Raw genomic sequence first — 226,672 nt, forward strand, 5'->3', positions numbered from 1 at the left:
GCGGCGGCCCGGCGGCGCGCCCATTCCGGTAACCCGTTCGCGACCGCCTCGTCACCGATTCGCGTCATCTCGCCCAGCGCGGCGTCTCTGGCCCGCTGCCATTCCCGCTCCGCGAACTCCAGCTCCTTCGCCGTGTCCTCGGTCTGCCTCAGCAGCTCCCCGTAATGCGTTCGGGTCTTGCCGAGGATCTCGGAGAAGTCGTCCAGTTCCTGGATCGACGGCATCAGCTCGCGCGGGACGCGCGAGCGCACCGAGGGATCGGTCACCATCGCGGCGACCATCGCCGGTGACATCCCGTAGGCCGCCGCCACGGCATCGATCAGCTGGTCCTGCCCGATGTTCGTGAGCTCGATTCCGCGCTGGACAAGCCATTTGACGTCCGGAAGCCGGTCATCGAGGCGTGCCGCGGCCCTGGCATACCGCTCCAGCGCGTGTGTCAGGGCCAGCTTCTGGGGCCGCGAGGCGCGGCCCACCTCGATCAGCGCGTCGATCAGCGCCAGACCCTTGCGCAGGTGCAGACCGGTGAAGGTGATCCGCGCGAAGGTGAGCCGGCCTTTGCGCCCGGCGGGCAGGTGCCGCGTTTCGATCGGCGGCAAGGCGGTGGTGGGGAACAGGGTTTCCGGTTCGAACAACGCGCGGGTGAAAGTATCGTCGCGGTGTACGTCCAGAGCGGACGGTTCGGCGCCCGCAGCCAGGTGGTAGCTCTGCACCACCACCGGCGATCCCGGTTCGTCCGAGGGATTCAGCTCGAGGGTGAGGGCCGGGACCGTCGACCCCGCGTAGTGGGAGCGTCCACCACCGTTCTCCCCGCGACCGTCGAGGCCGAACGGAACACCGGAGCGGAGCTGGTACCGGCCGAAGTGGTCACCGAGAATCTCTTGCTGCCGGGCGAGAACGTCGTCCGCGAAGATCTCATGGACGAACCGCTCGCGCCTGCCGGGAGTCATCGTGCCGTCGCGGAACTCCTTCCGGACCTGCCAGGCCCGGTTCCGTGACGAATCCGAATTCATCGTGGGTGCTTCGCCACGGGCCAGCCGCTCGAACTCTTGGATCGCGTTGTCGAACGCTGTCCGCAGCGCGGGGGCGATCCGGGTCCGGACCCGGGCGCCGTCCAGGACGCGTTCCACGTCGCGCGGGCGCAGCGGCCGCGAGTCGGCGGGAAGCAGGCCGTGTTCGAGCAGCAACAATCGGAGGTCGTTCCACGCCAGCCGCGACTTGCCGATCAACGCCCGCAGCGCGCGCTCGCTGTGCCTGCTCGAAGCCAGCTCGGCGTCGGTGAGGTCGCTGTCCGGGCTCGGATGGGTATCCCGAGCCGGGTTCTCCGGATGGTAGAAGCGTTGCGCCGCGGCCGACGGCGGTTCCGGCGCGGGCGGTCCCTCCTGGGGCCCCGGAGGTGTCCGGTCCGGCGGTGGCGCGGGTGGCGTCGGCGTGCCCTCCGTTCCCCTGGCCGCGACCTCGATGAACACCTGGAACCCGTCGTACTGGATGACACTGTCGGCGCCGTTCGCCACGGCTTGCTCCGCGAACCCGGGATCGACCCGGTTGGTGGCGAGCAGGACGATCTTCGGGCCGGGCCCGGCCAGTTCCCGTTGTTTCGCGGTCTGTACGAGGTCGGCCCCGACCAGCGCGGTCCGGTCCTTGACCTCGAAGCGGACCTCGGTGCCGTCCCCGAGCTCGCCGCGGATATCGATGTCGGTTCCGTCGCTGTTCCTGGCCTCCGTACCGGCCCGTCCGTCGTCGTCCACCGGCACCTCGAGACCGGTGATCCGCAGTCCTGGCAACCCGATCTGGTCCAGCAGCTGCCCGTCCAGCTTGGCCAGCGCCAGCGCGACGTCGGCAGCGGCATACTTCGCGCGGACGTTCTCGTAATTGGAATCGAGCGCGGTCTTCGGGATCTGGGTGTTGCCGTCCAGCACCCGTCGCGCCTTGCCCAGCTCTTCCCGCAGGCCCTCCTCGGCGGCCCGGACGTCCACGCCGAGCGCGGCGAGCTCGTCCAGCTTCGCCTGGATTGCCGCGGCCTCGAGCAGGATGCCCTTGCCCCGGTCCACCTTGGCCAGGTCGGCCGGAGTCGCCGCGCCTTTGACCGGTTTCCTGGCAGGGATCCGGTCGGCCAGGGCCGTCACCTGTTCGGCGAACGCGGCGAGCTGGTCGGCACTCATCGCGGAGACACGCTCGCCGAGCGAACGCCCCTTCGGCCCGGCGGACACCCGCCCGGCGAGATCGGTCAGCCGCTTCACCAGCTTGTCCGGATTCATCTTGGCCGCGAGACTCGCGACCGCCTCCCGCGCCGAGGGCGACAACGCGTCCCACGCCTCGGCCAGTTCGGGCGGCCTGGCCAGCAGGGGCGCGAGGCGGGCCAGGGTGGCCGCGGCCTCCGCCGGGTGCAGACGGGCGAGCAGCTCGGACATCGCCTCCCTCGCGGCCGGAACCGCGCCCCACAGCCGGTGCACCGCGGCCTCGGCGACCAGTCGATCACCCAGCTCCTGCCCCGTGAGAGCCGACATCTCGCCGAGGATCTCGCCGAGCGAACGGTCCATCCGGCCCGGCGAAAGGCGCGCCGCGAACTCCTGCGCCTGATCGGCCAGCGCGTCCGGATCGACCGAGCTCATCAGTTCGGTGATCGCTTGCCTCGCGGTCGGCGGCAGCAGGTCCCACACGGCGGCGAGCCGCGGCGGCACGCCGTCCGGGACTTCCGGCGATTCACCGGTGCCGGGCGGCGGGCCGGGCGGCCGCCGGGGCGGGTCGGCGGGCGGGTCGCCCTGCGTGCGCTGGGGCTCGGCGGCACGGCGCATCGTCGTATGGGCGGGCGCCGGGACCGGTTTTGCGGGCTGGGCGGGATTCGGCCGACTGGGCTGCTGCGCCTGCTGGGCCGCCGCGGCGGCCGGTGCGGCGGCGGCCAGGACCTGGCCGGTCCCAGGACCGGGGCCGGTACCGGTACTCCCGCCTGCCTCTCCGACCGGACCGTCCACAGTGGATTCAGGAGCTTCCTCCGGTTCCTGCTGTCGATCCTGTTCCGGGGTTTCGGATTCGGGCGGCCTCGGGCCGTCGTCGGGCTCCGGTGCGGCTTCCGGCTCACCCTTGCCGGGCTTCGCCGCGGTGCCCCGGTTCGGGACCGCGGGCGTCGAGCCCTGGTGCTGAGCCGCACCGGACTGAGGTGCGGTGGGCTGCGCCGAACCCGGTTGTGCCGCACCGGGTTGCGCGCCGGTCTGGGCCGTTACGGAAGGCGTCGACGCGGTCGCGGCCGGAGCGCCCGCCTGTGCCGAGGCGGTCGACGTGGCGGCCGCCGCCGGTGCCGAAGTGGCCTGGGCCGCCGAAGGGGCCGGAGCCGACGTGGCGGTAGCCGACGGCGTCGCACCGGGAGCGCCTGCCGTGGCCGTGGCCGGCGCCGCACCGACGGCGGTCGCCTGCGGCACCGAACCGGCCCCCGCCTGCGATACCGAGGAACCGATCGTGTGCTGCCCCGTCGACGAACCCACTCCGGCGTGCTGTCGCGCACCAGCGACCGACTCATCCATTGTGGACGAAGTGGTCGACTTGCCGTGACCACCACCGTCCGCGCCCGACGTGCCGACCAGTTCCCCGGTGGAGCGGCCGGGTTGGCCGGAGGCTGCCCCGGACTCGCCTTGCCCCAGCCCGACGCCGCTGTCTCCTTGCCCCAATGCGGTGTCGGCGCCCTTCCCCGCGCCGACGTCGGCCGACTCCGGCGCTTTCACCTCGCCCGGCGGGTCGGTCGGTGGCGGACCGCCCGACGAGGTTCCCATATCCGTCATCGGAGCCGGCTTCTGCAGCCCGAGTTTCTCCCTGCCGAATTCCATCACCTGCTCGCCGGCGAGATGCGCGTTCCCCCGGATCGGGCCGATCGCGGCCGAGGTGAGCCAGTTCTCCTTGATGGACTGCCCATAGCCGGCGAGGTCGGTGGGGACCCCGTTCCCGTCCATGATGCTTTGCGCGGCATGGCTGGAGATCGGCGACGACACCGCGTTCGTGCTCGCCGAGCTGACCGCCGTGGTCGCGTGTTTGCCGAGCCCGCTGTCCAGCGCGTTCTTGACGCCCGGATTCTTCCTGGCGAGAGCGCCGATGGCCTTGCCAGGCGCGCCGACGATGCCGCTGACCGGGGCGCCGATGGCACCGCCGAGCGCGTTGGTGGCGCTTTCCTTCCAGCTGAACCCGTCCTGGTTGCCCTGCCAGATGTTCAGGCCTTGCTCGATGCTGTTGGTGAAGACCTCGTCGGCCGCCTCGCGCACGGGAATCGTGGCGAGCTTGCCGAGCTTGCCGATTTTGTTCCCAGCCTGGGCGATCGACTTGGCGATCTCCACGATCCTGGCGACCCGCTTCGCCATCTTGGCGGCGAACAGCCACTGTCCGCCGGGGATCGCCGCCATGAGGGCGAAATCCAGGCTGGCGTGAATGATCTCCGACCAGATCTGGTTGCGCACCCGCCGGATCTGATCCGCGTAGTTGTGGCAGAACGTCGCCATCTTGCGCATGCTCACGACGAGATCCCGGTGGCCGGACCCGCCACCGCCGTACTCGCCGTCGTTGGCCTCCTTGATCCGCGCCTGGACGAAAGCGCCGTTCGCGTCCGGCCAGGTCTCGCGAAGCCGGTCGTGGACGGTCGACGATCGGAGGATGGCACCTTCCAGCAACGTCGCGGCTTTGTCCCACGCGTCACCGAGGTCGTCGGCCGCGTTCGGGTTGTCCGGCGGCCAGATGTCGTCGACGACGCCGCCCATCCATTCCCACGCCGCGACCGTCATGCTCCACAGATCAGCCATCGTCCGCGTACCCGCTCAGGATCCGAGCTGGTCGGTCGCCTCGGTCTGCGCGCTCTCGTAGATCTTGACGCCGCTCTCCGCGTTGGTGGCCAAGTTGCCGAAGTTGTCGTCGACCCCGTTCGCGCTCTCGACGAGACCGGGGGTGTTGTCCGCGCAGTCCTGGAACGCCTCGCCCAGCTTCCCGAAACCCAGCAGCGGGGTGATGTCCTCGATGGCCTTGCGGCATTTCGCCCACTCGGTCTCGAAGTCGGTACCCGCGGCCCTCAGATTCGTCAGCTCCTGCCGGGTCGGCTGGAAGAAGATGTCGACCTTGCCATCGTTGTTCCCGTCCATCCCGCTCATCGGCCGTAGCCCCGCTCCGGCCGATCCAACCGGCGCAGCACCGGATCGAACCGGAGATCGACGGCGTCGGCGTCCATACCGGGCGGCAGGAAACCCGCCGCGATCGCCAGTCCCTGTTCGGTCGACGACTCGACCGCCTCGTGGATGGTGTCGGTGATGTCCTTGGCCAGCGCGGCCGAGTCGGCCGTGCGGTAGATGCGCGGATCGAGCGACAGTTCGAGAAGTTCACCGGCGCCACCGACGGTAGCGCTGATCAACCCGTCGTCGGATTCGGCGGTGGCCCGGATCTCGGCCATGCGCCGTTGCATGGTCCGCACGTCTTCGGCCAGCTGTTCGTAGTCCGCGTACATGTCCGGCTCCACGGTTCCTCCCTTGACACGTAAGGCCAGTCTCACCCGGGTGCGGGGACGCCGGGCACGCCTGGCCGCTTCCGGCCAAGCACGAACCCCGCCGCCCAAAAGGAAACCCCGGCGAGCCGTGGCACGCCGGGGTTCCGTCGTCTCGGCCGCTAGATGCCGATGATGTTGCTGACCTGCGTCTCGCACGTCTGCGCGATGTTCACGACATTGCCGTACGAACCGGCGGTACCGTGCGCGTCGTCCGCGTAAGAACCGGTGTTCTTGGCCGTCTGCGCGTACAGGAGGCTCATTTCCTCGCTGTTGCTACCGTTCCAGGCGAAACCCGCGACGTTGCGCATGGCACTCAGATCGTCCTCGGCCGCCTGGCCGAGGTCGGTGGCCATCCTGTTCATATCGTCTTGGGCCGCGCCGACGATGTGGTACACGGTCTTGTAGTGGTCGTCCATCGACATGGGGAAACCTCCTTGCTAAGACGGGTTGATGGCCTTGGCGATCATCGCCTGTTGGGCTTCGGCCGCGAACCCGCCCGAAACCTTGACGACCGAGTTCCCCGAGTCGACGAGTTGCTGGGCGAACGGCTGAACCTGATTGGTGAAGAGGTCCACGCGGCCCATGTTGCCGGTGACACCTGCCTGCTTCACCGCTCCGCCCAGCCCCTCGTTGAGGGCATCGAGATCTCGCGCGGCGTGCGCGCGATGCGCGGCGACCTGTTGCTGGATGCTGTCATCGGTCTTGTTGACCAGGTTCTGCACGACCGGTAACTGAATATCGACGAGACCGCTCATACGTCCCTCTCTTCTCTTCCGAAATGACCCTTGAGCCCCAAGCTAGCCAGCGAACCGGCGCGACCGGCGGGGTTCGGCACGTTCCTGCCATCACGCCCCGCCCACGCCATGACCGGCGAACGATCGCGGTGTGACGACCATCGTGGTGAAGAGACCGGCCAGGAGGCCCGCCCCGGAGTTGCCGGCAGGCGAGCTGATCCTGCAAGCACCTCCGGAGATCCCGCCGCCGCCAGCGCGGCAATGGCTGCAGGTGCTGACGGTGATACCGATGGTGGCCATGATGGCCGCGATGATGCTGATGTTCTCCGGCAGCATGACCGGATCGATCCGGTTCGTCGTGTACGGCCTGATGGGCGTCGGCATGCTCGGCATGGTGGTGACCGGTTTCCTGCAGGGCGGCGGCCCGAGCAAGCGGGAGATGGGGCATGCCCGGCGCAAGTACCTTCGCCAGCTGGCCCAGCATCGGCTGCGACTGCGGCGCTCGGTGCGCGGGCAACGCGACGCGATGGAGTATCTGCACCCGGCTCCGGAGTCGCTGTGGTCGCTGGCCGCCAGCTACCGGCTGTGGGAGCGGCGCAAGGACGACCCGGACTTCGGCATCGCCCGGATCGGCACCGGTCCGCAGGCCCCGGCGACCACCCTGGTCTCGCCGGACACCAAACCGCTCGAAGAGCTGGAACCGTTGTCCGCGTTGGCTTTACGCCGGTTCATCACCACGTACACGACGGTCGACGGACTGCCGCTGGGAATCGCGATCAACGGCTTCAGCCGGATCTATCTGCGTGGTGACCGGGCGCGGCATCTCGGCATGCTGCGCGCGATGCTGGCCCAGCTGTCCACCTTCCACTCGCCCGACGACCTGCGGATCGCGGTGTGCGTCGGCGAGCGGGAGCGCGCGGAGTGGGAATGGATCAAGTGGCTCCCGCACGCGCTGCACCCGGAACGCACCGACGCGCTCGGTCCGCTTCGCCTTGTCGCACCGACGATTCCGGCTCTGGAGGCGATGCTCGAAGAGGAGCTGGCCAGGCGCCCGAGGTTCGACCCCGAGGTGGACACCAGGGTCTCCGGCCCGCAGCTCGTGGTCGTGCTGGACGGCGGCTCGATGGCAGGGTCGGACCACCTGATGACCGGCGGCGGCGTCGAGGGCGTGACGGTGGTCGACCTGACCACGATGCCGCCGAGGGCCCTGGACCGGACCACCGTGGTGCTGGCCGTGGCCGAGGACGGCGATCTGGTCAGCGAGACGATCGACGGCGAGATCCCGCTCGGCAAGGCGGACGCGCTCGGCGCGGTGGCCGCCGAAGGGCTCGCCCGGCAGCTCGCCCCGCTGCGGCTCACCGCGGGCGTGCGCGGTGACGCGCCGATGACCAGCGAACTCGGCCTCGCCGAGCTGCTCGAACTCGGCGACCCGTACGAGTTCGATCCGGCCGACACCTGGACGCCCCGGCCGAACCGCGACCGGCTGCGGGTCAAGATCGGGATCCACCCGGACGGGGCACCGATCGAGCTCGACCTCAAGGAATCCGCGCAGGACGGCATGGGCCCCCACGGCCTGCTGATCGGCGCGACCGGTGCGGGCAAGTCCGAACTGCTGCGGACGCTGGTGCTGGCGCTGGCCGCGACACATCCACCGAGCTCGCTGAACTTCGCGCTGGTCGACTTCAAGGGCGGCGCCACCTTCACCCGGCTGGACTCGCTGCCGCACACCAGCGCGGTGATCACCAACCTCGCCGAGGAACTGCATCTCGTCGACCGGATGACCGACGCCATCAACGGTGAACTGATCCGCAGGCAGGAACTGCTGCGCGCGGCCGGGAACTTCGACTCGCTGCGTGACTACGAGAAGGCCCGCGCGGCGGGCGCCCCGCTGCCCGAGGTGCCGACCCTGCTGGTGATCTGCGACGAGTTCTCCGAATTGCTGTCCGCCAAACCGGATTTCATCGACATGTTCGTCCAGATCGGCCGGTTGGGCCGGTCGCTCGGGGTGCATCTGCTGCTCGCCTCGCAACGACTGGACGAGGGCAGGCTGCGCGGCCTCGAAGGACATCTCTCCTACCGGATCGGGCTGCGGACCTTCTCGGAGATGGAGAGCCGGACGGTGCTCGGCATGCCGGACGCGTTCCGGCTGCCGAGGGCGCCCGGCCACGGTTTCCTCAAAGTGGGCACCGAACAGCTCGACCGGTTCCGCTCGGCCTACGTTTCCGGCGTTTACCAACGTCAGACCGGACGCGCGGCTTCCCTTACCTCGCAAGAACAACTGGTGTTACGCGAGTACACCACGCACTATCTGGCCGCTGAACTGGACACCGGCGACGAACCGGAGACACCCGAACCGGATCAGGACGCCGCGGTCGGCGAAACCCTGCTGGACATCCTGGTGGATCGGCTGCAGGGCCAGGGCACACCGGCACATCAGGTGTGGCTGCCGCCGCTGGACGAGTCGCCGACGCTCGACGCGCTGCTGCCCGCGCTCACCACCGACCCCGTGCGCGGGCTGACCACCGAGCGGCCCGGCGGGCTGCGGCCGGTGATCGGCATCGTGGACCGGCCGTACGAGCAGCGCCGCGATCCGCTGCGGCTCGACCTGTCCGGCGCGGCCGGGCACGTGCTGGTGATCGGCGCGCCACAGACCGGCAAGAGCACCACGCTGCGCACGCTGATCAGCAGCCTCGCGCTCACCCACACCCCGCGCGAGGTGCAGTTCTTCTGCCTCGACTTCGGCGGCGGCACGCTCGCTTCGATCGCCGGCCTTCCCCATGTCTCCGGGGTGTCCGGGCGGCTGGACACCGGCGCGGTGCGCCGTACCGTCGCCGAGGTGGCCACCGTGCTGGCGCAGCGGGAACGGCTGTTCGCCGAGCACGGGATCGACAGCATCGTCACCTATCGCAAGCTGCGTGCCGAGGGCCGGTTCGCCGACCAGCCCCACGGCGACGTGTTCCTGGTCGTCGACGGCTGGCAGACCCTGCGCAGCGAGTTCGACCAACTGGAAGAGACGGTCGGGGACATCGCCGCACGTGGCCTCTCCTACGGCGTGCACCTGTTGGTGAGCTGTGCTCGTTCGTTCGACCTGCGCATGAACGTGCGGGACCTGTTCGCCAGCAAGCTGGAACTGAAGGTCGGCGACCCGATCGACTCGCTGATCGACCGGCGCGCCGCCATGGGGGTGCCCTCGGGCGCCCCCGGCCGGGGCATTTCGATGAGCAAGCACCAGATGCTGGTGGCGCTCCCCCGGATCGACGGGTCCGCGAGTACCGAGGACCTGGTCGGTGGGATCGGCGCTCTCGTCGACGCGGTCCGGTCGGCCTGGCCTGGCGAGTCCGCGCCGCCGGTCCGGCTGCTTCCGGGAACGTTCCCGTTCGAGGAGCTGCCCGAGGCCGACGAGCTGACCGGCGCCGACGCCGGGCTCGCGGTCGGCATCCACGAGAAGGACCTTTCCCCGATGCGGCTGGACTTCACCGCCGATCCGCACTTCTTCCTGCTGGCCGACACCCAGTCCGGCAAGACGACGTTCCTGCGCACGCTGGCGCGCCGGATCGAGGGCGCGTACATGCCGAGCGAAGCCAGGATCATCCTGATCGATCATCGACGCGCGCTGCTCGGCGAGGTCGGCGAGGACTACCTGCTCGGATACGGCACCAACGACGCGCAGAGCGGCGAACTGCTGGCCGAGGTGGCCGCGTCGATGGCGAAGCGGCTACCCGGCGCGGACGTCACGCCGGAACAGCTACGGGCGCGGAACTGGTGGCACGGACCGGAGATCTTCGTGCTCGTCGACGACTACGACATGGTGGCCACGCACGAGAAGCATCCGCTGATGCCGCTGCTGTCGCTGGCGGCGCAGGGCTCGGACATCGGCCTGCACGTGGTACTCGCCCGCCGCTCCGGCGGCGCGGGCCGAGGGCTGTTCGAACCGTTCCTTTCCCGGCTGCGGGAGGTCGGCACGCCCGGGCTGATGATGTCCGGTGACCGGGACGAGGGTCCGCTGCTCGGTGGTATGCGCGCCCAGGTACTCCCGCCCGGCCGCGGCTGGCTGGTGGATCGCCGTGGCCACAAGGGTTTGGTCCAGCTCGCCTGGCTCCCGCCCAAGGTGTAGCAGACCGTGGCCGGAACCTGCCTGAGCCGCCGTCGCGGCCGCTGTCGCTGGTTGGCTTGGGAAAACACGAATATCCGAGGAACGGCACTGGAGGAAGTACATGGGTGGCAAGGTCGACGTGTGGATTCCCGCGCTGGAAAAGTTCGCGACCGAGGCGCAGAGAATCCTGCCCGCTCCGGCGATCGATCGGGAGCCGATCAAGGAATGCGGTGGCATGCCGGAATGTGCGGCACTGGCCGGCGCCGATCAGTTCGTCACCGACGCGCTGAAGTCCTTTCTGGAGAAGGCCGGCCCCGGCGTGCAGCTCTTCGGCGTCATGGCGGGCAAGAGCGCGAGCGCCTACCGGGCCGCGGGCGAGGCGGCACAGTCGGCGGTGCTGGCGCCCCCCAGCCCCCCGCCGCAGACGGAAACGGGCCCCGCGGTGGTGCCGCCGGACATCCCGTACCTGGGGAACCCGTCGGGACCACTCGTGTGACCGGACATGCCGCCCCAAGACACCCCGACAGGACTTGACCGATGGAATACGAAAAAGTCAATTTCGACGTGCAAGTGAAAATGTTCCAAGCGGAGCTGCAGTACACCTACCCCGCGCTGATCGCGGCCAAGGCCATGTGGGAGCAGGCGCGGACGTGGGTCGACGACGCCCAAGGATTGCTCCAAACGGCCAACAACAATCTCCGGGGCCCCAACTGGGACGATGAGGTGGGGCGGTCGTTCGTCAACTGGGTGGATGAGGTCAGCAAGGCAGGGCTCGGTTCTTGGGGAGGGCTGGAACAGGCACCGGCACCGGCACCGGCGGACGCGCCGAAGAGGCCCACCGGCAGCATCACCGAATCCGCCCTCTTCCTGAAGATGGACGCGCTGCAGGCCGAGATGGATGCGACCCGGTCGATCATGAACGCGTGGATCGGGAGGGTGAACGCCAAGACCGACCCGGACGAGCGAACGAAGGAAGCCGAACTGGCCCGGGCGGAGGTAGGCGGACGGCTGAACCAGGTCGCGAAGCAATACGTGTTCACCGGGCACGCCATGCTCGCCGCCCGGGGCCGTCCCTGGAACGGGCCGACCCAGCTCGGCTCGGGACCGGGCTACAACCAGGATTCCGGGCTCGGCAACGGCTCCGGTACGCCGAACGCCGGCGACCTTCCCGGGGAGGATCCGGGAACACCGGACCCCACGACGCCCGAGCAGCCGAGCGAACAGAATCCCACCAGCAGCCCGGTGGAAGACGCCACGGAAACCCTCAGCGCGCTGAGTGACGCGTTGTCGGCGGCCGAGCAGCTGCTCGGCGGATCGGGCGCCGGAACTCCCGAGCTCCCCGACCTTTCCGGCATCGACCCATCGAAACTGGGCGACTATGCGGATTACGCCGGTTACGCCGACGGCGGCACGTCCGGCCTTCCCTCGCTGGCCGGGATGCCGGACACCGCGGGGCTTTCCGGTACGGGCGGCTCCGGTGCGGGCGGCGGAACCGGTGTGGGCGGTGGTGCCGGAGCGATCCCCGGCCCGGGCAGCTCGATGCCAGGAGCCGGGCTGAACGCGGGTGCCGCACCGATGGTGTCCGGACTGGGCCGCGGTTCGGCCTCCGCCGCGGGTGCGGCGGGCGCGGGCGGGATGCCACCGCCGATGATGCCGAACAACGGGGCCGGGAAAGGTGAGAACGGCGGCATCAAACCCGGCGACGCGGAACGACCCGTCGGACGGCAACGCGGCAAACCCGCGGGAACGCCGGGGGTGCCGCTGCTCGGGCGGGCGGTCAACGGGAAACGGAAGTCGCCCCCCGCCGCGCCGCAACGCCAGTGGGACCCGGAGAGCAACACGGTGCAGCTGCTCGACGAGGAGCTGTGGCAAGTGAACCAACAGGACAACGCGGCGAAATTCCGCTCCGGACACTGAGGAGGGGCACATGCCCGGAACAGAGATCAACGGCGATCCCGTCGCGATGAGTGCGTTCTCCCAGCATCTCACCGCGCCCACGATGCCACCGTCACTGATGCAACGGCTGGGCACGATGCCCAGCCTGGCCGGTTTGTTCGAGGGCGTCGCGATGTCCTTGCTGGACAAGGCGGCGACCGCGAGCATGCTCGCGCTGCTGACCAAGATGACCGAGGAGATGGTGACCTACTCGGGAAAGGTCGGCGCGGCCGCGAGCGCCTACTCCGCCGCCGAGGTGGCCAGCGCGCTGGAACTGGCGAGCGCGACGGTCAAGGTCGCGAACCAGGGGTTGTCGATCCTCAAGCAGACCGCGAGCTCGCTCAACCAGGCGGACTCCGCCACCGGTGCCACCGATGCCACCGGCGCGGCCGCGCAGTCGTCCACCGTCCAGCCCGACTCGGTCTGAGGAGCGAACCGTGATCCCCTACAACATGCTGCCCATCGAGATGCACGTGGAGATGATCAAGGCCGAGAACGGCAACATCTCGGTGCTCACCGACGCGGCACGGATGTGGACAGAAGTGCGCGGCTGGATCGACGCGGCCCAGGTGGAGTTGCACACCAGAGTGGCCGAGCTTTCTCCACAGTGGACGGACGAGAACGGCCGGGCGATGGAGGAGAAGACCCAGCGGACCCTTGCCGAGCTGAAGATGTGGGGCGAGCGGATCGACGCGGCGCAGCCCGCCGCGGCGCTGAACACGCTCGCCACCTCGATCCCGGCGACCGCCGCGGCCGTCGCCGGTTTCTACAGCAGCTACCTCGCGGCGATCGGGATCCCGTTCGGCCTCGGCGCCGCGGCCGCGGCGGGCTTCCAGCAGTTGTCGGCCACCGCGATGAACACGCTCGCCGCCGAATTCGACATGTCGATCGGACAGGTGGTCGCCGCGTCCGGCGTGCGGAACCCGGCCGAAGTGCTGCCCGCGCAGCAGGTTTCCGCGGAGGGCAACTCTCCGACCGATGTGCTCAAGGCGGCCACCGCCGGGATGACGACGCTGCAGGAGCTGCAGGACCTCAGCTCGTCGCTGACCTCAGGCGGTTCCGGCGGGGCGACGGGACTCGATTCGTCGGCGCTGGGCCAGAATATTCCCGGCTGGTCCGCGGACGGCGGCCCGTCCCTGGCAGGACTCACGTCCACCGTGCCACCGGTCAACCCCGGTCTGCCCGCCGGTCTTCCCGGCGCGGGCCTGCCGCCGGTCTCCGGCGCGCCGGTCGCTTCGGGGCTCGGCCTGCTCGGCGCCGCCGGGACGGGCGCCGGCGGCCTGCCGATGTCGAAAGCGGCCGTGTCGAAACGCGCCGCGCAGAGCATCGCCGAAGGTGCCCCCACCGCGGCCGGGACGAACACCGGCGCGACCGCCAAACCGGCCACCGGTGGCGGCACACCACCGATGATGCCGCCCGCCTCCGGTCACGCTTCCCCTCCCGGAACCCTCCAGCCCGGGGCCGCGAACCAGCCGACCGGCCGCGCCGGCTCGTCGAGGAAGACGGCCGAGGGAACCGAGGGCGTGCCTGCCGAACTCCGCGGCCGTTCCGGCAGCGGAGATCAGGCTTTCGGCCGCCGGCAACCGAAACGCCCGCGCACCGGCGAATCGGAGTCCACCTCGGTGCAACTCCTCGACAAGGAGTTGTGGCACACCACGTGATGAGCTGATCGGGATCGGCGACGGCCGAGGGACGACGGGGCACCGGAAACGCCCGTCGCCCTCGGCCGTCGTCGTTCGGGTGGCCGGTTGCGGCCACGAACCTGTCTCCGAGCGGTATCCGCCCGGACGATTGCCTCATGAGACGACTCCGGATGTCCGCCGTCGCCGCCGTGATGGCCGCGGCGGCCGTTCAGGCCCTCAGCGGCGGGGGGATGGCGCACGCGGCGCCGCCGCCCGGCGTCTGCCACGATCCGGACCCGGCGCGGCCCCCCGTACGAGCACAACCGTGGGCCCAGCAATTGCTGAGCCCACAACGGGTGTGGCCGTACAGCAAGGGTTCCGGGGTCCTGGTCGCGGTGGTCGACTCCGGCGTCGACGCCGATCACCCACAGCTCGCCAGGCCGGGCAAGGTCCGCGCCGGCCGCGACTTCCATCAGGCGGGCTCCCTTCCCGGAGCGTTCGACTGTGTGTCGCACGGCACCGGCGTCGCCGGCGTCATCGCCGCCGATCCGGCGGCCGGTATCGGTTTCCACGGGGTGGCCCCGGACGCGGAGATCCTCCCGGTACGGATCAGTGACCGCGACTTCGACGACCGGGGCGGATCGCTCCGGATCGATCCGCAGGTCGTGGCCAACGGCATCCGCTACGCGACGGATCAGGGGGCGAAGGTGATCAATCTTTCCCTTGCCGGTCAAGACGACTTCGCCGTCATCCGGGACGCGGTCGCCTACGCGGTGTCCAGGGACGCGTTGGTGATCGCCGCGGCAGGTAACACACAGCGCGAATCGGCCACCGAACTTCCGTCCTACCCGGCCGCGTACGACGGGGTCCTCGGTGTCGGCGCCATCGACATCGACGGGGCGTTGATGCCCGGTTCCCAGATCGGCCGCTACGTGGACATCGTCGCCCCTGGCGCCAAGGTGCTCGCTCCGACGCGGGCGGGCGGGCACGTGTACACCGATGGCACCAGCTACGCCGCGCCGTTCGTTTCCGGCACCGCGGCACTGGTCCGGTCGGCTTGGCCGCGGCTGACCGCTCCGGAAGTGGCGCGCCGCTTGATGGCGACCGCGAACCCGGCGCGCGGCGGTCTGCACAGTCAGGCGTTCGGGGCCGGTGTGGTCGACCCTTACCGGGCGGTGACCGACAGCATGGACACCGACACCCCTGGAGCGTTGCCTGCCCTCGTTCCCACCCCACCGGACCAGGGACAGCTCGATCGCGCCGCGGCCCGTGAGAACAGCGCGACGGCGGCGAAATGGCTCACCGTCGTCGCGGGCGTCGCGATGGTGCTCGCGCTCCTGGTGGCGGTGCTCCGGCCGCGGGGACGCAGACGCGGCTGGCGTCCGGGCCGCGCGGCGGCGGTGGCCGCCGAACCGGCCGTCATCGAACCTCCAGAACAGATCTTCCTGCTCTCCAGGGAGTGACCGGACCGCCAGGTGTCGATGACGCCTGGCGTTTCTTGGCCGCACCCGCGGTGCGCGAGTTCCGCCTCCAAGCACGCGAGTTCGCGCGTGGGGTCGTGAGTGAGAAAAAGGGTTATCGAGGGGTAGGGCAAAGGTGTCGGGTCGCGGGGATTCGCTCGCGGCCGTGGGCACCCAGGTGTCGCGAAAGCCACTTTCGGGACCTCAGGCGTCGCGAAAGTGGCTTTCGCGACGCGTCTCGGCCACGGGTTCCGCGAAGGCACCGCAGTAGCAAAGGCCCCCTTCATCGCTACCGCACCCCTGCACCCGACGCTGCGAAAGCCACTTTCGCAACGTTGAACGTTGCCAAAGTGGCTTTCGCAACACAACCCACCCACGGGTTCCGCGAAGCCACCGCAGTAGCAAAGGCCCCTTCCTCACTACCGCACCCCTCCACCCGACGCTGCGAAAGCCACTTTCGCAACGTTGAACGTTGCCAAAGTGGCTTTCGCAACCCGCCACCTTCGCCTTACCCCCAGTAGACAGAAGATGTCCCTTGTGGACACTCAGGGCCTCAGCCGCCCAGGGTCTGGCGCCGGGCGGCGGCGGGATCGAGGCTCGGGCCTTCGGGCAGTCGCGCGACCAGGCCGGCGGGAAGCCGCACCGGCCGTGCCGACGGGTAGCCGAGCATCTTCAGCACGTCGGGTGAAGCCAGCGGATAGCGGCGCCCCAAGTCGGTCACGACCGTCAGCGTCCCGGCAGGAGCCTGCGCCGAAGGCATCGCCTCGACGACGATCGCGCTGCCGGGCGGCACGTGGACGCGGTCCGCGAGCGGGGTCCCGGACGCGGTCCGGCGGGCGGTGGTCGACATCGGATCCGCGGGCGGCAGCGTGGGATCGACGGTCAGCGAAGGGGCAGTGGAACCGTCGCCGAAGGTGGCGCACACGGTGGTGTCCTGGTCGCGCAGGCGCGCGATGGCCGGACGGGTGGCGGGTGCCGAGCCCGCTTCGGCCTGGACCGGGTCCAGTTGCCGGGACATGGTCGCCAGCGAAGGCGGCAGCGGCACGGTTTTCGGCTCCGTGCCGGGATAGGCGGCCATCATCTGGGCGCTCGCGCGCTGGACGTCGTACTGCAGTTCGGTGATGGGCCGCAGGGCGTCCCGTTCGGCGAGGTAGTGCTGCTGTCCGCCGCCGGAGGTCTGCACCATCAGCAGCATCCCGTTCCGGATGTCGGTCCGGCCCGGCACCGCGGTGGACACCTCGCCCGCCGCCGCCACCGGGAGCGGGCCGATCGGCGTGCCTTCCGGGAGTACGTCGAGCCACGCCCGGCCGACCCGCGCCCACGGCTCGGCGGTGAGCGCTAGTCCGGTGCCGACGGCGCCGTAGTCGTTGATCCGGTGCCGGTGCCCGCGCCATACGACGAACCGGTCGCCGGTCGACGTCGATTCCACCAGCAGCGCCTGGTCCCCCAGCGCCGCGCCGCCCGAAGGCGAGGCGCCCGCCAGCAGCACCGACTCCTCGATCCGGCTGCCCGCCAGGTCGCTCGCGGGCGCTGAGCACAGCGACCACGATCCGGTGAGCAGCTTTCCGGGGCCGGGCAAGCCGTCCGGTGCGTCGGCGATGCCGATGCGGGGCCCTCGCGGGACTCCGGCGAGCGAGTCGCGCGAAACCCGTTCCGTCGTGCCGTGTTCCCCGAGCAGCAGCAGCGCGGACGCGTAGTTGGCGACGGGATGCAGCCGTTCACCGAGGTAGACGTAGCGGGTCCCGCTCTCCTTCTCCACGATGACGGCGGCGTTCTTGCGCCAGGCGTTGTTGCCGCCGGGCACGATCATCCCGTAGACCCCGACGCAGGCCAGCGCCACGATCGCCAGCGCGACACCGGCGAAGGCGGCACCGGACGGACGGCGGAACGGCGGCTGCTCCGGGTCGGTCTCCCTGGTCACAAGCGCGGAAATGGCTCGCTGCACCAGGAATTGGTACGCCTGCAGTTGATCTCGTTTGGACGCCATGGTTTCAGCCCCCCAGTCCGCGCACGTAGCCGTACAGGCCGAGCACCGAACACGCCACCGGGACGACGGCGATCGTCACCAGGATCTCGAAGTACTCGGCGATCCTGCCGAGGTACGGGTTGGCGGCGCGGGTGCTCAACACGACGCCGGAGGCGATCACGCCCGCGGCCACCGCCAGTGACAGCGGACCGGCGAGGACGAGCAGCAGCGAGCGATCCGCCATGAGCGGCCCCGCCAGCAGGCATCCGGCGCCGAAGATCCCGGTCACCAGTAGCGGCACCCGCTGCCGCAGGATCGGGTACAACCGTGCCCGCACCAGGAAACCCGCCGCGAGCAGGGCGACGAGGACGACCGCGGCCTCACTGTCGCTGCGGATCAGCTGCATTTGGCAGTACATGACGACGATCGCCGCACCGCCCAGCATCCCGGTGAGCAACGCGTCCGCTCTGGCCACGGCGGCGTGCACGAGTTCGAGTGGTGGCTGGGGATCGTCGCGGACGAGGTCCGCGGTCGACCGCGGCAGCACCGGCATCGGCACCCGGCCGAGCCGCAGCGCCAGCGGAGCGAACGTGGTCGAGAGCATGAGCACGCCGCCGCCGATCACCGCCGCCGACCGGTAGCCCGCCAGATCGTCGAAGGTGGCCAGCCAGCCGCCGAGCACCCCGAGCAGCCCGACGGTGGCCGCCCCGGTGAACAGTTCCGGCGCGGCGACCACCCCGAGCCGGCCGACGACGGCCGCGAGCAGCAGCGCCGCGCTTCCCAGCAGCAGATGACCGGCGGACAACGCGCCGATCGGGTCGTCGCCCGCCAGCAGCAGACCGCCGCCGACGAAGGCGAACGGCAGCGCGACGGCGGCGACGACCGCACCTGCCCCGGCGTCACGCAGTGCCCGCGCGAGCAGGACACCCGCGGTCAGGAGCAGCGCGGAAACGGCGAGGGACCACGCCGCCGGCGTCGTCCACGGCGGTCCCGCGCGCACCACCGCGACCAACCCGAACAGGGCGGCCGCGGCACCGGCCGCCAGCCCCGCACGGCGCGTATGCCGCGGCCCCCAGGCCCGGCCGCCCGATCCGGTGGCGATCGCGTCCACGAGGTCGTCGTACTCGAGCTCCGGCCATTCGGCACGGCGCGGCGTCAGATGGAGGATCTCCCCGTCCCGGACCCGGTGCGCGCCCAGCGTCCGGTCCGGATCGAAGGCGGATCCGTCGGCGCGGCGCAACTGCCAGCCGCCGCCGGCGACCCCGTCGTCGGCCATCCCCTCGCCCGCCCGCGCGAGCAGGCCGGGGAGGATTTCGGCGACGGACGCGTGTTCCGGCAGCGCCATGTCGATGCGCCGGTGCGGAGTGGTGATGGTGACCCTGACCAGGCCGGCAGTCTGCATGGGAAAAGAGTCGGCCAGCGGACGGGCCACCGGGCCCCGGCGGCAGGAACCTGCCGCCGGGAAAGTACGCCGAATCGGGCTTCTTGCGCGACAATGGGGTCATGAGCATCGAGACAGGCGTCGGCGGACCGCGGCTACTCGCCCAGGGTCCCATCGCCACCGTCTACGCGGGCCGGGATCCCGTCACGGGCAACGACTTCGCGGTCAAGATGTTCCCCGGCACCTTCGACCGCGAGACCTCCGCGTGGCTCGAGCGCGAGCGGAAGGCGCTGACCGCCGTACGGGCGACGCGTTCGGTCCTGCAGATCGACGAAGTCCTGACCCGGTCGGGCCGGTCCGGTATCCGCCGCGAACTGTGTCCCGGTTCACTCGCCGGTCTGCTGGATTCCGGTGCGCGGCTGGGTGTTCCCGACGTGCTCGCCCTCGGCGCCGCGATCGCGTCGGCACTCGCCGCGGCGCACGGAGCGGACGTCCTGCACGGCGGGGTGAGCCCGCACAACGTACTGTATCGCGCGTCCGGCGAATTCGTGCTCGCCGACTTCGGCGTGGCTCTGCGGCGGCGATTCCCGCGCGATCCGATGTACGCGGTCGAGTACACCGCGCCGGAAACCCTGCGCGACGACACGCTTTCCCCCGCGTCCGACCTTTATGGACTCGGCGCGGTGCTCTACGCCGCGCTGACCGGAACGCCGCCCTTTCCCCGGTACACCGGGCAGCAGCCCGGCGAGCGGATTCTCCAGGTGCTGCGGGAACCGGTGGCGCCGATCAAGGAGACAGGTGTCCCGAGGGAACTCTCCGCGACGATCCTCCGGTTGCTGGCCAAGGAGCCGGCCGACCGCCCGCGCGACGTCGCGTCGCTGGCACGGCTGTTCACGAAGCTGCGCTCGCCCGGCGGCGAGGTCGTCACCGGGGAATCCTTCGACGTGCCAAGCGAAGAAGAACCTGTCGACGTCGAATTCGACGACTTCGCCGAGGCGCACCGGCCCGTCGCCGCGCCGGTACACGCGGCTCCGGCGCCGGTCCAGGTGGTGCAGGCGCCGCCGCCGGGTGGCCGCACCCTGATCCGGGAGTTCAGCGGTCCGCTCAAAACCGAACGCAAGCTCCCTTGGAAGACCGTCGCGCTGGCGGGCGCGGGCGTGCTCGCCGCCGGGCTGGCCGTGGTGCCGCTGGTCCTCGGCCCGGCGGAGATCGGCGGGCAGGCCGTCCCCGTGGCGGCCGCGATCCCTCCGCCCTCACCGGTTTCCGCGCCGGCGCCGGACGTGAAGCTGGCCCTCGCGCCGCCGAAGGACCAGAGCGATCACGTGCAACTGACCTGGACCGCGGAAGGCGAACTGGACTTCGTCGTGATCATGGCGGGCGAGCGGATCGAGACGAAACAGCTCGTCGCCCACCGCCAGCGCAGCCTCGACGTCCCGGTCGACCCCGCGCGCCGGTACTGCTTCCAGCTCAGGGCGACCGACGGCCGCCACATCTACACCACCGCACCGGTCGCGATCCGCGGCGCCCGCTGCAACCCGTGAGCGACCTGGCCGCGGCCAGTACCGAATCGACGGGTTCGCGTGATTGAACGGACGACACACGTGATCCGACGGACGACACACGTGATTGGACGGACGACACGCGCGCGGCCGTGCTCCGCCTCGTGTCGTCCCTCCAATCACGCGTGTCGTCCCTCCCGACACGTGTGCCGTCCGTCCGATCACGCGATACCGCCATCCGCGCTCGCCAGAAAGGCGTAACTCGCGTGATTGGGGGCGTAACTCGCGTGATCGGGGGCGTAACTCGCGTGAGCGTCAGCGATCTTCGCGGGACTTGATCGGCACCAGGGTCCGCGGCTCGAGTGCCGCCAGCACCCGAGCCGCGAACGGTCTGGTGGCCAGGCCCCGGCGTACCTCGCCGACCTCCTGCCACGCCCGCCGGACGGCGCCGTCGCCCACCGGGACACCGGACCACAGCGTCACGTCCAGCACCTTGGCCAGCCGGGCGACCGGCTCGCGGATCCCTTCCCCGGCGAGCGATCCGGCCGATTCGGCGAGGTCGCGCGGGGTCATCCCGATCCGGAACGGCACGCCGTGCGCGCGCAACCGGTCGCGGATCTCGTCCCAGGCGCCGAGCACCCCTTCGGCACCGGAGCGGCGGCGTCGCCGTCGCGCACGGAAGACCTTCGCGGCCGGAACCCCGAAGAGCCACATGAGTCCGAAAAGGACGACCCCCGCAGCGACGGCGATCCACCACCGGCTCGCACCCGCGTCGGCGGTCTGATCCTCGGCGTTCTCCGACGGCGTTCCCGGCGGGAGCTGAGGCGGCCGCAGTTGCTGTTCGGCGGGCAGCTGGGCCCTCGCCTTGGCGACCGCTTTGCCGGGGCCCGCCGAACTCTGGGCGGCCTTGCCCGCCTTGGCGGTCGGGTCGAGCGCCACCCAGCCCGCCCCGGCGACCGCGACTTCCGGCCACGCAAGGACGTCGCGGTTGCGGACGACGTGCATCCCGCCGTCGGTCTCGGACGGACCGCGGAACCCGACGACGAGCCTGGCCGGGATGCCGTTCATCCGCGCCAGCGCCACGTACGCGGCGGCGAACTGCTCACTCGTCCCCCGCTTGCTCTCCAGCAGGAAGTGCCGCAGCTGTGGCCAGCCGTGCCCGGTCGGCAGCTCGTCGGTACCCGCCGCGACCTGATAGTTCGTGCTGAGGAAGCGTTCCAGCTGCAACGCGGTCTGGAACGTCGGGCGCAGACCGCGTACGGCGTCCTTGGCCACCTGCTCGACGTCCGGCGGCACCGCGCCGAGTCCGCCGAGACCGCCAGGGGCCCGCGCGTCGACCTCGCCCGAACCGAGATCGATCTCGGGCGAAGACCAGCTCAGCCGGTAGTTCCGTTCGCGGTCCGCCGACGGCGACTCCAACATCAGGGTGCCCGCGGACTGGTCCACCAGCGGTGTCACACCGTCCACACCGGTCAGTCCCTGATGACTCGGCAGCCAAGGCCCCGAGAGTCCGCGCACCTTCAGTTCGGCGGTGCCACCCATGCCACCGGGAGCTCCGTCGAGGCCCGCGCCGAGCCGCTGGAACCGGGAATCGGGCAGCCAGTTCACACCGTCGAAACCGTTCAGCACGATCAGCCGCCACTGCTCGACCGGGGTGTCACCGCGGTAGCGGAACACCTCCTCGTCCGGCCGGACGAGTCGCTGGGCGATCTCGTTCAGCGGGTTGCCGAGCCTGCCGCGCGGCGGCGGCGCGGCCTGGGTGTCCTTGAGCGTCAACGGATCACGGCCGATCGGATCGAGCGCGGCGAACGCGACCGCTCCGGCGACGAGTGCGACCACAGTGGACAGTGCGGGCCAGATCGCCGATCCCGTCACCCGCCAGGACCGCGACACCCCCGGTGCCCGGCTCGCGGACCGGACGCGGCGACCCGACCACAACAGGAGTCCGGCGGGCAGCGCGTATCCGAGCGCCGCCGCCATCGCGACGACACCCGTCAACGCCTGGTACGCCTGCGCGAGCCCGGCGACGGCCAGGCTCGGCACGAGCGCGACCAGCGGCTTCTTGAGCCGCAGCACCAGTTCCAGCCCGAGCACCACGGCCAGCAGCACCGACAGCGGGACGAACAGCAGCTGTTCGGGGATCGGCCGCGCGGGCCAGGTGGACTGAAGGGTGAGCTGCCAGCCTTCGGTGAAGCCGCGCGCGATCCCTTGCAAAGAGGCGCCCGTGGGAAGGAACGCGAGCGTGGTCGAGGTCAGCACCGTCTCGATCAACCCGAGCAGGCCGAACAGCGCGACGAGCAAAGGCCGGTAGGGCACGAGTTTCGGGAACTTCGCGGTCAGCTCGGCGCAGCCGTAGCCGACGAGGACGACCACGAGCACCGGGACGAGCAGCGGCGCCCAGCCGAACACGGGCGCGAACAGCAGTCCGGCGACGCCCGTCGCGCCGAGCAGCCCGGCGACCGCGATCCGATCGAATCCGGCGCTCATGCCTTCGCCACCAAGGAATTCCATTGGGCGGCCGCACCGGCGGCGTCGACCGCGATGATCACGCCGCCGGACCCCGCAGACGGCCTGAGGTCACCGAGCCGGACCACGGTGTCGGGCCGCCAGCGGGCCGCGTGGCCGAGATCGGCGTCCGGGCCGGTGATCACCACCAGCACTCCGCCAGGGCGTTCGGCGGCCGCCAGCACCGAGGGCAGCAGCGGCGCGTCGTCCGCCGCGTCCTGGGTGACGAGCGCGAGTTCGTCCAGCAACGTCCTCGCCGCGCGCACGCCGCTGTCGGTCAGCGTGTCCGCGCCGGCGGCGGTGATCAGACGACAGTGCTGTCCCGCCGACGCCGACGCGTAGAACAGGGACGCCGCCACCTCGACGGCCTCTTCGAAAACGGCCGGGCTCATCGACGCGGGCCGCGTGTCGAGCACCGCGGTGAACCGGGGCTGGGCGGGGTCGGCGTACTCGCGCACCATGAGCCGGCCGGTCCTGGCTGTCGCCTTCCAATGCAGATGCCGGACCTCGTCTCCGACCACGTACTCCCGCACCGCGCGCAGATCCGCCGAACCTCGCAGCGGCGGGTCGGTGATCGGACCTTCGTGGTGGTGGCGTGGATGACCCGCCTGCGCCGCGCGCACCGAATGCCGTCGCGGATGCACCCACAACCACGCGGTACCGCCGACGGTCTGGTCGCCGCGGGCGAGGTCGAACAGGTCGGGCCGATGCACCACGAGCGGGCCGACCCGCAGTTTCCCGCGGGTCGTCGTCGGCAGTTCGTAGTGGTACGTCGCTTCCGCGCCGGGGGCGAGCGGGCGGACCCGCAGGCGATGCGTTTCGCTCCCGATCCCGTCGCCGGCGGCGAAACCGCCGTGCCGCCGCGCACCGGTGTTGCGCACGACGAGCGAGGCCAGCGCGGGTTTCCCGCGCTCGACCCTGTCCGGCTGGACGGTGCGGCCGATCTCCACCCGAGGCCGGAATCTGGTGGTGGCCAACGCGATCAGCACCGCACCCGCCGCGATCCCCGCGAAGGCACGGAAGAACGTGTACCCGGCCAGTTCGCCGAGGGCGTAGAACCCGGCGGCGAAGGCCAGCACGATGACGCCGCGGCGGGTGAGCCGCACGCCTACCTCCCCATCGCGGCCATGGGAGCGGCCGTCGCGCCCAGGAGTTCGTCGACGATGTCGGCGGTCCGGCGCTGGTTGAGTTCCGCGTCGGGGCTCAGCACGAGCCGGTGGTCGAGCACCGGATGCGCGACGTCCTTGACGTCGTCCGGGGTGACGAAGTCTCGGCCGAAGGTGGCGGCGAGCCCCTGTGCGGCCCGGATCAGCGCGATGCTGCCACGCGGGCTGGCGCCGTAGCGGACGTCCGGATGCGAACGGCTCGCCGCGGCGAGGCGCACCGCGTAGTTGACGATTTCCGGTGCCAGATGGGACTTCCGGACCTCGTCGATGACGGACTGGACGTCGGCGATGGTCAGCACCGGCTTCAGTTCGTCCGGCGTCACCCCGGCGCAGTCCCCCATCACCACGCGCATCTCGGATTCCAGATCCGGGTAGCCGACCGAAATGCGCATGAGGAACCGGTCCAGCTGCGCTTCGGGCAGCCGGTAGGTGCCCTCCAGTTCGATCGGGTTCTGCGTGGCGACCACGAGGAACGGCCGCGGCACCGCCTGGCCGACCGAATCCACGGTGACGCGGCGTTCGGCCATCACTTCGAGCAGCGCGGCCTGCGTCTTCGGCGTACCCCGGTTGATCTCGTCCGCCAGCACCACGTTGGCGAAGATCCCGCCGGGGTGGAACTGGAACCGCTCGTTGTTCTGGTGGTAGACCATCACGCCGGTGATGTCGCCGGGGAGCAGGTCCGGGGTGAACTGGATGCGGTTCCACCGGCCGCCGATGCTCGCGGCGAGGCAGCGCGCGATCGTCGTCTTCCCGACGCCGGGCACGTCCTCCATCAGCAGGTGTCCTTCGGCGAACAGCGCCGCCACGGTGAGCCGGACGACCTCCGGTTTGCCGCGCACCACCGATTGCACGTTCTCGGCGATCTGCTCGAAGGCGACCCTGGGTGTGAGCGTCACAGAACTTCCTTTTCCTTTCGTCGGCGCAAGCCGACCAGTGCCAGCGGGCCGAGCCAGAGCAGTGCGCCACCGGACACCGTCGGCACTCCCCGCCAGGTGTCCGTGGCGGTGCCCGCGGACGTCTTGATGGTCGCGGTGACCGTGATGGTGCCGATCCACGTGACACTGGCGATGGTCAGGGTCGTCGCGCCGGAACACGGTACCGGCTTGGTCTCGGCGAAGAATTCGGCGGTGCAGGTCGCGGAACCGCCCTTCCCGTCGGCTATCACGGAAACCAGCAGCTTGTCGTCCTTGCCCCGCACCTGGGTGATCGTGATCGTCGGCGGTCCCGAGACGACCGGCACCGTGACCTTCCTGCTGCCGGTGGTCCCGGTGAGGTTGGCCCCGGAACCGAACCTCGTGACCGCGCGGACCGTGACGGTCGCCGTGCCGGTGACCCCGGTGAATTCCGCGGACCTTGCCGTGACCGTGCGCTCACCCTTGCCCGTCACACTCACCAGATAGTGCACCAGTGTGCCGCCGCGCAGGTCGGGCTGGGTCCAGCTGACCGAAACCTTCCCGGCCGCGGTGGCGTTCGCGGTGACGACCGGTGCCCCGGCGGGCCGGTTCGCGGGTCCCGGGATGACCACCTTGGCGCTCACGCCAGGCCCGATCCCCGCCGAGTTCTCCGCGACCACCGTGATCACGTACGGGGTTCCGTTGCGCAGCCCGGAAATCGTCGTCCCTCGTGACGATCCGCCGACCCGGGTAGACCCGCCGGTCCAGGTCAGCCGGTAGCCGGTGATCCGCGCGCCGTTGTCCGCGGCCGGGCTCCACGAGACCTTGATCGAGCCGTCCCCGGACGACGCGCTCACCTTCCTCGGCGCACCGGGCGGAGTCGCCTTCGCCACCGGCGGGGGGGCCTGCTGGGTGTTCGGAGGTGCCTGCTGTCGCTGTTCCTGCTGCGGCGGGGGCTGGTCGCCGGACGGTTCCGGTTCGGCCGACGGCGCGCCCGCGGTCTGGCTGTTCGCCGCCTTGTCGACGTCGACGTCGACCACCGAGCCGTCGTCGCCGTTGACGACCAGCACGTGCGAGCCGTCGGAACTGTCGACGTAGATCCGGTTGTCCTCGCCCTTGGCGAGCCTCGGTGCCGTTCCCTGGCCGGGCACCTTCGCGGTGGACTTGAGCTTGCCGGCGACGTCGTAGGTCAGCACCTCCCCTCGCGTCTCGTCGACCATGGCGACGACGTTCGACGAGGAGAGCGGGCCGTTGAACCGGCTGCCCTTGGTCAGCTCGACCGAAATCGGCTTCGCGGCGGGGCGGTCCTGGTCGAGTCCGCTGATGTCGATGAGGTGCAGCTGGTTGCGCTCCGGGTCGGCGATGGCCAGCCGGTCGCCGACGGCGCTGTTGGCGACCTGCGCCGACGGCGAGAGCTTGATGCCGAGGGGAAGGGCTTCGCCGAGGCCGTCCAGGCCGACGCGGTGGAGGCTGTCGCCGGTGGTGTCGAGCACGACCGGCCGGTCGCCGACCAGGGTCAGCCCGCCACCGTGCCCGGGCGGGAGCTGCGCGGGGCAGGTCATGACGGCGGCGCCCTTGGGCAGCTCGCAGATCGCGCCGTTGTCGACGCGGTGCGCCCACACCGTGCCGTCGTTCGTCGCGACCGGCCGGGACAGTGGTCCCCCTGCGGGCACTGTCGCGGCCGGGTCACCGAGGCGCACGATCTGGCCGGCGTTGCGGTAGACCAGGTACGGGCCGCCCGCGATCTCCATCACGAACGGGGTTTCCGGCGCGGGCGGCGGCGTGGACTCCTCGACGCTCAGCGTCGCCTTGTCGAACTGCGTGACGCGGTTCCGCTCGACCACGTAACCGGAATCGTCGCCCTGCACGACCTGGCTGCCGTTCGCGGCGCCGGGCACGTCCGCGCGCGCGTCGACCCGGTTCGTCGAGCCGTCGACGTGGAACGCGGACTGGGCGGCGTCGTTGTAGACCCAGTGGCCGACCTGGACGAACTCCAGCCGTTCCGGCGTCGACGCCTGTCCGGTGACGGCCAGGCCGACCAGCGCCAGGCAGCCCGCGACCACCAGCGCCACGGCCATCCTCGTTCTGGCCACCACGCTGAACCGCTTCGTGCCGCGCTCATCGGTGTTCACGCGATCAAGCTAGAGAGTGACCATGAAATTTCGATGAAACAGCCTGTCTCCGGCTCGCGGCCGCTTGTCATCGAAACCTCATGTTCACCCGGCAGGCTCGGTTGCACACGGCTATGAGTGCCGGTCGGCGGAGCCGAGATGGGATCGAAAGACACCAGACGCGTGGAAGACCAGGCCGCGCCCTGCCGACGTCGATCGCGGACGCGGGTTCACCAACGGACTCTGAGGAGGCACGACGATGACCGATCTCGGCGCGGCCAGGACGGACGGGCGGTACCAGACGCCGCCTCCGCCGCTTCCCCAAGCGGGGCCTGCCGTATCGCGGGCGGCGGCCATTCCCGACTCGCTCGCCTACGCGGCGCCTGCCGCGCGGGCGGCCGCACGTGAGGCGGCGCTGGCCGCGCTCACCGCCGCTCGCCAGGCGGAGCACCAGCCGCGTTGGTCCGCGGCGGTGCCCGTACCCGCTCCGGCGCCCGGTCCGCCGCGGCCGAATCCGCCGGTGCCCGTCACCGGCCGCCGGCCCCGCCGGTTCGGCGGGATCGGGATGACACAGATCGTCTGCTGGCAACTCGTCCTCGTCGCGCTCGTCCTGGTGGCTGGGCGGCCCTGGCCGCTGGTGACCGCTGTGCTCACCGCCGCCGCGGTGGCCCTCGCGCTGACCTCCGTGCGGATTCGCGGACGCTGGCTCTACTCCTGGCTCGGTTCGGCGTCGGGTTACCTGACGCGCGACCGCGACCGGGATCTCCGGCACGCTGGCGAAGCGGGCCGGTCGCTGCTGCACCTGCTGTCGCCGGAAGCGACGGGGATCACCGGCGAGATCGGCGACGAGACGGTGTTCATGGTCAGCCGCGCCGACGGGATCACCGCTGTGCTGCAACCGAAGTCGGCCGTCCGTGAGCGGCCGATGCCGTCACCGCTGACCTTGCTGCCGCCGTCGCGGGAACAGGCCTTGGACGTCGCCGCGCAGGTCATCCACCACGTCGGCGCGGACCGCTCACGGCCGCCGCGCGGCTGGGTCGCGCTGCAGGCGCTGCGCACCGTCGACGTCCACCGGGACGCCGACGTGCGGCAGGCACTCGGGAACACGATCCGGCGCGTACGGCGCCAGCTTCGGCGCGACGGGCTACCGGTGCGGGCGCTCGCCGAAAACGAGGTCCTCGGCGCGCTCGCGTCGCTGGCGCACGTCACGGCGGGCCGGGCGCGGATCCGGGAGGACTGGCGGTTCTGGCACAGCGGCCCGATCTGCCAGGCGACCTTCCACCTCGACGGCTGGGACGCGCTTTCACCGGCGCTCGCGGCGGATCTGACGCACCGTCTGCTCGCCGCCGCGCCCGGCACGGCGGTGACCCTCGCCGTGACCGCCCACCGCGGTGCCGCCGATTCCGAACCCCGGGTCAGCGCGTCGATCCGGATCGCCGCCGCGGGTGCCCATCCGGTGGAACACGCGGTGCGGGACCTGGAACTCGCCGCACGCCGGGGCGGAGTGACCCTGGACCGGCTCGACGGCAGGCACGCCAAAGGGGTGGCCGCCACCCTGCCGATCGGCGTCAGTTGAGCACGACGATCGCGACGGTGAGCGCGGTCGCGTACAGCGTCCAGGCGAGGTACGGCAGCAGCAATGCGGCGGCGACCCGGGAAGACCGGCGGAAGTACAGCGCGGTGACGACGATGGCGACGTCGAGCACGAGGATGTCGGCCAGTGCGAGGCCGTACGCGCCGGCCGCGAAGAACAGCGGCGTCCAGGCGGCGTTGAGGACCAATTGTGCCGCGTACCAGACCAACCCGCGCCGTTCGCCGCCGGATTTCCAGTACAGCCAGCCCGCCACCGCGATCCCGAGGTACAGGACCGTCCACACCGGACCGAACAGCCAGGCGGGCGGCGCGAACAGCGGCAAGTCCAGTCCACTGTAGACAGACCGGGCGCCGGACGCGGCCAGGCCGCCGACGAGCGCGACCGCCGCGACCGCGACCAGGAACGGAAGGAACGCCAGCGGCGCGCGGAGTCGTCCTGGCATCGTGGTCATTCCCGGCTCCTGTCTTCGGCTCGTTCGAGCGTAAGTCAGGGAGCACGTCCTCGCAGCGCCGATCCGCGCCGCACCAGTCGATTACCTACACCGTTCGGGTGGCCTGGGCACGGAGTGCAATACCCGCCGTGATCTACCCGGACGATAGCTCGACACGAGCCCGATCCACGCCGATCAGTAAGTCGAACATCACATTCAGCTTCGCTGTGAAAGCGGTACCGCGGCGGGCCTCGTGTGACCAGACTCGGTGCAGGGGGTGCTGCTCGGAATGGACTCAGGTGACAGACGCGAGAACACGATAACCGGAGACGTCTCCGGAACCGCGGTACAGGTCGGCGCCGTTCACGGCGACATCTTCCTCCAACAGGGGGTCAAGCCGGTCATTCCGCGTCAATTGCTTCCGGTGTCCTCGTCGTTCACCGACCGGGAACGGGAACTGACCGCGCTGACCCGGTTGCTCGACGACGACCAGCGGCAGGGGCCGGCGCTGGCGGTGATCACCGGATCCGGCGGAATGGGGAAGACGGCGCTCGCGTCGCGCTGGATCACGAATCACGTCGACCGTTTTCCCGATGGCCAGCTCTACGTGAATCTGGGGGCCTTCAGCGCCGACGGGCCGACGACTCCCGACGACGTGCTCGGCGGTTTTCTCCGCGCGCTCGGCGTGCCCGCGGAGCAGGTGCCCGCCGAGATGGCGGAACAGGCGGCCATGTACCGGTCGGTCACCGCCGGGAAGAGGTTCGCCGTCCTCGCCGACGACGCCGACTCCGCCGCGCAGGTCCGGCCGCTGCTGCCCGCGTCGCCGGCCAGCGTCGTCGTCGTGACCAGCCGATGGCGGCTCGGCGCACTGGCCATGGACGGCGCGCGGGCGCTCGTCGTCTCCCCGCTCGACGAAGACGCGGGTTTGCGGCTGCTCGAAAGAACCGTCGGCACGCAACGGGTAACGACCGAACCCGAACGCGCCCGGGAATTGGTCTCGCTCTGCGGTGGTATGCCGATCGCCCTGTGCGTGGCGGCAGCACGGCTCTCGACCCGGCCCCAATGGCCGATTTCCCGGTTGGTGGGCGTGCTTTCCGACGAAAAACGCCGTCTGTCGGGTCTCAAGATCGCCGACGAAGCAGTGGTGCAGGCGAGTTTCGACCTTTCCTTCGACGGACTGGACGCGGAGACGGCGCGGGTCTACCGCCTGCTCGGTCTCCACCCTGGCCGCGAGTTCGGGCTCGGTCTCGCCGCGGCCGCGATCGACCGGCCCGCGACCGAGACCGAGGACGCGCTGGACTCCTTGGTCGTTTCGAGCCTGCTGACCGACATCGGGCCCGACCGGTTCCAGTTCCACGATCTGACGCGGGTGCACGCACGGCAGAAGGCGACCAAGACGGAAGACCAGTCGACCCGATCCGACGCGCTGCGGAGAATGCTGAACTGGTATCTCGACCACGTCGCCGAAGCCGATCTCGCCATCATCCCGCACCGCCATCGGCTCAGCCCGCGACACGAACACGCGGAGCCATCACGGTTCTCCGATTCCCGGGGCGCCTTGGACTGGGTGGAGCAGGAACTCGCGAACGTCGTCGCGACCATGCACACGGCCGTCGAAGAGGGCTGGTGGCAGGAAGTCTGGCAGTTCTGCGAAGGTTTGTGGGGTTTCTTCCTCTACCGCAAGCATTATCGCCAGTGGGAGACGACGCACAAATGGGCGGTGGACGCGGCGCGGCACTGCGCGGACCCCGCCGCGGAAGCGCGCATGCACATCCAGCTCGGCTACGCCTATCTCAACACCGAGAAGTTCGAAGACGCGCGGACACAATTCGCGGCCGCCATGGAGGCTTCTCGAACGATCGACGACCCGGCCGGTGAGGCGACCGCGTGGGAGCACCTCGGCGTCGTCGCGCAAAGCACCGGCGACCACCAGCGTGCGCTGGAGTACTTCACCCGTGCCCTGCGGCTCGCGGAGCGGGCGGGACAGCACCGCGGTGTGGTGCTGCATCTGAGACGGATAGGAGAAGCCAGCGCGGCTTTGGGGCGGACGCAGGAGGCGATCGGTCACCTGGAGCGCTCCGCCGCCGAAGCACTGGCGATCGGCGACGTCGTCCTCCACGCACGGGCACAGACACGGCTCGGCAACGCCCACCTCACCCTGGGGCGGGCCGGCGAAGCCTCCCGGCTGCTGGAGGAAGCGGCGGCGACGTTGCACAGTTCCGGCGCCGATCCGTATTACGCCGAAGCGCTCGAAAGTCTCGCGGAATGCGGGCTGCGCGAGGGCGACACTCACGCGGCCCGCACCCATCTCCAGCTGGCGCTGGAGATCTACCGTCGTTCGAGGGATCCCAAGGCACATCGGGTGGAAGCGCGGATAGCGGCGATCGCGGACGACACCGAAAGCCCTTCCTGGCCACTGCCGGAATAGCGGGGCCAGCCATCGATACCGGACCCGGCCGGGCCAGGGACGAACCGGTGATCCCGGAAGCGGATCAAGCCCCCGGCGATGACCGCCAGCGCTCCGGGCAACGCACCCAGCACGTCGTCCGGCGCGGCGGCGCAGATCACCAGGTCCGCGCGGCGCAGCCAGGCTTCGGATGTCTTGCCCGCCCAGGCGACCAGCACGTGGTCCGGCAGCCCGCATTCGTCTGTCCACCGCACTTCGACGACGGCGCCGCGCACCCGCGCCCTCATCTCTCCGGCCATTCTCTGGTGAGCAGCGGAACCGGCGTGACCTCGGCCGGACGGTCCGGCTCGGGCATCGCGAGGATCCGGTAGATCTCCTCGCGCAGCCGCGCCGCCGCCTCCCCCGGCATCGAGGTGATCCGTTTCTCGATGGCTGTACGCCGCGGACCCCCGGTGATGAGTTCGTCCACCTGCCCTCGCAAGGACCGCGCGGGGTCGAGAACGGACGCGGACTTCCAGAGCAGGTCGGCGAGACTCCCCTTCCGGACGTCGAGTACGGAGCCGGGATTGAGCAGGACCGGCTTCCCCAGCCCCGCCGCGTACTGCGTCACCGAGCCGTGGTCGCCGATCACGCAGTCCGACGCCACCAGCGCGGCCCGCCAGCCTTCCTCCGGGGGCAGTAGCCGGATCCCGGCTTCGAGCGCCTCGGCGAGCCACGCGCGCACCTGGCGGGTCCCGTGGGCCGACCACGTCAGCGGGTGCAGGGCCACCATCACCCGGTACTCCGGACCTCGCAGCACCGAGGCCAGCCGGGTGATCAGGTCCAGGTTCCCGCCGAACAGGGAATGCGGGGACCAGGTCGAACTGATCATCACCAGCTTCCGGTGCGCCTCGATTCCGGCCGAGTCCCGATACCTCAGTCGCAGCGGCATGCTCGCCCGGATCCTGTCGTAGCAGACGTCGCCGGCGACGACGACCCGCGAAGCAGCCTCGGGAAAAGCCCGGCACATCCGCCTGGCGTCGTCCTCGTGGGCGAACACCATCGCTTCCGGGACCACCCTGCCGTCGCGGACGAGCAGATCCCTGGGATGTCCCGCGATCCCCGTCCCGTGCGGACTGACCCGCGACCGGATCCCGCCGGTGCCGTGCGGCAGCACCAGCACCGGCGCCTCCAGTTCGTCGATGCCCACATGACTGGACGCGAGGGCCAAGTCGAAGCGCATCCGCGATGCCTGATGCCATGGCAGAACGAGGCCTCCCGAACGACGCAGGTACTCGTCGACCCCTGGCCACGTGTCCGGGCCGTCGGGCGTGGTGAAGGCGATCTGCACCCGGGCGTCCGCCTCCAAAAGCGGCAGTACGTCCGCCAGCCGGGTACCCGCTGTCATATGCGGCACCACCGCGAGCACCCGGCGGCACCCCGTCCTGGTCAGCCATCGCTCCGCCGTCCTGCTTCCCGGCACACGCGCCCACGAGATCCCGGTCATCGTCGCCCCCGTCCCGCCGCCGACGAAATCCGCAGTCGTCCCGCCATTCCCGCCTCCACTCGTTTCAGTGATTCATCGTCACTGCGGAAAAGAGTGGCGGCCCGATCGTTCAGCCTCCTGTTCCGGGAATAACACCGCCCTTTCACGGGATGCCAGAGACATGACAGATTCCTGTCAGGCGTGCTTTGACCTGGTCAGATCCGGATCCACCTGCGAAACTCGACCGTGGGAGCGCGGTCACTCCGGTGACACCTTGGGAGGGGAGGCGCCGTGGAGCAGCACATTTCGCTCGGCTTTCTCGGCAAGACAATCGTTCGGATGCACGGTCGTTTGACCGTGCAATGGGGAAGAGCGCAAGAACACGCGGTCCTCGCCGTCCTGCTCGCACAGGCGGGGCGGCACATTCCCATCCAGACGCTCGTCAGGCAGGCATGGCCGGAGGACCGAAGACCACGAAATCCCGCTGCCACACTGCATACCTACGCCAATCGGGTGCGCTCGATCCTTCAGGACAGCGACACGGACGCGAGACTCGACAATACCGGCGGCGGTTACCAGCTCCTTGTCGACCGTAAGTCGATCGACTACTTCCGGCTCACCGAATCGATCACTTCCGCGCACCAGGCGTTCCGCGAACACGATCACGAACGAATACGCTCGCTGCTCGAAGGCGCCCTTCCGCTCTGGCGCGACATTCCGCTCGCCGAAGTGCACACGGAATGGGCGGAGAACTGGCGGAATTCCGTCATCTTCGACGAATGGATACCCGCCAACGGCCTGCTGATCGACGCGTACATCGGCCTCGAAAAGTTCGATCCGGCGCTTCGCAGGCTCAACGATCTCCAACGCGAGCACGGTTTCATCACCGGTCTCGCCCGCCGCCGGTTGACCCTCCTGCACAAACTCCGGCGGCACAATGACGCCACCGAATACTATTTCGCCGCGCGGCGGCAGCTACTGGCCGACGGCGACGACCGAGGCGCCGAGGATCTCCGTCGTTTCCAGGATTCCCTCGCCGAAGCCGATCCGCTGCCGTCGGCCACCGGGCTCACGGCGCCCCGCCGGGAACCGAACGTCCCTCTGCTGCTGCGCCGATTGCCCCGCGACATCACCGACTTCACAGGCCGCGAAGCGATCCTGGCGTCGCTCGACCGGCTCACCGGAGCGCACGAAGGATCACCCCATCCCGCGGTGATCGCGCTCGTCGGCGCGGCCGGGGTCGGCAAGACGGCCACCGCACTGAGATGGACCCATCGCACGAGCGCCCGGCATGCCTGGGGAACCTTCTTCATCGACCTCCACGGCGACGGCACCGCGCCGCGGGTCGAGACCACCCAGGTCATCGACGACCTCCTCGACGCCTTGGGTTACGAGATCACCTCCATCACCGGCACCGCCGGACGTGAGACGAAACTCCGCTCACTGCTCGCCGAACGCCGGATGCTGATCGTCCTCGACAACGCGGCCGACAGCGCGCACGTCCGCCCGCTGCTCACCGCGCTGGCCGACTGCGTCGTCGTCATCACCTCACGCCGCCGCCTCACCGCGCTGTCGGTCCGCCACGACGTCCCGAACCTCACCCTTGGCACCTTGCCGCCGGACGATTCGGCGGAATTCCTGGCCCGGCGCATCGGCGCCCGGACGACGCGGGAACCGGAGGCCGTGGCACAACTGGCGCGGATCGGCGCAGGACTCCCGCTCGCCCTCACCCTCATCGCCGAACGCGCCGCCAACCGGGCAGGCACCACCTTGACGACCCTCGTCGGCCAGTTGCGGGATTCCGACCTCCTGCTGCACATCGGCGATGACGGCGACAGCGCGGACGCCAGCCTCAGTTCGGCGTTCTCCTGGGTCTATCGCGCACTGCCTCCGGCCTACGCCCGCGTCTTCCGGCTGCTGGGCATCCACCCCGGCGCGGAGATCAGCGTCGAAGCACTGGGTGCGATGGCCGCCGCCGGCCACCTGGAAACCCAGCGAGCCCTGGATTCGCTCGTTTCGGCGCATCTCGTCTCCCAGCCCGCCGACATCGACCGCTACCGCGTCCACGACCTCCTGCACCGGTTCGCGGCGGTCCTCGTCCGGGACGATCACGAATTCGTGCCGGCCAGGAACCGTATGTTCTCCTATTACCTGCACAGTGCGGACGCGGCGCAGCGGACCGCTTCCCCGCATCGTCAGGCGCCGCCGATGCCGCCACTCGAACCGGGCTGCGTTCCCCACCGCTTCGACGACGTGTCCGAGGCGCTGCGCTGGACTCTCCTCGAGCGTTCGAATCTCGTGTCCATGGTCCGCCGCGCCGCGGAGGACGGCCTGCACGGCTACGCCTGGCGGCTACCGCATTGCCTGATCGACACGCTGAAGCGCTATGGGCTGTACGAAGACTGCGTCAGCACGATGACCACCGCGGTCTCGTCCGCCGCCGCGGACGGGAACATCCACGCGGAAGCGTCCTCCAGCAATGACCTTGGCGAGATCCACCTGATCACCGGCGCGTACGACCTCGCGGATCGCTACCTCGGCCGGGCGCTGGAACTGTCCCGGCGCCACGGGATCGCGGTGGGGGAATTGTCGGTGACGCTGAACCTCGCGCGCCGCCACCAGTACGCCGGGCGGCTCCCCGAGGCCGTCACCCTCTACCGGGAAGGCCTGCGGCTCGCGGAATCCCTCGGCGACCGGGAGCGGCACGCCAAGGCCGCCCACCGGCTGGGCGACGCGCTCGTCGAACTCGACCTCCATCATCACGCGCTGCCCCACTATCAGCTCGCCCTCGACCTGCGCCGAAAGGCCAACGACGTGGCCGGCACGGTGGCCACCCACACGGCGCTCGTCGACGCCTACACCAAACTCGGGAACCTGGACGCCGCGGACGCGCACCAACGTCCCGCGCACGAACTCCTCGACCAGGTCGGGCTGACGGTCGCGACACGGCTGTACACCGTGATGGCGGAACTGGCCCACGCGCGCCGCCAGGACCGCGAGGCGCTCCGTCACGCGCAGCACGCCCTCGAACTGGCCGAAAGAGCGAACCATGTCAACGGGAGGGCGCGAGCGTACGTCGCGCTTGGTTCGATACTGGCCGATCACGGGAATCGCGAAGACGCGCGGTGGGTGTGGCGAAAGGCCGCCGGGCTCTACCGGGATACGGGCAGGGACCGGAAAGCCGAGAAAATCGACGGGCTCCTCGCCGAGATCGACGAGCCCGATCCGGTCGTGCCGCCGGCGAGGTCGGGGCAAGAGGACACCGTGGCTCTCCCACCTCCTCGTCGCCCGATAGGTCCACGCACTCCTCGAAAGAGTGATCAATTGCGTCACGGCACGCCACCGACTACTTGATTTCTCCCGAATGCGCATGTCGGACGAGTATCACCCGAATGGCCGAACAACTCTGAGTAGAGCGTGAAACTTGCACACGCGGAACCGGCCTCTTTAAGATCCACTGGCCGGATGGGGCAACCGGAATAAGGCCCCGCCAACCCCGCATTCACAAGGAGCACGTTGCTTACTCCCACGATTCTCGCTGCGCTGACGGCCGTCCCTGCGCTTTTCGCAGTGGCCAAAAGCTGGTGGAACTGCTGACACACCCCGGGTAGCCCGGACTTCGGTCCGGGCACCATCAAGCTCCCGCAAAACCGGTACCGTGAGGTGACCGTGCCCTACCGGACCCGACGGGGAGCGAGCCGATGCCAGAACCGGTCCTCATTTCTCTCGCCGCCGCACTCGCGGCCCGATCCGTGGCCGGTTTGTACAAACTGGTGAAGGAAAAATTCTCCGAAGACCCCGAGGCGACGGCGGCACTCGAAGCCGCCGAAGGCGCTGCGGAGGATTCCGCCGAAGTGCGCGCGCTCGCGACGCGGCTGTCCACGGCCGAAGCCGAAGACCCCGATTTCTCGGAACGGCTTCACCGCGAGTGGGACAAGGCCGGCGGGAACAGGGCCGAGACCGGTGGCGTGGTGAACACGGTCTCGGGCACGGTATCCGGGAAGGTCGTGCAGGCCCGCGACGTCCACGGGAACATCTCGTTCTGATCCGGGGCCACGGAAAACGCGTCGCGTTCACTTTGGCGCATCACTAAGATCATCGCGCGATGAACGACGAGACTTTCCTCGCCCACGTGGCGGACGGCCTGGCCGCGTTGCCCGCCGTGCACGCCGTCACGCTCGGCGGATCACGCGCCCAGGAAACCCACGGCCCCGGCAGCGACTGGGATTTCGCCGTCTACTACCGGGGCGGTTTCGCCCCGGCGGAGCTACGCGCCCTCGGCTGGGAGGGCGAGGTGTCCGAGATCGGCGCCTGGGGCGGCGGCGTGTTCAACGGCGGCGCCTGGCTCACGATCGACGGCAGGCAGGTCGACGTCCACTACCGCGACCTCGACGCCGTCGAGCGGCACCTCGCCGAAGCCAGGGAAGGCCGGTTCCACTGGGAGCCGCTGATGTTCCACCTCGCGGGTGTGCCCAGTTACCTGCCGGTCGCCGAACTCGCCGTCAACCGCGTGCTGCGCGGCGACCTGCCGCGGCCGGACTACCCGGAAGCGTTGCGGGAAACGGCTCCGGCGATGTGGCGGGGCCGCGCGGAACTGACCCTGCGCTACACCCGCGGTGCCTTCGTCCCGCGCGGGCAGGCCACGGAGGTCGCCGGCGCGCTGGCCACCGCCGCCATGGAGACGGCACACGCGGTCCTCGCGGCCCGTGGCGAGTGGGTCACCAACGAGAAGCGGCTGCTATGGCGGGCGGGACTGCGCGAGGTCGACGCGATCATCGCCGGTCTGCGGGCGGACGCGGACGTCCTCACCAAGGCTGTCGACGACGCGGAGACGCTGTTCCGCGCGGCGGATTCCGCCACCGGGTAGCCGCGACCGCCCCTGTGGCGCGCGTCACGGAATGACCGGCGATCTTCAGCGCTACAGAGAGATGAGACCCGTTCCGTACCAAGGGAGTGACATGTCCGCCACCGCCACGCCGGAAGAGACCGCTCTGGCCGTCCCCGCCCTCGACGACTTCGACTTCCCGCTCACCGACGGCGCGGCCTGCCGCATCGACGACCCGGACTGCGAAGCCTGCCAGTAAGCCGCCTGCCGATTCAGCGGCCGAAGGGGTCTTTCCCTTCGTCTCACGCAGTGAAGGCGCCTCCCCCGCCTGTGGCGATACTGTCGGTTCAGGCGGCGAGGGGCGCCCTGCGGCGCGGCCTTGCCGCGACGCAAGCCCCTTTACTTGCGTGAGCGTGTCGCACGCTCCTGCCGGCAGACCGACCACACGCGCACCTGACCGGAAGTCACGTGCGTGAAGCCGGATCACGCGTGTCTCCAGCCGGAAGACACGGCGCGGGTCCGGCCCCAGCGTGTTCCGTCTCCAATCACGCGAGTCCCGTGTCTGAACACGCGAATCGCGCCCTTCGCCGAAGGAGGGCAAGGCAAGCGAGGTCGCCGCTCGCCGAACAGACCAACAGGACGTCCGACGCGGGGAAAGCGTCCTTCGGTCCGGGCTCAGTTCACTCGCCCGTCGACGGCCGCCACGATGAGCGCCGCGCACCGCTTGACCGGCAGACGCCGTTCCCGCGCCATCGTCTCGAGGGCGACACGGGCGGCCTGCCCACGCAATCCTTGCGCGGCAAGCACTTTCAGCGCCAGGCTGATGACGTCGGCGGAAGGTGACGCTTCAGGCATCAGGGACCTCCGGCTCGCTTGGCGGACTGGCGAACGGCCGCGAGTACCCGCTCCGGGCCGAGTTCACACCTCCCGTTTCACCGTGAAGACCGCCGGTCGTCGACGGCGTCCCGCCGGACCTGCTCGGCGTGCACACCGATCTCCCCGAGCCGTTCGGCGAATCCGGTGTGCTCGCGGGGAAGCTGTGTGCGCAGGTCGGCCAGCGGCGCCAGCAGACCGGTGACGTCGTCCTCGCCGAGCACCGCGCTCACCCGGTCCGCGCTTTCCCTCGCCCTGGCATTCAGTCCGTCCAGCGCGCCGGCCTGACCGGCCAGCTGCCGCAGGATCGCCGAGTTGCGCCGGGCCCAGTCCGACACCGCGCGATCACCCGCCCGCCGATCGCGTTCTGCGTCGACCCGTGCCTCCCCGGTGTGCTCGCCGCCGACGGAGGGCCGCAACCGCAGGAATCGGCGCTCCGCCGCCTGACGGCTCGCGACCCCGAGTGCCGGGGCGAGCGCCGTCCAGCTGGTGCCGCCCTCGCGTGCGGCCGCGATCAGCTCCGGCTCCCACGCGGCCAGCTGTTCGCGCACCGTCTTCAGCGCGACCAAGGCCTCCAGGAGCCGCTCCGGTTTCGAGACGCCGGAGCGGGCCTCGGCCACGATGTCGTGCACGGAACGCACTGTTCGAGCGGGGTCTTCGTCCATTCTTTGCCATCCCGTCCGTCATCCGATCTGTCATCCTACCGACGACTTGGCGGTTGTCATCGTTTCGATGACATGCTACAACAGTAGTGCGTGTTGACACCAGAGACAACGAGCCAGGAGGTGGAACCCGATGTTGATGCGCACCGACCCGTTCCGTGAGCTGGACCGGTTCACCCAGCAGATGTTCGGCACCACGACGCCCGGAACGTGGTCCAAGCCGGCCACGATGCCGATGGACGCGTACCGCGACGGTGACGAATTCGTCGTCTGCTTCGACCTTCCCGGTGTCGCGGCCGACGCGATCGAGCTGGACGTCGAGCGCAACGTCCTGACGGTCAAGGCGGAGCGTCGGCCTGCCCCGGGTAAAGACGTCCAGATGCAGGTTTCCGAACGTCCGCTGGGTGTCTTCTCCCGTCAGTTGTTCCTCGGCGACGCCCTCGACACCGACCGCATCGCCGCCGGGTACGAGGCCGGCGTGCTGACCTTGCGCATCCCGATCGCCGAGAAGGCCAAGCCGCGGCGCATCGAAATCAAGGGGGCCGAGTCCGACCGCAAGGAGATCCAGGCCTGAGTGTCCCTTCCGGTGCGGGGCCCGCTCGGGCCCCGCACCGGCTGAGACCCGGGGAGAAAGGAAGTCCTCGTTGCTCACCATGCCTGTCCGGCACCCCCACACCCGCGAAGCCGTGTGGGGCTACCTCGCCGACGTCACGGATGCCCTCGGCGTCGGCCTCGAATCCTGCACCGTCGACCACGACAGCCCGGTCTCGGCCTACGTCGCGCTCGACGGACGCCTCCCCACCCATCCGGACCGCGACGTCGCCCTGCTGTGGGACGAAATCCACGGCTGGGCCGTGGCGATCGAGACCCATTCCGGCGAAGACCTCATCGTGCTCCGTTATCTGGGCGGGAAGACCGCCACCCCGGAGCCCGCCAGGGTCGAGCGCTTCGTCAAGGCCGTACGCGAAGACGACCACCGCTTCGGACAACTCACCCCGCCGGATTTCGGCATGCCGTCCGCTGTGCACGAGTGACCGCGGCGCGCGTCGAGTACCTCTGAAGGGCTTGGGCTGTGTCCGGCGAGTATCGCCGGGCGTGCTGACCTGCGGAAAGGGAGCGGGGGACCTTTGGTGTCGCGGGAGGGGTGTGTGGATATAGGGACGTTGAGTGTCCCTATATCCACACACCCCTCACTCGCTGTCAGGGCCATCGCTGACCGTGTGGATTTTGGTGCGTTGGATGACCCGAAATCCACACCGTCACCGGGAGGGGACCGCGAAACTGGATCCGGACCTCGTCGTGGACTTCGCGTACGTCCCGTGGGGAGAGAAAAGCCGCGTACTCGGCGAGCGGCTCGACCTGCCCGCGCGCAGCACTTCCTTGGCGTACCTCACCGCGCTCGCCCGTCTTGGCGCCGATCGCGTCGCGCTCGCCTCGATCTATCACCGCGACACGACCGCGACTTTCGCGGATTTCCTCGCCGAAGCGGGGGTCACCACCGTTCACTCGGTCTCCGCCGACGCCCCCTCGGACCGCGCCCTCGCCACCTGGGATGGCGGTCACGCTCTGGGATTCCTTGCACGCACTGGGTACCCCGCCGACCCGGCCGGGGCTCGGCAAGCTGTTCGCGGCGGCCTCTACGCCTTGAACCTGCCGCGCAACTCTTGCAGCGTCTTCGTGAGCAGACGGGAGACGTGCATTTGGGAAATCCCGACACGCTCGGCGATCTGAGACTGCGTCAGCCCCTCGAAGAACCGCATCGCGAGGATCGCCCGTTCGCGTTCCGGCAGCTTTTCGAGCAGGGGGACCACGGTGTGCCGGTCTTCGATGTGCTCGAACCGGGAATCCAGCTCCCCCACCACGTCCGACAGGGGAAGCGAGCCCTCGCCGTCGTTGACCGGCCTATCCAGTGACGAGGTCTGGTAGCTGTTCGCGGCGAGCAAGCCTTCTCGGACGGTGTCGACCGCCACGTCGAGGTGACCGGCGAGTTCGGTGGGGGTCGGCGCGCGGCCGAGGGTCTGGGTCAGTTCCGTGGTCGCCCGCGAAAGCCGGGTGCGCAGCTCCTGCATCCCGCGCGGGACGTGCACCGCCCAGCCGGTGTCGCGGAAGAACCGCCGCACCTCGCCCATGACGGTCGGCACCGCGAAGGCGAGGAAATCCCCGCCCATTCCGGGATCGAACCGGTCGACGGCCTTCATCAACCCGATCCGCGCCACCTGGACCAGGTCTTCCCTCGGCTGGCCTCGTCCGCTGAAGCGGGCGGCGATGTGCTCGGCTATCGGCAGCAGTTCGAGGATCAGACGTTCGCGCAGACGGCGCCGATCCGGGTGACCGTCGGGCAAGGAGGCCATCTCGTCGAACAAGGGGCGGCAATGCGAATAGTCGTCTTTCCGTGCCCTGCCGCTTGGGCGGTCACGCGGGGACGGCACCACCTGCTCCCGCTCTTCCCGCAGGACGGAGTGGTCGAGGTCTTCCATGAGCGACGGCGCGTTCATCAAAGTCACATTCGTCCCTGGTGAACTGGCATTGGTCCGCTCCCCTCGTCTTCACCGGATTACCCGGCAGACGGACACGACAAACATCGACCACCCTGGCCTGGACGAGTGATCTCACGATTCGTCCGTGATCCGAGGGGGTATTCGCAGGTCACGAACCCAAGGAGGAGCCGTGCCTGAACAGAGCTGGAGCGACAAACGCGAACGTCAGTACGAGCACATCAAGTCCTCCCAGAAGAAACGCGGCACGAGCACCGACCGCGCCGAGGAGATCGCCGCGCGCACGGTCAACAAGAATCGCGCGCAATCCGGTGAATCCAAGACCTCGAGCAAGAGTTCGACCAGGGACACCTCACCGCAGAAGCGCGGCGGCCAGCGGTCCGGTAACCGGAAGGGCCCCGGCGGGCCGACCAAGGACCAGCTCTACAACGAGGCGAAGAAGCGCAACATCAAGGGCCGCTCGAACATGACGAAGAAGGAACTGCAGGACGCCCTCGGCCGCTGATCGGAGCAGGATGGACCACTCGCGCGCACCGGTGCTGGAAGCCATCGACGCCGACCCGGCCTGTCCGATCACCGGCGGATCGCGGTGCAGATCACCCACGCCGACGACCAAGACACGGTCTCCGCCCTGCTGCACGGCTTACGCGGGCTGGTCGACCACGACTTCGAGCGGCGGCCGCCGGTCGACCTGCCCTCCGGCGCCGAACTGACGCTGGAAATGCGGATGCTGCCTCGCGACGCGTTCTTCGCCGAAGCCGAGCACGTGCCGCTGGACAAGGCCGAGGGGCGCGTGAGCGCGGAGATGATCAGCCCCTGTCCGCCAGGGGGCCCGGCGATCGCTCCCGGCAAGGTGTTCACCGAAGCGATCGTGGGCTACCTCCACACCGGTGTCCGGACGGGCATGTTCGCCTACGACGCCGCGGATCCGGAGCTGGGCACGGTACGGGTCGTCACCTGAGGGCGTGGATTTGCCTCCCGTGCCCGACCTGCCCCGGCGCTGACGATGGAGGAATCGGGACGTTCAGTGTCCCGATTCCTCCATCGTCAGAGAGTTCGCCTCGGTCTCGTTCCCTCCGTTGATCACACCCAGATCAGTCGAGTTCGGTTTTCGACAGGGCCGCTGTGACCAGTCCGCCTCCGCGCCCACCACCCACTTGACCAGCGGTTATGCGACTTCACCCCAAAACACTCACGACCCGGGCGTGACGACCTTCAGGGTCGGCAGCAGCCCGGTGAGCTCAAGGGCGCGGAGCAGGACCTTGGACGGCGCCAAACTCAGGTCGATGCCGGCCTCCGCGCACTGACGGTTCGCCTGCACCAGCACGGAAAGGCCCGACGAGTCACAGAAGCTGACTCTGGTCAGGTCGAGCACCACGGCAGCGGGACGCCGCTCCAGCAACTCCTGGAGCTCGGCCCGGAGCCGGGAACTGGTCGCGATGTCGATATCACCCGCCACCTCGACGGTGATCGCGTCTTCCGAGCGCACCGTCTCGGCCATGACGAGAGGAGCGGCCTGCCCGGCTTCGGTGTCGATCGCCATGCATCGACGGTAAAAGGCCTCGGTCCGGACCGCAACCGTCGTCTCCCGCTCAGGACGATTGGGCGACCTGCCGCGCGATCTCGTCCTTGCCCATCTTCGAAGCGCCCGTCACACCGGCGTTGCGCGCCTGGGTCAGGAGTTCTTCCTTCGTGGCCTCACCGGGGCGGTCGCCGAGGTGTGAAGTGCGGCTCGTCACGAAGGCTTCACCGAGCTCGCGCCGCCGTGCCTCGTTCAGTTCGCGACGCATCTTCGGCAGGACGGTGGATTCCTCCTCCTTCACGTGATGCGTGACGGCCTCGACGAGGTCGGAAAGCACCTTGTCGAACTGCTTCGATCCGGGATCGGTGTCGTTCAGCTTCACCAGCAGCTGCTCGGCCTCGGCGTGCTCCTTCTGGCCGTGCGCGACCTCGTCGGACTCGTCCGCCTCGCCTTTGGCCGCGGGGTACACCTCGGCCTCCTCGGCCCGGCTGTGCGCGGTGAGCAGCGACGAAAGCACCGGGACGAGCAGCGGTCGTTTCTCCGGATGCCGTTCGAGTTCGCCGAACAGCCGCTCCACCTCGCGATGGTCCTGCATGATCAAGTCCACTACGTCGCCCGCCACAGCCGCCTCCTCGGTCCGGGATCACTTCGACGCCACCGGATACCCGGGCGGAGCCGATTCATTCCTCTTGGCGCGGGGATATCCTCAGCGCATGGCTTGCCGTATCACCGAACTCATCCTCGACTGCGCCGATCCGGTCCGGATGGCGGCGTTCTGGTGCGAAGTGCTCGGGTACGTCGAGATCGGCAAGGATGGCGACGACATCGAGATCGGCCCGCCAGGGACCGGCTTCGGCGGTCCGCAGCCCACGTTGATCCTGAGTCGCAGCGACGATCCGAAACCCGGCAAACTCCCCCTGCACATCGACGTGAACCCCACCGACCATGATCAGGACGCGGAACTGGAGCGGCTGCTCGCCGCCGGGGCGGTGCCCGCCGACGTCGGCCAGACGGGGAAGGAATCGTGGAAGGTGCTCGCCGACCCCGAAGGAAACGTGTTCTGCCTCCTTCGCAACCGGGTCGATCCCTGAGCACCGTCCACATCGGACTTTCGATTGGCGGATGACACCACTGGGTACCCGTGAAGGACCCGAACCCGACTGGATGGTCAGTGATGGCGGACGAACGACTGTGGCAGCGCGACAGGGCCGGTTTCGGCTCCGCCGAGGACATCTCGGCAGGTCCGCTGGCCGAGCAGTTCGTCGAGCTCACGCGCCTGTTGCTGACCGCGTCGACTCCCGCGCAGGTCCTCCAGCAGGTCGTCGACGCCGCGTACCGGGTGGTGCCGGGCGCGGATCTGGTGTCGGTCACGCTCCGTGCCCCGGACGGGACCTTCCACACGCCGGTCTCGACCGGTGAGGTGGCGTTGGAACTCGACGAGGTGCAGTATCGCGCCGGGACGGGGCCCTGCGTCGACGCCGCCGACAGCGGAAGCCCCGGTCACGTCCGAAGCGACGACCTGGCGACCGAGAAGCGGTGGCCGGACTTCTCCCGGGCCGCCGCGGGCCACGGGTACACCGCGATCCTGTCCACCGTGCTGGTTCCCCACGCGGCTCCGCCGAAGCTGCCCGGGGCGCTGAACATCTACAGCCGCCGCCCCGACGCCCTCGACGCCGTCTCGGAGGACACCGCGCTGCTGCTGGCCACTCACGGCTCACTCGCCTTGGCCAGCACCAACGCCGTGAGCCGGATCGAGCTGGAAGCACACCACCTTCGCCGGGCCGTCGAATCGCGCGACGTCATCGGGCAGGCGAAAGGGATCCTCATGCAACGACGCGGCCTGACCGCCGACGAGGCCTTCGACCTGCTGCGCCGCACCTCCCAGGACCTCAACGTCAAACTCGCCGAACTCGCCCGCACCCTCGCCACCCGGCACACCGAACTCGACCTCCCCTGAAGCGCGTGAAGGCCCCTTCCCGCGGCTGAGCCGCGGGAAGGGGCCTTCACGCGCAACGGCGGACCGCGACGATCAGGCGAGGTCGAACCGGTCCAGCTCCATGACCTTGGTCCAGGCGGCGGCGAAGTCGGCGGCGAACCGCTCGCGCGCGGCCTGGCCCGCGTAGACCTCGGACAGCGCCCGCAACTGGGAGTTGGAGCCGAAGACGAGGTCGACGGCGGTGGCCGTCCACTTCACCGCGTCCGTGGCGACGTCACGGATCTCGTAGACGTTCTCCTCGGCCTCCGACACCTTCCACCGGGTGCCCGGCGAGAGCAGGTTGGTGAAGAAGTCGTTGGTGAGCACGCCGGGCCGGTCGGTGAGGACACCGTGCCGGGTGCCGCCGGTGTTGATCCCGAGTGAACGCAGGCCGCCGACGAGGACGGTCATCTCGGGCGCGGTCAGGTCGAGCATGTAGGCGCGCTCGACGAGCAGGACCTCCGGCTGCAGCTTCTCCTCGGGACGCAGGTAGTTGCGGAACCCGTCGGCGCGCGGTTCGAGCAGCGCGAACGACTCGACGTCGGTGTCCTCCTGCGTGGCGTCGGTACGGCCGGGGTGGAACGCCACGCTCACCTCGGTGCCGGCGTCGCGCGCGGCCTTCTCGACGGCGGCGGTGCCCGCCAGCACGATCAGGTCGGCCAGCGAGATCTTGGCGCCGCCGGCGTCGTTGAACTCGCGCCGGATGCCTTCCAGGGTCTCCAGGACGGTCCTGAGCTGCTCCGGCTGGTTGACCTCCCAGCCACGCTGCGGTTCCAGGCGGATCCGGGCACCGTTGGCGCCACCGCGTTTGTCGGTGGACCGGAAGCTCGCGGCGGACGCCCAGGCGGTGCCGACCAGCTGACCGACCGTGAGCCCGGACTCGAGCACCTTCCGCTTGAGCGTGGCGATGTCGGCGTCCCCCACGACTTCGTGGTCGACCTCCGGCACCGGGTCCTGCCACAGCTGCGGTTCGGGCACCCACGGTCCCAGGAAGCGGCTGACCGGGCCCATGTCACGGTGCAGCAGCTTGTACCAGGCCTTGGCGAAGGCGAGGGCGAACTCGTCCGGGTTCTCCAGGAAGCGGCGCGAGATCTTCTCGTACGTCGGGTCGACGCGCAGCGCCAGATCCGTGGTGAGCATGGTCGGCTTGTGCTTCTTGGCCGGGTCGTGGGCGTCCGGGATGATCGCCTCGGCGTCCTTGGCGACGTACTGCTTCGCGCCGCCGGGGCTCGTGGTGAGCTCCCATTCATAGCCGAAGAGGATCTCGAAGAACCGGTTGCTCCACTGCGTCGGCTGGTCTGTCCAGGTGACCTCGAGACCGCTGGTGATCGCGTCGGCGCCCTTGCCGCTGCCGTGGTCGCTCAGCCAGCCGAGACCCTGCGTCTCGATCGGGGCGGCTTCGGGCTCCGGGCCCACGTGGTCGTCGGCGATGCCCGCGCCGTGGGTCTTGCCGAAGGTGTGGCCACCGGCGATGAGCGCGACGGTCTCCTCGTCGTTCATCGCCATCCGGGCGAAGGTCTCCCGGATGAAATGGGCCGCCGCGGCCGGGTCCGCGCTGCCGCGGGGTCCCTCGGGGTTGACGTAGATGAGGCCCATCTCGGTCGCGCCGACGTCGGGCACCATCTCGGTGTCGGTGGCGTAGCGCTCGTCACCCAGCCAGGTGTCTTCCGGACCCCAGAAGATCTCCTCGGGCTCCCAGGTGTCCTCGCGGCCGAAGCCGAAACCGAACGTCTTGAAGCCCATCGACTCCAGCGCGACGTTGCCCGCGAGCACGAGCAGGTCGGACCACGAGATCCGCTGGCCGTACTTCTCCTTGACCGGCCACAGCAGCCGCCGCGCCTTGTCGAGGTTGGCGTTGTCGGGCCAGCTGTTGAGCGGGGCGAAGCGCTGCGCGCCGTCACCGGCCCCGCCGCGGCCGTCGTGGATGCGGTAGGTGCCCGCGGCGTGCCAGCTCATCCGGATCATCAGGCCGCCGTAGTGGCCGAAGTCTGCGGGCCACCAGTCCTGCGAGGTGGTGAGCACCTCGACGATGTCCCGTTTGAGGGCATCGACATCGAGTGCGGCGAACTCGTCGGCGTAGCTGAAATTCGCGCCGAGCGGGTTGGATTTGGACGAGTGGGCGTGCAGCACCGAAAGGTCGAGCTGGTTGGGCCACCAGTCCTTGTTGGTGCGCGGGCGGCCGCCGGACTTCGGCGTCGGCGAGTCGATCGCCGGGTTCTCGCTCTCGCTACCGTGCGCGGTCACGGAGTCGTGGGCCACCGGGCAGCCCTTCTCCGGGGTGTCACTCATTTCTTTCCTTCCGTGGCAGGCGAATTCATCGCTGGACGGGTTCGGCCGCGCAGTCGGGGCAGACGCCCCAGTAGACGACCTCCGCCTCGTCGATCACGAAACCGTGGTCGGCGGAGGCGGTGAGGCAAGGGGTATGGCCGACGGCGCAGTCGACATCCGCGATCGCGCCACAGGACCGGCACACGACATGGTGATGGTTGTCCCCCACCCGGGTCTCGTAGCGGGCGAGTGTGCCCGCCGGCTGGATGCGGCGGATCAGGCCGGTTTCGGTCAGTGCTCGCAGCACGTCGTAGACCGCCTGGTGCGAGACCGTCGGCAGGCCGGCCCGCACCAGCGCGATCACCGTTTCGGTGTCCACGTGCGGGTGATCGCGCAGCGCGGCGAGCACGGCCAGCCGGGGCCGAGTCACGCGCAGCGAAACCGCTCGCAGCTGTGCCTCGAAGTCGGACATCACCAAGGACGATAAGAGCGTCTCTGGAACGGGTCAAATCAAGACCCCTGGGGAGTGACGTCCGGTTTCGACCGGATCGACCCCGGGTAGCCGGTGGGCGAGCCATGACTTGCGTGAGGTGAGTTCATGACAACGACCGGAAAAGGCAAGCCGCCGGACCGCATCGAGATCGCCGACGTCGAGTGCCTCGAAAACGCGGTCGACGTCTTGCGTGCGTTGGATTACCGGCAGGGTGGTGCCTTTTCCCACGACGCGGTGCACGTCGTGAAAAGGGTCAGCCTCCTGCTTCATTGGGGCGCGGTCCCCGGCGCGCTCCGGTCACGGCTGCTCACCGTGCTCGCCGATCTGCACAATCTGCTCGGCTGGACGGAATTCGACATCGGCCGCCGGATTCCGGCACGGCTCCGGTTCGACCGCGCGCTCGCTCTCGCCGGCGAGGCCGGGAACGACGGTCTCGTGGCCAACATCTGCTACCGCCTCGGCAGGCTGGAACTGCACCATGACGACGTCGAAGCCGGGCTGGGCCACTTCCGCCGGGGGCAGGCCGCCGCCCACCGGTCCGGTTCCGGGCGGGCGCGGGCGATCCTGACCGTCAACGAGGCGTGGGCCTTGGCGAAGGCCGGGGACGAGCGTGCCGCCCTCGACGGCCTCGCGCGGGCGGAGTCCCGGTTCGAGCGGGCGGACACGTGGCCTGCCGCGCGGCCATGGGAAGCCTTCTTCGGCACCACGGACATGGAAGCGATGCGAGGCACCGTCCTCACCGAACTGGCTCAGACGGTCACCGCACGGCACAGCGAGGAGGCGATCGCGCGGCTTCGCGACGCGACCGGCCACTACGGCGCGGAAATGTCCCGCAGCCTGGCGCTCACCCTGATCATGCTCGCCCAGAACCACGCACTCCAAGGTGATTTCGACGAGGCCGTCCGCATCGGCACCGAGGCGGTGGACCTCGCGCGTGGCCTCGGTTCCGCCCGCACCAAGGACCGGCTCGCGCCGCTGGCGGCACTGCTGCGAACACACGCGGCCGACCCCGCCTCCCGCGCTCTGCTCGCCAGGATCGACGCCTACCGCGCCGAACCGGTCCCGGCTCCGGCGAACCGCCGCGCGAGCAGTGCCGCGGTCGCCGCGAAACCCACGCACAATCCGGCCCAGACACCCCAGCCGCCCCAAGCGAACACGTAGGCGCACAGGACCATGGCCGGTACACCGACCGCCCAGTACCCGACGAGGGTGCAGCGGAGCCCGGAAACGGTGTCGCCGAGCCCGCGCAGCAGGCCGACGAGGATGTTCTGCGTTCCCTTGCTGTACTGCTGCGCGATGGCGAACACCAGCAGGGTCGACGCGGTGCCGAGCACCACCGCGTCGGCCTCGTCGTGCAGGAAAGGCCACAACAACACCTGCGGTATCACCAGGTACGCCAGGCTCACCACCGCCATGAAGGACCATGAAAGGGTGAGTGCCTGCCGGGCGATCACCGGCGCCCGCCGACGTTCGCCGTGGGCGACCGCTCGACTGACCAAAATGGACGATCCCTGCGACAGTCCGATGTTGACCTGGTAGACGATGTAGGCCAGCTGGTTCGCGACGTTCGACGCGGCGAGCATCGCCGGGCCGAAGGCTCCCATCAGGACCGTCGCGATCGAGGTGATCGCGGCCTCCGACCCGTAGGTGAAACAGATCGGGGTCCCGTGCCGGACGATATGCCGGACCACCGCCGGATCCGCGCGCCAGAGCGCGAGCGACACCATGGGGCGCAGCCGCGGGTCCCGCCGGACGGCCGAGGCGAACACGGCGAGGGTGAAGAACTGGACCAGTGTCGTCGCCAAACCGATCCCGGCGATGCCCAGTGCCGGCAGGCCAGCCCAGCCGTAGACGAACGCGGCGTTGAGGGCGGCGTTGACCGCGATCGACACCAGCGTGACGGCGAGCAGGGAACCCGGGCGCCGCAGCCCGACGGCGAACTGGCGCAGCACGTTAAGCCACACCATCGGGAACAGCCCACCGGCCAGCGCGAACATCATTGCCTTGGCGAGTGCGACGATCTCCGGTTTCTGGCCGAGCAAAGGCAAAGCGGCCGCGAGTCCACAAAGGACTGCCGCGCCGATCGCCGCGGTCACGGTCGCGACGAGCAGCGCGGACCGCAGGAGCGCCCGGATCTCGTCCCGCGCGCGTTCGTCGAGTTCGCCGGTGCCGGTGCGGAGTTCGCCCGCACCGGCGGCCGTGGCCACGAGGTTCCCGACGCCGGTGACCATGCCGACGCACATGGTGCGGATCTGGTTGTAGAGCAGGATCGCCAGCCCGCCCGCCGCCACCGCCGTCACCCCGAGCAGGCCCAGCATGGCCAGGTCGACGCTGGTGAGCGCCACCTGTGCCAGCTGGATTCCCGCGATCGGCGCGGCCAGCGCGACGAGTGCCCGGTATCCGCGCGTGGCCACCATCGTGGTCATACGCCCACCGCCACCGGACGAGCCGTCCTGTCGCGGATGGCCACTCGCACGGACGCGGCGTAGGCGGCGAACCAGCGATCCATCCGCCGGTGGGCGAGTTCGTCGAGCACTCCCCTGGCACGCAGCCATTCGTCGTCGTAGACCGAGTCGAGGTACTTCTCGCCCGCGTCGTTGCACAGCACCACCACGGTACTTCCGGCCGGATACGCGTAGAGCCGCCGGAGCGCGACCTGGATCGCGCCGCCGGTGGTCCCGCCGACCAGCACACCGGTGCGCCGCCCGACGACGCGTGCCCCGGCGAAGGCGTCGCCGTCGGACACGCGGTGGGCTTCGTCGATCACCGATCGGTCCACGTTGTCCCCGACCGGGAAACCGGCCGGGCTGCCCGCCCCGGTCTGGTGGTAGATCCCCGGCGCGCCACCGAAGATGATCGAGCCGACTGGTTCGACCGCCACCGCGTGTGTGCCCGATCCAGCCGCGCGCAGGGCACGGGCCGTGCCGCACAGCGAACCGCCGGTGCCGATCGCCGCGACGAGCACGTCGACGGCGCCGAGCTGCTCGAGAAGTTCCCGCGCCAATCCGGTGTAGCCGTTGCCGTTCCCCGGATGGTTGTGCTGATCGGGATGGTAGGCACCGGTTTCCGCGGCGATCCGGGCCGCGACCCGCCTCCGCTGGACCGAACTGACGCCGCCGTCCGCCGGGGCCTCGACGAACACCAGTTCCGCGCCGAGCGCACGCAGCATCCGGAGCTTTTCGCGGGCGGCGTGATGGTCGACCACGGCGGTGAACCGGTAGCCGCGTTCCAGCGCCACCAACGCGAGCCCGTTGCCGGTGTTGCCGGAGGTGGGCTCGATGATGTGCCCGCCCGGCCGCAGCCGTCCTTCGAGTTCCGCCTCGTCGATCATCTGCCTCGCCATGCGCACCTTGCACGAGCCGGTCGGGTTGAGGTGGTCGAGTTTGAGCAGGAGGCGCGTGCCGGTGCCGGTGCGCGCGAGCTCCAGCAGCGGCGTGTTCCCGATCAGATCGGACGCGCGCTGGACGATGGTCATCGGATCTCCTGGGTCGGATAGTCGGTGTCGACGTGCCAGTGATCGCCGTCGACCACCACCTTCGGCGGCAGGGGAAGCTGGTGGAAACCGCTCTCGTTCTTGTCCATCTGGTAGCCGGCCGTGTTGGGGTACACGAGGAGATCGCCGGTCCTCGGCCGGGCGGGCAGCTCCACCGCGCGCCACGTGAGCACGTCGTACTCCATGCAGCTCGAACCCCCGACGACGGTGCGCACCGGTGTGCCGTCCGTGGCTTCCCTGGCTTCCCTGGGCACGAGGAGCGGATCGGGCAGGAACTCGCTGCCCTTCCACTGCTCGGACAGGCTCATCGACAGGCCCGCGACCGTGGTGATCAGGTGACCTTCGGCCGGTTTGCAGCCCAGCACCGGGAACACCGAGAACCCGGCGCCGTCGACGAGCGCTCGGCCCGGTTCGAGCAGCAGCTCGATCCCGGCCGCGCGCAGCAGATCAGCCAGCGGCTTCCCGGCGATCTGGTGCCGCAGGATGGCGGTGACCATGGCCGCACCGGTCGGTGACTGGTGGTACGGATAGGTCCGCGCCGGGTTGCGGCCGGCGTGGAACCAGCCGTCATGCCTGCCGGACTCGAACCGCGCCCAGTCCTCGGCGTCCACATAGGACACGGCGATCCCGCCACCGATACTGATCTTCGACGCGGGATGCCCGAGTGCACGGGCGTCCTGGCAGAGATCGATCAGGTACGCGGCGAGTTCCGCCCGCGGCACCGGGTCGTAGCCGTCCAGGTGGAACGAGAAACCCCGCAGGACGACCGGTTCGGCACACTGCCGCACAGCCGCCTTCAAGGCGTCGGGAGCGAAGCCGAACCGGCTCTCCGGCGCGGACGGCGGCCTCACCCGCAGCAGCACCTGGGCCGTCTCCCCGAGTTCGGCGGCCATGCGCGCGACGCGTTCCAGTTCGTCGGCCGCGTCCACCGCGATGAGACAGCGGTGCCGCAGGGCGAGCCAGAGGAGGCCGTCCGGTTTGGCGGCGCCGGTGACGCCGATCGCCTCCCCGCGCAGGCCGTTGCCGAGGGCGTGCACCAGTTCGGGCACGCTCGCGACGTCGACGCCCGTGCCGGGCCGGACGCACTCCCGCAGCCACGCCGCAGCCTTGTTCGCCTTCTTCCCGTAGTAGACGGTGCCCTCGACGCGCGCGGCCGCGAGCGCCGCGACCATTCCCCCGAGATTCTCGGAAAAAGTGGCCGGACGGATCACGTGGAAGGGGCCGCCGCCGATCCCGCGGGCGATCTCCCACAAGGTCTCCGAGCCACGCAGCCGGTGCGCCCAGGGACGTTCGAGCGCGGGCAAAGGCGGGGACAGGGTGTCGATCAGGTCCACAGGGCCACCTCACGGCCGCGGCCCGCCGCGATGGCGCGGGCGGCCAGCGCGTGCGCGACCGGGATGTCGGTGATGATCATGCCGCTGCTGAAGGCGAACACCCGGTCTTCGTCGCCGCGACGCCCCGGCGCGCGACCGGCGAGGATGTCGGGGAGTTCGGCGTCGATGCGGAACACGCCGTCCGGGCCCGCCATCCGCTGCCCGGTCACCTCGACCTGCGCGCCGTTGGTCGCCACGGTGTAGTCGGCCTCGGCGAGCGTGCCTTCCTGGACTCCCTTGCTGGCGACCGAGATCAGCAGCCCGCCCGGCGGCAGCCAGCCGAGGCGGATCTTCGGATGCGCGGCCCGGCCCGACGCGGCGACCACGATGTCGGACTCGCGCGCCGCGGCCTCCACGTCGTCGACGAGTTCGACCGCGCGGTCCGGGAACCGCTCTTCGAGTGCGGCGACACTGTCGCGCAGACCGTCGGGATGCGTGCCGAACAGCCGCAGCCGTTCGAGGTCCGGCAACGCGGTGAGCAGGTACGGCAGCGTCCGGATCCCCTGCGCGCCGGTGCCGACCATGAGCGCGGATCGCGCCCCCGGCCGGGCGCACGAACGCGCGATCAGCGCGGTGCTGGCAGGCGTGCGAGTGGCGCCGACGCGGTGGCAGTCCATGAGCGCGAACGGCAGGCCGGTGGTGTCGTCGTAAAGGGTGATCGTCGTGTAGTACTTCTCGGCCGAGGTGCTGCCCTGCCGGTAGCTCGTCTTGAACGCGGCCTGCTCGAGGGAGCCGTCGTAGCCGAGCATCGAGTACGCGACGGCGTCCCGCGCGGGATCCGGCATCGGCACCATCAGCTTCGCCGGATTCCGCGAGGCTCCGGACGCGTAGGCCAGATAGCCGTCTTCGACCATGGTGATCGCCTCGTCCGGCGTGAGTTCGAGGTTGTGCAGATCCGTGCGCGTGAGAATGTGCAGCGAGGGACCGGAGCTCATGAACGTTCGGCCTTTCTGGTGGACGGGGTGACAGGCGCGTCCCGGATCTCGGGAGCACGACAGGGGAAAGCCCGGCCGCAGCTTAATGAAAACGATTGTCTTTATCAGTAAGTGTGGCCTTTGTCACGCCTTGGGCGACATGTCGCGAAAGCCAGTTGTCACCGCGAGTTCCGCCTCCAATCACGCGAGTTCCGCCTTCAATCACGCGAGTCTCGTGCGTGGACACGCGAATCACGTCTTGGCTTTCGCCTTCCTCGCTAAGCTGGCCGCCCTCGACCCCAGGAGTTGCCGGTGAGTGGAACTCGAAGTGCCGCCGAATGCCGCGCCCGGGCGGAAGAGGTCCAGGACCTCCACGCGCTCAGCCACCTCGCGCCGGAGCCGATCGGCCCGCCCTCGGGCCTTCCGCTGGTCGTCAAGGACAACATCCACGTCGCGGGCATGCCGAACGCCGCGGGCACCCCGGCACTCGCGCACCACGTTCCGCGTGCGCACGCGACCGTGGTCCGGCGCCTGCTCGACGCGGGCGCCACCGTCATCGGCAAGGCGGCCATGCACGAACTCGCGCTCGGCATCACCTGCGACACGACTCCGCTGGGTCCGGTGCGCAACGCCTGCGACCCGGCCCGCTTCGCCGGCGGCAGCAGCGGCGGGACCGCCGTGGCCGTCGCGGCGGGCATCGTCCCGGCGGGCCTCGGCACCGACACCGGGGGTTCGGTGCGCGTGCCGGCCGCGCTCAACGGGGTCTGTGGTTTCCGGCCGACCACCGGCCGCTACCCGTCCGACGGCATCACGCCGTTGAGCAGCACCCGGGACACGGTGGGGCCGATCGCCCGCACGGTCACCGATCTCGCTTTTCTCGACGCCGTCCTCGCGGCGGAGGAACCGGGCCCCCTGGTCGGACTCCCGCCGATCCGGCTGGGCGTGCCACACGGTTTCCTGACCGGCGACCTGGCGGACGACGTCGAAGAACTGTGGGCGGCCGCGCTGATCCGCCTGCGCGCGGCCGGGGCCACGCTGGTGCCGGTCGACGACACGCCCCTCGCCGAACTCGTCATCGATCAGGGCATGCCGCTGGTGATCCACGAAGCGGGCACCGGGCTACGGGCGTACCTGGCCGAGTACCTGCCCGAGGTCTCGTTCGAGCGACTCGTCGACGAGATCGCCGCGGCCGACGTCCGGGCGATCTTCACCGAGTCGGTCGTGCCGGGCGTCGCACCTGCCGTCTACGAGGCCGCCCTCGCCAACCGCTCGGCCTTACGCCGCGCCTACGCGAAGATCTTCGGCGAGACCGGAATCGACGCACTGGGATTCCCCACGACACCGGCGACGGCACAGGACTTCTCCGCCATCGAGAAGTTCGTCCATCGTGGACGCGCGGTCCCGACCTTCCCCACCTTCATCCGCAACTGCCAGCCCGGCAGCATCGCGGGCGTCCCCGGCCTGACCGTCCCGATGGGACACGGCCACGGCGGCCTGCCCGCCGGGCTGGCGCTCGACGGCGCCGTCGGCGGAGACCGGAAACTGTTGGCGGCCGGGGCTTTCGTCGAACGGGTCCTGACCGCCTAGGTCCTGGTGTATTGAGAGGTAAGTCGAATGTGGCGTGCTCGAGTCGGCGGTGGGAGCGGGTCGTTCTCTTGAGGGGTGGGGCAAAGGTGGCAGGTTGCGAAAGCCACTTTCGCAACCTTCAACGTTGCGAAAGTGGCTTTCGCAACGTCGGGAGCGGGGGTGCGGCAGCGAAGAAGAGGCCTTCGCAACTCCGGTGCCTTCGCTGACACCCATGGTCAAGACGCGTCGCGAAAGCCACTTTCGCGACGCCTGAGGTCCCGAAAGTGGCTTTCGCGACACAGTCGCCCCACGGCCGCGAGCGAATCCCCGCGACCCGGCACCTTTGCGCCACCCCCTGCCCGCCAAGAGCTGGCCGGTTCGCGGACACACTCCGATTCAAGCCGAGACGGCGCCGGTGTAGCGGTCCAGCAGTTTCTCGTCCAGTTCGGCGAAACCGTGTCCGTGGCTGGAGTAACAGCCGACGCCGGCCACCAGAGGCGCGGAGAGGAAGCTGCCGAACCCGGCCTTGTCCGCGCCATGGGCGAAGAGCGGCCGTCGCGTTCCTCGCCCGGCCCGCCGCCGGATACCTCACCGGTGCCTCACTGGTCGTGGACGGCGGCCTGATGTCGATGGGCGCCCAGGCCGGGACGGCCTACCCCGCGCACGACTGGCGCTCGCCCTGAGCCTCCGGCGCCGGCTGTCCATTGTGGAGCGTCGAGCCCGTACTCCGGGAACCGGCGCGGAACGTGTCCGGTTCGCCCCCCTTGGTGGCCGTCGCCGCCCTCCACGTGAAGCCCTGCCACACGGTGAACTGATCCCCGTTCGGAGTCATGTTCACAAAGGAGAAAACCGTGAAGATCACCCCAGGCAGGGTCACGCATCAGTACGACGGGGAGCTGGTGGTGTTCCACATCGGCATGACGTTCAACAAATGGTGGCGGCCCGATCTCTATCTGCCGGTCTTCTTCGCCATGCCGGCGATGATGCGCGAGCTCGCCGACGACCCGGACTCGGGACTGCTCGGCTACGAGTTCCTGTTCAACCGCAGAGGACCGTTCGCCGTGCAGTACTGGTCCTCGGCCGAGAAGCTCTACGCCTACGCGTCCGCCGGATCGCTGAGTCACCGGCCGGCGTGGACCAGGTTCAACGCGATGGCGAGGAAACACCCCACGGCAGTAGGAGTCTGGCACGAGACCTTCGTCGTCGAGCGTGCCGAGAGCATGTTCGTCGGGACGCCGGCCATGGGGCTGCCCAAGGCGACGAAGACCGTATCCGTCGAGAAACGTCATCACCGGGCACGCACACGCCTGGCGGAGGGCGCCACCACGCTGCCCGCGAGCCTTCAGACCGCCGAGAGGCCGGTCTGAGACCCGTCATCCGAGGTGCGGGCGGCAAGTGGGGTCCGGCCGGTCCAACGACGATAAGCACGGCGGAACTCGCGGCCGTCGCTGAAGCCGACTTCGGCGGCCACAGCCGAGATCGCCAGGGTGGAGTGCCGGAGCAACGCGGTCGCGTGTCGCTCGCGGACGCGGTCGCGGATGGCGCCGAACTGGTCGCCCGCCTCGGCGAGCTGCCGGCGCAACGTGCGTTCGCTGATGTGCATCTGCGCGGCGATCTCGGCCATGGTGAGCGGGCGGTGGAGGTGCGCGTTCAGCATGGCCTCCACCGCGGCGACGACTCCGGGCCTGATCCGCGCCGGAGCGATCAGGCTCCGGCACACCGCGAGCGCCGTCCGCAGCGTCGGTTCGTGGTGAGTGGGGATCCGCGATCCCAGCACGTCGGAACTGATCACGAGCCGGTCGGCGTCGGCGGCGAAGTGCACCGGGCAACGGAAGAACCGCTCGTACCGGGCGGCATACACCGGCGACGGGTAGGACAGGAAGAGCCGGGTGGGCGTCCAGGTCTCACCGAGGACGGAGCGCAGGAACGCGATGGTGCTGGCGAAGGCCTCCTCCGCGAGGAACGGAAGCAGGGCTGGATCCGGCCAGCGCTCCCGGAGATACAGTTCGATCTCGTCCCCGTCCAGCCCTTCCGCGATGAAGTCGGCGAGGCTGCCGGAAGCCCGATGCAGTTCGTCGAGCACCCCCAACGCGTCGCCGACGGTCGCGGACGATCTCATCGCGACCCCGACGAAGCCGAAGGACAACAACGCGTCGCGGGCTCCGACCTCGATGCCGAGGGGCCGTTCGGGCAGCGCCGCGACGGCTCTGCGGAGCACCGTTCTCGCTTGGTCCAGCGACACGCGGACATCGACGTCTTCGAGGAGCCCGGGCTCCAGCCCCGTCCCCGAGAACCAGGCCGAGACCGGCAGCCCGGCCTGGCGGCCGATCGCCACGACCGCGCTCAGCAGCGTCGGCGGAATGGCCGCGTCAGCGGGTGTCATCGACGAAACCAGACCATCACCCGATTCTAGGAGAAATCCGCCTCGGAGTACCCGTCCCCGCGGAACCGCGGGGACGGGCCGGAACTCAGGCCGCGGTCTTCTTCCGCTGGAGCAGCAGGAGAAGTGCGGTCACCAGGCCGATCGCGGCGAAGATCGCGCAGGCGAGGAAGGCGGCGCTGAAACCGTCGGTGAGGGCTGCCTTGTCGGTGGAGCCGCCGGTCACCGCGAAGGCCACCGAGGAGGTGATCGCCACGCCCAGTGCCGCGCCGACCTGGAAGGTGGCGTTGTTGAGACCCGAAACCAGGCCGGACTCCTCAGGCCGAGCGCCCGACAGCGAGGCGATGGACGCCGCCACGTTGGTGCTGCCGATACCCGAACCGAAGACCACGAGCCCGATGAACAGGTCGGTCCAGTAGCCGCCCTGCGGCGAGATGGCGGTCAGCAGCAGCAGGCCGGTGCCCAGCAGCGTCATGCCGACGATGGCGATCGCCTTGTAGCCGATCTTCGCCGCCAGGCGGGCGGCGACGTTGGCCCCGATGATGGACATGACCGCGTAGACGGCGGTGCTCAGCCCGAAGCGGACCGCGCTGTAGCCGAGGACCTGCTGCGCGTACAGCGAGGTCACGAAGGCTCCGCCGTAGACGCACATCGCCACGAGAAGCATCAGGATGTTCCCGCCGACCAGCGAGCCGGAACGGAAGATCCGCAGCGGCACCAGCGGCGACTTCCCCCGGCTCTCGACGACGACGAACAGGGCCAGCAGGACCACCGCGCCCGCCAGCATCCACAGCGTGCGGCCGGACAGCCAGCCGGCCTCCGGCGCGACCACGACGGCGTACACCAGCAGCCCGATCGCGGCGGTGATCGTGAGTGCGCCCAGCGGGTCGAAGGACTTGCGGCCATGGCGGACCGGCGTCTCCCGCAGCAGGCGCGGCCCGAGGAACAGCACCGCCAGCACGACGGGGATGTTGATGTAGAAGATCCACTCCCAGCCGAGCCCGTCGGTGATGGGGCCACCGATCAGCAGGGCGGCGGTGGCGCCGAACGCGCCGATGCCGGTCCAGATGCCCAAGGCCTTGTTGCGTTCGGCGCCCTCGCCGAAGGTGTTCATCAGAACGGCCATCGCCGTGGGCGTCATGATCGCCGACGAGAGGCCCTGGAGCAGGCGGGCACCGATGAGCACCTCTCCGGTCCAGGCGAGTCCACAAAGGATGGACGCGACGCCGAAGAGGGCGGCGCCGACCAGGAACATCCGGCGGCCGCCGAGCAGGTCGGCGGTCCGGCCGCCGAACATCAGCAGGCCACCGAAGGCCAGCAGGTAGGCGCTCATCACCCACTGGGCGTTGCCAGGGTCGAAACCGAACTCGGTCTCGATCGCCGGAAGCGCCAGCAGGACGATCTGAGAGTCGACGATGACCATGAAGAAGGCCGCGCACAGCAGCGCGAGGGCCTTCCAGCGTCTGGGGTCGGGGGTGGACGGCGCCGGGGCCGAGGCGTCGGGGAGATGGGTGGTACTCATCGCTTCTCGCTTCGTTCAGGATTCTGTGACGGATCACCGGGGCATGACGGCATGGCCTCCACCACCCGGTGCGGGCGGTGGAGGCCCGTCGGATCACGGATTCGTGCAGGAGCCCCAGTGCTGCCGAGTCTTGGTCACCCGACGTGCGGGAACAACGGCGAAACCTGCAACAATCGGTAACCCGCGCTTACCGATCGGAGGACACCGCCGTGGAGTGGAGGGAGCTCGAATGCTTCCTGACCTTGGCCGAGGAGCTCCACTTCGGCCGCACCGCCGAGCGGCTGTACACCTCTCGCGCCCGGGTCAGCCAGAACATCCAGGCGTTCGAGCGACGCATCGGAGCCCGCCTGTTCGACCGCACCAGCCGCAAGGTCGTGCTGACCGCGATCGGACGCCGTCTGTCCGATGAGCTCGAGGCCCACCACCGGGCGATCGTGGAAGCGATCGAGGACGCCCGCGAGGTGGCACGGGGACGCGGGAAACCGCTGCGTGCCGGATTCTCCGCCCCCTGGTGCGCCGAGCTGCTGAATCTGGCGGGCGATGACCTGCACACCGAGCACCCCGGCACGTTCGTCGACGTCCGGGAAATCCACCTGTCCGACCCGCTGGGGCCGCTGCGCGCCAGGGAGGTCGAGGTGCAACTGACCGAGTTCCCGGTGTCCGAGCCGGATCTGCGCACGTCGGCGCCGCTGATCGCCCAGCAGCGCTTCCTGGCGGTTTCCACCCGGCACCGCTTCGCCGAACGCGCCGCGGTCACCCTGGAGGATCTGGCAGGCGAGGAGATGATCGTGTTCGGGGACCTGATGCCGGTCTATCAGCGCGAGCATTTCTTCCCGCATCGAACGCCCGGGGGCAGACCGATCCGCCACACCCACGGCGTCCGGTACTGGCAGGACGCGATGTCCCTGGTCGCCGCGGGCAGAGGAGTGTGCGTCGCCGGCGGCGACGCCCGCCGGTACTACTTCCGGCCCGACATCACCTACCTGCCCATCAGCGACGCCCCGCCGATCCGGTACGGCCTCGTCTGGCGCCTCGACACGGAGAACGTCCGGCTGATGGACTTCATCGCCACCGTCGAGCGCCTCGCCGCCGGCCGCGGCGGCGAGCCGCAACCCTGACGCCTTTGCTCACAGCAGCGAAGTGACTACGCGGCTCGGGCACGCGCGCCTCTCGGTTTCGCCGTGCGCCTGAGCCTGGAGGTACGCCTGTCGCAGGCCTGCGCGGGCGCGGTGGGCCAGGGCGGCGACCCCGTTCGGCGACACCCCCAGAACCGGTGCCAGCTCGGCCGGTGTGCGGCCTTCGGCGACGGTGCTCCACAGCACCGCACGCCACCGTACGGGCAACGTGTGAAAAGCGGATCTGACCAGCTGATCGGTCGACGCCTGCAGCGCCGGCCCGTCGGCTCCTTCGACGTCCTCGGTCGCCGGGACCACCGCGTGGGGCTGGACGCGTAGCCGGTGACGGCTCCACTGGGCGGCGACGTGCCGCATCGTGACGACCAGGTACGGCCGCAGCTCATCGCGCGGTCCACCGCCGTCGCGGACCGCGGCGAGCACCCGCGTGAACGCTTCGGCCACGAGATCCTCCCGTTCGGCGGGCTGGTCGACCCAGCACGCGGCGATCCGGCGCAGCGGCCCGGCATGCCGCCGGAACAGCAGATCACCCGCCTCGAGGTCCCCGTCCCGGAGCCTCCCGAGCAGTCTCGCGTCCGGTGGGGCGTCGTCCACGGCATCCCACATCGCATTCTCCAGATTCCTGTTGATCAACAAGGGATTCGCGGCACGCACCCTCCGCAACGGAGTGACCGACAAAGTAACAGATACAACGGCGTATCCCCTACCCGTGACGGTAGGCTCGCGGAAGTGACCTCCCCTTCCGCGACCTCACGCTCCGGCGACGGCCGCGCGACCCGCTGGGTGGGGCAGCGGGAGCGCCGTCGTCGTGAGTTCGTCGAGGCGGCCTTGCGTGCGATCGCCGAACACGGACCGCGAGCGTCGACGGCACACATCGCCGACGAGGCCGGTGTCGCACGGCCACAGCTGTACAAGCACTTCGACGGCGCGACCGACCTGAAGCAGGCCATCGCCGACGAAGCCGCGCTACGCATCACCACCGCACTGCGGCCTGTATGGGAGCTGCGGGGAAGCGCGATGCAGCTGATCACCGTGGCGGTCGACGCGCACACCGGCTGGCTCGCCGAGAACGGCAACCTCTACCGGTACCTGAGCCTGCGCTCGCACGGCGACCGGAACGCGGTCGCCGACGTCAGGACCGTCATCGCCCGGCAACTCACCCAGCTGTTCGAGCACTACATGACGATGTTCGGAATGGACACCCGAATCGCGGAATCCGTCGCTTTCGGTGTCGTCGGACTCGTCGATTCCTGCGCCGCGCAATGGCTCGAGAACCCCCGCGACGTACCGAGAACCGAACTCGCCGCCCTGCTCATTCGCTGGATATGGCGGTTGCTCGACGACACCCTCCGCGCGGGCGGTGTCGAACTCGACCCCCACCTCACGCTGCCGCCGCCCCCGCCGCAACCCGCGCTCTGACCCGATGCCGCTCAGCTTAGCTTGATCAACTCGTTGACCTGCGGTTTTCTTGGCGATGGCGACGGACTCCCCAGCCGCGCCACCCTGGTCACGACCACAACGACGCGAAGCAGGCACCCATGATCAACCTAAGCTGAGCGGCATTGCGCTCTGACCGGCCTGGACAGGCAGGAAACGTGGACCTCGCCATTCATCACCTCCGGTGCTTCATCGCCGTGGCGGAGGAACGTCATTTCGGCCGCGCCGCGGCCCGGCTGCATCTGAGCCCTTCCGCGATGAGCGAGCAGATCGCTTCACTCGAACGACGACTTGCCCGCACGCTGTTCCGGCGCACCTCACGCAGCGTCGAACTCCGGCGCATCTGCCGGAGCTCGCCCGGCAGGCCGGTCCCTTGACCTGGGTCGGCGCCGAGGCACCGCCGTTCCAGCTCTCCCACGGCACCGGGGACGTGCTCGTGCCGCACCGGCAGAGCGAACGCCTGCACGCGGCACTCGTGGCCGCCGGTGTGCCGAGCGAGCTGTACCTCCTGGACGGGTACCGGCACGGTTTCCTCAATCCGCCCGGCCGCCTCGACGTCGCGCTCGCCGGGGTGATGGACGACGGCAGGCTGGCGGCGGAAGGCACCGCGTCCGCCCTGCGGCGGACTTCGGCCGCCGACGGCGAACCGGCCGCGTTCGGGTTCTCCGACATCCACGACTTCTTCCGCAGGCACCTCACGACCCGTTCCACGACAGGAGAAGCCCGGTGACAACGCCCGATCCGGAGACCATGCACGGACTCGCTCCGGTCGTCAACGCCCTGCCCGGCGAACCGGTCCCCTACTACCTCGCCACCGGTGAGGGCCTCCGGTACGAAACCGGCGGTCTACTGTGGACGGTCGTCGCCCGGACCGAGGACACCGGAGGCCTTTTCGACGCGGCGTTCGTACTCGGCCCGCGCGGAGCGGAGATCCCTTTCCACAGCTTCGCCGTCCACCAGCGGTCCTATTACGTCTTCGAAGGCTGCGCCCAGTTCTGGCTGCCGGGCGAGAGCCGGATCCTGGTGCCCGGCGACTCGGTACACGTCCCGCCGGGCACACCGGTGGCCTGCCGCATGCTGAGTCACCTGACCAAGGTGTTGCAGTACTCCGCCCCCGGCGGCGTCCTGGACGGACTCCCCGGGGCGACGGCAGACGTCGAGCGGCACCTCTACGCCGCGGGAGCGGTGATCGGGGGCGAAGTCCCGCCGGGGGCGACGCCGCACGACCTGCCGCAGGTGGCCCCCGTTGACGCGTGGGACGACACTTTGCCCTCCGGCACCGAGGGTTACTTCCTGCGAGCCCGCACCGGCGACCGGCGGGGCTGGCCGGACGCGGTGAACTCGTTCCTGGCCAGGGGCCGCAACACCGGAGGCCGGTACTTCGCGGTGAACACCCTCGCCGCGCCGCAGCCGTACATCATCCGGCACTTCCACCGGCGGCACACCGAGAACTTCCTGTGCCTTTCCGGCCGGATCTGGCTGTGGGTCAACGGCGAGGAGCTCCTCCTGACCCCAGGAGACTTCCTGCACGCCCCACCCGGCACCGTGCACAGCTTCGCCGTCACCGCGCACAACACCCAGCTGCTCGGCCTGCTCACCTCGGACGTCTTCGAACCGTTCTTCGACGTGACCGGCGTGCCGACCGAAGACCACGTGCACACCGAGGGGCTCATCGACCCGTCGGTGGTGATGGGTGGCATGCGAGTCAACCAGGACCTCGACGTCGTCGTGGCCGGTGGCCCGCCGGAGCGCGTCCGGGCGGCCGGCAGCTGAAAAGCGGTAGCGTGTGCCGAACGAACCGAAGGGAATCCGGGCACTGTGACTCGTCGATTGTCAGCAGGCGACCGCCCCGGGATCAAAGGCTTGCTCGGTCCCATCTGCCTCGTGCTCAGCCTGCTCGGCTGGCTGCTCCCCTACGGCGAAGTGGCCTCGGCACTGGCCTTGGCCGCCGGAGCGCTGTCGATACTGACCGACCGCCAGTATCGACTGGACGGCCTTGTCATCGCAGGCGTCTGCATCGCCGCACTCCAGCTCTTCTTCGGGCTGCTGCTGTTCACGATGGATCTGGCCGGCCACTGACGACTGACCGCGAGGGCGCCGTGCTGCTGCCGGAATCGGGTGTGACGGCCGACCATTCGAGGTAGGCGCCGCAGCTCGGGCAGAACGCGTCGCTGAGATGGCCTGATGAGCCACAGGCTGAACACACGACGACGCGATCGTTGTTCGTCCCGCCTCCCGGCGGGCCCGACAACCCCATCGGCGCCAATGAGGGGAGGCGTTCGCGGGTGCGTCGCAGCAGGTCCGCGCGTTGGTGCGGAGCACCGAGGCTCCAGGCGAGGGAGAACAGGCCGTTGTCGCGGGACAAGGCGATCACGCCTTCGGGGACGTTCTTTTCCAGCCGGGTCAACACGTCCTCCGCCGACTCGCCGTCGACCGGCGCGGCGAGACCGGTGATCCGGCAGAGCCATTCGACTTGCTCACGATCCATGTCGCTGCCGGCGCGAACGGCCGCGCGGAGGCGGGCGAGTTCGATGAGCTGGCCGAGCATGTCCTGTTCGGGCTCGACGAGGATCAGCCGGAACAGACTGGGAAAGTACATGCGCAGCAACAGGATCTTGATGTGCTCGTCCGAGCGTAGCCGGGAGGAGTGGCCGTCGATCTGGTGTGAGAGCACGAAAGTGTTGAGGAACCGCTTGAGCCGCCGTGGATTGCGTTCACTGCGCTGGACGAGCAGAGACAGGTCTTCGTCGGCGAGCAGATGCGCGATGCCGGAGGCGTGGGCGCAGGCACGCGCCAGGTCAAGCGACCGTTCGGGGTCCGGGACGGGAACGACGTAGTCGACCTGGATGATCTTTTCCAGGTAGGCACGGCTGAGGTCGGCGGAGGAGGCGTGTTCGCTTTGGGCGAGCGCGTCGCCGACGATCGCCGGGTCGTAACCGATGACGAAGGTCAGCCCCGGGGCGTCGAGATAGAGACGGATCGCTTCGAAGACCTGGACGATGTTCTCCGGGGAGCATCGGTCGAGGTCGTCGATGAAGACCACGAGCATCCGCCGCTGGTCGAGGGGGCGGTTCTTGTCCGACCAGGCGGCGACGGCGTCCTGGATCTCCTTGCGGATCCGGTTGCGCTGTGCGGCGTCGACCCGGAAGCGTTGCCACAGGTCGTCGGCCAGTGCCCGCAGGCCGACCCAGGAGGCCAGGACGACGAACGGGGTGGCGAGCCACGAGGAACGCCGGGTGCGGCGGAGGATCCGGCGGAGCACACTGGGATCGAGCTGGTCGAGCACCGACCGGATGAGGCCGGTGAGCGCGTTGGTGCCTTCCGCGGTCCAGGCGTTGAACCAAGCGACGCGGATCCGCCCGCGATGTTCCTCGGCCCGGTCTTCGATGGCGTGGCGCAGCAACTGCATCAGGCTGCTTTTGCCGACGCCCCAACCGCCCTGGATACCGATCGTGAACGGCGTGACGGCACGCGCGTCGAGAAGAAACCCGGCCATGCGTTCGGCGATGACGCGATGCTCGAACATGTCCTCATCGGGGTCGATCGGATGGTCGCTGAGCAACGCGAACCGTGGTGGTGCGGGCTTCGAGGCCTGGACGCGCGCAGCCCTGTCCTCACCGGAGTCGACCTCGGACTCGCTCGGGACGGTCAGCTCGATACGCCGATGTGATTTCGTGTACTCGCCGCGGGCCTCGACCACCAACCGGGCCTGCGTCTGCTCGTTGAGCAGTACCTGGATCGTCCAGACGTGATCGCCGCGGGGATACACGGCCTGGCTCACTCGCTGGAGTGGCTCGGGGATCGAACCGCCGTCGGCGCGGAAGGTCACATCGAACAGTTCCACGATGTCGCTCGTGTTGAGCAGCCGCACTTCGACCGGATACGGCTGGTCGTACTCCCGCGGGCCACCGACCACCCGCGCGGTCAGCCGCGGCGGATTCGGATCTTCGGCACTCATCACGCTCCCGATTCTGAAAGCTCATCCCCCGCAACGATGGAGCATGCGGCCCCTGATGTCCGGCCGGCGAGTGGCCACCGCAAGGGTATCCGGGATGCGGTGGGCCACGGTGGACCTCGCGACGGTGCGGGACACCAAGTCGTATCTGGCGCGGCTGGTGACCCGTCAGGCGCTCAACGCGTCGAGAGCGCACCATGACGACCGTCATGCCACTTTGATGACGACCTTGCCCGAAGCGTGGCCGTTCTCGACGGTGGCGAGGGCGGCTGGGGCGTCGGAGAGCGAGTGGACCGCGGTGATCACGGGTGCGAGGACTCCATCGAGGGCCAGGCGGGCGGATCGCTCCAGGTTCCCGCGATCGAGGCGGCGCTCGACGAAACGCCCACCGAGCTCGGGTACCGACATGTCACCCACGGAGATGACGTTGCGGGGATCCCGGGCCAGCGGAGCGACCGCCCGCAGTGAGATTCCCCCGACCAGGTCGACGATCCCGCCGAAACCGTCCGGAACCAGCTCGCGTGCCACGGCGACGACGTCCTCGGCGGCGTAGTCGATGAACCGCACCCCGATGGCTTCGGCGTGCTCGCGCTTGGCGGCACTCCCGGTGCCGATCACCAGCAGCTCGCGGCCGATGGCCAGCCGGGCGACGGCGAGGCCGACGCCGCCCCCGACCCCGTTGACCAGGACCGTGGCACCGGCCGGGAGGCCGAGCTGGTCGAGCACGTCCACCGCGGTCGTCCCGGCCACCGGCAGCGTTGCCGCGACGGTCGCGGACAGGCCCACCGGGATGCGCGCGGTGTTCGGCGCGGACAGCACCGTCGTCTCGGCGTAAGTACCGCCACCAGTGAGGGCGAAGCCGAAAACCGTGTCACCAACCTCGAGCCCGTCGACGTCCTCGCCCAGGGCAAGCACGGTTCCCGCTGCCTCCATGCCCAGCACACGGGGGAACGGACGCCCGCCGTCGAGCCCGGGGACCAGACCCGAGCGCACCGCGTGGTCGAGAGGGTTCACACCGGCGGCATCGACCCGGATCAGCACCTCGCCGCGACCGGGGACGGGATCGGGACGATCGAAGAACTCCTGCACCTCGGGCCCGCCATGCTTGCCGAAACCCCACGCCTGTCCCATTTTTCGCCGTCTCCTGGGTGACCGGCCCGGTGGTTCCGGGCGCTGTCACCATCCTCACCGCTGACATCGGTGTAAGGGGCAAGCGGCTGAGGTGCGGGTCACAGCGTCAGGTCGGCTGTGCCACCGGTTCCGGGGCCGTGGACAGCGTCGCCCGGTGCCGGCTGTTGGCTTTGATCAGCACGTCCAGTGCGTTCCGGGTTTCGATCAGGTGCGCGATGTCGGCGTCGACCCGGTCGCGCTGGAGCATCATCAGCGTGAACGTCTCCTCGGCGACGCCGAGGTCACCGGGGATGTCCACGCACGGCAGCACGGTCGCGATCACCTGGCTGGACATACCCGCGTCGAACAGTTGCCGGATGAGCGACACGCGCTGGACCTCGGCGTCGGAATAGTGACGCTGCCCCGTGCCGGAGCGTGTGCTGGTCAGCAGGCCCTGCTCTTCGTAGTACCGCAGAGAGCGCGGACTCACGCCCGTGCGCTGGGACACCTCGCCGATCCGCATTCCCGCGAGCCTACGGCCTCCGTCAGCGGTTGTCGTATGCCGCGCGGGCGGCGTCGATATGCGGCAGGTGCGTGATGCTCCAGTCGAGCAGCGGTGCTGTGGCCTCGCGCAGGGTCCGGCCCATCGTGGTCAGCTCGTAGCTGACGTGTGGCGGCATGACGTTGTGGACCGTGCGTGTCAGGATCCCGTCGCGTTCCAGGTCGCGCAGTGTCACGGTGAGCATGCGCTGGCTGATGCCCTCGATGGCACGTTTGAGTTCGGTGAAGCGCCGCGGCCCGTCCTTGAGCATGCGCACGATCAGCAGCGCCCACTTGTCCCCGACGATCCCGAGCACTTCGCGGGCCTGACACGGGTCCTGCATGGTTACCTCCAGAGAACCGAGGCACCCGAAAGTGCCGTATTGCCCGGTGCTCGTCGTGGGGATCATGATGCTTCCGGTTACCAAAGGGTACCGAGGCACGAGGAGGAACCACACGCGCATGGCCACATTCCTGCTGATACACGGCGCCTGGCACAGCGGACAGGTCTGGAACCGGGTGTCCCCGCTGCTCGAGTCGGCCGGCCACCGGGTATTCGCGCCGTCCCTGACCGGCTACGGAGACAAAGCACACCTACTGGGCCCCGAGGTCGGGCTCCACACGCACATCGACGACGTCACCGGCCTGATCGAACACGAACGTCTCGACGACGTCGTGCTCGTCGGACACAGCTACGCCGGGATGGTCATATCGGGAGTCGCCAACCGGCTCCCGGAGCGGATCGCGCATCTTGTGTTCCTCGACGCGATGGTGCCCGAGGACGGCGAAACCGCGGTCGATGTCCTTCCGGTCACCAAACAACTAGTCGACCTCGCCGTGGACGGCTGGCGGGTTCCGCCGATGCCGGAGCAACCACCGCCGCTGGGCTTGTTCGGGGTCACCGATCCCGACGACATCGCCTGGGTGCGCTCGATGCTGTCGGATCAACCGGTCCGTTGTCTTGTGGAGTCCGTCCGGCTGGACAACCCGGCCGCGCGCACGATCCCGCGTACGCACATCCACTGCGTCGGAGGTCGTCCGGCGGGCATCACCCGGAGACCTGTCCCCGCGGGTGAGCGGATCCGGGAACTGCCGACCGGCCACGACTGCATGGTCACGACACCCGTCGAGCTCGCCGAGCTTCTGCGCGACACAGCCTGAGTCGCTGGCCACTGTGGACGAAACAGCCGCTACAACGAGCTGGCAGCAAATCAGGTGACCCTGAACCACGTCGAACACGCGAAACACCGGAGAACGAGAACTCGTCGAAGATCTCTCTGCCAAGCGCACGCGCGAGGCGGATCGCCCCGAGCTGTGCGGCATTCCCCAGCTGATGCCTGGTCTCCTCAGTCAGAGGCGTAGGCGGTGGGCTGCTTGATGCAATCGATGGTCCAATCCAGGGTGTCATCCGTCGGCGCAGGGTCCGGGGAGCGAGTAAGTGCCTGCTCACGTCCGGTGTGGACCTGCTCACCGAGGGCCTCGGTGAGCAGGCCGCCCTTGGGCCGGGGAGCGCCGAATTGCGGCAGGTGACGCGTGTCCGCTCGAAGGCGTCGACGGCGGTGTCCCAGTCCGCTATCCGCTCCGCGCGCGCGTCCGGCTTGCGCGTCGTTGTCGATTCTCAAGGGGACAGAGACCCCGGCAGCGAGAGCAACCAGTGCCACGAACACGCCCGGCGCCGCGATGTACAGGTCGTACCACGGTGAGTGCTCGCGACTTTTCAGCATACGCGCTCGATCTCGATAGCCGACTTCTGCGAATTGCAGCCGTTCTTCGTGTCCACGGCGGCTTCACCGACTACTTGATGGACACCACACCTCAGCCTGTCCGCATCACTGACTCGGACGGAGAAATGAACGTACATACCTGCTTTGGGGGTATATTTCCCGATGTCGATGCCGTCTCCGGAGATAGCATCACTTTCCATTGCTCGCCATTTACTCGGTCGCACACCGGTGATGGGCTACGTCCATCACGAGAACCACGACGGGCTCGGCCTGCTCGTCCATCGCCTCGGATTCGTCGCGACCGGCCAAACGGTCCGTCTCGGCCCAGATGAGGCCCCGGGCTATCTCCGCCGCGACAGCGCGGGATACGCGACCGCCCGCGTTCTCAGCCTTCCTGACACGGCGATGGCGCGTATCGCCGACGAACAGCAGCGCCTCCGTGACGGTTCGGGTGCACCTTCGCAGCGGTTCTCGGTTCGGCTCGTTGATCGAGAGACGCTTCCACCCGCGTCCGCGATCAGGTAGTGGTGAGGAACTGGTGCGGCCGCAGAGCACGAGCGACGATCCGGGTGTCCCCGATCCAACCGTGGAAACCCTGCCCGTAACGTCCGGCGAATTGCGTGGCACCGATGGCGAACGGCTTGCCCAACGTCGTGATCCCGCGGGAGGGCTCGCTCGCGTTCCTCGCGATCCTCGACCCGTCGACGTACATGGTCGTGTGACGGCCGTCGTTGACCACGGCCACGTGTGTCCAGCGCCCCAGCGGCAACGCGTGGCTCCAGGACGTCGGATCCGCGTCACGATCGGTCGGGTAGACCACGAACTGGAGGAAGTACTCGCCTGAGAGGTTGAGGCTGCAGGTCGGCTCGTCCGGCGACCAACCGCTGTGCTTGCCCGCGTCGCCGCTGCGGCCCTCCCAGCTGAGGATGCCCATGAAGGCGTGATCGCCCACGAACGGCTCCGGGAGCTTGATGAACGTCTCGATGGTGTAGTCGTCCTCGAAACGCAGGCTGTTCACCGGCGCGGTCGCTCCCGCGCGCAGCACGGCACCGCGGTCCGGGTTCTTGCCGCCACCGAAGCGCAGGCTGGCGTGTGCGGGCTGGCCGAGATGATGGTCGGCGGAAAAAGTCAAGGCTTCCGGGCCACTCGCACCCAGCCGTTGAACGAAGAGATCGTTGCCATGTCCGGTGAGGTCACGGGCGACCGCTCCGGTGGCGACCGCCTCGCCGTCGCGACCACCAGAGAACCCTTCGGCGTCGAAGCGCCAGTACGCCACGGTATCCCGCGTCAGCACCGCGTTCGCGGGCCGGGACGGCGGCACCGCGGGCGGGGCGAACCCGGCGAACCGCTGTGCGAAGTCGATCTCTACGGTGAAGCGATCGGCGTCGCCGCTGAGCTCCAGTGTCTCCTCAACCAGCTTCGTGCGTTCCCGCGTTGGCAGACCGAGCAACCACGGGGAGAACGTCTCGACGTCGATCACGTTGCGGGCCAGGTCGAACGAGTAGTAACGGATCATCCCGGCGCCGCCGTAGTAACGGTCCTGATAATTGGTCAGGTGCAGGTGTACCGGGTGGCCCGCGTCATTGGTCAGTGTGGTGCGCCCGACGGGCCACCAATGTCCGTTGAGGGTCAAGAAGATCTGGTCGTTGCGCCGGATCAGCTTGTCCCACAGGTGTTTCCCGTGGTCGGACAGTTCCGCCCCACCGGCGCCGACCGGGGCGACCAGATCGTGGGTGGTGAGGATGACCGGTAGGTCCCGGTGCTCGTCGATGACCCGTTGAGCCCAGGCGATCCCGCGATCGGACACCCGCCAATCCAGTGCCAGCACCAGCCAGGAACGTCCGGCCGCCTGGAATACGTGGAAGCTGTTGTACCCGTCGGGCGACGACCCGCCGTAAGTGGCCGAGCGGGAGAACCGCCTCGGCCCGAAGGTGGCCAGGTACGGCGAGGCGCCTCGCTGGTCATCGCCCGACCGCACATCGTGATTGCCGGCGAGAACGCTGTAGGGCAGACGCCCGTCGATCGCGGAGAACACCCGGTCGGCCTGCCGCATCTCGGTGTCGGTGCCGTGCTCGGTCACGTCGCCGAGTTGCGCCATGAAGGCGACGGTGTCTTCGCGGCGATGCCGCAACAGATGGGTGAGCGTCGCGCGCACCGGTGTGTCGTCGGTACCGCCTTCGTCGAACAGGTACTGGGTGTCCGGGAACACCGCGAGCACGAACCGCGGAGCCGAGCCGGCCGCGTCGACCTCGTCGGCCGCGGCCGTCTCCGGAATCGCCGCCGCTCCGGCGACGGCCACCGGGGTGGCCAGAGCGACCTGCAGCAGTCTCCGGCGGTTGACGCCAACCTGGTCCATGACACTCCTTCGTTCGCTTTGCTAAGCACGTTCGTCCGAACAAGAGGACTGACGATGACCGGGAGCTGAACCCCGGGGACCTGATTCCCGAATTGCTTCCACCTCTCGACTCCGCTGTCAGGGGCGCAGGCGGCACCATCACCGCGAAGCGCTCGCCCGGCAAGTCAAGCGCCGGCGCGGCGAACGGCGCGGCCGACATGCAGATAGAGCGCACGACCGGTGCCATCGTCACCGAGGAACGCGTGCGGCATGTGCATCCCACGATCGGCTTCGACCGGGATCAGCATGTCCCTGCGGTAGAAGACGAGTTCGGTACGTTCCGGCTTCTCGCCCATCTCCGCGAGCACACCTTTCGGCACCTGCTCGAGCCAGATCCGCCGATCGTCGTCCTGGCTGACCGTGAGATCGAAGACCTGAGCGGAATAGGTGCCGATGAACCGTTCGGCGTCGATCTTCCGCGGGGCGGAAGGCGGGGCGGGCAGCGCGGGCAGCCGCCTGCCGGTCAGCGCGTCGAGGACTCGGCCGACGACATCCCGGTAAAGCGACACGGTGTCCCCACCGTTGGTCAGCAGAGCGATGGCCACCCCGGCCTCCGGGACCATGCGCAGGAAAGCGCTTTGGCCGATGGTGGTTCCGTCATGGCCGATGATCGCTCCGGCGGGCGTGTCGAACCGTTCGAAGCCGAGCCCCCACGACGTTCCCATCAGGCCGAGATCGGGCAGGCTGACTTCGTGATCGTGCATCCAGGCGGCAGTTTCCGAAGCCAGCACCTGGGTCCCATCGGCAGCGCGGCCGTCCTCGATGTGCATACGCGCGAAGGCGACCAAATCCCGCGGCCGCATCGCGAACATCGAACCGGCGGGCGCGTTCGACCTCGCCATGGCCCACACCGGGGCGGGCAGGTAGCCCGAGCCCGGTTCCCTCTCGATATGCCCTATCGCGGCACGGAACTTGATCGCTTCATAGGGATCGGTGGCCGCATGCGCGAGTCCGAGCGGCGCGATCAGGTGCTCGCGCAGGCACGCGTCGTACGGCTTCCCGCGCAGGACCTCGACGAACCGTCCTAGTACGCAGTATCCGGCGTTATTGTAGGAGAATTGTTCACCAGGAGAAAAGAGCTGCGGCACGTCCCGCAGAAGCGCGACGTATTTCTCGACACAGTCGTCGCCGACTCCGGTGTCGGTGAAGATGTCTCCTTCGAAACCGGCGGTGTGATTCAGGAGTTCCCGCGCGGTGATCTGCTCCGCCGCATCCCGATCGGCGACACCGAACTCAGGCAGGTAAGTCCGGATCGGCCGGTCGAGCTCGATCTTTCCCTCGTCCACCAGCTGCATGACCAGCGTGCTGGTCCACAGCTTCGTGATCGATCCGATCTGGAAAAGGGAGTCCGCCGTCGCCTTGACCCCGGTCGCCTTGTTGAGCAGACCGGCCGCACCGTCGATGATCCGGTCACCCTGGAGCAGGGCCCACGCCGCGCCGGGAACGTCGTACTTCTCGAGTAACGACGGAAGCTGCTCGGCGAGCCATGCGCTCGTCTCGTCAAAGTCGCTCATACCTGACGATGATAGGAATCCGATTCCCCGGCGTGTTCGTCATCACCGACCAGTATGCCCAGGTGTTTTGGTCGGCTTCGACGAGCGTCAGCGCAAATCGGTGGTCATCAACCGAATCCCGCGCTCGAAGAGATCAGCGTAGTTCATCGTCGTGAAATGTTCACCGACTTCGGAAAGGTGCGAATAGGCCTCACCGCCGGTCGCCGCCTGCTCCTCGAGCACATGTCCGGTCGTGAAATGCATGAGCAGCAACGCCTTTTCCAGCGCGGCCACCGCATCGAACCCCGCTTCGCGCAGCGCGCCCACGAGGGAGCCGGCCAGCCCCAGGGTGTTCGGACCGGTCGCATGCGTCCCCGCGTACACCCGCGCACCGTCGCGGTGCGTCAGGAGCGCCTCGCGAAACGCCCGCACCAAGGCCAGAACCCTTTCCCGAGGCGGCGCTTCGGGAACGACGGAGCAAACGCCCAGCCGGCGCGGGCCATCGAATCCGGACGTCGTCGACTATGAACAGGGCTGATCGACCGGTATGCGACGCATGAGGTTTCGGCGCGCGAATTACTACTGGTTCACTGACCCGTTCCGCGCGGCAGTGGTCCGGCCGAGCCAGTCCCGAGCTCGCGCGACGAAGCCTTCGGAGATGGGCGACTTCGACGCCCAGGACTCGAATCCGTGAGGCGCTCCAGGGACGATGTCGAGCTCACAGTCGACGCCCGCGTCGCGAAGGCGTCGCGCGTAGTCGGCGTTCTCGTCGTGGAACAGATCGATGTCGCCGACACCGATCCAGGCCGGCGAGATTCTCACGCCGGGCGGCGACCGAATAGGCCTCCGCGGACTGTCCGGGTTCGTGTCCGAGGTACGCGGACCATCCGAATCGGTTGTCGGGGTTGTCCCAGATCCAGTGCCGCACGTCGTCGAGCCCGGTCCTGGCGGCGGTCCGGTCGTCGAGCATCGGAGAGAACAGGGCTCCCCAAGCCCTGCTCCAGACACTCTTCGAGGTGACACAGCTCACCGTGCAGTTGAACGGCCTCGGCGACGTCGTGACGATCGGGGTTGAACTGCCAGCAGATCAAGTGCCCGCGATAGCGGAAGCAGGAGAAAGGATCACAGACGCCATGTCGGCTACCGAAATAGCAAAAAGCGCCGATCGGAATGATCGACGCTCTTTGCGTGGTAGCTGTACGTACCCCCGATGGGATTCGAACCCACGCTACCGGCGTGAGAGGCCGGCGTCCTAGGCCGCTAGACGACGGGGGCTAGGATCTTTCTCCTCTAGGAGGAGGTTTTCAGTTGTTCACCTGCTGTGTTGCTGCGGAGAAACTTACCAGACCGGGTTTCCCTCCTTCGCAGGGGGGTCACTCTGTGTTTCACTCCGGAGAGCTCTCCAGCTGGGGTACCAGGACTCGAACCTAGACTAACTGGACCAGAACCAGTCGTGCTGCCAATTACACCATACCCCAGTGAGGTACCGTTCCGATCTTGACCGGCTCGGTGCCGCACGAGAAAGAATACTAGAGCACGCTGTTCCGCACCGTGAAAGCGGGGGTCTCCGTAGCCCGCTGGGCCGGGACGCCGAGCTTGGCGAACTCGGAAACGAGCAGCTCAGGCAGCTCGTCGAGGCCGGAGATGGTGTGCACGCCCGCCGGGGCGCGCTCGGCGATGCCGTCCCGATCGAGCCAGACGGCACCCAGTCCGGCGTCGCGTGCGCCGATGGCGTCGGTGTCGAGCTTGTCGCCGACGTGGACGGCCTGCGCCGGGTCGCAGCCGAGGCCGAGGCAGACCGAGTGGAACATCGCCGGGTCCGGTTTGGCTACTCCGAGTTCACCGGCGATGGCCACGTGGTCGAAGAACCGGGCGAGTCCGAGGTCGGCGATCTTCTTGCGCTGATGCGTGCCCGAGGCGTTCGTGACGGCAGCGACGAGGACGCCGGCGGCCCGCAGCCATTCCAGGCACGGGAGGACATCTTCGAACAATTGCCACGAACGGGTGAGAATTTCACGACGGCGTCTTTCGAAGCCGTTGACCTGGTCTTCGTCGGCCAGAATGCCGATCTCGGCGAGGAAACATTCAGTACGCTTGTGATGCATGGTCGCGTAATCGATTTCGCCCGCGACCACCAGGGCGACGTGCTCTTCGGTGATGAGATCCCACAGTGGCCAGAGATCGTTCTGGCCGGTGAGCGCGCGCAGACTGAGGCGGATCGCCGCCGTGCAGTCGATCAGCGTGTCATCGATGTCGAGGCACACCAACCGTAACTCCGGAGGCTCCCACGGGGCTCCCTCCGGAGCGTCCGGCGTGGTTCGTGACGGGGTCCGGGGCACGAGAGCGAAATCCACCAAGTGAGGCTAGGGCACTCAGCGCGATCGCGACTCTGCCGATGAGGTGATTAAGGCTGGTCTGTTCCGGCGCGGGCACTCTACTCCCAGTTGGTGAGATGACGTGTTTTAGTTACCGGACAACGAGTAACGCGAGCGGGCGGGTGAATTGCCGATACCCGTGCTCCCGTCCGATTCACAACGCGCACACCCTGTGACGACAACGAAATCCTTACGCCGCTTGAGACGCGGACCGTCCACAAGGGCATTTGCCCGATCGTCGTCCTTCCTGGACTGTCACGCGACCTTTCGAGTCCTTTTTGGACAGTCATTGCCCACGGCCGGGAAGCTCCCGCGAACCGGTGAGACGCAGGCCATAGGCCGAACAGGGCATCCGCTCGGATGGCGCTTGACGCACCCGTCGGACAGGTGCATGCTGAGCTTATTCAACAAGTGATGAATAAGGGTTTCGAAGGGGTGGGACGGATGAGCGAACGCACGAACTGCGTGGTCGTCGGCGGTGGCCCCGCCGGCATGGTCGCCGGATTGCTGCTGGCCAGGGCCGGGGTCGAGGTCACCGTGCTGGAGAAGCACAAGGACTTCCTGAGGGATTTCCGCGGCGACACCGTGCACCCGTCGACGTTGACGTTGCTCGACGAACTGGGCCTCGGGGAGAAGTTCCTCAGCCTGCCGCACAGCGAGATCTCCTACGCCGGGTTTCCCGCCGAGGACGGCACGATGATGCGCCTGGCCGATCTGACCAGGCTGAAGGTGGCGCATCCGTACATCGCGATGGTCCCGCAGTGGGACTTCCTGGACCTGCTCGCCGACGCCGGCGCGAAAGAGCCCACGTTCACGTTGCGGCAGAGCACGGAGATGACCGGGCTGATCCTGGAACGGGGCCGGGTGAGCGGGGTCCGCTACCGCGACGCCGACGGGAAGACCGGCGAACTGCGCGCCGACCTGGTGATCGCCGCCGACGGCCGCTGGTCGCTGGCCCGGCGCGAGGCCGGGCTGACGACGAAGGATTACGCCATCCCGTTCGACGCGTGGTGGTTCCGGATCTCGCGGCGGGACGGCGAACTCGAAGGCGTGCTGACCCCGAAGATGCGGGACCGCCGCTTCGCCGTGCCGCTGCCTCGCAAGGGCTACTTCCAGATCGCCTACCTCAGCCCCAAGGGTGGCGACCTGCGCGAGGAGGGCATCGAAGCGTTCCGGGAGAACGTGGCCGCGATCCTTCCCGACCTGGCCGACCGCGTGGACGAGCTGAAGACGACCGACGACGTCAAGTTCCTCGACGTCAAGATGAACCTGCTGCGGAAGTGGCACCTCGACGGGCTGCTGTGCATCGGTGACGCGGCGCACGCGATGTCACCGGTCGGCGGCGTCGGCATCAACCTCGCGGTGCAGGACGCGGTCGCGGCCGCCACCCTGCTCGCCGAACCGTTGCGCCGGGGCAGGCCGTCGGTGACGGACCTGGCGAAGGTCCGCAGGCGCCGTCTCGCGCCCACGATGCTGGTGCAGGGGCTGCAACGGATGTTGCACAAGAACGTCATGGGGCCGGTCATGGCGGGCAGGCGCAACGGCCCGCCCGCGGTGATGGTGAAGCTGTTCAGCCGGTTCCCCGTGCTGTCCTACGTCCCCGCACGGCTGCTGGGCCTGGGCCTGCGGCCCGAGCACGCCCCCGCCTTCGCGCGGCGGGCGATGGAGCCTGCGGAAAGCTAGGTCCCGAACGCCATGAAAGGTCCTTTCCTTGCAAATTTTGCAAGGAAAGGACCTTTCATGGCACGGGGGTCAGATCTCCTGCACCGGGTTGGTCAGCGTGCCGATGCCTTCGATGGTGATCGAGACCGACTGGCCGTCCTCGATCGGGCCGACGCCCTCGGGCGTGCCGGTCAGGATGACGTCGCCGGGCAGCAGGGTCATCACGCCGGACACGAACTCGACGAGCTCGGGGATCTTGTGCACCAGGTCCGAAGTCCGGCCGTCCTGCTTGAGCACACCGTCCACCTCTGACCTGAGCGCGAGGTCGGCCGCGTCGAGCGAGGTCTCGATCCACGGGCCCAGCGGGCAGAAGGTGTCGAACCCCTTCGCCCTGCCCCACTGGCCGTCGGACTTCTGCAGGTCACGAGCACTGACGTCGTTCGCCACGGTGTAGCCGAGGATCGCGCTCGCCGCGCGGGCGGCGGGCACGTTCTTGACCGGCTGGCCGATGACGATCGCCAGTTCGCCCTCGAAGTCGACGCGGCCGATGCCGCGCGGACTGCGAATGGGCGCGTTGGGGCCGATCACCGTGGTCGACGGCTTGATGAACAGCATCGGGTCCTGCGGGACCTCGTTGCCGAACTCGGCGGCGTGCTTGGCGTAGTTCCGGCCGACCGCGATCACCTTCGACGGCAGGATCGGCGCGAGCAGCCGGACATCGGCGAGCGGCCAGCGCTTGCCGGTGAAGTTGGGGTTGCCGAAGGGGTGCTCGGCGATTTCCAGTACCTGGGCGTCGTCGCCGTCCCCTTCGATCGAAGCGAACGCGACACCACCGGGATGAGCAATTCGGGCTAGGCGCACTCCCCCACTCTACGACCTGTGCGCGGGTGCCTCACTGAGGGACTTGTGCACGAGCGCGTCGCACAGCGCGAGCCAGCTCGCCTCGACGATGTTGCCGTGCACGCCGACGGTCGTCCATTCCCGTTCACCGTCGCTGGTCTCGACGAGCACGCGGGTCACGGCGTCGGTGCCCGGATGGCCGGGCAGGATCCGCACCTTGTAGTCGGCCAGCTCGACACTGTCCAACCAGGACAGATGCGGGCTGAGCGCCTCGCGCAGGGCGGCGTCGAGCGCGTGCACGGGGCCGTTGCCCTCGGCGGTCGCGATCACGCGCTGCCCGGCGACGTGCACCTTCACCGTCGCCTCGGAGACGACCTCGCCGTCGGACCGGTGGTCCAGCACGACCCGGTACGACTCGAGTTCGAACGGCGGTTCGTCGAGGACGTCGCTCTGCGGGCCGTCGACCTCCCGCCGCAGCAAAAGTTCCAGCGAAGCGTCCGCGGCCTCGAAGGACCAGCCTTCGGATTCGAGGCGCTTCACCTTGCGGATGGCGCTCGTCAGCGCCTCGGGCTGGCCGGCAAGGTCGACCCCGAGCTCACGTCCCTTGAGCTCCAGGCTGGCCCTGCCGGCCATCTCGGTGACCAGTACCCGCATGTCGTTGCCGACAGAAGCTGGATCGATGTGGTTGTACAGCAACGGATCCACCTTGATCGCGCTCGCGTGCAGTCCCGCCTTGTGGGCGAAGGCCGACGCCCCTACGTACGCCTGGTGGGTGTAGGGGGCGATGTTCGCGATTTCGGCAAGGGCATGGGAGACCCGGGTGAGCTCGGTGGCGCCTCCGGTCGGGAGCACCTCCATGCCGAGCTTGGTCACCAGATTTCCCGTCACGGCGAACAGATCGGCGTTACCCGCTCGTTCGCCGTAACCATTGGCGGTGCACTGGACGTGCGTCACGCCGGCCTGCACGGCGGCGACGGAATTCGCCACCGCGCAGGAAGTGTCGTCCTGGCAATGGATTCCGAGCCGGAATCCGGTCCGTTCCTTGACCTCGCGGACGGTTTCCGCGAGGTCGAGCGGCAGCTGACCGCCGTTGGTGTCGCACAGCACGGCGACGTCGGCGCCCGCGTTCACTCCCGCGTCGAGCACCTTCAAAGCGGTGTCCGGGGAGAACGCGTAGCCGTCGAAAAAGTGTTCCGCGTCAAGGAAGACGCGACGTCCTTCGCCGACGAGGAATGCGACGGTGTCTCGCACCATCTCGCACGCCTCGTCGACATCGACCCGCAGCGCCCGCTCGATGTGACGCAAGTCCGATTTGGCCACCAGCGTGACCACCGGCGCCTGGGCCTCGAGCAGGGCCCGCACCTGCGGATCCTGTTCGGCCTTGGCGCCCGCCTTCCGCGTCGCGCCGAACGCGACGAGCGCGGCGTGGCGGAGTTTCAGTTCACCCGAAACCGCGCGGGCGAAGAATTCCGTGTCCTTGGGCAGCGCGCCCGGCCATCCGCCTTCGATGAACCCGACCCCGAGATCGTCGAGCAGCCTCGCCACCGCGAGTTTGTCCGTGACGGAGTAGGAGATCCCCTCGCGCTGCGCACCGTCGCGCAACGTCGTGTCGTAGAGGTGGAAGGCGTCGCCGAGCGGCGTATCGGCGGGCTCCGTGCGAGTCACGGGGAACTCCTCATGGTGGTGGCAAAACGTGTTCAGGCAACAAAAAAACCTCCCGCATGGGTGCGAGAGGTTGCGCGCCGGGGGCTCTTGTGGAGCTGTTATCCGGCGCGCTCGGCGATAATGATGGTGCAGGAGGTCACGGACGCATCATGGCACACGCTCCGAGGGGCGTCCACAAGTCGGTCAGAAATTCCCATGTGCTGGGATCACGCCGAGCGGCCGGCCCGCGTGGGTCGTGAGTGGCGTTTCGGGTTCTAACCCGAAACGCCACTCACGACCCACGCGACCACGCCCCCCCCCGGACGCAATGAAGGGGCCTTTCATAGCAAAATTTGCTATGAAAGGCCCCTTCATTGCAGAGCTCGGAGCCCGAACGACTACTGAGTGACCGGGCGCACGTTCGACGACACCAGCGCCGCCAGCCGGTCACCGATCGCGTGCGTCGCACCCGGCGACGCCTGGTCGCGGGTCGCGAGGTCGAAGGCCACCGAGGCCTCGATCCGCCGCGCCGATTCCTTCTGTCCCAGGTGGTCCAGCAGCAGCGCGACCGAAAGCACCGCGGCGGTCGGGTCGGCGAGACCCTGGCCCGCGATGTCCGGGGCACTACCGTGCACCGGCTCGAACATGCTCGGGTTCCGCCGGGTGATGTCGAGGTTCCCGCTCGCCGCCAGCCCGATGCCGCCGGTCACGGCGGCCGCGAGGTCGGTGATGATGTCGCCGAACAGGTTGTCGGTCACCACGACGTCGAAGCGCGACGGGTCGGTCACCAGGTGGATGGTCGCGGCGTCCACATGGGAGTACGCGACGGTCACCTCCGGGTGCTCCAACGAGACCTCTTCGACGATCCGCGACCACAGCGAGCCCGCGTACTCCAGCACGTTCGTCTTGTGCAGGAGCGTCAGGTGCTTACGAGGCCGCGCCTCGGCACGGTTGAACGCGTCGGTCACCACTCGCCGGACGCCGAACGCCGTGTTGACGCTGACCTCCGTCGCGATCTCATGGTCGGTGTCCTTGCGCAGCAAGCCACCGTTGCCCGCGTACGGGCCTTCGGTGCCTTCACGCACGACGACCATGTCGATCTCGCTCGAATCGGCGAGCGGGCCGCGCACGCCCGGGTACAACCGGGCGGGCCGCAGGTTCACGTGGTGGTCGAGCTCGAACCGGAGGCGCAGCAGAAGACCGCGCTCCAGAATGCCGCTCGGCACCGTCGGGTCGCCCACCGCGCCCAGCAGGATCGCATCGTGCTGACGGAGTTCACCGAGTACCGACTCCGGAAGCAGCTCGCCGGTGGAGTGCCACCGGGCGGCGCCGAGGTCGTAGTTCGTGATCTCCGCCGTCGGTACGACCTCACCGAGCACCTTGAGCGCCTCGGAGACCACTTCGGGCCCGATCCCGTCTCCTGGGATCACCGCGAGCCGCATCCACACACCTCCGTAGACCAGGCCACCGGCAGTCCGGATGGCCCATCCGCAAGAAAACGCCAGCAGCGGAAGGTTACCGGCCGTAGCCCGGTAGCCGTAGCCGCACCACCCTTATGCCGGAATCTCCCACAGAGCGAGACAGCCGAAAGGGTGAATACAAGAAGGGACGCCCTGGCGGAAAGCTTGCTGCCAGGGCGTCCCTCACCTCATCGAACGCGGATCACCGCACTACCGCGTCAGCCCACACCGATCGGCTGACGTCCGGTGTGCCGCCCGCCGTTGCCCGGCCGGTCGACACCGGCGTCGCCGCCACCGGCGTTCGTCTGGATCTTCACCACGTTGGCCCGGTTGCCCGAGGCGTTGTGGTGCTCGATCGCCAGCAGGCCCAGCACGGTGTCCTGCGCGGCCGCGTTGCGGTTGACCACCAGCGCCGTGCCCGGCTTCGCGACGTAGCCCAGCGCGGAGTCGCCGCCGCCCTGGACGGTGTACGCGGGAGCCAAGGCGTCGAACGAAAGCGGCGTGCCGACATAGTCGATCGTCGACGAGTCCGCACCCGGCGCCGCGTAGAACCCGGAGGTCCCGACCGTGTAGCTGATCTTGTGCGACGCGGCGTTCGGGTCGATGCCCAGCGCCGCGATGCTCACCGGCAGCACGACGACGTTGGTGTCGTACACGTTCGTGTCGACGTCGCCGAGCTGGCCGTTGATCGGCTGGATGTCCACCTGCGGGAAGCCCGGCTTCAGCGCCACGGTGACCGCCACGAGGACGTCGGTGGCCGTCACCTTGGTCACATAGGTCTCGAAGTCCGGCTGTCCGTCGCCCGTGGTGTCGATGTCCACGAACGGCGAGGTGTTGCTGCCCAGGTTGGCCAGGTCACTCCAGGTGGTGAGACCGAAGGCCAGCAACGCGTTCTCCGGCTCACCCTGCGCCTTGGCCAGCGGGGCCGTGGACGCCGCGCCGATGTAACGCAGGTCGGCGCCCTTGGCGGTCTGGTTCAGGGTGCAGTCGGTGGTGACGTCGCCGTCGCACTCGGGCAGCTGCGGGGACTCCGCCTGCAGCTCGAGCACGCTGATCAGCGAGCGGTACCGCTGCGGACCGGTGCCCTGGTCCACGCCCTTGCCGGTCAGGTTCAACACGGCCTGGTTCTGGCCCGCGCCGAAGTTGACGTTGCCCGGGGTGTTGATGGACGAGACGGGCTTCGGCGCGGAGTACACCGAAAGCCGCAGCGGAACGGTCGTGCCGCTCTTCGGGGTGAACGCGATCCGGCCGGAGGCGTCCGCCACGAACTGCCGGGCGAGCCCGACCTGCGAGGCCGCCATGGTCGGGTCCATGACCTTGCGGAGCGCCTTGGGGTCGGCGATCTTCAGGGTCACCTTCACCAGCGCGACACCGCGCGGGCTCAGCTTCACCGTCGGCTTGTCCACTGTGTACTCGACACCGGGGAGCGAGTTCACGGCTTCGTAGCCCACCGAGTACTCGACCGGCTTGATGCCCTTGTTGACCACCTTGACCGTCTTGGTCAGCGTGACCGGGCCGCCCGCTTCGACGACACCGAAGTTCACCGAGACGAAGCCGGGGTTGTCGACGACGTAGGCCAGGACCTGGTTGTCCAGCGCGGCCTTCGCGTCGATCCGGCCGCTGCCGACGCGCTGCGGACCGTAGGTGCGGCCGGAGGCGTCGCGGATGTCGTGGCCGGCGGTGTTGATGACCGAGGCCTTGACCTCCTCGACCGACCAGTCGGGGTGCGCCTGACGGATCAGGGCGGTGATACCCGACGTGTGCGGAGCCGCCATCGACGTCCCGGAGATGACCAGGCGACCGGATCCGCTTCCGCTCAGCGCGGACGAGATCGAGTCACCGGGCGCCGCGACGTCCGGCTTGACGGCCGGGCCGCGCCCGCCACGCGAGGTGAACGAGCTCGGGGTGTCCACAATGGACTGGTCGGTGGTCGGCACGGACACGCGGCCCTTGCCGGTCATGCGGACCTGCAGCGTGCCGGCGGCCAGCGCCGGGCGGACCGAGGCGGTCGCGCTGCCGGTCAGCTGGAACGTCGGCAGAGCCGCGTTGCCCGCGATTCCGGCCGAGAAGTGCTCCAGCGTGGACGAGAACAGCGCACCCTTGGCACCGGCGGCCTGCGCGTTGTTCGAACGGGCACCGGAACCGCAGGCGCGGGTCGCGTCGTTGTCGTCCCATTCGAGGAACACGATCTTGCCCGCGGCCTTGGCCTTGTCGGCTTCGGAGTACGGCTTGCAGCCGGCGGCGTTGTCGGCCGACAGCGTGACCACCGGCGCGGTGACGTCGAGCGTGTCGTAGGCCGCGTAGTTCTGGCTGAACTGCCCGGTCTTCGCACCCTTGACACCGTCGGGAGCGACGGCTTCGACGGCGTCGCGAAGGACGGACGCGTCACGGCTGCTGGCGACGGTCAGCGCCTCGGGCGTGTTGCCCGGCGCGCCGCCGACGTCGTTGAGGTCGCCGCCGTTGCCCGCGGAGAACACCGGCACGACGTTGTTCGCGGCGATCTTGCGCACGAACAGCGAGTCCGGGTCGTCCGGGGTGGCGAAGTCGCCGCCCAGCGACAGGTTGACCACGTCGAGGTGGTCGGTGAAGTCGCCGTCACCGTCCGGGTCGAGCGACCAGTCGAGTGCCTGGGAGGTGACGTTGGTCGAGCCGTCGCAGCCGAAGACCTTGATCGCGTACAGCAGGGCCTTGGGCGCGGTGCCCGGGCCGATCTGCATCGCTTCGATCTTCTTCTTGTTGAGCTTCTTGTAGTCGCCCGTGAAGGTCTTGCCCGCTTCGTCCACACCGAATCCGGCGACCGTGCCCGCGACGTGCGTGCCGTGGTGGCCGCAGGAGATCGGGTTGGGGTCGGGCTTCGGGGTCTTGAGGGCCGGGTCGTCGCTGCCCGAGTCGTAGGCGTCGCCGACCAGATCGATACCGCCGACGACCTTGTCGGTCGGGAAGGCGGGGGTGGCCTGGTCGCGGTTGATGGCCTTGTACGCCTCGGCCGTACCCGGACCGCCGAAGGTGGCGTGGGTGTAGTCGATGCCGTCGTCGATCACGCCGACGCGGATGCCGTCGCCGTAGCGGCCGGTCTGCTGCCACGACGCGAGCGTGTTGGTCAGCTGGACCGCGCTGGAGTTCGTGCGGGTCTTCGGCACCACCTTCTTGACCGAGACGACGTCCGGCCGCTTCGCCAGCTCGCGGATCTTCGCCGCGTCGGCGGTGACGACCGCGCCCGCGACCGCGTTCGAGGTCTGGGTGACCAGCTGGGTGCCGGCGTCGGCGGCCTTGAGCTGCCCGACGACGGAGTCCACCGTCGCCGCTGCGGCGGCCTTGGCGTCCTTCGCGGCCTTCTTCGCCTTTTCCTTGCCTGCGCCCTTGTTCTGCTCGGCGTTGAAGGCGTCGACGGCGGGCTGCTTGGCCAGCTCGACGAAGGCGGTGATCTGGCCCTGTGCGGCCTTGAGCTTCGGCTCGACCTTCCCCTGGAATCCGTTACGGTCGATCTTCGCCGGCGTGACGCCGTCCGCGAGCGGGACATCCTGTGCGGCTGCCGTCGCCCCGGTCACGGACGTCGCGAGCAGTGCGGCGAAGACCGCGGCCGATGAGCGGATGGCCCATCGGGGTACGCGGGATCTGTTCATGAGTACGTGCCCTCACTCGAGGCCTTGACTTCGAACCTGCCTGCCTCTCGAACACACCCCCGACGGTGAGCCCCGGCGCCGCGCCGTGCCCTTGACGACGCGATGGTTCGGCCTCGCCGGAAAAACCTATCGGCCCATCCGCCCGACTTCAGTAGGCAATTTTCACCGTTATTGAATCTTGCTCTGCGTTTTCGCGAACCCTGCACCTACAACGAACGCATTTAGTCGACTAATTGCGAAAAGCGCGTGAAGGCCCCTTCCCTCGACTCAGCCGAGGGAAGGGGGCCTTCACGCGCTTTGCCGCAGGTCAGCCGAAGTTGACCGCGCGAATCGTGTGCGCGCCCACGGTGGCGCCGATCGGCTCCAGCAGGTGCGAGTCCACGGAACGGTCCACCCGCAGCAGCATGACGGCGTCCGCGCCGTCAGTGGTCTGGCTGATCTGCGCGGCCTCGATGTTCAGGCCCGCTTCGCCGAGCAGCGTGCCGACGCGGCCCATGATGCCCGGGCGGTCCGGGTACTCGAGGAGCAGCACATTGCCCTCGGCACGCAGGTCGAAGTGGCGGCCGTTGACCTCGACCAGCTTCTCGACCTCGTCCTTGCCGGTGACCGAACCGGACACCGAAAGGGTCGTGCCGTCGGCGTGGACCGCGCGAAGGGTGACCAGGCTGCGGAACTTGGGGCTTTCGGGCTCGATGACCAGATCGACCTGGACACCCAGCTCTTCGGCCACGCGCGGCGCGTTCACGAAGGTGACCTGGTCTTCGACGACACCGGAGAACACGCCGCGTTCGGCCGCGAGCGGCAGCACGCTGACGTCCTCGTTGGACAGTTCGCCCTTGACCACGACGGTGACCGAGGCCGGCGCCTTCGGGTTGAGCGCGGTCAGCACGGTGCCGAGCTTCTGGGTGAGCGAGAGGTACGGCCGCACGTGCTCGCCGACGGTGCCCCCACCGGCGACGTTCACCGCGTCCGGCACGAAGTCGCCGCGCAGCGCGAGCAGCACGGACTTCGCGACGTCGGTGCCCGCGCGGTCCTGCGCCTCGGCCGTCGACGCGCCGAGGTGCGGGGTGACGACGACGTTCGGCAGGCCGAACAGCGGGCTCTCGGTGGTGGGCTCCGTGACGAACACGTCGACACCGGCGCCGCCGACGTGACCGGAGCTGACCGCGTCCGCCAGCGCCTGCTCGTCGATGAGGCCGCCGCGCGCGGCGTTGACGATGATGACGCCCTGCTTGGTCTTCTTGAGCGCCTCGGCGCCGATCAGGCCCTTGGTCTCGGGGGTCTTAGGCAGGTGGATCGAGATCGCGTCGGCGCGCTCCAGCAGCTCGTCCAGCGTGACCAGCTCGATGCCGAGCTGCGCGGCGCGGGCGGCCGAGACGTAGGGGTCGTACGCGATGAGCTTGGTGTCGAACGCGGCGAGCCGCTGCGCGAACAGCTGGCCGATCTTGCCGAGGCCGACCACACCGATGGTCTTGCCCTGGATCTCGACGCCGGAGTAGGCGCTGCGCTTCCACGCGCCACCCTGGAGGCTCTGGTCCGCGGCCGGGACCCGGCGGGCGACCGCGAGCAGCAGCGCGACGGCGTGCTCGGCGGCGGAAACGATGTTCGAGGTCGGCGCGTTGACGACCAGCACACCGCGTTCGGTGGCGGCGGGGACCTCGACGTTGTCCAGTCCGACGCCGGCGCGGGCGACGACCTTGAGCGAGGTGGTCGCACCGAGGACCTCGGCGTCGACCTTGGTGGCGGACCGCACGAGCAGCGCGTCCGCCGTCTTCACGGCTTCGAGCAGCGCGGGGCGGTCCGTGCCGTCCACATGCTGGACCTCGACCTCGTCGGAGAAGACACTCAGCACGGAAGGCGCGAGCTTCTCGGCGATGAGGACGACGGGCTTGTTCGGCTTGGTCACGATACGGCTCCCACTATCTGGTCTGTGCCTGCGACTCACTGTTGACGGTCACGCCGTTGTGCCCGGTTGCGCCGCAGTTTAGACCTGGTGACAGGGGATTGTTAACTCGCCCGTAATCCCGCGAAAACGAGATCGAGGAGGCGTTCGAGGGACTTGTCACCCGAAAGGTGTTCGCTGGCCCAGGAAAGCGCGTGCAGCACCACCAGGATTTCGGGCACTGTGACGTCCGCCCGGAGCTCCCCCGCGGCCTTCGCCCTTTCCACCAGTTGGGACACCTGGTCTCGCATGGCGTGACAGGACGCGTAGAGCGGCGAGGTCTCGTCGTTGAGGACGTCGACCATTAGTTCGGGTAGTCCGCGGTAGCGGGCCGACTGTTCACCCATCCCGGCGAGCCAGGCCTTCAGCGCGTTCAGCGGCTCCGCGGAGTCCAGGAGTTCGCGGGCCGCGGCGGCCTGCGTGTCGAAGCCTTCGCGAAGCACCGTCTCGACGAGGGCCTCCCGGGTCGGGAAGTGCCGATAGAGCGTCCCGATGCCGACACCGGCCCGGCGAGCGATCTCTTCCAGTGACGCCTCGACGCCGTGCGCGGCGAAGGCGCGCCTCGCCTCGTCGAGGAGGCGCTCGTAGTTGCGCCGGGCGTCCGCCCGCAGCGGCTTCTTCTCGGTGTCCATCGCGCTCCCGAGCCTAGTCTCGACAAATCGGAGGCAGCCTCCGTATAGTCGGACGACGTAAGCGGAGGCTGCCTCATGTTAGCGGAGAGACTGTTGCGATGAACCTGATCGAAGAAACCCGGAACCGGCTGGGAGCGGTGGGGGTCTGGCTGCCGGTCGGCATGTTCGTGCCGACACCCGACGAGGAACGGCGGGCGATACAACGGCTGGAAGAGCTGGGTTACCGCACCGTGTGGGGCGGCGAGGGGCCGGGCAACCGTGAGCTGTTCGCGTACAGCGCCATCACGCTCGCCGCCACCGAACGGGTGGTGGTCGGCACCGGGATCGCCAACATGTGGTCCCGGCCCGCGTACACCGCCCAAAGCGGCGGGCGGACCCTCGCGCAGGCCTTCCCCGGCCGGTTCGTGCTCGGCGTCGGGATCGGGCACAGCCATCAGGCGGCGAAGACCGGGTCGGACTACCGGCCGCTCGAACAGACCCGTGACTACCTCGCGGCGATGACCGCGGCGGAAAAGGAATTCCCTTCACCGGTGCCGTTCCCACGTGTCCTCGCCGCCGTCGGCCCGAAGATGCTCGAACTCGCGCGGGAGCTGGCGGACGGCGCGCATCCGTTCGCCCAGCCCTTCGAGCACACGCCGTACTCCCGGGAAATCCTCGGCGAGGACAAACTGCTCGTTCCCACCCATTCGGTCCTGCTCGGCGATCGCGAGCAGGCGCGGGCGAGCGTGACCAGGGATATCGAACTGATGAAACGGTACGACGTCCCGCATTACTTCAAGGGCTGGAAGCGGCTCGGCTACACCGACGCCGACATCGACGGCGTCAGCGACCGGCTCGTGGACGGGCTGACCGCGTGGGGCGACGAAGAGCGGATCGCCGGACGGATCAAGGAACTCGTCGACGCGGGCGCGGACACCGTGCTCGTCAATCCGGTCGGGGACGATCTCCCGTCCATAGTGGACCAGCTGGAACGGCTCGCCCCGGCACTGGCGGAGGTGACCCGATGAGCGTCGGAGTCTGGACGTTCTCGTTCGACGGCAAGGAAATCGGCGAACTCCGCCAGGCGGCCGCGGAAGTCGAGGAACTCGGCTTCGACATGTTATGGTTCGGCGAGTACCTGGGGCGGGAGGCGTTCACGCAGGCGGGGCTGCTGCTGGCGGCGACGTCCCGGCTGACCGTCGCCAGCGGCATCGCGCGGTTCTCCCACCGGGCACCCGTCGCCGCGGCCGCCGCCGAACGAACCCTCGCCGAGGCCTATCCGGGCCGGTTCGTCCTCGGGCTGGGCGGGCACTTGCCCGGCGCGAAACCGCTGGAGGCGATGCGCGGCTATCTCGACGAAATGGACGGGACCGAACTGTCCACACCGGACTCTCCGCGTCGACGTGTGCTGGCCGCACTGGGGCCGAAGATGCTCGCCTTGGCCGCCGAACGCACCGATGGGGCGCATTCGTACTTCGTCCCCGTCGAGCACACCGCGCTGGCGCGGGAGACCATGGGACCTTCGGCCTTCCTCGCCGTCGAGCAGGCCGTCGTCCTCGGGCCGGACCGGGAGATCGCGCGGCGGCACGTGTCGATGTATCTGGACCTGGCCGCCCACCATCGGGCGAATCTGCGGCGGTTCGGGTTCACCGAGGAGGACTACGGCTCCGACCGGCTGGTGGACGCGCTGGTCGCCGTCGGGGAGGACGAGATCGACGCCCGGGTGCGGGCACATCTGGACGCGGGCGCGGACCACGTCTGTCTGCAGGTCCTGACCGGCGACGACCGGATCCCGCTGGCCGAATGGCGGGTTCTGTCGGGGGTCGGGGGTAGCGTGCGGGAGCGTGACGTCACCGGCTGAACTCGCTTTCGAACGGGCACGGGAACTGATCGACGCGCGGGACCTCGCCGGGCTCGCGCGCCTGATCGGCGACCTGCCCACGCTCGTCCACGCGCACGGGAAGAACGGGAACGACCTGCTCGGCATGGCCGCCGCGACCTGCGACGAGCGGCTGTGCCGGATCCTGCTCGACCATGGCGCCGATCCGGCCTCGGCCAACGTCCACGGCTGGACGGCGTTGCACCAGGCCGGGTACGCCGGGCTGCCGCTGCTGGTCACGATGCTGCTCGACGCGGGCGCCCCGGTCGACGTTCCCGCCCGCGGCGACGGCGGGACACCACTGGTGGTCGCGTTGTTCTGGGGCCATCGTGAGGCCGCGGAGCTGCTCGCCGCGCGTGACCTCTCCCCCGGCAACCTCCGGGTGGCGGCGGGACTCGGCCGCGCCGACCTTCTCGATTCGCTGCTCGCGCCGGACGGCACGCTCTCCCCCGCGGCGGGCGCGCATCGCGAGTTCCACCGGCCGCACAGCGGTTTCCCGGAATGGCGGCCGAGCGACGATCCCGCCGAGGTCGTCGACGAGGCACTCGCGTGGGCGGCGCGGAACGACCGGTCCTCGGCTGTACGCACCCTCGTGGAGCGGGGAGCGGCGGTGGACGCCGACGTCTACCGGGGCACGGCACTGACCTGGGCCGCGGCTCAGGGCAAGGCTTCGGCGATCAGGACCTTGGCGGAGCTCGGCGCTTCGGTCGACCATCGGGGGACGTTCGGCGGGTTATCCCACGGGGAGGGCGTCACGGCGCTGCACCTGGCCGTGCAGGGCGGGCACGTGGACGCGGTACGGGCTTTGCTCGAGGTGGGGGCGGATCCCTCGGTGGAGGATTCCTTGTACTCCTCGTCGGCTTTGGGGTGGGCCGAGCACTTCGAGCAGAGGGAGATCCTGGCGGTCTTGCGAGGCGCCTGAGCTCGCGCCACGGCGTGCACGCGGCCGAGCGGGTGTTGCGAAAGCCACTTTCGCAACGTTGAAGGTTGCGAAAGTGGCTTTCGCAACGCCCCCGCCGTCGAGACGGCAACGGAGGCGCACGACCCGGCCGCACCGACCCCACGGCGTGCAATGAAAGGTCCTTTCCTTGCAAAATTTGCTAGGAAAGGACCTTTCATTGCACGACCGGCACCCGCTACGCGCCACAGCTGTCCCGATCCTGACGCCCCCTGGCTCGTCCGCGCCTCGCCGAAAGTACGACGAGCACCGAACAATGGCCCCATGCGAGCGATCAGCCAGAACCGCCTCGGCGGCCCCGAAGTCCTCGAACTCGTCGACGTCGAAAGACCTGTCCCCGGCCCGACCCAGATCCTGGTCCGGGTACATGCCGCCGGCGTCAACCCGGTCGACTGGAAGACCCGCAAGACCGGGGGCATCGGCCCGATGGGCGATCCGCCGTTCATCCTCGGCTGGGACGTGTCCGGCGTCGTCGAGGAGGTCGGCGCGGGCGCGTCCCTGTTCTCCCCCGGTGACGAGGTCTTCGGCATGCCGTCGTTCCCGTTCCAGGCCGGCGCGTACGCCGAGTACGTCGCCGCGCCGAGCCGTCACTTCGCGCGCAAACCGTCCACTTTGGACCATGTGCACGCGGCCGCGGTCCCGCTCGCGGGGCTGACCGTCTGGCAGAGCCTCGTCGACACGGCGGACATTCAGCCGGGGCAACGGGTTCTGATCCACGCGGCGGCGGGCGGCGTCGGGCATCTCGCGGTCCAGATCGCCAAGGCGCGCGGCGCGTACGTGATCGGGACGGCCAGCGCGGCCAAGCACGAATTCCTCCGCGGTCTCGGCGCGGACGAGCTCGTCGACTACCGCACGACGGACTTCGCCGAGGAGGTCCGTGACGTCGACGTCGTCCTCGACACGATCGGCCAGGAGTACGGCCCGCGGTCGCTCAAGACGCTTCGCCGCGGCGGCAGGCTCGTCCAGCTCACCCGCACGAACGACGAACGGATGCCGGAGCTGGCCGAAGCCGCTGGAGTCACCGCCGGGTTCACCCTCGCCGAGCCGGATCGCACCGGCCTGCTCGCGCTGGCCGGACTCGTCGACAGCGGACGCCTCAAGCCGACGATCGACACGGTGTTCCCACTGGAAGAGGCCGCGAAAGCCCAAGAACTCGTGGCCGCAGGGAAGACCACGGGAAAGGTCGTGCTGTCCGTCGCGGAGTGACCAGGTGGACAAGCGGAGTCTGCATTTCAAGTTCGGCGAACAGGGCGAGGTCCGGTTCCGGGTGATCCACGAAACCCTCGATCCGGAGGTCGTGATCGGCGAGTTCGACTACCAGGGCACGGCGAGCGACAGCGCGGAATTCCGCGTCACCACCATCTTCGTGCTGCGCGTGCGCGACGGGCTGATCGTCGAATCGCGTGACTACGCCGACCATCTCGCCATCTCCGCCGCGACCGGACGGCTCGACGACCTGTTCGCGCGGCTTTAGGCGGACTCCATCCGGGTGATCAGCCGGCCGGGTGGCAACGGCCTCGTCGGCGAGCGCGTGAACCCGGTGGCGAGTCCGGATCCGCCGGATCTCGCCACCATGAGGGAGGAACCGATGACGAGCATCCGGTCGAAAGCACGCGGAGGGGTCGCGGCGGCGGTGATGGCGATCGCCGCGGGCACGCTGGTGTCGATGGCACCGGCCGCCTCCGCGTCGACCCAGGCCATCCCACCCGACTGCAGCGTGTGGCGGAGCACGGGCTCCTGGGCGGTTTCGTCGAAGTGCACCCAGCGCGCGCACCGAGCCGCGGCGGAGTGCCGTACCTACACCCAGCCCACGTACCGGTGGTACTTCGGCGCGTGGGCGAACAGGAACGAGGTGTCCACAGTGAACTGTCCTCAGGACACGACGGGTCTTCGACGAATGAGCGTGGATTACCCGGACTGATCATGGGCGAAGGCCGCGGCGGCCATCCGAATGTCCACAGTCGACGGTCGTCAGCTGTGGACATCTCGGGCCGGCTGTCGACCGACTGGCTAATCGCGGGCTTCCAGCAGGCCTGCCGCCCGCGCGGTCCGCTGGTACAGCACGTAGCGCCCGTCTCTGACCTTGGTGACGAGACGGGCGCGGTGCAGCGCGCCGAGGTGATAGGAGACGGTGCCCGGGGTGTATCCGAGCCGGGCGGCGAGTTCCGCCGTGGACCGGGCGGTTTCGAGGTCCGCCAGTATGGCCGCTCGGGCGTTGCCGACCACTTGCGCGAGGTTTCCGGACCTGTGGTCCCGGCCGGTTCCGACCCGCTGGGCGGGGTAGTAGAGGACGAGCTGCCCGGGGGTGTCGACCTGGATGATGACGTCGGGCCAGTTGAGCACTCCGGGTGCGAGGACCAGGTCCCTGCCGGTGCCATCGATTTCGCCGTCCCACGTCTTCTCGATGGTGACCGCGTCGCCGGACCAAGCGATGTCGGGGTGGAGCGTTCCGAGCATCCGGCCGACGCCGTGGGCGGCGATGCCCGTCGCGCGATGGGCGATGTCCTGATCGATGATCGAGCGCAGGTCGGGCCAGCCCTCGGAGAGGGTGTCCCGCCAGAACCGGGCGAGACCGTTGGCGAGACGTCGCTGCATCCGTCCCGATTCGGCGATCCGGCGGGTCTCGGCCTCCAGCGGCCTGCGCCAGTGGGTCCGGGTGTAGTGGAAGACCTGGCTTTCGAGGTCGTCCTGCGCAACCGCCTCGATCTGCGCGATCTGTTCGTCGAGCAGGTCGCGGCGCTGCGTGTCCGTGCCCGGCTGCGGGGTGAGCAGGTCGGGCGTGTAGGTGTCGCCGTCCCGCGGCAACAGGTCCGCGAGCAGGGCGACGTCCGGATGGGCGAGTGACGCGCGGGCGAGTGGTCCGGGGTCGCCGAACACCGGGTGCCGTCCTGACGCGGCGGCGAGTTTCAGCCACGCCAGGGATTCCGCTGCGGGGGAAGGGGAAAACCGCGTTCTGGACACCGTATCGGCGTCGACACGCAACGTGAGTACCGCGTCGACGCTAGCAGTCTTCGCGACGGATTTGAACGGGCTCGAATCCTTTCCGGTGCGAGGCCCACCCGGGGTTGAGTGGTGTCTCCGAACAAAACGAACCGGGGAGTGATCGTCATGGGCACAACGAAGGCGAAGAGCCGCTTGAGAAAGGTCGGTGCCGCCGTCGCCGCGGTCGCATCGGCGGGCGGGATGGTCTTCGCGGCGACACCCGCCACCGCCGCCGACTACCCCACCAGCAAGTTCCGGATCGAGGTCGGCGAGAGCTACTACATCGGCACGGTCACCTGGTACAACCGGTCGGTCGGCGTCAACGGGGCGTTCAAGGCCTCCGGTTGCCGACGGGTCTACGCGGAGGCCAGGGCGGGCACGAGATGGCTGGGCTGGCAGAGCTCCAGCACCTGGTGCGACGAATCCGGGCCGGCGCCCCTCACCGTCAGCGCGGACATCGACGGCGGAGCCACCAAGGTCTACGTCTGGATGACCACCGAGGACCCCAAAAAGGGTCTCGAATACTTCACCTGCTTCCGCACCTTGAGCGCTTGCGCCGGTCCTTCCGTGGGAACGCCGCCGGACAACTGACCGATCGGATCCACACCGAGGAGCACCGACAAGGAGGGTCCACTTGAACGTCCGTTCCCTGGCCACGGCAGCGGTTTTCGCACTGATCGCCTGTCTGCTGGCCGCCACCCCCGCGCAAGCGGCGACATCCGTCACCTTCACCCCGCAAACGATCTCGGTACCCAAGCAGGTCCGGCCTGTCGTGCACAGCGTCACTCCCGTAGGCACCATTTCGCTGGACATGACCGCCACGCAGACCGCATACGTGGTCTCGAAGATGCGGGTCAACGACGCCACCATCCGCAGCCTCTTCGACAACGAAATCGTCTGCCGGGGCCCGGGCGGCTGGAGCAAGAACATGGTGATCGGGCAGAACGTCTACGACACGAACTCGGGCTCCCCGAACCAGGACGTGACGCTCTACACCCGCTTCCTCGTCCACCCCGGCGTCGCGGGCACGGTCACCTGCACCGCGAACGTGCGGGGCAACTCGCTCAGCCGGGACAGCGCCGCCACCTACCGCTTGGTCAGCGGGTACCTCACGTTCGCCGACACCTCCGTCACCAACGCCACCGACGGGCAACCGGTGCAGTCCAGCGTGAGCACGGGAGTCCGTGGTCTCCACGCCGATTCCCCGAAGGTGTGGGAGCCCACGCTCGACTACTTCACCCTCCCCTCGACCGTGCAGGGCCTCAACGTGGTGGGCGACGTCGAGCTGCAGGTCTGCCTACGGGGCATCACCTGTGACGAATACAAGACCACAAAGGTGAAGTTCACGCTTTTCGTCAACCAGTGGAAGGCGGACGGCACACTCTGCAAGACCGACAGCAGCATCCAGGTCACGCATGAGGTGCCGTACTGGGTGCACCACAAATACGTGCCACTCAACAAAGCGGACTTCACCGTGAGCAAGGCACCGGGCTGCGTCCCCCGGTTCAACGCCTACGTCAAGGCCGAGTGGCTGGGCGGCGAGGCGGCAGGCATCCAGGGAACGGCCACCGGACTCACCGACTCGGAAGGCTCGACCACCACGCACGACTCCGACATGAGTCACGCGTACGTCTTGCCTTATTGATCCGGCTGGGCGGGAAGGTCGAATTCGCCGTCCCGCACGCCTTTCACGAAGGCGTCCCATTCCGTCGGCGTGAACACGAGGACATGGCCGTCCGGATCCGACGCCTGGCGCATGGCGGTATAGGTGACGCCGTCGGTGTGCGGGATCAGCGCGTACTCCGCGCGGTCTTCGAGGTTCGCGCCTTCCGGTTCCGCCCGGATCCACACCGCGTCGCTCAGGTCCAGGTCGGGCCTGACCTGAGCCTTGTCGTCCACCGGCTGCTCACTCATGGTGTCCACGCTATCGCTTTCCGATACGCAAAACGAAGGGGCCCTTCGCGATGAAGGGCCCCTTCGTGGTGACGACTAGGCGGTCTCGGTGATCGGCCGGTCCACCCACGACATCAGGTCGCGCAGCTTCTTGCCGGTCTCCTCGATCGGGTGCTGGTTGCCCTGCTCCTCGAGCTTGGTGAAGTTCGGCCGCCCGGCCTCGTCCTCGGCGACCCATTCGCGGGCGAAGGTGCCGTCCTGGATCTCGCCGAGGATCTTCTTCATCTCTTCCTTGACCGCCGGCGAGATGACGCGCGGGCCGCGGGTCAGGTCGCCGTACTCGGCGGTGTCGGAGATCGAGTAGCGCTGACGCGCGATGCCGCCCTCGTACATGAGGTCGACGATCAGCTTCAGCTCGTGCAGCACCTCGAAGTAGGCGATCTCCGGGGCGTAGCCAGCCTCGGTGAGCACCTCGAAACCGGTCTGCACCAGCGCGGAGGCGCCACCGCAGAGCACGGCCTGCTCGCCGAAGAGATCGGTCTCGGTCTCCTCGGTGAAGGTCGTCTTGATGACACCGGCGCGGGCGCCACCGATGGCGGCCGCGTAGGAGAGCGCGAGCGCCTGCGCGTTGCCGGAAGCGTCCTGCTCGACCGCGATGAGCGCCGGGACGCCCTTGCCGTCGACGAACTGGCGGCGGACCAGGTGGCCCGGGCCCTTCGGCGCGACCATGGCGACGTCCACATTCGACGGCGGCTTGATCAGGTCGTAGCGGATGTTGAAGCCGTGGCCGAAGAACAGCGCGTCGCCGTCCTTGAGGTGCGGCTCGATGTCCTTCTCGTAGATGGCGCGCTGCTTGGTGTCCGGCGCGAGGATCATGATCAGGTCGGCCTCGGCGCTGGCCTCGGCCGGGGTGAGCACGCGGAGACCCTGCTCCTCGGCCTTGGCCCGCGACTTCGAGCCCTCGGGCAGACCGATGCGGACATCGACACCGGAGTCGCGCAGGCTCAGCGAGTGCGCGTGACCCTGGCTGCCGTAGCCGATCACGGCGACCTTGCGACCCTGGATGATCGAAAGGTCCGCGTCGTCGTCGTAAAAGATTTCCACTGCCATGAGGGGTACTACTTCCTTTCCTGACTTACAGATTTAAGAAGATCTAGCGGGCGGAGGTGGCGGTGATGGATCGGGCGCCCCTGCCGACCGCGACCATTCCGGACTGGACCAGTTCGCGGATGCCATAGGGCTCCAGCATCCGCAGCAGGGCACCGATCTTGTCCGAGGTCCCGGTGGCTTCGACGGTGAGCGCCTCGGGGGACACATCCACCACTTTCGCGCGGAAAAGCTGGACTGTCTCGAGGACCTGGCTGCGCACGGTGGCGTCGGCCCGGACCTTGACCAGCAGCAGTTCACGCTGCACGGCTGTGGACTTTTCCAATTCCACGATCTTGATGACGTTGACCAGCTTGTTGAGCTGTTTGGTCACCTGTTCGAGCGGTAGCTCTTCGACGGCGACCACGATCGTCATCCGGGACACCTCGGGATTCTCCGTGGGCCCGACGGCGAGGGATTCGATGTTGAAACCACGCCGGGAGAACAGTCCGGAAACCCGCGCGAGGACACCGGGCTTGTTCTCGACCAGAACGCTCAGGGTGTGCACGCTCATCGGGCGTCTCCTTCTGTGGCGGCGTTCAGCTCCGCCTCGGCGGCGACTTCGTCGTCGTCGAAGAGCGGGCGGATCCCGCGCACGGCCATGATTTCGTCGTTACCGGTGCCCGCGGCCACCATGGGCCACACCTGGGCATCCTTCCCCACCACGAAATCGATCACGACGGGGCGGTCGTTGATCTCCATGGCGCGCCGGATGGTGGCGTCGACGTCCTCCTTGGTCTCGCAGCGGAGCCCGGCGCAGCCGAGCGCCTCCGCGAGCAGGGTGAAGTCGGGGATGCGGTGTTTGTGCGTACCGAGATCGGTGTTGGAGTACCGCTCGGAGTAGAAGAGGTTCTGCCACTGGCGGACCATGCCCAGGTTGCCGTTGTTGATGACGGCGACCTTGATCGGCGCGCCTTCGATGGCGCAGGTGGCCAGTTCCTGGTTCGTCATCTGGAAACAGCCGTCGCCGTCGATGGCCCAGACCTGCTTGTCCGGCATGCCGAACTTGGCGCCCATCGCGGCGGGGACGGCGAAGCCCATCGTGCCGAGACCGCCGGAGTTGATCCAGGTGCGCGGGTTCTCGTACTTCACGAACTGCGCGGCCCACATCTGGTGCTGGCCGACGCCCGCGGTGTAGACCGCGTCCGGGCCGACGAGCGAACCGATGCGCTCGATGACGTACTGCGGGGAAAGCGTTCCGTCGTCGGGCCACTCGTAGCCGGCCGGGTAGTCGTCACGCCAAGCGCTCGCCTGCGTCCACCAGTCCGTCAGATCCGGCTTCGCGGACTTGTCGGTCTCGGCGCGGACGGCCTCGATCAGCTCGGTGATGATCTCCGCGCAGTCGCCGACGATCGGCACGTCCGCCTTGCGGTTCTTGGAGATCTCGGCCGGGTCGATGTCGGCGTGGACGATGGCGGCGTCCGGCGCGAACGACGACAGCTGCCCGGTGACGCGGTCGTCGAAGCGGGCGCCGAGGGCGATCAGCAGATCCGCCCGCTGCATCGCGGCGACCGCGGCGACCGAACCGTGCATTCCCGGCATGCCGAGGTGCTGCGGGTGCGAGTCGGGGAAGGCGCCGCGGGCCATCAGCGTGGTGACGACCGGGATCCCGGTCAGCTCCGCCAGTTCCATCAGCTGGCGCGACGCGTCGGCCTTGATCACGCCACCGCCGACGTAGAGGACCGGGCGGCGTGACTTGCTGATCAGGCGGGCGGCCTCGCGGACCTGCTTGCCGTGCGGGCGCAGCGTGGGCCGGTAGCCCGGCAGCCGCATCTCCGTCGGCCAGGAGAAGGAGGTCATCTCCTGCAGGACGTCCTTGGGGATGTCCACCAGGACCGGACCGGGGCGGCCGGTCGACGCGAGGTGGAAGGCCTCCGCGATCGTGCGCGGGATGTCCGCCGGGTCGGTGACCAGGAAGTTGTGCTTGGTGATCGGCATCGTGATGCCGCAGATGTCGGCTTCCTGGAAGGCGTCAGTGCCGATCAGCGCGCGGGACTGCTGACCGGTGATGGCGACCACCGGGACCGAGTCCATGTTCGCGTCGGCCAGCGGGGTGACCAGGTTGGTCGCGCCGGGACCCGAGGTGGCCATGCACACACCGACCTTGCCGGTCGCCTGCGCGTATCCGGTGGCGGCGTGGCCGGCGCCCTGTTCGTGGCGGACCAGGACGTGGCGGACCTTCGTCGAATCGAGCAACGGGTCGTACGCCGGGAGAATGGTGCCGCCGGGAATACCGAACACGACTTCCGCGCCCACCGCCTCGAGCGAACGGACGAGCGACTGCGCGCCCGTGACCCGCACCGGGGTCCCGGCGGGCGGCGCCGGCTTGGGTCGGGCTCCAGAGGTTCCCGCATTCGCTTCAGCTCGCGAGGTGGCACTAGTCATCGCTGTTTGCCTCGTCTTGTCTAGTCACTCGTTCGGGTATTCATCGACTGGTCGGGCTGGTGAAATTGTTCCAGGCAACAAAAAACCCCCGCCGACCGGAGTGGTCGCACGAGGGTCGCGCGTCGACGCAGCGGAGACTTCCCTAAGCGTCGACGCGCTTGGGAAGTACGAGGCCGGTCTGCGTTGTCACGAGAGTGAAGCTAGCCGGTCGCCGTCAAGAGTGTCAACTCTGCGGGATGGCGATTCCGCATGCTGGACACCATCGGCGGATGGCGCGACCCGCGTTCGGGGCTCCGAAGGCGGCGGTGCACCATCTTTGACGTGGCAGAAGAAAAGCAGCAGGAACAGGCGAACGAGGACCGCAAGGCCGTCTTCAAAATCCCGAACACGGCGTTGCTGGCGATCGCTTTCCTTGTCGTCTGTGTGACGCCTGTCGCGTTCGGCGACGTGCCGTACCTCCAGTGGCTCTATCTCTTCCCGATCGCGCTGGGGGTGTTCGTCATCCGGACCCGCACGACGGCGACGGCGAAGGGCTTGGAAGTCCGCACGATGTTCGGGCGGCGTGACCTGCCGTGGGCCTCGCTCAAGGGCCTCGCCATCACCGAGAAGGCGAAGGTACAGGCGGTGCTGAAGGACGACACCAAGATCGCCCTCCCCGCCGTGCGCACTCGTCATCTTCCGGTGATCTCGCTGGTCAGCGCGGGTCGCGTGGCCGACCCTTCCGGGCTGACCGACGACGTGGCCAAGGCCGAGGAGAAGGCTCCGGAGAAGAGCGAGAATTCCGGGGAGTAGGATTGGTAGGACCAGTTTGGCGCCAGTTCGCCCTGGTCCTCATCCCGAACCTTGGAGTCAGCCGTGCCTCAACTCCGTTCCCGGACCACCACCCACGGCCGCAACGCGGCGGGCGCCCGCTCGCTCTGGCGCGCCACCGGAATGACCGACAGCGACTTCGGCAAGCCGATCGTCGCCATCGCGAACTCCTACACCCAGTTCGTGCCGGGGCACGTGCACCTCAAGGACCTCGGCGAGATCGTGGCCGGCGCGGTGAAGGAGGCGGGCGGGGTCGCCCGCGAGTTCCACACGATCGCCGTGGACGACGGGATCGCCATGGGGCACAGCGGAATGCTGTACTCGCTGCCCTCGCGCGAGATCATCGCCGACTCGGTCGAGTACATGGTGAACGCGCACCAGGCCGACGCGCTGGTCTGCATCTCCAACTGCGACAAGATCACCCCTGGCATGCTGAACGCCGCCATGCGGCTGAACATCCCCGTGGTGTTCGTCTCCGGCGGGCCGATGGAGGCCGGGAAGGCCGTGGTCGTCGGCGGGGTCGCGCAGGCGCCGACCGACCTGATCACCGCGATCGCCGCGTCGGCCAGCAGCGAGGTCGACGAGGACGGGCTGTCCATTGTGGAGCGTTCGGCCTGCCCGACCTGCGGTTCGTGCTCGGGCATGTTCACCGCGAACTCGATGAACTGCCTCACCGAGGCCCTTGGGCTCTCCTTGCCGGGCAACGGTTCCACCCTCGCCACGCACGCCGCCCGCAAGGCGCTCTTCGAGGATGCCGGGCGCACCGTCGTCGAACTGTGCAAGCGCTGGTACGAACAAGACGACGAGTCCGCGCTCCCGCGTTCGATCGCGTCGAAGAAGGCGTTCGAGAACGCGATGGCCCTCGACATGGCGATGGGCGGTTCGACCAACACGGTGCTGCACATCCTCGCCGCCGCGCAGGAGGGCGAGGTCGACTTCACCATCGACGACATCGACGCCATCGGCCGCCGCGTGCCATGCCTGTCGAAGGTCGCGCCGAACTCGGACTACCACATGGAGGACGTCCACCGCGCGGGCGGAATCCCGGCCATCCTCGGCGAGCTGTACCGCGGCGGCCTGCTGAACACCGACGTCCACTCCGTGCACTCGCCGGATCTGCGGTCCTGGCTGTCCACTTGGGACATCCGCGCCGAGGCCCCCTCGGACAGGGCGGTGGAGCTGTTCCACGCGGCGCCGGGCGGGGTCCGGACCACGGAGGCGTTCTCCACCGAGAACCGCTGGTCCTCTTTGGACACCGATGCCGCGGACGGCTGCATCCACAACGTCGAACACGCCTACACCAAGGACGGCGGGCTCGCGATCCTGCGCGGCAACCTCGCCGAAAACGGCGCCGTCATCAAGTCGGCGGGCATCGACGAGGAACTCTGGCACTTCGAGGGCCCGGCGCGCGTGCTGGAAAGCCAGGAGGAGGCGGTTTCGGCCATCCTCAAGAAGGAGATCCAGCCTGGTGAGGTGCTGGTGATCCGCTACGAAGGCCCGGCGGGCGGCCCCGGCATGCAGGAGATGCTGCACCCGACCGCGTTCCTCAAGGGTTCCGGCCTCGGCAAGAAATGCGCGCTGATCACCGACGGCCGGTTCTCCGGCGGCTCGTCGGGCATCTCGGTCGGGCACATCTCGCCGGAGGCGGCCGCGGGCGGGACGATCGGCCTGGTCCAGAACGGCGACCGGATCCTGCTCGACGTCCACGAACGCCGTCTCGAACTGCTCGTCGACGCGGACGTCCTCGCCGAGCGGCGCGCGAAGATGGAAGCGAGCGAGCGGCCGTGGCAGCCGGTCTCGCGGGACCGGAAGGTGACCGCCGCGCTGCGGGCCTACGCGCGGATGGCGACTTCGGCCGACACGGGCGCGGTGCGGGACCCGAGCAAGTAGTCACCTACTTGCGCCCCCTCGCGTGCAATGAAGGGGCCTTTCATTGCAAATTTTGCTATGAAAGGCCCCTTCATTGCACGCGAGGGGCGGTCAGCGGCAGAGGACGAGCACCACGACCGAGGCGGCCGCCGTCAGCAGTAGTCCGATCAGCCCGAACGAGAGCGGCCGCTTCCGCCACGGGGTGTTGACGTCCAGCGCGATCCGTCCCGAGCCCGCGAGCAGGACGGTCAGCGAAGCCGCGGCCAGCAGGAGTTCGAACTCGAAGCCCTGCCCTTCCTTCTGGAAGAACCCGCCGCCGAACTTCACGTACACGATGTTCGCGCAGACACCCAGCAGCGCGGCGGCGCCGACGGGGGTGAACAGGCCCACCAGCACGAGTGCGCCGCCGACCACCTCGCTGATCCCGGTGATCCACGAAAGCAGCGTGGTCTGGGTGGTGTAGCCGAAGTTGCCGAGCACCCTGGCGAAGCCGCCGACCCCGGGCCCGCCGAAGGCGCCGAAGAGGTGCTGCAGCCCGTGCGCGCCCATGGTCACGCCGAGCACCACTCGCAGGACGAGCAGACCGAGGTCGATCCCGCCCCTGGTCTCCGCCGGGTTCGGGCCGCTGTCGGGCTCGGCCACGTCCGAGATCATGCTGGTCTGGTAGTCATCGCTCACGCGCGAAGGGTAGGCGAAACCTGCCCGTCAGGCGACCGAACCGCCGGACCTGTTCGAGTACGCCGTGACAGGAGGGACATCACGCGTGTCCAGCCGGACGACACACGTGACTGGACGGACGACACACGTGATCGGACGGACGACACGCCGGAGCGGTTCAGAACAGGGTCGCCGGCTCGATCGGTTCGGGCTCGGGCAGCGGGGCGAGGCCGGGCACCAGGGCGCGCACGTCGTCGTGGAACCGGCGGGCGAGCGCCGGGGCGTCGTCGTTGTCGGGGGTGTGCACGAAGATCGTCGGCGATCGGCCCTCACGCAGCCACTCGGCGACCACCTCGGTCCACGGCCGCCACCCCTCGACGGTCTCCTCGGCCGAGTCCCGGCCCAGGTAGCGGACGATCGGCCGGTCGGTCAGCGCCCGCGTCCGCCGCGGCAGCCGCGGTTTCTTGCCCCAGGCATCCTGCTCGGCCTCGCTGGCGGGCGGTCGCCGGAAGAAGACCGTGGTGTCGAACGGCACCCACTCGGCGTTCGCGTCGGCGAGTGCCCTCTCCAGCGACGACGTCGAGCGGGCGTCGGTGTGGAAGTCGGGATGCCGCACTTCCACGGCGCGACGGCGGCCTGCGGGGAGCCTGCGCAGGAAGCGGCCGAGGGCGTCGACGTCCGACGGGCCGAACGAGCCGGGCAGCTGGGTCCACAGAACCGCCCGGTCACCGAGCGGTTCGATCGCGTCCAGGAACGCCCGCATCTCGGTCTCGACCCCGGTGAGCCGTCGCTCGTGCGTGACGATCTTGGGCAGTTTCACCACGAACCGGAAGCCGGGATCGGTCTGCCGTGCCCACGTCGCGACGGTGTCCCGGGCCGGGGTCGCGTAGAAGGTGGTGTTGCCCTCGACCGCGTTGCACCAGCCGGCGTAGGCCCGCAGCCGCTCCCCCGCGGGCAGCGACCGCGGCACGAACCGCCCGGCCCACGCCTTGTGCGTCCACATCGCGCAGCCGACATGAAGATTCGCCACGGTACTCAGTATTCGCCGTGGACCAGGTTCTTCGGCAACTCCCCACCCAGATAGTGGCTCAGTTCCCTGGCCACCACCGCGTACGCGCGCTGCCGCCGCCCGCTCACCGCGCCCGCGACGTGCGGCGTGAGCAGCAGTCCCGGCACGTCCCACAGCGGATGCCCGGCGGGCAGCGGCTCGGGATCGGTGACGTCGAGGGCGGCACGCAGCCGTCCGGACGTGAGTTCCGCGACGAGCGCGTCGGTGTCCACGACCGGCCCCCTCGAGACGTTGACGAGGATCGCGTCGTCCGGCATCGCGGCCAGGAACTCCGCGTCGACCATGCCGCGCGTGTGCTGGGTGAGCGGCACCATCAGGACCGCGACGTCGTGCTCGGACAGCAGGGCGGGGAGTTCGTCGACGCCGTGGACACCCTCTCGGGCGCTCGCGCCGACCATCGTGCAGCGCACGTCGAACGTCTCCAGCCGACGGCGCAGATGCCTGCCGAGGTCGCCCGCGCCGATGATGAGGACCCGTTTGCCCTGCAGGGTGTCGGTGGTCCGCCGTTCCCAGTGCCTCCGTCGCAGGCCGTCGGCGAAGCCGTCGAGACCGCGGTAAATCGCCAGCAGGACCGCGACGACCCACTCGGCCGAGCTTCCGCCGTGCGCGCCGCGGCAGGTCGAGAGCAGGACTCCGTCCGGCACCTTGCCGATCCAGTCCTCGGCGCCTGCCAGCAGCAGCTGCACGAGTTTGACGTTCGGCAGTTCGCGCCAGAGTGCCTCGGTGGGCCGGTCACCGGTCACGAGGACCTCGGCGTCGGCGGCCTCGGCGGGCACCGGCTCGCCGTGGCGGTACACCACCGGACGCACGCCGTCGATCTCCGAAAGCGCGGCCACTCCCTCTTCGTCGGGCACGAGAACGGTCACAGTCATGATCTCCACGGTATCCAGTGCCGCTTACCTGTGGCTCACGCACGCCCACCTAGGCTTGCCCCGTGCGTACCCGGTACCGGCGGAAATGGACCGCGCCGCTGGCCATCCTGGCCTGCGGTGCGCTGATGCTCTCCGGCTGCGCCGAATTCGACAACACCGCCGCCGGGCAGAAGTTCACCCCGGTCAACCCGCCGTCCCCCGAGGTCCCGCCGCAGATCGGGCCCGGCGGTGAAGCGGGCGACCCCGGCCCCGGCCGCGGCGGCAACGGGCGAAATCAGACGCCGACGCCGATCCCGCCGCCGCAGGGCTGCAAGGACTTCGACAAGGCCGTCATCGCGACCTGCCTGGACACCGTCGCCGCCGTGGCCGCGATCCCCGGCGACGGCACCGCGCCCAGCGCGCTCGCCGGAGAACGCAAGAGCGGCCGGATCGTGCTCGCCGCCTCGGAGAAGGATCCGGCGGACTGGGCGACCATCCCCGTGGACGGCTCCGGAGACGGCGGCCTCACCTCGCTCGCCCTCTCCCCCGGTTTCGCCGAAGACCAGCTCGTCTTCGCCTACATCACCACGCCGACCGACAACCGGGTCGTCCGGCTGGCGAAGGGCCAGGCGCCGAAACCGGTGCTGACCGGCATCCCCAAGGGCGCCACCGGCAATCGCGGCGCGCTCGGCACCGACGCCAAGGGCGCCCTCCTGGTCGCCACCGGCGACGCGGGCAATGCCGGGCTCGCCGCCGATCCCGCGTCTCTCGCCGGGAAGGTGCTGCGCATCGACACCTCGGGCAAGCCGGCGGCGGGCAACCCCACACCGGGTTCGGCGGTCTTCTCGACCGGCGTGCACTCCCCCGGTGGGATCTGCCGTGACCAGACCGGTTCGCGCCTGTGGCTGACCGACAGGCTGGCCGACAAGGACGTGCTGTACCGGCTCCGGGGTGGCCAGCCGCTGACCACCCCGGCGTGGAGCTGGACCGACAAACCCGGCGTGGCGGGCTGCGCGGATTTCGTCGGTGCCACCGGCTATCTCTCCATCACGACCTCGATCGCGGGCAACCTGCAGAACCTGCCGGTCACCCCGGACGGCGCGGTGACCGGGAAACCCAGCGTCGCCATGGACGGCAAGGTCGGCAAGCCGCCGAAGACCTTCGGCAGGCTTTCCGCGATGAGCATGATCAACCCGCAGGTCGCGATCACCGGGACGATCAACAAGGACGGCGGCTCACCGGTTTCGAGCGACGACCGCGTCGTCATCATCACGCCGTCGGCCAGCGCCGGCGGGGGCGGCAAGGACTGAGTGTCTCTCGGTGAACCCGCACCGCGATAGCGGGGCCTTCGGCCAGGCGGGTTCACGCGTTATGTCCGGTTCACGAGGCCGTCCTCAGCTTCCGCCAACAGGACTGAGCGGCCTTACCTGGACGGCCTCGGCTGAGCGGGCGGCGTGAACCGGGTGAACAACGGCGCCATCGCCTTCTCCTTGCCCAGCGGATCGAACAGTTCCGGCACGAGCCGATACGCGGATCCGAGCGCGGTCGCGGCGGCGGTGAGCCGGCGCGGATCGGTGGACGGCCAGTGGCCGGTGTCCACTCGGGACAGCAGGGTGCGCAGCAGGACGATCTCCTCGGCCGCGTTGAACGAGCAGTGACCGCCCCGGCTGACGTAGGTCTGCCGCAGCAGAGCGGGATCACCGTTGCGCCGGACCTGATCGCCGTACCACCGGGCCTGCCCCGCGACGGCGCCGCCGTCTCCGGTGGTGTGCGCGGTCAGCACTGGTGACGGTGTGCTCCCGCGCGCCACCGTGTAGCGGTGCATGTAGGCCTGCGCCTTCGGATCCGCCGAGATCCGCGGGCCCGCGGCGAGCCGGTCGAGATCGGCTTCCAGATCCACGCCTCCCGCCCGGTACGCATGCCGCACCAGGTCGAGCCCGGTCGAGCGGGCGAGCTGACTCCGGTAGTCGATGCCGGTGTTGAAGGAAGGGTTCCCACCGGCCCGGCGTTCGATTTCGGGGCGTGCGGACGGTCCGTAGCCAGGCAGGTAGGCCCCGGTGACCCATAGCGCCTGCTGCGCGAGGCGGTCGGCGGGAGCCGTCGGCTCCGGTTCGTGCGCGAGCGCCCAGCCCGGGATGGTGCCCAGTGCTCCGGCCAGCGCGATCCGCGCCCTGCCCGCCTCGGTCTTCTGGGCTTCGGCGACGACGGCTTCGAGTGCCGCCTTCGCGGCCTGCGGATCGCGGGGCCGGACCAGGTCGATGTCCGCGTCCGGCGCCAGCAGGGTCTTGAGCGCGAAAAGCATGTCCAGAGCGCTGTTCCACGTGCCGTTGGTGTCGTACTCGCCGCACTGCGTCAGGACGCCGTCGAACCGGCCTGGGTTGTTCTCAGCCAGCTTCAAGGAGATCACGGCGCCCATGGACATCCCGCTGGTGATGGTCCGCCGCGGTTTCCCCACCTTGGCCTGGAACCAGTCCAGCAGCGCGATCTGGTCGGTCAAGGCCTCCTCGATCGCGTGCCCGAAAACTCCCTTGTAGTTCGACGCGGCCAGTGCGTAACCCTGGTCGAGCAGCCAGGACTCGGTCTCGGGTCTGGTGGCCAGCATGATCTGTGCCGGCTTCCACGGGTCCACGTAGAGCCCGTGGCTGTAGAGCACCAGCGTGCCGTTCCAGCGTTTCGGCACTTTGACCAGGAAGTCCGCACCGTCGATCGTTCCCTCGTGGACGCGCGGGCGTTCTTCGGCGGCCGCTGGCGCAGCGGTGAACAGCGCGCCGAAGAGGAGCGCGACGAGCACGGTGACGAGTGTCCTGCGTGAGTGGGTCATACGAGAAAAATAGGTGACCATATGGTCACATGTCAAGCCGGTACTCCGTCCGGTGCCCGCACATGCCGTAACCGTCCTTTTTGGACGGAGCGACCACCCGGACACCGGACCGCTCCAGGTGACTCACGTCGCCGTTCGCGAGCGCTTTCAGGTGTTCCCCGGTCAACTCGGCGGCGGCCAGCGCGCCGGCGCGCCAGCGCGGGAACCAGGCGTCGACCTTCGGCGCGACCAGCGCGGCGGCCGCACGGTGGAAATCCCTCAGCGGGCCGGGGTTTCCCGACACGAGGGCGTCGCGGATCGGCAGATAGCCCTCGATCGCGAGATCGCGGCGACGGCGAGCGGCGTCGTCGTCCACGGGCATCGCGGCGGCCTCCGCGTACGCGTCCGGGTCGGCGAGGATCGGCGGCGGGAAGGTGAAGACCGCGTCCCCCGCTTCGGGCAGCCCGCTGTTCTGCATGAGCACGGTGATCCGCAGGTCTTCGCGCTGCACCATCCGATGGACCGTGCCGGGCGCGAACCACGCGACGACACCGGGTTCGAGTTCGATCTCCCGGTAGCCGCCGACGTCGAGCGTCTGCACCGCGCCACGTCCACCGGTGACGACGTAGGCCTCGGTGCAGGCCAGGTGCAGATGTGGGCTGCCGCCGCACACCCCGTCCGCGGCTTCCCATTCGTAGGCGCACAGATGGGAGAGGCCGATGCCTCCAGGCAGGGGGAACACGATGATCTCCTCGAAAGAAAGCGCTTTCTCACTACCCGCTTCCGCAAATAGGTGACTAATTGCGGAAAGGGGGTTATGGGCGGCGGACGCGGGTTTCCGCGCGCAGGCGCCGGACGTCGAAGAACGCGACGACCGCGGAGACGACAGCGGCGAGCAGGCCGAGGTAGCGGCCAAGGCCGGACCCGATCTCGATGCCGGCGGCGGAAAGGATCCCGCGCTGGTCGGCGTCGAACTGCCAGTCGAGGCTGATCCAGCCGAGCAGCATCAGCAGCAGCGCGCCGATGGCCGCCATCAGCCACAGATGCGGCAGGCCCGCGCGGCGGACGGCGTCGACTCGGCCGAACAGCACGACGGCGAGGCCGGGCAGGAACAGCAGGAACACCGGCGCCCAGGCGAGGAAACCCGAACGCCACGCGTCACGCGTGACGTCGTCGGCGGGCAACGTCGTCAGGACGTCCTCGATCTCCGGGCGCGACGCGGTCAGCGTCGTCCACGGCAGGAACAAGGCCACCAGCGCGAGCAGCCCGGCCGCGAGGCCGAGCCACTCACGCCAGGTGACCTTCTTCAAAGCGAGATCAGGCACCGACTCGCTCGACGATCAGTTCGCGCACGCGTTTGGCGTCGGCCTGGCCCTTGGTGGCCTTCATGACCGCGCCGACGATCGCCCCGGCCGCGGCCACCTTGCCGCCGCGGATCTTCTCGGCGACGTCGGGCTGCGCGGCCAGCGCCTCGTCGACCGCCGCGATGAGCGCGGAGTCGTCGGAGACGACCTTCAGGCCGCGCTTCTCGACGACCTCGGCGGGGGAACCCTCGCCGGCGAGGACACCCTGCACGACCTCCTTGGCCAGCTTGTTGGTCAGCTCACCGGAGTTGACCAGCGCGATGACCTCGGCCAGCTGCGCCGGGGAGATCGCCAGCTCCGCCAGTTCGATCTCGCGGGAGTTGGCCTCCTGCGCCAGCGTGTTGACCCACCAGCTGCGGGCCTCGTCCGGCGTCGCGCCCGCCTCGACGGTGGCGGCGACCAGGTCGACCGCGCCGACGTTGAGCAGGTCGCGCAGCGCCTCGTCGGTCAGGTTCCACTCGCGCTGGATGCGCTTGCGGCGCTCCGACGGCATCTCCGGGAGCGTCTTGCGCAGCTCCTCGACCCATTCGCGCGACGGCGCGATCGGCACCAGGTCGGGCTCCGGGAAGTACCGGTAGTCCTCGGCGGTCTCCTTGGTGCGGCCCGGCGACGTGGTGCCGTCGGCCTCCTGGAAGTGCCGTGTCTCCTGCTTGATCGTGCCGCCCTCGGCGAGGATCGCCGCCTGGCGGGTCATCTCGTACCGCACGGCGCGCTCGACACTGCGCAGCGAGTTGACGTTCTTGGTCTCGGTGCGCGTGCCGAACTCGGTCGCGTCCTTGGCCATCAGCGAAACGTTCGCGTCGCAGCGCAGGGAACCCTGGTCCATGCGGACGTCGGAGACGTCCAGCGCGCTCAGCAGATCCCGCAGGGCGCTCACGTACGCGCGGGCGACCTCGGGGGCGCGGCCGCCGGTGTGCTCGATCGTCTTGGTGACGATCTCGATCAGCGGGACCCCCGCGCGGTTGTAGTCGAGCAGCGAGTGTTCGGCGCCGTGGATCCGGCCGGTCGCGCCGCCGACGTGCAGCGACTTGCCGGTGTCCTCCTCCATGTGCGCGCGCTCGATCTCGACGCGGACGACCTCGCCGTCGTCCAGCGTCACGTCGAGGTAGCCGTTGAAGGCGATCGGCTCGTCGTACTGCGAGGTCTGGAAGTTCTTCGGCATGTCCGGGTAGAAGTAGTTCTTCCGGGCGAACCGGCACCATTCCGCGATCTCGCAGTTGAGCGCGAGACCGATGCGGATCGCGCCTTCGATCGCCTTGGCGTTCACGACCGGCAGCGCACCGGGCATGCCGAGACAGGTCGGGCACACCTTGGTGTTCGGCTCGCCGCCGAACTCGTTGGCGCAGCCGCAGAACATCTTGGTGTTCGTGTTCAGCTCGACGTGCACCTCGAGGCCCAGCACCGGGTCGAACCGCTCGATGACGTCGGCGTAGTCCATCAACTCAACCACGGCGGTCACTTCTTTCCTCCCAGCTCCGGAACCTCGTGCACCAGCGAGCCACCGTTGGCGGCGTCGCGTGCGACCTCGTAGGCGGCGCCGACGCGGTACAGCCGGTCGTCGGCCATCGCGGGGGCCATGATCTGCAGGCCGACCGGCAGGCCGTCCTCATGCGACAGTCCACTCGGGACGCTCATCGCGGCGTTGCCCGCGAGGTTCGACGGAATGGTGCAGAGGTCCGCGAGGTACATCGCCATCGGGTCGTCGACCCGCTCGCCGATCTTGAACGCGGTGGTCGGCGTGGTCGGCGAGACCAGCACGTCCACCTTTTCGTAGGCGGCTTCGAAGTCGCGCGTGATGAGCGTGCGGACCTTCTGCGCCGAGCCGTAGTAGGCGTCGTAGTAGCCAGAGGACAGCGCGTACGTGCCGAGCATGATGCGGCGCTTGACCTCGGGGCCGAAGCCCTTCTCGCGGGTCAGTGACATGACCTCTTCGGCGCTGTGCGCGCCGTCGTCGGACACGCGCAGGCCGTAGCGCATGGCGTCGAACCGGGCGAGGTTCGACGAGCACTCGCTCGGCGCGATCAGGTAGTACGCGGGCAGTGCGTAGGTGAAGTTCGGGCACGAGACCTCGACGACCTCGGCACCGAGCGCGCGCAGCTGCTCGACGGCGGCCTCGAACGACCGCAACACGCCCGGCTGGTAGCCGTCGCCGGCGAATTCCTTCACCACGCCGACGCGGACGCCCTTGAGGTCACCGGTGAGGCCCTGGCGGGCCGCGGCGACCACCGGCGGGACCGGCGCGTCGATCGAGGTCGAGTCCATCGGGTCGTATCCGGCGATGACCTCGTGCAGCAGGGCGGCGTCGAGCACCGTCCGCGCGCAGGGACCGGCCTGGTCGAGCGACGACGAGAAGGCGACGAGACCGTAGCGGGAGACACCGCCGTACGTCGGCTTCACGCCGACGGTGCCGGTGACGGCGCCGGGCTGGCGGATCGAACCGCCGGTGTCGGTGCCGATCGCGATCGCAGCCTCGAACGCCGCGATGGACGCCGAGGAGCCACCGCCGGAACCGCCGGGGATCCGGGCGTGGTCCCACGGGTTGTGCGTCGGGCCGAACGCGGAGTTCTCCGTGGAGGAGCCCATCGCGAACTCGTCCATGTTGGTCTTGCCGAGCACCACGACACCGGCTTCGCGCAGCTTGCGCGTCACGGTGGCGTCGTACGGCGGGATCCAGTTCTCCAGGGTCTTCGAACCGACCGTGGTCGGGATGCCCTTGGTGGTCAGCACGTCCTTGAGCGCCAGCGGCACGCCGGCGAGCGGCGACTTCGGCGCCTTGCCCTCGGCGACGTCGGCGTCCACCGCGCGGGCCGCGTCGAGCGCGCCCTCGGTGTCCACGTGCAGGAACGCGTGGATGTGGTCGTCGACCTCGGCGATCCGGTCCAGGTGGGCCTTGGCGACCTCGACGGCCGAGACCTCACGGGACTGGATCTTCTCCGCCAGCTCGGCGGCGGTCAGCTTGATGAGTTCGGTCACTGTTCTTCTCCCAGAATCCGCGGCACCCGGAAACGACCCTCTTCGCTGGCAGGCGCACCGGCCAGCGCCTGCTGCTGGGTCAGGCCCGGTCGGACCGTGTCCTCACGGAACACGTTGGTCAGCGGCACGGCGTGCGATGTGGGCGGGACATCCTCGCCTGCGACCTCGCTCACCTTGGCCACCGAGTCCAGGATCTGGTCGAGCTGGCCTGCGAAGACGTCCAGCTCCTCTTCGGTGACGGCAAGCCTGGCCAGCTTGGCGAGGTGTGCGACCTCGTCGCGGGAAATGTTGGGCACGCGGGTGACTCCCGGGGTGTGCTGTGCGGGTTCTGTCGGAAGCTGCAAGTCTATGGTGGCGGCGTCGGCGTACTCGACTGGGTTATGCCGCGGCCTGCGCTCCCATGTCGGGTAAGGAGTGCTTGGTTCGTTATCCCGCGCCCCGGACGTCGGGTCCCATTACCTCGTCCGGTCTGTCACAATCGGCGCCCGGCGTAGCGCGTTCCACGGCGAGGCTGGGACGCCTGAGGCGAGAGGGGCGCGTGTGTCGTTCCTGATCCGGGTCCAATTACCGGACACCCCGGGGACCCTCGGCGCGGTCGCCACCGCGCTCGGCACCGTCGGCGCCGACATCCTGAGCGTGGATGTGGTCGAACGCGGCGGCGGTGTCGCCATCGACGACCTCGTCGTCGAGATCCCCTCCGGCAGGCTGCCGGACGCGCTCATCACCGCCGCCGAAAGCGTCGACGGTGTCGAGGTCGACGCCGTCCGCCCGTACGCCGGGGTGCTCGACACGCACCGCGAACTCGAACTGGTCGAGGAGATAGCCGCGAAGCCCGCTTCGGGGCTGGAGATCCTCGCCGAGGGTGTGCCGCGGATCATCCGCGCGGGCTGGGCCGTCGTCGTCGAGCACGCGGAGTCGGGCGCGGTGCGCCTGGCGTCGTCCAACGCCGCGCCCGAGACGCCGATCACCGACCTGCCGTGGCTGCCGCTGGAACGCGCCACCATCCTCGACGCCGAGGAGGCGTGGGTGCCGGAGACGTGGAAGGAACTGGGGACCGAACTCGCGGCAACGCCGCTGGGGAAGCCCGGCAAGGCGCTGCTGGTCGCGCGGCCGGGCGGGCCGAACTTCCGGGCCGCCGAGGTGGCGCGGCTGGCGCACTTCGCGGGCATCGTCGCCGTCGTGCTGGACAGCTGAGCGCTCGCTCCCTTGGCCCAGGGCGTGCAATGAAGGGGCCTTTCATTGCAAATTTTGCTATGAAAGGCCCCTTCATTGCACGGGCGGAGGGGGCTTAGGCGAGCTCCAGGCCGTAGGCGATCAGGGTCACGCCGGGATGCGGCTCCCAGTCCCGCTCGGGCAGCCGCACGAAGCCCAGCCGCTCGTAGAGCCGATGTGCCCGCGTCATCGTGACCAGGCTGCACAGCACCACCCTTGCCACGGCCAGTTCCCGCGCCCGCGCGAGGACCGCCCTGGTCAGGGCCTCGCCGATGCCGCGCCCGGTCGCCGAGGGCAGCACCCCGAGCATGCGGAATTCCAGTTCGCCCTCGCGGGACAGTTCGGCGAACGGCGTGCCCGGCCGGGCGATGGTGACCGTGCCGACCGGCGTGCCGTCCCCGTCCACCGCGACCAGGAGTTCCGCCAGTTCCGCCCGGCGGGCGGCGTCGAGGAGTTCGGCGGCGTAGCCCACGCCGTCGACGAGGCTCCGTTCCGCGGAGTACGCGGCCAGGGTGAGCTCCCCGACCGCCGTCAGCTCCTCGGGGCGGGCGGGCCGGATCTCCAGGTCACTCACCGTTTTCCTCCTCTGTCGGCAGCGCGAGTTCGGCTGCGGCCTCGGGACCGCTTTCGAGCAGCACCCGGAAGCCGTTCTCGTCGAGCACCGGCACCTTCAGCTGGACGGCCTTGTCGTACTTCGTGCCCGGCGCGTCGCCGACGACCACGAACGCCGTCTTCTTCGACACCGAACCGGCCGCCTTCCCGCCGCGGGCCATGATGTATTCCTTGGCCTCGTCACGGGAGTAGTCGTTCAGCGAACCGGTGACGACGATCGACAGGCCTTCGAGGTTGCGCGGGATGGACTCGTCGCGCTCCTCCTCCATCCGCACGCCGGCCGCGCGCCACTTCTCGACGATCTCGCGGTGCCAGTCGACCTCGAACCACTCTTTCGCCGCGCGGGCGATGGTCGGGCCGACGCCGTCGACGCTGGAGAGCTCCTCCTCCGAGGCGTTCTCGATCCGTTCGAGCGAGCCGAATTCCCGCGCGAGCGCCTGCGCCGCCGTCGGGCCGACGTGCCGGATCGACAGGCCGACGATGACCTTCCACAGTGGACGGTCCTTCACCGTCTCCAGGTTGTCCAGCAGCTTGCGCCCGTTGGCCGACAGCTCCCCCGCCTTGGTGCGGAACAGCTCCACCTGGAGCAGCTTTTCCTCGTCCAGATCGAAGATGTCGCCCTCGTCGTGCACGACACCGGCGTCCAGGATCGCCACCGCGGCCTCGTAGCCGAGCACCTCGATGTCGAACGCGCCCCGGCCGCCGAGATGGAACAGCCGCTCCCGCAGCTGCGCCGGGCACGACCGCGAATTCGGGCAACGGATGTCGATGTCGCCCTCCTTCTGGTACGCCAGTTCGGTGTCGCAGTTGGGGCAGCGCAACGGCATGACGAACTCGCGCTCTTCGCCGGTGCGCGCGTCGGCGACCGGGCCGAGCACCTCGGGGATGACGTCGCCCGCCTTGCGGATGACGACCTTGTCCCCGATCAGCACGCCCTTCCGTTTGACCTCTTCCTGGTTGTGCAGCGTCGCCATCGCCACCGTGGACCCGGCCACCTTCACCGGCTCCATCACCGCGAACGGGGTGACCCGCCCGGTGCGGCCGACGTTGACCTGGATGTCCAGCAGGGTCGTGATCGCCTCTTCCGGCGGGTACTTGTAGGCGATCGCCCAGCGCGGCGCCCGCGAGGTCGTCCCGAGACGGCGTTGCAGCGCGACCTCGTCGACCTTGATGACGACGCCGTCGATCTCGTGCTCGGCGTCGTGCCGGTGCTCGCCCCAGTATTCGATGTGCGCCAGCAGTTCCTTGCCCGAACCGAGCACCTTGCTGTGCGGCGAGACCGGCAGCCCCCACGCGGCCAGCGCGTCGTACGCCTCGGACTGCCGCTTCGGCTCGAAGCCCTCACGTTTGCCGAGACCGTGGCAGATCAGCCGCAGGTTGCGGGACTTCGTGATCTTGGGATCCTTCTGCCGCAACGATCCGGCGGCGGTGTTGCGCGGGTTCGCGTACGGATCCTTGCCCGCCTCGACCATCTTCGCGTTGAGCGCGAGGAAGTCCTCGACGCGGAAGTACACCTCGCCGCGGACCTCGACCAGCGCGGGCACCGGGAACTCGTCCGTCGCCGTCAGCCGCTCAGGCACCTGCTCGAGCGTGCGGACGTTGAGCGTGACGTCCTCTCCGGTGCGGCCGTCGCCCCTGGTCAGCGCCCGGGTCAGGCGGCCGTTCTCGTACAGCAGGTTGATCGCGAGCCCGTCGATCTTCAGTTCGGCGAGGTACTTCGTCGCGCCGATCTCCTTCTGGACCCGCTCGACCCAGGCTTCGAACTCCTCGGTGTCGAACACGTTGTCCAGGCTGAGCATGCGCTCGAGGTGGTCGTGCGCGACGAACTCGGTGGAGAAGGTGCCGCCGACGTTCTGCGTCGGCGACTCCGGCGTCACCAGCCCGGGATGCTCGTCCTCGATGGCCTGGAGTTCGTTGAGCAGTTCGTCGAACTGGCCGTCGGACACGATCGGTGAATCCAGCACGTAGTACCGGAACTGGTGACCGCGGATCTCCTCCGCCAGTTCGGCATGCCTTTCACGGACGTCGGCCGGCACGTCCGTGACGTCCTGCGCCGGCTCGGGGTTTTCGGGAAGTTCGCTGCTCACGGAGGTGACTCTAGTCGGGGGTACCGACATTTCCGGACAGCCTGCCGACCACCTCGCGCAGTTCCAGCAGGGTCAGCTGCCCGTCCTGGGCCTCGGTCACCAGCTCGACCTTGCGCAGCCGTTCGGCCGCGACCCGCTCACCCAGCGTGGCGTCCAGCGGGAGGAAGGTCATGGTCGTCCGGGTCTCCGGCGCGAGCTCGTCGATCAGCGGATGGAACACGGTCACGTCCACCCGTCCGGCTGATTCGTCCACCTTCGCGGTCACCCGCACGTCGGCGAGCGCGATGCGGGTCTCGCCGAGGTTGACGGTGACCTCACTCGGATCGGGGACCGGCGGCACGGAGTCGTGGTACTCCCAGATGGCGTCCTCCGGCGGCGCCGCGGCCTTCCACGCGTCGGTGTACGGGCGCAGTTCCGGATCCTCCTGGCCGGTCAGCACCAGCGAGTAGATCGCCCGGTGCCCCCGGTCGAGCGAGAAGTGCAGCCGGGGATGCAGCGCCTCGACGATGGTGCAGAGGTCGTGTTCCACCCGGTGCGGTTCACGGTCGCCGAGGGCGGCGCTGACCTCCGGCAGGAGGGCCAACCACGCCTCCCAGAAGGCCGCCGCCGCGGCGGCGGCGTCCTCGGGGACCGGCTGCTCCGGCCAGGCGGTGCGGGGGTCGGGAACGTCCTCGGACTTACGAGGTCGGCGGAACAAACGCATGAGAGGCACGCTACCGCGCCGTTCACCAGCCTTCAGGCGGTTCGGTGAAAGCCTTGCCCGCCTCCCGGCTGAGCGTGAGCGCGCGGCGCATCCAGTCGGGGGTGGCCCCAGCGAGGCCGCACGCCGGGGTCGGCACGACCCGTTCGGCGAGGATCTCGCGGCGGAAACCCAGCCGGTCGACGAGTTTGAACACGGGCGTGACCAAGTCACGCAGCTCCACCGGCACGCCGGGATCGGTCGTGGGGACGAGCCCGAGCATCAACGTCGTCCCGGAGTCCAGCGTCTCGCCGATCTCGTCGAGCTGCGCGGGCGAAGCACCTTTCAGCAAGGTGAAGTCGAAGGCGATCGCCTGCGCCCCCGCCGCGCGCAGCAACGAGATCGGTGGCTTCGCCGCGCAGCAGTGCACCGCGACCGGCTGTCCGGTGATGCGCTCCGCACCGGCGATCACCGTCGAAAGCAGGTCGCGTGCCTCCGGCGCGGGCACGGCGGGAACGGTGCCGTATCCGGACGCCGTCGGGAGGTCGCCGGCGAGGACGTCGGGCAGCGACGGTTCGTCGAACTGGATCACCACCGGCGCGCCGATACGCGACTTCAGTTCCGCGACGTGCTCGACCAGTCCGTCGAGCAGCGACGCGGCGAAATCGCGCAGCGCGCCCTTGTCGGTGAGGATCCGGTGCCCGCGCGGGAGTTCAACGTTCGCGGCGAGTGTCCACGGCCCGGCGACCTGGATCTTGAAGGCGGGCGGCGCGGCGCCTGCCTTCTCCCTCGCCTCCTGGACGGCGTCGAGGTCCCAGTTCATCAGGTCGACGGCCCGGCGGTGGTCGTGCCCCGGACGGGCGGCGACCCGGTACCCGCTCGGCACCACCTCGACGGCGAGGTCGACCAGCAACGCCGCCGTCCGGCCGATCATGTCGGCCCCGACACCGCGGGCGGGAAGTTCGGGCATACAGGGGAATTCGGGCAGTTCGCCGAACACGATCGAAGCGGCCTCGACCGGGTCGGTACCGGGCAGGGAACCGATCGCGGTGGCCGCGCCGAGAGGCCAAGGTCGTTCGTTCACACCCGGATTCTCCCCTTGGTCCGACCTGAGAGCACGGCGGGGCGAGGGAGGACACGGACATTCGACGCAATTGCCCTCGGCGAGCCCGTGACGGCGCCGAGCGGATTACTCTGACCTGCCATGACGAGCTCTCCACAGCCCGCCGGCTGGTACCCCGACCAGCAGAACCCCCGGATGTACCGGTGGTGGGACGGGCAGGCCTGGACCGCGAACACGCGGCCTTCGCACGACGCCGAGATGATCGAACTGGACATCGAAGGCGTGCACGACCCGGCGAAGGTCCGGGCGCAGGCGGCGAGGGGGACCCAAGGCAGGAGCGGCGGGGCCACCGGCGGCGGCACCCTGTTCTCCGAACCCGTGCTGGTGGTCAACCAGCGCGCGAAACTCATCGAGATGTCGAACGAGTTCGGGGTGTTCGACCAGCACGGCAACCGCCTCGGCGGCGTCGTCCAAGTCGGCCAGAGCACGTTGAAGAAGGCCATCCGGCTGCTCACGAACTACGACCAGTTCCTCACCCACCGCTTCGAGATCCGCGACGCGAACCACAGCACCGTGCTGAAGGTGACGCGGCCGGCGAAGGTGTTCAAATCCCGGTTCCTGGTGACGAAGGCCGACGACTCCCCGATCGGCGAGATCGTGCAGGAGAACGTCTTCGGCAAGATCCGGCTGGGGTTCGTGGTCGACGGCCGGAAGATCGGCGGCATCTTCGCCGAGAACTGGCGGGCGTGGAACTTCGTCGTCAAGGACGACGCCGACGTCGAGATCGCGCGGATCACCAAGACCTGGGGCGGATTCGTGAAGGCCGCCTTCACCACCGCCGACAACTACGTCGTCGAGATCCACCGGCCGCTACGGGATCCGCTGGCTTCGATGGTGGTCGCCTCGGCGCTGACCATCGACACCGCGCTGAAGCAGGACGACAAGGGCTGAGGGAGGCCTTCTCGCACCGTCGCGAGTGGCTCACCTTGGTCGTGAGTGGCGTTTCGGGTTCTAACCCGAAACGCCACTCACGACCAAGGTGACCGGGGTCTCACCCGCACAAGTGGACACTCGGCTTCCGGCGGCTCAAGGTGGAGGGACTGGGGCGGCACGCTGGAGTGCGTCCGGGACGGAGGTCACCATGGAGCCGTTGCCCGAAGACGGCGAGCGGGACTGGGCCGAGCCAGGCGTCTACACGGTTTCGCCAGGGATCCACCGGATCCCGCTGCCCCTGCCGCAGGACGCGCTGCGCGCGGTCAACGTCTACGTCGTCACCGACGGCACCCGTCTGGTCCTCGTCGACTCGGGCTGGGCGCTGGAGTCCGCCCGCGAGCGGCTTTCGCGCGGGTTGAAGGCGCTCGGCGCCGACCTCGGCGACATCGACGAATTCCTGATCACCCACGTGCATCGTGATCACTACACCCTCGCCGTGGAACTGCGCCGCGAATTCGGCGGCAAGCTCGGGCTCGGGAAGCTGGAAGAGCCGTCGCTGACGCGCTCCGGCGATCCGGACCGGTTCCCGATGGAGGCGCAGGTCGGCCTGCTCGAACGCTGTGGCGCCGGACCCGTCGTCGAGGAGCTGGCCAGGGCCTTCGGCGGCGTCCGGCACACCGAGGCGCATCTGTGGGAGCAGCCGGACGAATGGCTCACCTCCGGCAAACGCGCGATCGTGCCCGGCCGCGAGTTCGACGTCGTGCACACGCCGGGCCACACGGCCGGGCACGTCGTCTTCGTCGACGACGAGGCGGGGCTGGTGTTCTCCGGCGACCACGTACTGCCGCACATCACGCCGTCCATCGGATTCCAGCCGGTGCCCGCCGAACTGCCGCTGCGCGACTACCTCGACTCCCTGCGCCTGGTGCGCGGGATGCCGGACCGGCGCATGCTCCCCGCGCACGGCCCCGTCACCGACAGCGTCCACGCCCGCGTCGACGCGCTGCTGGAGCACCACCGAGACCGGCTCGAGGTCATGGGCGCCGAGATCACCGCGGACGTCACGACTGCGTACGAGGTCGCGCTGCGCCTCGGCTGGACGCGAAGGCAGCGCAAGCTCGGCGAAATGGACCCGTTCAACCAGATGCTCGCCGTCCTCGAGACCGGTTCGCATCTGGATCTGCTGGTGGCCCAGGGGAAACTGACCGCGACCGAGACCGACGGAGTGCGACACTACGCCTCATGATCATCCGTCAAGCGCGCCGGGAAGACGTCGCGGCGATCGTCGGGATGCTCGCCGACGACCAGATCGGCAGCACCCGCGATTCCGCCGACGACCTCACGCCGTATCTGAAGGCCTTCGAGGAGATCGACGCCGATCCGGCGCAGCTGCTGATCGTCGCCGACGACGGCGGGGAGGCCGTCGTCGGCACGCTCCAGCTGTCGATCATTCCGGGCCTGGCGAGGAAAGGCGCGCTGCGCGGACAGATCGAGGCCGTGCGGGTGCGGGCGAGCCACCGCGGCTCCGGACTCGGCGGCGACCTGATGAGGTGGGCCGTCGACGAATCACGGCGGCGGGGCTGTGCCCTCGTGCAGCTGACGTCGGACGTGAAACGCGAGGACGCGCACCGGTTCTACGAGCGCCTCGGTTTCGAAGCCACGCACACCGGCTTCAAGCTGAAGCTCTGACCTCCGCCGCAATCAGTCATCTGGTTGCGGTAGTTGCACGCGCAAGGACCGCAACCAGGTGCCGAGTTGCGGAAGGGGTTAGCGGGTCCCCGAGATCTTCGCGCTGCCGAGCACGAGGTCGCCTTCGACCGCGTCGGTGCGGTACAGCACGACGACCTGCCCAGGCGCGACGCCGCGCAGCGGCTCACGAAGCTGAATGGTCACCGAGTCGCCCGAAACCTCAGCGACGGCCTCGACGATCCCGCCGTGCGCGCGTACCTGCACGACACACTCGATCGGGCCGTCCAGCGGCCGCTCGCTCGGCCAGATCGGGCGGTCCGCCTCGATCACGTTCACGCCGAGGTCCCGCGCGGAACCGACCTTCACGGTGCCCGAAACCGGCTCCAGCGAAAGCACGTAGCGCGGCCGCCCGTCCGGCGCCGGCGCCTCGATGCCGAGTCCCTTGCGCTGGCCGACGGTGAACCCGTGCACGCCGGTGTGCTCACCGAGCACGGCGCCGGTCTCGGCGTCGACGAGCTGCCCGGGACGCTGACCGAGCCGCTTCTCCAGGAAGCTCTTGGTGTCGCCGTCCGGGATGAAGCAGATGTCGTGGCTGTCCGGCTTCTTCGCGACCGAAAGGCCACGGCTCGCGGCCTCGGCACGCACGTCGGTCTTCCACGAGTCGCCCAGCGGGAACAGCGAATGCCGCAGCTGCTCCGGCGTGAGCGAGGCCAGCACGTAGGACTGGTCCTTGCCCGAATCGACGCTGCGCCGCAGCTCCGGCACACCGTCCACAAGGGACAGACGGGCGTAGTGCCCGGTGGCGACCGCGTCGAAGCCGAGCGCCATCGCCTTGTCCAGCAACGCTTCGAACTTGATCTTCTCGTTGCAGGTGACGCACGGATTGGGCGTCCGGCCCGCGGCGTACTCGCCGACGAAGGTTTCGATGACCTCTTCGGTGAACCGCTCGGCGAAGTCCCAGATGTAGAACGGGATGCCGAGGATGTCCGCGGCGCGTCGTGCGTCGCCCGAGTCCTCGATCGTGCAGCAGCCCCGGGATCCGGTGCGCAGCGTGCCGGGCTTCGCCGACAGTGCCAGGTGCACGCCGACGACCTCGTGCCCGGCGTCCACGGCGCGCGCGGCGGCCACCGCCGAGTCCACTCCCCCGCTCATCGCGGCCAGTACGCGCATCTTCCTCACACCTCTTGCTTCTGCGTCTGCTTGCGCATTCCGGCGAGTCCCGCCTGCCTCGCCCTGTCGACGACGCCCGCGATCTCCTTCGAAACCGCTTCAACGTCTTCCGGTGCCGAGGTATGCCCGAACGAGAACCGCAGCGATCCGCGCGCGGACGCGGGTTCGGCGCCCATGGCCAGCAGCACGTGGCTCGGCTGCGCGACACCCGCCGTGCAGGCCGAACCGGTGGAACATTCGATGCCCTTGGCGTCCAAGAGCATCAACAGGCTGTCACCCGCGCAACCGGGGAAGGTGAAGTGGGCGTGCGTGGGCAGGCGCTCGCCCTCGCCGCCGTTGAGCACCACGTCCGGCACCTCGCGCCGGACGGCCTCGATCAGGTCGTCCCGCAGTTCGGCGACGCGTTTGGCGTACTCCTCGCGGCCTTCGACCGTGGCCTTCACCGCCGTCGCGAACGCGATCACCGCGGGGACGTCGAGGGTGCCCGAACGCACCGCTCGCTCCTGGCCGCCGCCGTGCAGGACCGGCACGCACGCGGTGTCGCGGCCGAGCAGCAGCGCGCCGACGCCGTATGGGCCGCCCAGTTTGTGCGCGGTGAGGGTCAGCGCGGCCGCGCCGCTCTCGGCGAAGTCGACCGGCACCGCGCCGACGGCCTGCACGGCGTCGGTGTGCAGCGGGATGTCGTGTTCGGCGCAGACGGCGGCGAGCGCGGCGATCGGGTTGACCGTGCCGACCTCGTTGTTCGCCCACATCAAGGTGGCCAGCGCGACCGTCTCGGGGCTGTCGCCGATGGCGGTGCGCAGCGCCTGGGGGGTCACCCGGCCGGCCTGGTCGACCTCGACCCAGACGATCTCGGCGTCCGCGTGCTGCTCCAGCCACTCGACGGACTCGAGGACGGCGTGGTGCTCGACGGTGCTGCACAGCACCCTGTTCCGCCGCGGATCTTCGCCGTTGCGGGCCCAGAAGATGCCCTTGACCGCGAGGTTGTCGCTCTCGGTGCCGCCGGCGGTGAAGATCACCTCGGACGGCCGGGCGCCCAGCGCCTCCGCGATCACTTCGCGAGCTTCTTCGACCCGGCGGCGGGCCCGGCGCCCCGAGGAATGCAGCGCGGAGGCGTTGCCCACTGTGGACAGCGCCTCTGACATCGCCGCTACGGCTTCGGGCAACATCGGGGTGGTCGCCGCGTGGTCGAGATAGGTCATCGCACCCTTCAGGGTAGCCCGCTCCGGGGCGTGACCAAGCCCACCCTGCTCAGCGGGTGGCGCCGCTCATACCGGACGGCCACCGGCCGGTCACCCGCACCCCGAGCAACGCGATGCCGGTCAGCACGACCGAAAGCACCACGATCGCCACCGAAGGCTCTTTCGCCGACGCCAGGGAAGCGAGCAGAACTCCACCCAAACCGATGGTCAGAGCCGATCCGACCCAGTCGCCGAGCTGCAGCGCCGAGGTGTTGAAGCCGCGTTCGGCCTCCGGCGAGTAGCGGAGCAGCAGCACCGAGATCGCGGGCATCGCGATACCCATCCCGGCGCCGCCCACCGCCGACGCCACGAACGCCATCCAGCTGGGGAACGAGGGCAGCGGGACGAAGACGAAGATCGCCAAACCGGCCGCGACCAGCGCGAACCCGGTCCGAAGGGACGCTTCGCGCGACCAGTCCAGCATGCGGCCCTGCAGCATCGAGCCCGCCGACCAGCCCAGCGCGGTCACCGTGAGCGGCAGCCCGGCCAGCGCGGGGCTGTAGCCGTGGACCTCGGTCATCGTGAGCGGCAGGTACGCCTCCATCCCGGCGTACGCGCCCGCGATCAGTGCTCGCGAGGCGATCACTGTCGGCAACCCCGGCCGCGACGTCAGTGTGCCGGCGGGCAGGAGTTTGCGGAGGGCGTACGCGAGGGCGAAGAGACCGGCGCCGCCGTAGGCCAGCGCCGCGAGGGACGGGTGCTGCGCCGCCCAGGTGAGCGCGGCGACGCCGAGGGCGGCGACCACCGCGGGCACGATCCCGGCCCGGCCGGCGGATTCGCCAGGTACGTGGACGGGCAGCTTGCGCGTGACCAGGACCAGCAACGCGAGCCCGATCCCGGTGAGCGGGATCAGTCCCAGGAACACCCAGCGCCAGCCGAGGCTCACGGTCACCACTCCCGCGATCGAGGGACCGATCACCGCGGGCAGCACCCACGCGGCGGCGTTGGCGGCGTAGATCACCGGGCGTTCGCGGTCGCTGAAGGTGAGCGCGATCAGCAGCGACACCGAGACCAGCAGAAGACCGGAACCGAAACCCTGCAATCCCCTGCCGAGTAGGAGCAGCGGCATGTCGTGAGCGAGCCCCGCGACCAGCAGCCCGGCGGCGAACAGCGCGGTACCGGCGAGCAGCGCGGGCGCCGGGCCCTTGCGGTCACCGAGGCGTCCGGAAAGGACGGTCGCGACCACGCTGGCGACCAGGAAGGTGGTGAAGGGCCAGGCGTACAGCGCGAGGCCGTCGAGATCGGCCACCATCGTCGGCATCGCGGTGGCGACGCCCATGCTCTCGAACGCGATGAGGGTGACCATGAGCAGCAGCCCGATCGTGGTCACGCGGTGTTCAGGTGTCCAGAGCACACCCTTCGGCTTGGCCTTGTCCCCAGTGATCGTCATACGACGAGCCTGCAACCTCCAGTTCGGTGGAGGTCAAGCGCTGACGGACTCCAGGCGCAGCTCACGGGCCAGCACGGCGGCCTCGCCGCGCGAGGTGACTTCCAGCTTCCCGAGGATCTTCCGCACGTGGAACTTCACCGTGTGTTCGGTCAGCGCCAGCTCTTCGGCGATCTGCCGGTTCCGCTTCCCGCGCGAGATCCCGGCGAGGACTTCGAGTTCACGCGGGTTCAGCCGATCGAGCGGGCGCAGTTCCGGCGTTTCCTGGACGCCCAACGGCAGGACGGCGGTGATCGTGGCACCCCAATCGGGTACCGCGTCGACCTCCCAGCGTCCGCCGAGCGGGGTGATCCGCTCGGTGAGACCGGTGGCGGGCACGGCGCGGGCGACGTCCGGGCCGTCGTCCCGCACGGTGACCCGGAGCGTCTCCCCGTCGATCCGCCAGGACGCCCGGACCCGGGCGCTGCCCCGCTCCAGCGCGGAGAGCACGAGGCCGCGCGAGACCGTGCGCGCGGTGTGCGCGATGTCCTGCGGGAGCGGCCGTCCGTCACCGGGCCCGGCGAGCTCGACGGTCACGTCGTTGTGGCGCACCAAGGGATCCAGCTGCGTGACAAGGGTGTCGAACGCCTCCGACGCCGGCTCCGCCGAGAGTTCCTGATCGCGGTCCGCGATCGAGCGCAGTTCGACCAGTGCGGTCGCGGCGAGGTCGGTCGCGGCTTGCCGGGCGGCGGCGTCGCCGAGCCGCCGTGATCGCAGCACCGAGAGCAACGACGTCAACGCGGTCGCGTGGGTCTGTCCCAGATCGGTGATCGCCCGCGCCCGGGCGGTCGCCGCCGCGATGTTGCTCTCCAGGACCGCGGGTTCGGGGTCGGAGGCGCGCTGGGCCGCGTTCACGCTGACGATGTCCCACAGCTTGGCGACGAACTCGAGCGCGCCGTCCGCGGGCGCGTCCTCGGTGGGGACGAGCGCGATCATCGCGCCCTTGCCGATCACCGGGGCCGAGGTCAGGACGACCAGTTTCCGGCGTTTCCCGCCGAGTGTCTCCTCGGTGACCACCGCCTGGCCCGGAACGCCGAGCGAGCCGAGCCGCTGGAGCTCCGCGCTCGTGACCGCGCCGGTGATCGCCGGATCGCCGTGGACCTTGATCGGAAGGCGGGAGCAGTCACCGGTCTCCATGGCCGCCGCGCGATGCGGCAGTACGGCCGCGGCCGTCGCGGAGAAACGCGGCAGGAGTTCGGGGCGCGGAGCGGCGAGCATGTACTCGACCTGGCTCAACACGTGCAGCGGGTCCATGAGTCCACAGTAGGCGCGGCTCGGCGCGGGGACGCTGCTCTCCCGGCTAGTGAACACTGCTCGTCCGACTGGTTCGGGCGAGGTCCGGGCGCCGCTTGACTGATCGCAGCGAAGAAATCCCGATAGGAGCGAACATGCGAGCGATCACCATCACCCAGTACGGCGAAGCGGACGTCCTGGGGCTTGCCGAGGTCCCGCTGCCGGAGCCCGGCCCTGGCCAGGTGCGGGTCGCGGTCAAGGCCGCCGGTGTCAACCCGATCGACTGGAAGATCCGGTCCGGCGCCATGGCGGAGATCCGCCCGGTCGAGTTCCCGCACATCCTCGGCCTGGAACTGGCGGGTGTGGTGGACGCGGTGGGCGAAGGCGCCGGTTTCGCCGTCGGTGACGAGGTCTTCGGCTGGTCCGACACCGGCACGTACGCGGAGTACGCGCTGGCGACCAAGGTCATCCGCAAACCCGCCGGGCTTTCGTGGCCCGTGGCCGCCTCGCTGCCCATCGTCGGTGAGACGGCCTTGCGGGTGCTGGGGGAACTCGAGGTCAAACCGGGCGAGACGGTGGTGATCCACGGCGCGAGCGGCCAGGTCGGCCGGATCGCCACCCAGGCCGCCGTCGCACTCGGCGCCACGGTCATCGGGCTCGCCGGCGCTTCGTCTCTGGACGAGGTGAAGGAACTCGGCGCGGTGCCGGTGAAATACGGCGACGGCTGGGTGTCGCGGGTCCGGTCGGTGGCGCCGGACGGTGTCGACGCGGTGTTCGACGCGGCGGGCTTCGGTGTTCTGGGTGAGTCCGTCGAACTGCTCGGATCACCCGAGCGGCTGATCACCATCGCCGACCCGTCGGCGTACGCGCAGGGGCTGAAGTTCTCGGCGGGCGGCTCGGAAAGCGGGGCGGTGCTCGAGGATCTGGTCGCGCGGGACCTGAAGCTGAAGCTGGGCTCCAGCTACGCGCTCGCCGATGCCGCCGAGGCGCACCGGGAAAGCGCCACGGGTCACGCGGGCGGGAAGATCACGCTGACCTTCGACTGACAGCGCGCGAGCCCGCCGGCGGCTGCAATGAAGGGGCCTTTCATTGCAAATTTTGCAATGAAAGGCCCCTTCATTGCACGCGCGCTAGGGAGAGACCGTCTCGGAAGCCGAAGGCGCCGAAGGGGCGACCGGAGCCGGGAACGGAGCCGCAACGCGACGCCGCCGCTGCACCGGGATCTGCACCCGCCCGAGCGCCGCCTGCACCGCGGATTCCGCCAGCAGGGCCAGTTCCCGCCGGTCCGAGGCGCGACCCGGCGCGATCTCCGGGCACACGTGCACCTCCAGCACCAGACCGCGCAGCGCCGCGACCCGGCGCAGCGAGGCGATGAGCGACTCCGGCCCGATGAACGCCGGCTGGGTCGTCTCCCGCCCGTCGGCGAGCCGGAAGCGCAGCGCGAGCGGCCGCACCGGGACCCCGCCGTCGATCGCGGCCTGGAAGGTCGCCGGGCGGAACCGGCCCGAACCCAGACCGCACCAGGTGGTGCCCTCCGGCGTCACGCTGACGAGTGATCCGCCGCGCATCGCGTCGGCGAGTTCGTCCATCGTCGCGGGCAGGCTGCGCAGGTTCTCCCGGTCGAGGAAGATGCTGCCGCCGCGGCGCACCAGCAGGCCGAGCACCGGCCAGGTGCCGACCTCCTTCTTGGCGAGCGCCCGCATCGGCTGGACGGCGTTGACCGCGATGATGTCCAGCCACGAGATGTGGTTGTTCACCACCAGCGCGCCGCGGCCGGGCACGGCGCGGAACCGCTCGTCGCCGAGCACGCGCAGCTTCACCCCGAACGAGCGAAGGATCCCCACGAAAAGCAGGCGTACCAACCGTTCCCGGGGCATGCCACGCAACACGAGCACCAGCGGGGCCGACAGGAAAGCACCGAAGATGACGCCGATCGCCGCGGTGAACCGCAGGACGCGCCGGGGGAACGCCACCGTCGGCGCCCCTTCGCTCAGGCAGCCGTCGCCGCACGGCGACTTCGGCATCCAGGCGTGAGTCATCCCTGCACTCCCAGGAAGAACTTGAGGTATCGCTCGTCGACGTTGTGCAGATCCAGCAGGACGAAGAAGTCCGCGACACCGAAATCCGCGTCGAGCGCGGGCGGGCCGTAGATTTTCGCGCCAAGGCGCGTGTAGCCCTTGATGAGCGGCGGGAGGATCGCGCGGCTCGGCCGTTCGAGATCCTCGGTCCGCCAAGGGTTCAACGGCGTCACGCGGAGGGATTCGTCCGCATAGTGCTTGGCGCGCAGGACATCCCAGACACCTGCCGCGTACGCCCCGCCGTCGGTCAGCGGCACGGAGGCGCAGCCCGCGAGGTACCGGTGGCCCGCCAGCAGCATGTAGCGCCCGATCCCCGCCCAGACGAGGCTCACCACGGCTCCGCTGCGATGGTCGGGGTGCACGCACGAGCGGCCCGTCTCGACCAGCGAAGGACGCAGCGAATCGAGCGCGGTGAGATCGAATTCGCTGTCGGAGTAAAGCTTTCCCGCCCGCGCGGCCCGATCGGGCGGCAACATCCGGTACGTGCCCACGATCTCGCCGGTGTTGTCGTCCCGCACCACGAGGTGATCGCAGAACTCGTCGAAGTAGTCGACGTCGAGGCCGGGTTCGAGCGAATTGAGCGTCGCGCCCATTTCCTCGGCGAACACCTGATATCGAAGGCGTTGCGCGGCAACGACTTCTTCGTTCCCGTTCGCCACGAGGAGGGAGTAACGCGGCGCGTCGGCCGGGAGTTCGACACCTGCCTGGTCAGTACTGACGAGGAGCTGTGACGTCGTCATAACCAAGGTCTACCCCTCGGGGGGTACCAACGACAATGCGCCTGATGGCCGATTAGTGCACGTTCAGTTAATTGCGGGTTCTCAGGGTTCTCTCAGGCTGGAAGATCACTTTCGGATCACAGAAAAGGGGCCGCCCGGGAAAGAAATCCCGGACGGCCCCGCTTCGGACGTAGGACTCAGCCCTTGCGCTTCCGGACCTCTTCGGTCAGCTGCGGCGCGACGTTGAACAGGTCGCCCACCACACCGAAGTCGGCGATCTCGAAGATCGGCGCCTCGGCGTCCTTGTTGACCGCGATGATGGTCTTCGAGGTCTGCATACCGGCCCGGTGCTGGATCGCACCGGAGATGCCCAGCGCGATGTACAGCTGCGGCGAAACCGTCTTACCGGTCTGGCCGACCTGGAACTGCGCCGGGTAGTAGCCCGAGTCGACGGCGGCGCGGGAAGCACCGACGGCGGCACCGAGCGAGTCGGCGAGCGTCTCGACGACGTCGAACTTGTCGGCCGAGCCGACACCGCGGCCACCGGAGACGACGACCGAGGCCTCGGTCAGCTCCGGCCGGTCGCCGCCGACGATCGGCTCGACGCCGGTGATCTTGGCGGACTTCGCCGGGTCGCCCGCGGGGACCTCGACGGTCTCCTCGGCGGCCGCGCCTTCGGCCGGGGCGGCCTCGACCGCGCCGGGGCGGACCGAGATGACCGGGACACCCTTGGTGGACTTGGACTTCACGGAGAACGCGCCACCGAAGATGGACTGGTCCACGCTGCCGTCGCTGTTCACGCCGACGGCGTCGTACAGCAGACCGGAGCCGAGGCGGACCGCGACACGGGCGGACACCTCCTTGCCCTCGGCGCTGGCCGCGACGAGCACGGCCGCCGGGGAGGTCCGCTCCGCGAGCGCGGCGAGGACATCCACCTTCGGGGTGACCAGGAAGCCGGTGGCGTTGTCGCCCTCGGCGACGTACACCTTGGCGGCGCCGTGCGCGGCGAGGGCTTCCTTCGCCTTGGCGGCGGTGCCGGTCGGGCCGACGACGACCGCGGACGGCTCACCCAGTTCACGAGCGGCGGTCAGCAGCTCGAGCGTGACCTTCTTGACTTCACCGTCGACGTGGTCGACGAGGACGAGTACTTCAGCCATTTCCCTATTCCTCCTCGAAACCTGTCTCAGATGAGCTTCTGCGCGACCAGGTAGGCGGCCACCTTGCTGCCGCCGTCACCCTCGTCCTCGACGCGCTCACCGGCGGTGCGCTGCGGCTTCGGGGAGGCTTCGAGCACGGACGACCAGGCGTTGCCGAGGCCGACCTCGCCGGCGTCGACGCCCAGGTCCGCGACGGTCAGCGTCTCGACCGGCTTCTTCTTCGCGGCCATGATGCCCTTGAAGGAGGGGTAGCGCGGCTCGTTGATCTTCTCGCCGACGCTCACCACCGCGGGCAGGTTCGCCTCGAGGTGCGTGACGCCGTCCTCGGTGTAGCGGTCGGCCTTGATCGAGGTGCCGTCGACGGTCAGCTCGTTCACGTGGGTGAGCTGCGGCAGGCCGAGCAGCTCGGCGATGATCGCCGGCACGGCGCCACCGCGGCCGTCGGAGGCCTCGTTACCGGTGATGACCAGGTCGAAGCCTTCGACCTTCGAGATCGCGGCGGCCAGCACCTTGGCGGTGGCGATCGCGTCGGAGCCGTGAAGGGCCTCGTCGGAGACGTGGATGGCCTTGTCGGCACCCATGGAAAGCGCCTTGCGGATCGCGTCGGTCGCGCGGTCGGGACCCACCGAGACGACGGTGACCTCGCCCTCGCCTGCTTCCTTGATCTTCAGGGCTTCTTCGACGGCCTTCTCGTTGATCTCGTCGAGCACGGCGTCGGCGGATTCGCGGTCAAGAGTGTTGTCGGCACCGGAGAGCTTGCGCTCCGAGTAGGTGTCCGGTACCTGCTTGACCAGGACAACGATGTTCGTCATGGGTCTACTTCGACCTCCCGTTAGTGGCCGGCGTCGGCCACGGGGCAACAGCTCTACTGGCCGGTAGATTAGGGCCATTTCAGCGCCGCGGCCCGCCGAGGTGACCTCATTCACCTGGATGCACGTTTTAGTGGGACCATCGTCCAGGTAATTCACCCGGAAGTGAGTGTAACCGGGCGACTAACCCGAACGGCCGTATTCCGGGGTACTCCCGGTGTGTGCGACGGGCTAACCTGCCCCACCATGCGTTCCATGCCCGGCCCCGTCGCCGTGATCACGGACTCGACCGCCTGCCTTCCCGTCCCGGTCGCCGAACGCTGGGGAATCGGCGTCGTTCAGGTCCAACTGCAGGTCGGAGAGCACTTCGACGAAGAGAACCGCTACGACCGCGAGGAAATCATCGGCCATCTGCGGGCGGGCACGCCGGTGAAGACGGCGCCGCCCGAGGTCGCCGCGTTCTTCTGGGCGTTCCAGGACGCCGCGAGCAAGGGCGCCTCGGCGATCGTCAGCATCCACATCTCGGGCCGGATGTCGGAGACGGTGAACGCCGCCCGCGAGGCCGCCCAGCAGGTCAGCGTCCCGGTCCACGTCCTCGACAGCGGGACCACCGGGATGAGCCTCGGCTTCGCGGCGACCTCGGCGGCCAAGGTCGCCGCCGCCGGCGGGCAGGCCACCCGGGTCATCGACGCGGCCGAACGCCGGTTCCGCGGCAGCCGGGAGATCCTCTACGTCGACACGCTGGAGTTCCTGCGGCGTGGCGGCCGGATCGGCGCCGCGCAGGCGTTCCTCGGTTCGGCGTTCTCGATCAAACCCCTGCTCACGCTGAAGAACGGCGAGGTCGCGCCGCTGACCCGGGTGCCGGGCCAGCGGCGCGCGCTCAACAAACTCGTCGACCTCGCGGTGGAATGCGCGGGCGACCGGGACGTCGAAGTGGCCATCACCAGGTTCGGCCCCGACGAACGCGACCTCGAGATCGGCGGGCGGCTGCGGGCGCGGCTGCCCAAAATGGTCGACAGCACCCTGGTCGACGCCAGCATGATCCTCGGCGCCCACCTAGGCCCGGGCGCCATCGGCATCACGGTGTCGCCGGTGTAGTCCGCTTCGAGGGGATCAGCACCAGCACCACCGGGAGCACCGCCCCCAGCGCCGTCGTCACGACGATGAGCACCTGGTCCACCGGCTCGAAATGCGAGACGTGGCCGAGGTGGTAGAGGAAGTGCGGGAGCCCGAAACAGAAGGTGGCGAGCGCGGCGAGCCTGGCCACGGCGGTCGTCCCGATCACGGCGGCGCCGATCAGGATGGCGGCGAGCGCGAGGTTGAGGCCGCCGAAGTCGCGGATCAGGTGCTCGTTGAAGGGGCCGTCCATCGCCACCCAGCCGGTGCGGAACCCCGGGAAGTCCCGGTAGAAGCCCTCCGGGCTGATCAGCGGCCACAGCCCGACGGGCAGTTCGATGAGACCGAAGACGACGAGCAGTACGCGGGTGAATGTCCGTTGCATACCTTCTGGACTGCGCAGCGCCGCGAAACGTGACACCGCAATTAGTCACCTACTTGCGAGGGCCGCCCTCCGCAAGTAGGTGACTGGTTGCGGAGGGGATGGAAGTGACCGGCCGGTAGGGTCGCGGCGTGACCACCCCAGCCACCAGGGCCGAAGCGCTGCACCTCACCGGTGAACGCACCGTGCCGGGCATCGCCGAGGAAAACTATTGGTACCGCCGCCACGAGGCCGCGTATCAAAAGCTCCTGCCGCTGTGCGAGGGCAAGACCGTCCTGGAGGCAGGCTGCGGCGAGGGCTACGGCGCCGGGCTCATCGACACCGTCGCCGAGCGGGTGCTCGCGCTCGACTACGACGCCCCCACCACCGAGCACGTCGCCCGCCGCTACCCCGGCATCGGCGTGACCAGGGCGAACCTGGTGTTCCTGCCGCTGCGGGACGCCGCGGTCGACGTCGTCGCCAACTTCCAGGTGATCGAGCACCTCTGGGACCAAGGCGCCTTCCTCGCCGAATGCCACCGCGTGCTCGCCCCCGGCGGACGGCTGATCGTCACCACACCCAACCGGCTGACCTTCACCCCGGACAGCGACACCCCGCTCAACCCGTTCCACACCAGGGAACTCGCACCGTCCGAATTGGACGAACTGCTGCGTGACGCCGGTTTCGAGGTCGAGACGCTGCACGGTCTCCACCACGGCGAGGGCGTCGCGAAGCTCGACGCCAAGTACGGCGGCTCGATCATCGACGCGCAGCTCGACGTCGTCATGGGGCAGCTGCCCGGGCAGGCGACCTGGCCCGCGGAACTGCTCGCCGACGTCGAAGCCATCCAGGCCGCGGATTTCGCCGTCCACGGTGAAGACCTCGACGCCAGCCTCGACCTCGTCGCCGTGGCGGTGCGCCGATGACCGAATACGAGGGCACGTTCTGCCTCGTCGTGCACAGCCATCTGCCGTGGCTGCCGCACCACGGTTCCTGGCCGGTCGGCGAAGAATGGCTCTACCAGGCGTGGGCGCATTCCTACCTGCCGATGGTCGATCTCCTGCGCCGCTTCGCCGACGAGGGCCGCGAAGACGTCCTCACGCTCGGCATGACGCCGATCCTCGCCGCCCAGCTCGACGACCCGTACTGCATCGACGCCTTCCACGACTGGCTCGGGCACTGGCAGCTGCGCGCCTGGCACGCGTCCACGCTCTGGCGCGGCGGCGACCCGCTGCTGCGCGACCTCGCCGCGAGCGAATACCGGACCGCCACCAAAGCGTCAGAAGAACTCGAAACCCAATGGCGACATGGCTTCTCCCCCATCCTCCGGTCCTTTGTGGACAACGGGACGATCGAACTGCTCGGCGGCCCGCTGGCGCATCCGTTCCAGCCGCTGCTCGACCCCGCCGTCCGTGACTTCATGCTGCGCGGCGGTCTCGCCGACACCGCACTGCGGATCGGACGGCGTCCCGAAGGCATTTGGGCACCTGAATGCGGTTACGAACCCGGCATGGAAGCCGGTTACGCCGCCGCGGGTGTCCAGCGGTTCATGGTCGACGGCCCGTCCCTGCACGGCGACACGTCGGCGGCGCGGACCGTCGGCGATTCCGACGTCGTCTGCTTCGGCCGCGATCTCGAAGTCACGTACCGCGTCTGGTCGCCGAAGGCCGGCTACCCCGGCCACGCCGCCTATCGCGACTTCCACACCTGGGCGCACGAAGTCGGCCTCAAGCCGTCGAGGGTGACCGGCAAGACCGTCGAGCCGCCGGACAAGGCGCCGTACGATCCGGCGATGGCGGCGGCCACCCTCGGTGGCCACGTCCAGGACTTCGTCGACACCGTCGTCGCCCGGTTGCGCTCGCTCAAGGCCGAGCACGGCCGCGAATCGCTCGTCGTCGCCGCGTACGACACGGAACTGTTCGGGCACTGGTGGCACGAGGGTCCCGCCTGGCTCGAAGGCGTCCTGCGCGCGCTGCCCGAGGCGGGCGTCCGCGTCACCACCCTCAAGGGCGCGCTCGAAGCGGGCCACCTCGGCGGGAAGGTCGATCTCCCGGCGTCGTCGTGGGGATCGGGCAAGGACTGGCGGGTCTGGGACGGCGAGCAGGTCGCCGACATGGTGCGGGACAACACCGCGCTGCAGCACCGGATGCTCGACCTGGTCACCGGGATGGACACGACGACGCGTGACGCCGTCCGCGATCAGGCCGTCGCCGAAGCGATGCTGGCGCTTTCGAGCGACTGGGCGTTCATGGTCACCAAGGATTCCGCCGCCGACTACGCACGGCGGCGGGCGAAAGTGCACACCGAACGGTTCGACACGCTCGCCGGACTGCTCCGCGATGGAGCGCTCGACCGCGCGCGGGAGACCGCGGCCGCGTTTCGGCGCGACGATGGGCCCTTCGGCCATGTCGACGCGCGTGACCTGCTGAGGAAATGACGAAAGGGGCAACCATGGGGATCCACGACATCCCGCTGAAGACGCTCGCGGGCGAGGACACCACGCTCGGCGCGCTCGAAGGCAAGACGCTGCTGGTGGTGAACGTGGCGTCGAAATGCGGGCTGACGCCGCAGTACACCGGGCTGGAGAAGCTGCAGGAACGCTACGCGGACAAGGGTTTCTCCGTCGTCGGGTTCCCGTGCAACCAGTTCGCCGGGCAGGAGCCGGGCACCGCCGAGGAGATCCAGACCTTCTGCTCGACGACCTACGGCGTTTCGTTCCCGCTGTTCGAAAAGCTGGACGTGAACGGCGAAACCCGTCACCCGCTCTACGCCGAACTGACCAAGACGGCCGACTCGGAAGGCGCCGGCGGCGACGTGCAGTGGAACTTCGAGAAGTTCCTCGTCGCCCCGTCCGGTGAAGTGGTGGGACGTTTCCGCCCGCGCACCGAACCCGAAGACGACACGATCACCAAGGCGATCGAGGCGACCGTCGACGCCTGAATCGCGCTTTTCCCGGCAGCGGGCGGTTCACCGGAATGATCCGGTGAACCGCCCGTTTCTTTTTCCGCGAAATAAGGGACCAAAGTCCCTGAATGCGCCACAGCTCGGCGCGATGGCCGGTCGATAGATCACAAACCCTTGGCCTACAAGGGAAATCTCGACAGTCGACAATGAACCGGTCTACCCGTTTGCACTATGGCGCCACCAGGGCGAACGGAGCAGACTCGCTCGTCGGGGCCCCCTGCAATCCATCCGAAATCGCGGGAAAGCGTGGCCGACGTGATCGAAAACAATATGATCCCGGATGAATTCCTCTCACTGGCGAGTGTACAGGCGGCCGAGGAGGACGCACTGCTCTCCAGACAGAACGTCGTCGGTGTGGCACTCGGTACGAAATGGTCTCGCGGGATGGACACCGGTGAGAAGGCGATCACCGTTCTGGTCGACACGAAGATGCCGCACGAAATGCTCCGTGACGACGACCTGGTTCCCGCGACGCTCGCCGGGGTGCCCACCGACGTCCAGGAAGTCGGTGTCCTGCAAGCGGGCCGGAGCATCGCGCCGTCGAGGGCGAACGGTGCCGCCACGATGCTCGACGAGCCGCCGGCTCCGACGCTCGCCCGCCCCGACGAACTGGCCAGGGAGCAGGTCGGTCCGTTCACGCTGGCCAAGCGGTTCCGCCCGGCGTTCGGCGGGCTGAGCGTCGGCCACTTCAAGATCACCGCCGGCACCTACGGCACCGCCGTCTACGACGCCACCGCGTTGCCGGGGAAGCCGCCCAGGTACTACATCCTGAGCAACAACCACGTGCTGGCGAACTCGAACGCCGCCGCCATCGGCGACCCGATCCTGCAGCCCGGCCCGTTCGACGGCGGCGTCGTACCCACCGACGTCATCGCAAGGCTGAGCCGGTTCGTGCCGATCAAGTTCATCCAGCCGGGCCAGCCGGTGCCGTTGAACTTCGTCGACGCCGCGATCGCCGAAGGCCAGTTCCACGACCTCGACCGGCGGATCTTCTGGGTCGGCGACCTCAAGGGGACCAACGTGGCACCCGCGGTCGGCACGCTCGTGCAGAAGACCGGCCGGACCACGAACTGGACGACCGGACGGATCACGAACATCAACGCCACCGTCGACGTGAACTACGGCGGCGGCCGGGTGGCCCGGTTCGCGCAACAGCTGCTGACCACCGACATGTCGGCCGGTGGCGACTCGGGCAGCCTCGTGGCGGATCTGAGCGAGAACGCCGTCGGCCTGCTGTTCGCGGGTTCGCCGGTGGTCACCGTGATCAACCGGATCACACTGGTCGAAGCGTCGCTCGGGATCAGGGTGCATCCGTAGTGACCGACGAAATTCCGGATGTCGACGCCGCGCTCGTCTCGGCGTCACGCTGGCTCGACGACGTACCAGGAGTGGTCGGTGTCGGACAGGGCGAGGCCGAGGGGAAACCCACGATCGACGTGTGGATGACCCCCGGCCACGACCACGGGCAGCTGCCTTCCCAGCTGCTCGGGGTGCCCGTCCGGGTCCGGGACCCGGGCGGGCCGGTGGAGGCTCAGCCGGACTGACCCGCCGCGATGACCGCGCGGTTGCGGGCGGCCACGGTCGCGAGATCGGCCTTCAGCACCCGCCTGTCATAGGTGAGCAAGCCGTTGACCTCGTTTTCGACGTCGGTGGTCTGGGTGTAGATCGCGCCGGAGAGCCCGGCTTCGGGGATGATCCGTTCCAGGCGCTCGCTGACCTCGGCATAGCGTTCCGTGAGCTGTGCCGAGGTCAGCGTCATCTCGTAGGCCTGCGGTTCCCCCGGCCAGCGATGCTCGTCGAGGACCAGGCCGAGGCCGCCGTACTCGCCGTCGACGATCACCCGGCGGTCCTTCACCGCGGGTTTCCCCGGCCCCACATAGGTGTGGTCGTCGTAGACGTCGCCGGCACCGGCGTCCGGCCGCGAGAAACAGCAGTTCACGCCGCTGTTCGCGACGACGAGCCTGGTCGGGTCGAGGCGTTTCACCAGTTCCGCGACGCGTGCGGTGTCGAACTCGCCCCAGCCCTCGTTGAACGGCACCCAGCCGACGATCGAGGTCACCCCGCGCAGCTGCTCCACCATCTCGGTCAGCTCCGCTTCGAACCGCGCCTTCGCCTCCGGCACCGGATCGGGCGCTGTCCCGGGCGGACCGTCGAAGGAGACGGTGAGCGACGGCATGTCCTGCCAGACCAGCAGGCCCAGCCTGTCCGCCCAGGAATACCAGCGCTCCGGCTCGACCTTGACGTGCTTCCGGACGAAGTTGAAGCCGAGCTCCTTGGTCTTCTCCAGGTCGAACCGCAACGCCTCGTCGGTGGGCGCGGTGTAGACACCGTCCGGCCAGTAGCCCTGGTCGAGCGGGCCGTGCAGGAAGGTGATCCGGCCGTTGAGCGCGATCCGCGGCCTGCCCTCGGCGTCGGTGACCGTCCCGATCGTGCGGAGCCCGGTGTAGGACTCGACGGCGTCGAGCACGTTGCCGCTCTCGTCGAGCAATCGGACCTCGATGTCGTAGAGATACGGATCGTCCGGCGTCCACAGCCGCGGCGAAGGCACCTCCGCGCGCAACCGCCGTCCCGCATCCCCTAGGACGCGTGCCACCTCCGCGCCACCGGGCTCACTGACGATCGCTTCCACCTGGGTGCCGCCTGTGACCTTGGGCACAACCGTCACTCCGTCGAGGTCCGGTGTCACCTGGAGATCCCGGACGTACGCGGACGGCACCGGCTCCAGCCAGACGGTCTGCCAGATGCCGGAAGCGGCGGTGTAGAAGATCCCTTTCGCGTCGTTTCGCTGCTTGCCGACGGTGTGCGTCGAGGCATCGGTCCGGTCCGTCGCGCGGACGGTCAGTTCCTGCGATCCCGACGGGCGCAGCACGTCGGTGATGTCCGCGCTGAAGGCCGTGTACCCGCCTTCGTGGACGGCGACCTCCTGGTTGTTGACCCAGACCGTCGCGGACTGGTCGACGGCGCCGAAATGGAGCAGCACCCGCTGACCGTCCCATTCGGACGGGACCCGGAACACCTTGCGGTACCAGAGGGTTTCGTCGCGCCGCCCGATACCGGAGAGCGCCGACTCCGGCGGGTACGGCACCAGGATCCGCTCGCCGTACCCGCTCCCGCCGGGCGAGCCGCTGCCCGCGTACTCCCACACCCCGTTGAGGTTCAGCCAGCGCCGCCGGACCAGCCGCGGGCGCGGGTACTCCGGCAGCGCGTCGCCGGGTCCGACCTGCGCGGACCACGGGGTCGACAGCACCGGTTCGACGGGTTTGAAGGCCGGTTCGGCCGCGTTCACCGAGGACGTCATCAACCCGATGGTGGCAAAGATCGCCGCCCCTGTCGTCCGCCATCGGCTTCACCTGTGGGGGTGATCGCCCCGTCCCGGTGACGACCGACTCACGAGTAACCTCCACCCATGCGCGTGCTGATGTTGTCGTGGGAGTACCCACCCGTGGTCGTCGGCGGACTCGCACGGCACGTCCACGCCCTGGCCAGACACCTCGCCGGGCAGGGGCACGACGTGGTCGTCCTGTGCCGTCACACGGCGGGCACCGACGCCGAGACCCATCCCAGGACCGATCGCGTGGTCGAAGGCGTCCGGATCATCCGGGTCGCCGAAGACCCGATGCACGTGACCTTCGAACGGGACCTCGTCGCGTGGACGCTGGCCATGGGGCACGCGATGGTCCGCGCCGCCACCGACCTGCTGCGCGGCTGGCAGCCGGACGTCGTCCACGCGCACGACTGGCTGGTCACCCATCCCGCGATCGCGATCGCGGAGGCCGCGCGGGTGCCGCTGGTCGGCACGATCCACGCCACCGAGGCCGGGCGGCACTCCGGCTGGCTCTCGCATCCGCTGAACCAGCAGGTTCACTCGGTCGAATGGTGGCTCGCGAACCGCTCGGACGCGCTGATCACCTGCTCGCAGGCCATGCGCCGCGAGGTGGCGCAGCTGTTCGAGGTCGACGGCGACGCGGTCACCGTCATCCACAACGGCATCGAGGAACGCACCTGGCAGGTGCCCGCGGATGAGGTCGCGCACGCTCGCGAGGTCTACAGCCCCTCCGGGGCGCCGCTGCTGCTCTACTTCGGACGGCTGGAATGGGAAAAGGGTGTGCAGGACCTGCTCGCCGCGCTCCCCCGGATCCGCCGCGCCAAACCGGGGACACGGCTGGTCATCGCCGGAAAAGGGCGGCATCTGGAGGAGCTGGTCGATCAGGCACGCAAGCTGCGCGTGCGCCGCGCGGTGGACTTCGTCGGGCATCTCTCCGACCGCGAACTGCGCGCCGTGCTCGCTGCGGCCGACGCGGTCGTGCTGCCCAGCCGGTACGAACCGTTCGGGATCGTCGCGCTGGAAGCGGCCGCCGCGAAGGCGCCGCTCGTGGCGTCCACCGCCGGCGGACTCGGCGAGGTCGTCGTCGACGGCGAGACCGGCCTGGCGTTCAGCCCCGGCGACGTCGATGCCCTCGGGGACGCCGTCGAAGCGGTGCTGGACGACGAGGTCGCCGCGGCGCGGCGGGCACTGACCGCGCAGTCGCGCCTGGCCGCGGACTTCGACTGGGGCCGCATCGCCGAAGCGACCGCCGCCGTCTACCGGCGGGCCCGCGTCGGGGAGCCCGTGGAACTGGGGCGCCCGAAGATCGCGACGGGCAACGCCTTCGAACCCTGATCCCGCGCGTTTCGTGTTGCGAAAGCCACTTTCGCAACGTTGAAGGTTGCGAAAGTGGCTTTCGCAACCTCGGCGGGGCGGAGGACGGACCCGGGATGTCGGGGAACCCGGGTCCGCCCTCCACGAGCGTCGCGGGTCGCGAGGGGCGCGACCCCCGGGCTGCTCTAGGTGACGAAGATCAGAAGTGGCAGGGCCGCACACAGTCCGGCTGCACCGAGACCCCGGCCGAAGCGGACACCGCGGGGGCGGCGAGAGCGACGGCGAGGACGGCGAAGGTCGCGGCCAAGAGGGTCCTCAACTGCTTCTTCATGGTGGCTCCTCGGGGAAACGGGCGGAATTCCCACCCGGCGCCGAGCATCCGCGCGACCCGCCGCCGAAACAACGGGGGAATCACTACGTACCCCTACCTAATCGCGGTCCGTGACCGGTTCATCCCTTTCTGCCGATCAGGATCCGTACCTGGACCGGCTCCACGAACGGCGCGTACGGGGAAATGGCGGCGCTCAGCCGCTCCTCGAATCCGGCGCGCTCGGCCGGTTTCGGCAGCCGGTCCTCCGGGGTCGCGGAGTAGACCGCGCCGATGACGAATTCGAGGTCGATTTCGTCCTCGTACTCCACCACGTCCGAACCGGTGGCGAATCCGGCGGCCTCCAGGCTCGCGCGGTACCGGTCCTGTTCCTCTTGCCCGGCCCCGCAGGTGCGCACGAGCGGCTGACCGAGCCAGCCGGAAAGGTATTCGCGCAATGCCTTCGACCACGAACTCTCGTGCAGCCACATCGGCGCCCCGTTGGTGAGCACGGCGACCCCGCCGCCGGGCCGCAGCAGCGAACGGAGCGCGGGGAACAAGGTCGCGTGGTCCATCCAATGCAGGGCCTGCCCGATCGTGACCACGCCGAGACTGTCCCGCCCCAGCAACGTTCGCAGCGCCGGAACGTCGCTGTCGGCACCGACGAGCCAGTTCACGTTGGTGAGCCCGGACGTCGCTTTCCTCGCCTGGGCGAGCATGTCCGGTTCGGGATCCATCCCGATGACCGAACGGGTCCTGGCGGCGAGCGACCGGGTCAGCTGGCCGGTGCCGCAGCCGAGGTCCAGTGCCGTGTCTTCGGTGGACAGCCCGAATTCCACCACCAGCTTGTCGAAGATTTCGGCGGGGTAGCCACGGCGGTAGCGCTGATAGAACTCGGCGACCTCGCCGCTGAACTTCCACATCGTCATCCCGCGATCGTGACCTGTCCGAGGGGCTCCTCGCAGCCGCTTTCGCACACGGCGGAAAGCCACGAAGGCCCCGTCCACGGGTGGTGTGGTGAGGACGGGGCCTCCGCGACGGGCGCACGCCCGACAGCGCTACCGGAGGGGCGCGCGCGTGAAGCGGGTCCGGTGGCGGGGAGCCTCCGCCACCGGACCCGTTGGGCCACACCGTCCCAAACCGGTGTGGAACCCGGCCGCCCCGCGTCAGGTAGGGGCGGCCGGAGCCTGCGTCACCGCGCGGTCAGGTACCGCGCGTACGCGCCGGTGGTGAGGAAGCTCGGCAGCTTCTCGCCCAGCGCGGTCTCGGTGAAGATCTCGTAGGCGTCGTCGAGACGGTTGCCTTCGCCGAGTTCGGCGCGCACCGACGCCAGCTCTTCGTCCAAATAGGACACGGTGAGTTCGTGGGTGAGCGCGGTGCCGTCTTCGAGCTTCGTGCCGTTGCGGATCCACTGCCACACCTGGCAGCGGGCGATCTCGGCGGTGGCGGCGTCCTCCATCAGGTTGTGGATCGCCGCCGCGCCGGTGCCGCGCAGCCACGCGTCGATGTAACGCAGCGCGACGTTGATGTTGGCGCGGACACCCGCTTCGGTGACCTCGCCGCCGGCGCTGGCGACATCGAGCAGATCCTCGGCGGTGACGACGACGTCTTCACGGAGCTTGCCGAGCTGGTTGGGCCAGCCGCCGAGCACGCCGTCGAACACCTCGCGGCAGACCGGGACGAGGCCGGGGTGCGCGACCCACGAGCCGTCGAAGCCGTCGTTCGCCTCGCGTTCCTTGTCCTGGCGGACCTTTTCGAGCGCGGTCGCGTTGATCTCCGGGTCCTTGCTCGGGATGAACGCGGCCATGCCGCCGATGGCGTGCGCCCCGCGCTTGTGGCAGGTGCGCACCAGCAGTTCGGTGTAGGCCCGCATGAACGGGACGGTCATCGTCACCTGTGCGCGGTCCGGCAGCACGAAGTCCGCGCCGTGCGAGGAGAAGTTCTTGATGACGCTGAAGATGTAGTCCCATCGGCCGGCGTTCAGCCCGGAGACGTTCTCGCGCAGTTCGTAGAGGATCTCCTCCATCTCGAACGCGGCGGTGATCGTCTCGATCAGCACGGTGGCCCGGACGGAGCCGCGCGGGATGCCGAGTTCCCGTTGCGCCAGCAGGAAGACGTCGTTCCACAGCCGCGCTTCGAGGTGGTTCTCGAGCTTCGGCAGGTAGAAGTACGGGCCGCTGCCGCGGGCCAGCAACTGGCGCGCGTTGTGGAAGAAGTAGAGGCCGAAGTCGACCAGGCTCGCCGAAACCGGGCGGCCGTCGATGCGGATGTGCTTCTCCACCAGGTGCCAGCCGCGGGGGCGGGCGACGATCGTCGCGGGCTCGTCGCCGATCGTATAGCGCTTGCCCGCCGACGTCGTGAAGTCGATGTTGCGGCGGATCGCGTCGAACAGGTTGATCTGGCCGTCGATGACGTTGTGCCAGGTCGGCGAGGTCGCGTCCTCGAAGTCGGCGAGCCAGACCTTCGCGCCGGAGTTCAGCGCGTTGACCGTCATCTTGCGGTCGGTCGGGCCGGTGATCTCGACGCGGCGGTCTTCGAGACCGGGCGCGGCCGGGGCGACCGACCAGCTGCTGTCGTCGCGGACGGAATGCGTCTCGGGCAGGAAGCCCAGCGGCTCCTCGCCGGACTGGAGCTTCTCGCGGCGCAGACGGCGGGCGTCGAGCAGCTCGCGGCGGCGCCCGGCGAACGCGTTGTCCAGTTTGGCCACGAAGTCCAGCGCGGCCGGGGTGAGGATCTCGTCGAACCGGTCACCGGCAGGTCCGCAGACGTCGATCCGGTAGTTCAGCTTCTCAACCATGGTGTGCCTCCGCTGGGCTTCGCGAGGGATAGAAGGGGGGCGGTGGCGGTCTCCCCTGGGAGTCGAGAGACCGCCACCTGGCACCTAATTGCGGGGGATCAGAACTGCTCGGCCTCGGTGGAGCCGGCGAGCGCGGTGGTCGAGCTCTCCGGGTTCAGCGCGGTCGCGACGTTGTCGAACCAGCCGGTGCCGACCTCGCGCTGGTGCTTCGTGGCGGTGTAACCGCGGTCCTCCGAAGCGAACTCGCGCTCCTGCAGGTCGACGTAGGCGGTCATGCCTTCACGGGCGTAACCGTGCGCCAGGTCGAACATCGAGTAGTTCAGGGCGTGGAAGCCGGCCAGGGTGATGAACTGGAACTTGTAGCCCATGTGGCCGAGTTCGCGCTGGAACTTCGCGATCGTCGCGTCGTCCAGGTGCTTCTTCCAGTTGAACGACGGCGAGCAGTTGTAGGCCAGCATCTGGTCCGGGTACTTCGCCTTGATCGCCTCGGCGAACTGGCGGGCGACCTCGAGGTCCGGCTTGGAGGTCTCCATCCACAGCAGGTCGGCGTACTCGGCGTAGGCGAGACCGCGGTCGATGCAGGGGTCGATGCCGTTGGTGACGTTGTAGAAGCCCTCGGCGGTGCGCTCGCCGGTGACGTACTTGCGGTCACGCTCGTCGACGTCGCTGGTGATCAGCGTGGCGGCCTGCGCGTCGGTGCGGGCGACGATCAGCGACGGCACGTTCAGCACGTCCGCGGCGAGGCGGGCGGCGTTCAGCGTGCGCTCGTGCTGCTTGGTCGGGATCAGCACCTTGCCGCCGAGGTGACCACACTTCTTCTCGGAAGCGAGCTGGTCCTCCCAGTGCACACCCGCGGCACCGGCGGCGATCATGCCCTTCATCAGCTCGAAGGCGTTGAGCGGGCCACCGAAGCCGGCCTCGGCGTCGGCGACGATCGGGGCGTACCAGTCGATGTCGGTGTTGCCCTCGGCCCAGTTGATCTGGTCGGCGCGGCCCAGCGCGTTGTTGATGCGGCGGACGACGGCGGGAACCGAGTTGGCCGGGTAGAGGCTCTGGTCCGGGTAGGTCTGGCCGGAGAGGTTGGCGTCGGCGGCGACCTGCCAGCCGGACAGGTAGATGGCCTTGAGGCCGGCGCGGACCTGCTGCACCGCCTGGTTACCGGTCAGTGCGCCCAGCGAGTGGACGTAGTCCTCGTTGTGCAGGAGGTCCCAAAGCTTCTCGGCGCCGCGGCGAGCGAGCGTGTGCTCCTCGACCACGCTGCCGCGCAGCTTGACCACGTCAGCCGCGGAGTACGACCGCTTCACGCCCGCCCAGCGGGGGTCGGTCTCCCACTGCTTGGCCAGTTCGGCGGCCGCCTGCTCCAGCTGCTGCGCGTGCTGAGTCATCGGATTCTCCCGGTGTTGCGAAGTTTGCGAGTGATCGCCTTTCCTGACCTGACCCTGACATGACAGGGGAAATCGGATCCAGGCCTCCAATTTGCCAATTTCTGCGAAGCTTCCGTAGCATCTTGCAAAGATTGCGAATCACAGGTTCGCAAGCACAGGCAAAATCCACGGGCTTGACCGTTCACTGAATCGTTCAGGCCCGGAAACCTTGCGGACAGAGAGGCCTCAGTGGACAAAACCTTCGCCGGAGCGAAGCTGCGGCATCTGCGCGAAAGCCGGTCGATGAGCCAGGCGGATCTCGCTCGTGTGCTGGAGATCTCACCCAGTTACCTCAACCAGATCGAGCACAACTCGCGTCCGCTGACCGTCCCGGTGCTCCTTCGCATCACGCAAGCGTTCGGAGTGGACACCGAGTTCTTCGCGAACAACGACACCGCACGGCTCGTCGCGGACGTGAAGGAAGCCCTGCTCGACGAGGTCGTCGGGGTGGACGTCACCACCAGTGAGCTCAACGACCTCGCCACGAACCTGCCGACGATCGCCCAGGCCCTGGTCAAACTGCACCGCAGCTACCGCAACTCGGTCGAGAACACCGCCGCGCTGACCACGGAAAACGGACTGGGCATGCACGGCAGCGCGGCAGGCTCGTTGCCGCACGAGGAGGTCCGCGACTTCTTCTACGAGCGGGAGAACTACGTCGCCGAGCTGGACGAACGCGCCGAACGGATGGCCCACGACATCCCCCTGCAGCGTGGCCAGGTGCTCGCGGCGCTGAAGGAGACCCTGACCCAGCGCTACGGCGTCGACGTCACGAACGAAGGCATCGACGAGTCCAACGGCGAACAGCACCGGTACGAACCCGGGCCGCGTGTGCTGCGGCTGGCGCCGAGCCTGCGCGTCGGGCAGCAGGCGTTCCGGATGGCTTCGCAGATCGCGCTGCTGGAATACGACGACCTGATCACCGAACTCGCCGACTCGTGGGCGTTCTCCGGCCCCGCCGCGCGTTCGCTGGCCAGGGTCGGGCTCGCGAACTACTTCGCGGGCGCGCTGATCCTCCCCTATGGACCGTTCCTGGCGAGCGCGGAACGGTTCCGCTACGACATCGAGCGGCTCTGCGACCACTTCGGCGTGGGGTTCGAGACGGTCTGCCACCGGCTCTCGACGTTGCAGCGCCCCAAGAACCGCGGCGTGCCGTTCTCGTTCGTCCGGGTCGACCGGGCGGGGAACATGTCGAAACGCCAGTCCGCGGCCGGTTTCCACTTCTCCCGCGTCGGCGGCGCGTGTCCGCTGTGGAACATCTACGAGGCGTTCACCCAGCCAGGCAAGATCCTCACCCAGATCGCCACCCTGCCCGACGGCAAGAGCTATTTCTGGGTCGCGCGGACGGTGTCACGCAACATCGGCGGCTACGGCAGCCCCGGCAAGACGTTCACCGTCGGCCTCGGCTGCGAACTGCGGCACGCGAAACGGCTCATCTATTCGACCGGGCTCGATCTCGACGACCGCGCCGCGGCCACCCCGATCGGCATGGGTTGCAAAGTCTGCGAACGACCGGCCTGCTCGCAGCGCGCGTTCCCCACGATCGGCAAACAGCTGACCGTGGACGAGAACACCAGCACCTTCGTGCCGTATCCGGCGGTGCCGAAGGCGCCTTGAGCCCCACCGCAATTCGTCACCTACTTGCGAGGTCCGGACGTCGCAAGTAGGTGACGAATTGCGGGGTCGTCAGACCAGGAAGTGGAAGAGCGGGCTGCCCGGTTCCACCCGCTCCACCTGCAGCGGGCTCACGTCCATCCGGTGCAGCAGGCCTTCCAGGTCACCGGCGCGCGCGAGTTCGACGCCGATCAGCGCCGGGCCGGTCTCGCGGCTGTTGCGTTTCACGTACTCGAACCGCGTGATGTCGTCGTCCGGCCCGAGGACCTCGTCGAGGAACCGCCGCAGCGCGCCGGGCTCCTGCGGGAACCCCACCAGGAAGTAGTGCTTCAGTCCTTCGTGGACCAGCGACCGTTCGAGCACTTCGCCGTAGCGGCTGACGTCGTTGTTGCCGCCGGAGACGACGCACACCACGATCTGCCCGGGGTCGATCTTCACCGTCGTGCCCAGCGCCGCGGTCGCGAGCGCGCCCGCGGGTTCGGCGATCACGCCGTCGGACTGGTACATCGCGAGCATTTCCGTGCAGATCGCGCCCTCGGCGACTTCGGTGAGTTCGACGCCGCCGTCGCGGACCAGCGGATACGTCACCGATCCGGCCAGCGCGACCGCCGCACCGTCGACGAAGGTGTCGACGGTTTCGAGCCGCACCGGCTCACCGGCGGCCAGCGCGGCCGCCATGCAGGTCGCCCCCGCCGGTTCGACGCCGACGATCCGCATCTCCGGCGCCCGTTCCGCGGCCCACGCCGCGATCCCGGCGAGCAGGCCGCCCCCGCCGACCGGCACCACCATGACGTCCGGGATGAACCCGAGCTGCGCGACGACCTCCATCGCGACCGTGCCCTGTCCGGCGACCGTCTCCGGCGCGTCGAACGCGGGGACCAGCGTCGCGCCGGTGGTCTCCGCGTCGTGCTTCGCGGCACTGAAGGCGTCTTCGTAGGTCTCGCCGATGACGATGACCTCGATATGCGAGCCGCCCAGCGTCGCGATCCGCTCGCGCTTCTGGCGGGGAGTCGTGCCGGGAACGTAGACCCGGCCGTTCGCGCCGAGGCGGCGGCACGCGTACGCGACACCCTGCGCGTGGTTGCCCGCGCTCGCGCAGACGACGCCGCGCTCCCGGTGCTCCGCGTCGAGCTGGACGATGAAGTTGTAGGCACCGCGGATCTTGTACGAGCGCACGGTCTGGAGGTCTTCGCGTTTGAGCCAGACCCGGGCGTCGACCCGGGCCGAAAGCCGTTCGTTCGGTTCGAGCGGCGTCCGGGTCACCACGCCGGCCAATCGCTTGGCGGCCTCTTCGACCGTTCGGGCGCTCACCGTTTCGATCCGTTGCACGAATGCTGAATGTACTGACCGCCTCCGGTCACGACGGAGAGTGGTCCGATCCAGTTCACCGGTTGTCGGTGGTCTGTGGTCCACTGGTCGCCATGGTGAGCAAGGTCGACGGAGTCCGGAGTCTCGATGCGTTGCGCGAGCTGGTCCACAGCGGCGCGGAGCCCGAGTACCAGCTCTTCTACGGCCACACCCCGCTCAAGAGCGGCCGGATCAACGCGGCCTGCCTGAGCCAGTGGTGGCACGCGCCGTTCGTCGCGGGCGGCGAGCAGTACCCGACGGCCGAGCACTACATGATGGCGAGCAAGGCGGAACTGTTCGGTGATCACGAGGCCGCGGTGGCCATCCGTCAGGCGCCGGACCCGAAGACCGCCAAGATCCTCGGCCGCGAGGTCTCCGGTTTCGACGCCGAACTGTGGGAGCGGCACCGCTTCGACATCGTCATCGACGGCAACCTGGAGAAGTACCGCCAGCACGCCGAGGAGCGCGAGTTCCTGCTGGCCACGGGCGACAAGGTGATCGTCGAGGCGTCGAGGATGGACCTGGTCTGGGGCAGCGGCGTCGCCCGCGACGACAAGAACGCCACGCGCCCCGACTACTGGCGCGGGCAGAACCTGCTGGGCTTCGCGCTCATGGAGGTCCGGGAGCAGCTGCGCGGCTAGTTCCGGGCAGACCGAAGGCGTAACTCGCGTGAGTTACGCCTCTGATCACGTGTGTTACGCCTCTGATCACGTGAGTCAGGAGTCGACGCCCAGGGTTTTCTGGAGTGCCTTGTTCGCCTTGCGCGCCATGTCCGCGACGGCCTCGCGGCGGGCGGCGTCGGCGGCGTAGTCGTCCTGCCGGTTCCGCACCACGCGGGCCGGCGAGCCGACGGCGATCGAGTAGTCCGGGATCTCGCCCCGCACCACGGCGTGCGCGCCGAGGACGCAGCCGCGGCCGACCCGCGTGCCCTTGAGCACGGAGACCTTGGTGCCGATCCAGGTGTCCGGCCCGATCCGCACCGGCGACTTCACGATGCCCTGATCCTTGATCGGGACGGTGATGTCGGTGGTGACGTGGTCGAAGTCGCAGATATACACCCAGTCCGCGACGAGGGTGGCCGAGCCGAGTTCGATGTCGAGGTAGCCGTTGAGGACGTTCTGCCGTCCGAACACCGCCTTGTCGCCGATGCGCAGCGAACCCTCGTGGCAGCGGATCGCGTTGCCGTCGCCGATGTGCACCCAGCGGCCGATCTCCAGCCGCCCGTAGCCGGGGCGGCAGTGGATCTCGACGTCCTTGCCGAGGAACACCATTCCCCGCAGGATGATGTGCGGGTTCGCGACGCGGAACTTCAGCAGCCGCCAGTATCGGACCAGGTACCAAGGCGTGTACGCGCGGTTTCGCAGCACCCAGCGCAGCGAATCCTTGGTCAGGAACTTCGCCTGACGAGGATCACGACGGGCCTGGCCCCAAGCGCGGAGCCGCGACAGCGCGGGCGCACCCCACATGGACGTCATACCGGTGACCGTAACCTGTGATCAGGCTGTCGACCGCAAAGGGGAGCACGCGCATGGGCACCAAGCTGATCATCGACACCGACCCGGGGGTCGACGACGCCTTCGCGCTGGCGCTGGCCACACAATGCGAGGACGTCGAACTGCTCGGCGTGACCACGGTGTTCGGCAACGTGCCGCTGAGCCACACCACCGCCAACGCACGCCGTCTGCTGCAGCTCTTCGGCCGCGACGACGTCCCCGTCGCGGCCGGCGCCGCGCGGCCGCTGGTGTATGACAACGCCAAACCCGCCGGGTTCGTCCACGGCCAGGACGGTCTTTCCGGCCACGCCGGGACGCTGCCGGAGGCGAAGCGCCCGCTCGACGAACGCGGTGCCGTCCGCCTGCTGGTGGATCTGCTGGAGGCCGCCGACGAGCCGGTGACCATCGCCCCGATCGGCCCGCTCACGAATATCGCGCTGCTGCTGGCGGCCCATCCGGACATCCGCGAGAAGATCGGCCGGATCGTCGTCATGGGCGGCGGGGTGACCAAGGGGAACTCCACCACCGCGGCGGAGTTCAACATCTGGAGCGACCCCGAGGCCGCGCGCCGGGTGCTGGTCGACGAGGACATCCCGACCGTGCTGGTCCCGCTGGACATCACGCACCAGTGCTCGGTCGACACGACGTGGCTCGGCAAGCTCGCCGCGTCGGGCCCGCTCGGCGCGGCGCTCGAAGCGCTGACACCCACCTACGTCGAGCACTACACCCCGATCCTCGGTTTCCCCGGGATGGTCATGCACGACGCGGTCGCGGTGGCCGAGGCGATCCGGCCGGGCATCCTCGACGTCGAGTCCTACCCTGTGGACGTCGAGTGCGGCTTCGGCCCCGCGCGCGGCGCGACTCTCGTAGACCGGCGAAGGCTGCGAAGCACCGATCCGCAGGCCGTGCCGGGCCGCACCATCGACGTCGCGCTGACCACCGATGTCGACGCCTTCCGCGAGTTCGTCCTGAGCCGCATCATCGGAGGGCTCTGATGGAGCAGCAGACTTCCCGCCGCCGCAGACTTCCGGTGATCGTCGCCGCCGTCGTCGTCGCGGGCGCCGCCTTGGTCGCCGCCATCACCTTCGCGCCCAAGGACGAGCCGAAGCCGGAAGCCGCCGCCGTCCAGTCCTCGGCCCCGCCCGCGCCGCCCGCGTCGTCGTCCGCCCCCGCGGAGATGCCCAAGGAGCAGCCGAAGGTGCCGCAGCAGATGGGGCAGGAGTTCGACGCCTGGGTGTCGAAGACCAGCGGCTGGCTCGACATCCCGCTGCGGGCGATGACCGGCTACGCGAAGACCACCGTGGCGCTGAGCAAGGAAACGCCGGGCTGCCGCCTTTCGTGGGTGACGCTGGCCGCGCTCGGGAAGATCGCTTCCGACCACGGCCGCGCCACCGGTTCGAGCCTGAACGCCGACGGCGTGATGACCGCGCCGCTCGGCGCGGTCGAGGTCCGCGACTTCTACAACAAGGTCGTCTCGTCCGCGAACGCCAGCGGCCCGCTGCAGCTGACACCGTCGGTGTGGAACCAGTTCCAGGCCTCGGCCACCGGCGGGAAACCGAATCCGCAGAACATCGACGACGCCACGCTCACCGCCGGACGCGCCCTGTGCGCGGGCGGGCGTGACCTCGGCCAGGGCCAGACGTGGTGGAACGCGGTGAGCACGTTGCAGCCCGCGCCGCTGCTGATGCACCGCACGCTCGCGACCGTGAACGTCTACGGCACGGTCGGCCAGAGCCCGCAGCCGCCGAACGCGGCGGCGCTGAGCGCGGTCAACTTCGCCATCGACAAGATCGGGCTGCCCTACGTCTGGGGCGGCAACGGCACCGGCGGCGGCGACCCCGGCTTCGACTGCTCCGGCCTGACGACGGCCGCGTACGCCAGCGCCGGCGTCAAGCTCATGCGCACCGCCCACACGCAGTACCACAGCGTGGACAAGGTGCCCGATCCCCAGCTGGGCGATCTGATCTTCTACGGCGAGCCGAACACGAAGATCCACCACGTCGGGCTGTACATCGGGAACCAGCAGATGATCGACGCCCCGCAGACCGGGCAGGCGGTGCAGGTGCACACCTACCGGAAGCAGGGCGACGACTACGCCGGGGCGGGCCGCCCGACGGCCTGACCGCGCGCGAGCCGCCGCTCGACCCCGTCGAGCAACAGCCGCAGGCCGTATTCGAACATCGTGTCCATGTCCTGCTCGAATTCCTGTGTCACCACGTATTCCATGGTCGGGTACCGGCCGGTGGCGACGACTTCCCGGAACTCCGCCACCTGGGTGTCCATCCATTCGTCGCTGGTCATGCCGGTGTCCTGCCGGGCCCGCGCCTCCGACTGGAGGGACAGGGCCAGGCCGCGGATGTGGCTGAAGAGGTTCAGGTGGATGTACATCATGTCGTCCATGCCCAGCCCCAGACCGCGCAACGCGGTCAGGACCCATTCGGCGTAGAACATCAGGTTCGGGGTGATGGCCCGGGGCCGGGTCATTGACAGGACCTCGGCCACCCAGGGATGACGGCGGCAGATCGTCCACAGTAGACGGGACGAGAACTCCAGGCGTTCGCGCCAGTGCGCCGGAGGCCGGGCGTGCGCGGTCTTCTCGGCGGTCACCAGGTCCACCATGTACAGCATCAGATCGTCCTTGCCGGGCACGTGGCGGTAGAGCGACATGGTCGCCACGCCGAGGTCGGTGGCCACCCGGCGCATCGACACCGCGGCCATGCCCTCCGCGTCGGCGATCGCTATCGCCGTGCGGACGATCCGGTCCCGGTCCAGCTCCTGACGGCGGGAAGAGGTCGGGGTGAACGCGCGATCCCGTGACCGCACGACCGTTCCGGACCCCGGTTTGGTGTCCACCAGGCCTTCGTCGCGCAGGACGGCGATCACCTTGCTCGCGGTGGCCATCGCGACTCCCCAGTCCCGGGTGATCTGCCGGGTCGGCGGGATCCGGTCGCCCGGGCGCAGCCGTCCGCTCGTGATGTTGTCGCGGATCTCCGCGGCGATCCTCCGGTAGGGCGCCCCACTGTCCACGCTGTCCACCAAACCTCCTAGCGTACTAGTGCGCTCAATCCATGACGTTCGACATGAACGGCAGAGCACTAGAGCAAATATACACCGTACCGAGGCGGCTGTACGTTGCCCGCATGCGCACTGTTCTGATCTCCGGCGCGAGCATCGCCGGACTTTCCCTGGCGTACTGGCTACGCCGCCACGGCTTCGAACCCACCTTGGTCGAACGCTCCCCCGCCCTGCGATCAGGCGGGCAGGCGATCGACATCCGCGGCACGGCCCGCGACGCCGTCGAGCGGATGGGCATCATGGACGCCGTCAAGGCACACCACACCGGCACACACGGAATCGCCTGGCTCGACGAGCAAGGGAAACGCGTGGCGGCCATGGGCGGCGACGACTTCGGCGATTCTGGCGGGATCGTCGCCGAGATCGAAATCCTGCGCGGCGACCTCGTGCGGATTCTGCACGAGGCGGCGGGCACGGACCTGGAAATCCTGTACGACACCGTGATCACCGAGATCGCCGAGAGTGCCGAAGGCGTCAAGGTCACCTTCGACAACGCGCCGCCACGCTCCTTCGACCTCGTGGTCGGCGCGGACGGGCTGCGTTCCGGCGTGCGAGCGCTGACCTTCGGGCAGGACAAGGAATTCGTACAGGACCTCGGCTACTACACCTCGTACTTCCCCGCCCGCACCGAACTCGACCTGGACGGCTGGGAGGTGATGTACAACCTGCCCGCGGGCAACGGGGTCGACGGCCGGGTCGCGGTGCTGTACCCGCTGGGGAACACCGGGGAGGTCCGGGCGCTGCTCGGGTTCGTCTCGCCGGAGTTGGCCTACGACCGGCGGGACTTGCGGGCCCAGAAGGAGTTGCTGGCCGACGTGTTCGCCGGGGCGGGCTGGGAGATCCCCGCGCTGCTCGATCAGCTGCGGCGGACCGACGACCTGTACTTCGCGCGGGTCGGCGAAGTACAGGTCGACCACTGGTACCGCGGCCGCACCGTGCTGCTCGGCGACTCGGCCTTCGGCGGCTCACTCGGGATGGGCACGAGCATGGCGCTGGTCGGCGCGTACGTGCTCGCGGGTGAGCTCGCCGCGGCCAAGGGCGACCACCGTGTCGCGTTTCCCCGGTATGACAGCGAAATGCGCGAGTACGTGACGATGAACATGAAGCGGCCGCCCGGTGGTGCCGGCGGTTTCGCCCCGCGTACTCGCCGCGGGATCCGGATGCGCAACCGGTTCATGCGGTTGCTTCCGCACCTGCCCGGCAGCGGCAAAATGCTGGGCGGGATGCAGAAAGCGGCCAACTCGATCACTCTGAAGCCGTACGCGCCGCGATCGCACGAGTGAGCGGGAGCCGGCCTGGCTCAGGCCTTCCGCTGCTCGATCCCGAACAGGTCGAGCAGCCGCTCGGGGATGTCCTCACCGAAGACGCTTTCGAGCAGGAAGTCCTCCTCCATGGGTGTTTCACTGCGCACGAACATGGCCTGTTCGTACTCGGCGAGTGCGGCCTCGACGTCGTCCGGACGCGCGGCGAGGGCCTTGCCGAGTTCGGCGCCGTCGAGCATCGCCAGGTTGGCGCCCTCGCCGTTCGCCAACGCGAGGTGCGCGGCGTCGCCGAGCAGGGTCACGCCGGGAACGCGGGCCCACCGCAGCCCGGACGGCAAGGCGTAGGCAGGACGATGGATCGGCGCGACGTCGCTTTCGGTGATCAGCGCGGTGAGTTCCGGCGACCAGTCGCGGAACTCCGCCGCGATCCGCGCCTTGGCCGCTTCGGCGTCGCCGAAGTCGATGTCGTCGAACCACTCGAGCGGCTTCGTGAGCTCCACGTAGCCGTGCAGGGTGTCACCGCTTTCACGGTGGCCGTGGATGCTCATCCCCGGCGTGGCCCCGATCCCGAACATCGATCCGCCGCCGACCGTCTTCGCCGCGGCGGGGTGCCGGGTGAGCGCGTCGTACAGGTAGGTCTCGACGATCGACGTGCCGGTGTAGTCCGGGCCGACGCCGGTGAGCAGTGGCCGGACCCGTGACCAGGCGCCGTCCGCGCCGACCAGGAGACCGGTGACGACGGTGGCACCACCCTCGAACGTCACCTCGTGGCGGCCGTCGTCGAGGGTACGGGCGGCGACGACCTTCTGTCCCCAGTGGACGGTGCCGTCGGGGAGCGAGCCGAGCAGCATCCGCCGCAGGTCCCCGCGCTGCGCCTCGGGACGGCCGCCCGTGCCGTCGTCGGCCCGCTCGAGCAGGACCGACCCGTCCGAGTCGAGGACCCGCATCGCCTGGCGGCCCTCCAGGACGATGCCGCGGAACTCGTCCAGCAGCCCGGCCGCCTCGATGGCGAGCAGGCCGTTGTAGTCGTGGATGTCGAGCATCCCGCCCTGCGTCCGCGCCGACGGCGAGGCCTCGGCTTCGTACACAGCGGACGGGATGCCGTGGACGTGCAGCACCCTGGCCAGGGTGAGCCCGCCGAGTCCGGCGCCGATGATCGTGACAGGTGTGTCCATGGTGACCCCTCGGTTCGTTTCTGGAATGACATTCCAGAGAGTGCCGGGGGCACCTGGCAGGCGGCGCACACGACGCTGGCACCGGCCTGGCAGGCACTGTCAGCCGAAGAGGTCGTGTCATGATGCTGACATGAGTCGAGGCGAGACGGTCGGACCGCTGGACCTGGCGGTGGGGTACATGCTGAAACGAGCGGCAACGGCGCTCCGGATGGCGATGGACACCGCTTTGCGCCCGCTCGACCTCACCGTGCCGCAGTACTCCTGCCTCGAAGTCCTCTCACAGCGACCGGGGCTGTCGAACGCGGAACTCGCCAGGGCCGTGTTCGTCACCCGGCAGTCGATGAACCTGGTGCTGCGCGGCCTGCAGGACCGCGGCCTGGTCACCCGTCCGGCGACGGCGCCGCAGGGCCGCGCCCTGCCCAGCACCCTGACTACCGCCGGGGAGGCCCAGCTCCGCGCCGCCAGCGGTGTCGTGCGCGCTGTCCAGGATCGGATGCTCGAACCGTTTTCGACGGCCGAACAGGAGCGGCTGTTGCGCGATCTCGCCGCCTGCGCCGACGCGCTCTCCGAGTGACTTAGGACCTCGTGCTCACCAGGGTTTCCGGTTTGAACGCGAACACGTCGACGCCTTGGACGAGCACATGCCAGTCACCGCACACCTTGTCCGTCTTGCTTTCCTGTCCCCGCGGCCACCAGTTCGCGGCGAGGGTGGCCGTCTGCGTCGCCGCCGGCCCCGGTACGCAAACGGCGGGCAGTGTCCCACCGGTGAACCGCAGGAGCCGCTCCGAACCGGTCGTCCGGATGACCTCGGTGACCGCCGCCGCCCCGTCCGGCACCCACTCCGGCAGCCGGGCGTCCGTGTCGCGCTTGCCTTCCGCGCCGGTCGCGTAGCCGACCGTTTTGACGTGCCCGTTCGCCTTTTCGGTCAAGCTTTCCTTGAGACCGCAACCAGTGAGGGCGACCGTGGCCGTCGCGGCGGCGAGAACCGCCGCGGTGATCTTCATGTTCATACGATCGAGTCAACCTCGCGGAACCGCGCACGGGATCGGACTTTCGGTCCGGCCGGGCCGCCATCCGGCCGATCTCGACGACGGATAACCGCCAGCGCCCGGACACGCGGCGCACCACAGTGGTCGTCGTGACATCGACAACGGACGCCCTGTCCGTACTCAAAGGCATGTACGCGGCGGAAGCCGGCTACTTCGCGGCGGGCGGCCCCGGCAAGGCGACCTTCGCGCCGCTCGCCCCGTTCTTCTCGCCCGACGTGGTGCTGCACCAGGCGGACGGCCTGCCCTACGGCGGAATCTGGCGCGGTCACGAAGGCCTGGAACGGTTCTTCGCCGCCATGGGCGACACCTGGGCGGTCTTCGACATGGTGGAGCAGAGCTTCCTGAGCGAGAGCAGCCCACTGGTCGTCCTGACCCGGGTGCACGTCCGCGCGAGGACCACCGGACGTGAGCTGGATTTCCCGATCCTGCAGACGATCACCGTCGAGGACGGGCGCATCACCGAGGTGCGGCCGTTCTACTGGGACACCGCGGCGATCGCGGCGGCCTGCACGAACTACCATTCCGCTGATGACCGCCTACCACGATCTTGAGCTGTTCGAGGAAGCCGCTTCCCTGCCGGAGCGCCAGCAGAAGATCCTGCTGACCATCCGCGAATGGGTGGTGGAGCACGGGTACTCGCCGAGCACGCGCGAGATCGGTGACGCGGTCGGGCTGCGTTCGACGTCCTCGGTGTCGAAGCATCTGGCGGCCTTGGAGGAAAAGGGTTTCCTTCGCCGCAGCAGCTCGATCTCCCGGCCCATAGACGTCCGCGCGTTCCTGCACGGCACCACATCGCGGGAATCCACAGAGGACTCGGTGCCGGTCCCCGTCGTCGGTGACATCGCCGCGGGAACGCCGATCTCGGCCGTCGAACACGTCGACGACGTGATGACCCTTCCGCGTGAACTCACCGGCCGGGGCAACGTCTTCGGCCTGCGGGTGCGCGGTGACTCGATGATCGACGCGGCGATCTGCGACGGCGACATCGTCGTGGTGAAGCAGCAGCAGGAAGCGCACTCCGGCCAGATCGTCGCCGCGATGATCGACGAGGAGGCCACGGTCAAGGTGTACCGCCGCCGCGACGACCACGTGTACCTCGAACCGCGCAACCCCGCCTACGACGTCATCGACGGAGACCGCGCGACCGTGCTGGGCGTCGTGGTTTCCGTGCTGCGCAGCGTCTGAGCGATTCCTGTCGGTGGCCCGGAGTAGGTTCCGGTCCATGTACGAAATCGACTTCGTCGAGTTTCCGTCCGGCTCGGCCGCGGACTCGAGCCGGTTCTTCGAAAAGGCCTTCGGGTGGACGGCGACGTCGTACGGCCCGACGTATTCCGACGTCCAGAGCGGTGGTGTGGTCTCGTTCGGTTTCCAGCAGGACACCGCGCAGCAGACGGTCGCGCCGCTGGTGACGATCCGCACCGAAGACCTCGAGCGGGCAAGGGGTTCCGTCGAGGCCGCGGGCGGAGTCGTCACGGTCGAGCCGTTCTCGTTCCCCGGCGGGCGCCGGTTCCACTTCCGCGAGCCCGGCGGCGCCGAACTCGCGGTGTGGACCCCGGATTCCTGACTTCAGGCGGCGAATCCCAGCACCAACGAGGCGGCGACGGGCGCCAGGTACATCAGCGGGAACACGACGTGCGACGGCCAGTGCGCGCGGAGCACGGTGATCACGGCACCGGTGAAGTAGAGCACCAGTCCGATCCCGGCCGCGACGCCGAGCGCGGGCACCCACAGGCCGGCGATCAGGCCGAGCGCGCCCGCGGCCTTGGCGACGCCGAGCGGCGTCCACCAGCCGCGGGGGACGCTGTAGTCGGCCAGCGGCTGAACGACCCACTTGGCACGGAAGAAGATCGAGGCCGCCGAGAAGGCGGCCATGAACGCTCCGACGACGGTGACGATGACATAGGCGGTGGTCATTTCGGTTTCTCCTCGGCTTCTCGGTGATTCGACGGGTTGACCCGCGCCACCGGGCCGATGTGACGACTTCGCCGTGAGGACGTTCGTGAACCACGTCACAGTCCACCTCCGACATATTGGAGCAGCCGCTCTCTTATTGTTTTAGAGCACGTGCTCTGTTACCGTCGGCCCATGCCCCGCCCCCGCGTGCACGACTTGGAAAGGCTGCTCGACGCGGCCGAACGCCTCGTCGTCGAGACGGGCGCCCAAGGCGTCACCGTCCGGTCCCTCGCGGCCGCCGCGGGGGTGTCCAACGGGACGATCTACCACGCTTTCGGCTCGCTCGGCGCCTTGCTGGCCCACGTCTGGCTCCGCGCGGCGGGCGAGTTCCTCGACCTCCAGACCGCTCTCGCGGACGAGGCGGAAGACCCGGTCGCGGCGGTCGTGGCCGCGGCGGGCACACCGGCCGCGTTCGCCCACCCCCGGCCGGAGGCGGCCCGCCTGCTCATCACCGTCAAGAAGGAACAGGTCCTCGGCCCGCAGGTCCCCGAAAACCTCGCCGCCGACTTCCTGGCCCTCGACAAACGCCTGATCGCGTTCCTGGTCGGACTGGCCGTCCGGCTCTGGGACCGGCGCGACGCACAGGCCGTCGAAGTGCTGACAGCCTGCGTGGTCGATCTGCCGACGGCCCTGTTCCGCCGCGCGTTCGCCGCGGGCGAGCCGATCTCCGAAGACTCCCGGGCCCGGCTCGCCACCTCGGTCCGCGCCATACTCCTGCTCCCACCCCCACGGAAGGACTGACATGCCCACTCTGCGTCAAGACGCCCCGGTGTTCCTGCTGGACCTCGGCGACGACGAGAACCGTTTCTCGCCGTCCTGGCTGGAAACCGTCCATTCCCAGCTGGACACCGTCGTCGCCTATCCGGATCCGGCGGTGCTGGTCACCGTGGGGTCGGGCAAGTTCTACTCGAACGGCCTCGACCTCGAATGGCTCACCAGCAACCCCACGCAGGCGGCGCAGTACGTCGCAGACGTCCACGAACTGCTGGCCCGTGTGCTCACCCTCGGCGTGCACACGGTCGCCGCGATCAACGGGCACGCCTTCGGCGCCGGTGCCATGCTCGCGATGGCGCACGACTTCCGGGTGATGCGCGCCGACCGCGGGTACTTCTGCTTCCCCGAAGCGGATATCAACATCCCGTTCACACCGGGGATGGCGGCGTTGATCCAGGGCAAGCTCACCCCCGCCGCCGCGATCGCGTCGATGACCACGGGACGGCGGTTCGGCGGCACGGACGCGCGCGACCTGGGCCTCGTGGACGCCGTCGCCGAGAAGCCCGCGCTGCTGGAGTACGCGACGGACCTCGTCCGCCCGCTGGCCGGGAAGGACCGCGGCACGCTGTCCGCGATCAAGACGACGATGTTCACCCCTGCCGTGACAGCGCTTCGCGCCAAGTAAAGGGCACAATCGTCGACTGTGAGTGAAGATGTCCTGCGCACCGACGAGGCGGAGTTCAACCGCGTGGTGGAGCCACTGCGCCGCGAACTGCACGCCCACTGCTACCGCATGCTCGGCTCGACCCACGACGCCGACGACGCGTTGCAGGACGCGCTTCTCCGGGCTTGGCGGGGGTTGGCACGCTTCGAGGGGCGCAGCTCGATGCGGACCTGGCTCTACACCGTCGCCACCCGCACCTGCCTCGACGTCGCGGCCGCGCGCGGGAAGCGGGCCCTGCCGATGGACCTCGGCCCGTCGAGCGAGCGAGTGGTGATCGAAGAGGCCCCGGTGACCGAAGTGGCGTGGCTCGGCCCGTACCCCGGCGGGAGCAGGCCGGACGTCCGGTACGAGCAGCGCGAGGCCGTCGAGCTGGCGTTCGTCGCCGCGCTGCAGCATCTGCCGGGCAACCAGCGGGCCGCCCTGCTGCTCTTCGACGTCCTCGGCTTCTCCGCTGCCGAAATCGCGTCCACAATGGACACTTCGGTGGCGGCGGTGACCAGCGCGCTGCAACGCGCCCGGGCGATCGTCGCCGAGAAGGTCCCGCCGTCCGACCGGCAGCAGACGCTGCGGAAGCTCGATGATCCCCGGGTCCGCGAGATCGCCGCGGGCTTCGCCTCCGCGCTGGACCGCGGCGATGCCGACGCGCTCGTGGCGTTGCTGACCGAGGACGTCACGTGGTCCATGCCGCCGTTCGCACACTGGTACCGCGGCATCGAGGCCGTGTCCCGCTTCGCCGTCGAGGTCCCGATCGGCCGGTGCCCGAGCTGGCGCACCGAGGTCGTCACCGCCAACGGGCAGCCCGCCGTCGCCTGCTACCTCGGCGAAGCGGCCGACGCCGTCCACCATGGCTGGTCGATCAACGTGCTGTCCCTCCGCGGCGATCGGATCCGCGAGATCACCTCGTTCATCGACGCGGACCTGTTCGCGAAATTCGACCTGCCCCCGACGAAGCCCTGAGTACCGCACGAGGAAAGGCGTTGCTCGCACTGGCGGTGGCCGTCACCCTCGTCGGTGTGGTCTTCGGTGGTGTGTTCGCCTTCCAGCGCAAGCTGATCTACCTCCCCGAGGCAGGTCCGCCGCCCGGCGCCGCCGTCGTCCTGCCCGGCGGCAGAGACGTCACGCTCACGACCTCGGACGGACTGAGCCTCGCGAGCTGGTACTTCCCGGTCGCCGGCGCGAAGGCGGCCGTGCTGGTCGCACCGGGCAACGCCGGGAACCGGGCGTACCGCGCGCCGATGGCCCGCGCGCTGACCGCACGCGGGCTCTCGGTGCTGCTACTGGAGTATCGCGGCTACGGGGGCAATCCCGGCGAGCCGTCCGAGGACGGGCTCAAGCTGGACGTCCGCGCCGCACAGGATTTCCTGGTCCGTGAGGCCGGCGCACCGCTGGTCTACTTCGGCGAGAGCCTGGGCTCCGCGGTCGTCACCGAACTGGCCGTCGAACGTCCGCCGTCCGCGCTCGTGCTGCGCTCGCCGTTCGTCGACCTCGCGTCGGTCGGGCAGCTGCACTATCCGTTCCTGCCGGTCCGTTGGCTGCTGCGGGACGACTTCCCGACCAGGGACAACGTCGCGCGTGTGAAGGCGCCGGTGACCGTCGTCTTCGGGGCCACGGACTCGATCGTCCCGGCACAGCAGAGCCGTGACGTGGCACGGGCCGCCGGCGCGAGGACGGTCGAAGTCCCCGGCGCCGATCACAACGACCCGGCGTTGTCCGACGGGCCGGAACTGATCGACGCCATCGCGAGCGCTATCCGCTGACGGGCTCAGGCCCGCTTCGCGGTCCGGCGCAGCGACAGGGAGTGGCCGGGGTTGAGTTTGCGGCCGAGCCGATCGGCCTTCGGCCAGCGGACGTCCGTCGCCCAGCCCGCCTTCTCGAACAGCCAGATCAGCCGCGCCGAGATGTCGAGCTGACCTCGGCGGACACCGTGCCGGGCGCCGGTGGGGTCGGCGTGGTGGGAGTTGTGCCATGACTCGCCCATGGACGCGATGGCGAGCGGCCAGAAGTTCGCGGATTTGTCGCGGGCGGCGAACGGGCGGTCGCCGATCATGTGACACAGCGAGTTCACCGACCAGGTGACGTGGTGCAGCAGCGCCACGCGGACCAGGCTCGCCCAGAAGAACGCGGTGACCGCGCCCCACCACGACATCGTGATCACGCCGCCGAGGACGGCGGGCGCGAGCAGCGTCACGACGGTGAGCAGCGGGAACAGGCGATCGATCCGGGCGATGTCACGGTCGGCGAGCAGGTCCGGAGCGAACCGCTGCGCGTTGGTCTTCTCACGGTCGAACAGCCAGCCCATGTGGGCGTGCCAGAAGCCGCGGGCCAGCGCGGCCGGGGTGGTGCCGAACCGCCACGGGGAGTGCGGGTCGCCCTCGCGGTCGGCGAAGGCGTGGTGGCGCCTGTGGTCGGCGACCCAGCCGATGACCGGGCCCTGCATGGCCATGCTGCCGGCGACCGCGAGGGCGATCCGCAGGCCGCGGTTGGCCTTGAAGGCGCCGTGGGTGAAGTAGCGGTGGAAACCGATGGTCACGCCGAGGCCGGTGAGGAAGTAGAACCCGGCGGCCAGGCCGAGGTCCACCCAGCCGAGCCCCCAGCCCCACGCGAACGGGACGGAAGCGGCCAGTGCCAGCAGCGGCACCACCGCGAACAGCTTGACGAGAAAGTTTTCGGTGTTGGTCTGCTCCCCGGACAACAGGGGCTGTGGCGCCTGCCTCTCTACGCTGTCCGGGTGGTTTAGAACTGAAGTCATATCGTCACTTCTTGTCGATTGCCAGGACTGGACCGGCTGTTTCAGCCGGTGTCACGGCGCGACGCGAAGAAGGCGACGCCCGCGACGAATTCTGCGCGAACGTGCTTGGACAACACGACACCCAAAACGTTGGTCTACTCCGTCAACGAACGGCGTCGGCCGAAGGTTCCGGTGTGGGATAAGAAGGTTCGCGAAAAAGATCCATGTATCGCTCCCCTTGAGGGGTCGCGGGATCCTGTCGCTCGACCTCGGTGTCGAGCGGGTGGCTGAACAGCGCACTGTCGGTGCTGTGAGTTTTGACGGTGAAACCTTTCGGAGGGACCGCTGGTTCGCGGTCATCGGCGAGGCCGGGGGCGAATTCCACCCGCCTCGTGCCGGATCGGCGTCGCGCTGTGAAGGCGCTGCCACTTACTACGATACACGCCCCGGGGCCGAAACCCCAGGGCGTCCGCACCGATCAGCCGGGCGCCGTCACGTTGAGTGCCGTCACGACCGTTCGCTCTTCGTGAGCGAAATGCGCTTCGAGCTTCCCCGCGAGCTCGTCGAAGTCGTCGCGCAGGCGAACGGGGTCACTCTCCCCGTGGACGTAGCCCTCCACGAGCTTGCGAATCCGCTTCTGCAACGTCGCGACGACGACGTGGTCTTCCCCGAGCTTCGTCAGCGTCGGCGCGAGCGCGGGAAACCGTTGGGCCAGCATGGGAAACGCCCCCATGTCCTCGCCGGTATGATGTTTGGTCAGCGCCTCACAGAACGAAACACAGTGTGCCCGCAGGGATTCCCCCATGGTGAGCGAATCCGCGCGGCCCGCCACGAGGTCGTCCACCCCGGCGCGCAGCGTCTTGAGTTCCTCCCGCAGCCAGTCGTGGACCTCCACCAGGAAGTCCCCCATCCCCCGCACCCGGTCGTCGATCCGATACAAGATCACGACCGGCAGCTCACGCGACGTTTTCGCCTGATACTCGGCAAAACCCGGCTCCTCGGCGACAACCCGCGCGAACAACGCGTCACGTTCCGCCGAGGGCGGAACGGCCGCGATCGCTTCGTAGGTCTCGACACCCGTCTCGATCGTGACCCGATGGTCGCGACGGATGTTGTGATACCACGCAGGATGGGCCGGAGCTCCCATGTCGGAAGCGACGACGATGGTCTTGCCGTCGATTTCGAGATACCCCAACGGATTCGTCCGCCGCTTACCACTCTTGGCGCCCGTGGTGGTGAGCAGGATCAGCTTCCACCCCTCGAACATGCCGCCGAGCTTTCCCTTGTTACGCCTGAATTCCTCGATCACCTGGTCGTTGAAGCCGGTCAATGCGTTCCTTTCCCGTCGATGTGTCGACAGGAGGCGCGGAACCAGCACCGGAAGAAGAGCACACGAGCCTTGGCACGCCCGGGTTTCGAGCGCACCGCATGGAGGCGTCATCCCACGACGCGGGGATGACTGAATGCGAGAGACGGTGTGTGCCGATCTCTGGTGGCTGAGTAGCCGCTACCTCCATGCATAGGCCCATACGGGGCTCGGAGACGACGTTAGCACAGGGGCTGACTGTGAAGTGCTCCCAATGTGGCATTGGGGACACGCACCGTCCCCAATGCCACATTGGGGGCATCCCACTCCAACCATCGCCGGGGCATCATCGAGGCATGCCGATCGTCACCGGCCCCGAGCCACTCACGCCGGGCACCACCATCCGCCCGGCCCGCCCGGGCGAGGAGGACGTCGTACTCGACCTTCTGGCCGAGGCCGCCGCCTGGCTGGCGGGGCGCGGAATCCGTCAATGGCCACCGCGCTTCCCGCGGGAATCGGTGCGCGACCAGATCGAGGCGGGCGAAGCGTTGCTGGTCATCGGGCTCGGTAAGCCGATCGCGACCTGCGTGGTGACCGAGGCGGAGCCTGAGCTCTGGGGCGAGACCACGGAACCGGCCTACTACGCGGGCCGCCTCGCGGTCGCGCGGGAGGCGGCCGGGGCCGGGCTCGGGATCCGGATCATCGACTGGGTCGGCGAAAAGGCCGCGGCACGGGGCAAAGCGTTCGTCCGCGTGGCGACCACAAAGGACAACCAGGCCTTGCGCGGGCTCTACGAGCGCGCGGGCTTCGAGCACGTGGCCGACCCACCTTCGGCGAAATGGCCGACCAGCCTCTACGAAAAGCGGGTGGCCACCTGATCACGGCAGACCGAGGATTTCCGGCCGCACCGCGTATTTCCGCCAGTGCAGTCCAGGATCCGGGACCAGCCGCCGCCGTTCGAGATCCAGCAGGCCGGAGAGGCTTTCCACCTCCGCCACCACGGCGCCGTCCGGCGACACGAATTCCTGGACGACCCGTGACACCTTGCCCGGCTCCCAGGTGAACCGGGTCAGGACGTCGATCCGCGCGCGGGCACGGAGCTCGCGGCGGAACCGGATCGTCGTTTCGAGGTTGACCGGGCCGAGGTTCCCGGCCTTGAGCGCCAACGGGTCCACGCCTGCCGCCCACATGCATTCCCAGCGCGCGTGATCGGCGTACGCGAGATAGGCGGGGCCGCGGACGTGCCCGTTGAGGTCGAGGTCGTCCGTGCGGATGTCGATGGTGACGCGGAAAGGTTCGAGCACGTCACGATCTTCGCCTCGGCGGGCCGTCTCGGTCTGGAACGTTTCGGCCAGTCCAGGATCGTACGAGCGCGCCGGGCGAAACGCCGGCCAGCCGACGGCACTCCCGCCCTAGATGGGACTGATCCGCGTAACCCACTTCGGCGGCGACATCGGCAAGCGACGAGCCGTCCTGTACGACGGCCTCGAGCCGCGTGAGGAACCGATGGAACCGCAGCACCCGCTGCAGCTCCTTCGGGCCGACCCCGACGTCGTGCCGCACATGCCGCCGGAGGCCGCGCTCGCTCACTCCCAGCTCCGCGGCCACCTTGTCGGCGCGAGCGCCGGGCGCACGCAACGCGCGGGCGGCCGCGACGGACAACCCGTCCGGCTCGATGTCCCGCAGCCTGTCGGTGACCAGCGCTTCCAGCACCGACCGCGCCTCACCAGGTGTCCCGCACTCGGCCAGTCTGGATTCCGCGCGGCGCGCCCTCGCGGACCACAGGTCGCGCAACGGGGTGGCACCCGCCGCCAGCTCCGTCATCGGCAGTCCCAGCACCGCGCCACCGGCACCGCACCGCAGGCGGAGCCCGACGGTCCAGTCCACCGAAGGCAGCTCGTGCCGCAGCACTCCGCGCACGGTGGTGACCGCGTCAAGCCTTCGCCCGTCCCAGACCAGGTCCACGCAGCCGTCCGGGAACACCCTCAGCGGACGGCTATCGCCCACCACGCCCGTCCAGACGCTCTCGACCACGCCGGCCACGGCATAGGCAGGCGTGCTTTCGCGGTACACCGAACGGCCCGAACGGCGACGCAGCGGAACACCCACGTCGGCAGTATGCCCCCGCCCACCGACAAGATGCGCCGCACATGATCTTGCTGGAGACTTGCCGCCGTGCTGCGACCGGTACTCGACCCGTCCCCCGCCGACTGGATGCTCTCCAGGCTCGGCGGAGCGTTCGGCGCGGCCGGCCGCGCGGTCCCCCGTGGTTACGCCGCCTACGCCCGCGTCTGCCACCCCGCCGAGCGTGACCGCGGCGGCTGGTCGAGCTGGAGCGAGGCCGCGGCGGAGACGGGACGGCGCGCCCACGGCGGCATGCAGTGGCACGCGCTGGTCGGATCCCCGGATCCGGTGAATCTCACCGGCTCGCGCTGGCGCGGCTCCCCACCGGGACGCGGCACGCTGCCTTCACACAGCCTCACCGCTCTGTTGGCCGTTCTCGGCGACCACACGTCCACTTCGGAAGCCTGGTTCTGCCTTTGGGACGGCTACGGCTGGGCCGACGAGGCGACGTTGTCCCGCGAGCACCTCGAAGCGCCGCGCGTGCGACATCCCGGCCGGGACTACCTGCTCTTCCACGGACAGCTGACCTCCGCGACGGAACTCGGCTGGCGACCCCGGCCGAACTGGTTCGAGGCGCAGTCGCCCAACCTGTTCTGGCCGGACGACCGCGCCTGGTGCGTGGCCACCGAGGTCGACTTCGATTCGACCCTCGTCGCGGGCGAGGAGGCCCTCGTCGACGCCCTGGTCAAGGCACCGGGGCTGGAGGTCTGGCGGATCGAATCCGACACCTCGCTCGCGGCCGACGGGGACCGGATCAACCAGCTGCCGTGAGGCGGCTCAGCGCTCTTCGATCGCGTCCACCTTCGACGGGTAGAACGCCACGTGGTCCTTGATCTCGGCGACCGCGTCGTGCGGCGCCTCGTAGGTCCAGACGGCGTTCTCGGCGACGCCGTCGCCGGTGCGGACGCTGTAGTACGCCGCGTCACCCTTGAACGGGCAGTACGTCGAGTGTTCCGTCCGCTCCAGCACGCCGAAGTCGACGTCGGCACGTGGGATGTACTGCGCGGGCGGATAGTTCGCCTCCCGCAGCGTGAGCGCGTTCGCGCTGTCCGCCACGACCTTCCCGCCGATCGTGACGACCACTCGCGCCTCGTTCGGCGCCACCGTGATCGGGTGGTCCGCGCTGGGCTTCAACACCTTTTTGTCAGACATACCGGGCACAGCGACGCCGAACGCGCGGATATTCCCCTCAGGGCAGGTAGTACATCGGATTCGGCAGCTTGACCGGGAACTCGGCGTATCCGCCTTCGAGGTCGCTGAACTGGTCGCCGAAGTTGGCCAGGATGGTCGCGCCGGTCGAGGCGATGTGCTTCCGCGTGCCCGCTTTGTACTGGACGGTGGTGCAGGTCAGCCCGCACGGCAGGTAGTCCGGCGCGGTGGTCTTCGGTTTGAAGAACGCCCCCGACGGCGCCGGGTAGCCCTCGTTCGCGAGGTTCTTGAGCGACTGCGGACCCTGGAACTCGTTGCGCCCGGTCAGGAAGTAGATCTTCACGCCGCGCTGCGCGGCCCAGTTCGCCAGCTCCAGCACCGGCTTGTTCGCGACGAACGTGCCCTTGTCGATCGCTTCCTGCTGCTTCTTCGGGTCGAAGCCGAAGTCGTTGTCGGCTTCCCAGCCGTAGGTGACCTCGGCGGTGTCGTCGACGTCGAACACGACGGCGGGCTTCTTCACGCCGCGGTCCAGCCTTCGGGTGAGGTAGCGCTTGGCGTCCTCGACCTGGCGTTCGGTGTCGGAGACGAACCGGCTGCCGTCGGAGTACCGGTGCTTGCCGTCGCTGCCGACGACATCGCCGTAGTAGGCCTTCACGTCGAGCTTGACCTGGCCGATGTTGGCGGGCTCGTGGCCGTGTCGCCAGGCGGCGTCGCCGGTGTTCGCGACGGCGGTGGCGCCGCCGGCGAGAACGGCCCCGGCGGCCGCGGCGGCGGCCAGTTTCAGCAGACCGGTGAACCGGCTCATGGAAATGCTCCTCACGTCAGCTGTGCGCGGCAAAGGAACGCTACTCCAGAACGACCGATTCTGGTCAGTACCAAAGTAGCTTCTTCACCACCGCGCGGTTTCAGCTTGCGCCGCAAGGCATCCGGGTCTATGTCGAGACCGCGGACGAGGATTTCCAAACGACCGATATCGTGTTTTTTCAGCAATACACGAAGATTCTTCTCGCTGTACGGTCCGTGCTCGAACACCCGGAACGCCCGGATTCCCGGCGGCGGGACGTCGCCGGTCAGATACGCGATCCGTTCGTCGAGTTGCCACAGGCCGTGCCGCGCCGCGTAATGCCGCACGAGTCCGGCCCGGACGACGGCGCCGTCCGGGTCGACGATCCATTCACCCGGCTCACGCAGGGGAATTCCGTCGGGATCCGCGTCGGTGACCGTCCACTGTGTACCGTCCGAACGCAACACCGTCGCGCGGCGCGACACCGTCGAGCCCACACCGCGCCACAGGCACGCCTCACGGACTTGACCGTCCAAAGAGACCAGTTCGACCTCGTCCGCCCACGGCGCGATGGAGAAATCGAGACCCGGCGCGCATTTCACCGAAAGCTCGCGGCCGGCGTACGACTCGACCAGGCCGTCCAACGGCGGCAGGAAATCGGCGGGCTTCCACGCCCGGCGCCCGGCGGAGTCGCGGCGGGCGGGATCGGCGACGACGACCGAATCCCGGCTGACCGGCCGCAGCGCGTCCGCCCTGAGCAATCCCACCGAAACCCCGGCTTCGAGTGCGTTGTGCCGCGCCATCGCCAGCCGGACCTCGTCCAGATCCGAGCCCAGTGTCCGGGAGGCGACGCGGGCGATCTCGATCAGGTCCGCGCCGACGGAACAGGTCACGTCGTGGACGTCGCGACCGGCCAGCCGCGAAGCCCGGTGCCGGGCGACCAGTGTGGCGCTGGCCTGCTGGAGGGCGTCACCGGTGAAGAGCCACGAGTCCGCGGAGTCCAGTTTGGCCGACGACTTCCGCCGCAGCACCACCGTTTCCAGTACCGCGGCCGCGTGGTCCGGGGCGATCCGGCGCACGGCGGCGACGTCGGCGATGCGGGTCTTGTCGGTCAGCGGCAGGGACGAGCATTCGGCGAGCGCCGCGCTTCCCGCGCCGGAGCGCAGGAAGGCGACGTCGTCGAGGGTGAACTGGTACGGCAACCTACGATCGCTTGGTACCGGTGATCATCACGTTGTAGAACAGTTCGCGCGGCAGCAGCTTGGCGAGCAGCTTCTTGTCCAAAGCGGACAGTCGCAGCCAGAGCCGATACGCGAACAGGCGCCAGCGCAGCGTCAGTTTCTCCTGCGGCACGGCGGCTTCGAAGGTCCGGATCGGCCAGCCCGCCAGCGCGGCGGCGAACTCCTCGGTGACCGCGCGGACGTCCTGCGCGCCCGCGCCGCGCGCCATCGACTCGAGATCGGACGGGTCGAAGGTGTGGATGTCGACCACGGCCTCCAGCGCGGCCGCACGGGAGGACTCGTCGAGTTCCTCCTGCGGGCGGCGCCAGCCGTTCAGCACCGGGAGCTTGGTCAGGTTGGTGGTGAGGTACCACGTGAACTGGCCGAGCTTGCGCGCGTAGAAGTCGCCGACCTTCGTCGGCTCGCCCGCGAAGACGAACCGCCCACCCGGCTTCAGCACCCGCAGCACTTCGGCGAACGCCGCGCGGACGTCCGGGATGTGGTGCAGCACGGCGTGTCCGACGACGAGGTCGAAACTGTTGTCCTCGTACGGGATCCGCTCCGCGTCGGCGACCCGGCCGTCGACGTCGAGGCCGAGGTTCTCGGCGTTGCGCAGCGCGACCTGGACCATGCCCGGCGAGAGGTCGGTGACCGAACCCTTCTTGATCACCCCGCCCTGCATCAGGTTCAGCAGGAAGAAACCGGTGCCGCTGCCCAATTCCATCGCGGTCGGGTACGGCTGGCCGTCCTCACCGGCGACGGCGTTGAACACGTCCGTCGCGTAGGAGATGCAGCGCTCGTCGTAGGAGATGGACCACTTCTCGTCGTAGGTCCCGGCTTCCCAGTCGTGGTAGAGGACGTTGGCGAGCTTGGGGTCGTCGAAGGCGGCCTTGACCTCTTCGGCGGTGGCGTGCGGGTTCGGCGCCGGATCGTTCACCTGCGTCATCGCGCTTACTTCCCCTCGAAGGTGGCCTTGCCAGGGCCGTTTTCGATGAACGACTTCATACCGTTGCGCTGGTCCTCGGTCGCCCAGAGCGCGGCGAAGAGGTGGGATTCGAGCTTGAGACCGCTCGCGAGGTCGGTGTCGAGACCGCCGTCGATCGCGGCCTTCGCGGCGCGGAGCGCCACGGCGGGACCGTTCGCGAACTGCGACGCCCACTTGTGCGCGGCGGCGTAGACGTCGTCCGGCGCGACGACCTCGTCGAGAATGCCCAGCGCGAGGGCCTCCTCGGCCTTAACGAAACGGCCGGTGAACACGAGGTCCTTGGTCTTGCTCGGGCCGATGAGCCGCGCCAGGCGCTGCGTGCCACCGGCGCCGGGGATGACGCCGAGCTGGATCTCCGGCTGGCCGACCTTGACGTTGTCGCCGGCGATCCGGCGGTCGGCGGTCAGCGCGAGTTCGAGCCCGCCGCCCAGCGCGTAGCCGGTGATGGCCGCGACGACCGGCTTCGGGATGTTCGCGATGGTGGCCAGCGACGCCGTCAGCGCCGCGCCGAACTTCGCGATCTCCGGATAGGTGCGCTCGGCCATCTCCTTGATGTCCGCGCCGCCCGCGAAGGTCTTCTCACCGCCGTAAAGGATCACGGCGCGCACGTCGTCGCGCTCGGAGGCCTCACGGGCCGCTTCGGCCAGCTCGGCCTGCACCTGGTTGTTCAGCGCGTTGACCGGCGGGCGGTCCAGCCGGATCGTCCCGACCCCGCCTTCGACCTCGAGACTTACGAACTCTCCCACGCCGTCCTCCTTAACCGTCCAAGACAGATTGCAGGCTACCGGTCAGTACGACCCGTCAGCGGCGACGGGCGAAGAAGCGATCACCGGACCGTTCGAGCAGCAGGTCCTGATCGAACGTCTTGGACAGGTTGTCGCTGGTCACGACGTCGTCCACAAGACCGGAGGCGACCGCGCGGCCGTCGCGCAGCAGCAGCGCGTGGGTGAATCCCGGCGGGATTTCTTCCACGTGATGGGTGACGAGCACCATGGCCGGGGCCTCGGGGTCGAGGGCCAGCTCCGAAAGGCGCGCGACGAGATCCTCGCGGCCGCCGAGGTCGAGTCCGGCGGCGGGCTCGTCGAGCAGCAGCATCTCCGGGTCGGTCATCAGCGACCGGGCGATCAGCGTCCGCTTACGCTCGCCTTCCGACAGCGTCCCGAAGGTGCGGTCGGCCAGGTGCGCGATGCCGAGGGCGCCGAGTAGCTCCAGGGCGCGGTCGGTGTCGAGGCTGTCGTATTCCTCACGCCAGCGGCCGACGACGGCGTAACCGGCGCTCACCACGACGTCGACGACGCGTTCCTCGCCCGGCACGCGCTGCGCGATCGCGGCCGAGGTGAACCCGATCCGCGGGCGCAGCTCGAAGATGTTGACCTTGCCGATGCGGTCGCCGAGCAGGTCGACCGTTCCCGAGGTCGGGTGGAGTTCGGCCGCGGCCAGCCGGAGCAGGGTGGTCTTGCCCGCGCCGTTCGGGCCGAGCACCACCCAGCGTTCGTCCAGTTCCACGGTCCAGTCGAGGTCGGCGAGGAGGTCGTTGCCTGTTCGGCGGACCCCGACACCGGTCATCCTCACCACGAGGTCGTCAAGTTCGCTGGGCTGGATCGGCTCGCTCACGCGCCCATTGTGTCCGCACACGCGCGCGCGTGTGCACCGGGCCGCCGGTCGGGAGAAAGCGGCTGGTCCAGGAAGTGGGACGAAGCGCGTCTCGGCAGGCGGCTGTGGCACCATCGGCGGTGTGATCAGGTCCGTGTCCGCCGCCTTCCCCGTCATCGGGGGCTCTTTCTGGCGCCGCCGGGCCATCGACCTGCTCCTCGTCGCCTCGTGCGGATGTACCGCCGCGCGACACGGCTGAGTTCCCTCTTCCGACGGCACCCCGTGTCGCGCCGCGTCCGGCCCTGCTTCCGCGCCCGCGAACCTCACGAGGAGCCTCACCGTGACCACGTCCATCACTCCCGACCAGGACTTCGAGATCCACCCGCAGCTGATCGACCCGCTGCTGCCGGAACTGCTGCACCCCGAGCGTCTGCTCTGGACACCCCGCGAACTGGCCGAGCTGACCTCCACGGTCACCACCGAGCTCACCTCGGGCCTGCGTGGCCTGCTGCGGTTCGACGAGGACCAGCGCTGGTGGGCGCGGCTCGCGCTGACCGACGGCGTCGAACTGTGGCTGCTGTCGTGGCTGCCCGGTCAGCGGACCAAACCGCACGACCACGGCGGCGCGTCCGGCTCGTTCACCGTGCTGCAGGGCGAGATCGGCGAGGAGTACCGCTATCCCGGCGGCCCGATCCGGCGCCGCACCCACGTCGCGGGCGAGGGCATCGGCTTCGGCGCGGGGCGCGCGCACCAGGTGACCGGTATCGGCACCGAGCCCGCCGCCAGCGTCCACGCCTACTCGCCGCCGCTGGTGGCGACCCGTGAGTACGGCACGCTCGCCGAAGTCCCCGCCGAGATCCCCTCGCTGGCCCCGATACTGGGCCGATGACCGCTATCGACGCACTGCTGGCGGCCGCCCGGTCCGGACTGGACCGGGCGGAACCCGAGCAGGCACTACGGCTGCAACGCGACGGCGCCCTGATCGTGGACATCCGCCCGCACGTCAACCGGGCCGAAGAGGGCGAGATCCCGGACTCTGTGGTCGTCGAGCGCATCCACCTCGAATGGCGGCTCGCGCCGGACAGCGAGTGGCGGCTGCCGCAGGTGAAACCGGACTCGACGGTGATCGTCGTGTGCAACGAGGGGTACTCGTCGAGCCTGGCCGCCGCCGATCTGCAGCGGCTCGGCCTGCCGGGCGCCACCGACCTCGAAGGCGGGTTCCGCGCCTGGCGTTCGGCAGGCCTCCCGATCCGGGAAGGCGGCACCCCCGCCGTTCCCTAACGGCGGATCGCCAGCCGGGCGATCGAGTCCGGGGAGAGCGGGAGCGCGGCATGGATCCCGGCGGATCGCGTCGGCCTGGGGTTGACCAGCACCCCGGTCGCCACAGCACGGCCGGCGGCCGCGAGCACGACATCGCGGCCGGTCCGGTGCCGGATCCGGGACCAGCCCGCGCCGGTGACCGCGCGGTACTCGGCCAGCAGACGCTCGTCGGTGAAGACGCAGAACCAGTCGCCGTGCGGGCCGAGGCGGGCCGGTACCGGGGCGCCCGCCTCGTCCGCCGGGCCGCACACCGTCCCGTCGAGGAACATCCGCAGGACCGAGGGAACGGGGTCGCGCAGACCGCCGTCGGCCTGCTCCCGTTCCGGCCGGACGTCGCCGGAAATCCACCGTGAAGCGAGCCGGAAATCTTCGCCGGTGAGGTCTTCCTGGAAACCGTCCAGGCTGTTCTTGACGCTCCCCAGGAAGTCGTAGAACCGCCGGGTGCAAGTCCGCTCGGAGACCGCGACGCGGCCGCTGTCGACCATCGTCCTGATCCGGCCGACCATGCCCGCCCCGCCGTCCACCGGATCCACGCCGAGGTTGTAGGCGGTCCAGACGATTTCGGGCATGAGCGGATCGGCGAACCGTTCGAGAACGCGGTTCAGCCGCAGAAGGACGATCTCGCGCACCCTGCCGGGCTCGGCGTCCTCGGCGATGCCCCAGATCTCCCGCAGTTCCGGGCCCAGCGCGCGGCCGAGCCCGTCCTGCCGGATCCCGGCGCGGGCGTGGATATGGTGCAGCCGGTCCTTGGCCCTGCGCGACGTTCTCGTTTCCTTAGCCGAAGCCACCATTCCTCCGCCATTCGGGATCGGCCCGGCAAAGTGTATTTCACCGGGCCGTTCCGTATTGTTCGGCGGAAATCGAAGATCAGGGACTTCCTTTGTTCGCCACCGGCTTGACAAGCGGGGGCAGGGACCAGAATCGCCACATGGCGTCATTCAGTCCCTGCAGGCGCCGGTCGAATTCGGCCGGATCGGCCAGAAGAAGAGCCGGCGCCAGCTCAGTCTGCCCGTGGGCAGTGTCGGGAGGCGGTGAAATCGGCTTCTCGGCACGCGAAGGCCGTGATTCCCGGACCACTCGCCGGTCGACCTCACCGAGCACCGTCTTCAACGCGGCCAGCTCCCTGCCCACTTCGGTGAGCGTGGCGGCGGCCAGGGTCGCCGCCTCGGTCCGCTGGGCGGCCAGTCTCCGGATGAGCGACGGATCCGAAGTGTCCCGCGCGCTCCTGGTCAGCTGTTCCAGGACGGCGACGAAATCGTCCAGCGCCCGCGCGGCGCGTCCGTGCTCCTCCGCGACCATCCGGCACCGGGCGGCCAACTCCGTCCGGCGGCCCAAATACGCGTCGTGCCCAGGGCCGGACCAGCCGTGAGGATCGATCTGGCGCACCTCGACGGCTTGGTCCTCCAACGACCGGGAAACCGCTCGCAAGCGTTCCGCCTCGCTTCGGAGCACGCTGACCGTCCCAGCCGTCCAGGGCGCACTCGGCCCGTCCGGGTCTTCCGGCTTCATCGTCCGTCCTCTTCAGTTCAGCCGAGAACGGCCTGGATGGTGTTGGCGTTCCCGGAGTCGAAGACGATGGCCCGCGGTGCGGGGCTTTCGGCGGCTTCGATCGCTTTGACCTTCTCGATCGCCGCTTCTTCCCCGTTCCGGTAACCACGCGCGGCCTCGCCCAGCCTGCCGCCGAGCCGCCACACGTCCTCGGCGAGCACGGCGACGCTGTGCGCGGAAGCCTCCTGAAAGCTCTCCAGTGCCGCCACGAGCACGGGATCCCCCGCTTCGCTCGCCATGGCCTTGAACTTCAGCGCAGGTTGCCTGGTGATCATCTCCGTGATGTCGTGGAGCCGGTCTCCCGCCCGGCTCAACTCATCGGGAACGGCCTCGAAATCGATCATGTCCGCTGTCCTCGTGGTCGATCAGCACTCGCGGGCGAGCCGGGCGATCTCGTCCGGCGGGAGGGGCAGCGTGGCTTCGGCCCCGGCCCCGATCGACGGACTCGGATCGATCAGGATCCCGGTCGGGAAGATCCGGCCCGCCGCCGTCCGCACTACGTCACGACCGGTCCACCGGCCGGTCCGGGCCCAGCTCGCCCCCGTGGACTCGCGATAAGTCGCCAACAACTCTTCTCCGGTGAAGACGCACAGCCACTCGCCACGGGCCCCGAGCTTCGCCGCGAGCGGGACACCGTCACCGTCCGCGGGTCCGTGGACAGGGCCGTCGAGGAACATCTTCAGCACCGGGTCCATGGGCGTCCGCAACCCTCGAATCGCGGCGGACAGTCCATCCGCGACCGGTTCCGGCACATCGGGCCGGATGTTCGCGGCCAGCCAGCGCGAAGCCCGTCCGAGGTCCTCGTCGGTGATCGGGCTCTGCCCGGCGCTCAGGCTCTTCACGACGTCGGGCAGGAAAATGTCGTTGAACCGGCGGGTGCAGGTGCGGACACTGCATTCGACGCCGCCCTGGTCGACCAATCTTTCGAGCCGCCGGACGACTCCGCTTTCCTCTCCGGGCGAAGCCGCGCCGAGGTTGTACGCGGTCCAGACGATCACGGACATTTCAGGGCTCGCGAACTGGACCAGTACCCGGTTCAACCGCAGGAGCACGATCTCTCGCACGCGTGACGCCTCGGCGTCTTCCGCAATACCCCAGCGTTCGAGCAACTCCGGCCCCATCACCCTGGCGAGCCCGTCCTGCCAGATGCCGTTGCGCTTGTGGATGCCGAGCACACTGTCCTCGGGTTTTTTTCTTTTCCTCGTCGAAGTCACTATTCCTCCCCTGCGCGACCTCAAGAACGAAGAGCCTAGGCGATCACAATATGCTGCACGAATCACCCCCAGTCGCCCGATAAAACGACTTCAGCCTGCACTTTTGCCAAGTTTTGGACACCATCAGAGCCTGTTCTCGCCCTTTGTTCGCCACCGACTTGACAACGAGCGAAGGTGACCAATCGATGGCGAAATAAAACCGTACGTGCGTCTCATGACCACTTCCTGGCCAAGGCCCGGCAGGGGATGCGCGAAGACGATCACTCCGCCTAGCGTCGCAATGACAGCCGCTCGTCGAGCGGCCAGGAACCAGGAGTACGGAATGGAACTCGTCGTGATCGTCGGACTGGCGATGCTGCTCGGGGCCGCGGCGGGCTGGCTCGTTTCCGCACGGTGGCATCAGCGTCGCCGGGCGGAACTCGTTCAGTTCGCCCAAGCATGGGAATACGCGCGATACGCCGGATACCTCTCGGCGCACCGGTACCCGCACGGGACCGGTGCGCCTTTCCCGAGGTGAGTCAGGCGTGGACGACCCTGGCCAATTCCGCCGGCGTGGCGAGCAGACGGTGTTTCGGCAGCACGCGAACCGTATAGCCGATCGAGCCCGGATGCGGCAGCTTAAGCCGCGCCGCGAACGCGCCGATCCCGTCGCCCGACATCGGAACCGTGACGGGATCGCTCAGTTCGTCCCCGTCGCCCACCTTCCCGACGACGGCTTGAACGTCCACTTCGGACGGTTCGAGGCCGGCGAGGTCGATCCTGGCCCGGATGGTCACCTCGGTGCCGGTGACCATCGGCGCGGCGTCCTCGACGAGCAGTTCGGTGTCGAAGATCCGCACCCGCGGCCACGAGACGTCGAGTTTGGTCCGGTAGTCGGCCAGCGACAACGCGCCGCGATAGCCGTCGTCCGTGGCCTCCGCGACCATCCGTGAAGCGGGCAGATAACCCGATTCGACGTACTCCCGCACCATCCGCGAGGCCTGCACGCGCGGCCCGAGGGTCTCCAGCGTGTGCCAGACCATCGACAGCCAGCCGCCGGGCACACCACCCGCGTCGCGGTCGTAGAACAGCGGCGCGATCTGGTGGCCGAGCAGGTCGTAGAGCGCCGCGGCCTCCAGTTCGTCGCGGCGCAGCGGATCGGTGACGCCGTCCGCGGTCGGGATCGCCCAGCCGTTGCTGCCGTCGTAGCACTCGTCCCACCAGCCGTCGCGGATGGACAGGTTGAGACCGCCGTTGAGCGCGGACTTCATCCCCGAGGTCCCGCACGCCTCCAGCTGCCGCACCGGCGTGTTCAGCCAGACGTCGCAGCCGCGGTAGAGGTAGCGCGCCATGGACATGTCGTAGTCCGGCAGGAAGACGATCCGGCGGCGGACCTCGGGATCGTCGACGAACCGGACGATCTGCTGGATCAGCTGCTTGCCGCCCTCGTCGGCCGGATGCGATTTGCCCGCGACGACGAGCTGGATCGGGCGCCGCTCGTCCAGCAGCAGCGCGCGCAGGCGCTCCGGGTCGCGCAGCATCAGCGTCAGCCGTTTGTACGTCGGCACGCGGCGCGCGAAACCGACGGTCAGCACGTCCGGGTCGAAGACCGTGTCGGTCCACCCGAGTTCGAGCGCGGAAGCGCCGCGCTGCATCCACGCGGCCCGCACCCGGCGCCGCACCTCGGCGACCAGCTTCTCGCGCAGCTCACGACGCAACGCCCACAGCTGCTCGTCGCTGACGCCGTCCCGCAGCGGCTTGCCAGGAACGCCGTCGAGGCCCAGCTCCTCGTGGTCGCGCCCCAGCAGCGCGCTCAGTTCACGCGCCACCCAGGTCGGCCCGTGGACGCCGTTGGTGACCGAGGAGACCGGCACCTCGTCGAAGTCGAACCCGGGCCACAGCCGGGAGAACATCCGCCGCGACACCCTGCCGTGCAGCGCCGAGACACCGTTCGCGCGCTGCGCGAGCCGCAGACCCATATGCGCCATGTTGAACAGGCCGGGGTTGTCCTCCGCGCCGAGCGCGAGCACACGGCGCGGGTCGACGTCCGGCACCAGTCTGCCGTCGGTGAAATACCGCTGGACGAGATCGACGGGGAACCGGTCGATCCCGGCGCTGACCGGCGTGTGCGTGGTGAACACGGTGCCGGCGCGGACGGCGGGCAGCGCCTCGTCGAACGCCAGCCCGTCGGCCTGGACGATCTCGCGGGCCCGTTCGAGCCCGAGGAAACCGGCGTGGCCTTCGTTGGTGTGGAACACCTTCGGCTGCGGGTGCCCGGTCAGCTCGCAGTAGCGCCGCACGGCGCGGAAGCCGCCGATCCCGGCCAGGATCTCCTGCCGGATGCGATGGTCGGCGTCGCCGCCGTACAGCCGGTCTGTGACCGCGCGCAGGTCCTCGTCGTTCGCCTCGGTGTCCGTGTCCAGCAACAGCAGCGGGATCCGGCCGACGCGGGCCTTCCAGATCTGCGCGTGCAGTGTTCGCCCGGCGGGCATCGCGACCTCGACCAGCACCGGCTTGCCGCCGTCGGTCAGCAGCTCCAGCGGGAAGGCGTTGGGGTCGATGACCGGGTAGTGCTCGACCTGCCAGCCGTCGAGCGACAGTGCCTGCCGGAAGTACCCGGCGCGGTAGAGCAGCCCCACGCCGATCATCGGCACGCCGAGGTCCGAAGCCGCCTTGAGGTGGTCGCCGGCGAGCACGCCGAGGCCGCCGGAGTAGTTCGGCAACGCCTCGGTGACGCCGAACTCCATCGAGAAGTACGCGACGGCCGGCGGGAGGTCGGCGTCGTCCTGCTTCTGGTACCAGCGCGGCTCGGCGAGGTACCGGTCCAGATCGGCGACCGCCTCGCGCGCGTGGGCGAGGAAGGCGTCGTCGACGGCGAGCTCGTCGAGCCGGGCCGGTGGCAGCGCGGTGAGCATCCGCAGCGGATCGCGGACGCGGTTGAACAGCTCCGCGTCCATCGACGCGAACAGGTCGCGCGTGGGGGGATGCCAGGTCCAGCGCAAATTCGTGGCGAGGTCACCGAGGCCGGAGAGCGACTCCGGCAGGCTCGCGCGGACGGTGAACCGGCGGACTGCTCTCATGAGGAGCGACCATATCGGCAGGGGCCCCGCCCCGCTCAAGACCCACTTCGGGGATTACCTGCACGCGGGCCATAAGCGCTGGGTAGGGTCCCTGCTTGCCGGAGTACGCGGCCCGGTCGGGGCCCTGACGACAAGCGAGTGAACATGATCCAAGGGGGAGCGCGGGGCTTCAAACGCCCGGCTCTGATCGCGGTCACGATGGTGCTGGCCCTCGGGCTGAGCGCGTGCAGCGACAAGGGAACCTCGACCGGTCAGCAAGGCAGCCAGCCGGGTGCCGGCGACATCGCGGGCCTCCCGGTCACGCATTTCGAGAGCGGCCTGAAGCCGGACGCGCCCAAACCGGATCTGCAGGTCCGCAACGAGGACGGCTCCGAGGACGACCGGCTCGCCATCGCCGCGATCGCCGACGCGCAGGCCTACTGGACCGAGGTCATGCCGCGTGACTTCGGCCAGCCGTACGAGCCGCTGAAGTCGCTGCTGTCCTACAGCGCGAAGACCGACGACGAAGAGACCGAATGCGGCAGCGTCAAGAAGCTCGTCAACGCGTTCTACTGCCCGCCGGGTGACCTGGTGGCGTGGGACCGCGGCGTGCTGCTGCCCATGCTGCGCGAACGGTTCGGGAAGATGGCGGGCGCCGTCGTGCTCTCGCACGAACTCGGGCACGCCGTGCAGTACCGGCTCGCCGAGAAGGCCAACATCAAGAAGAACACCCCGTCGATCGTCAAGGAGCAGCAGGCCGACTGCTTCGCCGGCGGATACTTCCGCTGGGTCGCCGAGGACAAGAGCAAGTTCTACCGCGTCTCCACCTCCGAAGGCCTCAACCAGGTCATGGCGTCGCTGTTCCTGATCCGCGACCAGGCGGGCACCAGCGCGACCAAACAGGGTGCGCACGGCACGGCGTTCGACCGCACGTACGCGTTCCAGGTCGGGTTCGAGAAGGGCCCGAAGGAATGCGCGACGATGAACGAGGAGAACATCAAGGCGCGGATCACCGAGCGCCCGTTCGACAAGGGTGACAAGGGTAAGGGCGACGAGAAGCTCGACGCCGAGGTCATCGGGGTCCTGAAGAAGAGCCTGGACAAGGCCTTCGAGGGCGCCGGTGTCCCGGGTCCGGAGATCACCGAGGACGGCAACGGCAGCTGCCCCGGCGGCCCGAGCACCCCGCCCGCGTCGTACTGCCCGTCGAACAACACCGTCAGCATCGACATGGCCAAGCTGCGTGAACTCGCCCAGCCGGTCGACCAGCAGGCGGAATGGGAGAGCGGGCACAGCGAGGGCAAGGGCGACTTCGCCGCGTTCTCGGAAATCGCGTCCCGCTACGCGATGGGCATCCAGAAGGGTGTCGGCGCGTCGATCGACAACGCGAACGCGGGACTGCGCACCGCCTGCCTGGTCGGCGCGTGGGCGAAGGCCAGCACCGTGCCCGGCGCGACGCTGCGGCTTTCCGCCGGTGACCTCGACGAGGCCATCTCGGATCTGCTGAGCCCGGAGAGCCTGGTCTCCGCCGACGTCAACGGCAAGCGCGTGGACAACGGTTTCGAGCGGGTCGAGGCGCTGCGGAAGGGCTACCTGGAGAGCTCGTCGGTGTGCTCGACGCAGTACGGCTGATCGGTCCGGTCACGGGCCCCTGAAGTGAGATGAAAGGCCCCTTCATTGCAAAATTTGCAATGAAGGGGCCTTTCATCTCATCCGGGGGTTGCCAGGCCCGGCCCGGGAGCTCGCAGCTCGCGCTCAGAGCTCCCGAACCCCGCGACGCAAACTGGCCGTTTCGCGTGATCGATGGGACGACACGTGTGATCCGGTGGCCGACACGCGTGTCTGGATGGCCGACACGCGCGCGACTGGAGTCCGCCGCGAGTCGGCCGCCCAAGCACGCGAGTCGTCCACCCAGTCACGTGTGTCGGCCGCCCAATCACGCGAGTCGGCCGCCGCCCAAGTACGTGAAGGCCCCCTTGCTTGCGCCTGGCGCAAGCAAGGGGGCCTTCACGTACCCAAAGAAACCTCAGTACAGGGCGCTCGCCAGATCCCGTCGCGCCTTCATGACGCGCTCGTCCGCCGAGTCGAACAGGTCGAACAGCGCCACCAGGTGTTCCCGCACCTTGTTGCGCTCGTCGCCCGCGGTACGCCGCACGACGGCGATCAGCCGCGCGAAGCCCGCCTCGGGCTGCTGCCCGGCGACCTCGAGGTCGGCGGCGGCGAGCTGAGCGTCGAGGTCGGCCGGGTTCGCGTCGGCCTTCGCGATCGCGTCCGGGCCGGCGGCCTCGGCGCGGGCGGTGAACTTGACCTGCGCGAGCGCCGTCTTGGCCTCCTCGTTCGCCGGCTCGACGTCGAGGATGCGCTCGTACGCCGCCTGGGCCGCCGCGAAGTCACCGCGTTCGAAGGCCTCCTCGGCCTCGGTGAACCGCGGGTCCTCCGGCACCTCGACGCCGCCGCCGTTCTCCTCGGCGGCCTTGATGCCGGGGAGGCGGTCGCGCAGCGCGTCGAGCAGCGAACCGAGCCACTTGCGGATCTCGGGTTCGGGCAGCGCGCCCGAGAACGCGTCGACCGGCTGGCCGCCGCCGATGGCGATGACCGTCGGGATCGACTGCGCGCCGAAGAGCTGCGCGATACGCGGGTTCGCGTCGACGTCCACCTTCGCGAGCACCCAGGCGCCACCGGACTCGGCGGCGAGGCGCTCCAGCACCGGGCTGAGTTGCTTGCACGGGCCGCACCATTCGGCCCACAGGTCGACGACGACCAGCTGCCGCATGGATCGTTCGACGACCTCGGACTGGAAGGTCGCTTCGGTGACGTCGATCACGGCGCCACCCGCGGCGGGGACGCCGGGTGCGGCACCGTCCGCCGGGCGCGGTGGGGCCGGGGGCTGTTTCTGCGGCGCTTCGGCACGCGCCTTGAGCGCGGAAAGGTCGACCGCGCCGGAAAGCGCGGCGGAAAGGGCCGCCGTCTTCGATGCTGATCCGCGTGGGTGTGTCACGGTTCCATCCTGGCACGCATCCCCGAGGGTTTCACCGCATGCCCCCGGCTGCCCGCTTGGCAGGACGGTTCCGTTCCGGCAGGCTCGCCACGAGGGGGTGATCGACATTCCGACCCGCAGGACGGCGACGGTGGCCGTCGCGATCGCCGTCGCCATCGTCTGGGTGAGCGTGATCACGGTGCTGATCGCCCATCAACCCGACCCCGGCGTCGGCAGCCCGGGACAACTCCGGGACAGCCTCGCCGCCGCACTCAACGAGCGCGACGTCGAGGCCCTCTCCGAACTCATCGACTATCCGCCCGCGTCGGCGGGCGACTTCGCCAAGTCCTACATCGACGCGCTGGCGGGCCGCGGCGCCCACGACGTCACGGTGAAGTTCGCGCCGGACGATCTCGCGCCGACTTCGGCGACCGTCAGCGGGAAACTGGCCGACGGCAGCGCGTTCGGTTACGCGGTGGCCATCGCGGTCAAGGGCGAGCTGTGGCTGGTGGCCTTCACCCCGCCACTCCCCTGACCTACTCGCTCAGGTGCTTCTCGACGCGTTCCACCTTCGCGGTCAGCTGGCCTTCGTAACCCGGCCGGATGTCGGCCTTGAGCACCAGCCCGACCCGTGACGAGCCCTCGCCCGCGGCCTCGACGGCGCGTTTGACGACGTCCATCACTTCGTCCCACGAGCCCTCGATGTTGGTGAACATGGCGTTGGTGGAATTGGGCAGGCCGGATTCGCGCACCACTTTCACCGCGCGGGCGACGGCCTCGCTGACCCCGCCGTCTTCCTCGGCCGCGGATGGGCTGACACTGAAGGCCACGATCATCTTCTGCTCCTCGTTCAGACACTTTTCCCACGCATAACACCCGGTCGTGCGGCGTGGCACGGGTACCCGCTGGTAACTTCGACCGCCATGAGCCGTCCGTTGCCGTTCGACCCGATCGCCCGCGCGGCGCAGCTGTGGGAAGCCCGTATCGGGCCGTCCGAAACCATGGCCGCGGTGACCGGGATCATGCGCGTGCAACAGATCATCCAGTCCGCGGTGGACGGCGCGCTCAAACCGCACGGGCTGACCTTCGCCCGGTACGAGGCGCTGGTCCTGCTGACCTTCGCCCGCGCCTCCCACCTGCCGATGCGGGTAATGGGCGAGCGGCTCCAGCTGCATCCGACGAGCGTCACCAACATCGTCGACAGGCTCGAGAAGGACGGCCTGGTCAAGCGCGTGCCGCATCCGACCGACCGCCGGACCACCTTGGTCGAGATCACCGACGAAGGCCGCGCACGGCGCGAAGAGGCCACGAAGGCGGTCACCGAAATCGACTTCGGACTGACCGGGCTCACCGGCAAGCAGACCGAGCAGCTGACCGACCTGCTCACCAAGGTCCGCAAGGCCACCGGCGACTTCACCGAATAACCCGCAAGTACGTGAAGGCCCCCTTCATTGCGTCTAGCGCAATGAAGGGGGCCTTCACGTACTTGCCGAAGATCAGACGGCGACAGGTTCCGAAGACTTGCCCGCGAACAGGCCGACACCGCCGTGCGTGAGCCGCTGCGGGCCGTCCAGCTTGCCGTTGCGCAGCGCCCAGGACTCGAACAGCCAGGTGAACAGCGGCGGGATGCTGGAGAGCAGCGCGAGGATCAGGGTCTTCGGGCGCCAGCCGAGCGGCTTCGCCACGGACAGGGAGACCAGCACGTAGAGGACGAACACGACACCGTGCACCATGCCGAGGACGGGAACGCCGCCCTCGCCGAGTTTGACGGCGTACTTGAGGAACATCCCGACCAGCAGCCCGGCCCAGGAAAGGGCTTCGGCTACCGCGGCCACGCGGAATACTAGAGCGGCCTTGCTGGACACTTTCTCCTCCTGTGGGGTCTCACCACTATGTGTGTGCACATGACTACGTCCGACGAGCACTGTCCAAGGCGGACTCGCCAAGAACGTCAACAGCGCTGTCGGACGTGGTAATACCAGTGTGAGGCGTGACGGCCCTCACCGGAACACCGGGGGCCGTGATGCTCCTCACGACCCCCGGAACGAACCGGTCTAAACCACTCGGATCACCCGGCGCAGGGCGATTTCGGCGCCCCTTCGGGGCCGGTCGCCCACGTCGCCTTCGACGGATCGTCCGTGAGCTTGAAGTCCAAAGTGGTCCCCCGCGTCAACTGTTCCAAGCCGACATACGCCCGCTGCGAGCCGGATCCCATTCCTTGGACGTACTGAAGCTTCGACGCGTCGGCGCCGTCGGCTTTGATCGTGATGTCACGGCCGTTCTCCAGATGCACCACGGACTTCTCGAATCGCGGCGCGTTGAGCACGAACTGCCCGGTGCCCGGCACCGCCGGATACAGGCCCAGCGCGCTGAAGACGTACCACGCGGACATGGTCCCGAGGTCGTCGTTGCCGGTGACACCGTTCGGCGCGTTGGTGAACAGCGTATGCGCGGCGCGCACCACGGCCGAGGTCTTCCACGGCTGCCCGGTCAGCGTGTACATCCACGGCGAGTGGAGGTCGGGCTCGTTGTTCGGGTTGTAGCGGAACTGGTTGTAGTAGTTGTACGGGCCGACGACCCATTCCTCGCGCACGGTCTTCGCCGGGTCCTTGACCAGATCCCCGTAGGCGAAGAAGTCGTCGAGCCGTTTGCCGACGTTCTCCTTGCCGCCCATGCGTTCGACCAGCCCGGGAACGTCCTGCTGGGTCAGCCACTGGTACTGCCACGACGTGCCCTCGTGGAAGCCGTCCTGGCTCTGCGGGTCGAACGGCTTGCCCGCCGGGCTGAACCATTCGCCGCCTCCGAGCTTCGGCCGGTAGAAACCGGTGAAGCCGCGGTCGGTCACCGTGGAATCCCACAGGGTGCGATAGCTGCGTCCCTTGTCGGCCAAGGCCTTCGCGTCGTCCTTCTTGCCGAGACCGGCCGCCATGATGGACAACGAGCAGTCCGCGAGCGCGTATTCCAATGTGGCCGAAGCACCGTGGTTCGGGTCGGTGTCCTGCCCCTTCTTCGGGAAGTCCTTGTCGTACTGGACGAACCCGTCCTTCTGGTAGCTCGCGTTGCCCGAGCGGCCCTGGAACGGCGAGGACGCCGGCGGGATCTCGCGCGAGTTCTGCAGAAGTGCCTGGTATGCCTTGAACTCCTGTCCGGACAGCGCGCCGAACCGCCACAGGTCGACCAGGAACGGGGTGACCGGATCGCCGGTCATCGTGTTCGTCTCCTGGTTCGCGTACGCCCAGCGCGGCAGCCAGCCGCCCTGGTCGTGGATGGCGAGCACGGACTTCGCGACGTCCTTCGCCCGAGCAGGCCGCAAGAGGGCGAGCAGCTGGTTCTGTGTGCGATAGGTGTCCCACAACGAGAAGAACTCGTAGTAGGTCCAGCCCAGCGCCCGGTGGATCTTGTCGTCGAAACCGCGATAGCGGCCGTCGGCGTCGTTGCCGGTCAGCGGCTGCAGCAGCGCGTGGTAGAGCGAGGTGTAGAACACCGTTCGGTCGTCCTTCGACGCGCCCTTGATGTCCACTGAGGACAGTTCCTTGCGCCAGGCACGCTGTGCGCCGTCGCGGACCGCGTCGAACGAGCGGCCCTTCTCCGCCGCCAGGTTGAGCCGGGCGCCGGAAGCGTCCACATGGGAGATCGCCGTCGTCGCGGTGACCTGTCCGCCGCCGAAGGTCAGCCAAGCGCCACGAAGGCCCTCCCCGCCCGCGGATTCCTTCGAGCCCGGCGTGCCACCCGTCGGCGACCAAGTCCCGAAGGACTTGAACGGCTTGTCGAATGTCGTGGTGAACCAGGTCTTGTACGGTTTGCCACCGCAGAACGCCTGCGACTCCACCATGCCTTCGACCGTCCGGTCGCCGACGACGCGGATCTGGCTCGCCGTCACGGGTTCCTTGTCGTTGGCCTGCCCGACGTTGACGAAAACGTTCGCGTCGCCCGATTTCGCGAAGGTGTACCGCTCGACACCGGTCCGCGTGGTCGCGGTGGTCTCCGCGTCGACGCCGCCGTAGCCGGTGAGCCGCACCTTGTAGTAGCCGGGTTTCCCGACCTCGCCCTCGTGCGTGTACGGCGAGGCGTACTTCTTGTGGTCGAACGTCTCGGGCTTGGCGGTGTCGAACGCCGCGCCCGGGCCGACGGCGCCGGTGGTGGGCAGCGACGACACGAGGCCGCCCTGCTCCCAGCAGCCCGCGCCGGACAGGAAGAAGTGCCCGAAGCCGCGGATCGCGGTGTCGTCGTAGCGATAGCCGGCGTAATGCGATGAGATCGGGCTGACCTGCGTCATCCCGAAAGGGGCCGAGGCGCCGGGAAAGGTGTTGCCGTCGTCCTTGGTGCCGATGAAGGTGTTGACCGCGTCCACGGGGTCGCCACCGGGCGCCGCCGCCGCGACGGGCGTGAGCAGCCCGGCGGGGACGACAAGCGCGGTGAGCAACCCGGCGACGCGGGTCGAAGTGCGTGCAGGCATGGGAAAGGCCGCCTCCTGACAACGTTGTCGCTGTCCGCTCACCTTCGGCAAGAACAGACCACCTGGTCAAGAGGTCCGCCAAACCCTGTCCATTTCGCGACAAGTTCACCCGAGGGCTTCGGCCACCTCTCGCGCCGCGCGTTCGCCCGCCTCGATGGCACCGTCGAGGTAGCCGGGGTGCTCGCGGGCGGTTTCCGAACCCGCCCAGTGCAGATGCCCGGCCGGAGCCGACGGAAACGGCGGGAAACCGTCGGTGGTACCCGGCACGGGCAGTGCGATGTACCCGCCGCCGGCGTGCTTGTCGAGGTGCCAAGCCTTTTCGTGCCAGCCGGCGGGTTCGAGCACGGCGGAGCCGAGATGCGGGACCAGCGGTCCGAGCAGCGCGTCACGACGGGCCGCGGCGTCCAGCCCGTCGAGGCCCCGTGCCCGGGGCCCGCCGACCAGCACGCACAGATGTCCCGGCCCGCCGGGAGCGGTCGTGTCGAACACCGTGTGCCCGAGGCCGTCCAGGACGAGGAACTCGCCGTTCGCACGCTCCCGCCAGAACGGCCGGTCGTAGACCGCGATCGCCTTGTACACGATCCCCATGTAGGTGTGCTTCTCCAGATCGAGTCGCGGTCGCGGCAGGGCGGGCTCGTGCGAGATCCGCGCGGCGATCGGCGGCGGCACGGCGACGACCGCCTTCGCCGCCCGAAAGTGATCCGTCCCGGTCCGCACGGTGACCCCGTCGCCGTCACGGACGATCGAGGCGACCGCCGCCCCGGTCCGCACCCATGAGCCGAGCTCGGCGGCGAGACCGTCGACGAGTGCTCCCATGCTCTCGACGAGCAGAGCCTCCTGCGCTCCACCTGCCGTCGACAGCATGGTCCGCAATCCGCCCTGCGCGCGGATCATCCTGGTCATCGCTTCGACGGAGAACCGGTCGGGGTCGACGGTCCACGACACGGAGGCGACGGCCTCCAGCAATCCGCGAGCCCGGCGGCCCGGCACCGCGCGCAGCACGGATCCGAGTGTCGTGCGGTTCCACCGTTTCGGCGTTCCCGTCCTGCTCAGCATGCCCGCCGCGGCCAGCGCGAAACCGGCGGGCCACAGAGCGGGCGACCAGAGCGGCACCCGCTTGCCCGCCTCGATCAATCCGGGAAATGTCCCGGTGTGCATGGGAAACTCGGTGGCGCCGAATTCGGCCGCCAGCGCCCTGACCCGGTGATGATCGGCCCCGATCCACTGCCCGCCGAGGTCCAGCCGGGACCCCAGCGCGGTCGTCTCGCCCAGGACCCGCCCGCCGATCCGGTCCGCGGCCTCCAGTACGACGACTTCGACGCCTCGCCGGCACAGGGCACGCGCCGCCACCAGCCCGGACAAACCAGCACCGACGACCACGACAGTCGTGTCCATTCGCCGCCCTCCGAAATTCAGTCAGTCGTATGACTTGACCCTAGGGCAGGTCGAGAACCTCCGCAACAACGCTGGTCAGACGTCAGACGGGCCGGATGTCCGCCGAGGCAATGAGCATCGCGATCATGGTGTCGAGATCGGCGCGTGCGCGTTCCTCGTCGGGTTCGCAGACGTACTGCGCGATGAGCCCGTCGACGCCGGCGAGCATCACCCTGGCGAGCCGGTCGTAGGGCAGCGCGCATTTCTCGCCCGCGTCGACGGCGGCCCCCCTGCACCAGCCGGTCAGCACCGCGACGTAACGCCGGTACTGCCAGCTCGCCATGCTTTCCTGTCCCGGCTTCCGCAGCGCGTAGTGCAGCAGTTCGCCCTGCATCAGCTGCAGCTTGACGTGGTCGGCGACCAGCTCCGACCAGAAACTCGTGAGCCCCTGGCGGATCGCGTGCGCCAGCCCGCGGTCGAGTTCGACCGTCCCGGTCAGCACGGTCGAGATCTCCTCGACGACGTCCTCGATCACCGCGCGCAGCAACGCCTCCTTGCTGGAGAAGACATACTGCAGCGTGCCGAGCGGGACGTCGGCCTCCGCGGCGACCGCCCGCAGGGTCGTCGCAGTGACGCCGTCGCGCAGCATCACCTCGCGCGCGGCGGCGACGAACTGCCTGCTGCGCACCGACGCTTCGACATACGGCATTCCGCACTCCCCTCGATCGGACAAGACCCTGCCACAGCCCCGGCACGGGTAACGGTTCGACTTCGGATGACGCCTCCAGGACGAACCGGGCATTGACATCATCGCGTCGCTGGCGTTCAATTCCGGCCACTATGACAACGTTGTCTTCCAGCGGACCGGACAGCGGCCACCGCACCACCGGCCGACGGGCCACGATGAGTGACGTGGCCCGCCTCGCGGGCGTGAGCATCAAGACCGTCTCGCGGGTAGTGAACGACGAGCCCGCCGTCCATCCGGACACCGCGGAGCGCGTCATGGCGGCGATCGAGCAGCTCGGGTTCCGGCGCAATCTCGGCGCGCGGAACCTGCGGCGCGGCTCGACGACCGGGACGATCGGCCTGATCGTCGAAGACGTCGGAAACCCGTTCTACTCGGAGCTCAACCGGGCCGTCGAACGCATCGCGACCTCGTTCGGGCGTCAGGTGCTGACCGGTTCTTCGGAGGAGAACTCCGACCGCGAACGCGAACTGGTCCTGGAGTTCTGCTCCCGCCGGGTCGACGGCATCCTCGTGGTCCCGGCCGGGATGCAGCACGGCTACCTGGTCCCCGAGATGCGCGCCGGCACGCCGGTGGTGTTCCTCGACCGGCCCGCCGGCGACATCGTGGCCGACACGGTGCTCGTCGACAACATCGGCGGCACCGTCGAAGCGGTCGCCCACCTGGCGAAACACGGCCACCGCCGGATCGCGTTCCTCGCCGACAGCCCGGACATCTTCACCGCGGGCGAACGGCTGCGCGGGTTCCGGGAGGGCTGTGTCCGCAACGGGATCCCCTACGACGAGAGCCTCGTCGTGATGCGCACGCCGACCGCAGAGAGCGTCAGCGACGCCGTGCGACGGCTGCTCACCGGGCCGAATCCGGCCACCGCCGTGATCGCGGGCAACAACCGGGTCGCCGTGCACCTGCTGCGCGCGCTGGCGCACGCCGAACGGCGTCCCGCGATGATCAGCTTCGACGACTTCGAGCTGGCGGATCTGCTGGATCCGCCGGTCTCCGTGATCGCGCACGACGTGAGCGCGCTGGGCCGGGCGGCCGCGGAACTGCTGTTCGCCCGGGTACAGGGAGATCAATCCGCACCGAGAAAGGTAGTTCTGCCCGTGCATCTCGTAGCCCGCGGTTCCGGGGAGGTCGCCCCTTCATGAGCGGCCACCTCGAACCGATCCGCCTGCCGGCGAACCAGCCGCCGCAGTTCTACCGCGGCGGTGACGCCATCGCCGCGTTGCGAGAAGCCCCCTCGGAGAGCAAGTTCGGCCCCGAAGACTGGGTCGGCTCGGCCACCACGATGTTCGGCCAGGAGACCAACGGCCTGACCAAGCTGCCCAACGGCGTCTGGCTACGCGACGCCGTCCGCGAGAACCCGTCCGCCTGGCTCGGCGCGAAACACGTCGAGGCGCTCGGCGATTCGACCGGCCTGCTGGTGAAGCTGCTCGACGCTGGCCAGCGCCTGCCGGTGCACTTCCACCCGTCGGACTCGTTCGCGAAGGTGCACTTCGACTCGCACTTCGGCAAGACCGAAGCGTGGATCGTGGTCGGCACCTACGGCGAAGACCCGCGCGTCTACCCGGGCTTCAAGGAGACCGTCGACAAGGCGACGGTCAACGAATGGGCCCGCAGCCAGGACGCGCCCGCCATGCTCGGCGCGCTGAACAGTGTCGCGGTCAGCCCCGGCGACACGGTCTACATCCCGGCGGGCCTGCCGCACGCGATCGGCGAGGGCGTCTTCGTCGTCGAGCTCCAGCAGCCGACCGACTTTTCGCTGACCCTGGAATGGCGGGACTTCCTGGCGAACCCGGAGAAGGCGCACCTCGGCATCGGGTTCGAGACCGCCATCGAAACCCTGGACACCTCGGGCTGGGACGAAGAACGGCTCGGCTCGATCGTCAAGCGCACCGCGGGCGATAACGCGTCCACTGTGGACCTGCTCGCCGACGGCAGTGACGCGTTCTTCCGCGCCGATCGGCTCCGTCCCGCTGTTTCCGGTAGCTCGACAACGTTGTCACTCGACCCGTCGTTCGCGGTGCTGGTCGTCATGGACGGGTCGGGAACGCTCCGCACCGAACACGGCGGCGAGTACGCCCTGCGCAAGGGCGAGACCTACGTGGTCCCGCACGACGCCGGTCAGGCGGCCGTGGAGGGCGATGTCACGATCATCCGCTGCCGTCCGCCCGCCCCCGAGAAGAGGGAGCGATCGTGAGCGAACTCCTGCTCGACGCACAGAACCTGGTCAAACGCTACGGCTCGGTGGAGGCGCTGCGCGGCGCGTCGTTCCAGGCGCGGGCCGGTGAGGTCACCGCGCTGATCGGCGACAACGGCGCCGGGAAGTCCACTTTGGTCAAATGCCTGTCCGGCGCGGAACAGCCGACGTCGGGCAAGATCCTGCTCGACGGATCCGAGGTGGTGCTCGAATCCCCCACCACGGCACGGCGGATGGGGATCGAGACGGTGTACCAGGACCTCGCGGTCGCACCGGAACTCGACCCCGCCGCGAATCTGTTCCTCGGCAGGGAGATCCACCGCAAGGGGATCCTCGGCAAGCTCGGGATGCTGGACAAGGCCGAGATGAAGCGTCAAGCCGTGGAGGAGTTCCAGCGGCTCGGCGTGACCCTGCAGAGCACCGACGTCCCGATCGGCTCGCTTTCGGGCGGGCAGCGGCAAAGCGTCGCCGTCGCCCGGTCGGTCGTCTGGGCCTCGAAGGTCGTGTTCATGGACGAGCCGACGGCCGCGCTCGGCGTCGTGCAGCGCGAACGCGTGCTCGACGTGATCAAGAAGGTGCGGGACAAGGGCATCGCCGTCGTGCTGATCAGCCACAACATGCCCGAGGTGCTGTCGGTGGCCGACCGCGTCGAGGTGCTGCGGCTCGGCAAGCGCGTCGCCCGGTTCACCGGCTCCGACACGAAACTGGAAGACCTGGTCGCCGCGATGACGGGCGCCCTCGTACAAGAGGAGGCGGCGTGACCGTGTCCACTCCGGCGAAGAACGACCCCGAGATCCAGACCTCGGTGGACGGTGGCTTCGGCAAGCGTTCGCTGGGACAGCGGATGATCGGGGCGAACACGTTCTGGATCGCGCTGGTGCTGCTGGCGCTGATCATCGTGTTCACCGCCATCGCGCCCGCCGAGTTCGCGACGGTGTTCACCTTCCAGACCCTGCTCATCGAGACCTCGGTGCTGCTGGTGCTCTCGGTCGGCATGACGTTCGTGATCATCACCTCCGGTATCGATCTCTCGGTCGGTTCCGTGCTGATCTTCGCGGGCATGGTGGCGGGTAAGACGATGGAGGCGCTGAGCCCGGACGGCGACGCGACGAAGGCCGGGTGGGGCGTCATCACCGCCGGGCTCGTGGCGGCCGTCGTCGCGGGCACGATCTGGGGCCTCATCAACGGTTTCCTGATCGCGGTGGCCAACATCCCGCCGCTGATCGTCACGCTCGGCACGATGGGTGCCGCGCTCGGCGCCGCGTACCTGCTGAACAACGGATCCGACGTGCGCAGCGTGCCGACCGAGCTCAACAAGACGCTCGGCTACGGGACGTCGTTCGGCGGGGTGCCGAATCTGGTGCTGGTGGCCGTGGTGATCACGCTGATCGGTGCCTGGCTGTTGCACACCACCAAATTCGGCCGCTACACCTACGCCGTCGGCTCCAACGCCGAGGGCGCGCGCCGGGCGGGCATCGGGGTGACCGCGCATCTGCTGAAGGTGTACACGCTCACCGGTTTCCTCGCCGGTGTCGCCGGTTTCCTTTCGCTCGCGTACTACGCGTCGACGACGATTTCGGCGCACACCACCGACAACCTCAACGCCATCGCCGCCACGGTGATGGGTGGCACGAGCCTCTTCGGCGGTGTCGGTTCGGTGCTGGGCACGGTGATCGGCGTGTTCATCCCGGCCGTGCTGAAGAAGGGCTTCAACATCACGCAGGTCCAGGACTTCTGGCAGATGATCGCGGTCGGCGCGGTGCTGATCGCCGCGGTCTGGTTCGACCAGCGGCGCCGTCGCCGCCGCAACTCTCGTTGATTCCTACGCACAAAGAGGTGCAATCCCCCATGAAGAAGACCCTGCTCGTCGCCGGTGCCGCCGTCTCCGCCGCCCTCCTGCTGACCGCTTGCGGCGGCGGCACGGTCGGCGAGTCACCCTCCGGTGACTCCGGTGCCAAGACCAACAACAAGAAGCTGTCGCTGATCCCGGGCGTGCAGGCCGAGCCGTTCTACATCTCGATGCAGTGCGGCGCCGAGGCCGAGGCCAAGAAGGCGGGCTACGAGCTCACCACGCAGGCCCCGCAGAAGTTCGACGCGGCCATGCAGACCCAGCTGGTCAACGCGCTGGGCTCCAACCCGCCCGCCGCGCTGCTCATCGCGCCGACCGACGCGCAGGCGATGCTCCCGCCGATCCAGCAGGTCAAGACCCGCGGCGCGAAGATCATCGAGGTCGACACCGCGCTCAAGGACACCAGCGTGGCCGAGTCGTCGATCTCCTCGGACAACGCCGAGGGCGGCAAGCTCGCCGCCAAGACGATGGCGGAACTGGCCGCGGGCAAGACCGGTTCGGTGCTGGTGCTCGACACCATCGCGGGCACCTCGACCACGAACACCCGCGCGAAGGGCTTCGAGGACGAGCTGAAGAACTACCCGAACCTGAAGTCCGCGGGCGTGCAGTTCACCCAGAACGAGCCCGACCAGGCCGCGTCCAAGGTGACCGCCGCGCTGGCGTCCACCCCGGACCTGATCGGCATCTTCGCGACCAACCTCAACACCGGTGAGGGCGCCGCGACCGGCCTGCGGAACGCGGGCAAGATCGGCGCGGTCAACCTGATCGGCTTCGACGCGTCGCCGTCGGAGATCGAGGGTCTGAAGAAGGGCGAGTACCAGGGCCTCATCGCGCAGGACCCGGCCGCCATCGGGCAGCAGGGCGTGCAGCAGGCCATCGCGGCGCTGGAGGGCAAGCCGGTGACGCGCAACCTGACCGCTTCGCTGCACTCCATCACCAAGGCGAACATGGACGCGAACGCCCAGTACTTCTACAAGCAGAGCTGCTGACGCGTTTCGGTACTGCTAGGAAAGGACCGTTCCTTGCGAAATTTGCAAGGAACGGTCCTTTCCTAGCATCCGGGAGCGGCTCGCTCCCGCAGCTCGACCAGCTTCCCCCGCGTGAGATGAAGGGGCCTTTCATAGCGAAATTTGCGATGAAAGGCCCCTTCATCTCACGCGGTCGAGGGGCCGCGTCCGAGCGCGGTGCCGATGTCCGGTCCCGCTGCCGGAGCGCGCTCACTCCGCGAACTCGACCACCCCAGCCGGAGCGAAGCGCGTGAGAGCCCCGTACAGCGCAACACCCCCACCCAGGTGACCCAGCGCGTACACGTACTCGCCGTCCTCCAGAAGGTCCTCCGGCCCGGACCCGGTCCACGACAGCCGGTAGTGCCACCAGTGCATCCACCGCCCCACCCGCCGCTTCTCCCGCCACACGCGCAGCCGCCGCACTTCGGTCCACCCGACGGCGAACTGACCCGCCACCTCGAAGCCCGAAGCGGACACCGTCAAGAAGGTGGCCGAGCGCCGCAGAGCGAGCAGGATAAGCCCCGCGAAACCCACGCTGAGCAGGCTGAACACCACCCCGGACACCGAGCCGGAGAACAACGACAGAACGACGGCCACCAGGCCGCCCCCGCCGAACACCACGAACCCCGCCCACGCGAGCCGGCGCATCACGACGTCCAGCCGGAGCACCACGGCATCCCCAGTGACCATGTCCGGAGCGTAACCGCCGAAACCCCGCACCGACGTTAGGATCCAGTCCTCGACGTCGCGGAGGGAGGTGGCCGATGAGCACGCGTCTGCCCTGGCGTCCCGCCGCGAGCGCGGATCCGGTGCCGGTACTCGCGGCCGCCCAGCGCGTCTCCGACGATCTCATGGACGGCCTCGCCGGGCCGCGCGCGCGTCATGCCACGCACGGCCTCCGCCGCTTGTTCGGCGTCCCCGGCCTCGGGCTGACCGACCTTTCCGGCTCGCTGATCTGGTCCGGCCGCCCGGCGGCGGACGACGTCGTGGTCTCGGCGCTCGACGAGGTCCTCCACTCCGAGACGCCGGTGTCCGAGCCCGGGCTGGTCGCGCTGCCGCTCCACGTCCACGACGAACTCGCCGGCGTCCTCCTGGTCATCGAAGGCAAGACCGCCATCGCCCGCCAGGCCGCCGAACTCGTCGTCCACGCGCTCGAACGCGGCAGGTTGGAGGCCTCTGCCGAGCAGGCCGCGGAGGCGGAACTGCGCGCGCTGCGGGCCGAGATCTCGCCGCATTTCGTCTACAACGCGCTCACCGTGATCTCCTCGCTGGTCCGCTCCGACCCCGATCGCGCCCGTGATCTGATGCTCGACTTCGCCGAGTACACCCGCTACAGCGTCGCCCGGCACGGCGAGTACACGATGCTCGCCGACGAGTTCGGCGCCATCGAGACCTACCTGGCGCTCCAGCGCGCGGTGCTCGGCGAGCGGCTTCGGGTGCAGGTGCGGGTGGCGCCGGAGGTGCTGGCCGTCGCGGTGCCGTACCTCGTATTGGAACCGTTGGTGGAGAACGCGATCCGGCACGGGATCGAGCCACGCGCCGAAGCGGGGTTCATCCAGGTTCAGGGAATGGCGGAAGGGAACGACTGCGTGATCAGCGTCGAGGACGACGGTGTCGGCATGGACCCCGCACGCGCGGCGGCGATCCTGGCCGGACGCGGCGAAGACGGCGGCGTCGGACTGGCCAATGTGGACAGAAGGCTGCGCAGCGTCTACGGGCCGTGGTACGGCCTGACGGTCGAGACCGAGACCGGCGCGGGCACCAGGGTCGTGGTGCGGGTGCCCCGATTCCAGCCGGGGGTGCTGCCGTGACGAACGGGCTGCGGGTGCTGGCGGTCGACGATGTCCCGCCCGCCCTCGACGAGCTGTGCAGCCTGCTGCGCGAGGCACCGGAAGTCGCCGAGGTGGTCGCGGCCGGTGACGCGCTGAACGCGCTCAAGCTGTTGCAGGGTGACCATTTCGACGCCGTCTTCCTCGACATCTCCATGCCGGGGCTCGACGGGCTGGAGCTCGCCTCGCTGCTGGCGCGGCTCAACCGGCCGCCGGTGATCGTGTTCGTCACCGCGCACGACGGTCACGCCGTGGCCGCGTACGGCATCGGCGCCGTCGACTACCTGCTCAAACCGGTCCGCGCGGAACGGCTGTCCGCCGCACTGTCCAAAGTGGTCCGGATGGCGGGCAACCAGGCCGACGAGCCGAAACCGGCGCCGGACGCGATGTCCGCGCTGCCGGTGGAATCCGGTGGACGCACGCGATACGTCCGCCGTGACGAAGTCCAGTTCGTCGAGGCGCACGGCGACTACGTCCGGCTGCACACGAAATCCGGCGTCCACGTCACGCGCATGCCCATCTCCCGGCTCGAAGAGTACTGGGAGGGAACGGGTTTCACCCGCGTGCACCGGGGCTTCCTGCTCGCCGTGGACGCGGTGCTCGAACTGCGCAGCGACACCACCGGCGGCTTGCTGGCGCATACCGAAGCGGGTGACGTGCCGGTGAGCCGCCGCCACGCGCGCGACCTGCGCGACCGGCTGCTCGCCGCCGCGCAACGCGGCGAACTGGGCAGGGGAAGCCGCCGGTGAGCCGCGTCAAACGGGTCGCCGTCACCAGCCCGCAGACCCGGCTCGCGCATTCGCGGCGCCGTTCGCGCGGGCGCTGGCGGGTCCCCCGGCTGGCCGCGGGCGACGCCGAACGCGCGGACGCGCTCTACCGGGCCCAGCGCCGTCGCGGGCTTCCCGCGCTGGCCGGGATGTTCGGGCTGGTGTTCGGGCTCCCGCTGGTGTTCGGGGTGTTCCCCGGGCTGGATTCGGTGCGGCTGCTGGGTATCCCGCTGTCCTGGCTGATGATCGCGATCCTCCCGTATCCGGCGATGGCGCTGCTGTCGTGGTGGCAGCTGCGCCGGGCGGAAAAGATCGAGGACGAGTAGTGGTCGCGGCGCTCTCGGTGGCCCCCGTCGTGCTGATCACCCTGCTGATCGGGTTGCGCGGTGTCGCGGCCATGCGCACGACGTCGGACTTCCTCGTCGCCTCGCGCCGGATCTCGCCGCTGGTCAACTCGGCCGCGGTCTCCGGCGAATACCTGTCCGCCGCGTCGTTCCTCGGGGTGGCGGGGCTGGTGGTGAAGGACGGCATCGGCGCGCTTTGGTACCCGGTCGGGTTCACCGCCGGGTACATCGCGATGCTGGTGCTCGTCGCGGCGCCGATGCGGCGATCCGGCGCGCTCACCGTCCCGGACTTCGCCGAAGCCCGGCTGGCCTCCCCCGCCCTGCGCCGCCTCGCCGCGGTCGTCGTCCTCGTGATCGGAACCCTTTACCTGGTACCGCAATTCCGTACCGCGGGGCTGGTGCTGACCGCTGTCGGCGGCACGCCGTACTGGGTCGGTGTCGTCATCGCGGGCGCCGCCGTCAGCGCGACACTGGCGCTCGGCGGGATGCGCGCGGCGACCTACGTCCAGGCCTTCCAGTTCGTGCTGAAACTGCTGCTGTTCCTCGTCCCCGCGATCTGGCTGGTCTCCCAGGTCTCCCCGGAGGAACGATCGGCTTCGGTGCACCCGGTGGAGTTCACCCACTTCGACCGCGACACCCGGCTGTCCTTCGAGATCGACGTGACACTGACCCTGCGCGAGCCGACCACCCTGCTCACCCCGGAAAAGCACGTCGTGCCGCCGGGAGAACTGGTGGCCAGGAGCGGGCAGACCCTGGAATTCGCCGAGGGCACACCGGTTCCCGCCGTCCGGGGCGGTGCGCCGCTGGGCGGCCCGGACTGGCAACGGCCGCTGCTCGACCTCGGCGACCAGGGCTATCCGCTGCTCGGCACGTGGGCGATCCTGATCGCCACCATGCTCGGCACCATGGGCCTGCCGCATGTCCTGATGCGCTTCCACACCAGCCCGGACGGCCGCGCCGCACGCCGGACCGCGGCGATCACCGTCGCCCTGCTCGGCGTCTTCTACCTGTTCCCCGGGGTTTACGGCGTCCTCGGCCGGGTGCTGGTGCCCGAACTCTACGTCTCCGGCGCGACGGACACCGTCGTCGTCGCGCTGCCGGCGCAGGTCGACGGCGGCTGGGCGGGGTCGCTGTTCACCGGGCTGCTGACGGCGGGCGCGTTCGCCGCGTTCCTGGCGACGTCGCTCGGGCTGCTGCTGGTGATCTCCGGCGCGGTCGCGTACGACCTGGCGCCCGGCGGCCTGCGGAGACTGCGCTGGTCGGTGCTCGGCGCGGCCGCGGTGATGGTCCTGCTCGCGTTGCCGTCCGCGCGGCTGGACGCGGGCGTCCTCGTCACCTGGGGTTTCACCGTGGCCGCGTCGACGTTCTGCCCGTTGCTGGTACTCGGCATCTGGTGGAACCGGCTCACCGCCGCGGGCGCGATCAGCGGTGTCCTCTCCGGGCTCGTCGCGTCTTCGGGCTCGATCCTGGTGGCGCTGTTCGTCCCGAGCCTGAGCGGGCTGCCCGCGATCCTGGTGTCACAGCCCGCGCCGTGGTCGGTTCCGCTGGCATTCGGAGTAATGATCGTGGTTTCCTTGCGGGGCAGGCCACCCGCGTGGTCGACGGCCGCCATGTTGCGGCTGCATCTGGACGATCGCACAGCCGAAACCCCTTCGTCGTGGTCCGACCACCGTTCGTCGACCGTTCGTCGTCTCGGCAGACGTTTGAACCGCTGAAGGTTCCGGCCGTCCTTACCTCTCCTTAACGTGTCGCGGAACACATTCGCGGCGCAAGGAGAGCACGATGAGTACCGAAACGAACGCTCCCAGTCCGCCTGAAACGGACTGGGACAAGGCCCACGACAGCCCCGAGTTCAAGGAGTTGCGTGCGCGGCTGCGCCGGTTCGTGTTCCCGGTCTCGGTGCTGTTCCTCGTCTGGTACCTGCTCTATGTGCTCCTCGCCGACTACGCGCACGGCTTCATGAGCACGAAGCTGGTCGGCAACATCAACGTCGGCCTCGTCTTCGGTCTGCTGCAGTTCGTTTCGACCTTCGTGATCACCGGGCTCTACGTCCGCTACGCGAACAAGAAACTCGACCCCATCGCGGAGAAGATCCGCACGGACCTCGAGAGTGAGACCAAATGACCCTCGCCGCCGGAGTCGAGGGCAGCAGCCCCGTACTCAACATCACCATCTTCGGCCTCTTCGTGGTCGTCACGCTGTTCGTCGTGTTCCGGGCCAGCCGCAACTCGAAGACGGCGTCGGACTACTACGCCGCGGGCCGCGCGTTCACCGGTCCGCAGAACGGCGTCGCCATCGCGGGCGACTACCTGTCCGCCGCGTCGTTCCTCGGGATCGCGGGCGCCATCGCCGTCTACGGCTACGACGGTTTCCTTTACTCCATCGGATTCCTGGTGGCGTGGCTGGTGGCATTGCTGCTGGTCGCGGAACTGCTGCGCAACACCGGCAAGTTCACCATGGGCGACGTGCTGGCGTTCCGGATGAAGCAGCGCCCGGTGCGGGCCGCGGCGGCGACGTCCACCCTGGCCGTCTCGTTCTTCTACCTGCTGGCGCAGATGGCCGGTGCCGGTGGTCTGGTCGCGTTGCTGCTCGGGATCGAGAGCAAGGCCGGGCAGGCCGCGATCATCGTGATCGTCGGCATCATCATGATCGCCTACGTGCTGATCGGCGGGATGAAGGGCACCACCTGGGTCCAGATCATCAAGGCCGCGCTGCTCATCGTCGGCGCGCTCGTGATGACGCTGTGGGTGCTCGGCCTGTACGGCTTCAACCTTTCCTCGCTGCTGCAAGGCGCCGTGGACAGGGCTGGCAGCGCCGGTGAAGCACTGCTCGGGCCGGGCAACCAGTACGGCAAGACCGGCACCACCAAACTGGACTTCCTGTCGCTGGGTATCGCGCTGGTGCTCGGAACCGCGGGCCTGCCGCACGTCCTGATGCGCTTCTACACGGTGCCGACGGCCAAGGAAGCCCGTCGTTCCGTGGTGTGGGCGATCGGCCTGATCGGCCTCTTCTACCTGTTCACCCTGGTGCTCGGCTACGGTGCCGGCGCGCTGGTCGGCGCGGACAAGATCAAGGCCGCGCCCGGTGGCGTGAACTCGGCGGCCCCGCTGCTGGCGCTGGAACTCGGCGGACCGGTCCTGCTCGGCCTGATCGCGGCGATCGCCTTCGCGACGATCCTCGCCGTGGTCGCGGGTCTGACGATCACCGCGTCGGCGTCGTTCGCGCACGACGTCTACGCCAACGTGATCAAGAAGGGCAAGGCGAGCCCGGCCTCGGAGGTGAAGGTCGCCCGGATCACCGCGCTGGTGATCGGCGCGGTCGCGATCCTCGGCGGCATTCTCGCTAACGGGCAGAACATCGCGTTCCTCGTGGCACTCGCGTTCGCGGTGGCGGCGTCGGCGAACCTGCCGACGATCCTGTACTCGCTGTTCTGGAAGCGCTTCAACACCCAGGGCGCGCTGTGGAGCATCTACGGCGGTCTCGCGGTCTGCATCGTGCTGATCATCTTCTCGCCGGCGGTTTCGGGTAAGCCCGTCGACGCCAAGACCGGCAAGAGCGCTTCGATGATCCAGGGCGTCGACTTCCACTGGTTCCCGCTGGACAACCCGGGCATCGTCTCGATCCCCGTGGCGTTCTTCCTCGGCTGGCTCGGCACCGTGCTGTCCAAGGAGCACAACCAGAAGAAGTACGCCGAGATGGAGGTCCGGTCGCTCACCGGCGTGGGTGCCGAAAAGGCCGTCGCCCACTAGTCGCCGGGACGGTGCGGCCGGCATCCAACGCCCCCGGCCGCACCGTCCCGGTTCCCATTCAGTAAGGCAGCTTCCCCGCAGTCAGTTCCGCCAGCTTCGCGCGGAGATCGGCGCGGACCGACTTCCACAGCCCCGTGCCCAGCGAGATCCGCGCCACCCCCAGTGCGGTGAGCGCGGAGAGATCGGGGCCTCCTGGCATCGGAGCGACGTTGACCGCTCCCGGCGCGACCGCCTTCACGAACTCGCCGAGCACCTCCGGCGACTTCACCATGATCGGATAGACGCAGTCCGCCCCGGCCTCGAAGTAGGCCTTGGCCCGCAAGATCGCGTCGTCCAGTACCGCTCGTTCGTCGGACGCGCCGAGGAAGACGTCGACGCGGGCGTTGATCACCAGCTCGTCCCCTGCCGCCTGGCGCAACCCCGCGATCCGTTCCGCCTGCGCCGCAGGCGAACGGACTCCACCCGAAGCGTGGTCGGTGTCCTCGTAGTTGCAGCCGACGGCACCCGCTTCGGTCAGCCTCGCCGCGAGTTCTCCCGCTTCGAGCCCGTACCCGCCTTCCACGTCGACGGTCACCGGCACCGAGACCGCCCGCGCGATCCTCGCCGCCGCGGCGAACATCTCGTCGCCGGGCGCGCCTTCCCCGTCGTCATACCCGAGGACCTTCGCGACGGCGAAGGAACTCGTCGCCACGACCGGGAAACCGGCGGCTTCCACGAGACGCGCGCTGTCGGCGTCCCACGCGTTCGGCAGGAGCAGCGGGGTTCCCGCGACGTGCAGTTCCCGCAGCCGCGCCGCCGTCATTCGGCGCGCTCGGGCAGCGGAGCGTGGCTGGTCACGCACATCCGGTTCCAGCTGTTGATCGCGATCGCCTCCCAGACGACGGCGCGGTACTGCTCCTCGGTGAAGACGCGGGTGGCCTCTTCGTAGACGTCGTCCGGGACGTCGTGCAGGGTCGCCACGTTCGTGATCGCCTCGGTGAGCGCGAGCGCGGCGCGCTCCTGCTCGGTGAACAGCTCGGTCTCGCGCCAGCCCTGCAGCACGAACAGCCGCCTCGGCGACTCGCCCATCTGCAGCGCCTCGTGAGAGTGCATGTCGAGGCAGAACGCGCAGTGGTTGATCTGCGACGACCGCATCTTCACCAGTTCGAGGATCTTCTGGTCGACACCGGCGTTGGCGGCGGCCTTCTCGACTTCGGCCTGCAGTTTCGCCATCGCCTGGTAGATCTCGGGCACTCGTTTGCCCACATGGATTCGCTCGGTCATACCGTCGAATCTAGCGGCGACTGGCCCACGAGTATGGTCCAGTCACATGGCAGATTCGTGGTCCAGTTCGGGAATAGACGTCCACTTGGACTGGCGTCCCGAAAGCGGCCGGACCGGGCTTGCCGCAGCGATCCGCGCGGCCATCCGGGAGGGACGCTGGCAGGCGGGCGCCGCGGTGCCCTCGACCAGGGCACTGGCGCAGGACCTGGGAGTGGCACGGGGAACGGTCACCCGGGTCTACGCCGACCTCGCCGCCGAGGGCTACCTGCGGACGGCGCAGGGCGCGCCGACCCGCGTCGCGACGGCGGGTGCGCTGCCCGCGTCACCACCGCGGCCCGTCCCCCGCGACCCGGCGCCGCGCTGGGATCTGCGCCCCGGCAGGCCGAACCTGTCCTCGTTCCCCCGGTCCGCCTGGCTCGCGGCGACCCGCCGGGCACTGCACCGGGCGCCGATGTCGGCGTTCGACTACACGGCCGAATCCGGCGCGCCGGAACTGCGGGAGACGCTCGCCGCGTACCTGGCCCGCAGCCGCGGCGTGGTCGCCGATCCCGAGCGCATCCTGGTGTGCGCCGGGTTCTCGCACGCGATGGCGATCCTGGCTCGGGTCCTGCACGCGCGCGGCGCGGACGAGATCGCGTTCGAGAACCCGTCACTGCACATCTACCGGGACATCGCCGCCCGCAACGGTCCCCGCGTGGTCGGCGTCCCGGTCGACGACCACGGGATCACGGTGTCCGCTTTGGACAGTCCGGCGGTCGTCGTCACCCCGGCGCATCAATATCCATTGGGCGTCACCCTCGCGCCCGGGCGAAGGGCGGAACTCACCCGATGGGCGGAGGAAACCGGCGCCGTCGTCATCGAGGACGACTACGACGGCGAGTTCCGGTTCGACCATCAGCAGGTCGGCGCGTTGCAGGCGCTGGCGCCCGAACGGGTCGTGTACGTGGGCACGACGAGCAAGACGCTCGCGCCGTCGTTGCGACTGGGCTGGATGGTGCTGCCGCGGTTCCTGGTCGAACCGGTACGCGCGGAGATGGCCGCGAGCGGGGCCCGGCCCGCGCTGCTGGACCAGCTGGCGATGGCCGAACTGATCGAATCGGGCGCCTACGACCAGCACATCCGCCGCTGTCGCGCCGAATACCGCTCCCGGCGGGACCGGCTGCTCGCCGCCCTGCCGGATTCCGTGCTGCCGCAGGGGATCTCCGCCGGGCTGCATCTGGTGCTCCAGTTCCCCGGTGACCTGCCCCGGGAGATGGAGGTGCTGGCCGCCTGCCGCCGTCGCGCGATCGGACTCGAAGGGCTCAGCGGCCACTGGATCGGCGAGCCGCGACGCGAAGGCCTCATCATCGGGTACGGCGCCGCCGCGAAACACGCTTTCGGCGGCGCCACCCAAGCCCTGCGCGAAGCCATCTTCGAAGTCACCTAACCCCCGCAATTCGTCACCTACTTGCGATGCTTGAGGGTATGAACCACCGCAAGTAGATGACGAATTGCGAAGGGGTCAGCAGAACCAGGGGCGCGCCCGGAGGATGTCGGTCTTCAGGACGGGAGCGCCGTCGACCGGGGCGGGGTTCTCCGGGGTCGGCTTGATGCCGCCGGCGGCGACGTCGTCGAGGGTTTCGAGGCCTTCGTGGCCGACGGTGCCGAAGATCGTGTAGTTCGGGCGCAGCGCGGAGTCGCCGTACACGACGAAGAACTGGCTTCCGTTCGTCGCCGGGCCCGCGTTGGCCATCGCGAGGACGCCACGCGCGTACACCTTGCGCTCGCCGGTCGGGTCGGTCGGCGCGGGCGGCAGGCCGACGGGCAGTTCGTCCTTGTACTTGTAGCCGGGGCCGCCCTCGCCGGTGCCGCTCGGGTCACCGCACTGCAACACCTTCAGCGTCGGGTACGCGGTCAGCCGGTGGCACGTCGTGCGGTCGTAGAACCGGTGCTTCGCCAGGTGCAGGAAGCTCTGCACCGTGCACGGTGCCTTCGCCCGATCGAGGGTCAGGTCGATCTCGCCCTGGTTCGTCTTGAGCTGGACCGGCACCTTGCCCCGATCCGGCGTGCGACGGGGGTCCGGCGGCAACGGGACCGGCCGCGCGGCCGGCTCGTCCGGCGTCTGCGTGTACTGGCACGGCCCCTTGGTGACCTTCGGCGGCGCGCCCTCCGCCGACGCCGTCCCGGTGCCTGCCGCGAGCATCAGCCCTGCCCCCAGCACTGCCACAAAGACCTTCGCGATCCTCTGCACGGTTCCTGCCTCCCAGCCGTGGACGAAGAGCAGAGCATAGGGTGAATCCCCACCGCTCACACAGGTCCGGAAGTAGGTCCGCGGTTAGGGTCGGAACCGTGGAGATCGCCGAACGACACCAATGGCAGCTGAACGCCCTGACCTTCCTGTACGCGTACACGCAGTACGTCCTCGTGCACGAACGGGTCATGGCGGGGCTGCCGCCGGACAAGCCGGCCGAACTCGACAAACCGCGCATGCTCAGGCTCGCCAAGGTCGTCGACGACATGATCCTCGACTTCCGCAAGGAGGACGGGCTGACCGATCTCGAACGGCGCCGGGTCATCCGTCTCGCCAGGGAGATCAAGTCGCACGTCCGGGAGAAGTGGCCGCTTCGCGATGCGTCGCTCACCGAGTGGATCGCCTCGGCCGCGGCGCACTTCTACTGCGAGGAGCACATCAACAACGGCTACGTCCGGATGGGCCGCGTCTTCGACCCCGACATGGCCGACCGGTTCCTGGAGCGCGTCGAGTTCTGCCGGGGGCAGACCGTCACGATCACGAACTACGCCAACAAGGTGGCCGACGGCGAACAGCTCACCTACGGCGAGACGAACCAGCTCGGAGTCTGGAAAGAGGACGCGATCGCCCATTTGGACAATCTCGACAGCGATTTCGGCGACATCAAGATGTACGTCGAATTCTGACCGCTGCCCTTAAGGCCGGACTTGGCTGTCCCGACGCTCCGGGAAATTGACAAGCGCCGCCGGTGATCGAGATGCTCGATGTCGCACGAAGCACCCTCCTTTTCACATTCGTTGAAGGAGAATTCCGTGATCTCGAGCAAGCTGGTCACACCTCGGCGGGAGCAGCAGCATCGACTGCTATGCCAACCGCAGCAGGATCAGCCTCGGGGGCTGGTGGATCGACCGGATCTACACCGGGAACAACGACCTGATGTACTACGACATCAGTTTCCCGAATCGGCCGCCGAAGGTCCGCGTCATCGAAATCCTCTGACCGAATCCTCGCGAGTGGCAAGACGGTTCGATTGAGGAGCAAGGCAACGGTGGCGTGACTCTGGACCGACCGCGGGAGCCGACCCGCGCCTTGAATGTCCACAAGGGACACTTCCGGGTGATAAAATGTCCAGTTGATGCCTATATGCACGGTTTCGTGTGGGGGTCGTGAGTGGCAATGAGGGTTAGAACCCTCATTGCCACTCACGACCCCCACACAAAGTACCCGAAATGGACACCGTTGCCCGGCCGGAGTCCCTTATGGACGGTCAAGAGCGCGCCAGGCTCCTCGGCGACCCACCCCATCCAGCCAAGTCCACAAGCACGCCACCTTCGCCTTACCCCTCAACCACTCACGAGCCGCGCAGATCCTTGATGAGTTCTTCCGCCGCGGCGAACGGGTCGAGCGTTCGCGCCACCACGCGTTCGGCCAGTTCGGTGAGCCGGTCGCCGGAGCGCAGGTCGACGAGTTCCGCGCGCAGCCGCTGCAAGGCGATCGCCTCGACCTCGTCGCGGGCCCGCGCCGCGCGACGGCCGGGCAGTTCGCCGCGCTGGACCAGCCAATCGTGGTGTTGGTCCAACGCCCGGACGACGTCCTCGACCCCTTCGCCCCGTGAGGCCACCGTTCGCACGATCGGCTGACGCCAGCTCGGACCGCGGATCTCCCGGCGTACCAAGGAGATCATCTGCTTGAGGTCGTGCACGGTCGCGTCCGCGCCGTCGCGGTCGGCCTTGTTGACCACGAACACGTCCGCGATCTCCAGCACACCCGCCTTGGCCGCCTGGATCCCGTCACCCATCCCGGGCGCGAGCAGGACCACCGTGGTGTCGGCCAGTTTCACGACGTCCACTTCGGACTGACCGACGCCGACCGTCTCGATCAGCACGACGTCGAAACCGGCCGCGTCGAGCACCCGGACGGCCTGCGGGGTCGCCCACGAAAGGCCACCGAGATGCCCGCGGGTGGCCATCGAACGGATGAACACGCCGGGATCGGTGGCGTGTTCGGTCATCCTGATCCGGTCGCCGAGCAGCGCGCCGCCGGAGAACGGCGACGACGGGTCGATGGCCAGGACGCCGACCCTCGATCCCTTCGCCCGCAACGCGGTGAGCAGCGCGGAGGTCGATGTCGACTTGCCGACACCGGGCGGGCCGGTCAGCCCGATGACCCGCGCGTTGCCGGTGTGCGGCGTCAGTTTCGCCGCGACCTCGGGCAGCCGCGGATGGGCGTCCTCGACCAGCGACAGCAACCGGGCGATCGCGCGGGGGACGCCGTCCCGCGCGCGATCGACCAGTTCGTCGATGTCCAGCTGTACCGGCAAGGGCTTTACGGGACGCGGAGCAGCAGAGCGTCGCCCTGGCCGCCGCCACCGCAGAGAGCGGCCGCGCCGAGGCCGCCGCCGCGACGACGGAGTTCGTGGATCAGGTGCACGGCGAGCCGCGCTCCGGACGCGCCGATCGGGTGACCGAGCGCGATGGCGCCGCCGTCGACGTTCACCTTGTCCGCGCTGACGCCGAGCTTGTCGCTGGAGACCAGGCCGACGGCGGCGAACGCCTCGTTGATCTCGATGAGGTCGAGCGCGTCCGCGGTCAGCTTCTCCTTGGCCAGCGCGGCCAGGATCGCGTTCGACGGCTGCTCGTGCAGGCTCGCGTCCGGGCCGGCGACCACGCCGTGCGCGCCGATCTCGGCGAGCGGCGTCAGCCCCAGTTCCTCGGCCTTGGCCTTGCTCGCGACGATGACCGCTGCCGCGCCGTCGGAGATCTGCGACGCCGAACCGGCGGTGATCGTGCCGTCGGAGGCGAACGCCGGGCGCAGCTTCGCGAGGCCTTCCGCGGTGGTGTCGGCGCGGACGCCTTCGTCCTTCGAGAAGACGACCGGGTCGCCCTTGCGCTGCGGGATCGACACCGGCGCGATCTCGGCGTCGAAGCGGCCCTCCGCGATGGCGGCGGCGGCACGCTGGTGCGAGCGCGCGGAGAACTCGTCCTGCTGCTCGCGGGTGATGCCGTAGCGGCTGTTGTACTTCTCCGTGGACGAGCCCATCGCGACCTGGTCGAAGGCGCAGAACAGACCGTCGTAGGCCATGTGGTCGACGAGCGTGGTGTCGCCGTACTTGAAGCCCGCGCGGGACTTCGGCAGCAGATGCGGCGACTGCGTCATCGACTCCTGGCCGCCCGCGACGATCAGGTCGAACTCACCCGCGCGGATGAGCTGGTCGGCGAGCGCGATGGCGTCGAGACCGGAAAGGCAGACCTTGTTGATGGTCAGCGCCGGGACGGTCATCGGGATACCGGCGGCCACCGCGGCCTGGCGGGCGGGGATCTGGCCCGCGCCGGCGGTGAGCACCTGACCCATGATCGTGTACTGGATCGCGTCCGGCGAGACACCGGCCTGCTCCAGCGCCGCCTTGATGGCGAATCCGCCGAGTTGTGCGCCCGAGAAGTCCTTCAGGGAACCGAGCAATCGCCCGATCGGTGTACGGGCGGCACCCAGGATCACGGAACCGGACACGGCGTCCTCCAAGCATCGGCGCAAGGGCAAAGGGGGTCTTCGCGACCATACCCGGGTCGCGGGTCTCTTGATGGAGCCAGTGTGAGGCGGCGCACGCCGGTCCGCCCGCCCGCGCACCTATCCTGCTCTGCATGAACCAGGCGCTGAAACCGTTCGTGACGGCCATCGACCACGTCGGCATCGCGGTACCCGACCTCGACGCCGCGATCGCCTTCCACGCCGAGCATTTCGGCCTGGAGGTCGCGCACGAGGAGGTCAACGAGGAGCAGGGCGTCCGCGAGGCGATGCTGCGCGTGCCGGGCGCCGCCGGGACCGAGACCGCGATCCAGCTCCTCGCGCCGCTGCGCGACGATTCCGCGATCGGCAAGTTCCTCGCGAAGAGCGGCCCCGGGCTGCAGCAGCTGGCGTATCGAGTGTCCGATGTGGACGCCGCCGCGGCGGCACTGCGCGCGCAGGGACTCCGGCTGCTCTACGACGAGGCGAAGCGCGGCACTTCCGACAGCCGGGTGAACTTCGTCCACCCCAAGGACGCCGGCGGTGTGCTCGTCGAGTTGGTGGAGCCCGCGAAGGACGGTCACTGACCCCGCGTCAACGCTGAGGCGATGAAGAGGACCTCGCGGTCGATCTCCGCGGGGTCCTCGTCCTTGGTGTGCCGCGCTGTCGCGTGCCGGTGGCTGACCGCCCGCGCGAGCAGTCCGGACGCCGAATCGATGTCGGCCGCGGCGAGCTTGCCGCCGGTCGCGGCGACGATCACCGCCTTCACCTGGCGGACGAGTTGCTGGAACCGGTCGGCCAGCGCGTCGCGGACCGCGCGGTGCGTGTCGGCCTCGCGCCACAGCAGATGTGACAGCGCCAAGGAGCGGTTGAACCGCCTGTCGAGTTCGACGACGAGGCCGCGAAGGCTGCCCACGAGGTCGCCGGGGACCACCACGACGGCCGGTTCGATCCGGGCGTCCGGCAGTTCGGCGACCAGCGCGGCCAGCAGGTCCGACTTACGCCGGAAGTAGTAGTGCACCAGGCCTTTCGGCACGCCCGCCCGCTCCGCGATCCGCGAAGTGGGCGTGGCGTCGAAACCGGATTCGGCGAAGAGCGCCTCCGCTGCTCGCAGGATGCGCTGTTTCGCCGAATCCTCTTTCACGCCGTTTCCTCCCGGGTCAGTGCTGCCCTGCCATCTTGTGCGTCGCCTGGGCGATCGGCATCGCCGCCGCCCCGGCCACCACGGTCAGGACGCCGCCGATCCAAGCGGTCCAGGACGCGCCCATGAAGTCGGCGTACCCCATCACCCATGGCGAAATGAACAGCAGCGCGCCCAGGACGATCTGGACGCCTTCGCCGTAGACCATGCCAGGCATCGCAAGCGACGCGAGGCCGTCGAGGGCGATCAGTGCGCCGAGGATGACGAGCGACCACATGGCGGTGTTGTCCGTGGTCATCCAGAGGGGTGAAAGAGCCACCACGACACCGATGACCACCTCCGCCCAGTCATGGGGACGGGTCCAAGGGCGCGTCGTGGGTTCGTTCATGCGTGCTCACCTCCGAAAATCGGCTGAACCTGCAGGTCGGAGAGGTCTCCACGGTTCATCGTCCGCTTGGTTGGCCAGCCGGTCAAGACCGTCCGATAACACTTCGGGATGTGTACGTGCTCCACGTCTCGTACAGTTGTGGACCCGGTTACCGGTGAGTAATTTGTTGCGCCTACGCCGTCCCCCCAATCGCGGAGGTTTCGATGACGCAGATCGGCGAGATCCAGCAGGCCATTCTCAACGATGACCTCGGCGCCGTGGCGTCGCTCGACGTGCCGGAGTCCTATCGCGGGGTGACCGTGCGCAAGGACGAGGCAGCCATGTTCGAAGGCCTCGAAAGCCGGGACAAGGACCCCCGCAAGTCGCTGCACGTGGACGAGGTCCCGACGCCGGAGCTCGGCCCTGGCGAGGCGCTGGTCGCGGTCATGGCGAGCGCGATCAACTACAACACCGTCTGGACCTCGATTTTCGAACCGGTCTCGACCTTCAAGTTCCTGGAGCGCTACGGGCGGCTTTCGCCGCTGTCGAAGCGTCACGACCTGCCCTATCACGTGGTCGGCTCGGACCTGTCCGGCGTCGTGCTGCGCACCGGCCCGGGCGTGCACAACTGGAAGCCGGGCGACGAGGTCGTCGCGCACTGCCTCAACGTCGAACTCGAGGGCCCGGACGGGCACAACGACACGATGCTCGACACCGAGCAGCGGATCTGGGGTTTCGAGACGAACTTCGGCGGGCTCGCCGAGATCGCGCTCGTGAAGGCGAATCAGCTGATGCCGAAGCCGGGCCACCTCACCTGGGAGGAGGCCGCCTCCCCTGGCCTGGTGAACTCCACCGCCTACCGCCAGCTCGTGTCGCGCAACGGCGCCGACATGAAGCAGGGCGACGTCGTGCTGATCTGGGGCGCTTCGGGTGGCCTCGGTTCCTACGCGACGCAGTACGCGCTCAACGGCGGCGCGATCCCGGTGTGTGTGGTCTCCAGCCCCGAAAAGGCGGAGATCTGCCGGAAGCTCGGCGCGGAGCTGATCATCGACCGCAACGCAGAGGGCTACCGGTTCTGGAAGGACGAGCACAACCAGGACCCGAAGGAGTGGCAGCGGTTCGGCAAGAAGATCCGCGAGCTGACCGGCGGCGAGGACCCGGACATCGTCTTCGAGCACCCGGGCCGTGAGACCTTCGGCGCGTCGGTCTACGCCGCGCGCAAGGGCGGCACGATCGTCACGTGCGCGTCGACTTCCGGCTACATGCACCAGTTCGACAACCGCTACCTGTGGATGAACCTCAAGCGGATCATCGGCAGCCACTTCGCGAACTACCGCGAATCGTGGGAGGCGAACCGGCTGATCGCGAAAGGTCTGATCCACCCGACGCTGTCGAAGACCTACACGCTCGAAGACACCGGGCAGGCCGCGCTGGACGTCCACCGCAACGCGCATCAGGGCAAGGTCGGCGTGCTCGCCCTTGCGCCGGAAGAAGGTCTGGGCGTCCGGAACCACGAGCTGCGCGAAAAGCACATCGACGGGATCAACGCGTTCCGGAACGTTTAGCGCGCCAGAACGCGCTTTCGCCGCGCGTTGCGTGGGTGCTCACCCTTCCGTGACTCCAGCTCGACTACGGTAGAAGGATGAGCCTTGGCGAGGAACGGGAGCTAGTGCCGCTGGGAGCCGGCTTCGACGTGGCGAAGCGCGGTTACAGCCGTGCGCAGGTCGACGAACATCTCGAACGGCTGGACGCCGATCTGAAGATGCTCACCGCCGATCGCGATGCCGCCATCGGACAGGCGGGCGACCTGGCACGGCAGCTGGAGATCGCGCGCGGCGAGATCGCGGACCTGCGCGGGCAGGTCGACAGGCTCGCCCAGCCGCCGACGAGTGTCGAAGGCCTTTCCGAGCGCCTGCAGCGCATGTTGCGGCTCGCGCAGGACGAGGCCGCCGACACCAAGGCGCGCGCGGAGGCCGAAGCCGGGCACATCCGCGCGAAGGCGGAGACCGACGCGAGCGCCATGCGTGCCCGCTACGAGCAGCTGCTCAACGAGCTCGACCTCCGCCGCAAGGAGATGGAGGCCGAGCACCGCGGTGTGCTCGAGAAGGCCCGCGCCGAGGCGAAGGACATCATCGACAAGGCGAAGGCCGAGCGCGACAAGCTCGACGCCGAGTCGCAGCAGCGCCGCACGCAGGTCGAAGAGGACTTCGAGATCGCGATGGCGTCGCGCCGCACCGAGGCCATGCACGCGCTGGCCGAGCAGGAGGCCGCGAGCAAGGCCGAGGCCGCCCGCCGCGTCCGCGAGGCCACCGAGGACGCCGCCACCATCCGCGCGAAGGTGCTCGAAGAGGAGACGGCGGCCAAGGCCGACATCGAACGCCGTCAGCGGGAGTCCGTCGCCGACGCCAACAAGCGCAAGCAGGACTCGATCACCGAGGCCAACGCCCGGCTCGCCGAGGCGGCCGACGAGGCACGCCGCCGCGTCCGGCAGGCCACCGAGGAGTCCAACCGGCGGATCACCCAGGCCACCGAACGGGTGGAAGCGCTCCGCAAGGTGCGCTCCAGCCTGGCCGAGCAGGTCCGCACCGCGCGGACCGCGCTCGCCGAGGCGACGCACGTGCTCGGCGACGAACCGCATATCCCGGCGGAGCTCAAGGCGAAGCCGTCACCCGACGCGGAAGCCACCGTGCAGCTGCGGACGGCCGATGTGCCGAAGGCCACATCCGGCGCGAAGCCTTCACCACGACCTGCGGCAGCGCAGAAACCAACTGGCGAGTAACCTTTCCACCCGACCGCTCTCACGACGGCCTGCGAGCCACTCGCCGAGCGGTTATCGTCGCTGCTCGCACGCAGGTGCGAGCCGTCAGATCGGTGGAGGTTGCGGATGGCTGCATATCGGACCGTGGTCGTGGGCACGGACGGATCGGATTCCTCGTTCGCCGCGGTCGACCGGGCGGCGAGCGTCGCCGGGGACTCCGGAGCGACCCTGGTCGTCGTGTGCGCCTACTACCCCGCCAACAAGGGCGACGTGGAGAAGGCGCAGGACGTCCTCGGTGACGAGGCGTACCAGGTGGTGGGCTCGGCACCGGCCGAGGACACCCTCCTGTCCGCCCGTGACCGGGCCGCGAAGGCCGGCGCGAAGAACATCGAGACCGCCGCTGTCGTCGGCGACCCGGTCGACGCGCTGCGCAAGGTCGTCGCCGAGCGCTCCGCCGACCTGCTGGTGGTCGGCAACCGCGGGCTGAACACCCTCGCGGGCCGCATCCTGGGCTCCGTGCCGTCCGAAGTCGCGCGAAAGTCCGGGGTGGACGTGCTCATCGTCCACACCACCTGATGCCCGAACCCGGCGAGATCCCGGCCGACGCGCTGCAACAGCGCCTCGAACGGATCCTGCTCGGCGGAAAGCGCAAGTACACCCGGCTCGAAGTCGCCGAGAAGGCAGGCGTTCCCGAGGAACGCTCTCGGCGACTTTGGCGTGCGCTGGGCTTCGCGACCGTCGATGACGACGAGGTCGTCTTCACCGACGCCGACATCGAAGCGATCCGCACCGCGGATCAGCTGATGAACTCGGGGCTGATCGACCCGAGCATCGAACTGGCCGTGACCCGCGCGCTCGGCCAGCACCTTTCGCGGCTCGCGGAATGGCAGGTCCACATGCTGTGGACGATGATCACCGAGAACAAGGAGATCGGCAGCAGCGAACGGCAGATCGGGCGGCTCGTCGAACGGCTGCTGCCCGAACTGGAGAAGATCCAGGAGTTCGTCTGGCGCCGCCACCTCGCGGCCTACGCCGGCCGGGCGATGGCCCTTCCCGACGAGGACCTCGAAACGAGGACCGAGGTGGTCGGGTTCGTCGACATGGTCGGCTACACCCGGCTGACCAGGCAGGTCGACGAAGAGCGGCTGACCGACATCCTCGACCGGTTCGAATCCGTCGCCACCGAGGTGGTCGCCGACCACCACGGGCGGATCGTGAAGATGATCGGCGACGAGGTCCTGTTCGTCGCCGATTCCGCCGTCGACGGCGCCGAGATCGCCCTCGCCCTGTCCGAACGCGCCGACGCCGACGAGACCCTGCCCGCCGTCCGCGCTGGACTCGCGTCGGGCCGGATCCTCAGCCGGTTCGGCGACGTCTACGGCTCGGTCGTGAACCTCGCCGCCCGCCTCACCTCGACCGCGCGGCCGGGCACCATCCTGGTGGACAAGGAACTCGCCACGGAGCTGTCGGACTTCCCGGAATACGAGGTTCGCACGCGACGGCCGGTCTCGGTGCGGGGATACAACCGGCTGCGGCCTTCCTCCCTGCGCCGGGCGCGGGAACGGCCTTCGGGCATGTTCGCCTCTTCGCAGCAGCTTGCCGCGGAGATGCTGGGCCTGGCTGACGCCGCTCCTGCCGCCGCGCCCGCTCCGGAGGACGTCGACGACGCCACCGCGGAGTCGTTGCCGCCTCGTCCGCGGCCCAAGCGCCGGCGGCGCTGAGCTCCCGCCGGGGAGAGCAGGGGACCTTTGCTACCACTTCCGCTGTGTTAACGGGAACGTTGATCGACGCGAGTTAGGTGCGACGTATCGGCATCGCCCACCTGGCGGCTGAAATGGTGGTCACCCGTCGCGCGGTCTTTGTCGCGCTGGCTTCTCTCGTCGTGATCGCGGCCGTCGCGGTGACCCTCGTGCTGGCCACCAGCTCGAACAAGCAACCCGGAGCCGACGACAAAGAACCCGCGACCTTCACGCTCAAGGGGACCCTTTACGTCGCCCAATGCACCAGTTCGGGCTATGGCGACCTCCTTCCCGGCGCACAGGTGGAGGTGAAGGACCAGAGCGGTGAGGTGCTGGGCGTCGGAACCGTGCAGATCTCCGACGCCGTCGCCAACCGCAGGTCGGGAGAAGTCCTCGACCCGAACGCTGTTTGCACGAGGATGTTCTCGGTCGCGAACGTGCCGACGGGACGCAAGATGTACGGCGTTCACATCGGCAACAACAACCGTGGCGTGATCTGGAAGCCAGAGGCCGAAGCGAAGCAGGGATTCGAACTCAGCATCGGTTCTTGAGAGCGTCGCGCCCGACTGCCGCGAGTGAGCTACTCAGAGTGAGGGGTGTGTGGAAACAGGGACGCTCAATGTCCCTATTTCCACACACCCTCCGCGTCCGGTCAGGCGGGCAGCACGGCGTACTGCCGCACGTAGAGATCGGTGTAGGTGACCGGTCCGCGCGGGCCGGGGACCTTGTCCAGGTTGATGCCGGTCTCGGGGACGGCGAGGAGCTTGAAGCCGTCGAGCAGCCGGGTGGGAGCGTTCCAGAAGACGCCGGTGCCGGTGTACGCGTCGAAGAACGCGTCGGCGGCTTCGCTGCTTTCGGTGGCGATGCCGGCGGCCAGACCCGAAGTGCGCTCGTTGGCGATCTCCGCCGCTTCGGGCAGGCCCGAGACCTTCGCGACGGTGACAGTGGCTTCGCGGTCGGAGTCGAGCGCCCATTCGTAGCCGATGGCGTGCTCGTGCGGAGCGAGCGACGGGGTCACGCCGCGTTCGGCCAGCGCGCCGGAGATGCCGGGCCAGACGCGGTCGTGGGCGTCTTCGTGGATCAGCAGCAGGTTCAGCCGGTTGCAGACGCCGAGCCGGTCGAGGCTGTTGAAGACCAGGTCGCGCACCTTATCGGTGTCGGCGGCCTCGTCGACGTACAGCACGCCGCCTCCGTCGGCGTGGGCCAGCGTGCGGACGCCGTGGACGGCCGCCTCGGTGGCCAGCGCCCTGGTGCTGTCACCGCTGCCGCGCAGGATGACCAGCGGCACGAGCGCCGGGAACCGGACCAGCGCGGAAGCCGCTTCGCGTTCGGCGCGCGGCACCAGCTGGATGACGTCCGGATCGATGCCTGCCTCGGCGAGCGCGGGGGCGATCACGGTCTCGCGCAGGCGCTGGGCCGAGCCGAGCGCGGCGGAACCCGTGCGGAGCACGCCGCCGTTGCGCGACTTCACCAGCTGCGAGGCGACGTCGACCGTGACGTTCGGCCGCGCCTCGTAGTTCGCGCCGATCACGCCGACCGGGCGGCGGCGTTCCACCAGCCGTAGCCCTCCGTCCAAAGTGGACACATCGACGGAGCGCTCCTGATGCGGCGCGCCCGCCAGGAGCCGGAGCTGTTCGGCCATGCCGGTCAGCCGCTCGGGGGTGATGGTGAGCCTGTCGAGCAGGCCCGCGCTCATCCCGTCCTCGCGCGCCTTGGCGATGTCGGCCTGGTTCGCTTCGAGCACGACATCGGCGTGCTCGACCAGCTTGTCGGCCATGGCGTTCAGCGCGGCGTCGATCGCCTCGGCGGAGGCGGCGGCCAGCGACGGTGCGGCCCGTTTCGCCGATCGAGCGCATTCCTCGACGGCCTTGGCGACCTCGTCCATCTGGTGACTCCTTCCGCGCGGAACGAGCCATCAGTCTGCCGTACCGCCCCGGTCAGGCGACGGTCGGCTCCAGCAGCCACAACCCGCCCGCGAAGAGACAGCTCACCGTCAGCACGACCATCACCAGCACCCACAGCACAGCGGGCATACCGGTGAGCCTGCCGAGCTGATCGGCGTCGGAATCCCTCGCGCCACCCCGGCGCCGCTTGATCTGCAGCTCGACCACCGGCCGGACGCCGCCGAACAGCAGGAACCAGGTCAGCAGGTAGACGAAGATCGCCTGGAACCACGAGGGCGCCACCAGTGCGACCAGCCCGAGCACCACCGAGCTGGCGACCACGGTGAACACGCCGTAGGTGTTGCGCACCATCACCAGCACGCCCAGCAGCATCAGCGCCATCACCACCAGCACGACGGTGATCAGGTCCGACGAGAGCAGCCCCGCGAACACCAGCCCGAGCACCGCGGCCGCCGGGTACCCGGCCAGCGCGGTGAACGCCATCCCCGGCCCCTCCGGTTTGCCACGGGAGACGGTGACACCGGAGGTGTCCGAGTGCAGCTTGATGCCCTGCAGCCGACGGCCGACCAGCACCGCCGCCACCGCGTGGCCCGCCTCGTGGACGAGCGTGATCAGGTTGCGGGCGATCCGCCAAGGCCTGCCCGAGAGCACCACGAGCAGGGCGAGACCACCGGTGACCAGGGTGATCGTGCCGGGCGGGGTGGACTGGGCGATGTCGGAAACCGTTTCGGCGGGAGACGCGCTCACCGCACCAGCTCACCACAAGCCGGATATGTCCTGTGTCAGGCGGTCATCGAACCCCCGATCCCCCGCGTGCGAAACTCCCGGTCGTTGCGCAGGGCGAAGGCCACCCAGCTGCGGAACGGCCGCCACACCGCGGACAGCTCCTCCAGCTCCTCGGGCGGCGCCATCGGCAGGTCGTACGCGGCCCGCATGGCCTCCTGCAACCGTGGCTCGCCCGCGGGGAAGACGTCCGGATGCCCGGCGCCCCGGATCAGGATCAGTTGCGCCGAGAACGGCCCGATCCCCGGCAATCGCTGCAACCAGCGCAGCGCGTCCGGGACCGGCATCGCACGCAGATACGCGGCGTCGAGGAGACCGTCCTTGGCGGCGTTGGCCACCGCGCGCAACCGCTCGGCCTTCACCTCCGGCAGACCACGTCCGGCCTCGGGCCCGGCCAGCACGTCCGGCGCCGGGAACGACCTGAGGATCTTCCCGCCGACGTCCACCGGCCTGCCGAACTCCTCGGCGAGCCGTCGTTTCACCGTGGCGGCCTGCGACATCCGCGCCCGGTGACTCAGGATCGCCCAGCAGGCCGCTTCGTAGGGCGAATGGAACAGCACGGGCCGCAGCCCGGGGAACGTCTGCTGCAGGCGGCGCACCACGGGATCCGCGGCGCCGATCTTGGCGAAGCCGACGCCGTCGACGTCCACCGAAAGGATCCGGCGTACCTGGGCGCCGACCTCGACGGCGAGCCCTTCCTCGGCGAAGACCTCCACCTCGATCGAGCCGGGCGATCTCTGTCTGACGGCCGCACCGGCGTGCTCCCAGCCCGCTTCGGCGGGAAAGGCGAAGCGCAGGGTGCCGGGTTCGGCGGCGGCGTCCGCACGGCACGCGGGCGGGAAGTCGGTCAGGAACCGGATGGACTTGTCGAGGTCGAACGGGCCGCGCACCGGGATGCGAAGCGTGGTCGTGGGGGTGTGCTGCAGGATCGAGCCGGTCATTTCGGGCTCCTTCGGCTGGGGAATGGCGACTCCCTCCGACGTTAGAGATGGCCACCGACAGTTTCGGGTCGCGGCGGCGGGAATGTCGCGAACGGGCCGGTCATGGCAGATTCTCCGGTGAAGACCGTGAAGGGAGCAGCCATGCCGGACCATCGCGAACGTCTCGAAAGCCTGCTGCGGCCGGGCACCACGCCCACCGCCACTCCGAAGGATTTCCTTGACCTGCTGGGAGAAATCCCGCAGGCGGGGCCGCCGACCGGACTCGCGCAGCGGCTGATGCGCACCTCCGCCGTGCCGATGATCTACGAGCGGTACTGGCGCCCGACGCTGGGCAGGGTCGCGAAAGGACTGAACGGCCCGACCATGGCGGACGAGGTCCGCATCGCGATCGAAGCGCTCGGCCTGCGTCCCGGCCAGGTCTCGCTGGACGTCGCGTGCGGCACCGGCCGGTTCACGCGTGCCTTCGGCGAAGCGGTGGGCCCGGACGGGCTGTCCATCGGACTCGACGGTTCGGTCACGATGCTGGAAAAGGCGCTCTCCACTCCGAATCCGCCGTCGGTGGCCTATCTTCGCGCCGACGCCGTCGACCTGCCGCTCGACGATTCCACTGTGGACGCCGTCTGCTGCTTCGCCGCGCTGCACATGTTCGCCGATCCGGACGCGGCTCTGGATTCGTTCGCCCGCGTGCTGAAACCCGGCGGTTCACTGGTGATGCTGACCAGTGCCCGGCACAGCGATCAGCCGATGCGGCTGGCGGACACCGTCCTCGGCAGACTGAGCGGGCAGCGGATGTTCGACCGCGGCGAGATCGCGGCGAAACTGTTCCGGCGCGGCTTCGACCACGTCGACGAGCGGTACTCCGGTGTCACGCAGATCGTCACGGCGGAGCGAGGAGTTAACATCCGGAAATGATCCGCTCTGAGCACGCTTCGCCGATTCCCCCCGACGACGGCTACCTCCGTTCGCTGGTCGAAGCGACCGCGGGCGCCGTCGCCGCGGCCGAACCCCTCGGCTCGCCCCACGACGGCGCGGACGCCGCCACGCGAGACGCCGTCAGCACCGAGATCCGCGCGCTGACGCCGGAACTGGTGGAGCTGAGTCAAGACCTGCACGCTCATCCCGAAGAGGGTTTCGCCGAGCACCGCTCGGTCCGGGCACTCGCGGACCTGCTCCAGCGGCACGGTCACGAGGTGACGATCGGCGCGGGCGGGCTGGACACCGCCTTGGTCGCGACCACCTCCGGCAGCGGTCCGCACATCGCCGTCCTCTCCGAGTACGACGCCCTTCCCGGGCTCGGCCACGGCTGCGGGCACAACGTCATCTGCACCGCTGGCGCGGGCGGCTTCCTCGGCGCGGCGGCGGTCGCCGAACGGCTGGGCGGCCGGGTCTCGCTGATCGGCACGCCGGCGGAGGAAGGCGGTGGCGGCAAGGAGACGATGGCCCGCGCGGGCGTTTTCGACGACGTCGACGCCGTGGTCATGCTGCATCCGTTCAGTCACGACATCGCCATGCACCCGTTCCTCGGCAGGCGACAGCTGGAAATGGTGTTCCACGGGGTCGGCGCGCACGCCTCGGCTCAGCCGTTCATGGGACGCAACGCGCTCGACGCCGCCGTCGCCGCCTATCAGGGCGTCGCGGCGCTTCGGCAGCACTTGCCCTCCAGCGACCGCGTCCACGGCGTCTTCACCGACGGTGGCGCGCGGCCGAACGTCGTCCCTGAACGAGCGGCGCTGCTGTTCTACCTCCGCTCCGCGCAGCCGGACACGCTGCGCGACCTCGCCGAGCGGGTTTCGGCGATCGCGCGCGGCGCGGCGGAGATGACCGGCTGTGGCGTCGAGCTGAAGTGGGACGACCAGCCCGCGTACCTGCCGATCCGGTTCAACACCACCCTCGCCGGACGCTGGTCGGTGCATCAGGTCGACGCCGGCCGCAAACCGCTGCCGCCGGGGATCGTGCCCGAATTCCTCACCGGCTCGACCGATCTCGGCAACCTCTCCTACCGGATGCCTGCGATCCACCCGATGATCGCCATCGCCGGACCGACGACCGCCTTGCACACCAAGGAGTTCGCGGCCGCGGCCGGTTCGCCGGACGGCGATCGCGCGGTCGTCGACGGCGCGCTGGGGCTGGCGCTGACCGCCGTCGACTACCTGGCCGACGCGAAACTCCGCGCCGCGGTGCACGAGGAGTTCGAGGCATCGGGCGGAGCGTTGGACGTCCCGGCGTTCTTCGACTGACCGCTGAGATCTCTCAGCTGATTCTTCTCAGGAAAGCCCTGGGGATTTCCACAGGCGGCTCACAAGTACGGGCGCGAATCTTGTTCCATGACCGAGAACGAGAGTCGGCCCGGCCCCGCCTCCACCGGTGGGCCCCAGCCGCCGCACCAGCAGCAGTACCCCGGCTACACCCCTTGGCAGGCCGCGCCGAATCCGCTCTTCACTCCGCAGCCTCCCCCGGCTCCGGCGCCTCGCAAGAAGGGCGGCCGGGTCGCCGTCCTCGTCACCGCGACGGCGCTCGCCGCCGCACTCTTCGGCGGGGTCGGTGGAGCGGCGATCGTGGGCCTCGGCTCCACGTCGTCGGCGTCGGGCACGGGTTCGTCCGCGGTCGCCAACGGGCAACTGGTCGGGAACAACACTTCGGGTGACGTCAGCGGCGTCGCCGCGAAGGTGACCCCGAGCGTCGTCCAGGTGAACGTGACCACCGCGCAGGGTGAGGCCGTCGGCTCCGGCGTCACCCTGACGGCGGACGGGCGCATCCTCACCAACGCCCACGTGGTCGCCGACGCCCAGGGCGACGTGACCGTGACGCTGTCGGACGGCAAGCAGTACAAGGCGAGCGTGGTCGGCGCCGACACGAAGGCCGATATCGCCGTGCTCCAGGCGAAGGACGCGAGCGGCCTGACGCCGGCTTCGCTCGGCGATTCGAGCAAGCTCTCCGTCGGCCAGCAGGTCGTCGCGATCGGCTCGCCCGGCGGGTTGCAGAACACCGTGACCACCGGGATCGTGAGCGCGCTGAACCGCAAGCTCGACGAGTTGAGCAGTGGCCAGGAGCGGCGCTCGCCCTACAGCAGGACCACGAACGAAGCCGGGCCGAGCTACACCGCGATCCAGACCGACGCCCCGATCAACCAGGGCAACTCGGGCGGGGCGCTGGTGGACGCGCAGGGGAACGTCATCGGCATCAACTCGGCGCTGTACAACCCGGCATCGACCGGCAGCATCGGCATCGGCTTCGCGATCCCCATCAACGACGCGAAGAAGATCGTCGATCAGATCGTCGGCTGACCCGGGCGTCTGGACCGCGTCAGGGGGCGGCCCAGACGGTGAGCGTGTGAAGGACTCCTTCGGGGAGGAGTCCTTCACACGCGTTCAGAGTTCGTAGGTGAGGGTGAACGTGTGGTTGCCCTCGTCGTCCTTGACGATCTCCGCCGTTCCGGTGAGGCCGGCCAGTTCACCGTGACCGGAGCCCGGCAGGACGATCAGGTGATGGCCGTTCTCCCCCGCCGAGTGATGCAGGACGAAGCCACCTTTACGCCCGTCGACGGTGACGGCCAGCCGCTCGAAGGCGACGTACGCCGACGACGTCCCGTTCACCGCCGTCAGCATCTCCACGGCGCTGGTCCCCTCGACGTCACCGGTGAACGTCTTGGTCAGCGACACCCGGGAGAACTCGGTGCTTTCGGGCTTATCGGTGGCTTGCGGCTCCCAGCCGTCCACAGTGAACGACGCTGTCGCGGTGTTGGTCATGCCGCCCAGCCTGCCGGACATACCTGACAGATCACGTCAGGTATTCCTCATCGCCTCCGGTTCCCGAACAAGCCGCGGGTGATCTCCCGCCCGAGCGCGCTCGCCGCCGAGCGGAAGAACGACTTCACCGCCGGATTCTTCATCGCCTGCTCGACCATGCCCGGGCCCTCCTTCTCCTGTTTCGGCGCTGGGATCGCTTCCACGGGAGCCTCACCGGCAGGCGGCACGGCCACCTTCGCGGCGAGCTTCTCGTAAGCCGACTCACGGTCGATCGTCTCGGCGTACTTCGCGTGCAGATCCGAAGACGTCGTCGCCGTGGCGATGGCCTCGGCCCCGATGGACCCCATCTTCGACCGCGGCGCGCGCAGCCGGGTCCACGCGACCGGCGTCGGCGCGCCCCGCTCGGAAAGCACGGTGACGATCGCTTCGCCGATACCGAGCGACGTCAACGCCGAGTCCAGTTCGTAGTGCTTCGTCTTCGGGTACGTCTTCACGGTCTTCGTCAGCGCCGCCTGGTCCTCGGGCGTGAACGCGCGCAACGCGTGCTGCACCCGCGCGCCCAGCTGGGACAGGACGTTGTTCGGGATGTCCGTCGGGAGCTGCGTGCAGAAGAACACGCCGACCCCCTTCGAGCGGATCAGCTTCACGGTCTGCTCGATGCGTTCCAGGAACGCCTTCGACGCGTCGTTGAACAACAGGTGCGCCTCGTCGAAGAAGAACACCAGCTTCGGCTTGTCGAGGTCGCCCTCTTCGGGCAACTCCTCGAACAGCTCGGCAAGCAGCCACATGAGGAACGTCGAGAACAGCGCGGGCTTCGCCTGGAGGTTGTCCAGCTCCAGCAAGGTCACCATCGCCTTGCCGTCGACCTCGCGCATCAGATCATGGACGTCCAGCTCGGGCTCGCCGAAGAAGTCCTCGCCGCCCTGAGCCTCCAGATTGGACAGCGACCGGAGGATCACCCCGGCCGTCGCGGCCGAGACGCCGCCGATGCCCTTGAGGTCCTCCTTGCCCTCGTCACTCGTGAGGTGCGTGATGACCGAGCGGAGGTCCTTCGTGTCCAGGAGCGCCAACCCGCGCTGATCGGCCCAGTGGAAGATCAGGCCGAGCGTCGACTCCTGGGTTTCGTTGAGCCCCAGCACCTTCGACAGCAGGATCGGGCCGAAACTCGTGATCGTCGCCCGGATCGGCGACCCCTTGCCGCCGGTGCCCAGCGACAGGAACTGAACGGGGAACGCCGCGGGCTCCCAGGAATCACCCAGTTCCTCCGCGCGTTTGGCGACCTTGTCGTTGCTCTCGCCCTGCGCGGCGAGCCCCGACAGGTCGCCCTTCACGTCCGCCAGCACCACCGGCACACCCGCGGCCGACAACTGTTCGGCGATCAGCTGCAAGGTCTTCGTCTTGCCGGTACCGGTCGCGCCGGCGACCAGCCCGTGCCGGTTCAGCGTCGCCAGCGGCAGCCGGACCGCGGCTCCGGCGTCGGCCTTGCCGTCGATCACGACGGCGCCGAGTTCGACCGCCGGACCCTCGCTGACGTACCCCTGCGCGATCTCCTGGGCTGGACCCTGTTCGGCCACTGTCGCTCCCCTGGTCTGTGACATGACTCACCTGAGGATGCACACGGTGCCAGCAACGCGCCGAACCCGCACGTCGCGCACCACGAATCCCCGGGTCGGGTTAGGGTTCCGGGGTGAACGACCGCCTAGTCTGGATCGACTGCGAGATGACGGGGCTCGACCTCGGCAAGGACGCGTTGATCGAAATAGCCGCGCTGGTGACCGATGCCGAGCTCAACGTCCTCGGCGAAGGCGTCGACATCGTCATCCACGCCGACGACGAAGCCCTCGACGGCATGCCGGAGGTCGTCCGCGAAATGCACGCCCGCTCCGGTCTCACCGAGGAGGTCCGGCGCTCCACGGTCACCATGGAAGAAGCCGAGCAGCGCGTCCTCGAGTACATCCGCGCACACGTGCCCGAGGCCAACGTCGCCCCGCTCGCCGGCAACTCCATCGCCACCGACCGCGGTTTCATCACCCGCGACATGCCCCTTCTCGACGCGCACCTGCACTACCGCATGGTCGACGTCTCCTCGGTGAAGGAACTCGTCCGGCGCTGGTACCCGCGGATCTACTACGCCAAGCCCGAGAAGGGCCTCGCGCACCGGGCGCTCGCCGACATCAAGGAATCCATCTGGGAGCTCGACTACTACCGTCGCGCCGCCTTCGTCCCGCAGCCCGGCCCGACCACCGAACAGGCCAAGGCCGCAGCCGCTGAAGTGCAGGAACGCCACCAACGGTAACCCGTTGCGAGCCCCGGAAACCGGCACGCTAATATAGTGCGGCCGAGGTGATGGGGAAGCTTCCCGAGCCCGGTGATGGTGGGCGTAGCTCAGCTGGTAGAGCACCTGGTTGTGGTCCAGGAGGTCGCGGGTTCGAAACCCGTCGCTCACCCCATCACCCCAGTTTGGCCGATTCTTCCGCCAGGCTGGGGTTTCGCTTTTTCTTGGGTTCGGTAACACGGCGTGGCCCTCACGCGAGTTCAGGAAGGAACTCGCGCGGAGGATGCCATGAGACGATGGCCGGTCTTGATGATCTCGGGACTTTTGGCGACGGCCGGAGCCTGCACGGCCACTCCACCGAACCAAGTACCCGCACCGTCGACGACGCCGGCCCTGGTCACGACCGTGACCGCGACACCGTTCACATCGGTGCCGCCGCCGGTGACCTTGACGGTGAGCCCGCCCAAGCCGACGAAGACGGCCACATCGGCCAAGAAGTCACCGTGGCGCTGCGAACCCGGCTACCCGAACTGCACGAAGGCCCAGTCTCAGAAGTACCTCGCCGACCTCGAGTACCAGAAGTGCCGACGCGATCCAGAGAAGATCTGGGACACCAGCACTCAGAAGTGCCGCTACAAGACCAGCGGAGAGACGCAATGGGAGCACTTCTACGGCACTCTGCCGCCCGGAACGCCATGAGGGGTCCTGTCAGGACTGATTCCGTCCTGACAGGACCCCTCATGACAACGGGTCAGTTCCGGTCGCCGCCGGTCTTCCAGTCGTCCCAGGACATCTGCCACACCGACCAGCCGTCGGTCGGCTCCAGCACCTGCGGGCCAGAGTTGGTGACGGTGATGATGTCACCCTTCTTCGAAGTTTCCATCAGCCACTGCGCGTTCTCGGTCGACAGGTTGATGCAGCCGTGGCTCACGTTCCGCTTGCCCTGTGAACCGACCGACCACGGCGCCGAGTGGTAGAAGATGCCGCTGTTCGACATCCGCACCGCGTATTTCACGAACGTCCGGTAGCCGGCCTTGCTGTCCGTCGGCACGCCGTAGGTGCTCGAGTCCATCGTGTACCCGGTGTGCTCGCTCATCACCGTGTAGGTCCCGGCCGGGGTGCTGCTCGACGGCTTGCCCATCGAGATCGGCATCTGCTTGACCTCTTGGTCGTTCACCACGACCTTCATCTGGTGGGTGCCGCCGTCCGCGGTCGCGACCAGCTTGTCGCCGACGACCACCTTGGCAGGCTTGTCCTCGCGGCCGAAGGTGTTGTTGCCGAGGTTCTTGCCGTAGATCGCCGCGTTGACCGAGATCTTCGTGCCCGCCTTGAAGTACTCCTTGGGCCGCCACATCACGGTCTTCTCGCCGAACCAGTGGAACGCGCCCTCGGCCTGCGGCTCGGTGACGATCTTCAGCGCCTTCTCGGCCGCCGCCTTGTCCGGCACGTTGGCGGTGAAGGTGAAGATCAACGGCAGCCCGACCCCGACGGTCTCGCCTTCGACCAGGTTGATCGAGACACCGATCTGACGGCCCGGCTTGGCCGTGGAGAACGTCGAGGTGGAGGTGACCGGCTTGCCGTCGGTCCCGGTCGCGGCCGCGGTGACGGTGTAGGTCTTGCCGTAGCCGAGCGGCTCCGCCGACTCCCAGCCCGAACCGTCTTCCTTCGGCTTGCCCGCGACGACCTTGCCGTCGGCGCCGGTCAGTTTGACCTCGCCCACCTTGCCGTCGGCGACGGTCACCATGACCGGCTCACCGGGCGCCACGTTCGCCGCGCCCTGCGCCGGCGTCAGCGTCACCACGGCGGGCTTCGGCTCCGGCGCGGGCGCTCCGCTCTGCTGCGAGCCGCCGGGAGCACCACCCTGAGACGGCGATTCACCCGACGGTGTACTGCTGCAGGCAGCCAGTGTGAACCCGGCCACCAAAGCCACCACAGCCACCCGCGACCGCCCCGTCGCTCCCCAGACCCTCATGCACACCGCCCGTTTCGCGTGGTACCAACCCCAACGTCTGGCTATAGTCTGCCTGACCGGCCGCAACGCCCGCGGCCGGATGGCCGAATACGTCCCGGCCCGTCGCAAGGGGACCCCCCTGAAACGGGCCCCAGCAACCCTGTGTTAATGTTTTCCACGTCGCCGAGGGGAACACCAAAGCGGCGGACAAGCAGGCGCCATTAGCTCAATTGGCAGAGCAGCTGGCTCTTAACCAGCGGGTTCGGGGTTCGAGTCCCTGATGGCGCACACTCAAGCCCCACGTTTTCGGATTCGATAACGTGGGGCTTTGTGCTATGCGGACGCATTTCTTCCACTTCCTTACTGTCCATTGTGGTCTCATCCGCGCCCGAGACGAGCCCGAGCTGTCGGGCGGGGTTCCTGGGGATGAGTTTGGCCGCGGCCTCGGCCGCTGCGAGTGCGATCTCCGGCAGAACCGTGGTGTACGTGTCCATGGTCACGGTGATCGAGGAGTGCCGGAGCATGGCCTGCACGACCTTCATATCGGCACCAGCGGCGAGGGCGAGCGTGGCAGCGCCGTGCCGAAGGTCGTGCAGACGGATGGGCGGCAACCCGGCTCGGCGAACGATCTCGTAGAACCGCTCGGTGACATCTGCTGGATGCAGAGGGCTCCCGTCCGGCTGAGTGAACAGCAAACCGCTGTCGACCCACGCGCTACCGAGACGAGCCTTGTCCGCGTCCTGGCACGCAATGTGCTGACGCAGGAGGAGGACGGTGTTCGCGTCGAGTGCGACGAGGCCTTCCGAGGAGTTGGTCTTCGGCGCTGACTGGCCGGTCTCCCACCCGTACTGCACGATCTGGTTCGCCACTTCCAACGTCGCCGCATCCAGATAGGTGTCCGCCCGGCGTTGTCCGCAGGCCTCCCCCCGCCGGAGTCCGACATGAGCGATCAGGTGGAAAAGCGGATACAGCGGGTCGTTCACCGCGGCGTCGAGAAACTGGCCGGTCTGCTCCGGTGTCCACACCATCACCGGCGACGGGGTCTCTCCCGTGAGCTGCCAGCGCAGCACGCGCTCTGCCGTCCACACCTTCGGCGTTGGCCGGTTCGCCGGAGGCAACTCGACCAGCGATGCCACGTTCACCGCCAGCAAGCCTTGTTTCACTGCGGGGTGAGTACCGCGCGCAGCGTCTCCCGGATTCGTCGGATCGACGTCGGCCCGACCGGACGTTGCCATTTCACCGCCGCGATCTTCAGCGGATCACCGCTGTTCCGGTACTCGGCGATGCGGTCGTTGTGCTCCACGATCGCGTCGAACATGCTCTCCAAGTGAGGCACGCCGAGCTTGTCTCTACGGATATGGCCGAGGTGCGGTCGCAGGTAGAGCCGGACATGCGACTCATACGACCGGTAGGTGTTGCGGCTTCGACTTTTCTTCTTCAAGGCGAGAAACGCCGTGAACACGTCGCCGGACGTCGTCCACCTCCGGCAACTTCTACTTCTTCGCGACCACGGTGGCGATCACGTCACCGATCTTCCGTCGCGTGTCCTCGTCGTCGTCCTCGGCGATCGCGAGCAGATCCCGGACATGGTCAAGTTCCTCTTGTGCCTTGGCCGCCGACTCGAAGCCACTTCGGCGGCGGGGACGCCGTGTGCCCTTGGTATCGGCGGGTAGCTCGATCCGCCAGCACCACTGGCCGTGACGGTGCTGGGTCAGCTTGGGACAATTGCTGCCCAGCTCGCGATTGTTGTTGTCCCGGCAGGAACAACGCTTGAAGACCGACCCCATCGGTATCTGTGCCACCGGTCGTCCTCCTTTCTGTTCGGTTGAATCAGCGGGTTCACACGATGCTCGCGCTGACCACGCCGCTCGGGGAAGCCCGAGAAGTGACGAATTCACCTGATGGATGGATCAACACCCAGCGCGCGCAGGAGCCCGGTGGTGGGTACGCGGTACTCACCACCGACGCGCAACAGCGGGCAGGGAAAGTCATCGTTGCGGGCCAGGCCGTAGGCCGTGGTCCGGCCGATCCCCAACGCACGTGCGGCAGTCATCAAATCGACAACAGCGGGCAGCGCCGCGACCTCGTCCAAGGTCAACGTCGTGAACCTTTCGGCATCCGGGTTCACGACTCCTCCAGGAAGCCGCCGAGCCGGCGCCGGGCCAGGGCATGGCACTCGGGAGCCAGATCAATCCCGATAAACGAGCAGCCCTGTGCGAGCGCGGCAATGCCGGTCGTTCCGCTGCCGGAGAAGGGATCGAGCACGACGCTGCCATCCGGGCATCCGAGCCGCACACAGCGGCGGGCGATCTCCACGGTTCCCGCCGCGCGATGCCCCGTGCGGCCGCGGTCCGCCGCGACCGTCCAGACGTCCGACTCAACTCCTGCGGCATCGACGCCGCGGAACCAGTGCTCATCGTCTCGGGCGAAGAGGAAGACCGACTCGTAGCGCTGGGACAGGCGGTCGCGGACGCTCTCCGGACGCCCGTTGGTCTTCGCCCACACCACCGCGTTCCGCAACACCCAGCCCCGGTCCTGCAAGGCGAACGCGACACGCCACGGGACCCCGATCAGATCCTTCGCGCGATACCTCGACTGGGGCGGCCGGTGCACTCCGTATGCCTGCGCCGAGCGGACTGACGCCGTCCGGGCAACGGACCCGCGGGCGACGTAGTTCCCCCACGAGCCACCGAAGCTGTCGCCGGGATTCAGCCATGCCGTCCCCACCGGTGTCAGCACCCGCCGGACTTCGTCGAAGACATCGGCGAGCCGCTCGACGTACTGTTCGATCGTGGGCTCCGCGCCGTGCTGACCGTTGACCCGGTAGTCGCGCAAACCCCAATACGGTGGAGACGTCACCACGCAATCCACCGACTCCGCGGGCATGGCGGCAAGGACTTCCCGAGCGTCCCCCAGGCACAGCCGAACACGATCCCGGTCCCATCAGCGAAGGCGGCAGGGCTGTGTCGCCCCTGACTGGTCGGATGCGGGTCCGTCATGCCGCGACCTCATCTTCACCGGCCGTCAGGCCGAGCCGGCGGAGGCCGATGTCGTGAAAATCCGGGTTGAGGTCGATACCGATGTAATTCCGTCCGAGCTTCCTCGCGGCCAGACCGGTGGTGGCGGCGCCACTGAACGGGTCGAGCACCACACCGCCGTCGGGGCATCCGGCGGCGATGCAACGCATGGGGGCGTACATGGCACACCGGACAGGGTTGCGAGCACCTCGAGGTCATGCATAATCGAACCTTTGTTCGATAGCTCCACGTCAGACTCCAGGCGGAGGTCCGCGGCGAACTCTCGATGTGGAAGGTCAGCACGACCGGCTACTGGTTCGGCTGGGTTCAGTTCATGATCAATGAGGGGCGCGGCGGCGCGAGGGCAGGTCAGTGGGTTCCGGGGTACGCGCTCCGACCGCGCGACGAGAGCCACTAGCGCCGAGGTCTGGGACGAAGAAGCCAGGAGGTGTGGGCTGGGCACGTCCCGTCAGCGTGCGTGGACCGGCCGATAACCACTCTCCGGAGGTCTCGTTAAGGGCCGTGTAGCGCTGTAGTTCCCCTGCGAACGGCAAAAGTATCGGAGTCGCGCCATGGGCCCGGCGCGGGTTCGGCAGACATTGGAGCCTTGCGGGATCTTGGTAACGCCCATCTGGCGTGCGGCGACTTAGACCAGGTCTCAAACTCGGCGTGTCGCTAGGTGAACCAACGGCCCGCCCCTGGCTCCGCACCGCCCGCCTGTGGGCCCGGCCCGACGGACCGGAGGTCTGTCAGGGAGACTGGGGGCCAGTGCCCGCCCTCTCGACCTGGAGCCTTTTATGCCGCAAGGGACCGTCCGTTGGTTCGACGCCGAACGGGGTTTCGGCTTCCTCGCGCCCGAGGACGGCTCGCCGGACGTGTTCGTGCACGCCTCCGAGATCGTCGGGGACGGCGGCGCGAAAGTGCTCCGCGAGGGTCAGGCCGTCGTGTTCGAGGTCGGCGAGAACGACCGCGGGCCCCAGGCGCTGCGCGTTCGCGTCACCGCCGATGCGGCCACCGGCAGCGTCGTGGGCCTGCTCGGCACCGTCAACTGGTACGAGCCGGGCAAGGGGTACGGCTTCGCGTCGCCGGACGGCGGCGGCGCCGACATCTTCGTGCACAGCTCCGCCATCGTGACCGGCGGCGTGGTCACCGAGGGACAGCGGGTGGCCTTCCTGATCGTCGAAGGCGAGCGCGGCCCGCAGGCCGAGCACGTGATCCCGCTGGGAGCAGGGGCCGGCTCACCCGCTGCGGCTGGTATCGCGGACGGTGCCGACGGCACGGTGGCCTGGTACGACGAGGACAAGGGCTTCGGCTTCATCAACCCCGACTCCGGCGCCGGGGACGTCTTCGTTCACGCCCGGGCCCTGGCCGAGGGGCTGACGTGGCTCGCGGAGGGCGACCGCGTCGCCTACGAGGTGGCCAGTGGAGACAAGGGCCCGCAGGCCCGCGACGTGCACCTGGTCCGGGGCACCGAGCCCCAGACGGCGCCGCAGCGGTCGGCACCTGCCGCGGCCGCAGGGCCGGCGGCGCGGGACGTGCCCGTACGAGGCGGCGAGGGCGTCGTCGCGCGCTACGACAGCGACCGCGGCTTCGGCTTCATCACCCCGGACGCAGGCGGCGACGATCTCTTCGCCCACGCGTCCGTGATCATGGGATCGGAGCCGCTGCAGAAGGGTGACCGGGTCCGGTACGCGGTGCGTCACAGCGACCGGGGCCCGCAGGCCGACCGCATCGAACGCCTCTGAAGAGGCAGCCCCACCGATGGCTGATCACTTCCCGACGAGAGTGCTCGTTCATCCCCGTCGATGGTGCCGTCAGCAACGCGGCCGCAGCCTCCTCCAGGAGCCCCGTCAATTGCCCTTCAGGACGGATGAGACACAGACCTCGGGCCGCCCCGGCCTGGTTCGCTGTCGCTTCGGCGCTGGC

Annotated in this window: 222 protein-coding genes, 4 tRNA genes and 3 pseudogenes (1 of these 229 cut by a window edge); 102 read left to right on the forward strand and 127 right to left on the reverse strand. The window is 69.0% G+C overall.

Annotation, left to right across the window (positions count from 1 at the left end; genetic code table 11):
* The 5 genes from DL991_RS24725 to DL991_RS24745 form a co-directional block, all read right to left on the reverse strand.
* A protein-coding gene (locus DL991_RS24725; protein WP_125786710.1) for a toxin glutamine deamidase domain-containing protein crosses the window boundary here: on the reverse strand, positions 1–4,775 show its 5' end (the start). It extends 9,988 nt beyond the left edge of the window; 4,775 of the gene's 14,763 nt are visible here — the first part of the coding sequence; it begins with the start codon at positions 4,773–4,775; the stop codon falls past the left edge of the window.
* Between the two features lie 15 nt (positions 4,776–4,790).
* Positions 4,791–5,117, reverse strand: a complete 327-nt coding sequence (locus DL991_RS24730) for a hypothetical protein (RefSeq protein WP_125786711.1) — start codon at positions 5,115–5,117, stop codon at positions 4,791–4,793.
* The gene (locus DL991_RS24735) at positions 5,114–5,479 is read right to left on the reverse strand and encodes a YbaB/EbfC family nucleoid-associated protein (RefSeq protein WP_233598958.1); all 366 of its coding nucleotides are present in this window, start codon (positions 5,477–5,479) and stop codon (positions 5,114–5,116) included. Before DL991_RS24735 ends, DL991_RS24730 begins: the two co-directional genes overlap by 4 nt.
* A gap of 146 nt (positions 5,480–5,625) precedes the next feature.
* Positions 5,626–5,928 carry a hypothetical protein gene (locus DL991_RS24740; RefSeq protein ID WP_125786712.1) on the reverse strand — a complete coding sequence of 101 codons (303 nt, stop codon included), beginning with the start codon at positions 5,926–5,928 and terminating at the stop codon, positions 5,626–5,628.
* 15 nt (positions 5,929–5,943) lie between these two features.
* The gene (locus DL991_RS24745; protein ID WP_125786713.1) at positions 5,944–6,261 is read right to left on the reverse strand and encodes a hypothetical protein; all 318 of its coding nucleotides are present in this window, start codon (positions 6,259–6,261) and stop codon (positions 5,944–5,946) included.
* Between the two features lie 130 nt (positions 6,262–6,391).
* Here DL991_RS24745 and eccCa point away from each other — a divergent pair, with 130 nt between their 5' ends.
* From eccCa to mycP, 6 genes are all read left to right on the forward strand, one after another.
* Positions 6,392–10,354 (forward strand): type VII secretion protein EccCa, encoded by a 3,963-nt coding sequence (eccCa, locus tag DL991_RS24750; protein WP_125786714.1) that lies wholly within the window; start codon positions 6,392–6,394, stop codon positions 10,352–10,354.
* 100 nt (positions 10,355–10,454) lie between these two features.
* Positions 10,455–10,829 (forward strand): hypothetical protein, encoded by a 375-nt coding sequence (locus tag DL991_RS24755; RefSeq protein ID WP_125786715.1) that lies wholly within the window; start codon positions 10,455–10,457, stop codon positions 10,827–10,829.
* 41 nt (positions 10,830–10,870) lie between these two features.
* Positions 10,871–12,250, forward strand: coding sequence for a hypothetical protein (locus tag DL991_RS24760; RefSeq protein WP_125786716.1), 1,380 nt, complete (start codon positions 10,871–10,873; stop codon positions 12,248–12,250).
* 10 nt (positions 12,251–12,260) lie between these two features.
* Positions 12,261–12,695, forward strand: a complete 435-nt coding sequence (locus tag DL991_RS24765) for a hypothetical protein (RefSeq protein ID WP_125786717.1) — start codon at positions 12,261–12,263, stop codon at positions 12,693–12,695.
* A 10-nt stretch (positions 12,696–12,705) separates the two neighbouring features.
* Entirely contained in the window at positions 12,706–13,929 is a 1,224-nt protein-coding gene (locus DL991_RS24770) for a hypothetical protein (protein ID WP_233598959.1), read from the forward strand.
* Between the two features lie 137 nt (positions 13,930–14,066).
* Complete coding sequence (gene mycP / locus DL991_RS24775) at positions 14,067–15,353, forward strand: type VII secretion-associated serine protease mycosin (protein ID WP_233598960.1); 1,287 nt, start codon at positions 14,067–14,069, stop codon at positions 15,351–15,353.
* A 550-nt stretch (positions 15,354–15,903) separates the two neighbouring features.
* On the opposite strand, the gene eccB is transcribed toward mycP, so the two are convergent.
* Positions 15,904–17,337, reverse strand: coding sequence for a type VII secretion protein EccB (gene eccB, locus DL991_RS24780; protein WP_125786718.1), 1,434 nt, complete (start codon positions 17,335–17,337; stop codon positions 15,904–15,906).
* 4 nt (positions 17,338–17,341) lie between these two features.
* Positions 17,342–18,718, reverse strand: coding sequence for a type VII secretion integral membrane protein EccD (eccD, locus tag DL991_RS24785; protein ID WP_125786719.1), 1,377 nt, complete (start codon positions 18,716–18,718; stop codon positions 17,342–17,344).
* A 101-nt stretch (positions 18,719–18,819) separates the two neighbouring features.
* Between eccD and DL991_RS24790 the strand changes: the two genes are divergently transcribed.
* A complete protein-coding gene (locus DL991_RS24790) occupies positions 18,820–20,238 on the forward strand; it encodes a protein kinase (protein ID WP_125786720.1) in 1,419 nt (472 codons plus the stop codon).
* Positions 20,239–20,511: 273 nt separating this feature from the next.
* On the opposite strand, the gene DL991_RS24795 is transcribed toward DL991_RS24790, so the two are convergent.
* From DL991_RS24795 to DL991_RS24810, 4 genes are read right to left on the reverse strand one after another with little or no spacing between them, the layout of a single operon-like run.
* Positions 20,512–22,683, reverse strand: coding sequence for a transglutaminaseTgpA domain-containing protein (locus DL991_RS24795; protein ID WP_125786721.1), 2,172 nt, complete (start codon positions 22,681–22,683; stop codon positions 20,512–20,514).
* A complete protein-coding gene (locus DL991_RS24800) occupies positions 22,680–23,807 on the reverse strand; it encodes a DUF58 domain-containing protein (protein ID WP_125786722.1) in 1,128 nt (375 codons plus the stop codon). Before DL991_RS24800 ends, DL991_RS24795 begins: the two co-directional genes overlap by 4 nt.
* A 2-nt stretch (positions 23,808–23,809) precedes the next feature.
* A complete protein-coding gene (locus DL991_RS24805; protein WP_125786723.1) occupies positions 23,810–24,763 on the reverse strand; it encodes a MoxR family ATPase in 954 nt (317 codons plus the stop codon).
* Positions 24,760–26,892, reverse strand: coding sequence for a fibronectin type III domain-containing protein (locus DL991_RS24810; protein WP_125786724.1), 2,133 nt, complete (start codon positions 26,890–26,892; stop codon positions 24,760–24,762). Before DL991_RS24810 ends, DL991_RS24805 begins: the two co-directional genes overlap by 4 nt.
* 238 nt (positions 26,893–27,130) lie before the next feature.
* Between DL991_RS24810 and DL991_RS24815 the strand changes: the two genes are divergently transcribed.
* Positions 27,131–28,447, forward strand: coding sequence for a type VII secretion protein EccE (locus DL991_RS24815; RefSeq protein WP_233598961.1), 1,317 nt, complete (start codon positions 27,131–27,133; stop codon positions 28,445–28,447).
* Here the strand turns inward: DL991_RS24815 and DL991_RS24820 are convergent.
* Positions 28,440–28,916, reverse strand: coding sequence for a TspO/MBR family protein (locus DL991_RS24820; RefSeq protein ID WP_125786725.1), 477 nt, complete (start codon positions 28,914–28,916; stop codon positions 28,440–28,442). The two genes, DL991_RS24815 and DL991_RS24820, sit on opposite strands and share 8 nt — an antisense overlap.
* 268 nt (positions 28,917–29,184) lie before the next feature.
* On the opposite strand from DL991_RS24820, the gene DL991_RS24825 reads away from it, so the two are divergent.
* Entirely contained in the window at positions 29,185–31,323 is a 2,139-nt protein-coding gene (locus DL991_RS24825) for a tetratricopeptide repeat protein (protein WP_125786726.1), read from the forward strand.
* On the opposite strand, the gene DL991_RS24830 is transcribed toward DL991_RS24825, so the two are convergent.
* Together DL991_RS24830 and DL991_RS24835 are read right to left on the reverse strand one after the other, a co-directional pair.
* Positions 31,224–31,601 carry a hypothetical protein gene (locus DL991_RS24830; protein ID WP_125786727.1) on the reverse strand — a complete coding sequence of 126 codons (378 nt, stop codon included), beginning with the start codon at positions 31,599–31,601 and terminating at the stop codon, positions 31,224–31,226. The genes DL991_RS24825 and DL991_RS24830 overlap by 100 nt on opposite strands.
* Entirely contained in the window at positions 31,586–32,788 is a 1,203-nt protein-coding gene (locus DL991_RS24835) for a hypothetical protein (protein ID WP_125786728.1), read from the reverse strand. Before DL991_RS24835 ends, DL991_RS24830 begins: the two co-directional genes overlap by 16 nt.
* Positions 32,789–33,280: 492 nt before the next feature.
* Here DL991_RS24835 and DL991_RS24840 point away from each other — a divergent pair, with 492 nt between their 5' ends.
* The 4 genes from DL991_RS24840 to DL991_RS43780 all read left to right on the forward strand — a co-directional run bounded on the left by DL991_RS24840 (position 33,281) and on the right by DL991_RS43780 (position 37,851).
* Entirely contained in the window at positions 33,281–36,121 is a 2,841-nt protein-coding gene (locus DL991_RS24840) for a tetratricopeptide repeat protein (protein ID WP_158634448.1), read from the forward strand.
* Positions 36,122–36,468: 347 nt separating this feature from the next.
* Positions 36,469–36,813 carry a hypothetical protein gene (locus DL991_RS24845; protein ID WP_125786730.1) on the forward strand — a complete coding sequence of 115 codons (345 nt, stop codon included), beginning with the start codon at positions 36,469–36,471 and terminating at the stop codon, positions 36,811–36,813.
* 59 nt (positions 36,814–36,872) lie between these two features.
* Positions 36,873–37,634, forward strand: a complete 762-nt coding sequence (locus DL991_RS24850; RefSeq protein ID WP_125786731.1) for a nucleotidyltransferase domain-containing protein — start codon at positions 36,873–36,875, stop codon at positions 37,632–37,634.
* Positions 37,635–37,725: 91 nt separating this feature from the next.
* Positions 37,726–37,851, forward strand: a complete 126-nt coding sequence (locus DL991_RS43780; protein ID WP_007031507.1) for a hypothetical protein — start codon at positions 37,726–37,728, stop codon at positions 37,849–37,851.
* Between the two features lie 416 nt (positions 37,852–38,267).
* Here DL991_RS43780 and DL991_RS24855 read toward each other — a convergent pair whose 3' ends face one another.
* On the reverse strand, positions 38,268–38,447 hold the full coding sequence (locus DL991_RS24855) for a hypothetical protein (protein WP_125786732.1): 180 nt from the start codon (positions 38,445–38,447) through the stop codon (positions 38,268–38,270).
* A 77-nt stretch (positions 38,448–38,524) separates the two neighbouring features.
* The gene (locus DL991_RS24860) at positions 38,525–39,130 is read right to left on the reverse strand and encodes an HSP18 transcriptional regulator (RefSeq protein WP_125786733.1); all 606 of its coding nucleotides are present in this window, start codon (positions 39,128–39,130) and stop codon (positions 38,525–38,527) included.
* Between the two features lie 130 nt (positions 39,131–39,260).
* On the opposite strand from DL991_RS24860, the gene DL991_RS24865 reads away from it, so the two are divergent.
* The 3 genes from DL991_RS24865 to DL991_RS24875 all read left to right on the forward strand — a co-directional run bounded on the left by DL991_RS24865 (position 39,261) and on the right by DL991_RS24875 (position 40,858).
* Positions 39,261–39,701: an Hsp20/alpha crystallin family protein gene (locus DL991_RS24865; RefSeq protein ID WP_125786734.1), complete on the forward strand. Its 441-nt coding sequence runs from the start codon at positions 39,261–39,263 to the stop codon at positions 39,699–39,701.
* Positions 39,702–39,780: 79 nt separating this feature from the next.
* Positions 39,781–40,161: a DUF6292 family protein gene (locus tag DL991_RS24870; RefSeq protein ID WP_125786956.1), complete on the forward strand. Its 381-nt coding sequence runs from the start codon at positions 39,781–39,783 to the stop codon at positions 40,159–40,161.
* A gap of 205 nt (positions 40,162–40,366) precedes the next feature.
* Positions 40,367–40,858, forward strand: coding sequence for a hypothetical protein (locus DL991_RS24875; protein WP_233598962.1), 492 nt, complete (start codon positions 40,367–40,369; stop codon positions 40,856–40,858).
* Here DL991_RS24875 and DL991_RS24880 read toward each other — a convergent pair.
* On the reverse strand, positions 40,765–41,622 hold the full coding sequence (locus DL991_RS24880) for a SigB/SigF/SigG family RNA polymerase sigma factor (RefSeq protein WP_125786735.1): 858 nt from the start codon (positions 41,620–41,622) through the stop codon (positions 40,765–40,767). The two genes, DL991_RS24875 and DL991_RS24880, sit on opposite strands and share 94 nt — an antisense overlap.
* 172 nt (positions 41,623–41,794) lie before the next feature.
* Between DL991_RS24880 and DL991_RS24885 the strand changes: the two genes are divergently transcribed.
* The gene (locus DL991_RS24885) at positions 41,795–42,127 is read left to right on the forward strand and encodes a plasmid stabilization protein (protein ID WP_125786736.1); all 333 of its coding nucleotides are present in this window, start codon (positions 41,795–41,797) and stop codon (positions 42,125–42,127) included.
* Between the two features lie 84 nt (positions 42,128–42,211).
* Positions 42,212–42,583, forward strand: a complete 372-nt coding sequence (locus DL991_RS24890; RefSeq protein WP_233598963.1) for a hypothetical protein — start codon at positions 42,212–42,214, stop codon at positions 42,581–42,583.
* A 231-nt stretch (positions 42,584–42,814) separates the two neighbouring features.
* Here DL991_RS24890 and DL991_RS24895 read toward each other — a convergent pair whose 3' ends face one another.
* Both DL991_RS24895 and DL991_RS24900 read right to left on the reverse strand, forming a co-directional pair.
* Positions 42,815–43,165 (reverse strand): STAS domain-containing protein, encoded by a 351-nt coding sequence (locus DL991_RS24895; protein WP_125786737.1) that lies wholly within the window; start codon positions 43,163–43,165, stop codon positions 42,815–42,817.
* Between the two features lie 49 nt (positions 43,166–43,214).
* Entirely contained in the window at positions 43,215–43,766 is a 552-nt protein-coding gene (locus tag DL991_RS24900) for a hemerythrin domain-containing protein (RefSeq protein WP_125786738.1), read from the reverse strand.
* A gap of 91 nt (positions 43,767–43,857) precedes the next feature.
* Between DL991_RS24900 and DL991_RS24905 the strand changes: the two genes are divergently transcribed.
* Together DL991_RS24905 and DL991_RS24910 are read left to right on the forward strand one after the other, a co-directional pair.
* Complete coding sequence (locus DL991_RS24905) at positions 43,858–44,235, forward strand: VOC family protein (protein WP_125786739.1); 378 nt, start codon at positions 43,858–43,860, stop codon at positions 44,233–44,235.
* Between the two features lie 83 nt (positions 44,236–44,318).
* Positions 44,319–45,101: a GAF and ANTAR domain-containing protein gene (locus DL991_RS24910; protein WP_125786740.1), complete on the forward strand. Its 783-nt coding sequence runs from the start codon at positions 44,319–44,321 to the stop codon at positions 45,099–45,101.
* A gap of 72 nt (positions 45,102–45,173) precedes the next feature.
* Here DL991_RS24910 and katG read toward each other — a convergent pair whose 3' ends face one another.
* On the reverse strand, positions 45,174–47,408 hold the full coding sequence (gene katG, locus DL991_RS24915; RefSeq protein WP_125786741.1) for a catalase/peroxidase HPI: 2,235 nt from the start codon (positions 47,406–47,408) through the stop codon (positions 45,174–45,176).
* A gap of 25 nt (positions 47,409–47,433) precedes the next feature.
* The gene (locus DL991_RS24920; RefSeq protein WP_125786742.1) at positions 47,434–47,859 is read right to left on the reverse strand and encodes a Fur family transcriptional regulator; all 426 of its coding nucleotides are present in this window, start codon (positions 47,857–47,859) and stop codon (positions 47,434–47,436) included.
* Between the two features lie 126 nt (positions 47,860–47,985).
* Between DL991_RS24920 and DL991_RS24925 the strand changes: the two genes are divergently transcribed.
* A complete protein-coding gene (locus DL991_RS24925; protein WP_233598964.1) occupies positions 47,986–49,041 on the forward strand; it encodes a hypothetical protein in 1,056 nt (351 codons plus the stop codon).
* Here the strand turns inward: DL991_RS24925 and DL991_RS24930 are convergent.
* Genes DL991_RS24930 through DL991_RS24945 form a run of 4 tightly spaced genes read right to left on the reverse strand, consistent with a single transcriptional unit; the run spans position 48,924 to position 53,681 of the window.
* Positions 48,924–50,306, reverse strand: coding sequence for an MATE family efflux transporter (locus DL991_RS24930; protein ID WP_125786743.1), 1,383 nt, complete (start codon positions 50,304–50,306; stop codon positions 48,924–48,926). The genes DL991_RS24925 and DL991_RS24930 overlap by 118 nt on opposite strands.
* Positions 50,303–51,355: a PLP-dependent cysteine synthase family protein gene (locus DL991_RS24935; RefSeq protein WP_125786744.1), complete on the reverse strand. Its 1,053-nt coding sequence runs from the start codon at positions 51,353–51,355 to the stop codon at positions 50,303–50,305. The genes DL991_RS24930 and DL991_RS24935 overlap by 4 nt, the downstream gene beginning before the upstream one ends.
* Positions 51,352–52,707, reverse strand: coding sequence for an alanine racemase (locus tag DL991_RS24940; RefSeq protein ID WP_125786745.1), 1,356 nt, complete (start codon positions 52,705–52,707; stop codon positions 51,352–51,354). Before DL991_RS24940 ends, DL991_RS24935 begins: the two co-directional genes overlap by 4 nt.
* A complete protein-coding gene (locus DL991_RS24945) occupies positions 52,698–53,681 on the reverse strand; it encodes an ornithine cyclodeaminase (RefSeq protein ID WP_125786746.1) in 984 nt (327 codons plus the stop codon). Before DL991_RS24945 ends, DL991_RS24940 begins: the two co-directional genes overlap by 10 nt.
* 291 nt (positions 53,682–53,972) lie before the next feature.
* On the opposite strand from DL991_RS24945, the gene DL991_RS24950 reads away from it, so the two are divergent.
* Both DL991_RS24950 and DL991_RS24965 read left to right on the forward strand, forming a co-directional pair.
* Positions 53,973–55,247, forward strand: coding sequence for an amidase family protein (locus tag DL991_RS24950; protein ID WP_125786747.1), 1,275 nt, complete (start codon positions 53,973–53,975; stop codon positions 55,245–55,247).
* Positions 55,248–56,077: 830 nt separating this feature from the next.
* Positions 56,078–56,593, forward strand: coding sequence for a DUF4188 domain-containing protein (locus DL991_RS24965; protein ID WP_199754044.1), 516 nt, complete (start codon positions 56,078–56,080; stop codon positions 56,591–56,593).
* Here DL991_RS24965 and DL991_RS24970 read toward each other — a convergent pair.
* Together DL991_RS24970 and DL991_RS24975 are read right to left on the reverse strand one after the other, a co-directional pair.
* A complete protein-coding gene (locus DL991_RS24970) occupies positions 56,569–57,609 on the reverse strand; it encodes an AraC family transcriptional regulator (protein WP_125786749.1) in 1,041 nt (346 codons plus the stop codon). The genes DL991_RS24965 and DL991_RS24970 overlap by 25 nt on opposite strands.
* Before the next feature lie 85 nt (positions 57,610–57,694).
* The gene (locus DL991_RS24975; protein WP_125786750.1) at positions 57,695–59,128 is read right to left on the reverse strand and encodes an MFS transporter; all 1,434 of its coding nucleotides are present in this window, start codon (positions 59,126–59,128) and stop codon (positions 57,695–57,697) included.
* Between the two features lie 209 nt (positions 59,129–59,337).
* On the opposite strand from DL991_RS24975, the gene DL991_RS24980 reads away from it, so the two are divergent.
* Positions 59,338–60,246: a LysR family transcriptional regulator gene (locus DL991_RS24980; RefSeq protein WP_158632624.1), complete on the forward strand. Its 909-nt coding sequence runs from the start codon at positions 59,338–59,340 to the stop codon at positions 60,244–60,246.
* A 9-nt stretch (positions 60,247–60,255) separates the two neighbouring features.
* Here the strand turns inward: DL991_RS24980 and DL991_RS24985 are convergent, their stop codons facing one another.
* Complete coding sequence (locus DL991_RS24985; RefSeq protein ID WP_125786752.1) at positions 60,256–60,867, reverse strand: RNA polymerase sigma factor; 612 nt, start codon at positions 60,865–60,867, stop codon at positions 60,256–60,258.
* Between the two features lie 123 nt (positions 60,868–60,990).
* Here DL991_RS24985 and DL991_RS24990 point away from each other — a divergent pair, with 123 nt between their 5' ends.
* The 5 genes from DL991_RS24990 to DL991_RS25010 all read left to right on the forward strand — a co-directional run bounded on the left by DL991_RS24990 (position 60,991) and on the right by DL991_RS25010 (position 63,777).
* Entirely contained in the window at positions 60,991–61,680 is a 690-nt protein-coding gene (locus DL991_RS24990; RefSeq protein WP_125786753.1) for a TetR/AcrR family transcriptional regulator, read from the forward strand.
* A gap of 176 nt (positions 61,681–61,856) precedes the next feature.
* Positions 61,857–62,075, forward strand: coding sequence for a LysR family transcriptional regulator (locus DL991_RS24995; protein ID WP_125786754.1), 219 nt, complete (start codon positions 61,857–61,859; stop codon positions 62,073–62,075).
* Positions 62,072–62,428, forward strand: coding sequence for a S9 family peptidase (locus tag DL991_RS25000; protein ID WP_125786755.1), 357 nt, complete (start codon positions 62,072–62,074; stop codon positions 62,426–62,428). The genes DL991_RS24995 and DL991_RS25000 overlap by 4 nt, the downstream gene beginning before the upstream one ends.
* Positions 62,425–63,471, forward strand: coding sequence for a quercetin 2,3-dioxygenase (locus DL991_RS25005; RefSeq protein ID WP_199754045.1), 1,047 nt, complete (start codon positions 62,425–62,427; stop codon positions 63,469–63,471). The genes DL991_RS25000 and DL991_RS25005 overlap by 4 nt, the downstream gene beginning before the upstream one ends.
* A gap of 90 nt (positions 63,472–63,561) precedes the next feature.
* On the forward strand, positions 63,562–63,777 hold the full coding sequence (locus tag DL991_RS25010) for a hypothetical protein (RefSeq protein ID WP_125786756.1): 216 nt from the start codon (positions 63,562–63,564) through the stop codon (positions 63,775–63,777).
* On the opposite strand, the gene DL991_RS25015 is transcribed toward DL991_RS25010, so the two are convergent.
* The 4 genes from DL991_RS25015 to DL991_RS25035 all read right to left on the reverse strand — a co-directional run bounded on the left by DL991_RS25015 (position 63,752) and on the right by DL991_RS25035 (position 67,647).
* On the reverse strand, positions 63,752–65,656 hold the full coding sequence (locus DL991_RS25015) for a P-loop NTPase fold protein (protein ID WP_125786757.1): 1,905 nt from the start codon (positions 65,654–65,656) through the stop codon (positions 63,752–63,754). The two genes, DL991_RS25010 and DL991_RS25015, sit on opposite strands and share 26 nt — an antisense overlap.
* Before the next feature lie 204 nt (positions 65,657–65,860).
* Entirely contained in the window at positions 65,861–66,784 is a 924-nt protein-coding gene (locus tag DL991_RS25025) for an NADP-dependent oxidoreductase (protein ID WP_125786758.1), read from the reverse strand.
* A gap of 106 nt (positions 66,785–66,890) precedes the next feature.
* A complete protein-coding gene (locus DL991_RS25030; protein WP_125786759.1) occupies positions 66,891–67,286 on the reverse strand; it encodes a MerR family transcriptional regulator in 396 nt (131 codons plus the stop codon).
* 22 nt (positions 67,287–67,308) lie between these two features.
* A complete protein-coding gene (locus tag DL991_RS25035) occupies positions 67,309–67,647 on the reverse strand; it encodes a helix-turn-helix domain-containing protein (RefSeq protein ID WP_125786760.1) in 339 nt (112 codons plus the stop codon).
* 118 nt (positions 67,648–67,765) lie between these two features.
* Here DL991_RS25035 and DL991_RS25040 point away from each other — a divergent pair, with 118 nt between their 5' ends.
* Complete coding sequence (locus DL991_RS25040; protein ID WP_125786761.1) at positions 67,766–68,464, forward strand: alpha/beta fold hydrolase; 699 nt, start codon at positions 67,766–67,768, stop codon at positions 68,462–68,464.
* A gap of 185 nt (positions 68,465–68,649) precedes the next feature.
* Here DL991_RS25040 and DL991_RS25045 read toward each other — a convergent pair whose 3' ends face one another.
* The 8 genes from DL991_RS25045 to DL991_RS25080 all read right to left on the reverse strand — a co-directional run bounded on the left by DL991_RS25045 (position 68,650) and on the right by DL991_RS25080 (position 75,179).
* Positions 68,650–69,027 (reverse strand): hypothetical protein, encoded by a 378-nt coding sequence (locus DL991_RS25045; protein WP_125786762.1) that lies wholly within the window; start codon positions 69,025–69,027, stop codon positions 68,650–68,652.
* Between the two features lie 517 nt (positions 69,028–69,544).
* The gene (locus tag DL991_RS25050) at positions 69,545–71,383 is read right to left on the reverse strand and encodes a LamG-like jellyroll fold domain-containing protein (protein ID WP_125786763.1); all 1,839 of its coding nucleotides are present in this window, start codon (positions 71,381–71,383) and stop codon (positions 69,545–69,547) included.
* A gap of 164 nt (positions 71,384–71,547) precedes the next feature.
* Positions 71,548–72,936, reverse strand: a complete 1,389-nt coding sequence (locus tag DL991_RS25055) for a serine hydrolase (protein ID WP_125786764.1) — start codon at positions 72,934–72,936, stop codon at positions 71,548–71,550.
* An 87-nt stretch (positions 72,937–73,023) separates the two neighbouring features.
* The gene (locus DL991_RS25060; RefSeq protein ID WP_125786765.1) at positions 73,024–73,404 is read right to left on the reverse strand and encodes a TetR/AcrR family transcriptional regulator C-terminal domain-containing protein; all 381 of its coding nucleotides are present in this window, start codon (positions 73,402–73,404) and stop codon (positions 73,024–73,026) included.
* 90 nt (positions 73,405–73,494) lie between these two features.
* On the reverse strand, positions 73,495–73,737 hold the full coding sequence (locus DL991_RS43410; protein ID WP_233598965.1) for an alpha/beta hydrolase: 243 nt from the start codon (positions 73,735–73,737) through the stop codon (positions 73,495–73,497).
* 380 nt (positions 73,738–74,117) lie between these two features.
* Positions 74,118–74,190, reverse strand: a tRNA-Glu gene (locus DL991_RS25070).
* A 131-nt stretch (positions 74,191–74,321) separates the two neighbouring features.
* Positions 74,322–74,393, reverse strand: a tRNA-Gln gene (locus DL991_RS25075).
* A 51-nt stretch (positions 74,394–74,444) separates the two neighbouring features.
* Positions 74,445–75,179 carry an HAD family hydrolase gene (locus tag DL991_RS25080; protein WP_199746437.1) on the reverse strand — a complete coding sequence of 245 codons (735 nt, stop codon included), beginning with the start codon at positions 75,177–75,179 and terminating at the stop codon, positions 74,445–74,447.
* 555 nt (positions 75,180–75,734) lie between these two features.
* Here DL991_RS25080 and DL991_RS25085 point away from each other — a divergent pair.
* Positions 75,735–76,973, forward strand: a complete 1,239-nt coding sequence (locus DL991_RS25085; protein ID WP_199754046.1) for an FAD-dependent oxidoreductase — start codon at positions 75,735–75,737, stop codon at positions 76,971–76,973.
* Between the two features lie 69 nt (positions 76,974–77,042).
* Here DL991_RS25085 and DL991_RS25090 read toward each other — a convergent pair whose 3' ends face one another.
* From DL991_RS25090 to DL991_RS25115, 6 genes are all read right to left on the reverse strand, one after another.
* The gene (locus DL991_RS25090; protein ID WP_125786767.1) at positions 77,043–77,813 is read right to left on the reverse strand and encodes a fumarylacetoacetate hydrolase family protein; all 771 of its coding nucleotides are present in this window, start codon (positions 77,811–77,813) and stop codon (positions 77,043–77,045) included.
* Positions 77,814–77,822: 9 nt separating this feature from the next.
* Positions 77,823–79,457, reverse strand: coding sequence for a citramalate synthase (gene cimA, locus DL991_RS25095; RefSeq protein ID WP_125786768.1), 1,635 nt, complete (start codon positions 79,455–79,457; stop codon positions 77,823–77,825).
* Between the two features lie 377 nt (positions 79,458–79,834).
* Complete coding sequence (locus tag DL991_RS25100) at positions 79,835–80,878, reverse strand: 3-isopropylmalate dehydrogenase (protein ID WP_125786769.1); 1,044 nt, start codon at positions 80,876–80,878, stop codon at positions 79,835–79,837.
* A 236-nt stretch (positions 80,879–81,114) separates the two neighbouring features.
* A complete protein-coding gene (locus DL991_RS25105) occupies positions 81,115–84,519 on the reverse strand; it encodes a S8 family serine peptidase (RefSeq protein WP_125786770.1) in 3,405 nt (1,134 codons plus the stop codon).
* Between the two features lie 307 nt (positions 84,520–84,826).
* A complete protein-coding gene (gene serA / locus DL991_RS25110) occupies positions 84,827–86,425 on the reverse strand; it encodes a phosphoglycerate dehydrogenase (RefSeq protein ID WP_125786771.1) in 1,599 nt (532 codons plus the stop codon).
* 101 nt (positions 86,426–86,526) lie between these two features.
* Positions 86,527–87,093 carry a TetR/AcrR family transcriptional regulator gene (locus DL991_RS25115; RefSeq protein ID WP_125786772.1) on the reverse strand — a complete coding sequence of 189 codons (567 nt, stop codon included), beginning with the start codon at positions 87,091–87,093 and terminating at the stop codon, positions 86,527–86,529.
* Between the two features lie 98 nt (positions 87,094–87,191).
* Between DL991_RS25115 and DL991_RS25120 the strand changes: the two genes are divergently transcribed.
* From DL991_RS25120 to DL991_RS25140, 5 genes are all read left to right on the forward strand, one after another.
* Positions 87,192–88,100: a TIGR03620 family F420-dependent LLM class oxidoreductase gene (locus tag DL991_RS25120; RefSeq protein WP_125786773.1), complete on the forward strand. Its 909-nt coding sequence runs from the start codon at positions 87,192–87,194 to the stop codon at positions 88,098–88,100.
* A complete protein-coding gene (locus DL991_RS25125) occupies positions 88,097–88,933 on the forward strand; it encodes a TIGR03620 family F420-dependent LLM class oxidoreductase (protein ID WP_125786774.1) in 837 nt (278 codons plus the stop codon). The genes DL991_RS25120 and DL991_RS25125 overlap by 4 nt, the downstream gene beginning before the upstream one ends.
* Positions 88,917–89,873: an ankyrin repeat domain-containing protein gene (locus DL991_RS25130; protein ID WP_125786775.1), complete on the forward strand. Its 957-nt coding sequence runs from the start codon at positions 88,917–88,919 to the stop codon at positions 89,871–89,873. Before DL991_RS25125 ends, DL991_RS25130 begins: the two co-directional genes overlap by 17 nt.
* Before the next feature lie 300 nt (positions 89,874–90,173).
* A complete protein-coding gene (locus DL991_RS25135; RefSeq protein ID WP_125786776.1) occupies positions 90,174–91,115 on the forward strand; it encodes an NADP-dependent oxidoreductase in 942 nt (313 codons plus the stop codon).
* A gap of 4 nt (positions 91,116–91,119) precedes the next feature.
* Positions 91,120–91,383 (forward strand): nuclear transport factor 2 family protein, encoded by a 264-nt coding sequence (locus DL991_RS25140; protein WP_233598966.1) that lies wholly within the window; start codon positions 91,120–91,122, stop codon positions 91,381–91,383.
* Here the strand turns inward: DL991_RS25140 and DL991_RS25145 are convergent.
* Together DL991_RS25145 and DL991_RS43415 are read right to left on the reverse strand one after the other, a co-directional pair.
* Positions 91,380–91,670, reverse strand: a complete 291-nt coding sequence (locus DL991_RS25145; protein ID WP_125786777.1) for a hypothetical protein — start codon at positions 91,668–91,670, stop codon at positions 91,380–91,382. The genes DL991_RS25140 and DL991_RS25145 overlap by 4 nt on opposite strands.
* Before the next feature lie 249 nt (positions 91,671–91,919).
* Positions 91,920–92,870 carry a helix-turn-helix transcriptional regulator gene (locus tag DL991_RS43415; protein ID WP_233598967.1) on the reverse strand — a complete coding sequence of 317 codons (951 nt, stop codon included), beginning with the start codon at positions 92,868–92,870 and terminating at the stop codon, positions 91,920–91,922.
* A gap of 147 nt (positions 92,871–93,017) precedes the next feature.
* Between DL991_RS43415 and DL991_RS43420 the strand changes: the two genes are divergently transcribed.
* Together DL991_RS43420 and DL991_RS25155 are read left to right on the forward strand one after the other, a co-directional pair.
* On the forward strand, positions 93,018–93,482 hold the full coding sequence (locus DL991_RS43420; RefSeq protein ID WP_125799044.1) for a hypothetical protein: 465 nt from the start codon (positions 93,018–93,020) through the stop codon (positions 93,480–93,482).
* A gap of 43 nt (positions 93,483–93,525) precedes the next feature.
* On the forward strand, positions 93,526–94,536 hold the full coding sequence (locus DL991_RS25155; protein WP_125799043.1) for a hypothetical protein: 1,011 nt from the start codon (positions 93,526–93,528) through the stop codon (positions 94,534–94,536).
* Here DL991_RS25155 and DL991_RS25160 read toward each other — a convergent pair.
* From DL991_RS25160 to DL991_RS25175, 4 genes are all read right to left on the reverse strand, one after another.
* A complete protein-coding gene (locus tag DL991_RS25160) occupies positions 94,530–94,805 on the reverse strand; it encodes a DUF397 domain-containing protein (RefSeq protein ID WP_125786779.1) in 276 nt (91 codons plus the stop codon). The genes DL991_RS25155 and DL991_RS25160 overlap by 7 nt on opposite strands.
* A 75-nt stretch (positions 94,806–94,880) precedes the next feature.
* Positions 94,881–95,894: a ketol-acid reductoisomerase gene (gene ilvC / locus DL991_RS25165; protein WP_125786780.1), complete on the reverse strand. Its 1,014-nt coding sequence runs from the start codon at positions 95,892–95,894 to the stop codon at positions 94,881–94,883.
* A gap of 43 nt (positions 95,895–95,937) precedes the next feature.
* Entirely contained in the window at positions 95,938–96,444 is a 507-nt protein-coding gene (ilvN, locus tag DL991_RS25170) for an acetolactate synthase small subunit (protein WP_076162709.1), read from the reverse strand.
* Positions 96,441–98,315: an acetolactate synthase large subunit gene (locus tag DL991_RS25175; protein WP_125786781.1), complete on the reverse strand. Its 1,875-nt coding sequence runs from the start codon at positions 98,313–98,315 to the stop codon at positions 96,441–96,443. The genes ilvN and DL991_RS25175 overlap by 4 nt, the downstream gene beginning before the upstream one ends.
* Before the next feature lie 321 nt (positions 98,316–98,636).
* Here DL991_RS25175 and DL991_RS25180 point away from each other — a divergent pair, with 321 nt between their 5' ends.
* Both DL991_RS25180 and ilvD read left to right on the forward strand, forming a co-directional pair.
* Positions 98,637–99,107, forward strand: coding sequence for a PH domain-containing protein (locus DL991_RS25180; RefSeq protein WP_125786782.1), 471 nt, complete (start codon positions 98,637–98,639; stop codon positions 99,105–99,107).
* 63 nt (positions 99,108–99,170) lie between these two features.
* Complete coding sequence (gene ilvD / locus DL991_RS25185; protein WP_125786783.1) at positions 99,171–101,015, forward strand: dihydroxy-acid dehydratase; 1,845 nt, start codon at positions 99,171–99,173, stop codon at positions 101,013–101,015.
* Between the two features lie 90 nt (positions 101,016–101,105).
* Here ilvD and DL991_RS25190 read toward each other — a convergent pair whose 3' ends face one another.
* The 3 genes from DL991_RS25190 to DL991_RS25200 all read right to left on the reverse strand — a co-directional run bounded on the left by DL991_RS25190 (position 101,106) and on the right by DL991_RS25200 (position 103,592).
* Entirely contained in the window at positions 101,106–101,648 is a 543-nt protein-coding gene (locus tag DL991_RS25190; protein WP_125786961.1) for a DoxX family protein, read from the reverse strand.
* Between the two features lie 181 nt (positions 101,649–101,829).
* Positions 101,830–102,654, reverse strand: coding sequence for a DUF72 domain-containing protein (locus DL991_RS25195; protein WP_125786962.1), 825 nt, complete (start codon positions 102,652–102,654; stop codon positions 101,830–101,832).
* Positions 102,655–102,686: 32 nt separating this feature from the next.
* Positions 102,687–103,592 (reverse strand): 2-hydroxyacid dehydrogenase, encoded by a 906-nt coding sequence (locus DL991_RS25200; RefSeq protein WP_125786784.1) that lies wholly within the window; start codon positions 103,590–103,592, stop codon positions 102,687–102,689.
* A 62-nt stretch (positions 103,593–103,654) separates the two neighbouring features.
* Here DL991_RS25200 and DL991_RS25205 point away from each other — a divergent pair, with 62 nt between their 5' ends.
* The gene (locus DL991_RS25205; protein WP_125786785.1) at positions 103,655–104,881 is read left to right on the forward strand and encodes a sorbosone dehydrogenase family protein; all 1,227 of its coding nucleotides are present in this window, start codon (positions 103,655–103,657) and stop codon (positions 104,879–104,881) included.
* A gap of 113 nt (positions 104,882–104,994) precedes the next feature.
* Here the strand turns inward: DL991_RS25205 and DL991_RS25210 are convergent, their stop codons facing one another.
* From DL991_RS25210 to gatC, 6 genes are all read right to left on the reverse strand, one after another.
* Positions 104,995–106,392 (reverse strand): S9 family peptidase, encoded by a 1,398-nt coding sequence (locus DL991_RS25210; RefSeq protein WP_125786786.1) that lies wholly within the window; start codon positions 106,390–106,392, stop codon positions 104,995–104,997.
* Positions 106,393–106,417: 25 nt separating this feature from the next.
* The gene (locus DL991_RS25215; protein WP_370307552.1) at positions 106,418–107,113 is read right to left on the reverse strand and encodes a cupin; all 696 of its coding nucleotides are present in this window, start codon (positions 107,111–107,113) and stop codon (positions 106,418–106,420) included.
* A gap of 73 nt (positions 107,114–107,186) precedes the next feature.
* Positions 107,187–107,696: a hypothetical protein gene (locus tag DL991_RS25220; RefSeq protein WP_125786787.1), complete on the reverse strand. Its 510-nt coding sequence runs from the start codon at positions 107,694–107,696 to the stop codon at positions 107,187–107,189.
* Positions 107,689–109,194, reverse strand: a complete 1,506-nt coding sequence (gatB, locus tag DL991_RS25225; protein ID WP_125786788.1) for an Asp-tRNA(Asn)/Glu-tRNA(Gln) amidotransferase subunit GatB — start codon at positions 109,192–109,194, stop codon at positions 107,689–107,691. The genes DL991_RS25220 and gatB overlap by 8 nt, the downstream gene beginning before the upstream one ends.
* Positions 109,191–110,708 (reverse strand): Asp-tRNA(Asn)/Glu-tRNA(Gln) amidotransferase subunit GatA, encoded by a 1,518-nt coding sequence (gene gatA, locus DL991_RS25230; RefSeq protein WP_125786789.1) that lies wholly within the window; start codon positions 110,706–110,708, stop codon positions 109,191–109,193. The genes gatB and gatA overlap by 4 nt, the downstream gene beginning before the upstream one ends.
* Complete coding sequence (gene gatC / locus DL991_RS25235) at positions 110,705–111,004, reverse strand: Asp-tRNA(Asn)/Glu-tRNA(Gln) amidotransferase subunit GatC (RefSeq protein ID WP_005162012.1); 300 nt, start codon at positions 111,002–111,004, stop codon at positions 110,705–110,707. The genes gatA and gatC overlap by 4 nt, the downstream gene beginning before the upstream one ends.
* A gap of 244 nt (positions 111,005–111,248) precedes the next feature.
* Between gatC and DL991_RS25240 the strand changes: the two genes are divergently transcribed.
* On the forward strand, positions 111,249–111,902 hold the full coding sequence (locus DL991_RS25240; protein ID WP_007031618.1) for an ACT domain-containing protein: 654 nt from the start codon (positions 111,249–111,251) through the stop codon (positions 111,900–111,902).
* Positions 111,903–111,996: 94 nt separating this feature from the next.
* Here DL991_RS25240 and DL991_RS25245 read toward each other — a convergent pair whose 3' ends face one another.
* Genes DL991_RS25245 through DL991_RS25260 form a run of 4 tightly spaced genes read right to left on the reverse strand, consistent with a single transcriptional unit; the run spans position 111,997 to position 116,382 of the window.
* On the reverse strand, positions 111,997–112,494 hold the full coding sequence (locus DL991_RS25245; RefSeq protein ID WP_125786790.1) for a GNAT family N-acetyltransferase: 498 nt from the start codon (positions 112,492–112,494) through the stop codon (positions 111,997–111,999).
* Positions 112,487–114,619, reverse strand: coding sequence for an NAD-dependent DNA ligase LigA (ligA, locus tag DL991_RS25250; protein ID WP_125786791.1), 2,133 nt, complete (start codon positions 114,617–114,619; stop codon positions 112,487–112,489). The genes DL991_RS25245 and ligA overlap by 8 nt, the downstream gene beginning before the upstream one ends.
* Before the next feature lie 10 nt (positions 114,620–114,629).
* Positions 114,630–115,322: a hypothetical protein gene (locus DL991_RS25255; protein WP_125786792.1), complete on the reverse strand. Its 693-nt coding sequence runs from the start codon at positions 115,320–115,322 to the stop codon at positions 114,630–114,632.
* A 22-nt stretch (positions 115,323–115,344) separates the two neighbouring features.
* Positions 115,345–116,382 (reverse strand): methionine synthase, encoded by a 1,038-nt coding sequence (locus DL991_RS25260; RefSeq protein ID WP_125786793.1) that lies wholly within the window; start codon positions 116,380–116,382, stop codon positions 115,345–115,347.
* A 120-nt stretch (positions 116,383–116,502) separates the two neighbouring features.
* Here DL991_RS25260 and DL991_RS25265 point away from each other — a divergent pair, with 120 nt between their 5' ends.
* The 3 genes from DL991_RS25265 to DL991_RS25275 all read left to right on the forward strand — a co-directional run bounded on the left by DL991_RS25265 (position 116,503) and on the right by DL991_RS25275 (position 118,983).
* The gene (locus DL991_RS25265; RefSeq protein WP_125786794.1) at positions 116,503–117,312 is read left to right on the forward strand and encodes a phospholipid scramblase-related protein; all 810 of its coding nucleotides are present in this window, start codon (positions 116,503–116,505) and stop codon (positions 117,310–117,312) included.
* A 190-nt stretch (positions 117,313–117,502) separates the two neighbouring features.
* Positions 117,503–118,540, forward strand: coding sequence for an MBL fold metallo-hydrolase (locus DL991_RS25270; protein ID WP_125786795.1), 1,038 nt, complete (start codon positions 117,503–117,505; stop codon positions 118,538–118,540).
* Positions 118,537–118,983: a GNAT family N-acetyltransferase gene (locus DL991_RS25275; RefSeq protein ID WP_125786796.1), complete on the forward strand. Its 447-nt coding sequence runs from the start codon at positions 118,537–118,539 to the stop codon at positions 118,981–118,983. The genes DL991_RS25270 and DL991_RS25275 overlap by 4 nt, the downstream gene beginning before the upstream one ends.
* 78 nt (positions 118,984–119,061) lie before the next feature.
* Here DL991_RS25275 and mnmA read toward each other — a convergent pair whose 3' ends face one another.
* The 4 genes from mnmA to DL991_RS25295 are packed head-to-tail and all read right to left on the reverse strand — an operon-like array spanning position 119,062 to position 124,074.
* The gene (gene mnmA / locus DL991_RS25280) at positions 119,062–120,153 is read right to left on the reverse strand and encodes a tRNA 2-thiouridine(34) synthase MnmA (RefSeq protein ID WP_125786797.1); all 1,092 of its coding nucleotides are present in this window, start codon (positions 120,151–120,153) and stop codon (positions 119,062–119,064) included.
* Positions 120,154–120,158: 5 nt separating this feature from the next.
* Positions 120,159–121,355 carry a cysteine desulfurase family protein gene (locus tag DL991_RS25285; protein ID WP_125786798.1) on the reverse strand — a complete coding sequence of 399 codons (1,197 nt, stop codon included), beginning with the start codon at positions 121,353–121,355 and terminating at the stop codon, positions 120,159–120,161.
* A gap of 49 nt (positions 121,356–121,404) precedes the next feature.
* Positions 121,405–122,784, reverse strand: a complete 1,380-nt coding sequence (locus DL991_RS25290) for an MFS transporter (RefSeq protein WP_125786799.1) — start codon at positions 122,782–122,784, stop codon at positions 121,405–121,407.
* Between the two features lie 33 nt (positions 122,785–122,817).
* Positions 122,818–124,074, reverse strand: coding sequence for a LuxR C-terminal-related transcriptional regulator (locus DL991_RS25295; protein WP_125786800.1), 1,257 nt, complete (start codon positions 124,072–124,074; stop codon positions 122,818–122,820).
* Positions 124,075–124,208: 134 nt separating this feature from the next.
* Between DL991_RS25295 and DL991_RS25300 the strand changes: the two genes are divergently transcribed.
* Entirely contained in the window at positions 124,209–125,099 is an 891-nt protein-coding gene (locus tag DL991_RS25300; protein WP_125786801.1) for an NADP-dependent oxidoreductase, read from the forward strand.
* 84 nt (positions 125,100–125,183) lie between these two features.
* On the opposite strand, the gene DL991_RS25305 is transcribed toward DL991_RS25300, so the two are convergent.
* From DL991_RS25305 to DL991_RS25320, 4 genes are all read right to left on the reverse strand, one after another.
* Positions 125,184–126,092: a 1-acyl-sn-glycerol-3-phosphate acyltransferase gene (locus DL991_RS25305; RefSeq protein ID WP_125786802.1), complete on the reverse strand. Its 909-nt coding sequence runs from the start codon at positions 126,090–126,092 to the stop codon at positions 125,184–125,186.
* A complete protein-coding gene (locus DL991_RS25310) occupies positions 126,089–126,871 on the reverse strand; it encodes a GNAT family N-acetyltransferase (protein ID WP_125786803.1) in 783 nt (260 codons plus the stop codon). The genes DL991_RS25305 and DL991_RS25310 overlap by 4 nt, the downstream gene beginning before the upstream one ends.
* Before the next feature lie 176 nt (positions 126,872–127,047).
* Positions 127,048–128,007: an electron transfer flavoprotein subunit alpha/FixB family protein gene (locus tag DL991_RS25315; protein ID WP_125786804.1), complete on the reverse strand. Its 960-nt coding sequence runs from the start codon at positions 128,005–128,007 to the stop codon at positions 127,048–127,050.
* A gap of 26 nt (positions 128,008–128,033) precedes the next feature.
* Positions 128,034–128,819: an electron transfer flavoprotein subunit beta/FixA family protein gene (locus DL991_RS25320; protein WP_125786805.1), complete on the reverse strand. Its 786-nt coding sequence runs from the start codon at positions 128,817–128,819 to the stop codon at positions 128,034–128,036.
* Between the two features lie 243 nt (positions 128,820–129,062).
* Between DL991_RS25320 and DL991_RS25325 the strand changes: the two genes are divergently transcribed.
* Entirely contained in the window at positions 129,063–129,914 is an 852-nt protein-coding gene (locus tag DL991_RS25325) for a DegV family protein (protein ID WP_125786806.1), read from the forward strand.
* Here DL991_RS25325 and DL991_RS25330 read toward each other — a convergent pair.
* Positions 129,895–130,317 (reverse strand): hypothetical protein, encoded by a 423-nt coding sequence (locus DL991_RS25330; protein WP_125786807.1) that lies wholly within the window; start codon positions 130,315–130,317, stop codon positions 129,895–129,897. The genes DL991_RS25325 and DL991_RS25330 overlap by 20 nt on opposite strands.
* Before the next feature lie 128 nt (positions 130,318–130,445).
* On the opposite strand from DL991_RS25330, the gene DL991_RS25335 reads away from it, so the two are divergent.
* The 5 genes from DL991_RS25335 to DL991_RS25355 all read left to right on the forward strand — a co-directional run bounded on the left by DL991_RS25335 (position 130,446) and on the right by DL991_RS25355 (position 134,801).
* On the forward strand, positions 130,446–131,219 hold the full coding sequence (locus DL991_RS25335; RefSeq protein WP_125786808.1) for a class I SAM-dependent methyltransferase: 774 nt from the start codon (positions 130,446–130,448) through the stop codon (positions 131,217–131,219).
* The gene (locus DL991_RS25340) at positions 131,216–132,730 is read left to right on the forward strand and encodes a glycoside hydrolase family 57 protein (protein ID WP_125786809.1); all 1,515 of its coding nucleotides are present in this window, start codon (positions 131,216–131,218) and stop codon (positions 132,728–132,730) included. The genes DL991_RS25335 and DL991_RS25340 overlap by 4 nt, the downstream gene beginning before the upstream one ends.
* 14 nt (positions 132,731–132,744) lie before the next feature.
* Positions 132,745–133,233: a glutathione peroxidase gene (locus DL991_RS25345; RefSeq protein ID WP_125786810.1), complete on the forward strand. Its 489-nt coding sequence runs from the start codon at positions 132,745–132,747 to the stop codon at positions 133,231–133,233.
* 279 nt (positions 133,234–133,512) lie between these two features.
* Positions 133,513–134,574, forward strand: coding sequence for a serine protease (locus DL991_RS25350; protein ID WP_125786811.1), 1,062 nt, complete (start codon positions 133,513–133,515; stop codon positions 134,572–134,574).
* Complete coding sequence (locus DL991_RS25355; protein ID WP_125786812.1) at positions 134,574–134,801, forward strand: hypothetical protein; 228 nt, start codon at positions 134,574–134,576, stop codon at positions 134,799–134,801. The genes DL991_RS25350 and DL991_RS25355 overlap by 1 nt, the downstream gene beginning before the upstream one ends.
* On the opposite strand, the gene DL991_RS25360 is transcribed toward DL991_RS25355, so the two are convergent.
* Positions 134,789–136,555, reverse strand: a complete 1,767-nt coding sequence (locus DL991_RS25360; RefSeq protein ID WP_125786813.1) for a glycoside hydrolase family 2 protein — start codon at positions 136,553–136,555, stop codon at positions 134,789–134,791. The two genes, DL991_RS25355 and DL991_RS25360, sit on opposite strands and share 13 nt — an antisense overlap.
* Positions 136,556–136,663: 108 nt before the next feature.
* Here DL991_RS25360 and DL991_RS25365 point away from each other — a divergent pair, with 108 nt between their 5' ends.
* Complete coding sequence (locus DL991_RS25365; RefSeq protein WP_125786814.1) at positions 136,664–137,917, forward strand: glycosyltransferase family 4 protein; 1,254 nt, start codon at positions 136,664–136,666, stop codon at positions 137,915–137,917.
* Positions 137,918–138,095: 178 nt separating this feature from the next.
* Here DL991_RS25365 and DL991_RS43785 read toward each other — a convergent pair whose 3' ends face one another.
* The 4 genes from DL991_RS43785 to aceA form a co-directional block, all read right to left on the reverse strand.
* Positions 138,096–138,227 carry a hypothetical protein gene (locus DL991_RS43785; RefSeq protein WP_255431241.1) on the reverse strand — a complete coding sequence of 44 codons (132 nt, stop codon included), beginning with the start codon at positions 138,225–138,227 and terminating at the stop codon, positions 138,096–138,098.
* Positions 138,228–138,346: 119 nt separating this feature from the next.
* Entirely contained in the window at positions 138,347–139,132 is a 786-nt protein-coding gene (locus tag DL991_RS25370) for a trans-aconitate 2-methyltransferase (RefSeq protein ID WP_125786815.1), read from the reverse strand.
* A 263-nt stretch (positions 139,133–139,395) separates the two neighbouring features.
* Positions 139,396–141,000 (reverse strand): malate synthase A, encoded by a 1,605-nt coding sequence (aceB, locus tag DL991_RS25375; protein WP_125786816.1) that lies wholly within the window; start codon positions 140,998–141,000, stop codon positions 139,396–139,398.
* A 98-nt stretch (positions 141,001–141,098) separates the two neighbouring features.
* A complete protein-coding gene (aceA, locus tag DL991_RS25380) occupies positions 141,099–142,385 on the reverse strand; it encodes an isocitrate lyase (RefSeq protein WP_072030536.1) in 1,287 nt (428 codons plus the stop codon).
* Between the two features lie 228 nt (positions 142,386–142,613).
* Here aceA and DL991_RS25385 point away from each other — a divergent pair, with 228 nt between their 5' ends.
* On the forward strand, positions 142,614–144,041 hold the full coding sequence (locus DL991_RS25385) for a short-chain fatty acyl-CoA regulator family protein (RefSeq protein ID WP_125786817.1): 1,428 nt from the start codon (positions 142,614–142,616) through the stop codon (positions 144,039–144,041).
* A gap of 69 nt (positions 144,042–144,110) precedes the next feature.
* Here the strand turns inward: DL991_RS25385 and ilvA are convergent, their stop codons facing one another.
* Positions 144,111–145,367 carry a threonine ammonia-lyase IlvA gene (gene ilvA, locus DL991_RS25390; RefSeq protein WP_125786818.1) on the reverse strand — a complete coding sequence of 419 codons (1,257 nt, stop codon included), beginning with the start codon at positions 145,365–145,367 and terminating at the stop codon, positions 144,111–144,113.
* 92 nt (positions 145,368–145,459) lie between these two features.
* On the opposite strand from ilvA, the gene DL991_RS25395 reads away from it, so the two are divergent.
* Positions 145,460–146,026: an NADAR family protein gene (locus DL991_RS25395; RefSeq protein ID WP_125786819.1), complete on the forward strand. Its 567-nt coding sequence runs from the start codon at positions 145,460–145,462 to the stop codon at positions 146,024–146,026.
* A 75-nt stretch (positions 146,027–146,101) separates the two neighbouring features.
* On the opposite strand, the gene DL991_RS25400 is transcribed toward DL991_RS25395, so the two are convergent.
* The gene (locus DL991_RS25400) at positions 146,102–146,860 is read right to left on the reverse strand and encodes an acyltransferase (protein ID WP_125786820.1); all 759 of its coding nucleotides are present in this window, start codon (positions 146,858–146,860) and stop codon (positions 146,102–146,104) included.
* Between the two features lie 53 nt (positions 146,861–146,913).
* Between DL991_RS25400 and DL991_RS25405 the strand changes: the two genes are divergently transcribed.
* A complete protein-coding gene (locus DL991_RS25405; protein ID WP_125786821.1) occupies positions 146,914–147,873 on the forward strand; it encodes a nucleoside hydrolase in 960 nt (319 codons plus the stop codon).
* Complete coding sequence (locus DL991_RS25410; RefSeq protein ID WP_125786822.1) at positions 147,873–149,000, forward strand: NlpC/P60 family protein; 1,128 nt, start codon at positions 147,873–147,875, stop codon at positions 148,998–149,000. The genes DL991_RS25405 and DL991_RS25410 overlap by 1 nt, the downstream gene beginning before the upstream one ends.
* On the opposite strand, the gene DL991_RS25415 is transcribed toward DL991_RS25410, so the two are convergent.
* Positions 148,970–149,914, reverse strand: coding sequence for a TetR/AcrR family transcriptional regulator C-terminal domain-containing protein (locus DL991_RS25415; protein WP_233598968.1), 945 nt, complete (start codon positions 149,912–149,914; stop codon positions 148,970–148,972). The two genes, DL991_RS25410 and DL991_RS25415, sit on opposite strands and share 31 nt — an antisense overlap.
* Before the next feature lie 104 nt (positions 149,915–150,018).
* Between DL991_RS25415 and DL991_RS25420 the strand changes: the two genes are divergently transcribed.
* Positions 150,019–151,236 (forward strand): FAD-dependent monooxygenase, encoded by a 1,218-nt coding sequence (locus DL991_RS25420; RefSeq protein WP_158634449.1) that lies wholly within the window; start codon positions 150,019–150,021, stop codon positions 151,234–151,236.
* 17 nt (positions 151,237–151,253) lie between these two features.
* Here the strand turns inward: DL991_RS25420 and DL991_RS25425 are convergent, their stop codons facing one another.
* Complete coding sequence (locus DL991_RS25425) at positions 151,254–152,390, reverse strand: NAD(P)/FAD-dependent oxidoreductase (protein ID WP_125786824.1); 1,137 nt, start codon at positions 152,388–152,390, stop codon at positions 151,254–151,256.
* A 130-nt stretch (positions 152,391–152,520) separates the two neighbouring features.
* Here DL991_RS25425 and DL991_RS25430 point away from each other — a divergent pair, with 130 nt between their 5' ends.
* Entirely contained in the window at positions 152,521–152,964 is a 444-nt protein-coding gene (locus tag DL991_RS25430; protein ID WP_125786825.1) for a MarR family winged helix-turn-helix transcriptional regulator, read from the forward strand.
* Between the two features lies 1 nt (position 152,965).
* Here DL991_RS25430 and DL991_RS25435 read toward each other — a convergent pair whose 3' ends face one another.
* On the reverse strand, positions 152,966–153,394 hold the full coding sequence (locus DL991_RS25435; protein ID WP_233598969.1) for a hypothetical protein: 429 nt from the start codon (positions 153,392–153,394) through the stop codon (positions 152,966–152,968).
* A gap of 134 nt (positions 153,395–153,528) precedes the next feature.
* Here DL991_RS25435 and DL991_RS25440 point away from each other — a divergent pair, with 134 nt between their 5' ends.
* The 3 genes from DL991_RS25440 to DL991_RS25450 are packed head-to-tail and all read left to right on the forward strand — an operon-like array spanning position 153,529 to position 155,003.
* Complete coding sequence (locus DL991_RS25440) at positions 153,529–153,990, forward strand: nuclear transport factor 2 family protein (RefSeq protein WP_233598970.1); 462 nt, start codon at positions 153,529–153,531, stop codon at positions 153,988–153,990.
* Positions 153,968–154,624: a transcriptional repressor LexA gene (lexA, locus tag DL991_RS25445; protein ID WP_125786827.1), complete on the forward strand. Its 657-nt coding sequence runs from the start codon at positions 153,968–153,970 to the stop codon at positions 154,622–154,624. The genes DL991_RS25440 and lexA overlap by 23 nt, the downstream gene beginning before the upstream one ends.
* 37 nt (positions 154,625–154,661) lie before the next feature.
* Positions 154,662–155,003, forward strand: a complete 342-nt coding sequence (locus tag DL991_RS25450) for a VOC family protein (RefSeq protein ID WP_125786828.1) — start codon at positions 154,662–154,664, stop codon at positions 155,001–155,003.
* Positions 155,004–155,005: 2 nt separating this feature from the next.
* On the opposite strand, the gene DL991_RS25455 is transcribed toward DL991_RS25450, so the two are convergent.
* A complete protein-coding gene (locus DL991_RS25455) occupies positions 155,006–155,353 on the reverse strand; it encodes a DoxX family protein (protein WP_125786829.1) in 348 nt (115 codons plus the stop codon).
* A gap of 171 nt (positions 155,354–155,524) precedes the next feature.
* Here DL991_RS25455 and DL991_RS25460 point away from each other — a divergent pair, with 171 nt between their 5' ends.
* From DL991_RS25460 to DL991_RS25475, 4 genes are read left to right on the forward strand one after another with little or no spacing between them, the layout of a single operon-like run.
* Positions 155,525–156,133: a TetR/AcrR family transcriptional regulator gene (locus tag DL991_RS25460; protein ID WP_125786830.1), complete on the forward strand. Its 609-nt coding sequence runs from the start codon at positions 155,525–155,527 to the stop codon at positions 156,131–156,133.
* Between the two features lies 1 nt (position 156,134).
* Entirely contained in the window at positions 156,135–156,791 is a 657-nt protein-coding gene (locus tag DL991_RS25465; protein ID WP_125786831.1) for an enoyl-CoA hydratase-related protein, read from the forward strand.
* A gap of 18 nt (positions 156,792–156,809) precedes the next feature.
* Positions 156,810–157,787, forward strand: a complete 978-nt coding sequence (locus tag DL991_RS25470) for a sigma-70 family RNA polymerase sigma factor (RefSeq protein ID WP_370307585.1) — start codon at positions 156,810–156,812, stop codon at positions 157,785–157,787.
* 20 nt (positions 157,788–157,807) lie between these two features.
* A complete protein-coding gene (locus tag DL991_RS25475) occupies positions 157,808–158,587 on the forward strand; it encodes an alpha/beta hydrolase (RefSeq protein ID WP_233598971.1) in 780 nt (259 codons plus the stop codon).
* Between the two features lie 5 nt (positions 158,588–158,592).
* Here DL991_RS25475 and DL991_RS25480 read toward each other — a convergent pair whose 3' ends face one another.
* On the reverse strand, positions 158,593–159,579 hold the full coding sequence (locus tag DL991_RS25480; protein ID WP_199746391.1) for an acyl-CoA desaturase: 987 nt from the start codon (positions 159,577–159,579) through the stop codon (positions 158,593–158,595).
* A 457-nt stretch (positions 159,580–160,036) separates the two neighbouring features.
* Positions 160,037–160,888, reverse strand: coding sequence for a nitroreductase/quinone reductase family protein (locus tag DL991_RS25485; RefSeq protein WP_125786832.1), 852 nt, complete (start codon positions 160,886–160,888; stop codon positions 160,037–160,039).
* 332 nt (positions 160,889–161,220) lie between these two features.
* Here DL991_RS25485 and DL991_RS25490 point away from each other — a divergent pair, with 332 nt between their 5' ends.
* A complete protein-coding gene (locus DL991_RS25490; protein WP_125786833.1) occupies positions 161,221–161,742 on the forward strand; it encodes an N-acetyltransferase in 522 nt (173 codons plus the stop codon).
* On the opposite strand, the gene DL991_RS25495 is transcribed toward DL991_RS25490, so the two are convergent.
* A complete protein-coding gene (locus DL991_RS25495) occupies positions 161,743–162,168 on the reverse strand; it encodes a thioesterase family protein (protein ID WP_125786834.1) in 426 nt (141 codons plus the stop codon).
* A gap of 1 nt (position 162,169) precedes the next feature.
* A complete protein-coding gene (locus tag DL991_RS25500) occupies positions 162,170–162,973 on the reverse strand; it encodes an AraC family transcriptional regulator (RefSeq protein WP_125786835.1) in 804 nt (267 codons plus the stop codon).
* Between the two features lie 66 nt (positions 162,974–163,039).
* Here DL991_RS25500 and DL991_RS25505 point away from each other — a divergent pair, with 66 nt between their 5' ends.
* Positions 163,040–163,759, forward strand: coding sequence for a hypothetical protein (locus tag DL991_RS25505; protein WP_125786836.1), 720 nt, complete (start codon positions 163,040–163,042; stop codon positions 163,757–163,759).
* 6 nt (positions 163,760–163,765) lie between these two features.
* Here the strand turns inward: DL991_RS25505 and DL991_RS25510 are convergent, their stop codons facing one another.
* From DL991_RS25510 to DL991_RS25535, 6 genes are read right to left on the reverse strand one after another with little or no spacing between them, the layout of a single operon-like run.
* Positions 163,766–164,140, reverse strand: a complete 375-nt coding sequence (locus tag DL991_RS25510; RefSeq protein ID WP_125786837.1) for a DUF427 domain-containing protein — start codon at positions 164,138–164,140, stop codon at positions 163,766–163,768.
* Positions 164,141–164,177: 37 nt separating this feature from the next.
* Positions 164,178–164,942, reverse strand: a complete 765-nt coding sequence (locus DL991_RS25515) for an HAD family acid phosphatase (RefSeq protein ID WP_125786838.1) — start codon at positions 164,940–164,942, stop codon at positions 164,178–164,180.
* A gap of 11 nt (positions 164,943–164,953) precedes the next feature.
* A complete protein-coding gene (locus DL991_RS25520; RefSeq protein ID WP_125786839.1) occupies positions 164,954–166,123 on the reverse strand; it encodes a class I SAM-dependent methyltransferase in 1,170 nt (389 codons plus the stop codon).
* 1 nt (position 166,124) lies between these two features.
* Positions 166,125–167,087 (reverse strand): class I SAM-dependent methyltransferase, encoded by a 963-nt coding sequence (locus DL991_RS25525; protein WP_125786840.1) that lies wholly within the window; start codon positions 167,085–167,087, stop codon positions 166,125–166,127.
* A gap of 5 nt (positions 167,088–167,092) precedes the next feature.
* Positions 167,093–167,872 (reverse strand): enoyl-CoA hydratase/isomerase family protein, encoded by a 780-nt coding sequence (locus DL991_RS25530; protein ID WP_005167845.1) that lies wholly within the window; start codon positions 167,870–167,872, stop codon positions 167,093–167,095.
* 55 nt (positions 167,873–167,927) lie between these two features.
* Entirely contained in the window at positions 167,928–168,740 is an 813-nt protein-coding gene (locus DL991_RS25535) for an ABC transporter ATP-binding protein (RefSeq protein ID WP_125786841.1), read from the reverse strand.
* Positions 168,741–169,059: 319 nt separating this feature from the next.
* Between DL991_RS25535 and DL991_RS25540 the strand changes: the two genes are divergently transcribed.
* On the forward strand, positions 169,060–169,608 hold the full coding sequence (locus tag DL991_RS25540) for a cysteine dioxygenase family protein (protein WP_125786842.1): 549 nt from the start codon (positions 169,060–169,062) through the stop codon (positions 169,606–169,608).
* The gene (locus tag DL991_RS25545) at positions 169,605–170,000 is read left to right on the forward strand and encodes a rhodanese-like domain-containing protein (RefSeq protein ID WP_125786843.1); all 396 of its coding nucleotides are present in this window, start codon (positions 169,605–169,607) and stop codon (positions 169,998–170,000) included. Before DL991_RS25540 ends, DL991_RS25545 begins: the two co-directional genes overlap by 4 nt.
* On the opposite strand, the gene DL991_RS25550 is transcribed toward DL991_RS25545, so the two are convergent.
* The 4 genes from DL991_RS25550 to DL991_RS25565 all read right to left on the reverse strand — a co-directional run bounded on the left by DL991_RS25550 (position 169,997) and on the right by DL991_RS25565 (position 172,804).
* Positions 169,997–170,830, reverse strand: a complete 834-nt coding sequence (locus tag DL991_RS25550; RefSeq protein ID WP_125786844.1) for a hypothetical protein — start codon at positions 170,828–170,830, stop codon at positions 169,997–169,999. The genes DL991_RS25545 and DL991_RS25550 overlap by 4 nt on opposite strands.
* Before the next feature lie 76 nt (positions 170,831–170,906).
* Positions 170,907–171,548 (reverse strand): hypothetical protein, encoded by a 642-nt coding sequence (locus tag DL991_RS25555; RefSeq protein ID WP_125786845.1) that lies wholly within the window; start codon positions 171,546–171,548, stop codon positions 170,907–170,909.
* A 17-nt stretch (positions 171,549–171,565) separates the two neighbouring features.
* Positions 171,566–171,931, reverse strand: a complete 366-nt coding sequence (locus tag DL991_RS25560) for a hypothetical protein (RefSeq protein ID WP_125786846.1) — start codon at positions 171,929–171,931, stop codon at positions 171,566–171,568.
* Positions 171,932–171,952: 21 nt separating this feature from the next.
* Complete coding sequence (locus tag DL991_RS25565; protein ID WP_125786969.1) at positions 171,953–172,804, reverse strand: hypothetical protein; 852 nt, start codon at positions 172,802–172,804, stop codon at positions 171,953–171,955.
* Between the two features lie 319 nt (positions 172,805–173,123).
* Between DL991_RS25565 and DL991_RS25570 the strand changes: the two genes are divergently transcribed.
* Complete coding sequence (locus DL991_RS25570) at positions 173,124–173,318, forward strand: LapA family protein (RefSeq protein ID WP_125786847.1); 195 nt, start codon at positions 173,124–173,126, stop codon at positions 173,316–173,318.
* 1 nt (position 173,319) lies between these two features.
* Here DL991_RS25570 and glgP read toward each other — a convergent pair whose 3' ends face one another.
* Positions 173,320–175,860: an alpha-glucan family phosphorylase gene (gene glgP / locus DL991_RS25575; RefSeq protein WP_125786848.1), complete on the reverse strand. Its 2,541-nt coding sequence runs from the start codon at positions 175,858–175,860 to the stop codon at positions 173,320–173,322.
* 144 nt (positions 175,861–176,004) lie between these two features.
* Between glgP and DL991_RS25580 the strand changes: the two genes are divergently transcribed.
* A complete protein-coding gene (locus DL991_RS25580; RefSeq protein WP_370307599.1) occupies positions 176,005–177,468 on the forward strand; it encodes a neutral zinc metallopeptidase in 1,464 nt (487 codons plus the stop codon).
* Positions 177,469–177,862: 394 nt separating this feature from the next.
* On the opposite strand, the gene DL991_RS25585 is transcribed toward DL991_RS25580, so the two are convergent.
* On the reverse strand, positions 177,863–178,834 hold the full coding sequence (locus DL991_RS25585; protein ID WP_125786850.1) for a tetratricopeptide repeat protein: 972 nt from the start codon (positions 178,832–178,834) through the stop codon (positions 177,863–177,865).
* Positions 178,835–178,931: 97 nt separating this feature from the next.
* Between DL991_RS25585 and DL991_RS25590 the strand changes: the two genes are divergently transcribed.
* Positions 178,932–179,348, forward strand: coding sequence for a hypothetical protein (locus tag DL991_RS25590; protein ID WP_125786851.1), 417 nt, complete (start codon positions 178,932–178,934; stop codon positions 179,346–179,348).
* A gap of 1 nt (position 179,349) precedes the next feature.
* Here the strand turns inward: DL991_RS25590 and DL991_RS25595 are convergent, their stop codons facing one another.
* On the reverse strand, positions 179,350–179,649 hold the full coding sequence (locus DL991_RS25595) for a thiamine-binding protein (RefSeq protein ID WP_005167823.1): 300 nt from the start codon (positions 179,647–179,649) through the stop codon (positions 179,350–179,352).
* Positions 179,650–179,736: 87 nt separating this feature from the next.
* Here DL991_RS25595 and DL991_RS25600 point away from each other — a divergent pair, with 87 nt between their 5' ends.
* Entirely contained in the window at positions 179,737–180,237 is a 501-nt protein-coding gene (locus DL991_RS25600) for a MarR family winged helix-turn-helix transcriptional regulator (protein WP_037341773.1), read from the forward strand.
* Between the two features lie 72 nt (positions 180,238–180,309).
* Here DL991_RS25600 and DL991_RS25605 read toward each other — a convergent pair whose 3' ends face one another.
* The 4 genes from DL991_RS25605 to DL991_RS25620 all read right to left on the reverse strand — a co-directional run bounded on the left by DL991_RS25605 (position 180,310) and on the right by DL991_RS25620 (position 185,352).
* On the reverse strand, positions 180,310–180,678 hold the full coding sequence (locus DL991_RS25605) for a DUF3817 domain-containing protein (protein ID WP_125786852.1): 369 nt from the start codon (positions 180,676–180,678) through the stop codon (positions 180,310–180,312).
* Between the two features lie 203 nt (positions 180,679–180,881).
* On the reverse strand, positions 180,882–183,269 hold the full coding sequence (locus DL991_RS25610; protein ID WP_199754047.1) for a GH92 family glycosyl hydrolase: 2,388 nt from the start codon (positions 183,267–183,269) through the stop codon (positions 180,882–180,884).
* 105 nt (positions 183,270–183,374) lie between these two features.
* On the reverse strand, positions 183,375–184,664 hold the full coding sequence (locus tag DL991_RS25615; RefSeq protein ID WP_125786853.1) for an FAD-dependent oxidoreductase: 1,290 nt from the start codon (positions 184,662–184,664) through the stop codon (positions 183,375–183,377).
* Positions 184,665–184,746: 82 nt separating this feature from the next.
* Positions 184,747–185,352 carry a TetR/AcrR family transcriptional regulator gene (locus tag DL991_RS25620; protein ID WP_125786854.1) on the reverse strand — a complete coding sequence of 202 codons (606 nt, stop codon included), beginning with the start codon at positions 185,350–185,352 and terminating at the stop codon, positions 184,747–184,749.
* 194 nt (positions 185,353–185,546) lie between these two features.
* Between DL991_RS25620 and DL991_RS25625 the strand changes: the two genes are divergently transcribed.
* Genes DL991_RS25625 through DL991_RS25645 form a run of 5 tightly spaced genes read left to right on the forward strand, consistent with a single transcriptional unit; the run spans position 185,547 to position 190,423 of the window.
* Complete coding sequence (locus DL991_RS25625) at positions 185,547–186,533, forward strand: LacI family DNA-binding transcriptional regulator (protein WP_125786855.1); 987 nt, start codon at positions 185,547–185,549, stop codon at positions 186,531–186,533.
* Positions 186,530–187,585, forward strand: a complete 1,056-nt coding sequence (locus DL991_RS25630) for a class I mannose-6-phosphate isomerase (RefSeq protein WP_125786856.1) — start codon at positions 186,530–186,532, stop codon at positions 187,583–187,585. Before DL991_RS25625 ends, DL991_RS25630 begins: the two co-directional genes overlap by 4 nt.
* Positions 187,582–188,346 (forward strand): ATP-binding cassette domain-containing protein, encoded by a 765-nt coding sequence (locus DL991_RS25635; RefSeq protein WP_125786857.1) that lies wholly within the window; start codon positions 187,582–187,584, stop codon positions 188,344–188,346. The genes DL991_RS25630 and DL991_RS25635 overlap by 4 nt, the downstream gene beginning before the upstream one ends.
* Complete coding sequence (locus tag DL991_RS25640; protein ID WP_125786858.1) at positions 188,343–189,404, forward strand: ABC transporter permease; 1,062 nt, start codon at positions 188,343–188,345, stop codon at positions 189,402–189,404. The genes DL991_RS25635 and DL991_RS25640 overlap by 4 nt, the downstream gene beginning before the upstream one ends.
* 29 nt (positions 189,405–189,433) lie before the next feature.
* Positions 189,434–190,423, forward strand: coding sequence for an ABC transporter substrate-binding protein (locus tag DL991_RS25645; protein ID WP_125786859.1), 990 nt, complete (start codon positions 189,434–189,436; stop codon positions 190,421–190,423).
* A 228-nt stretch (positions 190,424–190,651) separates the two neighbouring features.
* Here DL991_RS25645 and DL991_RS25650 read toward each other — a convergent pair whose 3' ends face one another.
* On the reverse strand, positions 190,652–191,131 hold the full coding sequence (locus tag DL991_RS25650) for a hypothetical protein (protein WP_233598973.1): 480 nt from the start codon (positions 191,129–191,131) through the stop codon (positions 190,652–190,654).
* A gap of 74 nt (positions 191,132–191,205) precedes the next feature.
* Here DL991_RS25650 and DL991_RS25655 point away from each other — a divergent pair, with 74 nt between their 5' ends.
* From DL991_RS25655 to DL991_RS25680, 6 genes are all read left to right on the forward strand, one after another.
* Entirely contained in the window at positions 191,206–192,252 is a 1,047-nt protein-coding gene (locus DL991_RS25655; protein WP_199746385.1) for a sensor histidine kinase, read from the forward strand.
* Positions 192,249–193,019 (forward strand): LytTR family DNA-binding domain-containing protein, encoded by a 771-nt coding sequence (locus DL991_RS25660; protein ID WP_125786861.1) that lies wholly within the window; start codon positions 192,249–192,251, stop codon positions 193,017–193,019. The genes DL991_RS25655 and DL991_RS25660 overlap by 4 nt, the downstream gene beginning before the upstream one ends.
* Complete coding sequence (locus DL991_RS25665; RefSeq protein ID WP_034315466.1) at positions 193,016–193,363, forward strand: membrane protein; 348 nt, start codon at positions 193,016–193,018, stop codon at positions 193,361–193,363. Before DL991_RS25660 ends, DL991_RS25665 begins: the two co-directional genes overlap by 4 nt.
* Positions 193,363–195,096, forward strand: a complete 1,734-nt coding sequence (locus tag DL991_RS25670; protein ID WP_125786862.1) for a cation acetate symporter — start codon at positions 193,363–193,365, stop codon at positions 195,094–195,096. The genes DL991_RS25665 and DL991_RS25670 overlap by 1 nt, the downstream gene beginning before the upstream one ends.
* A gap of 67 nt (positions 195,097–195,163) precedes the next feature.
* Positions 195,164–195,505 (forward strand): DUF485 domain-containing protein, encoded by a 342-nt coding sequence (locus DL991_RS25675; RefSeq protein WP_125786863.1) that lies wholly within the window; start codon positions 195,164–195,166, stop codon positions 195,503–195,505.
* Positions 195,502–197,130 (forward strand): cation acetate symporter, encoded by a 1,629-nt coding sequence (locus DL991_RS25680; RefSeq protein WP_125786864.1) that lies wholly within the window; start codon positions 195,502–195,504, stop codon positions 197,128–197,130. Before DL991_RS25675 ends, DL991_RS25680 begins: the two co-directional genes overlap by 4 nt.
* A 58-nt stretch (positions 197,131–197,188) precedes the next feature.
* Here the strand turns inward: DL991_RS25680 and DL991_RS25685 are convergent, their stop codons facing one another.
* On the reverse strand, positions 197,189–197,932 hold the full coding sequence (locus DL991_RS25685) for an isocitrate lyase/phosphoenolpyruvate mutase family protein (RefSeq protein ID WP_125786865.1): 744 nt from the start codon (positions 197,930–197,932) through the stop codon (positions 197,189–197,191).
* Complete coding sequence (locus DL991_RS25690; RefSeq protein ID WP_125786866.1) at positions 197,929–198,393, reverse strand: carboxymuconolactone decarboxylase family protein; 465 nt, start codon at positions 198,391–198,393, stop codon at positions 197,929–197,931. The genes DL991_RS25685 and DL991_RS25690 overlap by 4 nt, the downstream gene beginning before the upstream one ends.
* A gap of 46 nt (positions 198,394–198,439) precedes the next feature.
* Between DL991_RS25690 and DL991_RS25695 the strand changes: the two genes are divergently transcribed.
* Complete coding sequence (locus DL991_RS25695; RefSeq protein ID WP_125786867.1) at positions 198,440–199,819, forward strand: PLP-dependent aminotransferase family protein; 1,380 nt, start codon at positions 198,440–198,442, stop codon at positions 199,817–199,819.
* Between the two features lie 75 nt (positions 199,820–199,894).
* Here DL991_RS25695 and DL991_RS25700 read toward each other — a convergent pair whose 3' ends face one another.
* A complete protein-coding gene (locus DL991_RS25700) occupies positions 199,895–200,575 on the reverse strand; it encodes a peptidylprolyl isomerase (protein ID WP_125786972.1) in 681 nt (226 codons plus the stop codon).
* A gap of 146 nt (positions 200,576–200,721) precedes the next feature.
* Here DL991_RS25700 and DL991_RS25705 point away from each other — a divergent pair, with 146 nt between their 5' ends.
* Together DL991_RS25705 and DL991_RS25710 are read left to right on the forward strand one after the other, a co-directional pair.
* Entirely contained in the window at positions 200,722–201,309 is a 588-nt protein-coding gene (locus DL991_RS25705; protein WP_125786868.1) for a hypothetical protein, read from the forward strand.
* A 151-nt stretch (positions 201,310–201,460) separates the two neighbouring features.
* Positions 201,461–201,622, forward strand: a pseudogene (locus DL991_RS25710) (beta/gamma crystallin domain-containing protein); the annotation flags it as partial.
* A gap of 352 nt (positions 201,623–201,974) precedes the next feature.
* Here DL991_RS25710 and meaB read toward each other — a convergent pair.
* Complete coding sequence (gene meaB, locus DL991_RS25715) at positions 201,975–202,943, reverse strand: methylmalonyl Co-A mutase-associated GTPase MeaB (RefSeq protein ID WP_125786869.1); 969 nt, start codon at positions 202,941–202,943, stop codon at positions 201,975–201,977.
* Between the two features lie 5 nt (positions 202,944–202,948).
* Positions 202,949–204,130 carry an acetyl-CoA C-acetyltransferase gene (locus DL991_RS25720; RefSeq protein ID WP_125786870.1) on the reverse strand — a complete coding sequence of 394 codons (1,182 nt, stop codon included), beginning with the start codon at positions 204,128–204,130 and terminating at the stop codon, positions 202,949–202,951.
* Positions 204,131–204,261: 131 nt separating this feature from the next.
* On the opposite strand from DL991_RS25720, the gene mce reads away from it, so the two are divergent.
* Positions 204,262–204,711, forward strand: coding sequence for a methylmalonyl-CoA epimerase (gene mce, locus DL991_RS25725; protein ID WP_125786871.1), 450 nt, complete (start codon positions 204,262–204,264; stop codon positions 204,709–204,711).
* Here the strand turns inward: mce and DL991_RS25730 are convergent.
* Both DL991_RS25730 and DL991_RS25735 read right to left on the reverse strand, forming a co-directional pair.
* Positions 204,705–205,268, reverse strand: a complete 564-nt coding sequence (locus tag DL991_RS25730; protein WP_125786872.1) for a TetR/AcrR family transcriptional regulator — start codon at positions 205,266–205,268, stop codon at positions 204,705–204,707. The genes mce and DL991_RS25730 overlap by 7 nt on opposite strands.
* 16 nt (positions 205,269–205,284) lie before the next feature.
* Positions 205,285–205,653: an SPW repeat protein gene (locus tag DL991_RS25735; protein ID WP_125786873.1), complete on the reverse strand. Its 369-nt coding sequence runs from the start codon at positions 205,651–205,653 to the stop codon at positions 205,285–205,287.
* Between the two features lie 203 nt (positions 205,654–205,856).
* On the opposite strand from DL991_RS25735, the gene ccrA reads away from it, so the two are divergent.
* From ccrA to DL991_RS25760, 5 genes are all read left to right on the forward strand, one after another.
* Entirely contained in the window at positions 205,857–207,197 is a 1,341-nt protein-coding gene (ccrA, locus tag DL991_RS25740) for a crotonyl-CoA carboxylase/reductase (RefSeq protein WP_125786874.1), read from the forward strand.
* 77 nt (positions 207,198–207,274) lie between these two features.
* The gene (locus DL991_RS25745) at positions 207,275–208,411 is read left to right on the forward strand and encodes a chromosome segregation protein (RefSeq protein WP_233598974.1); all 1,137 of its coding nucleotides are present in this window, start codon (positions 207,275–207,277) and stop codon (positions 208,409–208,411) included.
* Positions 208,412–208,516: 105 nt separating this feature from the next.
* Positions 208,517–208,966 carry a universal stress protein gene (locus DL991_RS25750; RefSeq protein WP_125786875.1) on the forward strand — a complete coding sequence of 150 codons (450 nt, stop codon included), beginning with the start codon at positions 208,517–208,519 and terminating at the stop codon, positions 208,964–208,966.
* Positions 208,966–210,111, forward strand: a complete 1,146-nt coding sequence (locus DL991_RS25755) for an adenylate/guanylate cyclase domain-containing protein (RefSeq protein WP_125786876.1) — start codon at positions 208,966–208,968, stop codon at positions 210,109–210,111. The genes DL991_RS25750 and DL991_RS25755 overlap by 1 nt, the downstream gene beginning before the upstream one ends.
* A gap of 161 nt (positions 210,112–210,272) precedes the next feature.
* Positions 210,273–210,680 carry a hypothetical protein gene (locus DL991_RS25760; RefSeq protein WP_125786877.1) on the forward strand — a complete coding sequence of 136 codons (408 nt, stop codon included), beginning with the start codon at positions 210,273–210,275 and terminating at the stop codon, positions 210,678–210,680.
* Positions 210,681–210,781: 101 nt separating this feature from the next.
* Here the strand turns inward: DL991_RS25760 and DL991_RS25765 are convergent, their stop codons facing one another.
* Genes DL991_RS25765 through DL991_RS25775 form a run of 3 tightly spaced genes read right to left on the reverse strand, consistent with a single transcriptional unit; the run spans position 210,782 to position 213,757 of the window.
* A complete protein-coding gene (locus DL991_RS25765) occupies positions 210,782–212,014 on the reverse strand; it encodes an aldehyde dehydrogenase family protein (protein WP_125786878.1) in 1,233 nt (410 codons plus the stop codon).
* Between the two features lie 52 nt (positions 212,015–212,066).
* Positions 212,067–212,780 carry a M50 family metallopeptidase gene (locus DL991_RS25770; RefSeq protein ID WP_125786879.1) on the reverse strand — a complete coding sequence of 238 codons (714 nt, stop codon included), beginning with the start codon at positions 212,778–212,780 and terminating at the stop codon, positions 212,067–212,069.
* 35 nt (positions 212,781–212,815) lie between these two features.
* Positions 212,816–213,757, reverse strand: a complete 942-nt coding sequence (locus DL991_RS25775) for a DNA-3-methyladenine glycosylase (protein WP_125786880.1) — start codon at positions 213,755–213,757, stop codon at positions 212,816–212,818.
* A gap of 141 nt (positions 213,758–213,898) precedes the next feature.
* Between DL991_RS25775 and DL991_RS25780 the strand changes: the two genes are divergently transcribed.
* From DL991_RS25780 to DL991_RS25790, 3 genes are all read left to right on the forward strand, one after another.
* Complete coding sequence (locus DL991_RS25780; RefSeq protein WP_125786881.1) at positions 213,899–214,669, forward strand: class I SAM-dependent methyltransferase; 771 nt, start codon at positions 213,899–213,901, stop codon at positions 214,667–214,669.
* Positions 214,666–215,994: a M20 family metallopeptidase gene (locus DL991_RS25785; RefSeq protein WP_125786882.1), complete on the forward strand. Its 1,329-nt coding sequence runs from the start codon at positions 214,666–214,668 to the stop codon at positions 215,992–215,994. Before DL991_RS25780 ends, DL991_RS25785 begins: the two co-directional genes overlap by 4 nt.
* A gap of 87 nt (positions 215,995–216,081) precedes the next feature.
* Entirely contained in the window at positions 216,082–217,041 is a 960-nt protein-coding gene (locus DL991_RS25790; RefSeq protein ID WP_125786883.1) for a S1C family serine protease, read from the forward strand.
* Positions 217,042–217,125: 84 nt separating this feature from the next.
* Here the strand turns inward: DL991_RS25790 and DL991_RS25795 are convergent, their stop codons facing one another.
* Together DL991_RS25795 and DL991_RS25800 are read right to left on the reverse strand one after the other, a co-directional pair.
* The gene (locus tag DL991_RS25795; protein WP_125786884.1) at positions 217,126–217,503 is read right to left on the reverse strand and encodes a DUF3224 domain-containing protein; all 378 of its coding nucleotides are present in this window, start codon (positions 217,501–217,503) and stop codon (positions 217,126–217,128) included.
* Between the two features lie 47 nt (positions 217,504–217,550).
* Entirely contained in the window at positions 217,551–219,077 is a 1,527-nt protein-coding gene (locus DL991_RS25800) for a helicase HerA-like domain-containing protein (protein WP_125786974.1), read from the reverse strand.
* Between the two features lie 113 nt (positions 219,078–219,190).
* Between DL991_RS25800 and orn the strand changes: the two genes are divergently transcribed.
* Positions 219,191–219,799, forward strand: a complete 609-nt coding sequence (gene orn / locus DL991_RS25805) for an oligoribonuclease (protein ID WP_125786885.1) — start codon at positions 219,191–219,193, stop codon at positions 219,797–219,799.
* A gap of 78 nt (positions 219,800–219,877) precedes the next feature.
* A tRNA-His gene (locus DL991_RS25810) sits at positions 219,878–219,953 on the forward strand.
* An 85-nt stretch (positions 219,954–220,038) separates the two neighbouring features.
* Here the strand turns inward: DL991_RS25810 and DL991_RS25815 are convergent.
* Together DL991_RS25815 and DL991_RS25820 are read right to left on the reverse strand one after the other, a co-directional pair.
* Positions 220,039–220,272, reverse strand: coding sequence for a hypothetical protein (locus DL991_RS25815; RefSeq protein WP_125786886.1), 234 nt, complete (start codon positions 220,270–220,272; stop codon positions 220,039–220,041).
* Positions 220,273–220,529: 257 nt separating this feature from the next.
* Positions 220,530–221,750: an Ig-like domain-containing protein gene (locus tag DL991_RS25820; RefSeq protein ID WP_199746383.1), complete on the reverse strand. Its 1,221-nt coding sequence runs from the start codon at positions 221,748–221,750 to the stop codon at positions 220,530–220,532.
* A 194-nt stretch (positions 221,751–221,944) separates the two neighbouring features.
* Between DL991_RS25820 and DL991_RS25825 the strand changes: the two genes are divergently transcribed.
* Positions 221,945–222,017, forward strand: a tRNA-Lys gene (locus DL991_RS25825).
* A 242-nt stretch (positions 222,018–222,259) separates the two neighbouring features.
* Here the strand turns inward: DL991_RS25825 and xerC are convergent.
* The 6 genes and pseudogenes from xerC to DL991_RS25845 form a co-directional block, all read right to left on the reverse strand.
* Positions 222,260–222,964 (reverse strand): annotated as a pseudogene (gene xerC, locus DL991_RS44015) (tyrosine recombinase XerC); the annotation flags it as partial.
* Positions 222,889–223,065 (reverse strand): hypothetical protein, encoded by a 177-nt coding sequence (locus DL991_RS43000; protein ID WP_199754048.1) that lies wholly within the window; start codon positions 223,063–223,065, stop codon positions 222,889–222,891. The gene DL991_RS43000 and the pseudogene xerC, both read right to left, overlap by 76 nt.
* Before the next feature lie 157 nt (positions 223,066–223,222).
* Positions 223,223–223,531 (reverse strand): hypothetical protein, encoded by a 309-nt coding sequence (locus tag DL991_RS43005; protein ID WP_199754049.1) that lies wholly within the window; start codon positions 223,529–223,531, stop codon positions 223,223–223,225.
* Between the two features lie 92 nt (positions 223,532–223,623).
* On the reverse strand, positions 223,624–223,857 hold the full coding sequence (locus DL991_RS25835; RefSeq protein WP_233598977.1) for an AlpA family transcriptional regulator: 234 nt from the start codon (positions 223,855–223,857) through the stop codon (positions 223,624–223,626).
* Positions 223,854–224,588, reverse strand: a complete 735-nt coding sequence (locus DL991_RS25840; RefSeq protein ID WP_233598978.1) for a site-specific DNA-methyltransferase — start codon at positions 224,586–224,588, stop codon at positions 223,854–223,856. Before DL991_RS25840 ends, DL991_RS25835 begins: the two co-directional genes overlap by 4 nt.
* Positions 224,589–224,724: 136 nt before the next feature.
* Complete coding sequence (locus DL991_RS25845; protein ID WP_125786888.1) at positions 224,725–224,928, reverse strand: DNA methyltransferase; 204 nt, start codon at positions 224,926–224,928, stop codon at positions 224,725–224,727.
* A gap of 615 nt (positions 224,929–225,543) precedes the next feature.
* Here DL991_RS25845 and DL991_RS43430 point away from each other — a divergent pair.
* A pseudogene (locus DL991_RS43430) lies at positions 225,544–225,741 on the forward strand (cold-shock protein); the annotation flags it as partial.
* A gap of 30 nt (positions 225,742–225,771) precedes the next feature.
* A complete protein-coding gene (locus tag DL991_RS44020; protein WP_370307663.1) occupies positions 225,772–226,491 on the forward strand; it encodes a cold-shock protein in 720 nt (239 codons plus the stop codon).
* Positions 226,492–226,672: the final 181 nt, after the last annotated feature.

Origin of the sequence: Amycolatopsis sp. WAC 01375, assembly GCF_003947325.1 — a bacterium.
Taxonomy (GTDB): domain Bacteria; phylum Actinomycetota; class Actinomycetes; order Mycobacteriales; family Pseudonocardiaceae; genus Amycolatopsis.

Excerpts from the sequence above, each read along its gene's own strand:
- DL991_RS24730 (WP_125786711.1), bottom strand. The coding sequence starts at position 5,117 with ATGAGCGGGATGGACGGGAACAACGATGGCAAGGTCGACATCTTCTTC.
- DL991_RS24740 (WP_125786712.1), bottom strand. The coding sequence starts at position 5,928 with ATGTCGATGGACGACCACTACAAGACCGTGTACCACATCGTCGGCGCG.
- DL991_RS24745 (WP_125786713.1), bottom strand. The coding sequence starts at position 6,261 with ATGAGCGGTCTCGTCGATATTCAGTTACCGGTCGTGCAGAACCTGGTC.
- DL991_RS24755 (WP_125786715.1), top strand. The coding sequence starts at position 10,455 with ATGGGTGGCAAGGTCGACGTGTGGATTCCCGCGCTGGAAAAGTTCGCG.
- DL991_RS24760 (WP_125786716.1), top strand. The coding sequence starts at position 10,871 with ATGGAATACGAAAAAGTCAATTTCGACGTGCAAGTGAAAATGTTCCAA.
- DL991_RS24765 (WP_125786717.1), top strand. The coding sequence starts at position 12,261 with ATGCCCGGAACAGAGATCAACGGCGATCCCGTCGCGATGAGTGCGTTC.
- mycP (WP_233598960.1), top strand. The coding sequence starts at position 14,067 with ATGAGACGACTCCGGATGTCCGCCGTCGCCGCCGTGATGGCCGCGGCG.
- eccB (WP_125786718.1), bottom strand. The coding sequence starts at position 17,337 with ATGGCGTCCAAACGAGATCAACTGCAGGCGTACCAATTCCTGGTGCAG.
- eccD (WP_125786719.1), bottom strand. The coding sequence starts at position 18,718 with ATGCAGACTGCCGGCCTGGTCAGGGTCACCATCACCACTCCGCACCGG.
- DL991_RS24790 (WP_125786720.1), top strand. The coding sequence starts at position 18,820 with ATGAGCATCGAGACAGGCGTCGGCGGACCGCGGCTACTCGCCCAGGGT.
- DL991_RS24795 (WP_125786721.1), bottom strand. The coding sequence starts at position 22,683 with ATGAGCGCCGGATTCGATCGGATCGCGGTCGCCGGGCTGCTCGGCGCG.
- DL991_RS24815 (WP_233598961.1), top strand. The coding sequence starts at position 27,131 with ATGACCGATCTCGGCGCGGCCAGGACGGACGGGCGGTACCAGACGCCG.
- DL991_RS24820 (WP_125786725.1), bottom strand. The coding sequence starts at position 28,916 with ATGACCACGATGCCAGGACGACTCCGCGCGCCGCTGGCGTTCCTTCCG.
- DL991_RS24825 (WP_125786726.1), top strand. The coding sequence starts at position 29,185 with ATGGACTCAGGTGACAGACGCGAGAACACGATAACCGGAGACGTCTCC.
- DL991_RS24830 (WP_125786727.1), bottom strand. The coding sequence starts at position 31,601 with ATGGCCGGAGAGATGAGGGCGCGGGTGCGCGGCGCCGTCGTCGAAGTG.
- DL991_RS24835 (WP_125786728.1), bottom strand. The coding sequence starts at position 32,788 with ATGACCGGGATCTCGTGGGCGCGTGTGCCGGGAAGCAGGACGGCGGAG.
- DL991_RS24845 (WP_125786730.1), top strand. The coding sequence starts at position 36,469 with ATGCCAGAACCGGTCCTCATTTCTCTCGCCGCCGCACTCGCGGCCCGA.
- DL991_RS24850 (WP_125786731.1), top strand. The coding sequence starts at position 36,873 with ATGAACGACGAGACTTTCCTCGCCCACGTGGCGGACGGCCTGGCCGCG.
- DL991_RS43780 (WP_007031507.1), top strand. The coding sequence starts at position 37,726 with ATGTCCGCCACCGCCACGCCGGAAGAGACCGCTCTGGCCGTCCCCGCC.
- DL991_RS24855 (WP_125786732.1), bottom strand. The coding sequence starts at position 38,447 with ATGCCTGAAGCGTCACCTTCCGCCGACGTCATCAGCCTGGCGCTGAAA.
- DL991_RS24860 (WP_125786733.1), bottom strand. The coding sequence starts at position 39,130 with ATGGACGAAGACCCCGCTCGAACAGTGCGTTCCGTGCACGACATCGTG.
- DL991_RS24865 (WP_125786734.1), top strand. The coding sequence starts at position 39,261 with ATGTTGATGCGCACCGACCCGTTCCGTGAGCTGGACCGGTTCACCCAG.
- DL991_RS24870 (WP_125786956.1), top strand. The coding sequence starts at position 39,781 with ATGCCTGTCCGGCACCCCCACACCCGCGAAGCCGTGTGGGGCTACCTC.
- DL991_RS24875 (WP_233598962.1), top strand. The coding sequence starts at position 40,367 with ATGACCCGAAATCCACACCGTCACCGGGAGGGGACCGCGAAACTGGAT.
- DL991_RS24880 (WP_125786735.1), bottom strand. The coding sequence starts at position 41,622 with ATGAACGCGCCGTCGCTCATGGAAGACCTCGACCACTCCGTCCTGCGG.
- DL991_RS24895 (WP_125786737.1), bottom strand. The coding sequence starts at position 43,165 with ATGGCGATCGACACCGAAGCCGGGCAGGCCGCTCCTCTCGTCATGGCC.
- DL991_RS24905 (WP_125786739.1), top strand. The coding sequence starts at position 43,858 with ATGGCTTGCCGTATCACCGAACTCATCCTCGACTGCGCCGATCCGGTC.
- DL991_RS24910 (WP_125786740.1), top strand. The coding sequence starts at position 44,319 with ATGGCGGACGAACGACTGTGGCAGCGCGACAGGGCCGGTTTCGGCTCC.
- katG (WP_125786741.1), bottom strand. The coding sequence starts at position 47,408 with ATGAGTGACACCCCGGAGAAGGGCTGCCCGGTGGCCCACGACTCCGTG.
- DL991_RS24920 (WP_125786742.1), bottom strand. The coding sequence starts at position 47,859 with ATGTCCGACTTCGAGGCACAGCTGCGAGCGGTTTCGCTGCGCGTGACT.
- DL991_RS24925 (WP_233598964.1), top strand. The coding sequence starts at position 47,986 with ATGACAACGACCGGAAAAGGCAAGCCGCCGGACCGCATCGAGATCGCC.
- DL991_RS24930 (WP_125786743.1), bottom strand. The coding sequence starts at position 50,306 with ATGACCACGATGGTGGCCACGCGCGGATACCGGGCACTCGTCGCGCTG.
- DL991_RS24935 (WP_125786744.1), bottom strand. The coding sequence starts at position 51,355 with ATGACCATCGTCCAGCGCGCGTCCGATCTGATCGGGAACACGCCGCTG.
- DL991_RS24945 (WP_125786746.1), bottom strand. The coding sequence starts at position 53,681 with ATGAGCTCCGGTCCCTCGCTGCACATTCTCACGCGCACGGATCTGCAC.
- DL991_RS24970 (WP_125786749.1), bottom strand. The coding sequence starts at position 57,609 with ATGACACCCGCTGACGCGGCCATTCCGCCGACGCTGCTGAGCGCGGTC.
- DL991_RS24975 (WP_125786750.1), bottom strand. The coding sequence starts at position 59,128 with ATGAGTACCACCCATCTCCCCGACGCCTCGGCCCCGGCGCCGTCCACC.
- DL991_RS24985 (WP_125786752.1), bottom strand. The coding sequence starts at position 60,867 with ATGTGGGATGCCGTGGACGACGCCCCACCGGACGCGAGACTGCTCGGG.
- DL991_RS25015 (WP_125786757.1), bottom strand. The coding sequence starts at position 65,656 with ATGAGTGCCGAAGATCCGAATCCGCCGCGGCTGACCGCGCGGGTGGTC.
- DL991_RS25025 (WP_125786758.1), bottom strand. The coding sequence starts at position 66,784 with ATGGGACAGGCGTGGGGTTTCGGCAAGCATGGCGGGCCCGAGGTGCAG.
- DL991_RS25030 (WP_125786759.1), bottom strand. The coding sequence starts at position 67,286 with ATGCGGATCGGCGAGGTGTCCCAGCGCACGGGCGTGAGTCCGCGCTCT.
- DL991_RS25035 (WP_125786760.1), bottom strand. The coding sequence starts at position 67,647 with ATGCAGGACCCGTGTCAGGCCCGCGAAGTGCTCGGGATCGTCGGGGAC.
- DL991_RS25040 (WP_125786761.1), top strand. The coding sequence starts at position 67,766 with ATGGCCACATTCCTGCTGATACACGGCGCCTGGCACAGCGGACAGGTC.
- DL991_RS25045 (WP_125786762.1), bottom strand. The coding sequence starts at position 69,027 with ATGCTGAAAAGTCGCGAGCACTCACCGTGGTACGACCTGTACATCGCG.
- DL991_RS25050 (WP_125786763.1), bottom strand. The coding sequence starts at position 71,383 with ATGGACCAGGTTGGCGTCAACCGCCGGAGACTGCTGCAGGTCGCTCTG.
- DL991_RS25055 (WP_125786764.1), bottom strand. The coding sequence starts at position 72,936 with ATGAGCGACTTTGACGAGACGAGCGCATGGCTCGCCGAGCAGCTTCCG.
- DL991_RS25085 (WP_199754046.1), top strand. The coding sequence starts at position 75,735 with ATGAGCGAACGCACGAACTGCGTGGTCGTCGGCGGTGGCCCCGCCGGC.
- DL991_RS25100 (WP_125786769.1), bottom strand. The coding sequence starts at position 80,878 with ATGCGGCTCGCGGTGATCCCAGGAGACGGGATCGGGCCCGAAGTGGTC.
- DL991_RS25105 (WP_125786770.1), bottom strand. The coding sequence starts at position 84,519 with ATGAACAGATCCCGCGTACCCCGATGGGCCATCCGCTCATCGGCCGCG.
- DL991_RS25115 (WP_125786772.1), bottom strand. The coding sequence starts at position 87,093 with ATGGACACCGAGAAGAAGCCGCTGCGGGCGGACGCCCGGCGCAACTAC.
- DL991_RS25120 (WP_125786773.1), top strand. The coding sequence starts at position 87,192 with ATGAACCTGATCGAAGAAACCCGGAACCGGCTGGGAGCGGTGGGGGTC.
- DL991_RS25125 (WP_125786774.1), top strand. The coding sequence starts at position 88,097 with ATGAGCGTCGGAGTCTGGACGTTCTCGTTCGACGGCAAGGAAATCGGC.
- DL991_RS25135 (WP_125786776.1), top strand. The coding sequence starts at position 90,174 with ATGCGAGCGATCAGCCAGAACCGCCTCGGCGGCCCCGAAGTCCTCGAA.
- DL991_RS43420 (WP_125799044.1), top strand. The coding sequence starts at position 93,018 with ATGGGCACAACGAAGGCGAAGAGCCGCTTGAGAAAGGTCGGTGCCGCC.
- DL991_RS25160 (WP_125786779.1), bottom strand. The coding sequence starts at position 94,805 with ATGAGTGAGCAGCCGGTGGACGACAAGGCTCAGGTCAGGCCCGACCTG.
- ilvC (WP_125786780.1), bottom strand. The coding sequence starts at position 95,894 with ATGGCAGTGGAAATCTTTTACGACGACGACGCGGACCTTTCGATCATC.
- ilvN (WP_076162709.1), bottom strand. The coding sequence starts at position 96,444 with ATGAGCGTGCACACCCTGAGCGTTCTGGTCGAGAACAAGCCCGGTGTC.
- DL991_RS25175 (WP_125786781.1), bottom strand. The coding sequence starts at position 98,315 with ATGACTAGTGCCACCTCGCGAGCTGAAGCGAATGCGGGAACCTCTGGA.
- DL991_RS25190 (WP_125786961.1), bottom strand. The coding sequence starts at position 101,648 with ATGATCTCGGACGTGGCCGAGCCCGACAGCGGCCCGAACCCGGCGGAG.
- DL991_RS25195 (WP_125786962.1), bottom strand. The coding sequence starts at position 102,654 with ATGTGGACGCACAAGGCGTGGGCCGGGCGGTTCGTGCCGCGGTCGCTG.
- DL991_RS25200 (WP_125786784.1), bottom strand. The coding sequence starts at position 103,592 with ATGACTGTGACCGTTCTCGTGCCCGACGAAGAGGGAGTGGCCGCGCTT.
- DL991_RS25210 (WP_125786786.1), bottom strand. The coding sequence starts at position 106,392 with ATGACCCACTCACGCAGGACACTCGTCACCGTGCTCGTCGCGCTCCTC.
- DL991_RS25255 (WP_125786792.1), bottom strand. The coding sequence starts at position 115,322 with ATGCGTTTGTTCCGCCGACCTCGTAAGTCCGAGGACGTTCCCGACCCC.
- DL991_RS25265 (WP_125786794.1), top strand. The coding sequence starts at position 116,503 with ATGACGAGCTCTCCACAGCCCGCCGGCTGGTACCCCGACCAGCAGAAC.
- DL991_RS25270 (WP_125786795.1), top strand. The coding sequence starts at position 117,503 with ATGGAGCCGTTGCCCGAAGACGGCGAGCGGGACTGGGCCGAGCCAGGC.
- DL991_RS25275 (WP_125786796.1), top strand. The coding sequence starts at position 118,537 with ATGATCATCCGTCAAGCGCGCCGGGAAGACGTCGCGGCGATCGTCGGG.
- mnmA (WP_125786797.1), bottom strand. The coding sequence starts at position 120,153 with ATGCGCGTACTGGCCGCGATGAGCGGGGGAGTGGACTCGGCGGTGGCC.
- DL991_RS25285 (WP_125786798.1), bottom strand. The coding sequence starts at position 121,355 with ATGACCTATCTCGACCACGCGGCGACCACCCCGATGTTGCCCGAAGCC.
- DL991_RS25290 (WP_125786799.1), bottom strand. The coding sequence starts at position 122,784 with ATGACGATCACTGGGGACAAGGCCAAGCCGAAGGGTGTGCTCTGGACA.
- DL991_RS25295 (WP_125786800.1), bottom strand. The coding sequence starts at position 124,074 with ATGGACCCGCTGCACGTGTTGAGCCAGGTCGAGTACATGCTCGCCGCT.
- DL991_RS25300 (WP_125786801.1), top strand. The coding sequence starts at position 124,209 with ATGCGAGCGATCACCATCACCCAGTACGGCGAAGCGGACGTCCTGGGG.
- DL991_RS25305 (WP_125786802.1), bottom strand. The coding sequence starts at position 126,092 with ATGACTCACGCCTGGATGCCGAAGTCGCCGTGCGGCGACGGCTGCCTG.
- DL991_RS25310 (WP_125786803.1), bottom strand. The coding sequence starts at position 126,871 with ATGACGACGTCACAGCTCCTCGTCAGTACTGACCAGGCAGGTGTCGAA.
- DL991_RS25315 (WP_125786804.1), bottom strand. The coding sequence starts at position 128,007 with ATGGCTGAAGTACTCGTCCTCGTCGACCACGTCGACGGTGAAGTCAAG.
- DL991_RS25320 (WP_125786805.1), bottom strand. The coding sequence starts at position 128,819 with ATGACGAACATCGTTGTCCTGGTCAAGCAGGTACCGGACACCTACTCG.
- DL991_RS25325 (WP_125786806.1), top strand. The coding sequence starts at position 129,063 with ATGCGTTCCATGCCCGGCCCCGTCGCCGTGATCACGGACTCGACCGCC.
- DL991_RS25330 (WP_125786807.1), bottom strand. The coding sequence starts at position 130,317 with ATGCAACGGACATTCACCCGCGTACTGCTCGTCGTCTTCGGTCTCATC.
- DL991_RS25340 (WP_125786809.1), top strand. The coding sequence starts at position 131,216 with ATGACCGAATACGAGGGCACGTTCTGCCTCGTCGTGCACAGCCATCTG.
- DL991_RS25345 (WP_125786810.1), top strand. The coding sequence starts at position 132,745 with ATGGGGATCCACGACATCCCGCTGAAGACGCTCGCGGGCGAGGACACC.
- DL991_RS25360 (WP_125786813.1), bottom strand. The coding sequence starts at position 136,555 with ATGACGTCCTCGGTGAACGCGGCCGAACCGGCCTTCAAACCCGTCGAA.
- DL991_RS25365 (WP_125786814.1), top strand. The coding sequence starts at position 136,664 with ATGCGCGTGCTGATGTTGTCGTGGGAGTACCCACCCGTGGTCGTCGGC.
- DL991_RS43785 (WP_255431241.1), bottom strand. The coding sequence starts at position 138,227 with ATGAAGAAGCAGTTGAGGACCCTCTTGGCCGCGACCTTCGCCGTCCTC.
- DL991_RS25370 (WP_125786815.1), bottom strand. The coding sequence starts at position 139,132 with ATGACGATGTGGAAGTTCAGCGGCGAGGTCGCCGAGTTCTATCAGCGC.
- aceB (WP_125786816.1), bottom strand. The coding sequence starts at position 141,000 with ATGGTTGAGAAGCTGAACTACCGGATCGACGTCTGCGGACCTGCCGGT.
- aceA (WP_072030536.1), bottom strand. The coding sequence starts at position 142,385 with ATGACTCAGCACGCGCAGCAGCTGGAGCAGGCGGCCGCCGAACTGGCC.
- DL991_RS25395 (WP_125786819.1), top strand. The coding sequence starts at position 145,460 with ATGGTGAGCAAGGTCGACGGAGTCCGGAGTCTCGATGCGTTGCGCGAG.
- DL991_RS25400 (WP_125786820.1), bottom strand. The coding sequence starts at position 146,860 with ATGACGTCCATGTGGGGTGCGCCCGCGCTGTCGCGGCTCCGCGCTTGG.
- DL991_RS25405 (WP_125786821.1), top strand. The coding sequence starts at position 146,914 with ATGGGCACCAAGCTGATCATCGACACCGACCCGGGGGTCGACGACGCC.
- DL991_RS25410 (WP_125786822.1), top strand. The coding sequence starts at position 147,873 with ATGGAGCAGCAGACTTCCCGCCGCCGCAGACTTCCGGTGATCGTCGCC.
- DL991_RS25420 (WP_158634449.1), top strand. The coding sequence starts at position 150,019 with ATGCGCACTGTTCTGATCTCCGGCGCGAGCATCGCCGGACTTTCCCTG.
- DL991_RS25425 (WP_125786824.1), bottom strand. The coding sequence starts at position 152,390 with ATGGACACACCTGTCACGATCATCGGCGCCGGACTCGGCGGGCTCACC.
- DL991_RS25430 (WP_125786825.1), top strand. The coding sequence starts at position 152,521 with ATGAGTCGAGGCGAGACGGTCGGACCGCTGGACCTGGCGGTGGGGTAC.
- DL991_RS25435 (WP_233598969.1), bottom strand. The coding sequence starts at position 153,394 with ATGAAGATCACCGCGGCGGTTCTCGCCGCCGCGACGGCCACGGTCGCC.
- lexA (WP_125786827.1), top strand. The coding sequence starts at position 153,968 with ATGACCGCCTACCACGATCTTGAGCTGTTCGAGGAAGCCGCTTCCCTG.
- DL991_RS25450 (WP_125786828.1), top strand. The coding sequence starts at position 154,662 with ATGTACGAAATCGACTTCGTCGAGTTTCCGTCCGGCTCGGCCGCGGAC.
- DL991_RS25455 (WP_125786829.1), bottom strand. The coding sequence starts at position 155,353 with ATGACCACCGCCTATGTCATCGTCACCGTCGTCGGAGCGTTCATGGCC.
- DL991_RS25460 (WP_125786830.1), top strand. The coding sequence starts at position 155,525 with ATGCCCCGCCCCCGCGTGCACGACTTGGAAAGGCTGCTCGACGCGGCC.
- DL991_RS25465 (WP_125786831.1), top strand. The coding sequence starts at position 156,135 with ATGCCCACTCTGCGTCAAGACGCCCCGGTGTTCCTGCTGGACCTCGGC.
- DL991_RS25480 (WP_199746391.1), bottom strand. The coding sequence starts at position 159,579 with ATGACTTCAGTTCTAAACCACCCGGACAGCGTAGAGAGGCAGGCGCCA.
- DL991_RS25490 (WP_125786833.1), top strand. The coding sequence starts at position 161,221 with ATGCCGATCGTCACCGGCCCCGAGCCACTCACGCCGGGCACCACCATC.
- DL991_RS25510 (WP_125786837.1), bottom strand. The coding sequence starts at position 164,140 with ATGTCTGACAAAAAGGTGTTGAAGCCCAGCGCGGACCACCCGATCACG.
- DL991_RS25515 (WP_125786838.1), bottom strand. The coding sequence starts at position 164,942 with ATGAGCCGGTTCACCGGTCTGCTGAAACTGGCCGCCGCCGCGGCCGCC.
- DL991_RS25525 (WP_125786840.1), bottom strand. The coding sequence starts at position 167,087 with ATGACGCAGGTGAACGATCCGGCGCCGAACCCGCACGCCACCGCCGAA.
- DL991_RS25545 (WP_125786843.1), top strand. The coding sequence starts at position 169,605 with ATGACCGCTATCGACGCACTGCTGGCGGCCGCCCGGTCCGGACTGGAC.
- DL991_RS25550 (WP_125786844.1), bottom strand. The coding sequence starts at position 170,830 with ATGGTGGCTTCGGCTAAGGAAACGAGAACGTCGCGCAGGGCCAAGGAC.
- DL991_RS25555 (WP_125786845.1), bottom strand. The coding sequence starts at position 171,548 with ATGAAGCCGGAAGACCCGGACGGGCCGAGTGCGCCCTGGACGGCTGGG.
- DL991_RS25560 (WP_125786846.1), bottom strand. The coding sequence starts at position 171,931 with ATGATCGATTTCGAGGCCGTTCCCGATGAGTTGAGCCGGGCGGGAGAC.
- DL991_RS25570 (WP_125786847.1), top strand. The coding sequence starts at position 173,124 with ATGGAACTCGTCGTGATCGTCGGACTGGCGATGCTGCTCGGGGCCGCG.
- glgP (WP_125786848.1), bottom strand. The coding sequence starts at position 175,860 with ATGAGAGCAGTCCGCCGGTTCACCGTCCGCGCGAGCCTGCCGGAGTCG.
- DL991_RS25580 (WP_370307599.1), top strand. The coding sequence starts at position 176,005 with ATGATCCAAGGGGGAGCGCGGGGCTTCAAACGCCCGGCTCTGATCGCG.
- DL991_RS25595 (WP_005167823.1), bottom strand. The coding sequence starts at position 179,649 with ATGATCGTGGCCTTCAGTGTCAGCCCATCCGCGGCCGAGGAAGACGGC.
- DL991_RS25600 (WP_037341773.1), top strand. The coding sequence starts at position 179,737 with ATGAGCCGTCCGTTGCCGTTCGACCCGATCGCCCGCGCGGCGCAGCTG.
- DL991_RS25610 (WP_199754047.1), bottom strand. The coding sequence starts at position 183,269 with ATGCCTGCACGCACTTCGACCCGCGTCGCCGGGTTGCTCACCGCGCTT.
- DL991_RS25615 (WP_125786853.1), bottom strand. The coding sequence starts at position 184,664 with ATGGACACGACTGTCGTGGTCGTCGGTGCTGGTTTGTCCGGGCTGGTG.
- DL991_RS25620 (WP_125786854.1), bottom strand. The coding sequence starts at position 185,352 with ATGCCGTATGTCGAAGCGTCGGTGCGCAGCAGGCAGTTCGTCGCCGCC.
- DL991_RS25625 (WP_125786855.1), top strand. The coding sequence starts at position 185,547 with ATGAGTGACGTGGCCCGCCTCGCGGGCGTGAGCATCAAGACCGTCTCG.
- DL991_RS25630 (WP_125786856.1), top strand. The coding sequence starts at position 186,530 with ATGAGCGGCCACCTCGAACCGATCCGCCTGCCGGCGAACCAGCCGCCG.
- DL991_RS25645 (WP_125786859.1), top strand. The coding sequence starts at position 189,434 with ATGAAGAAGACCCTGCTCGTCGCCGGTGCCGCCGTCTCCGCCGCCCTC.
- DL991_RS25650 (WP_233598973.1), bottom strand. The coding sequence starts at position 191,131 with ATGGTCACTGGGGATGCCGTGGTGCTCCGGCTGGACGTCGTGATGCGC.
- DL991_RS25655 (WP_199746385.1), top strand. The coding sequence starts at position 191,206 with ATGAGCACGCGTCTGCCCTGGCGTCCCGCCGCGAGCGCGGATCCGGTG.
- DL991_RS25675 (WP_125786863.1), top strand. The coding sequence starts at position 195,164 with ATGAGTACCGAAACGAACGCTCCCAGTCCGCCTGAAACGGACTGGGAC.
- DL991_RS25680 (WP_125786864.1), top strand. The coding sequence starts at position 195,502 with ATGACCCTCGCCGCCGGAGTCGAGGGCAGCAGCCCCGTACTCAACATC.
- DL991_RS25685 (WP_125786865.1), bottom strand. The coding sequence starts at position 197,932 with ATGACGGCGGCGCGGCTGCGGGAACTGCACGTCGCGGGAACCCCGCTG.
- DL991_RS25690 (WP_125786866.1), bottom strand. The coding sequence starts at position 198,393 with ATGACCGAGCGAATCCATGTGGGCAAACGAGTGCCCGAGATCTACCAG.
- DL991_RS25695 (WP_125786867.1), top strand. The coding sequence starts at position 198,440 with ATGGCAGATTCGTGGTCCAGTTCGGGAATAGACGTCCACTTGGACTGG.
- DL991_RS25700 (WP_125786972.1), bottom strand. The coding sequence starts at position 200,575 with ATGCTCGCGGCAGGCACCGGGACGGCGTCGGCGGAGGGCGCGCCGCCG.
- mce (WP_125786871.1), top strand. The coding sequence starts at position 204,262 with ATGAACCAGGCGCTGAAACCGTTCGTGACGGCCATCGACCACGTCGGC.
- DL991_RS25735 (WP_125786873.1), bottom strand. The coding sequence starts at position 205,653 with ATGAACGAACCCACGACGCGCCCTTGGACCCGTCCCCATGACTGGGCG.
- ccrA (WP_125786874.1), top strand. The coding sequence starts at position 205,857 with ATGACGCAGATCGGCGAGATCCAGCAGGCCATTCTCAACGATGACCTC.
- DL991_RS25745 (WP_233598974.1), top strand. The coding sequence starts at position 207,275 with ATGAGCCTTGGCGAGGAACGGGAGCTAGTGCCGCTGGGAGCCGGCTTC.
- DL991_RS25750 (WP_125786875.1), top strand. The coding sequence starts at position 208,517 with ATGGCTGCATATCGGACCGTGGTCGTGGGCACGGACGGATCGGATTCC.
- DL991_RS25755 (WP_125786876.1), top strand. The coding sequence starts at position 208,966 with ATGCCCGAACCCGGCGAGATCCCGGCCGACGCGCTGCAACAGCGCCTC.
- DL991_RS25765 (WP_125786878.1), bottom strand. The coding sequence starts at position 212,014 with ATGGACGAGGTCGCCAAGGCCGTCGAGGAATGCGCTCGATCGGCGAAA.
- DL991_RS25775 (WP_125786880.1), bottom strand. The coding sequence starts at position 213,757 with ATGACCGGCTCGATCCTGCAGCACACCCCCACGACCACGCTTCGCATC.
- DL991_RS25780 (WP_125786881.1), top strand. The coding sequence starts at position 213,899 with ATGCCGGACCATCGCGAACGTCTCGAAAGCCTGCTGCGGCCGGGCACC.
- DL991_RS25785 (WP_125786882.1), top strand. The coding sequence starts at position 214,666 with ATGATCCGCTCTGAGCACGCTTCGCCGATTCCCCCCGACGACGGCTAC.
- DL991_RS25790 (WP_125786883.1), top strand. The coding sequence starts at position 216,082 with ATGACCGAGAACGAGAGTCGGCCCGGCCCCGCCTCCACCGGTGGGCCC.
- DL991_RS25795 (WP_125786884.1), bottom strand. The coding sequence starts at position 217,503 with ATGACCAACACCGCGACAGCGTCGTTCACTGTGGACGGCTGGGAGCCG.
- DL991_RS25820 (WP_199746383.1), bottom strand. The coding sequence starts at position 221,750 with ATGAGGGTCTGGGGAGCGACGGGGCGGTCGCGGGTGGCTGTGGTGGCT.
- DL991_RS25845 (WP_125786888.1), bottom strand. The coding sequence starts at position 224,928 with ATGTACGCCCCCATGCGTTGCATCGCCGCCGGATGCCCCGACGGCGGT.